This window comes from Agrobacterium sp. ST15.16.055 (assembly GCF_027956555.1).
Classification (GTDB): Bacteria; Pseudomonadota; Alphaproteobacteria; order Rhizobiales; family Rhizobiaceae; genus Agrobacterium; species Agrobacterium salinitolerans.
This window is the reverse complement of record NZ_JAQKGN010000004.1, coordinates 1-230,686: the sequence shown is the minus strand read 5'-3', so window position 1 is coordinate 230,686 and position 230,686 is coordinate 1. Positions and strand designations below refer to the sequence as shown.

The window sequence follows — 230,686 nt, the reverse complement described above, 5'->3', positions numbered from 1 at the left end:
GCAATACGATGCGGTCAGCGATAATCAACGGCGACCTGTTTACTAACTTTCCTGATGAGAATCTGGCGGAAGTGACGCGTGCGATAAACGACAGTTTCTATAAAGACCCAAAATCCTACGCAAGTAAGCATCCCGTCGAGATTGATAGGTTTGATAAAGGGCAATTCAATGGTTGGGATGCAGCCACGGCATCTGAGGCTAAGCTTAAGTCGGCTCTCGAAGCAATTGAGCAGACCGGCTATAAAGGCGCTAAAGGCGCGGCGGAGGTAGCCAAATTAGAATTGGGACTGGCTGTAGCGAAAGCGCGGCAATCCGGTCGTCTGGTTGTGTCACCGACTTTCGCACAGAAGCTCGATGGCACTTGGGAAGCCCAGCTCTTAAACGAAATCCTCAGCGGGAAAGCCACAGTCTCAAGCATTCAAATGCCCATGGTTTTCACGGGTCTGAAAATTCTCGGTGTTGCCGGCCTGTTCTACGACATCACCACAAGTACTGCGGAAGCTGCGAATGCAGTCGATAAAGGCGATAAAGCCGGCGCTGGGAATATAATGGCCCGCCTTGCAGGCAGAATCTATCTTGGCATGGAAGGGGCAGCGATAGGTGCGGCGGTCGGTGCTGCTCTAGGCGCTGCAGGTGGACCCGCCGCACTTGCAACTTCCGTTGTAGGCGCTCTTGTCGGCGGAGTCAGCGGCGCGATTTTAGGTGATGCGGCCGTCGATGCGCTTTGGAAGGCTGCTGACGATGTCGTTTCACTTCTCCAGGCGGGCACCCAGGAAGCAGGCGTCGACACGCCATTGCTGCAACCGTCCGGCAAATATTATCGCGGTCTGATCGCAAGTGGCATGCCCAAGGATATAGCCGACAAACTCATTCGCGAGTTAAATTCGGAATATAAAGAACGGCGCCTTCAGCAGCCGGATGCCTCTGCTGAGGCTTTGATAGAAAGCGTGATAAGGGACGTTCGCGCAAATCAGGCGATAGAACCTGAAAACGAAGCGGGTGCCAGTGTGACCGCTATTCGGGGTGGGCGTTACGCCACCACAATTATCAATAGCGGCAGCGGCAAAATCGAATCAATAAATGAAATCGAAACCGGCAAGCCCGTGTCTTCTGTCTTCCATAATAATCTCGGAAAAAAGACGGGCGAAGTTGTATTTAGTGCGGATGGATCGACCACAGAAAAATCCTATGATCCAGATGGCAACCGTATAGAAAGATCGTTCAGTCCACAGGGCGAGGTTGTACGGGAGCAGTTTTATATTGCTTCTATGAATCTGACATTGGATTCTCAAATCGTCAGCCAAAAGAAGGAGGTTTTGATCAGGCTGGCAAATCAGGCACGTGCCCGCCAACAGTTTGGTAAAGCTGAGGCAAACCAAAGAACCGCGTCACAACGTTTACAGGCGGCAACCGAATATTTCGATCGCACTCAACAGGCTCTGCAGGTGAGTGAACGCGAAATGAGTTCTCTTATTATACGGGTAAGGGACGCCAACGGCAAATACACCTACAGAACCCGAATTGCCACTGTAGAAGATAAGTTTAATCTTGAGCGACTGCGTTCGATTACGGCTGGGGCGAGAGCTGAGCGGGACCGATTGCAATCACAATATAGCCTGGCTGACCAGACGTTTCAGCAAGCAACCAACTTGATGAACGAGGCTGATGAAAAGCTAAAATACGCGGAAGCGGAGCTGAAGAGGGAGGAAAACTTTCAGCTTCCGATGGTTGGTTCGGCCAATGTCCCACAACAGATGCCCGGACCCGCAGCCTTGGGCGATACTAGATCGAATAACGTCAAGTCAACGGACGATTGGAGTAAAGACCTTGCTGAATTAAGAAGGGAGATGGCGCAAGCTGGACGTGAACGTGCAGCAGCTCCCGGTGAACGGGATGTTGGGAGTGCGGAAGCAGATTTAGATATAACGACGTTTCTTCAAGATTTGCAGGCTCTCAATGACGCTAACGACAATCTCTCCAGCGACATAGACGCCTTTACTTCAGCTTTGACGGAAAAAATAGCTAGGGCGCAGACGGATACTGACAGTCAAACCGCTGCAGCCAAAGCGGCGGCGGCAAAGGCTGAGGCAGAGCGGCAGGCAGCTGTGAAGGTTGAGGCAGAGCGACAGGCAGCTGCGAAGGCTGAGGCGGAGCGACAGGCGGCTGTGAAAGCTGAGGCAGAGCGACAGGCGGCTGCGAAGGCTGAGGCAGAACGGCAGGCAGCTGCAAAGGCTGAGGCGGAGCGACAGGCAGCTGCGAAGGCTGAGGCGGAGCGACAGGCGACTGCGAAGGCTGAGGCGGAGCGGCAGGCGGCTGTGAAGGCTGAGGCAGAGCGACAGGCGGCTTTGAAGGCTGAGGCAGAGCGACAGGCGGCTGTGAAGGCTGAGGCAGATCGACAGGCGGCTGTGAAGGCTGAGGCAGAGCGGCAGGCAGCTGCAAAGGCTGAGGCAGAACGGCAGGCAGCTGCAAAGGCTGAGGCAGAGCGGCAGGCAGCTGCGAAGGCTGAGGCGGAGCGACAGGCGGCTGTGAAGGCTGAGGCAGAGCGACAGGCGGCTGCAAAGGCTGAGGTGGAGCGACAGGCGGCGGCAAAGGCCGAAGCGGAACGTGCCAGGATCGCTTCGGAGGAAGCCCGGAAGGCTCAGGAGTTACAGCTTCAGCGATATAATGAACGCATGAGGCAAGAAGAACAAAGCCGACGGGAGAGGGACGAGCGGCAGCGCCAATGGAACTTGCAACAGCAGCGTGAAGCGGAACAGCGTCGCCAACAGGCCGCAGCCGATCAAGCGCGCCGGGATGCTGAGCGAGAGAGGCTCCAGCGCGAAAGCGAAAACGCTCTTTTCGAGACTATGAGAAGGCAGGGAACGTTTTCAAATTTGCCTTCAAGCTCTAGGAGCTTTGGGGCTTCCCCCATAATTCCAGTTCCGCAGCCTCGTCCTGGTCCTGTTCCTACGCCACGCCCATTTACTCCGCCGCCATACCGACCGACCTCACCTCGTCCTGGAGGCCGCTCGGGCTTTTTCGGCGCACCGGTTGTTTTTGATCTAAATAGCGACGGACGGTTGGACTTAGTTACGCTTCCAACTACTGAGGGTTTAGACGCCGTTTCCTCTGCTTTCGATTGGAACGGTGACGGTCTTCGCGACGGTACGGCGTGGATTGGCTCGAATGACGGTCTGCTCGTTATCGATCTCGGCCAGAATAAAACAGCTGAGCCTGACGGTAAAATCAATCGACCACAAGAAATTGCTTTCTCACTCTGGAAATCCGAAGAAGAGCGAGTAGCCGAACTCAAAGCTCAGGGCATAGATGACACCGGCCGCCCTGTCACCGATCTTGAAGGCCTGCGTTTCGCGTTCGACACAAACCAGGACGATATTCTCGATAATCGCGATGCTCGGTGGAGTGAGTTCCGCATCTGGCAGGATTTTAACCAGAACGGTTCCTCGGACGAGGGCGAACTGAGTACATTGGAGGCCGAAGGTATCGCTTTCATCGACCTTATGCCGAGAGGAGAAGGCGTAAAATTGTTCCCGGACGGTTCCATGATCACGGGAACGAGTTCCGCCAAGAGGATAGACGGAACGTCTATTCTGGTCGGAGACGTAGCGCTCGCTTACAGGCCTCAGCCATAACGCGTTGCCAGGTTCTCGGAAATGTCGGCTGGCGTGTTTGTCTCACGCGCCAGCCGACTCTCAGGCTAGCCATCGCGTGCAGTTCAGGCGTTAGCCACGTCCATGTGGCTGTGTCATCACACAAATATCGATGAAACAGAATAGAGCCATGCCAGGTCTCGTTGATTTCAAACACGAACGAAAAATCGATGATCCAAAGACGTCTGAAACTGAACATGATAGCGGTCTCGCCGCCCTGTGTGCTATCGCCGCTCACTATCGGATAGCGGCCTCCCCGAAAAAACTCCGATATGAGCTTGCTATTTCAGGTAAAGCGCATTCCCACGATATTTTGAGGGCCGCAAAGAATATCGGTCTGAAAGCAAGACTTATCCAGGCGAAATCGGAAAAGCGCATCATGTCGTTACCGGTTCCCGCTGTGCTCTGCTTTAATGACGGCACCTATGGCCTGTATCTTGGAGCGGCAGGCGAGGGCATGTGCAAGGTCGCCGATCCTGAAAATCTGGCTGTACGGCAGATGGATATTGCCGGTTTGCTGGAGGCTGGCAACGGCGCGTTCATTCTCGTGCAAAGGCGATTTGCAGGGCCGGGCGCTTCCAGGGAAACTTTCGGTTTTCGATGGTTTCTTCCATCCCTGTTCCGATACCGCAAGGCATTCGGCCACGTCTTAATCGCTTCGCTTTTTGTACAGATTTTTGCACTCGTAACGCCCCTGTTCTTTCAGGTAGTGGTCGATAAGGTGCTTGCTCACAGAAGCTATTCAACTCTTATCGTTCTGGTTGTCGGGCTTGTCGCACTCGGCCTCTTTGATGTCATTCTCCAATATCTCAGAACATATGCTCTATCCCATACCACCAACCGTATCGATGTCGAACTCGGCCAGAGGCTCTTTCGGCATATGATGAACCTGCCTTTGAGCTATTTCGAAACGCGGGCTGCAGGTCAAACCGTTGCCCGCATTAGGGAGTTGGAGACCATTCGGGATTTTCTGACGGGGCAGGGACTGTTCTCAGGTCTCGATCTGCTTTTTACAGGCGTTTTCATATTCGTTCTGTTTTGTTATTCGACGACCTTGGCATGGATCGTTGTTGCCTCAATCCCATTTTATATTGGGATTGGAATTCTGATCCGGCCATTTCTTAAAGAGCGTATCGATGAGAAGTTTGACCGGGGTGCCTACAGCCAGCAGTTACTGGTGGAAACCGTTGTTGGCATTCAGACGCTGAAGGCGTCAGCAGTCGAGCCTGTCGTTTCCGCGCAATGGGAAGAGCGGCTGGCGGCCTATGTGCGGTCTTCTTTCGCTGCGACAATGCTTGCTTCCAAGGGGCAAAACGCCATTCAGTACATCAACAAGATTACGAGTGCGGCGCTGCTACTGTTTGGAGCGCAATCCGTTATCAATGGTGAATTGAGTGTCGGGGCACTTGTTGCGTTTAATATGATTGCCAGTCAGGTGTCGCAGCCGATTTTACGGCTCTCTCAATTGTGGCAGGATTTTCAGCAGGTCCAGATATCGGTTTCGAGGTTGGCGGATATCTTGAATGCCCCTGCGGAACCACGGCCAAGAACACCCATCAATCTGCCGCCGCCAAGAGGTGCCTTGGAGTTCAGGCGGGTCAACTTTCGGTATCGGCCTGATACACCAAATGTCCTGAACGATATTAATGTTACCATTCGGCCGGGTGAAGTGGTGGGAATCGTCGGAGCTTCCGGTTCCGGGAAGTCTACTCTTACGAAGCTTATTCAGCGGTTCTATTTACCCGATAGCGGTCAGGTATTTCTGGATGGCCAGGACATATCAAAAACCGATCCCGCGTGGCTGAGAAGTCATATCGGCGTGGTGCTGCAGGAAAACATGCTGTTTAATCGCACTGTTCATGAGAATATTGCATTCAGTAATCCCGCAATGTCTCGCGAAATGGTAATCCGGATGGCACGAATGTCCGGTGCAGACGAGTTTATTACCAAGCTTTCTCGCGGTTACGATACAATGATTGAGGAGCGTGGCGCAAATCTTTCTGGTGGACAGCGGCAAAGAATAGCTTTGGCGCGTGCGCTGGCAACCAATCCCCCTTTACTCATTCTCGACGAGGCGACCAGTGCGCTCGATTATGAAAGCGAACGCATCATTCTCCAGAACATGCGCGATATCGTACGCGGCCGTACAGTCATCATCATCGCTCACAGGCTGGCCACTGTTCGTTATTGTAACCGCATTATCGGCATGAAGGACGGCGCCATCACTGAGCAAGGGACCCATGAGGAGCTACTTGCTCGCGCCAGTGGAACCTATGCTCATCTCTGGAACCTTCAAAGTGGAAGTGTTTTCGCGTGAAAGTCCACGCTCGTCTTACCCGGCACGCGAAGCTTGCCGGCAAAAATAATGAGGCAGTGTCTCGCCGGGATATGGAGTTTCTCCCGGCCGCTCTCGAGATATTGGAGACCCCGCAGTCTCCCATCCGGATTGCTTTTTTATGGTTCATCTGCGTTCTGGCAACCTCGCTGCTTGCTTGGGGATGGTTTGGCAAATTTGACATTGTCGCAACGGCGCAGGGCAAGATTCAACCGGTCGGGCGCGTAAAAATCATTGAATCCCTTGAACATGGAACGACCAGTTCAGTTGTCGTCGGTAACGGAGATCGCGTCGAGGCGGGCGAGATTGTTGCTGAACTGGAGGACACTGAAACGAGAGCAGAAGAGGCCGCGAAATCGAGCAGCTTTCATACTCTTCAGGCCGAAACTCTGCGGCGCAGTGCGTTTAGGGAGGTGCTGGCCGGGCTCAAGAAAAGCACGTGGCAACAACCTGACGAGTCGGGATATCCAGTCCTTATTTTTGCCAGTGAGATCCCTGTTTCCATCCGTCAACGTGAACAAACTGTATTTGAGGCAGATCTTCGGAGCCTGTGGGCCAGTATAGTTAGTCTTGCCGCCCAACGGCGGCAAAAAGAAGAGCAGATTGTCGGGTTGACGGAGGCGATCGCGTCCCAACGCGAACTTATCCAGACGCTGGAGCAACGGGTCGATATGCGGACGCAAATTTTTCTGTCTCGCGCAGGCTCACAAGTCGAAGTCTTTGATGCAAAGCAGGAATATCAGGAGGCGAAGTCGGTATTAGCCGACAAGATGGCACAACTCATGGTGTCAAAAGCGGAGGTGAATGTTGTCATAGCAGAGAGTGAAAAAATTATAGAATCGGCATCCGCCGACAATTCAAACCGTTGGCTGGAAGCATTGCGAGCCAAGGATGAATTGGAGCAGGAGTTGATCAAGATAAAAAGTCGAAGGCAGCGCCTCCAGATACGATCGCCAATTGACGGCGTCGTTCAACTTTCATCCATCACCTCCGTAGGGCAAGTGGTGTCGGCGAATACTGAGCTAATGCGTATCGTGCCATTCGATTCGGTTCTGGAGATTGAAGCATATCTTCCAAACAAAGATATTGGTTTCGTTGAAGCGCGGCAGTCCGCAATTGTGAAAGTCGACGCCTATCCGCACACCCGTTTTGGCGTTTTGAAAGGAGAGGTAAAGCATATCTCCGCGGATGCCATTCCTGAACCGGATGCTCAAAATCTCGAGTCAACAACAGCGCAAACTACCCAATCCGTTGTTCCCACGGGTAACGCACAAAGAGTACAAAATCTTGTTTTTCCCGTTACCGTCGCTCTTCAGGATAGTGCGATGCAAATCAGTGGCCGGTTTGTCCCGGTTACGCCTGGCATGAGTGTAACTGTAGAAATCAAAACAGGGCAGCGACGAATTTTGGAGTATCTGTTTTCGCCGCTAGCGGAGGTTACGTCCGAAGCGATGAAAGAGCGATGATTTCGAAATCCGCCTGATCCAATATGTAGCCGTTCACAAAAAATCCAAAGAAATCAATTCCGAATTTCAGGATGATGCTGTAGTTTTTCTCTACAGAGATGGCAAAGATAGGCTATATATAAACTGCGTGAGGCAGGCTTTCTGCCCGCACCGTCTGAAGAAGAGTGGTTGAATTTTCCCTATATGAAAGCGGATAGGAAAACGACGCTTAAGGACGTGGCGCGGGAGGCGAATGTTTCGCTGAGTACGGCTTCGCACGCCATCAACGGCACCGCACCCTTGACCACGCAGGTTCGCGACCGGGTGCTGGAGGCGGCCCGGGCGCTCGGTTATCTCGAGAACCGCAGACAGAAGGCGACGATCGCCACCCTGCGCGTGGTGCTTCTGGCCATGACCAATGATGCCGCACCGCAGAGCGATCTCAACATGGTCAGCTGGACCATGCTGAACGGTTTCCGGCGTGAATGCGAGCGGCGCGGCATTCGCATCGTTCCCTATGTCAGCGCAACGAGCCGGCTCGACCCGGTTGCGGTGGCGGCGGCGGCGGATGCTGAAAAGGTCGACGGTATCGTCATCCTGAACGATGACAGGCCGCAACTGGTCGAGGCGCTGTCTGCGCGTGCGCGGCCGGTGGTGCTGATCAATGGCGAGGACCCGGCCATGATCGTCGATACGGTAACGGCCGAGAACCGTTTTGGTGCGCGGCTCGGCATCGAACATCTGCTGTCTCTCGGGCATCGCAATATTCTTCACATCACCTGGAAGGGCCGCACGACGATCCGCCGCCGTTACGATGGCTATAGCGACGCGTATCTAGCGGCAGGTCTCGCTGTTCCCGCCGATATGGTCATCGAGGTGGAGAGCTATGAGCCTGAATGGGGCGAGGCTGCCATCCGTCGTCTGCTGGCCCAAGACAAGCCGCTCAGAAACGCCACCGCGATTTTCTGCGCCGCCGACAATCTGGCGCTCGGCTGTCTGAAGGCCCTGACGGAGGCAGGAATCCGGGTGCCGGACGATGTTTCGGTGCTGGGGTTTGACGATATCATGCCGGCGGCCTTCAGTGCGCCGCCGCTCAGCACCATCCAGTTGCCCGCCGACCGGTTGGGCGGTGCGGCGCTTTCGCTGCTGGAGCAGCGCCTTATGGCGGCCGATCCGACACGTCCAGCGCACCGGCTGGAACTCGGTTGTCGGCTGGTGTTGAGGGGCAGCATTGCGCCGCCCCCCAAATGATTTGTCGTTTTATTTCATGCCCGTGCCGGCAATGCCCGTCGTGATGTAGCGCTGCAGGAACAGGAATACGACGGTGACGGGTGCGAGGCTGAGGAAGGTCATGGCCAGAATATAGTGCCATTGCACCGAGAACTCCCCCTGGAAGGCGTTCAGCCCCACCTGCAGCGTGAAGTTTTCACGGCTGCTGAGAACGATCAGCGGCCAGAGGAAGTCGTTCCAGCGCCAGAGCACCGAGAAGATGGCGAGGACCGCAAGCGCCGGGGCCGTCAGCGGCAGGATGATGCGCCAGAATATGCGGAATTCGCTTGCCGCATCGACGCGAGCCGCCTCGATCAGTTCGTCGGGAATGGTCAGCATATATTGCCTGAGCAGGAACACGCCGGTCGGCGTCGCGACCGTCGGGATGATGACGCCCCAGAGATTGTCGACGAGGCCGACGCCGACGATCACGAGATAGGCCGGCACCATGACGACGGTGAGCGGGATCATGAGCGTCGAGATGATCAGCACGAAGATCGCCTTCTCACCGCGGAAACGGTATTTCGACAGCGCAAAGGCGGCCATGGCGTTGACGATCAGCGTCAGGACGGTTGCGACGAAGGTGACGAAGACCGAGTTCTTGAGGAAGGTCAAAAAGCTGAACCGGGTGAGCGGATCGGTAAAGTTCTCCGTCGCAACAGTCAGTTTCTGGACGGGCGTTATTTCGCGGGTATCGACGCTGACGGGCGGGCCGGGATTGGCAGGGTCGACCATCTGGGCTTTCAGGCCGATGCGGCGGATCATGGCCATTTCCCGCTCCATACCGTCGATGGGGGCTTTCCACAGGCTGAGAGGTTTGTCGTAACCCTGGACTTCCACCTGCACGGCGGCGCGCGGCAGAAGGCTCGGCGGAAACCGGGTGATTTCGGCTTCCGGTTTCAGCGATGACATGGCGGCCCAGACAACCGGGATGAGGACGGCAAGCGTGCCGCCGATGAGCCAGACCCAGGAGAGGATATCGGTAAGGCCGATCCGGCCGGGGCGGCGGGTGCGTGTGAGGAAAGAGACGGCGTTGGACATGGTCAGGACTCCATCTTTTTGCCGAGGCGCAACTGCACGAGGGTGAGTGCAAGAAGCACAAGGCCCATCAGAACCGATGCGGCGGATGCCAGGCCGAAGAGCCTCAGATCGCTGCCGAAGGCCATCTGGTAGATATATTGCACCACGAATGTATTGGCCGTGCCCGGTCCGCCGCCATTGGTCAGAACCCATGCTTCATCAAAGATCTGCACGGAGCGGATCATCAAGAGGATGAGCACGACGAGCAGGTTGGGGCCGAGAAGCGGGAGGGTGATGCGCAGGAGGGTGCGCCGGGGTGAGGCGGCGTCGATGGCGGCGGCTTCATAGAGGTCCTTCGGGATGGCCTGAAGGCCGGCGAGCAGGATCAGCGTATAAAAGCCCATGTGGAACCAGACCGAAACCACAACGACGAAGAACCGCGACCAGCCGACATCCAGCAGGAAGATTTCCGGCGGCACGCCCAGCATCTGGAAGAAGGCATTGAGCAGGCCGTTGCGGTCCAGAAACCATTTCCAGATGAGGCCGATGACGACGGGCGACAGCAGGACCGGGTAAAAGAACATGGCGCGAAAGAAACCGCGCGCGGCAATCGCTCTGTTGAGGATGAGCGCGGTGATGAGTGCGACCAGCAACGTGGCGATGACGTTGAAGCCGACGAACCACAGCGTGTTCCAGATTGCCGTCCAGAACAGCGATTCCCGGCAGCTGCCGGGGTCCATATAGCTCTGGCAATCCAGCAGCTTGCCGAAATTCTCCAAACCGACGAAGGGGCGGTCGGTGATCAATAGTTCGGTGCCGCCGGTGAAAGCGTAGCCGACGGCAATGGCAATCGGCAGGAAGGTGAAGATGCCGAAAAGAACGAGGTTCGGCATCAGGAAGATATAGGGCATGCGCCTTTTGCCGATCAGCCGCTCGATGAGATTGAGCGGCACTTCGGCAATCGCCATCACGGCATCGAGCGCGCGGTCGGACAGTCTCGCAAGCTTCGGATTGGCCATGCTAACCTCTCCCTTCGCTCGCGATGCGCGGAAGTGCCAGTTCGGTGGCCGGATCGAAGACATGCACTTTTTCCCGCGCTGGCATGATTTTCAGCACCGAGCCGGAAGCGGGGGCGAAATGGCCTGCCTGGTGCACGATGATCTGTTCTTTCTCGCCCTTGATATTGCCGTAGAGATAGGTCTCGGTGCCGAGGCTTTCATGATACTGAACCTCGAACGGCAGGCCGGTATCCACGATGGTGAAATGCGAGGGGCGGATGCCCGCAAGAACCGCCTGCCCTGGACTGACGGCCGCCGGATCGACAAGGCAGGGCAGGGACACGCCGTAACCGGCATCGATGGCGATGCCGCCGTCTTCGCCCTTGGTGATGGTGCCCTTCAGCATGTTCATGCGCGGCGAGCCGAGGAAACCGGCGACGAAGAGATTGCGCGGATTGTCGAAAAGCTCAAGCGGGCTGCCCACCTGCTCGATGCGCCCGGCGCGCAGCACCACGATCTTGTCGGCCATGGTCATGGCTTCCACCTGATCGTGGGTGACATAGATCATCGTCGTTTTGATATCACGGTGCAGCCGGGTGATTTCGGCGCGTGTCTGCACGCGCAGCGCCGCATCGAGGTTGGAAAGAGGTTCGTCGAACAGGAAGATGTCAGGCTCGCGCACGATGGCGCGGCCGATGGCGACGCGCTGGCGCTGGCCGCCGGAAAGCTGTTTCGGCTTGCGGTCGAGATAGGGCTCGATGGCGAGCATGCGCGCCGCCTCGTTAATGCGGCTTTCGATCTCCGCCCGCTTGAAACGCAGGTTCTCCAGCCCGAATGCAAGGTTCTTGCGCACGCTCATATGTGGATAAAGCGCATAGGACTGGAAGACCATGGCGATCTTGCGCTCGGCCGGCGACAGCGCGCTGACATCGCGATTTCCGATGGCGATGCTGCCCGACGTCACGTCTTCCAAACCGGCGATGATGCGCAGCAGCGTCGATTTTCCGCAGCCCGAGGGCCCGACGAAAACGACGAATTCGCCGTTTTCGATCTGAAGATCGATATCATGCAGTACATGAACGGCGCCGAACGCCTTGTTGAGGTTTTCGAGTTGCAGACTTCCCATCATATGCTCCCTTCAACCGAGCTCGCAGTCGCGACGATCTCCTGACCGTTCCATCCCTCGGGCAAGGGCATCGCTCTCTTGATGGCGACATCATCAGCCGAAAAGTCGTGAACGCCTTCCAGATAGATCGCGGGCATGCCGCCCGGATAATCCTCCATGCCGACAATCCGGCCCGCAGCATCCTGCGTCCAGGCATTGGCGCGACCGGCCGCATCGGCGCTTGGCGCTATATCGGCATTGGTGGGGCGCAGATCGTATTGCAGGCCGGTGCCGAGCATGCCTGGCTGCTGCGCAAGTGTGATGCGCTCGAGCCTGACATTGTGAATGCCGGCCGCCGAGGTGGAGACAAGATTGATTGCTCCTTCCATCGAACCGCTTAAGTCTTCCACGATCAGATTGTCGACTCTGCCAGCCTGACGCTCCGGGCGGCGGTCGACAACGGTGACGGTGACCGCTTCGCCAGAACCCCAGAAACCGCCCGGCGTTTCATGGCACTCGGCCTCGATCCTTGAAAAGCGGATGTTCCGCATCGCGCCGCCATCACGGGAGAAAAGACCCATGCCGCGGTTTGACTGCACGACCTTGCAATCCTCGAACACCACATCGGTAAAATCGCCGAAGGATTCCGTGCCGAGCTTCAGTGCGCAGCTCATGCTGGAAACGGTGCAGCGGCGAACGGTAATATCGGCGCACATGCCCACTGCCTTGCCATCCGGCCCGGCGCTGGTCTTCAGGCAGATGCCGTCATCGGCGGTCGAGATCAAGCAATCCTCGATCAGCGCGCGCCGGCAGGCGTCAAGCACGATGCCGTCCGTATTGGGCAGCCGGCGGTCGTTTTCGATGCGCAGATTGCGGAAATGAAGGTCTTCGCAATCGACCATATGCAGCGTCCACATGGGGGAGCCACTAACGTTCAGGTTTTCAAGACGGACGTTGCGGCAGCTTTCAAGCACCATGACGCGCGGCCGCTTTTTCGCCGGGATATAGGTGCCCATGGCCTTGTCGTCGCCGATGATGAAGTTTTCACCGCCGGCCTCGATGCGGCCGGGACCGGTGACGGCGATGTCATGGGCGCCGTTCGCGATGATCATGCCGCGATCGGAGTCTTCGGCAATCACCGAAACCCGGGTGAGCGCGTAAGCGTCGTAATCGGAAACGGGAGCAAGCACGGCATCTTCGGCAAGGTGCAGTTCCACGCCGCTTTTAAGATGGAGGCCGGCGCTGACATGACGCCCGGCCGAGAGAGACACGCGCCCGCCGCCTGCTGATGACACGGCATCGATAGCCTGCTGAATGGCCGCCGTGGCATCAACGCCACCTGCTGCAACTGTGATGTCCTGACTGATGTTCATGATAGTCACGATGCCTTTGGCCTTTTCAGAAAAACGTCGATCAGAAGCAGCATCGTCAGCGCTTGCCCATAGGGCGTGGGCAGATTGGGGATGCGGCGGTAGAAATCGAGGTCGTGTCCCATCGGGGTGCCGTCGGAGACACCGTGAACGACGCCTTCGTCATCGATATTGCCGAGCACCGCCTTCAGCGCGCGTTCCGCATGGGGCCGGTTTTCCTCGCCGAGAATGCCGGCCTCAATGCCGCGCAGAATGCCATAGGCGATGCCGGCGGTTGCCGATGTTTCCACCGGCGAGGTCGGGTCATCGAGCAGCGTATGGAACATGCCGTCTTCGCGCTGATATTTTCTTAGCGACCGCACCTGGCTTGCCAGCACATTGGCGAGGAAACGCTTGTCTTTCCCCGCAAGCGTCGGCACCAGTTCGAAGAGCTCGGGAATGGCGACGGTGATCCAGGAATTGCCGCGCGCCCAGAAGGCGTCCGCGAAATTATGGCGCCCGTTGAAGGTCCAGCCGTGATACCAGAGCCCGGTGATGGGGTCGGAGAGATACCGCGCATGGATCATGAACTGGTAGACGGCTTCATCAATCCAGTCCTGACGTTTACAGACCACACCGGCGCGGGCGAGAAACAGACAGGCCATGAACAGTGTGTCGTCCCAGAGCTCACCTTCATTCAGCCGTTCCTTCACGACATGCTGGAAGCCGCCATCTTCGGTTTTTGGCAATTGATGCACCAGCCAGTCGGCCCAGTCCTCCACCAGCGCCCGGAAATCCGGCCGGTCGACATGTTCGGTCAGAATGACGAGCGGCAGCATCGGCGCGGAACTGTTGATCTGGCGCGGCGGCAGGCCACGGTCGATCTGCCAGCTATACCATGTCACGAGGTCGTCCAGTGCCTTCCGGTCGTTGGCGGCGAGCGCCCGCCGCAGGAAGCCGTAAAGACCGACACCCACTTCCCAGTCCCATTCATCGAACTGGATCTTGCCGTCGGAACTGCCGCTGACCAGACCTTCCTGAATGCCTTTGAGGCGGCTGAAGGCGGCGGCGACATTGTCGATGGTCGTCCTGAGAGTGTCTTTTTCCATGCTTGGCTGGTTCATCTGTCAATTCCGCTTAGGAGTAGAAGGGTTTTGCAGCGCTGCCCGAAGCTGGGTCGGCACTGTCGAAGGTGATTTTCGGTTGTGGCTGGTCATGGTCGAAGGCCATGGCCTGTCCGCCGATGGTGAATGCGCCGTCCCAGTTGAGAGTGAGTTCCGGTCCGCCGGGTGGCGTGACTGAGAGGAGCCTGCTTTCGGCATCGAAGGTGATCTTCGTGGCGAGAATTTTCTCGCGGAAACGGGCGAAAGCTTGCGTGTCGCCGCAGCCGATGACACCGACCCAACCGGCGCGGCGGCCGGGTGATCTGATCTCGCGGTTGGCGGTGGCGCCAGAGGTGACGGGTTCAAGGCCGTTCGTGGCGTAAAGGGCGGCAAAGCCGCGGCCGGACCGGGTGATGAGCCAGTTGCCTTCCACAAGCACCTCCTCCAGCCCGTCGCGGCCGAGATAGGCGTGGGTCCAGTCGTTGCGGTGATCCTCAGTGTCGAAGATCAGCATCGCCAGATCGCGATGTTGCGCCACGCGCGGCAGGATGCCGCTTCCCGCCCAATAGGAGGGGCGCTGGCTGCCCCACGGATCGTCCTCACCGGGATGATTGACCCACAGCCGCGCCATGGGGTGGCCGGAAAGCTTGATGTCCATGACGTGCTGCTGGTGACCCTTGCGGCCGGTCTTGTGATCGACAACGGTGGAAAGCTGGGCGGCCTCGTTCTTGAACAGTACGAGCTTGCCGGGCTCCAGCCCCTGCGCATAACGCGCTTCGACCGCACGGCCGCTTTCCAGCTGGGAGAGGGCGGCAAGATGCGCCGGCGGCAGGTAGTTGCCGCAGCAGAACATCGGTAGCGAGGCGACGCCATTGTTAAGCCAGCCCTGACCGAAGGCGACCTGCGCAAACGGCGCCAGTTCCGTCAGCGGCCCGGCGCGCAGCTCCTTGTCATAAGCCCGCCCTTGCGAACCGGAGGGAACGCCGCCAAGCGTGTGCAGCGCGATCATTTCGAAAATGAGATCGATCTGATAGCGCGCGCGGGCGGCAAGCTCCGGTCCTGCCCAATGTTCGATGGCGAGAAGGCCGATGAAATCTACCGGATAATAGGCAGCGGAGTTCCATTCGGCCAGCCCATGGGCCTCGACGCTGTCGAACCAGCGCTCCAGCCGGTCGGCCGCCAGCGCCGCCTGTTCTTTGCCGGTGCGGCCCGACGCGGCGAAGACGGCATCCGGCAGATATTCACCGGCCAGCAACTGGCTGGTGTGGAAGCACAGAACATGGTTCTCGCTCCAGAACCACATGACGTCATTGCCCGGTTCGTCCACCCAGTAGCGATAGCCGAGGATCGAGGCATCGATCCGCGCCCGCATCTCTGCCGGCAGGCGATCACCATAGGCGCGCACCAGCCACAGAAGCGGGATCATGACGAAATCGGAGCAGTCTTCCCGCCGATCAATGGAATGCAGCGTCGCATCGACGATGCCGCCGATCTTCTCGATGTCATCGCTGCCGGTGGCGACCATCGCCAGCGCGCGGCCGATGCGCCAGGCGCCGAAGCGGGCGCTGAAGGAAAGCGCTGCCTTTTTTCGCTCGATGATATCGGCCTTGGATGCTTCCGGCGCGATATCATGCATGAAAGCGGCGTCGATGACGCGCGTTACCGTTCCCGTTTCCGAACCCATGGTGATTTTGACACCGTGATACCCATCCGAAATGCCTGTCGTTTCGGGGATCGTCAGCGAGGATTGCCCCGCCTTCAGCACCGTATTCACCTCCGCAAGCGTGGCGCGCTCATGGCCATGGCTTTTGACGGCGATATGCACCGGCAGATCGTGCGAAGGCGGCGCCCCGAAGACCAGTTCGAGGGCCGAGCCGGAAAACACGTCCCGCGCCGGGTGAACATCGCGCACCAGCGCAGCAAGGCGCTTCGTCTCCTCGCGGTTGAGCGGCACGGGCAGCACGACGGTCAGCGGCACGGCGTGGACGACCTCAAGCTCGAAGAACCAGATGATGTCGCGCTCCGCCAGATCCTCGCAGAGCAGCAGCACCTCGTTATCGCCGGCCGAAAGATCGAGCGTGATGTCACGGCTGCTTTCGACATTGCGGATGAAGGGTTCGAAACGGACCTGTTCAACGCCGCCGACCCAGATGCGGACGCCACCGCATGTGCGCAGCCGAAAATGCGCCTGTCTTGCAGCTTCGCTGCGGAATGTGCCCTTCAGCCAGCGCTGCACGTGGGTGGGAACATGCCAGAAGCCGGTGAATTCGACGCGGCGGTTGGAGCCTGGCAGGTTGAGGTGCGAAACCGTAAAGCCATTCTCGGGTGCGATATCGCGGTCGATCATGGTCTGCTGGAAGGCCTTGCGGCAGGGCAGGTCGCCCACATCCACGAAACCGTTGATGAAGCGATAGTTCACGTGGTCTTCGGCGGGGGCCGCGGTCCCGGGAAAAGACGTCTCTACCAGATCGGAGACGATCCATGCGGTCACCGTTTCGCCGTTTGCAACGGTATATGTCGGCTGCGACGCGTTCGCCGCAAATGGCCCATCCGTCATAATGGATCGCCTCCCGTCGATCTTTATGAAATTATTTTCACAAACTTGTTTTCGCTCTTTCGCTTCGATTTGTGCGATTTCGCCAAAACAAACAGCTTGACGTTTATTCTGTCAAGCCGCAAAACATTATAAATCGAATTAAGAAGAGGAGCTTCCGTTCGATTTATGAAAATATTTTCATTGGGAGGATGAGCATGATGAAATTGTTTTCGGGCGTCAGCGCCCTCGTAGTGGCCTCAGTCGCGGGTCTTGCGACGGCCCAAGCCGAGACCCGAACGATTACTTTCCTTTTTACGGATGACGACCAGGGGTACGTGCAGCGCATGGCCGATCTCAGCAAGGAGTTCGAGGCTGCCAATCCAGGTGTGAAGATCAATTTCGTGTCTTCGGGTTATGATGCGGTTTCCAAGCAGCTGCCGGTGCAGCTTGCGGTCGGCGAAGGTCCTGATATCGCCAAGATCACCGACTGGCAGCTTGCACCCTATTATCTCGACATGCGCCCTTACATGAAGGATGCGGATGCATTCGCAAAGCTGCACGGTTCGAGCCTCGATCAGCTTCGTCTGCCGAATGTCAACGATCCGCAGTCGATCAACGGTTATATGGCGTCGCAGACGCTGAACCTGCCCTTCGTCAACAAGACGCTGTTCGAGCAGGCGGGCGAACCCTTGCCGGGCCCGACCGCCAAATTCAGCGAGATCGTCGAGGCTTCCGCCCGGGTCGCCAAGGCAACCGGCGTGCAAATCCCCTTCACCATGGACCGTTCCGGTCACCGCTTTTCCGGCGGCGCCTTTTCTTACGGTTCGACCTATGTGAAGGACGGCAAGTTCAGCTTCCCGGATGAGGCGGCCAGGAAATACATCGCCGATATCTATTCATGGACGCAGAATGGCAGCTTCCCCAAGGAAATGTGGGGTGCGGCTGGCGGTTCGCAGTACAAGAACATGGGCGACGAATTCGTTAACGGCAATGTCGTGACCTATCTGGCCGGTAACTGGATGGTCAATCCGTTCCAGAACAAGATCGGCGACAATTTCGAATGGACGGCGATCAATGCGCCCTGCGGCGATGCCGGATGCTACGCCATGCCCGGCGGCACCGCCATTGTCGGCTTCAAGCGCACCAAATACCCGGAAGATGTGGCGCACTTCATCGAATTTCTCGGCTCCGAAAAGGTGCAGCGGGAAATCGCCGAGAACTACGTCATCCTGACTGGCGCAGAGATCGTCGATCCGCAATACAAGCTGAAGAGCGAAGACGCCAAGGCGGCGATGAAGGTGTTCCTCGACAACAAGAAGAACGTGCCGCAGGCGGCCCGCGATTTCGAACGCGTCAAGGGCGGCAGCGCCATGTATCAGCAGATCGTGCAGCGCATGAGCCAGCTCATCGTCGGCGAATTGACGCTCGACCAGACCTACAAGGTTCTGGAAGACGACGTCGCAAAGATCAACGAGGCGGTTGCGGTCAAGAAATAAGAGCGTCGCTTCGAGATAAAACGTCGATCTGCCCGGAGCGAGCTTCGGGCAGATCGCGCCGCCATCTGCCGGCCGTTCTCTTACATGCGATCTATGTTGATCAGCATATCGAAAAAAAACTGCAATATGCCCGGCTTAAAGCTGACGGCGCGGTGCGCCGAACCTTTGCGCGCGCCTGCTTTCGTCACGCGTCAAATCACAGGATCCTCCGTCATGGCCAAACTGAAGATGTCGTCCATTCCCTCCGCACGCTCGGCCCTGCTTGCCTCCGTTGCATTGCTGGTACTCGTTTCGAGCGCCGAAGCATACGATAGCAATGCACTGGCAGGTCAAGGTTATACCATCGCGGTGCCTGAGCCGGTCGCCCCCTATCCGCTGCCGCTTGCCGACAATTACCGCAACCAGACCGGCAAGAATGAGAAGGGCGAGGCGGTTCGCGCCTATGACGACCGGGACAATCCGATCATCGAAATCCTCTCCGGTTTCAACCGCATCTGGACGCTTGGCGATGAAAAATGGGCGGATGGCGGTGCCAATGGCGATGGCCCGGCGGATTTCAGCCATGTGAAGATCGTCGATCCCGCCGTCTGGCAGGAAAACATGCGTTACGTGCTGTCCGTCACCGGCGAGAACCGCACGCGCGCGGCCGCTTTCGAAGCCTATTTGAACGACCGGCGTTCGCAGGGGTACAGCGTCATCGACGGCATGGGGCCGCTTGCCGCCTGGTATCGGGAAGGGGCGGGCGCAACGACGACGATCAATCATACGCGGGCGGATTTCGATCCGAACGAGGTCATCGCTCTCAAGGAAGACGACAAGGGCACCGAGGCGGGTGCTGCCGATAGCGAACTGAAGGATTTCGTCGCCTTCATGAAGGTGATCCGCGGCCCGGAGGGCACGACCTCGCCGGCAAAATATTTCTATTCCTCGCCACGGCCCTGGCGCATGAACGACAAAGGCGAGGTGATCGAGACCGGCAAGGAAACGATTGGTGACCGCAGCTTTGAAGGCTATGAAAGCGATCGTGGCGTCATCGTGCCGGCGCTGAAATATGTGCGTGAAACCCGCGGTCGCGGCAAGGATGGCGGTTTTCCGAGCGGGCACACCAATGCCGCCTATCTGGCCGCCATCGCTTACGCCTATGCGGTGCCGGAGCGCTTTTCCGAATTGCTGACGGCGGCCTCCGAACTCGGCGAGAGCCGCATCGTCGCCGGCATGCATTCGCCGCTCGACGTGATCGGCGGCCGCATCACCGCAACCGCCATGGCCGCCGCCATGTTGCAGGACCCGAAAAATGCCGAGGTGAAGAAAGCCGCGCATGCGGCCTTGCACGCCTATTTCACTAAGCGCCTGCCGCAGGGTCAGTCGCTCATCGATTTCGCCCATGGCGCAAAGCCGGATGTCGACCAATTTGGCGATGCGGCGAAGAACGGGGCGGATTATCGCCGGCGCATGACCTATTCCTTCAGCCGCGACAAGGCCGCAGGCGATGCGCCGATGGTGGTGCCGAAGGGGGCGGAGGTCCTGCTGGAGACACGTCTGCCCTATCTCGATGCCGCCCAGCGCCGCGCCGTGCTGTTTTCCACCGGCATTGAGGCGGGTTATCCGCTGCTGGATGACAGCAATGGCTGGGGCCGTATCAATCTTGTGGCCGCTGCCGGTGGCTACGGCGCGTTTGACGGCGATGTCGAGGTGACGATGGATGCTGCCGCCGGCGGGTTCAATGCGGCGGACACATGGGCGAACGATATTGCCGGGGCAGGGCGTCTCGTCAAATCCGGCAGTGGAGCGCTGACGCTTGGCGGCCATAACAGCTATGGCGGCGGCACGATCGTCCGGGAGGGAACGCTGGTGGCGTCCTCCGCCAATGCGCTGGGAGCCGGCGGCGTGCTGGTGAGCGGCGGCAGGCTTTCGCTCGGGGGAGAGAAGCAGGTCGTCATCGGCGGTGACTATCACCAGTCTGGCGGCACGCTGGCGGTCGACCCACAGAAGACTAAGCTTCGGATCAAGGGCAATGCGGTGCTGGATGGCGCAACGCTGAAGCTCATTTTCGATGGCGGCGCGCCAGTCACGGGCACGCGGCTTGACGTGATCTCCGCCAACGGTCTGACCGGGACATTCGCCACGATAGATGCGGGCAATGTAAAGGTGCGGCCGGTTTATACCGGCTCGGCACTGTCGGTGGTGGTCGAATAAGCCTACGCAAAATATGGTTGGGCGCGGCATGCGCAGCCGCGCCGCTCGCTCTTGACTTTAGGTGCCGTAGGCTAATTGGCCGCCCTACAGGAAATAGCAAACCCGGAGCGGCTGCAGAGCGGTTCCAATTGCGGACGGATCGCCCGAACGCGAAGCTATCAAGCTTTGGCCGGGCTCACCTCTACCTCTGCAATCGGGGATGAGGAGACCTCGTGCCAGATTTCGGCATCGATCTTCCCGGAGAGTTCCGGATACTTATGTGGATCAAAGACCGGGTTCTTGGACTGTTTCTGTTCGAAGTAGTCGCGTGTCAATTTGACGACCAGTGGCGACAGCAGACAAATCGCGACGAGGTTGATGGATGCCATCAGGCCCATCGATGCGTCGGCAGCGTCAAAGACCGTGATGGCGCTTTCGTAAGACCCCCAGAGTACCATCAACAGCAGGCCGATACGCGCTGACGTCAAACCGATCTTGTTGTCCAATCCAAGATAGACCAGAGCATTCTCGGCATAGGAATAGTTGCCGAGCACCGAAGTCCAGGCGAAGAAGAAGATCGCGATCGCAATGAAGTAATGCCCTGCACCGCCGATATGGGCAGTCAAGGCAGCCTGCGTTAGTGGCGTACCGGTCAACTCACCGCCCGGCACAAGCACCCCGGACAACACGATCATCAGCCCTGTTGCGGTGCAGATCAATAGCGTATCGATGAAGACGCCAAGCGCCTGCACCATGCCTTGCGAGGAGGGGTGATGTGGATTGGGCGTCGCAGCTGCGGCAATGTTCGGCGCCGAGCCCATGCCGGCCTCGTTTGAGAAGAGGCCACGCTTGACGCCGTTCAGCATTGCGCCGGCAATGCCGCCAACTGCCTGTTCGAAGCCGAACGCGCTCTTAATGATAAGCATGAATGCTGCGGGCACATCCGCGATGTTGACGATCAGAACGTACAAAGCAACGCCGAGATAGGCGACCGCCATGAAGGGGACTACATATTCTGCGCAACGTGCGATCTGCTTGATCCCGCCAAAAATGACCACACCGGAAATGATGGCAATCACGACACCAACGGCAAGCTTGGGTACCCCAAATGCGCCATTCATCGCCTCGGCGATCGAATTTGCCTGCACCGCGTTGAACACGAGGCCAAAAACCAGGAGCAGGCATACCGCGAAGATTGTCGCTGCCCAGGGGGCGTTCAGGCCGCGAGCGATATAAAATGCCGGGCCGCCGCGATACTCGCCGCTTTGCCCGCGAACCTTGAACAATTGCGCCAGCGTGCTTTCGGCGTAGGCTGTTGCCATGCCCAGTGCTGCCACCAACCACATCCAGAAAAGAGCGCCTGGCCCGCCCAGCGTCATTGCAACCGCAACGCCCGCCAGATTACCTGTGCCGACCCGCGAGGCGAGGCTGGTGCAAAGCGCCTGGAACGGCGTGATGCCAGCTGAATCCGTCTCAGGCGCACGCATGACGACGCGGATAAACTCTGGAAAATGACGTATCTGCAGGCAGCCCAGGCGAAATGTGAAGAACACGCCTACAGCCAGCAATCCGTAGATGAGAACATAGCCCCAAAAAAACGTATTGAGAAATCCTATGATCGACGTCATGCCAGTCTCTCCTGTTTTCGCGGTTGCACTAAAGTTGTCTGCTATGCATTGGCCGTCGCTTTCGTCCGGCCGATGACGTCAGGTTTTCGGGGGCGTATCTGGAGTGCCTCCCGCAGATGGAGTTGCGGCGTGTGCTTGATGCGCGCCGTCAGCTGGGTTTCGATATCGCTTATGTGGGTGATCATGACGCACGCGGGAGCCGCGTCGCGCCGTGACCAGGCCGCGGGCCTCCTGTCGTTTCAGAGATTGCCGGACGACCGTGCGTGACACATTAAACAAGGTCGCCGGTTCCTGTTCGCCGAGCCGCATTTCAGGTCGCAACCGACCGCAGAAGATCGCGTCGATAATTGTCCGGTCGATGTGCAAGGACAACGGCTCCAATGTTGCTCTTCAGAATGTCTGCCTATAGTTTATGCATCCAAACTGAACTATCACCTTGGAGACAAGAAAGAGCAATAGTTGCGCCAACCGAATTGATTCCGAACAAACGATTTACATTCAAGTTTGGCGTGCGCGAGGAGCGGCCGTGCCGGTATAGGCGCGTTCGCTCCAGAGCAGGGATTTGCGCAAGGGACCGGACATTGCTTCGGTTATGGCGCCCACGAACAGGATGTGGTCTGCGGCATCGATGGAACCGACAAGTTCGCAATCCATTGACAGAAGCGCATCGGCAAGTCTGGGGCTTCCTGACGGCCAGACATCCCAGTCTCCGATGCTGAACCGGTCCGGGTGATTTCCCTTGCCCGCAAACACGTCGGCAATCTCCTCCTGCCCTCTGGCGAGCGCCGCAACGGAGAAGCGTCGGCTCGCTGCGATGAGATCGACCATGCGGCTGCTGGCGTCGATGGAGATGATCAGAAGCGGCGGTTCTGCGCTGAGCGGCATGAAGGATGTGATTGTGCGCCCGATCCGTTCACCGGCCTGGGAAGCCGCAGCCACCGCCACGGTGAAGGCGAGGCCGGCCATTACATCCTTGAATTCACGCGGGGAGATCGTCGGAGAAGAGCACGACTTCAGCGGAATATGCGCATGATTAACCGCACCGCCATCGATCAGCCTGAGATTGTGAGACATGATGTGCCGGGCTACCCGCCCGCTCCTGGATTTTTCGAAAAGATGGACATTTTCGCGGCTGCGCCATTCATGATGTCGGCATTGTCTGGCGGTGACTTTTTCTGGTGTACTCTTGGCCAGATGCCGGAATAATGGCGATTGAGGTCGAGCCATGCATGCAGTCCGGCTTCGGTATCCGGCCGGATCGCTGCGGCGGGACATTCGCGCTCACATATCCCGCAGTCGATACATTGGTCCGGGTGAATGACGAGCATGTTCTCGCCTTCATAGAAACATTCGACAGGACAGACTTCCACGCAGTCCATGTATTTGCAGGCGATGCAGTTTTCGGTGACGACATAGGGCATGGGAATGCTCGAAGAGAGTTGCAGCCGGACGGCGGCTGTCCGGCTGCGCCTGATCCGGCGGGCCGCTCAAGGGCAGCGGGACCGGCCGGATCGGTGGGGCTCAAATCAAAGGCGGGCCGCGACCGCCTGCCAGTTCACCAGTTTGTCGAGGAAGTTTTCAAGGTAAGCCGGGCGCTTGTTGCGGAAATCGATATAATAGCTGTGTTCCCACACATCGCAGCCAAGAAGGGCCTTTTGCCCGAAGCAGAGCGGATTGACCCCGTTTTCGGTACGTGTGATCTTCAGCGAACCGTCGGTATCCACCACCAGCCACGCCCAGCCCGAACCGAATTGCGAGGCGCCGGCAAGGGCGAAATTCTGCTTGAACAGCGCGACCGAGCCGAAGGACTGCGTCAAGGCCTCTTCCAGCTCCTTGGGGATCGCATGATTTTCCGGCCCCATGATTTCCCAGAAGAGATTGTGGTTCCAGTGCTGGGAGGCATTGTTGAAAATGCCGGATTGCGCCACCGCACCCTTCTCATAGGTGCCACGGACGATCTCTTCGAGGCTGCTGTTTTCCCATTCGGTGCCTGATATCGCCTTGTTGAGATTATCGACATAAGCCTTGTGGTGAAGATCGTGATGGAACTTCAGCGTCTCCTCGGACATGCCCGAATGGGCAAGCGCATCATGGGCGTAGGGGAGGTCGGGAAGCTGGAAAGCCATGGGTGTTCCTTTGTCACTGTTTGCTCAAGAGCATGTAAAAGCCTTGCGAAAACAAGGTGACAGTACTTCTAGGACCTCAACCATGGTTCAGGTCAAGAGGTTTTTTGAAAGGCCATGTGACGCTGACGCGCAAGCGGGAAGAAAGCGCTTTTGGATCCGGTAGAGCGGCTTCGGCAGAGCAGAGCCACTATGCAACACCGGTCTTAATGGCCTCTACGACTGCCGTTCTGCTTGATATTTTGAGGGCGACTGCGCAGCATGCCTTCCGTTGTCGATGAGAGGGAGTAAGTCATGGCCAGAGCCGTTGGAATTGGCGGCGTATTCTTCAGAGCAGCAGATGCTGCCGGTCTAGTCGAATGGTATGAAAAACATCTCGGCATCGACGATCTGCATAAATCCCTGTGGCATCAGGAGGCTGGGATGACGATTTTTGGGCCTTTCGCCAGAAATAGCGAATATTTTGGTCGTGCTGAACAGCAATGGATGATCAATTTCCGGGTGGATGATCTCGATGCTTTTATCGCGAAGCTGACGGCAGACGGCGTCGAGGTTGAAACCCGCGCCGAATGGGATTCGGAGGTGGGGCGCTTCGCAAGGATACATGATCCGGAAGGTAATCCGGTGGAATTGTGGGAGCCCGCTCGGAGCTGATGATATTTGTGCCCCGCACGGATATGACTGGAAGGTGAGTGATTTCTCTCGCGCCAGGGTTGATGCCGGATCGATGGCCGCGCTGTTTCGATATGGGCTTTCCGAGGAGAGCGGTCGCTCAGATTGGGATAAACACAATTCTGACCGACAGATTCTGATCTCTGTCCGGCGCGTCATGCCTTCTCAATCAATTGCTCATATGCCTTGCGGCACGATCGGCGCCCTCAAAGCCCAAGGAACTTGAAGGGTTTGGTGTCCTTCAGGCTCTCATTCGCCATACCCGAATAAATATGGATCTGATTGGGGCCGAGATCGAGTTTCTTGACCGCACCGGTTTCTTTCGAGAGATCGAGTTTCGTCATGTCGATCCAGAAGATATTCGGCGTCAGAGCCGATTCGAAGAAATAGAGTTTGCGTTTGTGATCAATCACCGTGCGCCAGCGGGTTGAGGAAATATTCGGCTGGTCCGGTGTGGTGATGCCGTAAGGAACGGAGACGTTGCGGATCACGCTGAAGACGCTGGCGATGGCTTCGACAGGGTTCTCGCTCTTGGGAATGGCGTTGGCGTAGAAAGAGGCGCGGGCGAACCGGTCCGATGCGCGGTTGGTGCCCGGCAGCATGACAGTGCCGCCGATCTGCTGCCAATATTCGTTGAGTGCCAGCTGGTGGTCGAAGGTCGGCGAATTGGTCATCACCTGATACTGACGCCCGTGATGGATGACCTGCTTGCCATCGATATATTCAACGATCGCGCTGTCGCCGCTCGCATCCGAAAGGGAAAGGTGCAACGTTGCCAGACGCTCTTCGCCGGGCACATTGTCGGTCACGATTGTGAAGGGGTTTTTCTCGAGTGCAGCGACGGCCTCTTCCACCGTCGCGAAATTGTCGAGCACGTATTGCGCCCAGGCCGCGATGGACAGGCCCGGCGATTTGCCGTCATAGGCGGGATAGCTCGACTCAACCAGCCAGAGGACGTTCGCAGCAAGCCCCGCCTCATTCATGCCGTCGGTCGTCGAAATATCATAACCGGAAGCAATGACGCTACCGTATTTCGAGGTCCATTTGACCGAATTTGGTCCGGCCTCGCCGGAGCGCTCCATGCCGCGGGGGAAGACCCAGATGTTGGTTCCGACATCCGTTTTCCAATCCATCGACCGGGCCGTCATCACCTGATCATTTTCGCCGAGATAGACGAACCGCGTGCAGGCCTGCGCGACAGAGGTTGTGAGCGTCGCGATGGAAAAGATCGCGGCGGTGCAGGCGGAAAAAAACGGAAGGGTGTTCAGGCGCATGGGAACGTCTCCGGTTCTCGCGGTACCAATACAGCGTAAGATAGAAAATCGGACTTGTTGGCGCGTGTCAAATAGGTTTAGCTGCAGGCGATCGGTTGGGGAGACGTCATTGCTAAAATTATCAGCTTTTGCGGCCGTTATGGCTTTTTCTGCAAGCGCGGCCTCAGCCGCGGATCAACTCGGCTCCCTGCCCGCGAGGGTTGATGACGCGGATTGGGCGTTTCAGGCAACGGGTTATCTGTGGGCGACGGGTTTGAGCGGCAACATTTCGCCCTTCCGTCGCGCGCCGACGCTGCATGTCGAAAAATCCTTCTCCGACGTCATGGAGGATCTCAACTTCGGCGGGTTCTTGAACATCTGGGGCCGTTATGACCGCTTTGTCCTGTCCGGCGATCTAATGTATGTCGACACCACGGACAGCAAGGCGGCCGGGCCGCTGCCGGCGCTACAAATCCCGGGTTTGCCCACCCTTCCGGCTGGCGCGGCAATCGCCGCGAACGTCGATACGCAGGAATTCATGGCGACGCTGCAGGCCGGTTACCGGATCGTGGATGCAGACGGATTTTCGCTCGACGCCTTGGCGGGAGCCCGCTTCTGGCATATCTCCAACGAGGTGGCGGTCACTGCCAGCCATCCCCTGATCGGCAGCGTATCAGCCACGCATAAGGAAAGTTTCGGCTGGGTTGATCCCGTGATCGGCGCGCGCGCTTTTTTTGGCCTGACAGACAGGCTCTCCGTCCAGGGGCAGGTGGATATTGGCGGTTTCGGCGCGGGATCCGATCTCACCTGGTCAGCGCTCGCGACGGTGAACTACATCTTCACGGACACATTGTCCGTTTCGGCAGGCTACAAGGTGCTCGACGTGGACTATTCTGACGACGGATATGTTTTTGATTCGAGGCTGAGCGGGCCGGTTGTCGGTCTGACCTATCGGTTCTGACCCTTTTCCCCTCACTATGACCTTGACACGACACCCTTGCAGTCTAGACGGGGTCCCATGATTATATTGGGAGTATAGACATGAAAACGCTGGCAGCCGTTTCGGCTTTCGTGGGCAAGACCTTTGCCGTCTGGGTCATCCTGTTTGCCGTGCTCGGCTTCTTTTTTCCAGATACGTTCAAGCAGATAGCGCCGTGGATCGTCACGCTTCTGTCGATCATCATGTTCGGCATGGGGCTCACACTGTCGGTCGATGACTTCAGGGAGGTCGTCAAAAGGCCGTTCGATGTGACGATCGGTGTCCTTGGCCAGTTTCTGGTCATGCCGCTTCTGGCGGTGCTGCTCACCCGGATCATTCCCATGCCGCCGGAAGTCGCCGCTGGCGTCATTCTGGTCGGCTGCTGCCCGGGCGGCACATCTTCTAACGTCATGACGTATCTCTCCAAGGGCGATGTCGCGCTGTCGGTCGCCTGCACCTCGGTCACCACGCTTGCCGCGCCGTTGGTGACCCCGTTCCTCGTCTGGTTGTTTGCGAGCCAGTACCTGCCGGTTGACGGCTGGGCCATGTTCCTCAGCATCGTCAAGGTCGTTCTGGTTCCGCTCGCTCTCGGCGCCGCTCTGCAGAAGCTGCTGCCCGGTCTCGTCAAGGCCGCCGTTCCGACATTGCCGCTCGTGAGCGTCATCGGCATCGTCTTGATCGTCTCGGCGGTGGTGGGAGGATCCAAGGCGGCTATCGCCCAGTCCGGGCTGATGATTCTTGCCGTCGTAATCCTGCATAACGGTCTTGGTTATCTCATCGGTTATCTCGCGGCAAAGGCAACGGGCCTGTCGCTTGCCAAGCGCAAGGCCATCGCGATCGAGGTGGGCATGCAGAATTCAGGCCTTGGAGCGGCGCTTGCCACGGCTTACTTCTCACCTGTCGCTGCGGTGCCGAGCGCGATCTTCAGCGTCTGGCACAATATTTCCGGTGCAATCCTCGCGAACTGGTTCTCGGGTCGTGTGGAAGCTGGCTCCGACAACAAAGCCGCCTGAAGCTCCACATCTGCTGGGCCGCCTGCCGGTCAGGCGGCCCGACTAGCCTTGTTACGGCATAGTGACGGCCGGTGGATTAAGCCGGGCAAAGCCCGCTTGCCGCTGATAAGGGAAATGCGGATAGGGAGCGGCCTTCGCGCTGGCCTCGTCCAGCTGCGCCACTTGCGCGGGCGTCAGTTCCCATCCCACGGCATCGAGGTTCTGGCGAAGCTGTTCCTCATTGCGCGCACCGATGATCACTGTGGAAACTGTGGGGCGTCTGAGCAGCCAGTTGAGGGCGACCTGCGGTACCGTCCTGCCGGTCTCTTCTGCGACAGCGTCGAGCGCGTCGATCACGCGGTAGAGATCTTCATCATCCACCGGCGGGCCAAAGCTGGCGGTCTCATGCAGGCGGCTACCTTCAGGCAGCGGCGTGCCGCGGCGGATTTTTCCTGTCAATCGCCCCCAGCCAAGCGGGCTCCAGACCATTGCGCCCAGACCCTGATCCGCGCCGAGCGGCATCAGATCCCACTCGTAATCCCGGCCGATCAGGGAGTAATAGACCTGGTTGACCACATAACGCGGCCAACCGTATCGATCCGCGACGGCGAGCGACTTCATGATCTGCCAGCCTGAAAAGTTCGAAACGCCGGTATATCGCACCTTGCCCGACCGGACGAGCGCATCGAGCGTCGAGAGCACTTCCTCAACCGGTGTGAAGGCGTCGAAGGCGTGGAGTTGAAGGATGTCGATATAGTCGGTCTGGAGGCGGTGCAGGGCGTCATCCACCGCCCGCAGCAATCGGAAGCGGGACGAGCCCGCCTCGTTCGGCCCGTCGCCCATCGGCAGGCTGGTCTTGGTCGAGATCAGAACGCTGTCGCGCCTGCCTTTGATGGCCTCGCCAAGCACTTCCTCCGATGCGCCATTGGAGTAGACGTCGGCGGTATCGAAGAGGTTGACGCCGGCTTCCAGACAAATATCGATCAGACGCCGGGCTTCCGTGGCGTCTGAATTGCCCCAGTTGCTGAAAAGCGGGCCGGAGCCGCCGAAAGTTCCGGTACCAAAACTCAAGACCGGCACTTTCAGGCCGGATTTGCCGAGATAGCGATATTCCATGGGGCGTTCCTTTCTTGCTTCGAAATGGTCGTGGCGGGCTCTGGCAGCGCCGCGCTCTGTCCATCCCGTCGTGATCTTGCAGATGAAGATTGCGATGCGTTTCAATCGCTGTCTGAAGATAGACGCTCGCTCTTCAATGAAATAGAATGCCGAAAATACTTTCACTTGTGAGATCAAATCATCATGGCGCGACTGGAAATCAACCGGGCAGGGGAGATGGAAATCTTCGTGCGGGTCGTCGAGCTCGGCGGTTTTTCCCGCGCAGCCGCGGCGGCAAACATGACGCCTTCAGCGGTGAGCAAGCTGATCGCACGGTTGGAAGGCCGCTTGGGCGCACGCCTGCTCAACCGTTCCACCCGGCAACTTCAGATAACGCCGGAGGGCTGCGCCTTCTATGAAAGGGCCACCCGCATTCTTGCCGATCTCGAAGAGGCTGAACGCGCCGCAGGTGAGGGCGAACAGCCTGTCGGCCGCGTGCGGATCAACACAAGCGCTTCTTATGCAACGCATATTCTTGCGCCCATCCTGCCACGGTTTCTGGCGCTTCATCCAGGCATCACGCTCGATATCGTCCAGACGGATCTGGTGGTTGACCTGCTTGCGGAGCGCATGGATGTGGCGGTGCGCGCCGGGCCGCTCAAAAGCTCAAGCCTCGTCGCCCGGAAACTCGGTGAGACGAGGATGATGATCGCGGCCGCTCCGGATTATCTTGAGCGCTGCGGCGTGCCGCAAACAATCGCCGATCTGGAAGATCACAATCGGCTCGGATTTGGCTATGCCCGATCAGTCGACGGGTGGCCGTTGCGGGATGCCGGAAAGACTGTTGTCATTCCGGCGACGGGGCGCGTGCAGGTCAGCGACGGTGAGGGCCTTCGCCGTCTTGCCCTTGCCGGTGTCGGTCTGGTCCGCCTTGCCGCCTTCACCGTGCGGGAGGATATCACCGCCGGCCGGCTGGTCTCCGTGCTCGATCATCTCGACACAGGTGAGACGGAGATGTTTCATGCCGTTTATGTCGGCCAACGCGGTCCGCTTCCGGCACGTATTCGAGCCCTGCTCGATTTTCTCGGCGAATACGGGCGGGTGAAGTGACCTTCCCGGGACATTAGAAGTGCGGCCCGGATGGAGGCGGTATACTTTGCCACCAGTTACCGGAATCTCTGGGACACGATCAAAATCACCGATAGGATAAACATGATTGGACCGGTGACTGACAGCTTGCTGCCAACATCTGGAAGCGGATGGTCAACCCCGTTTTGGTGTATGGATGAGAAAGATTTGTGGAGCTTCCGCGATCACTCGGCAGCGCAAATTCAAAAGGCTGGGGCTGACGGAAAGGCGCACGTTATCCAGTGCCAAACCACTCTCGATCGCCTCGTGGAACTCGTCAATAATGCGACCTCCGAAGAAGCGATCGTCGGTTGTGAGTGGCCTTCCACGTGATAAAACGAATTCTACGGTTTCCCCCCGTAGAGTTCAGCATGCGCTTTACGAAATGCGGCTATTCCTTCGGTGACCGCATGAATACCCGGCATTCCAGCGTGAAATTGCGTAATGTTTTCCTTCGCAATTTCCTCAATGGGCTTCTCGGATGCTAAATCCTGCAATGCCTTCGCCTGAAGCGGATTATTGTGGTTGATATACCACATTCTTGTCTCGACATTCACCTGAAAGACCCAGATTCCGATGGTTAAGAGGATCGCACCAAGCAGCTCAACTGTATACTTTGGCGCGTTCTTCGAAACGATAATCCAAGAGAGGATCGGCACGAAAATTGTAAGTACCCCATAATGGATTGCGGACCCTGCCTCCCAACCACCTTGCATTTTTGCCCGACCGTAAGAGATCGCGGCCAACAGACAGACATAAATGGCAAGACATGCAAAGACCAGCAAGTCAGCGTCATCCAATTGCCTGCGTTTGAGCCGGAACACGATCGATATGATGGCAAAGATCATGAGAGATGTCACGACAACACGGGCCAGTGTCTCGTAACTTTGCAGGAAGAACGCAAACGATCCAGTGGTTAGGCCCATGGCATAGTCCAAGAACTCATAAGCGTTCACTGAAGACTGATCCCCGCCAGCGTAAGGGGTCCATGTCGCCAAGATGTGAGACGCGACGATCAAAGGGACGGCAAAGAGAAACACTGTACCGAACGGTTTCCTTCGCCAAATTGCCCAAGCTGTAAATGCAATGCCGGCACCTAAGGCTGGAAGAACGCCGTTCATGCCGGTCAAGCACGCGATCGTCAGACTGAAGACTGCAAGAAACGCATGTGTGTTACTCTGGCTCCGAAGCCACAATAAAGTGGCTAGGAGGAACCCGGATAAACAAAGAATGGACGAAGTGAATTGGAAGTGGAAACCCCACTGGGTGTAGCCCATACCAAAGTTTAGGAAGATGAAGGGAATGGCCACATCGCCAATCGACCTTCTGCCTCGATAAACTCTTGCCGCTTCCACGATAAACACCGTGCTTATGAGAGCCATCAAAAAGTTGACGCCGACGAGCCATCGGTAATCAAACCCGGACCACGACAAGATGAAAAAGTTTGTAAGCTTTTGGATCGGGATACGGTGGTCTACGTGCTGCTGCCAAAGCCACACCCACCATTCTCGCTGCGTTGTGAATTCGAGTGGCCGTGCATAAATCCAGTCATCCACCCAAGCGTACGGTCGAAAATAGGGAAGGATGTTGACATAAAACAAATAGGCAATCGTTATGGCCACTGCATAAGGAGCAAGCGCCAGCAGACCACTTGCCACAGGAGTTGCCTGTGATCGAAAGCGTTCCGTCGCGCCATACAAGTTACTTTTATTCATTATTGCCCCCAACAAGCAAAAAAACGTAAAAAGCCCAGTCAATTGAGAATTGAATCAAGACGCTCCTTACCATCCGTAAGCTGCGTTTTCTACTTAAATGGTGCGCGCTCCCCACATTCATAGTGTGCCAATCGCAAAACGTTTCGTGTGCTCAGGAGGACACGAACAGCACGACATCCACACGGCTCATGCTCCTGATCTAACGGCGTCGGATTTGAGCCGCAGAAGAGTTCAACGGGCATCCAAAAATGGATTTTTGGCGACAGAAGACGCCTTTGACCCGCTAATCTGGGGTTCTCAGAAATTCCGATTTTTCGTGTCAAAATTCCGAAAACGGGATAAAGGCGGCCGGTCGCAGGAAACGGAATTAGCTGGAGGGCGAACGTCTATTCTCTCGGACCTGAGAGCGTGAAGGTTTCAACCGATTCCAGCCTTATGTGCGTCTCATTGGCAATCGTGCTTGGTATCGCACCGCAGAGGCTGCCTGTCGTTACGACGTTACCAGCCTTGAGCATATTGCCCCTGTTGAACGCCGAGTTGGCAAAGGCGACCAGCGGCGCAAGCGGATCGCCATTGGGATGTTTTGCCGTAGCATCGAACAGCGATACCGACCCGTCGGTGACGGTGAGCTGCGGCAGGTTTTCGCCATTTCCGGCAAAGACATCCACGATGCCTTTATCGACTTCCGGTCCGATGACGAAGCCGTGGTTGGCGAGACGATCCGCGAGAAAAAGCGGAAACGGCACCTGGTTTTTCTCCGCCAGCCTGTAGCGGAGAAGTTCAGCGCCAAGATGGACCTTGTCGATAAATGCCATCAGGTCGGCCCTCGCCAGCGGCCCCGCCGCCGCCGCAGGAATATCCGCCGAAAGCGTAAAGCAGATCTCGACCTCGATGCCTTCGGTGCCGCCATGGGGAAAAGAAGCGGCATTGGCTTCATCGACCCGCACGCAATCGAACATGGGCGCCCCGACGGCCTCGCCGTCGGGGCGGATAGCCAGTTTCCAGCCGGCAACCGGTTCTGCCCCGCTCTCAGCAAAAGCCCGCTGGACCGCCATAGCCTCTGCAAGCGTCCCGGGGATGAGACCCTCCGCCTGCACCGCCGCCAGAGAAATTTTCGCCCCGCCTCGGCTCGCGGTGGTAAAGCGTCCAGCCAGCTTCTCGATTGCAGTCATTCGCTCATGTCTCCTGATGATCTCGCGCGCTGAATGCCGTCACGATTTGACGTGGTGTGCCAAGGCCATCAATGCCGAGTTCGACCATATCGCCGGCTTTTAGGAACACGGGCGGGTTCATTCCAAGACCGACCCCGGGCGGCGTCCCCGTGGTGACAACGTCGCCCGGCATGAGGCGCATGAAGCGGCTGATGTAAGAAACAAGCATTGCGATCGGAAAACTCATCTTGGATGTCGAGACGGCTCCTTTTCGCTCTGAAATAAAATTCGAGCGGCAATGGCCGCCCGTTTTATTTTGGTGTCACGCGACGTCTGCGTCGAACTGGATGCTGTGAAGTCGTTTATACAGACCGTCATTCGCTAGCAATTCACGCCGGCTTCCCTGTTCGGCCACTTCACCATTATCCATCACGACGATTTTGTCGGCGCGGTTGATTGTGGAAAGGCGATGGGCGATCACGATGGATGTCTTGTTGAGCGTCAGGCGCTCTAGCGCATCCCGCACGAGAGCCTCGGACTCGGAATCCAGTGCACTTGTCGCTTCGTCCAGGATCAGGATATCCGCGTCCCGAAGCATCGCGCGTGCAATCGCCACACGCTGTCGCTGGCCGCCAGACAGGCCGGAGCCGTTTTCGCCCAGCCTGGTGTCGTATCCGTTCTGCATCTTCATGATGAAATCATGCGCATTCGCAGCCTTTGCTGCCGCTATGATCTCTTCCTCTGTCGCATTGTCGCGGCCGACGGAGATGTTGTGCTTGATCGTTCCGGAGAACAGGAATGTTTCCTGACCGACATAAGAAACGTGTTCGCGCAGGCTGGCAAAGGAAACATCGCGCAGATCCATGCCGTTGATTTCAACGGAGCCGTTCTGTGGATCGTAAAGACGCATCATGAGGTTGATGATCGTCGACTTGCCACTGCCGGAGGGGCCGACCAGTGCCGTCATCTTGCCGCCTTCGAAGAGGACGCTAACGTCGTTAAGAACCGGCTGGCCGGGCACGTACTCGAAGCTGACGTTCTTAAGCTCGACATCGCCGCTTGCCTTGGGAAGCGGGACTGCGTCCTTCTTTTCGGTCAGCGTTAGCGGCGCGTCCAGCACCTGAAACATCATGCGCACGCCTATCATTCCGCCCTCGATCTGCACGCGCATCCGAGCAAGCCGCTTGGCAGGCTCGTAGGCAAGGAGAAGAGCCGTGATAAAGGCCATCAGATCGCCGGGGGAACCGCCTTTTTCGAGCACAGTGTAGCCAGAGACGGCAATTACCACTGCAATGGCAAGGCCAGACAAGGTTTCCATGATCGGGCTGGTCGCGGCTTCCAGTCTGGCTATGCCATTGGCTCGCTGCTCGACATCGGAAACCGCTTTGTTCATGCGTTGCGCCATCAGCTTCTCTAAGGAAAAAGCCTTGATGACTCGCACGCCGATGCTGGTTTCCTGGACGACGTTGACGATTTCGCCCAACGAAGCAAGTTCCGCCTCCATGATCTTTCGGACGCGCCGCAGAACGAGACGAACGCTGAAGATTGCCAAAGGACCGATAATCATGGAAATCGCGCTCAGAAGGAAATTCTGGGCGAACATCACGATAATCAAGCCGAGGAGGGAGAAGAGGTCGCGAACGAAGGATGTGACGATTGTGTCGATGACGCTGCGGGCAGCTTGGGCGTTGTAGGTCACGCGGACCAGAAGTTCTGAAGATGGCAAATTTTGGAAAAAAGAGACGCCTTGCTTGAGGAGCCTATCGTAGATTTTGCGCTGCTGCTCGGCGACGATGCTATTTCCCGCCTTGCTGAGGTAGTAGCTCTGAACAAAGGTAGCAAGCCCCTTCACTATGAAGATGGCTGCAACTGCAAATGCAATCTCGAGGACGACATCGAAACCTTGCTTCAGGTAGACGCTGTTGACAATATCACGCATTATCCAAGCGCTAAGAGATGTCATGCCCGCGACAACGAGCATCGCCGCGATTGCCGCAGAATACCAGCCGACGTGTTTTTTGAAGTTTTCCTTAAATAGCCGCGTTAACAGCTTTTTGTCGTCTGGCGACAAAAATGATCCGATCACTGCAATATCCTTGCGAATTCAAGATAAATATCGTTCCGAAGCAAGACCTGCTCACCACCCCATGGCAAAGGTAATTGTAGTGTCACCTAGTCAGCATGTCACTCGTATTCACCTTGTTGCATCATCCATCCGCGCTGCACGGAGATTTACGGAACTCGGATCAAGATAGTTCGGCAACGACTTGCGTTTACGAGGGCGAAACCCCCCATTTCCAAGCCATGTGCGGCCCAAATTAGTGGCTAGCAAATAGTCCTCCTCATTCTGTCTGTCAATATCAGCGCTTTGGCTTCGTGCGCGTGTCGTGCGCGATCATGCCTCCCGTGTTTGGCTACACAGAATCATAATGTTCACTGGATGTGAATTTTATCATGATGCATGTATTTATAAGTATTTTTTGGATTTAATATTATTAATCCAAAATGTAATTAATTTAGTTTCGTCTAATCTTATTATTTCTACGATATTTCTATAGACTATAAAAATTATTATGATTATTATTTAATTGGATTTTTTAGATTTGGTGTTTCTGCATGTTAATGATTTTTAGGGTGCTCCTTGAGGAATAGTTTCGTTTATAATGAAATTGAGAAATTTGGATTGAGGCCGCCTGATATTGATGTTTTGGCGCAGAGATATTATGCGCAATGCGCAGAAGATCTTATTGTTGTCAGTATACTGAAAGCGCTTTCCGCGCGTAGGCATTTTGATCTTTCGGCAGAGCGATATCTTGAGGTTGGCGCTAATCATCCAATTGCCACAAGTGCGACGTATCTTCTTTCTCTCGAATTGGGAATGAGCGGGGTCCTCGTTGAGGCAAATCCGGCGCTTATAGCCGATCTGGAAAAGGTTCGAAAACAAGACCTTGTTTTGAACAAGGCGATTATTGTCGGTGATTCAGATACCGCAGAGCTTTTCGTATCAAATCAAAATGAACTCTCGTCTTTATCGAGGCGATTTGTCGAAGATTGGCAAGATGGCGCCGTCGGATTGAAAGATGTCATCACGGTTCAGGCATCTCGTATGAACGATGTGCTTGAGGAGTTTTTTTCAGAGCGCGCACCCTTGTATCTGTCCATCGACACTGAAGGTTTGGACCTTGACTTGCTTAAGGACGTCGATTGGGACCGCTGGCGCCCTGCCGTTGTCCAAGCGGAGCCCTCTGAACATTTTATTGAAAACAATGCTGAACTGATCTCTCAGTTGCTGGAAAGCAAGGGTTATGTGCTCGTAGCGAAGACAGCGGTCAATCTTATATTCATGGATAGCAGCCTAGCCACGAAAAATAGCGCATCTCAAGTTGACGGAGACGGAGCGGGCGCGGAAAGCGTCTCTGGCCCTACTGGTGTGGGGATTGTCACTCGGACAAAGGATCGCGCCGTACTGCTTCGAAGGGCGCTGGAAAGCGTAAAGAACCAGACATATGAAGATTGGAGACTGGTTGTCGTAAATGATGGCGGGCAGGCTGAGTCCGTTGATTGGCTCGTTGGGCAGATCTTCGAGGGAGACGCGAGAGTGAGCGTTCTTCATCATGAGGTGTCCAAGGGAATGGAGGCGGCATCAAATGCCGGACTCGCAACGTTGAATACGGAATACGCCGTCATCCACGATGACGATGATAGCTGGGCGCCCGAGTTTCTGGCTTCGATGACCTCAACCATCGCCCGTCGTCAGAAAACATTTCCGTCAATCAAAGGAATTGTATGCCGCATCAACAGTGTATTTGAAACTGTTGTCGGTAATGAAATCACAATAGAACGCGTCGAACCGTTTCGAGCTTTGCATTCCGACCCTCTCGATGAGGGTTTACTCTCCGTTCAAAAGATGTTGGTTCGCAATCAGTTTCCTCCAATAGCGTTCATGTTCGACCTCGCCACTGCGCGCGAATTGGGTCTCTTCAATGAAAGCCTGCCCGTCGCTGGTGATTGGGATTTTCATTCGCGGTTCTTAATGATGCACGATGTTTGGATTCTTCCTGAGTATCTAAGTTTTTATCACCAACGTGTTTCAGCCACGGGCGAGCTTGGAAACACCATCCATGCCGGCATAACTCAACATCGCCTCTATCACCAAAAAATGCGTAACGACCTTGTGCGTCAAGCGGCAGGAGAAAGCGGAGAGCGTCGAATCGCAATCACCATTCCGGCTGAAATTCAGGAGTTCACTCAAAATGAGGTGTATCACATCCTGTGGCGGCTGGGACAGATGGAAGCTGCGATACACGGTCTCCGCCCTGTACGCCCAAAGTGGCGGCATGAACTTTCAGTTTGGTTCAGGCGTTGGCGAAACCGCCTGCTGAGACGTTAGACTTAAGGGCATATTGATGTATGAATTAGTAACATTTGATATCTTTGATACACTTTTGCATCGAAAGCTGCGAGCACCGGTAGATGTGTTTGAAGCTGTTCGAGCCGCTGTTATGCAGGAGAATATTGCGCTCCTACACCATGATCTGCTCGTCACTTTCTCCCACCACCGTATCCAGGCCGAAAAAGAAGCGCGTGAAATTCGTGCTGAACTGGCCGGAGAAGAGGGTGAGATAACCTTTACGGAAATCTACGATCGTTATGAAGCTTTAACCGGATGCGGCGGCGAATTGAGACAGTTGCTTCAGGCAAAGGAACTGGAGTTGGAGCAAGAATTTCTCTTCGCCAGTGAAGCAGGCCTGCGGACATACGACGAGTTGAGGGCGAAGGCGAAACGAATTGCCCTCGTTTCAGACATGTATTTGCCATCGTCCTGGCTTAAGACCGTATTGCAGGAAAAAGGATTTCAAGGGCTTTCCGATGTAAAGATTTTCGTTTCTGGGGAATTTAGGAAAAGTAAACACAGTGGCGCGCTTTATCAAGAAGTGAGCAGAAGCTTAAATGTCAGCTTTTCAGGTTCTTGGTTACATGTCGGGGACAATGTGTGGGCCGACATAGAGCAAGCAAAAAAATACTCGCTAGCTACTCATCTGGCGGATTGGGCCAAAGTTGACAATCGGCCGTTGTGGTCGAAGTGTGCGCGAAACGAATATCTCGTAAACAGCGTTGTTGATTTCCTCGCTACGCCCCAATCGCGACAGTTTGTGCCCCAAGAAGCTTATGCGAGTATAGGTTACCGGATTTTCGGTCCTCTTATTTTTGGTTTTACGATATGGCTTCTGTGGAAAATAAAAGAGACCAAAGTTGAGCACGTCGCTTTTGTCGCACGTGACGGGTGGCTTCCGCATAAGCTATTTGAAATTGTAAAGCAGGATGCGGAACTGGGAAACGTCAGCAGTTCCTATCTTCATTTTTCCAGGAGTGTCGGTCATCAAATTGGATTGAAGGAATGGGATCTCGACAAAACGTGGGTGCCTTTTGGGGGTAAAGTATCCAGACCAATAGAGCAGTATCTCGATACCGTAGGTTACGACGCACGAAAAATCCCTCACCTTTTAGAGCAGTTTGGACTGGTTCTGGGGCAGCCGATTCCTCCGGAGAAAATCAACGACAGTCGCGCGATGGTGGCGACGACCTTTGATCTTGGACTAAAGACTTCCAGTGAGCGGAGAAAAAAATTTCGCCATTACTTTGAAAAACACTTTTCTCCGGAGGTAAAGACTGGGCTGGTCGACATCGGGTGGAACGGTAATACTCAGAGGTATCTTTTCGGCGTTTTGGATCATACCTACTCTAAAGAAAACGTAATTGGACTTTATCTAGGGCTCCATTCGTCGGCCGTCACGAACAAAAACCTAGGATTTATTATGCATGGTTGGCTATCCCAATATGGCAGTCATCCTCAGATTCAAGATTACCTATTAACAGGCGGCGTTGAACTTTTGGAATTCGCTTTGACTGCGGACCACGGCACAACCCTAGGCTATGAAATAAGCGCTGAAGGCGAGATTGTCCCTAAACTCGAAGATATCCTCCCAGAGGAGAGTGACTATCGCGAAAAGGCGATGAGGGTACAGCAAGGAGTGATCAAGTTTGTGGAAGATAATAAATATCTTCTGAAAATCTATAGTCCTGAGGTGATTTCTTCATTAGCTTGGGCGGCTCCTTTCCAGCGGCTTGTTACTAATCCCCAGCAAGACGAATTGGATTTGCTCGCAGGACTTTCCCATTCTGACACTGCTGGCGTTACCTCGACGCGACTTGTCCTTGCGGCCCGACAGCCCGACAATATTCGAAAGTCGAAACGACAGATGCGTTTAGCGAGAGATAACGCATTTTGGAAGGTCGCTTTTGATCGATTGAACAAGTGAAAATGATTGCCGGATGCAATATTTGCGTCATTGGCAGAATGGCATTGTGTGGCGACCTCGTGACAGAGGCGCCACAGCAACCCTGGCGGTGATGGTGCTTGACGACCGCCAAAAGCGCCGGACGTCCAGCAGTCAGTGGGAACTCGCTCCGTTAACCTGTCGCCGATATTGGAGTTTCTTCTAATGAGTGAGGCGGCAGATGTTTTTGACGTCTCCTCGCGAACGAATGATCACAACATCTTTAGTGTCCTGCTCTTGCTGAAGCGGAACCAAGGCTGAAAACCCGCTCAAATTTTCCGGCGGTATTTTCAATTGCGAATTAATCTCGTCTCTAGGGGTTCTCAATGCCTCGACATATAGTGGCTGTCCATTGGATCCTGGGAGTTGAATGTAAACCCGTTCGCGAATTTTCTTGTCGCCATCAACCGGGATAACCCATCCCTCCAGCCTGGCAACACGAGCACCACTTTCCTCCGTGATCTCGTTAATATCAATCACGCCGTTGCATTCCGTGGAAATGGCACCATCAGCCTTGAAAGCAGTTCCCGGGAAAGCAATTTTACAGCCGCTAATAATAGCAGTATTCCATCGTTTCCGCGCGACAAAATTAGTGAAAAGAGCAGGGTTCAGAGTATCTTTGCCGCAGAAGACAAAACCGCCAAGCTGGTCTGCATCGAGGTATTTTTCAGGATGCATCAAAACATCATCAGTTTGCGTGAGCCAGTCGGGAATCGTAAAAGATTTACGCTCTGCGAAATAGGAGAATGTCGAGCTCCAGTCATTACCCAGTGCGATAAACTGCCCACCTTCTGTGGTGGCATTTTTAATCGATTTCCCAACCGCGATGTCGCGATCATAGCTGCTAAATTGTTGAGATATGGCCGGGTAGTATTTTATTCCGAAATAGACGTAGTTTGACGCCAAGATAAAAAGAAAAAATCCTGTGACTGCTTTAGGAGCGTGATTGTGGAACGTTCCAAGTGCCAAGGCTGCGGCAAATAGAAGGAAAGCAAGGTTGGCCGTCTGATAGTAGGTGTGCACTATATGCAGATTGGGGAACATAAAAAATGGTAGGAAACCAAGGGCAAGCGCGATGCAAAATAGCGTCAGCTCGGTTCTTCGACCGTTCTTCTTGCACCATATTGGAAAGTAGATGAACAAGCCCAGCCCAACGACAGCACCGAGATTTCCGACGAACATCCGCAGCAGAATGACTTTATCGTAGATCGTAGGTTCAAATCTCTGAGCCAGCGTGCCCCAGTTCCAGGAGTTCAGACGAGCGGATGTCAGATACTCGCCGAGTATGTTCAGCGATTTCTGGTCGTCGGTAAATTTTACCCACACGTAAGCGACTATGACGGGAATCAAGAAGCCGAAAACGGGGACAGCAAGTACTTTTAATTTGAAGAGCGATTTAAATCGTTCCGCCTGCCGCAGGGTCACATAAGCATAGATCAACGCTGCCACGATCATCACGGGCAATGCCGTCGTTGACTTCTGCAGCAAAGCGAGCGTTGCACACAAAAGTAGAAATGCGTTGCAACGGATGCTAAAGCCATAGCGCATGCCGAGTGAAAAATAGTATAGAAACGCGATGGTGAAGAAAAGCGCCGTTGTCTCGATCATGAAGGACCGTCCCCAGTACAAATATACGGGGGATGATAATAGTAAGGCCGAGAATATATAAAATGTCTCGCGCTTAAGCTTAAATATTCTAAATATTCCAGCGACAGGCCAAAGGCATGCTAGTAAAAATAGATAGCTTACAAGCCGCCCAACGGCATCAAGCGACAGGTTAAATGTTTTCGCTATTAAGGCTACTATCCCTTGGTAAAGCGGAAACTCAAACGGTATGGCCCAGGGTCTTCCACCTACCGGCGTTTGATAAGCGAGGGCGAATCCTTCCTTAATAAACCAGTAAGACGTTATAGCGGTCTGCGTCTGACGAAACGCATACATATCGAGCGGCTGTTGAGTTAAGTAATAAAGCGAAAAAAAGGCAGATATACACAGTGTGACAAGTGCTATTAGCACCAGACGTTGATTGATGATTTTCATTATAAAACTTCTGCCTCTGCTTCAAACGCGCTGAGCTATCCCGTTTGGGCCGAAAATTGTCAAGCTGGTTGGCGATCGGTCGATTGCAGGTTGGCGATGCCATATCCACGCCCGCAGGGTTGCCTGGAAAGGGTCTGCTGGCGCATTTCCAATTCTGCAAATGAGCGGATAGCAATGGGATGGTTATTTTCGTATAGGCTGTAGCGACGCGACGTGAGAGAGCAAGGGCATTATGAGTTTAAACCTTCCATCAGAGAGACAGAGTTCCAAAGCTGACGAGGCCCGGTCCGCTTTACCCATTGTCGTTGATTTGGATGGAACGCTTCTTTTATCGGATACGCTTTATGAGGCCGCGGCACTCTCATTGTTCCGAAAGCCTTTCGCACTGCTGTCGGCGCTGCCAACCCTTTCACGTGGCCGCCATGTCCTTAAAGCCTCCATTGCTAAACACTTGGATCTCACTTCGCTTGTTTTGCCCTTCAGGGAAGACCTAGTGAATTGGCTGCGCCAGAAAGCAGGTGAGGGGCACGCTCTGCATTTGTGTTCTGCCGCGGACCAGTCGATCGTTGATGTTGTTGCCGCGAAGGTTGGAATATTTGAAACCGCAGTTGGATCCAGTCAGAGCAACCTGAAAGGCCCTGCCAAAGCGAGCCATCTGGCCTCGCGATTTCCAGAAGGGTTCATCTATGTCGGCGATAGCAATGCGGATTTGTCGGTTTGGGATGCAGCGGATGCGATAGTTTTGGCTGGTGCGAGTAGCGGCGTTGCTGCAAAGGCCAGGAAGCTGAACAAGCCCGTGATTGCCGAGTTTTCTACCGCGCCTCTCGGTGTAAAAGAGTTTTTGAAGGCAATTCGTGTCCATCACTGGACAAAAAACGTTTTGATTTTTGTTCCGCTAATTCTCGCTCACCAATGGTCAAACGTATCTTTGATTGTCGAAACGCTTCTCGCGTTCATTTGTCTGCTGGCGGTGACCTCTGGTACGTATCTCTTGAACGATATTGCCGATCTGCACGCAGATCGACTGCATTGGTCGAAACGCAGCCGAGCTATGGCCAGCGGACGCTTGTCGATCAGATCGGGCTTCGTGCTTGCAGTAGCACTTATTTTCGCGGGCTTTCTTGCGGCAGGTCTGCTTTCGTTGCAATTCGCTTCAGTGCTTTTGGGTTACTTTGTTGTCACAGGCGCCTATTCACTTGGGCTTAAGCGTATTCCTCTGCTCGATACGCTGATAATCGGCCTCCTCTTTACATCACGTGTGGTGATGGGCGCTGTTCTGTTAGAGCATTCGCGTCCGGCTTGGCTTCTGACATTTGCTGTTTTCTTTTTCTTTTCCCTCGCCGTTGCGAAACGCCATACCGAGATTGTTCGTGCGTCCACCAGCGGCGCCGCGAGCCTTAAGAGCAGAGGTTATGAGGTAGGGGATGCGCCGCTCACACTTTCGCTTGGCGTGAGTGCGGCGATGGCGTCGCTTGTCGTTCTGGTTATTTTTATACTGATGGAAATGCTGGCGGGCAATGACTATGCGCGTCCAGAATTTCTATCCGCCATTCCTGTCCTGTTGTCGATATGGCTAGGCCGTATTTGGATATTGGCTCACAGGGGGAGGATGAACGACGATCCCGTCAGTTTCGCCATCAGGGACAATGTAAGTATCGGTCTCGGCGCGGCCATTGCGATCGTTTTTCTGGTGGCGTTATGAGCCGTTTTGCGTCCGCGTTTGGAGTTAGTTCGTGGGGCGGCGTGCTCAGGGCCCGGCATATGCTGTCGCGGCCGACCTGGCGAGACGAATTGCCGTCATTGATGAATGAGGCTCTTAAGCTGGATATTCCCTTGTTAGCGTGTGGTCTGCGCCGTTCCTATGGCGATAGCGGACTAAACCCGAACGGAGGGTTGATCGACATGACTTCCCTTGACAGGGTGGTTCACTTCGATCGTGAAACAAGGCTCCTGCGTGCAGAGGCAGGTTTGTCCATCGACACCATCCTCAGGATCATTGTTCATCAAGGGTATTTTATACCTGTCACCCCCGGCACCCGTTTTGTAACGATAGCCGGCGCTATCGCAAACGACGTGCATGGTAAAAACCATCACAGAACCGGCACTATAGGCCGTTGGGTAAGGCGCATTGGCCTGTTGCGATCCGATGGAGAAGAAATCGAGTTGGCGGCGGACGACACGACCGGGCTGTTCGCCGCGACCGTCGGCGGATTGGGGCTGACAGGGCTGATAACATGGGTTGAGTTGGAGGTGATACCCATCCAGAGCGCTATCATCGACGTCGAAAACATTCCATTTGGTAATACGAAAGAGTTTTTTCACCTTGCCGAGGCGAGCGAGGCAGATTTCGAATATAGCGTCTCCTGGATTGACTGCCTTTCTGGCGGAGACAGGCTGGGGCGGGGAATATTTACGCGTGGAAATCACGCAAAACTTGGTTCCCGTCTGCTGGACAGCGGCAATACTGCGCTCACCATGCCCGTTAGCTTGCCCGCTGTGGCGATGAACAGCTATTCTATTCGTGCCTTCAATGCCGCTTACTTCTACCGGGGCAGCAAGAAAAGCGGGAAAAGCAGGGCTGGTATTTATCCTTTCTTTTATCCGCTGGACTCGATCGGCCGCTGGAACCGCATGTATGGCAGGAGGGGCATGTATCAATACCAATCCGTTGTCCCTCCATCTGTGCAGGAAGACGCGACGAATGAGATGTTGAAAACGATTGCCGCGAGTGGACAGGGCTCGTTTCTTGCTGTCCTTAAGACATTCGGTTCAATCCAGTCGCCCGGACTTCTTTCGTTCCCGCGCGAGGGGACAACTCTGGCGTTGGATTTTCCGAATCGGGGAGAGACGACGCTGAAGTTGATGGATCGGCTGGATGCTATTGTAATGGAAGCTAAAGGACGGCTTTATCCCGCCAAGGACGGAAGAATGCCGGCCAGGGTTTTCCAGGCAGGCTATCCGGACTGGCGTCTCTTCTCAAAACATATCGATCCGGTTTTTCGTTCGGGTTTTTGGACGCGCGTGAGTCAGGATTAAAGGAAAGAAATTGCGAATTATTCTCTTGGGAGCCACTTCCTCGATCGCTATGGCGACAGCGCGTATTTATGCCGCCGAAGGCGCATCCATTGTGCTTGTCGGTCGCGATAGGGGCCGTTTGGAACAAACGTCGGCCGACTTGAGGAGCCGAGGTGCAGGGCGGGTTGAGATTGCTACCTGTGATCTCGCAACACCGCATGACGCTGCTGGTCAACTGCGGGCATTCGCCGACCAGATCGGCGGAGTCGATCACATCATTCTGGCTTACGGCATTCTGGGTGATCAATATGAGGCTGAGCGCGACGCAGAAATTGCGGAAGAGATATTGAGGGTAAATTTCAATTCCGCTGCCGCCTGGTGCCTGGCGTCTGCAGATTTGCTCGAGCGACAGGCGAGAGGCACGTTGGTAGTTATAGGATCGGTTGCGGGAGATCGCGGGCGGCGTGCCAACTATGTTTATGGTGCAGCAAAGTCTGGACTGGCCGTGCTTGTGCAAGGGATTGCGCACCGTTTCGCCAACAAAGGGCCGCGTGCTGTCTTGGTGAAACCTGGTCCGACGATAACGCCAATGACAGAGGGCATGAACAGGAACGGCCTTCTTTGGGCGCGGCCGGAGAAGATTGCGGCGGTGGTTCATGCCAGCGCGCTTCGCGGCGGGCCAATCGCCTATGCGCCGGGATTCTGGCGCTACATCATGCTGATTATCCGCAATATCCCCAGCCGCATCTTCAATCGGATGGAGATCTAATGAGAAAGATTCTTATAACGGGCGCTGCGGGTCTGGTCGGCCAAAATATAATTGCGCGCCTCAAGGGTGTCGAAGGGCTTGAGATCGTCGGCATTGACAAACATCCCAGCAACACAGCTTTGTTGCGGCAGTTGAACCCTGAGATTGAAGTCATAGAAGCCGATCTGGCCGAGCCTGGGGAATGGCAAGATGCGTTCCGGGGTGTCGACGCCGTGCTGCTCAATCAAGCACAGATCGGTGGTCTGGACGAACGCGAATTCATAGAGAACAACGTCACCGCGACGGAAAACATCGTAGCGGCGATGCGTAAGCACAAAACGCCTTATTTTGTGCATATCTCGTCTTCGGTTGTGAACTCAAAAGCCGATGATTTCTACACGCGATCAAAGACGGCGCAGGAACAGTTCATCGATACAGTGACGGATATTCCGCATGTGATTTTGCGGCCTACACTGATGTTCGGCTGGTTTGACCGTAAGCATCTGGGCTGGCTTCGCCGGTTCATGGATCGCGTGCCGGTCTTCCCGATTCCTGGTGACGGCAAGTTCATCAGGCAGCCTTTGTATGTCGGGGATTTTGCGGCGATCATCATCTCTTCCATGGAGAAAATGCCCACAGGTACCTACGATATTTCTGGGCTGGAGCAGGTATATTATGGCGATCTGATTAATCTGATCCATACCACGGTGAAGCCGAAGGCCCGGATTATCCATATCCCTTATACGGTGTTTTGGTGGCTTCTTTTCGTATACGGAAAGTTGAGTTCCAAGCCACCTTTCACAACGAGCCAACTTGAGGCGCTCGTGATACCCGAAACATTTCCGGTCATTGATTGGCCGGCGGTCTTTGGGGTGGAGGCCACCCCATTGCGTAACGCAATCACCGAGACCTATCTGCACCCGACATACAGCAAGATTGTGTTGGATTTTTAGGAGACATTACCAATGAGCCGCATTGTGGTGATCGGGGCGGGGGCCATGGGGCTTGCCGCAGCACATCGCGCCGTAAATTTGGGGCACGAGGTCGATTTGATCGAAAGCGACGCGGTAGCCGGTGGAATGGCCGCCCATTTTGATTTTGGCGGATTGTCGATCGAACGCTTTTATCATTTTGTCTGTAAATCCGACGAGCCAACCTTTGCGCTGATGCGGGAACTCGGCATCGCCGACAGGATGAAGTGGCGTGGAACGTCAATGGGTTACTTCATGAAGGGGAAAATTCATCCCTGGGGTGATCCGATCTCCCTGTTACGGTTCCCGCATCTGAGCTTGATCGCAAAATTCCGGACGGGGCTTCAAATGTTCCTGACGACGAAAGCGCGCGATTTCTCCAAGATTGAACACAAGACTGCGCGGCAGTGGCTTGAACAGGGTTCCGGCAAAGAAGTGTATGGCACACTTTGGAAGCGTTTGATGGAATTGAAGTTCTACGAACTTTCCGACGATATTTCCGCCTCCTGGATCGCAACGCGCGTGCGTCGTATAGGCAACTCCCGGCGCTCGATATTTCAGGAGGAACTTGGCTATATTGACGGTGGAAGCCAGGTCTTGGTCGATGCGCTTGTCGACGCCTATACGGAAAAAGGCGGGCGCCTGCATCTCGGCGCTGCCGCCGAGCGGATAGAATGCGCGGATGGCAAGGTTGCAGGAGTACGGACGAAGGAGCGGTTCTTTCCCGCCGATGCTGTCATTTCCACCCTGCCGACGCCGTTGGTCTCCCGCTTGGTGCCTGATCTCCCCGAGGCGTCGAAAAAGAAATACGATGATATTCGCAATATCGGCGTGGTTTGCCTTCTCTTCAAATTGAAGAAATCCATCAGCCGCCATTTCTGGATCAATATCGTTGATGACACCATCGAGATACCCGGGCTGATTGAGTTCTCCAATCTTCGCCCCGTGAGCGACACTGTCGTTTATGTGCCGTATTACATGCCGACGACGAATCGCAAATGGAGTTGGACCGACCAGCAGTTCATCGATGAGGCTCTGGGATACATCAAAAAAGTAAATCCCGATGTAAGCGACCACGATGTTATCGAAGCGAAAGTTGGCCGGCTCGCCTATGCGCAACCAGTTTGCGAGCCAAATTTCTACGATAAATTGCCGCCTGTTCAGACGCCCATTTCCGGGCTCCAGATTGCCGACACTTCCTATTATTATCCGGAGGATCGGGGCATTGCGGAAAGCGTGAGGCTTGGCAGAGCGATGGCTGAAGCCGTGCCGAAATGAGATCGATTTCCGGAATGATCTCATCACCTTTTGTTCGCTTCGTGTTGTCAGGTGGTATAGCTGCCGGCGTTAATGTTCTTTCGCGGGCAGCGCTATCCACAATCGCCAGCTATTCTGCTGCAATCGTGATGGCCTACCTCATCGGCATGACGACGGCCTATGGCCTCATGAAACTATTCGTTTTCGAGGAGTCAGGTCGCCGACCTGAAGCGGAATATCTGCGCTTCGGTTTGGTGAACATGGTTGCGTTGGCCCAGGTCTGGCTCGTGAGTGTTGGATTGGCCAGATGGCTGTTCCCACTCGTTGGGTTCGGTTTTTATCCAGAGGCAGTGGCGCATGTGATTGGTGTTTTGAGCCCGGTTGCAACAAGCTACGCTTTGCATAAGCACTTCACTTTTGCCTCTAGCAAAAAATAAGAGTAACGCGAAAATTTCGACGACTCACTTGTGGCTTGGCGGCGTGGACGGATTGCCTCTGATCGCAGACAGAAGAAATTTCAATGGCACGTCAAAAATGGTGTAATTTATGGTGCCCCTCAACGCGTGCATCGTGGGAGTTTGCATCGCATGGTCGTTGCACTTGAGCTTCTTGCATCGAGTTCGGCTAGATGCCATACAGCGCTCAGGTGGCGTAGCATGCAGTGAGGGCCGCGCGGCACTCCGAGAATTTTCTGAGGGGACGAAATGGAAGACAAAAAACAACTACAAAATCTAGGCCCCCATTATCAGTTCGATCAAGAGATGGGTATCTTCAAGCGTGAGGATTATGCCGGGATTGCTTACTCCGACGGTGACGAGGCTGAGCGCCAATTAGAGAAGATAATCGCCGCAACGACCGATCTGACAGTCTTGTCGAATTGCCTTAGGGAGCAATGTGTCGATTGGACGACGACTTATCATCTCTCTCCGTTGCGGGCAAATATTCTGCGACCGTTCACTGAATCACTTTCTGGCTCCGACGTTCTGGAGATTGGAGCAGGATGTGGGGCTATTACTCGGTTCCTAGGAGAGTGCGGCGCCTTCGTGGTTGCGCTTGAAGGCTCCATACGTCGCGCCAAGATCACACGGTTGCGAACGAATGACCTTGAGAATGTGTCGGTCTTGGCCGAACGCTTCTCAGATTTTCAAACCGATAAACGCTTCGACATAATCACATTAATTGGGGTCCTCGAATACGCTTGTCTTTACTCGCCGGCTCAAGATCCTGTTGCAGAGATGCTTGGCGCGGTGCGTCGGCTCCTGAAGCCGGGCGGTCAATTGGTCATCGCAATCGAGAACCAGCTGGGGCTAAAATATTTCGCTGGTTCAAAAGAAGACCATCTAGGTCAACGAATGTTAGGAATTGAAGACAGATATGAAAGTGGCGGCGTCCGAACATTTGGTCGCGCGGACTTGGAACGACGAGTTCTGGCCAGCGGGTTCGCTGAGACAGAACTCTTTCTGCCATTCCCGGATTACAAGTTTCCTGTATCTATAATCTCATCGCGCGGTTTTGAGTTTGAACGATTTGATGCCGCCGCCTTGGCAGCCCAAAGCGTAAAACGTGACCCGCAGTTGCCTCACACCCCTCTTTTCGCTCCTGAGCTCGTTTGGCGGCAACTCGCCAAAAATGGAATCGCATCTGACCTGTCAAATTCCTTTCTGTTGTTGGCTAAGACAAATATTGATAGCCCACGGCAACAAGAAGCTCTGGCATTCCATTATTCTACGGCTAGGAAAGGTATATATTGCAAAGAATCTATATTTTTGCCGAAGCAGAATGGCGATATTGTGGTCAGGTCGAAGCGGCTGCAGCTCAAAGATGAGGTGGGGAGTGAATGGTTGTCGTTCCACCCGCAGGAAGAAGCAGAATATATTGTGGGTCGCACGCTATCCAGTGAATTTCTGAACATCGTAAACAAGGATGGTTGGGAGGTCCGCGACGTAGTAGAGTTCTTTAAATTGTATGCTTCAATAATTATTGAATTGAATAGCAACAAAACAGACGTGCGTAGTGATTCAACAAATTTTGATTTTTGCGTATCTGGAACACTTTTGGACGCAGTTCCCCAAAACCTCATGAGAAAAGAGGATGGTGGCTGGTACTTCTTTGACCAGGAATGGACGGCCTCTGAAGCCGTTCCATTTACATATTTAATATTTAGGTCCATCGTAACGTTGTGTAGTCATTTAACAGTCTTAGGTCGCCCAAGTGATCCTGAAATAAGGACTTGGGGAGATTTCATAACAAAGTTATTCGGCGAACTTAAACTACCTTCTTTTAATGACTTCAAGAGCGCGGTGATTTCCCGAGAAGTAGAGTTGTACGAAGTCGTGTCTGGAAAATTTTCGGGTAAGAATTTTGTCGATTTTTTGGAGGGAAATTTGCCGGTCCGCGTGGATTTGTATGGTAGAGTTGAGTATTTGACGGCTCATCTTCACGAGATTAACGGTGAAGTGTATATACTGCGTTCGGAGGTGAGTAGGCTCAATCGAGTTGTTCTAGATGCGCAACGTCTTGCAACTAAGGTGAGTAAATTCCCGTTTTCGATGTACTTTGGCGTAAAGAAGAAATATCGGGAGATTGTTCGACAAATCTCTGGAGCTTAGCTAGCTGAATTTTCTCAGGAGCGAAATAAATACCGTCGCGCGATTAGTGTGGAGATTTATGTTTTTCAGTTCTTCGCGTACTTATCAACGTGATTTCGTGAGCTGAAATTTCATCAGATTATATAAGTTCAGCGGCGGAACTTCCAGCAATAACGATCTATAACTTCAGTCGTGGTTGAGCCGGTCTCAGTGTGTCAGCGCAGCCTCGACTTGGCGCGTATAATGGTTTATCCCGCCACAAGCGCTGTCACGAATTTGCCGAGGAGTACATGGTTTACGAAACGAGTTTCACCGGCGAAAGCGAGTTGTCAAGAACCGACGCGAAATTGCCGTTCGAAGTGGTGCACAGGTATTACCTAGCGAAGAATCTTGTTGGTGGTAAAGATGTTTTAGACCTCAGAAGCGGCTTGGGTTTTGGCACGTCGATTCTTGCCCAAGCCGCCCAGTCAGCTATTGGTGTCGAGTTTTCCCATGAGTTAGTCAATTTAGCGCGAGAACGTTGCGGGTTCGCAAATACCAGTTTTGAGGTGGGATCATATTCGATGATACCCTTGCCTTCGGCTTCGGTCGATGTTGTCGTCGGCTTCGATGTGCTTGAGCAGGCTGACAATCCTAGCCTATTTTTAGCTGAAGTTAAGCGCGTTTTGCGGCCTAGCGGCATATTGATCACTTCAATGTCGGACGGCGAGGAGAGCTCCGGTGAGGGATTACCAGAGGAGTTTCTCGACGGTGACGGGACCAGCAAAGAAAAGCTGGCTAAGAAGTTGGGGGAGCATTTTGGCTATGTCTCTATTCACGGCCAAAAAGTTGGCTTCGGGTCAATAATTGCTTCTGCAAGTAACTCTACACAATTTTTTTATATAGATGCAGAAACTGGCTCGCTGACAATCGGGGTTGAGGCGCCCACACACATCGTCGGTATCGCATCTGATATCCCGTTGGGCGGATTTGAAACGATTAGTTTTTTTGCCCAAGACATTGAGGTATCGGAACCAGTCCTCAAACGGATCGAAGCCGAACACGCGCAATGGGCCGAAATTCTAATGAAGGACATTGATCAGATTTCGGGCAAAGTCGACGCGCTTCAGCGCAACAACTGGATGAGTCGGGCTTCTTTGACAAAGTTTCTGAAGCGTTTGATTTATACTCGTTTATTGTACGCCTTGTCGGAAGTCAGTGTCTTCAGCACTCGAAGGCGAGAACGGTTTCTGAAATCGGCTGAAAAGCGCGATCCGATGTTGCTGTCGCGTAAGGTCGATCAGTTCTGCCTCGACTACTATCAGAGGATTGCTTCAAACAGGATTATCGCGGCGAGCCGCTCCAGTATCAGCGCCCAGACCGGCGTGAGGGTGACTGCGATCGTGCCGAACTTCAATCACGCGCGGTATCTTCCTCAGCGTCTGGACAGCATCCTGGCGCAGACCTATCCGCTTATCGATATTCTGGTTCTTGATGATTGCTCCAGTGACGACAGTCGCTCGGTAATCGACGCATATGTCAAGCGTTTCCCTGAGCGTATCAGAGCTGTCTATAATACTGAAAATTCGGGAAATGTGTTCCGTCAATGGCAGAAGGGTCACTCGCTGGCAAAGGGTGATTTGGTCTGGATTTGCGAAAGCGACGATTTTTGCGAGCCGACTTTCGTTGAAAGAATGATCAATGCATTTCGTGACCCAAGCGTGATGATGGCGTTCGGGCGAATCCAATTTGCGAATAGTCAGGGAGAGTATTTTGCCGGGCTGGATCATTACCGTGAGGATAGTGAGCCAGGGATCTGGGAAGCGCGCCTGACTCGTCCGGCAGCCGAGTGGTTTCGCGGCGGCTTTGGCGTCAAAAATGTAATTGCCAACGTCGGAGGAAGCCTCTGGCGGCGTTTTGAGATTTCCGATCAGGTATGGGAAGAGGCCAGAAGTTACAAAATCATGGGCGACTGGTACCTCTATTCGGCTATCGCAGGGGGGGGGCAGATCGCATACGAGCCGAGTTCTGTCAGCTATTTCCGTATTCACGATAGCAATACATCCGGTAGCAGCGCCCAATCGAAGCCAGAATATTATAAAGAATATGCGCGACTGATGACATCGTTGAAGAAACGATGGGAGATTCCAGATGGCACCCTCAAACGCTTTATCGAGGTCTGTCGCAGCGTCTCGAAAAGTGCTGGAGTCCAGGCGGAAGAATTTCAAAAGCTGGTGAATTACCAAAGCCTTAGTGCGGTCCCGCGTGAACATATTCATGTTCTGGTCGGCATTTTGGGTTTTTCGTTCGGCGGTGGAGAAATATTCCCGATTCACCTCGCGAATGCACTTCGCCGCAAGGGGATCATGGTCTCCATTCTTCAGATGCACGACGCGGACGATCATAAAGACGTGCGGCGTATGCTCGACCCTGGTATCCCTGTCTATACGGCCAATGCGGTTCGCGACATGGGGATAGATCGTTTCATCACGAATGCAGGAATCTCGGTGGTTCATTCGCACGTTGCCAATGTCGAAGGGTTCTTGCTCGACGGACAAGGCATCTCAGCGCCCTTTATTTCGACACTGCATGGATCCTATGAGGCGATGGATGTTTCGACGAGCAGGATCGACCGCTGGAGCAAGAAAATTGATAAATTCGCCTATACTGCCGATCGGAACCTGGGGCCGTTCGATAATCTTCAGATAGGTAAAGAAAAATTCGTAAAAGTAAAAAATGCGATGCCTGTTGATGAAGTAGCGTTCCCCAAAACACGTGCTCAGCTGGGTGTGGCAGAGGATGCTGTCGTATTTTCGCTTGTTGCACGAGGGGCTGAAGGCAAAGGCTGGGTAGAGGCCGTCAGGGCATATCGTTTATTGCGGGAGCGGCGACCTGATGTCCCGATGGCGATGCTTATGGTGGGGGAAGGGCCAGCCACGGACGATGCCAAGCTCTTGGCGGCGACGGACGAGACCATTCACTTCCTGGGTTTTGTTAAGGAGATCTATGGTCTCTACCGTATTAGCGACGTGGCTCTGATACCGACACGCTTTCCAGGTGAATCTTATCCCCTGTGTTTGATACAGGCGCTTCAAGTTGGGGTCCCTTGCGTGTCCACGGATGTCGGTGAGATCAAGGCAATGTCACAGATTAATGGCCAACAAGCTGGAATTATCATCGCCAACGACAGCGACAACGACCGATTTGTGAATGAATTGAGTGACGCTATGGAAAAAATCTTGGAGAAAGATGTCCGTGACGGCTTTAGAGAAAAAGCGCAAATCCTTGGAGCGACATATGATATCGATGTGCTCGCTGGTGAGTATCTCGATCATTATCGTTCTGTGCTCGCAAGGAAGTGACGTTGGCGGCAGTAAGGTGATAGGCTTTTTATGAAGATATTGGTTCTCGGCGGCGGTGGGTTCATCGGCTACCATCTTGTCGAAGATTTGGTGGGCGCGGGACACGAGGTGAAGGTGCTGGGAAGAAGCCGTCTTCCTGGTCGTCCGCTGCCGGCAGGTGTGCAGTATGTTTCGGGAGAGTTGGCTGATAGCCAGCTGATGCGCGAGCTTCTGGTGGATGTCGACGCCGTGGCGCATCTTGTCAGCGGGACGGTGCCGTCCACGGGCGATAAGGACCCCGGCAAGGATGTTGAGCTTAATCTTCTCGGAACCCTGAGCCTCCTCGAGGATATGGCAGCATGCAATGTAACCCGCATTCTCTACCTATCGTCGGGTGGGACTGTCTACGGCAAGCCGCAGGAGGTCCCGATTCCGGAGGGACATATACTCGATCCGATATGTTCATATGGCGTAGTGAAGGTTGCGATAGAGTCCTATCTTAAACTCTATGAGATCAAGGCCGGTATACGGCCTGTTGTGATCCGAGCCTCCAATCCTTACGGTCTCTATCAGGGTAACCTGGGCGTCCAAGGCATAATAGGCACATATCTCAACCTTGCCCTGAAGCACCAGCCCATCGAAATATGGGGAGATGGCTCCACGATTCGCGACTATATTCACGTCAAAGACCTTAGCAGCCTATGCGTCACCGCGCTTCTCAGTGACAGGGTCGGCGTCTACAACGGGGGTAGCGGAACTGGGACTTCCGTCCTCCACATCGCGGAAATCGTACAGGAGATTACGGGTAATCCTATTCCAATAGTCTATAAGCCTCATCGAAGCCTCGACGTTCCGGTATCCGTTCTCGACATAGAGCGGGCAAAGATGGATTTTGACTGGGAGCCAAAGATAGGTTTGAGAGAGGGGATCGCCGGCGTCTGGTCATGGCTGAAGGAACATGAATAGCGATTGCTATTACGCACTCGTTCGCTTCATGGTTGATGTTTGATAGATTCGACTGCGCCCTTGAGAAATCCGGCGGCCTTGGCCCGCCGGCGTGATGAGAATAGAGCGCTGGGCGACATGATCAGCGCGAAGGCTTGAACGAAAGTCGAAAGTCTTGGAAGCGGCCGCCGGTGCTTGATACCGGTATAAATTCTCGATTGCGCCATATGAAACGCCTTGAGCCGAGCGATTTCGGGAGAACGGCCCGACGAGTGCCCCGCCGCATGGGAAACAAGGGCATCGCGTGCAAATACGAGTTGCCCTAATTTTGCAAGGCGCAACGATAGGTCATCATCTTCGTGATAAAGAAAGATAGCCGGATCAAAGCCATCGACCGCGTCAAATTTTTGTCTTGAAACAAAAAAAGCGGCCCCGCTCAAAACGGGAACGACGGTATCGACTGCGGGCCAGCCCTTTTTCATGTAGCGGCGGTGTGGCAATAACCAGGACCGCCGCTTGAAATATTCACTTCCGTCCGAGTTGGAAATTCGTGGATTAAATGCAACACCCGACGGGTGACGATCAATGGCCTCCAGCAAGGCTTCAATCGCGCCTGCGGTCAATCGGGCGTCAGGGTTTAAAAACAGGATCCAAGGTGTCTGCGCCACCGCCGCGCCCGCATTGCAGCCGCGGCCGAAGCCCTGATTGTCCTCCAACTGAACAATCCTGATTTTTCTGCCGGCAGGGAGGTTCGCAAAACTATTCGTTTTTCCGTTGTCGACGAGTACTATTGGTGTTTCCTCAGGCACCGTCGCGATCATGTCCGCTATGAGCGCATCACTCTTATAGCAAACAGAGACCACCGTTACGTCCGAGAGTGACAAACTAGCCATTTTGACTCCAGAGACCAGGCGCACGATCCTGCCTCAACTTGGCAACCTTTGATGAGTTGCTGTAGCGGAAGGTGTTAATGCGGTTTTGTTCAACTCGAAGCGGAGGCATATTCCAGCGCACTTACGAGGAAGCGAGTCTCCTTAGATATACGCCATAATCACCTTTGCCGGCATTTTCTGCGAGTGCTGAGAATTCGGATCTGGTGATAAAGCCTTTGCTCAGAGCGATCTCTTCCGGACATGCAATCTTGAAGCCCTGCCGCTTTTCAAGCGTCCGCACAAACTCGCCCGCCTCAAGGAGGCTGTCCGGTGTGCCGGTATCAAGCCAGGCGTAGCCGCGTCCCATGATGGATACTTTCAGCTTGCCGCGCTCGAGATAGGTCCGATTGACGTCCGTAATCTCGTATTCGCCGCGTGGCGACGGTTTGAGATTGGCGGCGATGTCGACGACATCGGCATCGTAAAAATAAAGACCGGTGACCGCCCAGTTGGATTTGGGTTTTGCCGGCTTTTCCTCGATAGAGAGCGCGCGCATTTCGCTATCGAAATCGACCACGCCATAACGTTCGGGATCGTTCACATGATAGGCGAAGACCGTAGCACCGTCGCTAACGCTCGTACCGGCCTGCAGAAGTTCCGGTAATCCGTGGCCGTAATAGATGTTGTCACCCAGGATGAGGCAGGATGGCGAACCCGCCACGAAATCGGCGCCGATCATATAGGCCTGCGCCAGACCATCCGGGCTGGGCTGGACCGCATATTCAATGGAAAGACCCCATTTTGAACCATCACCCAAAAGGGACTGGAAGAGCGGCATGTCATGGGGGGTCGAGATAATCAGAATCTCGCGAATGCCGGCCAGCATCAGTGTGGTTAGCGGGTAGTAGATCATCGGCTTGTCATAGACCGGCAGGATCTGCTTCGAGACCGCCAATGTCATCGGATGCAGGCGCGTGCCGCTGCCCCCGGCCAGAATGATACCCTTCATGGCGTTTCCTTTTTGCTCTGCGCAAGAGCGGTGACCACCGCGCGCGTTGATGTTTGCCAGCTCGGCAGCTTTATACCGTAAACCTCTTCAAGCTTGCTGCAATCAAGCCGCGAGTTTACCGGGCGTCGGGCCGGGGTAGGGTACTGCGCAGTCGTGATGTCGTTGACGACAATCGACTTCCCACCGGTTTCCGCAGAAAAGGCGAATATCTGTTTAGCGAAATTCGCCCAGTTGGTTTCACCTGATCCAGACAGATGAAACACCCCACGAAGAGGGGTCGAGGAATCTTCCACGAGTTTTCTTGCGATTGTTACCACCGCGGCAGCGATATCGTTGGCCGAGGTAGGGCATCCGAACTGGTCAGCAACCACATTGATCTCGTCGCGGTTCTCGCTAAGCCTCAGCATGGTCTTCACGAAGTTGTTGCCATATTCCGAATAGACCCATGCGGTCCGCAGAACCACGTAATTGTCGGTAGCCTCGGAAACGGCTCGTTCGCCTTCGAGCTTCGAGCGGCCGTAGACGGACGTGGGCCCCGTCGCATCGCTTTCGACATAAGCGGTGTCCTTGGCGCCGTCGAAAACATAATCCGTAGAAAGATGAATGAGGGGAATGCCGAGGTCACTTGCCGCTTGCGCGACAGCCCTTGCTCCATCCCGGTTAACGGCAAAAGCGATGTCAGGCTCACTTTCTGCCTTGTCGACGGCAGTATAGGCCGCAGCCGATACCACGGCATCGGGTTTTACCTCGCGTAGCGCCTTCAGAACAGTTTCAGGCTGCGCAAGGTCGAGTTCTGGCCGACCGAGAGCCACGATCTCCAGCTCGGCGCTCGCCAGTGCTAGAAGGGCGCTGACGACCTGACCATTTTTGCCTGTAACTGCCAGCCGCATTGACTCAGCCCTTTGTCAGAACGCCAAGGCGTTCTCCGGCGTAAACACCCTCGCGAAGCGGCTGCCACCACCACGCATTGTCGAGATACCATTCCACCGTCTTGCGGATGCCGGTGGCGAAGTTTTCCTGGGCTTTCCAGCCGAGTTCGGTTTCGAGCTTCGTCGCGTCAATGGCGTAGCGAGCATCGTGACCAGGGCGATCCGTCACATATTTGATGAGCTCGGCATAGGGTTTGGATTGCGGGCGCAGCTCATCGAGAATGGAGCAGATGCAGTTCACCACATCGATATTCTTCTGTTCGTTTCTGCCGCCGACGTTGTACTTCTCGCCGGCAAGACCTTTCTGGACGATAAGCCACAGGGCGCGGGCATGATCCTCCACATAAAGCCAGTCGCGGATGTTCGCGCCGTTGCCATAGACCGGCAGCGGTTTGCCTTCCAGCGCGTTGAGAATGATCAGCGGAATGAGCTTTTCCGGAAAGTGGAAGGGGCCGTAATTGTTGGAGCAGTTGGAAATGACGACCGGAAGGCCGTAGGTGCGCTGCCAGGCCGTGGCCAGATGATCGCTTGCGGCTTTCGAAGCGGAGTAAGGCGATGAGGGATCGTAAGGGGTTGTTTCTTCAAACAAACCGTCATCGCCGAGAGAGCCGTAAACCTCATCGGTTGAAACATGCAGCATACGGAAATTCGCCTTGGCGTCTTCCGCAAGGCCGCTCCAATATTGGCGCGCCGCCTCCAGCATCGTGAAAGTGCCGTTGATATTGGTTTGAATAAAATCAGCAGCGCCGGTTATGGAGCGGTCGACATGGCTCTCGGCGGCCAGATGCATCACGTAATCCGGCTGGAATGTCGCGAATGCCTCATTCATCGCCACCCGGTCGCATATGTCGGCCTGGAGAAAGCGGTGGTTAGGCGCATTTTCAATGGGCTTGAGGGAAGCCAGGTTCCCTGCATATGTCAGCTTGTCTACGGTGAGAACATCCGCGCCAACCTCGCTCACGAGATAACGTACGAGGGCTGAGCCGATAAATCCGGCGCCGCCGGTAACTAGAACGCGCATCATCAGTTTCCAGTTTTTTGGTAGGTGAAATATTCAGGCAATTCGGACAGAAGAGGCTGCTTTGTATCCTTGTCGGAAAGGATGCAGCCTTCCTGCTTCGGCCAGTTGATGCCTATGGCAGGATCATCCCATTTAACGCCGCGGTCATTGGCTGCGCTGTAAGGGGCCGTCACCTTGTATGCGATGACCGTGTCGTCCGCGAGCGTCATGAAGCCATGGGCAAACCCTGCCGGAACCCACAACTGTTCGCCATTTTCGGGCGAAAGCTCTACAGCGGCCCATTGCCCGAAGGTGGGCGATCCTGTTCTGATGTCGACAGCGACATCCAGCAGCCGCCCACGAATGCAGCGAACGAGCTTGCCCTGTGCAAACGGCTCTGTCTGGAAATGAAGCCCACGTACAGTACCCGCTTGAGCAGACAGGGATTCATTGTCCTGTACGAACTCCACGTCCGATACATTTTCGCGAAACCAGTCCTTCTTGAAAACCTCGCTGAAGTAACCCCTGCTGTCCCCGAAACGAGCTGGAGTTATCTTTTTCAAGCCTGGTATCGAGAATGCTTCTACTTGCACTATGCGGATCCTGTCTGGTCTGCCTACTCTGAGGTGATATGACTTTATCGGCAGGGACAGTCAATAACGCTTTATTGACCGCCCACACAAGAGAGATCGAATTTCGGCCGAACAGCAGGCGAAAGGCGTGTGCCAATGCCAGTTTTCATACTTTGATGGTCGACGGCAGGGAAACGCCCTGAAGCCGAGCCTGCCGATATTGTCCGGCGGGCCGAAACGAGGGAGAGATCGAGTATTGATCAGGGCTTCGGTTTCGTTCGGTCGCGCGGTTTGAAAGTTGTGATTACCGGTAGCCTTACTTCCACATGGCCCGCATCCGCGCACCCACATCGATGCGGATCTGCTGCGCGCTGCGCTCGGAAGCGGCAGCCGACACCAATGGCCAGGTCGCCGTTTCGAAAAATTGCAGCAATGTCGCTGGGATGAAGCGGGTTCTTGCGGCGTAAACATGCCGGTCGCCCTGCTGGTTCTGCCCGCCGGTGAAGAAGCGTTGCGGCGTGATCAGTGACAGGCTGTCCTTGGCGCGCGTCATGGCGACATAGAGCAGCCGGCGTTCCTCCTCCAGCTCCTGGGTGGTGCCGACCCCTAGATCGGAGGGAATGCAGCCATCGACCACATTCAGGATGAAGACGGAGCGCCATTCCTGGCCTTTTGCCGAATGGATGGTCGAGAGGCTGAGATAGTCCTCGTCAAGCAGCGGCACGCCGGCCTGATCGCTGGTGGCGTCCGGTGGATCGAGCGTCAGCTCGGTCAGAAAGCGCTCGCGTGAGGGGTAGCCGCCGGCGATCTGCTCGAGCTGGAGCAAATCGGCCTTGCGGGTGTCCGCATCCTCATGGATGCGTTCCAGATGCGGTTCGTACCACAGTCGCGCCTGCCCGATCTGGTCCGGCCAGTCGTTCGGCGCCTGTCGCAGGCCCGCCAGCATTTGCGTGAAGGCCACCCAGTCATCGCCGGTCTTCGGCGGCGGCGGAATTTCGGCAAGGGCAAGCAGCGGCTCGGGGTCTGTCGCAATCGTATCGAGAATATTGCCGGCCTTCTTCGGCCCGATGCCTGGCAGCATCTGCAGCAGCCGGAAACCGGCGACACGGTCGCGCGGGTTCTGTGCGAAGCGCAGCACGGCCAGCATGTCCTTCACATGGGCACTGTCCAAGAATTTAAGGCCGCCGAATTTGACGAAGGGGATGTTGCGGCGGGTCAGTTCGACCTCGAGCGGGCCGCTATGGCTGGAGGTGCGGAACAGCACGGCCTGCTGTTTCAGCGTCATGCCGGTTTCGCGGTTGGCGAGAATCTGGTCGATGATGAAATTCGCCTGTTCGGTTTCGTCCTTCACTGTCACGAGTTTCGGGCGCTCCAGCGACTGCCGCTCGGTCCAGAGGTTCTTGGTGAACCGCTCGCGCGCCAGATCGATGACGCCGTTGGCAGCCGCAAGGATCGGCTGCGTCGAGCGATAGTTGCGGTCAAGCGTGATGATGTCGGCCGCCGGGCTGAAGGAGGCCGGAAAATCGAGGATGTTTCGCACCGTCGCCGCCCGGAAGGAATAGATCGACTGTGCATCGTCACCCACCACGGTCAACCCGCGGCCGCCGGGTTTGAGCGCCATCAGCACCGAGGCCTGCAGGCGGTTGGTATCCTGATATTCGTCGACCATCACATGGTCGAAGCGGTTGCCGATATCATCAGCCAAAACGGGATCGCTCACCATCTGCGCCCAGTAAAGCAGGAGATCGTCGTAATCGAGCACGTTCTGGACCTGCTTTGCCTCCACATAGGCTGCAAACAGTTCCTTGAGTTCGCTCTCCCAGTTGGCGACCCAGGGATAATGCTGGCGCAATATCTCCTTGAGCGGCGTCTGGGAATTCACCACACGCGAATAGATCGCGAGACACGTACCCTTTGTCGGAAAACGGCTTTCCGTTTTGGAAAAACCCAGCTCGTGCCGGGAAAGGTTCATCAGGTCGGCGCTATCTTCGCCGTCGTGGATGGTGAAATCAATGTTGAGACCGATCTGTTCGGCATAGATGCGCAACAGGCGCGCGCCAATGCCGTGAAACGTGCCGGACCAGGCGAGCGCATCGGTCATAATTGCAGAATTCGCCCCGATAACGTGTTTGCAGATACGCTCGACCCGCCGCGACATTTCCGTGGCGGCACGTCTGGAAAACGTCATCAACAGGATGCGGCGGGGATCGGCGCCGTTCACGATCAGATGGGCGACCCGGTGGGCGAGCGTGTTTGTCTTGCCCGAACCCGCGCCGGCGATGATCAGCAAAGGCCCGGCCGTATGCCCGTCAGCGAGCCCAACGCCATGCTCGACCGCCCTGCGTTGCTGTTCGTTGAGCTTTTCCAGATAGGCAACCGCCATGCCAGCAATCCTTTAGATAACCTGCCTGTCCCCACGGATGAGAACCCTGTTCAGAGATGGCAGTCGTCGCGAAGATCCGGCCACTGTCTGCTCGTTGTTGCAATGATTAGCAAAGACTCAAACAGCAATCCAGAACAAATGCTGAACGCGCCGTTCCGTGGTGTGGGGGGTGCCAGATACAGTTTATCGCTTGACTCGGCGTCCCAAAATAGTGCTAATGCGCATTAGCAGCTAATACGTATTAGCAAATATCGAATGTCGGGGAGGGCATCGGTTGACTACTCACAGACGTCTCACCCAAAACGATATCGCCAAGCTCGCCGGCGTCAGTCAGGCAACCGTGTCGCTTGTTTTGAACGGTGCGCCGGCAGCGATCGCCCGCATCCCGGAGGAGACCCGGGAAAGGGTGCAGGCCGTCATTCGCCAGACAGGTTATGTTGCCGATCCGATTGCGCGGCGAATGGCTAAAGGGCTGAACCGCATCCTTGGCGTGTTCACCTATGAGCCGGCATTCCCAAGTGCGCAGGCTGACTTCTTCACGCCGTTTCTGCTCGGTATCGAAGAAGAGGCACAGCAGCAGGCTTACGATCTTCTGCTGCTGACCAGCGCCGGTGTCGGCGATAACCGCAAGATATTTTCGGAAGGCAACAGGCTGAGGATTGCGGACGGCTGTCTGGTTCTCGGTCGCGAGTTCGATCGCAAGGAACTCGCCCGGCTGGTTTCGGAAGACTATCCCTTCGTCGCGATCGGCCGGCGTGAAGATGCCGGTGGGCCGGTTCCCTATGTCGGCGGTGACTACGCTGCGGGCACGCGTCAGCTTGTCGAAGACGCCATCGCGCTGGGGCACACCAAGCTTGCCTATATCGGCCCGCATGGTCCGGCAGAATCGATTGCGGATCGCTGGCGGGGTTTCAACGCGGCGCTGGGAGACGTGGCCGCGCTCGCCCTGCATATCAAGGCGGTCAACCGCCCGGCTGAGAAAATACTCGATGCGATCCTTGAGAGCGGCGCCACAGTGGCCTTCTTCATAGAATTGGCCGATGCCGTGCGTGTCGAGGCGCTGGCGCGGGCGAGGGGGCTCGTGGTGCCGGACGCTTTTTCAATGATCGTACTCGGCAGCCATATCAGGGCCGCCCGCAGCCCGGTGCGCTTCACCTCTTATGAAATTCCCCGCGAGGAGATGGGGCGGCAGGCGACCGCAATGCTGGTCAATCGCATCGAGACCGGCAGCGCCGGTGGGCAGATCCTTCTCAAATGTGAACCCGTCAAGGGAGAAACGCTGGGCCCGGTCCCAACCGGTTCGGCAAACAAGTCCTCAGTCAAGATAACGGATGTGACGTCGTGAAAGACATGAAAGCAGATATTCTCGTGGTCGGTGGCGGCCTTGGCGGCGTGGCGGCGGCACTGGCGGCTGCAAAGGCCGGAAAACGCGTGATCATGACCGAGGAATATGACTGGATCGGCGGCCAATTGACCAGTCAGGCCGTCCCTTCGGACGAGCATACTTGGGTCGAACAGTTCGGCATCACCCGGTCTTACCGGGCGCTGCGCAACGGTGTGCGGCAATTTTATCGCGACCACTATCCACTGACGGAAGGTGCGCGGGCGTGGAGCGATCTTAATCCGGGCGGCGGATGGGTTAGCCGCATCTGCGCCGAGCCGCGTGTCAGCCTTGCGGTCCTGGAAAGCATGCTGATGCGCTATATTGGCGCAGGTCGCCTGACGATACTCAAGCCTTGGCGTCCCGTCGCGGCCGATGTGGACGGCGACAGGGTTCGCTCGGTGACTGTTCGCCATCGTGACAGTGGTGCTGAAATCTCCATTTCCGCCGATTACGTTCTCGACGCCACCGAACTTGGCGATCTGCTTCCGATGACGGGCACGGAATATACCAAGGGATTTGAGGCGCAGTCAGATACAGGCGAACCCAGCGCGCCGGCGGAAGCCCAACCCGACAATGTGCAGGCTGTCTCGATCTGCTTTGCCATTGACCATGTCGATGGCGACCAGACAATCGACAAACCCGAGAATTACGATTACTGGCGCTCTTACCAGCCGCATTTCTGGGGCGGGCCGCTCCTTGGTTTTACCGCGCCAAACCCACGCACGCTGGAGCACACCACCCGCTCCTTCACGCCCAATCCCGATGACGATCCGCTTCTGGTCGACGCCGACCAGCGCAAAGGCGGCGGCGATGAGAACCTGTGGATTTTCCGGCGCATTGCGGCGCGGAAAAACTTTGCGCCCGGCTTCTACCAGTCGGATATCTGCCTCGTGAACTGGCCGATGATCGATTACATGGACGGCACGATTATCGACGTGTCGGAAGAGGAAAAGGAGCGACATCTGAAGGCGGCGGCAGATCTTTCCTATTCGGTGTTCTACTGGCTGCAGACGGAAGCGCCGCGTTTCGATGGTGGGCAGGGGTTCCGCGGGCTGCGGCTGCGCGGCGATATCACCGGCACCGACCATGGGCTCGCCATGGCGCCCTATATTCGCGAAAGCCGCCGTATCAAGCCGGTAACGCGCATTGTCGAGCAGGACCTGTCCTACACGGTTCGCGGTGAAAGAGGCGCTGTCCGCTATCGCGACAGCATCGGCATCGGCATGTATCGCATCGATCTGCATCCATCCACCGGCGGCGACAACTATATCGACGTGCCGTCCTGCCCGTTTGAAATTCCGCTCGGCGCGATGATCCCTGAGCGGGTGAAAAACCTCATCCCGGCCGGCAAGAACATCGGCACGACGCATATCACCAACGGTTGCTACCGCCTGCATCCGGTCGAATGGAACATTGGCGAAGTGGCGGGAATGCTCGCGGCGCATTGCCTGGAGAATGGCCTCACGCCGCACCAGGTGCAGGAAGACGACGAGCACCTGCACGCCTTCCAGGCGCAACTGACCCGCGAGGGCATCGAGATTCGCTGGCCGGATATCGCAGCATACTAGGACGGCGGTTTGCCGTCTGATCGAACCCATCTTTGGAGGAGGACCGGGAATGAACAATCGTTTTAAACTGAAATCCACGGCCTGTGCGCTTGCGCTTATCGGCTCGTTTACGCTTGGCGGTGCTGCCAAAGCGCAGGATGCAGTCAATCTGCGCATGACGATCTGGAGCGCCAATGAGGCGCATCTGAAGCTCTTCAACGATATCGCAGCGGGTTTTAAAAAGGATCATCCAAATGTCAGCGTGACCTATGAGTCCCTGCCATTTGATACCTACACGACGGCGCTCACCACCCAGATCGCGGGCGGCAACCCGCCTGACATGGCCTGGATTTTCGAGACGTCGGCCTATGACTTCGTCAAGTCCGGCGCGCTCTACCCGCTCACCGACACGCTGAAGGCCGCGCCAGGCTATAATCTTGAGGAAGTCAGCGCCGGGGCCACGGAACGCTGGTCGCAGGACGGTACGCTTTACGCCTATCCGTTCTCGACGTCACCCTTCGCCGTCTTCGTCAACAACGATCTCATAAAATCCGCCGGCGCCAAAACCCCTGCCGACATGATCGCTGCCGGCGAATGGACCTGGGAAAACGCCATCGCCACGGCCTCGGCTGTCGCCAAGACCGGTAAGGGCGGGCTTGTCGTCCGCGATTTCAATTACCAGAGCTGGCAATATCTCACCTCGGTCTGGAATGGTTGGGGTGCTTCCCCCTGGAGCGCTGACGGCGCAACCTGCACCATGGCGGAAAAGCCGATGGCGGATGCCATTTCGTTCATCCACGACGCCATCTTCGACAAGAAGGCCATTCCTGGTCCCGGCGAGACGGTCGATTTCTTTGCAGGCAATGCGGCAATGACGATTACACAGATCAGCCGCGCCTCGCTTCTGCCGAAGGACAAGCCGTTCGGTTGGGACCTCGTGCCTCTTCCGAAAGGCCCAGCTGGAGATTATGCGCTGATCGGCCAGGCGGGCATCGGCGTCATGCAGTCCGGCAAGAATGCGCAGACCGCGGCGGAGTTCGTGGCTTACATGACCAATCCGGAAAATTCCGCCAAGCTCAGCCAGTTCTTCCCTTCGGCGCGCAAGTCTTTGCTGAATGCGCAGGTGCTGAAAAAGACCAATCCGCTGCTCAGCGAGGAGCAGATTGAAAAGGTCGTCATATCGGGCATCGCGACCGGCAAGGTCATGCCCGGCCACACCGGTTTTGCCCAGATCCAGCAGATGGTGCGTTCAAACCTCGACGCGGTCTGGCGGCCGCAGGCCGATGTCGCCGGGGCGCTTCAAAAAATCTGCGGCCAGATCGGGCCGCTCTTGAAGCGCTGAGGAGGAAACGATGGCTGTCGCGCAGGAAGTTACCCGTCGTCCAGATCGCCCGGTGTCGGCGTTCTGGACCATCGCGCGGCGCGACAGCCTTGCAGGCTTCCTGTTCATTGCCCCGCAACTGATCGGGATTATCATTTTCGTGCTGATCCCGCTCGGGCTGGTGTTCTGGTATTCGCTGCATGAATGGAATGTGCTGGCCAACACCTTCACCTATACGGGCGCCCAGAACTACCGGATGTTGATGGAGGACGGCAATCTTCGTGAGGTGCTGGGCGCGACCGCGATCTTCTCCGCCGGGCTAGTCGTGTTCAACCTGTCGCTGGCGCTGCTTCTGGCCGTGTTGCTGAACCAGAAACTGGCCGGCATTGCCATCTTCAGGACCCTGTTCTTCTCGCCGGTCGTCGTGTCGCTGGTTGCCTGGACGATCGTCTGGGGTTTCCTGCTGCAGAAGAACGGCGGCATCAACGGCATGTTGCTGATGATCGGCATCGAAGGCCCAAATTGGCTGCGTGAGGAAACGACTGCGATGATTTCCGTCATCGTCGTGCAGGTCTTCAAGAATGTCGGGCTTAACATGATCCTGTTTCTGGCGGCACTTCAGGGCGTGCCGAAGGAACTCTATGAGGCGGCCCGCATCGATGGTGCGCCGGCCTTCAAGCAGTTTCGTCGCATTACCCTGCCACTGATCAGTCCGACGATTCTGTTGACCTCGATCATCACCATCGTCGGCTCGCTGCAGGTCTTTGCGCAGATCGCTGTCCTGACCCAGGGCGGTCCGGGTCTGTCGACCACGGTGCTGGTCTATTATCTCTACCAGCAGGCCTTCCAGTTCCATTTCTTCGGTTATGGCTCCACGCTTTCCATCCTGCTGTTCCTGATCGTCGCGGTATTGACCTTCGCCCAATGGCAGATGCGCAAAAGGATCGTCTTTTATGAAAGCTGACCTTTCCCCCCGTATGCAGGTGGCTCTCTACGGGCTGTTGTGCGTGCTGCTGATCCCCTTCGTCTTTCCGACCTGGTGGATGGTGACCTCGTCCATCAAGCCCATCAGCGACATCTTCGCCTTCCCGCCGCAGCTCATCCCGCAGAGCTATGACTGGACGACCTATTCGAAGGTCTTCGAGCTGCAGCCTTTCGTGCGGCAATATTGGAATTCTGCCTATATTGCCGCTGTGGTGACAGTGGGAACCATGATCATTTCCTCCATGGCGGGATATGCTTTTGCGCGGATCCGGTTTCCGGGTTCCAACGCAATCTTCATGATCGTGCTGCTTGGCCTGCTCATTCCGTCGGAGGTGACGATCGTGCCGCTGTTTCAGATGTTTCTGAAGGCGGGCATGGTCAACACGCACTGGCCGCTCATCCTCGTGCCGATCTTCGGCGCGCCCAGTGTCTTTGCCACCTTCGTCATGCGGCAGTTTTTCGTGACGCTTCCAGGCGAGTTGGAAGAGGCGGCGCGCGTCGATGGTCTCGGGCGCTTCAAGATTTTCCGCAAGATCGCACTGCCGCTCGCCAAACCGGCGCTGGCCTCGGTCGCGATCTTCACCTTCCTGCACTCCTGGAACCTGTTCCTCGAGCCTATCGTCTTTCTCTCCAGCGCCGAGATGTTCACGCTGCCGCAGGCGCTGACCCAATATACCGACGCCTATGGCGGACCGATGTGGAATATCCAGCTTGCCGCAGCAACGCTGACGGCGCTGCCCGTGCTCATCGTCTTCGTGATTGCCCAGAAGCAGTTCGTCGAAGGCCTCGCCCATACCGGCCTCAAGGGCTGAAGAACCGGATTTAATCGATGGCTAATGTTTCCCTGTCCGACATCCGCAAAAGCTATGGCGCGGTAAAAACCATTCACGGCGTCGATCTCGATATCGAGGATGGCGAATTCGTCGTTCTTGTCGGCCCCTCCGGCTGCGGCAAGTCGACCCTGCTGCGGATGGTCGCCGGTCTTGAAACGATCACGGGTGGTGAACTCAGGATCGGTGAGCGGATCGTCAACGATCTCGACCCGAAGGACCGCGATATCGCCATGGTGTTCCAATCATACGCTCTTTATCCGCATATGACGGTCGCCAGCAATATGGGTTTTTCGCTGGAGCATCGGGGTTCGAGCAAGCAGGACATCGCCGAGAAAGTGAACTGGGCTGCCGAAATCCTTGGCCTTACACAGCTGCTCGACCGTTATCCGCGCCAGCTTTCAGGCGGCCAGCGCCAGCGTGTTGCCATGGGCCGGGCTATCGTTCGCAATCCGCAGGTGTTCCTGTTCGACGAACCCCTGTCCAATCTCGATGCGAAACTGCGCGTCGTCATGCGCGGCGAGATCAAGGCGCTGCACCAGAAGCTGAAGACCACCACGATCTATGTGACGCATGACCAGGTGGAAGCGATGACGATGGCGGACAGGGTCGTGGTCCTGAATGGCGGCCGGGTCGAGCAGGTCGGCACGCCGCTTGAACTTTACGACCGTCCGGCAAACCAGTTCGTTGCCGGCTTCATCGGTTCACCCTCCATGAATTTCCTGCCTGGCGTGATATCGCAAGCCGGTTTTGAAACCGGCGGTGTGGTCCTGCCGCTGCCGGCCGCTGCCGCAGCTCTTGCGGGGAGAGGGGCCACTTATGGCATCCGCCCGGAGCACTTCGCGCTTGACCCTTCCGGCGTGTCCGCTGAGATCCTGCTCGTCGAACCACTGGGATCTGAAACGCAGGTCACCATGACACTCGGTGGTTCACGGGTGCTCGGCGTCTTTCGCGAACGTATAGGACAGGCGGTCGGCGAGGAGATAAGAATTTCACCGGCTCTGGACGGAATTCATCTGTTCTCGGATGAGAACGGCAATCGGCTGAACTGACTTTGGCATCTGCGGCGGTTAGGAGCCGCAGATGCCGGGCATGTCCGGGAAAGCTCGACCGTGCTTCAGGCGTTGCCGTCATCGCGACCGGTCATTTCAAAGAAAACTGCTTTCGAACAGCTCGCCTGAATAGGCGGCATGGGTAATACCCGCTTCAAGGTCGGCCTTGGTCAACTCATCGACAAACACGCCGTTCTGCATCACCAGAACGCGGTCGCACATATGGGCGATCACCGCGAGGTCGTGGCTGACGAGAACAAAGGTCAGGTCGCGTTCTTCGCGCTGGTCGGCAAGCAGGTTCAGGATTTCCGCCTGAATGGAGACGTCGAGTGCGGATGTCGGCTCGTCGAGCAGCAGGATCGGCGGTTCTAGGATCAGCGCGCGGGCGATCGCCACGCGCTGGCGCTGGCCGCCGGAAAGTTCATGCGGGAAACGCTCGGCGAAATGTGCGGGCAAACCCACCTGCTGCAGGGCGGCCGGAACCTTCGACCAGCCGTCGCCAAGCCCCATGGCGCGGATCGGTTCGGCGAGAGCCCGGCCGATGCGGTGGCGCGGGTGCAGCGAACCGTAGGGATCCTGAAACACCATCTGGGCCAGTTTCAGTTCGTCGCGACTGCGGGTCTTGCCGACCGGTTTGCCATTAAAGCTGATGGAGCCGGTCCAGCCGGCCTCCAGCCCAGCCAGCGAGCGCAACAAGGTGGACTTGCCGCAGCCGCTTTCGCCGACGATGCCAAGGGTTTCCCCCTTGTTGACCGTGAGGCTGACGCCGCGCACGACGTGATTGCTCTTTTCCTTTACGCCGTAGACGACGTCGAGCTTGTCTACCGTGATCATCCCATCACCTCCGCATCGATTGCCTGACGATCCAGCACCTTGAGACGCCGCACCGGATTGCGGGGATCGGGCATGGCCGCGATCAGGCCCCGCGTATAGGGATGTTGCGCATCTTCCAGCTTCGTCAGCGTCTCCACGACGCGCCCGCCATACATGACCAGTACTCGTTCGCAGAAGGCCGCGACCATGCGGATGTCATGGCTGATAAGAATGAGTCCGGAATTATTCTCGCGCACCATCTCGTCCAGCAGCAAGAGCACATCCTTGCGCACACTGACATCGAGGGCCGAGGTCGGCTCATCGGCGATGACGAGTTTCGGCTTGGCGAGCAGCATCATGGCGATCATCACACGCTGGCCCATGCCGCCCGATATCTGGTGCGGATAAAGCGCCATGACACGATCAGGATCGTTGATGCGCACACGCAGCAACATGTCGCACGCTGCATCTCTCGCCGCCTTGCCGGTCAGCGCCAGATGCAGTTCGGCGGCCTCCGCCACCTGTTTGCCGATGGGCAGCACCGGGTTGAGCGAATAACGCGGGTCCTGCATGATCAGCGCCATCTCGCTGCCGCGGATCGCGCCCATTTGCCGCTCGGATTTTGAAAGCAGCGGTTCGCCGAGAAAATCCATTCTCTCTGCCGTCACCGTTGCGCTTTTCGGCAAAAGCCGCATGGCGGCCCGGCCGGTGGTGGATTTGCCGGAGCCGGATTCACCGACGATACCGACCCTTTCTCGCCCGACATCGAAATTGACGTTGGACACGGCAGGAATGGTGTTGCGGCCAAAACGGACATTGAGGTCGCGGACCGAAAGGATGGGGGAGCTATCAGGAACGGGCATGACGCGGATCCAGAAGGTCGCGCAGCGTATCGCCGGCGATGTTGAAGGCAAGGCTCGTCAGCAGGATGGCGATGCCGGGCATGACGGCGACCCACCAGTAATCGAGCATGAATTTGCGGCCGCTGGAGATCATCGCGCCCCATTCCGGAAGCGGCGGCTGGGCTCCCAGGCCAAGGAAGCCCAGTGAAGCGGCGGTCAGGATGATGCCGGCCATATTCAATGTCAGGCGAACGATGACCGAGGGAATGCACATCGGCGCAATGTACAAAAACAGGATGCGCATCGGCGAGGCGCCATAGAGACGGGCGGCGGCGACATAGTCGGTATTGCGCACGACAAGCGCTTCCGCGCGGGCAAGACGCGCAATCGGCGGCCATGCGGTGAGCGAGATCGCAATGATTGCCGTGCCGAGACCGGCGCCCATGGCGGCCGCAAAAGCAAGTGCCAGTACGAGAGACGGGAAGGACAGGACAATATCCGTGGCACGCATCAGGATCGCGTCGGTGCGCCCGCCAAAGAAGCCGGCCATGACGCCGATGGCAAGGCCGATCGGACCGACGATGACCGAGACCGACAGCACCGTCTGGATGGTGATGCGGGTGCCGTAGACGAGTCGGCTGAAAATGTCGCGACCGAATTCGTCGGTTCCGGCCAGATGCACCCAGCTGGGAGGCTGGAGCGCGTTTTCGAGCGCCTGGCGCGCAGGATCGTAGGGTGCAATGAGTGGCGCGAAAATGGCAACCACGACCAGAATGGCCAGAATGGCGAAGCCGAACATGCCAAGCGGTTCGTCTGCGAGCTTACGAAGCGTCCGCATGGTGGTGGTCGAGAGGCGCGACAGGGTGCCGGGGCGATCAACGGTATTGTTATGCGCGATATCAGTCATCGTGCAGCCTCCCGTGTACGGGGATCAAGCGTGGTGTAGGCCAGATCGGCAAGGAAGTTGAGCAACATGAATATGAAGCCGATGACGATTGTGGCGGCGAGGATCGCATTCATATCGCCGATGAGCAGCGCATTCGTCATGTACTGGCCGATGCCGGGCCAGGAAAAAACGATCTCGGTCACCACGGCGCCTTCCAGCAGGTTGCCGTAGGAGATAGCCAGAACGGTGATGAGCTGCACGGCGATGTTGGGCAGTACATGACGGGTTATGGTGCGTGCCGGGCTGACGCCCTTCGCTCGTGCTGCGATGACATAGTCCTGGCTGAGCTGTTCAAGGGTGAATGCCCTCGTCATGCGGGTGATGTAGGCCATGGCCATATAGGCGAGGATGATGGCCGGCAGGATGATATGCCCAAGCGCGTTCCAGAAGATTTCCGTCTCGCCCGCAAGCAGGCTGTCGACGAGCATCAACCCCGTCTTCGGCTCGACAATGCCTTCGTAGAAGACGTCGACCCGGCCGGGCCCGGCGACAAGGTTGAGGTTCGCGTAAAAGATCACCAGCCCGACGATGCCGAACCAGAAGACCGGTATCGAATGCCCCACAAGCGCAAAAACGCGCGCGAACTTGTCGATGAAGGTGTCGCGGAAGAGCGCGGCGGCAAGACCGAGTGGGACGCCGATGACCGTCGAGATGATGATCGCTAGCGTGGCAAGTTCAAAGGTGGCGGGAAAGGCCTGCGCCAGATCGCGGGTAACCGGGTTGCCGGTGAGGATAGCAATGCCGAAATCGCCATGCAGCAGTCCGCGCAGGTAGATGAAAAATTGCTGGTAAAGCGGCAGGTCGAGCCCCAGCCGCGCCCGCATGGCCTCGTAGGCCTTGGGGTCGGCAAGTTCGCCGACGATGGCACCAACCGGATCGGTCGGCATGACCCGGCCGATGATGAAGGTGATGCACAGAAGAATGAAGAGGCTGACGATCAGTTGCAGGAAACGATGTCCAAGCCCGCGCAGTGAGATCTCCGTCATTGCTGGCCGCACTTCCCTGTAAGAAAGCCGTCAGCGGCCAGGGTATTGCACGCCGCTCGCCGCAGACGCGCAATTCTCCTTTGCAAAAACTCTCGATGGTACTTCATCCCAACTCCTCCCTGAGTTAACATGAAAACATATGATGTGCGGTCATGTCATCATATGAGTAACGAAGGGATTCGTATTCTGCAAGAGGGAAGAGTGGCATGATGGGCGACAAAGCGAGGCCGCGGGAGAGGCGGGCGCAACAGATCATCGATAATCTCAGCGCAGAAATTCGCAGTGGAAAACTGAAGAATGGGGATCAGCTTCCCACCGAACCGGAGCTTGAGCGCAGCTATGGCGTGAGCCGCACCGTGGTTCGCGAGGCGATCGCGGATTTGCGTTCTGCCGGCTATGTCGTTCCCATCCAGGGCAAGGGGGTTTTTGTCAGCAACGCCAGTGAGTGGGCCGGCGTGAAGCTGACGCAAACCGAAGTCGGCACCATCGCGGAAACGCTGGAAATGCTGGAGTTCAGGCTTGCGACCGAAGGGGAGGCGGCCGCAATCGCCGCCTATCGCCGCACCGCCCAGCAGGAGGCCGCAATCTCTGCAGCGCACCGGAAAATGGCCCGCGCCATCGATGCGGGTGAAACCACCGTCGATGCCGATTACGAGTTCCACACGGCCATCGCGATCGCCACCAACAACCGCTTTTATCTGGAGGCTCTGCGTCAGTTCGGCTCGCGCTCGATACCGCGTGGGCAATTCCCGACGCTGCCGGAAACTGGTGATGCGAATTATCTTCGCAAAGTGCAGGCCGAGCACGAGGCAATCCTGCGCGCCATCGTCGAACAGGACCCGGATGCGGCGCGAAAAGCCATGCGCGAACATATGCTTGCCAGCCAGCGTCGATACAGGTTGCTGTCGGAAGCGCAATAGCATCTCGACACTCATCTTATTTCATGCGATGTCATATGATGACTTGCATGGAGAGAGGAGAGAATCGATGTATGTCGGCACCCAGGTTGCTGCGCGCGATGATGAGGATTTCAAGGTTTGGGCGCAGCTTGGCGTCAAAAATATCAACGCGGATCCGCCCGGAAAGCCCGCGAGCTGGACTTTCGAGGACTTCGAGCGTCACCGTGACAAGGTCGAAAGCTTTGGCCTCGTTCTCGACATGGTGCAATTGCCCCTGCCATCGCGGCCCATTGAAGAGGCGTCCTATCCCGATATCCTGCTTGCCGGGCCGGATCGCGACCGGCAGATCGATGCCGTCTGCGCGATGATCGAAAATATCGCCAGGGCAGGAATCCCTGCCGCGAAATACAATCTCAACCTCATCGGCATTCCGCGCACGGAAATGGAGCGCGGACGTGGCGGTTCGCTCAATGAAGCCTGGCGTTGGGACAAGGCGGACCATGATGCCGCGCCGGGCCTCGCTGGCGTCCTTTCCGAAGATGAGAACTGGGAACGCATCGACTATTTCCTCGAGCGCGTGGTGCCGGTGGCTGAAAGCAACAAGGTGCGTCTCGCCTGCCATCCGCACGATCCTTATACCCCGCCGGGTTACAAGGGGGTGACACGCGTTCTCGGCACGGTCGAGGGGCTGAAGAAATTCGTGCAGATGCGCGAGAGCCCCTATCACGGCCTGAATTTCTGCCAGGGGTCGATCGGCGAGATGCTCGATAATCCGCGCGAGGAGATCGACGACATCATTCGCTGGTTCGGTAGTCGCGACAAGATTTTCAACGTCCATTTCCGCAACATCAGCGGCGGCAAGCTCTCCTTCATGGAGACATTCCCCGATGAGGGCGACATGGACATGGTGCGGTCGCTGAAACTCTATCATGAGCTCGGTTATCGCTACATGATCATGCCGGACCATGTACCGACGATTGCCGGGCGCGATCCCGTCGGCGTCGCTTTCGCCTTCTGTTACGGCTACATCGCGGCCCTGATCGAAGCGCTTGATAACAATCATCTTTGACCATTCCGGCTCGCGGCGCACCCGGCGTCGCGGCTTTTTCCTGAACATGAATTACCGATCTGTAGGAGGAGCAGGTATGAAAAGAACACTAATCCGTCTCGCATTCACCACCGTTCTGGGCGCAATGCTCGTGCAGGGATCGCCCGTTGCGGCCAAAACCCCCAACGATCAGCTGGTCATTGGAACGTCGCTGGCGCAGGTCCTGTCTCTTGATCCGCACCAGGCGACGGAGGCAAAGGCCAATGAAATCATGGCCAATCTCTATGACCGTCTGATTTCCGTCGATGGTTCGGGCAAGGTTTCCCCGCAGCTTGCCGAGCGTTGGGAGACGGATGACAAGGGCATCACCTTTCATCTGCGCGAGGCCAATTTCGCTTCGGGCAATCCCGTAACCTCGGCCGACGTCGTCTATTCGCTCACTCGCCTGCTGAAAATGAACCAGGCCGCGGCCGCCAATCTGAAGCGCGTGGGTTATAACGCCGATAATATCGACAAGCTGGTCAGCGCACCCGATGAAAAGACGGTTCGCCTCGATCTTTCCGGCGAGACGACCTCCGAACTGCTCCTCTATCGTCTGGCCATGGTCATCGCCAGCGTCGTCGACAGCAAGGAACTCAAGTCGCATGAAAGCAATGGCGACTGGGGCAATGGCTGGCTGAGAACCAATTCCGCCGGTTCCGGTCCCTTTACGCTCAATCGCTGGTCGCCCAATGAGATCATCATTCTCGAGGCCAACAAGAACTACGTGGCCGGTAGCCCGAAAATGCGCCGCGTCATCGTGCGGCATGTGCCGGAAAGCCAGGTTGAGCGCCTGATGCTGGAGCGCGGCGATATCGACATCGCCAGTGCGCTAACGGCTGCAGACCTTGCAACCTTCAACAACAAGGAGGGTTTCCAGATCCAGCGTGTGCCGACGGGCGGCTTTTACGTCCTGTCCATGAATGCCGGCAAGGAGCCTTTGTCCAACCCAAAGGTCCGCGAAGCGATTGCCTATGGCATTGACTACAAGGGCATGGAAAAGACCATCATGGGTCCTTATGGCAAGGCGCGCACGGTGCCGGTGCCGCAAAACTTCGAATACGCCATTGCGAGCCCTGACTGGAAGCTCGATGTGGAGAAGGCGAAGGCTCTCCTCAAGGAGGCCGGTTATGAGAACGGCTTCACGCTCACTCTGAAAACGATTGCGCAGACGCCGCGCATCGATCTCGCCACTGCCATCCAGGCCTCGCTCAGCCAGATCGGCATCAAGGTCAACATCCAGCAGGGGAACGGTTCGGAGGTTATTGCCGCCCACCGCGCGCGGGATTTCGATCTGCTCATTCCGCAGACCGGCGCCTACATGCCGAATGTGCTGGGCTCGATGGAGCAGTTTTCGTCCAACCCCGATAATTCGCTGGCCGCCAACAATGCCGGTAATTTTGTCTGGCGCTCGGCCTGGGACATTCCGGAACTGACGGCGCTCACGGCAAAGGCGTCGCTGGAACCCGATGCCAAGAAGCGTGGCGAAATCTACACGCAGATGCAGGAAATGTTCGTCGCCCAGAAACCGGCAGTGCTGCCGATGTTTGAGAGGTTCGAGCCGATCGTGCTGAATGCGCGTGTGAAGGATTATGTGGGGCATCCCAGCCAGACGACGCGGCTTGAAAACGTAACGAAGGACTGAGGACAAACGACAGCCTTTGCAACAAGTGACGGGCGGTTTTACCGCCCGTTTTTATGAGGTTTTGGGCCCATGCCCCGGAAGGCTTCCGCTGCAAGGTTCATCCGGCGCTTTGCGCTCACGAAGCAAAGCGGCAACAGGCGATTGCCGCCCTCATCCCACAATTTCAGGGGGTTTTCTCAAGGACTTCATCGGTTTAGACCGTCCCGCAACTGTTCCTTCCGTCGGGCGAGAGTCGCGAACTCCGCTCACCCACCTCCCGAAGAATGCGTTGACGACAATGAACCTTGCACAGATAAAACTTCCGTCGCGGCCGCTGAGCCTCAAACGCGGCGTCATTTCGGCGCCTGCGGCCTATTATTTTTCCATTCCGGTGCTTCTGGCCATCACGGTCGTCATGCTTGTCGCCGAAGGCCCGGGCATATTGCGCGACTATCAGATCAGCAAAGATCCGCTGGAGATTGAAAACGGCGATATCAGCGGCAGCTGCAAGACGCGCAAGGCGATCTTCACGACCTGCAAGGCCGATCTTTCCTATGACCATGCGGGCGTAAGCTACAAGAAAGATGTCGAGGTCATGTTCGTCGATTTCCATTCCGGCGATTATGAAACCGGACTGGTCATCTCCGCGAAGAACCCGGAACTCGCAACGATTTCGCTGGGTCTCGACATGCTCTGGAACCGCATCATCACGCTTGGCGTGTTTGTTGTTCTTCTCGGTTTCGGCAGTCTGGCGATGCTGTTCACGCTTCTGCGGATCCTGCGGGTTCGTCTGCAACTGCGCAAGCCTGAGCCTTTGTCCGTCATTCCGGTGGCGCTGACGGCGGTTGCCGAAAAACGCAGCCGTCTCTTCGTCACCTATGCCGATACGGTGAGGGACGATAAAACCAAGCGGCAATCTTTTGCGCATCTGGAGCGGGGCCGCATTCCCGTTGTCATTGGTCACACCGGAAAACACGATGTGGCGCTGGCGGTCCTGCATGGCGACAGCGCCTTGCCGGTTCTGCTCGACGACCGGCTGGAGCGGATCGACCTGACCGAGCAGGAAAGGGCGGAAGCCCTTGCATCAATTGCCCCGATGCTCGCCAGTGAGGCGCAGGAGGCTGCAACGGCCCAGGCCGCGGCGATGAAGAAGGGACCGGGCCTGCTGCGCAGACTGGGCATTTTCGCTGCGATCGTCGCCGTCATCGTCGTCGCGGTGTTCGGTTACTGGCTGTGGTATGTCACAAGCGCTCCCTCGCAGTTCAACTCGCCCGGAATGGACATCAACAACATGCTGCCGGCGGCGCTTAACGAATGGGGTTGCGCCCGGTTGCAGGAGCGTTTCGCCGATGGCGCGGCGCCTTTCGGATGTGCCGCGGCAGATTACCGAAGCTGGAAATAAAGTTTCGGTCGATGATTTTCCCGGGTCGGTTTGCCATAAGCGTGACAGCCTGGCGCGCCGGCCCGCTTTCTTTTTCGTGCGCGAGAAAATATTGAAACAATTATCAATGGTTGCATTAGAGATTTATAAATAAACCATTCCCATAGTGCCATCCTGAGCGGTTCTTCAGAGGCTGGGAGAGTGCGTCATGTTCACGGTTCTGGAATGCGTTGCCATACAGCACGACCACGCGGTCGTGCTTCTCGCGGCTGTTATCTGCCTTCTTGGCATGTTTGCTTTTTTTCATCTTTTATTGCGCGCGGAAGAAAGTCCGGCTGGCCGTAAACCCTACTGGGTGCTGGTTGCGGCCTTTGCCGGGGGACTGAGCGTCTGGGCGACGCATTTCGTCGCCATGCTGGCCTACAAGGGTGCGGTCCCGATCGGTTATGATTTCGCCTTCACGGCTCTTTCTGCGGTTCTGGCCGTTTTCGGTTTCTGGTTTGCGCTCATTACACGCTCGCAGGCCGCTCACAGCCCGGTGATCGTCGGCACGCTCATCACCTTGTCGGTTGCCGTCATGCATTTCGTCGGAATGGCCGGAATGGATGTCGCCGCCACGATCAGCTACCGGTGGAGCGCGGTGGTGGGTGGTTTTGCGGTCGCCTGGGTGTCGTTTCTTCTGGCGTTTTTCCTTTTCCGTCGCCTCGGCTCCTGGCAGCGCATCGCCGCGCCGGCCGGATCGGCGATCTTCGCGATCTGCGCACTGCATTTCACGGCCATGTCGGCCACGGTGCTTTCGCCGGATCCATCCGTATCCGGGCCTGATCCCGACAATGTCGCCCGGCTGATCATGATCTGCGCCATTTCCGGCGTCACCTTCCTGATCCTGTCCACCACTGCCGCTGCTGCTCTTGTGGATCGTTACCTTGTCGATCTCAAGGGGCTTGTGGATGCGACGCTCGATGGTCTCGCCGTCGTGCGCGATGGGCGGATTGTGGAGCTTAACACCCGCTTTGCCGGCCTTCTGGGCCGGGAGGAAGCGTCGCTGCTCGGACAAAATCCCGACGATCTTTTCAAGGCCATCGACGGACAGCCCGCCTATCTGCCGCGCCACGCACCTGTGGAGGCGGTTCGTGAGCGCGCCGGCCAGGCGCAAATATTCGAGCTTAGTGTGCGCACGATCGAATTTCGCGGCCATCCTTGCGAGGTGATGGCCATTCGCGACCTGACGGAAAAGCGCGAAGCGCAGCGGGAAATCGAATATCTCGCCCGCCACGACGTCCTGACAGGCCTTTCCAACCGCACCATGTTCCAGACCCGTCTTCACCAGCAGATCGAGCTCTGCGACGAGGAGGACCAATTCGCGCTTCTGGCGCTCGATCTCGACCGCTTTAAGGCGGTCAACGACATATTCGGCCATGCCGAAGGGGACCGTGTTTTGAAAAAGGTCGCCGCTATTCTCGATGAATGTGCAAGGGCAGGCGATGTGGTCGCCCGCCTCGGCGGCGATGAATTCGTCATTCTGACCGCACGGCAAACCAGGGCGGAAGAGGCCCGTTTGCTGGCAGAGACGATACTTGGCATGTTCGCGCTGAAGATGAATGTCGCCAACGATCCGACTTCCGTTGGCGTCAGCATCGGCATCGCCGTCTTCCCGCGGGACGGGAAGGACCATGAAAGCATCATGCATGCCGCCGATCTGGCGCTTTACCGCGCCAAGATGGGCGGGCGCGGCATATTGGCCTTCTATGACCCCCTGATGGACCAGGAAGCGCGCGAACGCCGCCAGCTCGAGACGGATTTGCGGCTCGCTATTAATCGCAACGAACTGCTGCTGAATTATCAGCCGGTCCTTTCGGTCGAATGCGGCCAGGTGGTCGGTTACGAGGCGCTGGTGCGCTGGCAGCACCCAACGCGCGGCGTCGTGCCGCCGGATGTCTTCATTCCGATTGCCGAGGAGAGCGGCATCATCATCTCGCTCGGCGAATGGGTGCTGCGCGAGGCCTGCCGCCAGGCAAGCACTTGGGCGCCACATCTGAAGATCGCGGTGAATGTCTCGCCGTTGCAATTCTCGTTGGCCAATCTCGGCCATGTCGTCTGCACCGCACTGATGCAGACCGGGCTTTCGCCGAACCGGCTGGAGCTGGAAATCACCGAAGCCGCGCTTTTGAAAGACCGCAAGGCGACGCTGATCATCCTCAACCAGTTGAAGGCGCTCGGCGTTGCCATCGTCATGGACGATTTCGGTACCGGTTACTCCTCGCTTAGCAACCTGCAGAGCTTCCCCTTCGACAAGATCAAGATCGACCGAAGCTTCATCGCCGCCATGAGCGACGATGACAATGCCCGCGCCATCGTGCGCGCGGTAATCGGCCTTGGCCGCAGCCTCGATCTGCCGGTGACGGCAGAGGGGATTGAAACGGATGCGCAATACCGCATGGTGGTCGATGAGGGTTGCGCGCAAGCGCAGGGCTATCTTTTCGGAAAACCGGATGTCGCGCCCGCGCCGGCGGCAAACCCTGCCAGACGGAAGAGACACCCCGTTTGATAAAACATGCGACGGCACAATGGTGCCGCCGCCCTCCTTTCCCGTGCCCGATGGAACGAGAGCCAAGGCAGATCGTTAGGTTAGCGTGTGGCGCGTCCATGCCGCTGTCAGCCCGACCGGGCCGTATGTCTGCCTGTCAGCGAACGCGCCACGGATGGATAAACCTATCTATGGGAGAGACCGCGATGACAGACCGCCTCGAGCCGCAAGACCCGCGCAGCCAGTATCCGCGCCCGCCGTTTTCCACCCCGACCCAGGAAATGCCTGGTCTGGTGACGAATATGACGCCTTTCCCGGACCATGGTGAGAAGACCTATCGCGGCGCCGGCAAGCTTGCTGGGCGCAAGGCGCTGATCACCGGAGGCGATTCAGGCATCGGCCGCGCGGTCGCTATCGCGTTTGCGCGGGAGGGCGCGGATGTGGCGATCTCCTACCTGCCGGAAGAAGAAGCCGACGCCGAGGAAGTTGTGGCGCTGATTGAGGCGGAAGGTCGAACAGCCGTGGCGCTGCCCGGCGATATTACCGATGAGGCGTGGTGCCGTGAACTGGTTGAGAAAGCAGCAGGCGATCTCGACGGACTGGATATTCTGGTCATCAATGCCGCAAGACAGCAGTATCGTGACGACATAGAGGAATTGTCGACAGCCGACTTCGACCAAACCATGAAGACCAATCTTTATGCGCTTCACTGGATTGCCCAGGCGGCTGTTCCCTATCTCAAGCCGGGGTCGTCGGTGATCACGACCGCCTCGATCCAGGCATATGAGCCCTCCGCAATCCTGCTGGATTACGCAACCACCAAAGCTGGTATCGTCGCCTACACAAAAGCGCTGGCCAAACAGCTTATCGAAAAAGGTGTGCGCGCCAATTCCGTTGCTCCCGGTCCGTTCTGGACGGTGCTTCAGCCAAGCGGCGGCCAGCCGGACGAGAAGGTGAAGAATTTCGGCAAGGACAGCGATTTCGGCCGTCCGGGACAACCGGTGGAACTGGCGCCCGTTTATGTGCTGCTGGCGTCGCAGGATGCGAGCTTCATCAATGGCGAGGTTTATGGTGTGACTGGCGGCAGGGGCATTGCCTGAGGCGAGGCCCGCCATGCCGAACGAGCCCATGAGGATTTCGAAATGAAACGGCAGGCAGACCATTCAGAAAGGAATTTGAAGAGCTTGGATGTCCGCGACCGGCTGATACTGGCGCTTTATGCACAGTTGAAAGCCGAGCGGCAAACCCGCGAGGCGATGGAATGGGTCATCCGCAATGGCGGGCTGTCGCCGGAGGTGCTTGAAGCCATGGCGTCCGACCCGGTGCCGGTTCTGGCAGAGGCGGACGTGCCCGCCATCGAGCGCATTCTGGCCAACGGTCGACACGGAGAAACGTCCTCTCACAGCGATGACGAGGGACGACGAGCATGAACCGGAGAGCGAGCTGGAGAGGCAAGCTGACCTTCGCCGATTTCAACTGCGAAGTTGGTCTTTATTCCGCACTGACCTCGGCGGAGAAAATCTCCTTCAATATCGTCAACCGCAAGACCGGCCACCGTGTCGAGCGGCAATATGTCGATAGCGATACCGGCGAGGCGGTTCTTCGCGAAGATCAGGTCAAGGGATACGAACTCGACAATGGCGACCATATCGTCATCGAGGGAGACGAGATCGCAAAGCTGATGCCGGAAAGCGACAAGGTTATCCGCATCAGTCACTTTCTGCCCTGTGACGAGATCGACAAGCTTTATTTCGACAAGTCTTATTATCTCGCGCCAAGCGGTGAGGGTGGTGAAGAGGCGTTGACGCTTCTGGCGAAAGCCATGAACGACGAGAATGTCGCAGCTCTCGGCGAAGCGGCGCTTTTCCGCCGCAACCGTGTCCTGCTGATCCGTCCGAGCGGTAAGGCTCTCGTCGCGACGACGCTGAATTTCAGCTACGAGGTCCGTTCGCAGACATCCGTCTTCAAGTCGATCCCTGACATCGAGTTCGATGAAGAAATGCTCGAGCTCGCCGGGCACATCATCGAAAAGCGCGCAGGCACCTTCGATCCCGCCGACTATAGCGACCGTTACAACGATGCGCTGGCAGAACTTGTGAAAGCCAAGATCGAGGGCCGGGAAATCGAGAAACAGCCGCCACGCAAGGAAGACAATATCATCGATCTCAAGGAGGCCCTGCGTCGCAGCGCCGGGGCCGAAAAGGACAGCAAGAAAAGAGCGACGGCAAAAGGCCGCAAGGCGCCGCGGAAAGCGAGCTGATCTATGGGATTGCAGACCTACAACGCCAAGCGCAGTTTCGACAAGACACCGGAGCCCAAAGGCACGAAGGCCGAAAAGCAAGGGTCGAGCTTCGTTATCCAGAAGCACGATGCCCGCCGACTGCATTATGATTTTCGGCTGGAAATGGACGGCGTGCTGAAAAGCTGGGCGGTGACGCGTGGACCTAGCCTTAATCCCGAGGACAAGCGCCTTGCCGTGCATGTGGAAGACCATCCGCTCAGCTATGGCGATTTCGAAGGCGTCATCCCGAAAGGACAATATGGCGGTGGCACGGTGATCGTCTGGGATCGCGGTACTTGGCAGCCGGTCGGGGACGCTCGGAAGGGTTATCGCAAAGGCCATCTGGAGTTCGAACTGGACGGCGAAAAGCTGAGAGGCCGCTGGCATCTGGTGCGCATGCACGGAAAGCCCGGCGAAAACCGGGAGAACTGGCTGCTGATCAAGGGCGATGACGAGGAGGCGAGGCATGATGGTGGCGCGGATATTCTCGAAGAACGGCCGGAATCCGTAAAAACCGGGCGCAGTGTCGAGGAAGTCGCAGCCAAACCGAAGGATACCTGGAATTCCAAGCCGGTATCGAAAAAGGCCCTCGCTTCGGCCGCCGGCAGGAAACAGGCGCATGCTCTGCCCAAAGGCGCGCGCAAACTGGCTATGCCATCTTTCGTGCCGCCGGCACTCGCCACCCTCAAGCCTAAACCGCCGAGCGGAGATCGCTGGCTGCATGAAATCAAATTCGACGGTTACCGTCTGCAGGCGCGTGCCGATCAGGGCAAGCTTCAGCTGCTGACCCGCAGCGGGCTCGACTGGACGGAAAAATTCGGTGATGCCGTAGCATCCGCGCTGACGGCGCTACCGGCAGAAACGGCGTTGATCGACGGCGAAATCGTTGTCGAAGGCGATAACGGCGCATCCGATTTTTCCGCCTTGCAGAAGGATCTGAGCGAAGGGCGCAGTGACCGCTTCGTATTCTATGCCTTCGACCTTCTTTATCTCGATGGCAGCGATCTGCGCGCTGCGGCATTGAGCGAGCGAAAGGCACTGCTGGAAAAGCTGTTGCCGGCAGGCGATCCCCATCTCCGCTACAGTCAGCATTTCGAAGAAAGTGGCGCGATTGTTCTGGATCATGCCTGCCGGCTGAGCCTCGAAGGCGTCATTTCCAAGGTCAGGAACAGCAAATATGTTTCCGGCCGCAAGGGCGAATGGGTAAAATCTAAATGTTCGATGCGACAGGAATTCGTCATCGGCGGTTATACCGTCTCCTCGACATCGGACCAAGCCATCGGTTCGCTTGCACTCGGTGTTTATGAAAAAGGCAAGCTGCGTCATGTCGGCCGTGTCGGGACGGGTTATACGGGCGACGTGGCGGAAATGCTGCTTGGCCGGCTGAAGCCGCTGGAACGCAAGGGCAGCCCCTTCGGTGACAAGCTCACCGAGCTTGCCCGCCGCAATCTCCATTTCGTGGAGCCGGAACTGGTGGCGGAAGTGGAGTTCCGCGCATGGTCGGGAGATGGCAATCTTCGTCACGCCTCCTTCCGGGGTCTACGGGAAGACAAGCCGGCTGGGGAGATCGAACGCGAGGAGAAGGCCGTGTCGGATAGCAAGGCGCCGCAGTCGAAGATCAAGTTCACTCACCCCGACCGGCTCTACTGGCCGGACGATGGCGTGACAAAGGAGGGGCTGGCCAACTATTATGCGCAGGTCTGGCGGCACATGGCGCCCTTCGTGGTCAACCGGCCGCTCGCGCTGCTGCGTTGCCCGGAGGGCATAGAGGGCCAGCGTTTTTTTCAGAAACACGCCTGGCGCGGCATCAACAAGGCAATCGAGCAAATCAAGGATCCGAAGGACCGGGGCGGCGAGCCGCTGATCCGCATCACCGATTTCGATGGCCTGATGGCGCTCGTGCAGTCCGCCGCGCTTGAAATCCACCCCTGGGGGGCAAGCACCGCCAACTGGGAAAAGCCTGATATGATCACCATGGATATCGACCCTGGCGAGGATGTGGCCTGGGAGGCGGTGATCGAGGCGGCGCACGAACTGAAGCGGCGTTTCGAAGAGGCGGGTCTTGCCGCTTTCGTCAAGACGTCCGGCGGCAAGGGGTTGCATGTCGTCGCACCGTTGAAGCCGCAGGCGGGCTGGGCGCCGGTCAAGGCCTTCGCGAAAGCCATGGCAACGGATATGTCGAAGGCCGAACCGGAGAAATATCTCTCCGTCGCCACCAAGGCGAAACGGCAGGGCCGTATCTTCATCGATTATCTGCGCAATGGCCGGGGCAATACGGCGGTCGCCGCCTATTCGACGCGCGCCCGGCCAGGGGCGGCCATTTCAGCGCCGCTCGAATGGTCGGAGCTGACGGCCGAGATCGGCCCGGCCCATTTCACCGTCAACAATTTCGCCGCGCGCCTTTCCGCACTGAAAAAAGACCCTTGGGACGGCTTTTTTACTGCTGCCGAGACACTTCCGAAAAAGGCCCGCTGAAGGCATTGAGCCTCAGCTTCTTTTTTCGGAAGCAAGGCTTTTCTTAAGGGCATCCATGATGTTGATGACATTGCCGCCGCTGCGTGCCTTCGTGCCGGTTTTCTTTTTCGAGGAGGAGACCTCCTCGCCCTTGGACTTCAGCAGGGACTTGATCTTTTTCTGAATGGGGTCCTGCACCAAAGCCGGCTTCCAACCCGTCACCTGTTTACCGATGCGTTTTTCCATGGCGTCCAGCAGCGGCCGGTCGATTTTCATCTTCGGCTCCAAGGCGTCGATGCTTTCGCGTACCTCTTCGCCATAATGCAGCGTCCACAGGATGATGCCCTTGCCTGAAGGCTCGAGGAGCACAGCCCTTTCGCGGCGATAGATCACCAGACGCGCAATGCCGAAAACATCGTTCACCTTCATGGCTTCGCGGATGACGCTGAAGGCTTCGGTGCCGATCTTGTCTTCCGGGCGCAGGAAATGTGGACGGTCGTACCAGATCCAGTCGATCAATCCTTTCGGCACGAAGGTCTTGATATCGATGGTGCGGGTGCTTTCCAGCGCCACCGCATCGATTTCGTCATCCTCCAGCAGAACGTAATCGTCCTCGGAGCGTGGAAAACCTTTCACCTGGTTTTTCGCGGCGACCGGCCTATGGGTGACGCTGTCGACATACCGGCTTTCGACCCGGTTGCCGGTTTTGCGATTGAGTATGTGGAAACTGTATTTGTTGCCTTCCGTCGTCGCGGGTGTCAGCGAGACGGAGGCCGTCACCAGCGACAGCTTCAAATAACCCTTCCAAAAAACCTGCCGTGCCATGTCCGCGATCCACGTTGATCTCCCGGAACAACAGCCAAGGGCGGCGTTTGTTCCGGGAGAAGCGGCCCGTAGCGGCGTTATGCAGCTATCAGAACAGCGAGGTCAGCCCGTAAACCGCAGCGGAGATCAGCGCAGCCGCCGGCATGGTCACGATCCAGGCGATGACGATATTGCCGGCAAGGCCCCAGCGCACCGCCGAGACGCGGCGGGCAGCGCCGACGCCGACGATGGCGCCGGTGATCGTGTGGGTGGTGGAGACCGGAATGCCGAGCCATGTCGCACCGAACAGCGTCAGCGCGCCGCCGGTTTCGGCGCAGAAACCCTGCATCGGGTTCAGTCGGGTGATTTTCGATCCCATCGTATGAACGATGCGCCAGCCGCCGAACAGCGTGCCAAGCGCCATGGCCGACTGGCAGGAAATCACCACCCAGAAGGGCACGTAGAAGCTTTCGCCGAGATGCCCCTGGCTGAAGAGCAGCACGGCAATGATGCCCATGGTCTTCTGCGCGTCGTTGCCGCCGTGTCCCAGCGAATAAAGCGAGGCGGAGATGAACTGCATGACGCGGAAGGTGCGATCCACGGCAAAGGGCGTTTGCCGCACGAACAGCCAGGAGACGGTCAGCACCAGAAGCAGGGCGAGGAAGAATCCGATGGCCGGCGACATGAAGATCGCCCCCACGGTCTTCAGCAGGCCCGACCAGACGATGGAATTGAAACCCACCTTGGCAAATCCCGCACCGACGAGCCCGCCGATCAACGCATGCGACGAGCTGGAGGGAATGCCGAAAATCCAGGTGACGATGTTCCAGACGATGGCGCCGATCAGCGCCGCGAAGATCACCTGCGGCGACACGATGGCTGGATCGATGATGCCGGTGCCGAGCGTTTCGGCCACATGCAGGCCAAAAAACAGGAAGGCGATAAAGTTGAAGAAGGCCGCCCAGGCGACCGCATATTGCGGGCGCAGTACGCGGGTGGAAACGATGGTGGCGATGGAATTGGCGGCGTCGTGCAGACCGTTCAGGAAATCGAAGAACAGCGCAATGGCGATGAGGCCGACAAGCAGCGGCAGGGCAAGTGCGACATCCATCAGACGTTCTCGATCACGATGCCGCTGATCTCGTTGGCCACATCCTCGAAGCGGTCAACGACCTTTTCGAGTTCGCCGTAGATCTCGCTGCCGATCATATAGGCCATGGCATTGCCGCTTGCGCCGTGGCGGCGGAAGAGGTCCTTGAGACCCAGATCGTGAAGTTCGTCGGAGCGGCCTTCAACGCGGGTCACCTCTTCGGCGATGGATGACAGGCGATGCGCATTCGTGCCGACCTTGTTGAGAAGCGGAATGGCTTCTGCGATGAGGCCGGCTGCGCGCACGATCTCATGACCCATTTCCTTCATCAGAGGATCGAATTCCGTTTGCTCGAAAAGACGGATGGTCTTGACCGTCTTGTGCATCATGTCGATGGCGTCATCCATCGACTGGATAAGATCCTTGATGTCGCCACGATCGAATGGCGTGATGAAGCTGCGTCTGACCGCAAGCAGCACATCGCGGGTGATGTCATCCGCCTGGTGTTCCAGCGCGACGATGAGGTCGCAGTTCTTCTCGACGTCGATGCCGCTCAAAAGTTGGTCAAGGGCCTCGGCCGCTTTGATAACGGTTTCGGAATGTTTGCTGAACATCTCGAAGAAACGGTCCTCGCGCGGCATCAGCTTGCGAAAAATACTCATCATGCGAATTGGCCCTCAATGGCGCTATATTAGTTGTGGGGGGTGATTGTCATAAAACTGTCATAAATGTACGCGGGGCATTGATGCAACCCGGAAAATCAGCACTATCAACGGATATGAAACCCACCAAGAAAAGCCGGAAAACCCGCCCGGTCCGTGCACTGACATTGTTACAGCAGCTTGCTGCGGTTCCGGAAAAGCTCTTCACCGGCGCTTTCCGGCAGCAATATGCCGCGCTCTGCTTCCGTCATGCCGACAATGGCGAGGGGGTCGAAATCCTCCTTGTCACGTCCCGTACCAGCGGGCGCTGGATCATTCCGCGCGGCTGGCCGATGAAACGCAAGAAGCCGCACGAGGCGGCGGCAATCGAGGCGTGGGAGGAGGCGGGCGTGCGCGGCCGGGTGAAAAAGAATGCGGTCGGCCGCTATACCTATCTCAAGATGCTCGATAATGGCGATGTCGTTCCCTGCATGGTCGATGTGTTCCAGATAGAGGTGACGGAGGCGAAAACCAGTTTCAAGGAACGCGGTGAACGCCTGCTGGAATGGGTGCGCCCGGACGAGGCGGCAAGGCGCGTTCGCGATATCGAGCTGAAATCGCTGCTGGTCGATTTTCACCCGAAGGGCAAAAAGAAACGTCAGAGCGGCGTAAAGCTCTAGGCCCCGCTACAAGGGAGGTGGATTTCTTCAGGCGGCGGCCGCCAGCTTGTGGAGGCCGCATTCGCGGACGATCTCCGCAATATGGGCGAACTGCGCCGAGAGCGGATTGCTCTTGCGCCACACGATGCCGATGGTGCGGGAAGGACGAGGCTCCGCCAGTCGGAACACAGAGACCGTGGATTGCCGTGTCTCCATGTCGACCGCCATCTGCGGAATGAGCGTGACGCCGATGCCGGCGCCGACCATCTGCACAAGGGTGGAGAGCGAGGAGCCTTCCATCAGCACGCGCGGCGGCGCATTGGTCGTGCTGCAGAAGGAAAGGGCCTGGTTGCGGAAACAATGGCCTTCTTCCAAAAGCAGCAGGCGCATTTCGCCCAGCTTGTCGGCGCTCGGCACCGGCATGCCCGCATCCTCCATCGGCCGCACCAGGATGAATTCCTCCGAAAACAGTGGAACTTCCTCCAGCGCCGGCTCCGAGACGGGCAGGGCGACGATCGCCATGTCCAGCCGGGCTTCCAGAAGGTCGTCGATGAGTTTCTGCGTCACCGCCTCGCGCGGGCGGGCCTCCAGTCCGGGATAATGTCGCGTGAGTGTCTTGATAATCTGTGGTAAAAGATAGGGTGCGACGGTGGGAATGACGCCGATGCGCAGGCGCCCGCTGAGCGGCCCATGCCGCGCCCGCGCCAGATCCTGCAACTCATCCACCGAACGCAAGATCGAGCGGGTTCGTTCGGCGAATTCCTCACCAAGCGCCGTCAGCCGGATTTGGCGGCTGCTCCGTTCGACGAGCGGCGCGCCGATCAGTTCTTCCAGCTCCCGGATCTGCAGCGACAGCGCCGGTTGGGAAATCGCGCAAGCCTCCGCCGCCCGGCCGAAATGGCCGATCTTGGCCAGCGCATCGAAATAACGGAGATGTTTCATGGAGAGCGCAATCATAAGCTCAGCATATCGCAGCCTTTAGAATATACAATTGGAAATTATGGAACCCGGCTGTTAGTCATCTTCATGACAGAAAGAGGCTGTAGCTGTGAGAGGTTACCAGCGTCGCTGCACGGTTTCCCATGACCAACTGCTGGCTCTGGCTTCCACGCTGCACATGTCGAATTGATTATTGGTTTAATTGTCAAACCCATCGGAGGGCGAAATGGACGCAACTTCAAAACCGGCTGGCAAGTGTCCTGTCATGCACGGAGGCAACACGGCCTCGGGTAAATCGGTGACCGAATGGTGGCCGAACGCGCTGAACCTCGACATCCTGCATCAGCACGATACCAAGACCAATCCGCTCGGCACCTCCTTCAACTATCGCGAAGCCCTGAAGACGCTCGACGTCGAGGCGCTGAAGGCCGATCTGCGCGCGCTGATGACCGACAGCCAGGACTGGTGGCCGGCCGACTGGGGCAGCTATGTCGGCATGATGGCGCGTGTTACCTGGCATGCGGCGGGCTCCTACCGCGTGACTGACGGTCGCGGCGGCGCCAACACCGGCAACCAGCGTTTTGCCCCGCTCAATTCCTGGCCGGATAACGTCAACACCGACAAGGGCCGCCGCCTGCTGTGGCCGATCAAGAAGAAATACGGCAACAAGATTTCCTGGGCGGATCTTATCGCACTCGCCGGCACCATCGCCTATGACGTCGCCGGTCTGAAGACCTTCGGTTTCGCTTTCGGTCGTGAGGATATCTGGGCTCCGGAAAAGGACACCTATTGGGGTGACGAAAAGGAATGGCTGGCGCCGAGCGACGGCCGTTACGGCGATGTGACCAAGCCCGCGACGCTGGAAAACCCGCTTGCCGCCGTGCAGATGGGCCTCATCTACGTCAACCCGGAAGGCGTCAACGGCAAGTCCGATCCGCTGGCGACCGCCGCACAGATGCGTGAGACATTCGCCCGCATGGGCATGGACGACGAGGAAACCGTGGCTCTGACCGCCGGCGGTCACACCATCGGCAAGTCGCATGGCAATGGCAGCGCCGCCAACCTCAGCCCCGATCCGGAAGCCGCCGGCCCGGAATATCAGGGTCTTGGCTGGATGAACACCAAGGGTCGCGGCATCGGTCGCGACACGGTGGTGTCGGGCATTGAAGGCGCCTGGACCAGCCATCCGACCAAGTGGGACAACGGCTTCTTCGACATGCTGTTCAAGCATGAGTGGACGTTGACCCACAGCCCCGCCGGTGCATCGCAATGGGCGCCGATTACCATCGCCGAGGAAGACAAACCCGTGGACGTCGAGGACGCCTCGATCCGCACTATCCCGATGATGACCGATGCCGACATGGCCCTGAAGGTTGATCCGATCTACCGCGAGATTTCGCTGAAATTCAAGGACGATCAGGACCATTTCTCCGAGGTCTTTGCTCGCGCCTGGTTCAAGCTGACCCATCGCGACATGGGGCCGAAGTCCCGTTACATCGGCCCGGACGTTCCGGCGGAAGACCTGATCTGGCAGGACCCCATCCCCGCAGGCTCCACCAGCTACGATGTCTCCGCCGTCAAGGCGAAGATCGCGGCGTCGGGCCTTTCGGTTGCCGATCTGGTTTCGACCGCCTGGGACAGCGCCCGCACCTTCCGCGGTTCGGACAAACGCGGCGGCGCCAATGGCGCACGCATCCGCCTTGCACCGCAAAAGGACTGGGAAGGCAACGAGCCCGCCCGTCTTTCCCATGTGCTCTCGGTTCTGGAGCCGATTGCCCGTGAAACCGGCGCGAGCATCGCGGATGTGATCGTTCTGGCCGGTAATTACGGTGTGGAACAGGCGGCGAAAGCGGCTGGCTTCGACATTGCCGTGCCTTTCGCGGCAGGCCGTGGCGATGCTTCCGCCGAGCAGACGGATGCCGACAGCTTTGCCCCGCTTGAGCCCCTGGCGGATGGTTTCCGCAACTGGGTCAAGAAGGACTATGTCGTCAGCCCTGAGGAACTGCTGCTGGATCGCGCACAGCTTCTGGGCCTGACCGCGCCGGAACTGACCGTGCTCATCGGCGGCCTGCGCGTCATCGGCGCCAATTACGCCGGTACGGGCCATGGCGTGTTCACCGACAAGCCCGGCGCGCTGACGACGGACTTCTTCACGACGCTGACGGATATGGCCTATTCCTGGGTTCCGACCGGCAACAATCTCTATGAGATTCGTGACCGCAAGACCGGGGCAGCCAAGTATACGGCGACCCGCGTCGACCTCGTCATTGGTTCGAACTCCATCCTGCGCGCCTATGCGGAAGTGTACGCGCAGGATGACAGCAGGGAGAAATTCGTGCGTGACTTCGTCGCCGCCTGGACGAAGGTGATGAACGCCGACCGTTTTGACCTTCTGTAAGAAAAATCCGGCTGTTTAAGAATAAACACCTCCCCGAGAAATCGGGGAGGTGTTTTTCGTTCTATCGACCGCCAAGGCGCAACGTTTGCCGTGACGGCGCAAGATTGCTGGACGCCTTATAGGCCCGCATTATCTTGTTTGCGCGGACGGTTTTCCTATCGCCGGTCCGAGGACGGAACCGGTTTACCGGTCGGGGTTTTTCCGGCGTCTGGCGACGGGGCTTTGCCGTCCTTCTCGTTTTCATGCGCGTCCGGCCCAGCCACGATCACGCCACGGCCGTTCTCTTCGCGCTTCTTGTCTGCGAAGTCGCCCGGTTCCTTCTTGCTGTCCATGGTAATCTCCCTTGTTGCACTTCTGTCAGGAGTTCAACGGCCGTCATGAGCAGAGGTTCCAGCGCGGTCGCCGCAGCGAATGTTTCACTTTATAACGATCTTTGCTATTAACATGAATTGATAAGTCATGTTAATGGGGCGGAGCGCGATGACTGGCGTGGTGCGCCTGTCTTTTGATTTCACCCGATCCAGACCCGACAACCGGACGGTACCCGTATTGAGTTTCTGGCATTCCATGACCTGGCACACCGAAGGCATCAGCGTCACCGCGCCGGTGAAATGGCGCCAGTTCGACGGGCTGGTCAGTGCTTTCTGGGAAGCGGAAAGCCAGATGGGAGCCAAGGGTTATTATCTGGCCGCCGATCCGCGTATCATGATCTTTTTCAACGATGTCTCCTCGCGCATCAGCATGTCCAACCGCAATGGCGAATTTACCAACCATTCGCGGCCGATGACACGGGCGGTTTATGTGCCCGCCGGCGTGCCGATGTGGACGAGCAGCAGCGCTACCCATCGGTTCTCGCATCTCAACCTGCATATTCATAAGGACCGGTTGTTGCGCTTCCTGTCACCGTCGGTCGGCAGTTCCGCGGCGATGTCGGCGCTGCGTCGCCCGGTCGAGATACAGGACATCGGTTCGGTGGAAACCCTTGCCGGCCTGCTTGTCGATGAGCTCTCCGAACCCTCGAAACATGCGGTCTATGCGGAAAGTCTTGTCGGCAGCATCGTTGCCGGCCTGCTGGATATTCCCGGCCCAGCGCCGGAGCAGGCTAATGGCAGGCTGACGCAGGCGCAGTTGAACAAGCTTCTTGCCCAGGTCGAAAAACGTGGAGACGACCGTATGACGGTTGCCGAGATGGCCGATATCGTCGGGCTTTCGGAAAGCTGGTTCGCCACCGTATTTCGCCAGACCACCGGCAAGACGCCGCTGCAATGGCAATTGGAGCGGCGCATCAATGCCGCCCAGAAACTTCTGCTAGAAGGCGATCTGACGGTGGCCGATATCGCCGCCCAGCTCGGCTTTTCCGATCAGGCCCATCTGACCAAGGCTTTCCGTCAGTCCGTGGGCAACACGCCCGCCGCCTGGCGACGTCTGCACAAGCTGCTTTGACGGGGCGAGATCGGTGTCTTGATGCGAACTGGTCAGATCCTCGGGACAAGCCCGAGGATGACGTGATGTGTTAGGAAATATATGCAATATTTTGAAAAATATTGCTAATATAGATTTTTACCACGTTTTTCGCAAGGTCACGGAAAACGCCCGGCCGGGATTATAAAAGTCAGCGCCGAACCCGCCATAAGAGACGTGTTTTTCGTTGAAGATGTTGGAAACATTGACGTCCAGCGAGGCGGTTTCCTGAATCTTGTAGCTGAACGCGGCATCCACGGTCACGCTGCTTCCTGTTTCGACCTTGTTGGCATTGTCGAAATAATAAGCGCCGGTGTAGCGGCCGCCGAGACCGAAGGTCATGTCGCCGAAATGGTCGTTGCCCGCAAGCGTATAATTGACCCACAATGAAGCCTGATGCTCTGGCACGAATTGCGGCCGGTTGCCGACATTGCCGCCGGTGCCGTTTTCGGTGATTTCCGCGTCGAGATAGGAGTAGGCCGCCGTCAGGCTGAGATCGTCGGTCACTTCCGCCTTGGCTTCGAGATCGAGACCGCGCACGCGCACCTCGCCGATGGTCGTGGGCAGGCTGGTGATCGGGCTGGTGACGGTGATGTTGTTTTTCTTCAGATCGTAGATCGAGGCGGTGAACAGGGCCGGGAAAGCGTCCGGCCGGTATTTCACCCCGAGTTCGATCTGCTCGCCGCGTTCGGGCTCTACCGTCAGGCCGGATGCGGGCACTACCGATTCGGCATAGCTGATATAAGGCGCGATTTCGTTGGTGACCTTGTAGGACACGCCGATGCGCTTGGTCAGTTCGCTGATGTCGCCGCTTGCCGTCGAGCCATTCAGCCGGTTGGTCTGGTCGGTGTCGATCCAGTCGTTGCGCAGGCCGGCGCTGACGATCAGCCTGTCGAAGAAGGTGAAGTCCTGCTGGAGATAGATCGCCTTGGTCTTCTGGTCCGTCAGGGAGTCGGCATAGAGCGGCACGGAAGCGGGTGCGCCGGTATAGACCGGGTTCATCCAGTTGATGCTCGGCGCAGCACCGAAGTAGCTTTTGCTGCCGGATTCGTAGTTGTTATAAAAAACGCCGACGAGGCTGCGGCTTTCGACATTTTCAAACCGCGTGTCATATTGCAGGCGTGTGTCGATCAGGAAGTTTTCGGTCTCGGTGTCGTTTCCGAAATAGGACCGGTTGGCGATGGTCGAACCGTTGGTCGGTGTCGACGAGATATAGGCGTAACCGAAATCCGTATTCGCCTTGCTGTAGCGGGCGTTGGAACTGACCGTCAGGCCGGAGCCGAAATCGTGGTCGAACATCACGCTCAGCGAATTGCGGTTCGTGCCGCGATAATTGTAGTCCGGTTCGCCGAAGAAGCGGCTCCGGTCGAAATGCGAGCCGACGGGATGGCCGCCCCCGCCCGGAACGCCATCCTTGTTCAGATGATCGTAAACCACGGTAAGGCTGGTGACGTCCGTGGGGCGCCAGGTTAAGCCGCCCATGAAGAATTTCTCGTCGTCGCGGGAATAGTCATATTCCGCATCGGCATTTCTGAGCTTGCCGGTCAGGCGATAGGACAGCGTGTCGTCGCTGGTGATATTGTCGCCAAAGTCGAAGCCGGTTTCGCCGCGGCCATAGGAGCCGCCGGTGACATAGGCTTCACCGAAACGGGTGCGTTTCGGCACCTTGGTGGAATAATTCACCGAGCCGCCGGGATCCGAGACGCCAAAGGTGGTGGAATTTCCGCCCTTCAGCACTTCCACGCGCTCATAGGCATAGGTTTCCTCGCGCAGCGCGCCGAAGGGACGGCCAAGCGTCAACCCGTCGCGATAGGTATAGGCGTCGAAACCGCGAATCTTGAAATAGTCGAAACGGTCGTCGGAGCCGTAAAAATCCGTTGTCACACCGGCGGTATATTGCAGCGCCTCTTCCACGCTCTGCACGCCGCGCTGCTGCATTTCCTTGGCGGTGATGACGGAAACGGAGGCCGGTGTGTCGAGAAGATCGGTCGCGATCTTGCTGCCGCTCGTGGTGCGGGTGGCGACAATGGACTTCTGGTCATTGTCGCCGCTTTCGATGGTGATGCGCTCCAGAACCGTGCTGCCGCCCGTATTGGCAGCTTCCTGTGCCAGCAGGGAGCCGGGCAGGGTAGCGACAAGCGCCGTGCAGGCAAGCAGCGCCGCATCCTGATAACGACGTCGCGTGGTTTTGCGGTGTCTGCCTTCGGTTTCGATATTCATTGGTATGTTCCAGACGTTGATGCCCCGACCGCCGCTTGCACGGCCCACTCTCGAAGTGCCCAATAACTTGAGAAAGTTTGTCCGGTATTGTAACTTTTTGCGGTTTTGTACAAAACCCCGGAAATTTCACCGCTGTTGCGACGCCATTTCCTGCCTGGGCTTGACGGGGGCAATTGAAGCTGAGAGTTCAAGTCCACTTTTTGAACTTTTGAGAGCTCGCCAATGCTTTGCCCGTTCCGCTGCCTCGTGCCGGTATTTGTGCTTTTCCTGTCGATGATCGCGCCGCATATGGCCTCGGCGGAGGAGACAACCCGCTATCCCATCGTCATCAAACATGCGTTCGGAACGACCACGATTGCGAAGAAACCGCAGCGGGTAGCGACTGTCGCCTGGGCCAACCATGAGGTGCCGCTGGCCCTCGGCATCGTGCCTGTCGGCTTTGCGGCGGCCAATTTCGGCGATGATGACGGCGATGGCCTGCTGCCATGGGTGGCGAAGCGGCTTACCGAACTCGACGCGGCAAAGCCTGTTCTGTTCGACGAGGGTGACGGTATAGATTTCGAGGCCGTTGCGGCGACGCAGCCGGATGTTATCCTTGCCGCCTATTCAGGCCTCAGCCGGTCCGACTACGATACGCTGAGCCAGATCGCCCCAGTCGTCGCCTATCCCGTTTCTCCCTGGGCAACGGACTGGCGCGAGATGATCCGGCTGAACAGCGCCGGGCTTGGCATGGTTGCGGAAGGTGAGGCGCTCATCAAACGCATCGAGGGTGAGATTGCTGAGGTCGTTGCCGGCCATCCGCAGCTGAAGGGCAAGTCGGCCATGTTCGTCACCCATCTCGACGCCACCAATCTCAGCGTCGTCAATTTCTATACGGCCAACGATACCAGGGTGAAGTTTTTCGCCGATCTTGGGCTTGCCTCGCCGAAAAGCGTCTTGGAGGCGACGAAGCCGGGGCAATTCGCCGCTGGCGTCAGCGCCGAGCGTGTGGATGTCTTTGACGATGTCGATATCGTCGTGACCTATGGCAGTGAGCCGCTGCTGAATGCCATGCGGGCCGATCCGCTTCTCGCGCGCATGCCGGCCGTTGCCAATGATGCGATCGTCATGCTGGGCCGCGATCCGCTTGGCACCGCCTCCAACCCCACGCCGCTGTCGATTTCGTGGGTGTTGAAGGACTATGCCGATCTTCTGGCAAAGGCTGCCGACAAATCCTCCGGGAAATCGCAGTGACATTGTCCGGCCCCGGCAAAGTGACGGCCGCGCTGCTCGCCGGCCGCTCCAACCGCGTGCGAACGGCCTGGCTCGGTGCGGTGCTGGCGCTTCTCGCACTGCTTTGTGCGCTCTCCGTCGCCATCGGCACGCGTGAGGTCTCTTTTGCGGATATTGTTGGTGGGATCAGCGGCCGCGTCGAGACGGTTGCCGAGGCGGCCGTCGCGGTGCGCCTGCCGCGCACGCTGCTTGCCCTGCTTTCCGGGGCGGCACTCGGGCTGGCCGGGGCCATCATGCAGGGCGTCACCCGCAATCCGCTTGCCGATCCAGGCATTCTCGGTGTCAACATGGGGGCGTCGCTCGCCGTCGTCATCGGCATTGTCTGGTTCGGTATCGCCACGGCGCAGGCCTTCATCATGGTCGCGATTGCCGGGGCGGGGGGATCTGCGGTTTTCGTTTATGTCGTCGGTTCGCTCGGGCGAGGCGGGGCGACACCGCTGAAACTCGCACTTGCGGGCGCCGCCACCTCCGTCGCCTTTTCCTCGCTCGTCATTGCCGTCGTGCTGCCGCGTAGCGATATTGCCGGCGGCATCCGTTCCTGGCAGATCGGCGGCGTCGGTGGGGCGACTTTCGAGCGCATCGAGACCGTGCTGCCCTTTCTGGCCGCCGGCTTCATCATCAGCCTGCTTTCGGCGCGCAAGCTGAATTCTCTGGCGCTCGGAGACGAACTCGCCGCCGGGCTTGGCGAGAATGTTGCGGTGGCCCGAGCCGTAGCCTCCTTCGGTGCCATTCTGCTCTGCGGTGCCGCTACCGCCATTTGCGGGCCGATCGGTTTTGTCGGGCTGGTGGTGCCGCATCTCTGCCGCCTGCTCGTCGGGGTGGACAATCGCTGGCTTTTGCCGTTCTCGGCACTTGGTGGGGCGTGCCTGCTGCTTGCCGGCGATATTGTCGGGCGCATCGTGGCGCGGCCGTCGGAACTCGATGTTGGCATTGTCACCGCCCTTGTCGGCGCGCCTTTCTTCATCTGGATTGTCAGACGCCAGCGGGTGCGTGAATTGTGACCATATCCGCTCCCGTCATCGAAAATCTCGTCTTCAACCGCCATACACGTCAGCGCCGACGTCGCCTTGTCATCGCCGCCCTGTCGGTGATCCTGATTGCCGCTTTCGCAATTACGCTGATGCTCGGACAATCCTTCACGCCGCCCGGCGATGTCATTCGCGTTCTGTTGGGGGAGGACATTGCCGGCGTCACCTTCACCGTCGGGCAGTTGCGCCTGCCGCGCGCGCTGCTTGCGGTCCTCGCTGGCCTGAGCTTCGGGCTCGGCGGCGTCGCCTTCCAGATCATGCTGCGCAATCCGCTCGCCAGCCCCGATATTATCGGCATCAGTTCCGGCGCAAGTGCGGCAGCCGTTTTCGCCATCGTCGTTTTGCAGATGAGCGGGCCGCTAATCTCGGTCTTCGCCGTCACCGCCGGTCTCGGCGTCGCGCTTCTCGTCTATCTCCTGTCCTTCCGCAACGGCGTGGCCGGGACGCGGCTGATCCTCGTCGGCATCGGCGTTTCAGCCATGCTGGAAAGCTTCATCGCCTATATACTCTCCGTTGCGCCGGCATGGACATTGCAGGAGGCAATGCGCTGGCTGACCGGAAGCGTCAATGGCGCGAAAATCACGCAACTGCTGCCGCTCCTCATCGCGCTCATCCTTTTCGGCGGCCTGCTCCTCAGCCGTGCGCGTGATCTGGAAGCGTTGAGACTGGGGGACGACGCTGCCGCAGCGCTTGGTGTAAGGGTAGGGCGAACGCGCATCATCGTCATCATTGCTGCCGTGGGCATTATCGCCTTTGCAACGGCGGTGTCGGGTCCCATCGCGTTTGTCGCATTCCTCTCCGGGCCGATTGCGGCGCGCATTGTCGGCAGCAACGGCTCGCTGCTCCTTCCTGCGGCGCTGATTGGGGCGGCGCTGGTGCTGGTGGGCGATTATTGCGGCCAGTTCCTGTTGCCGGGCCGTTACCCGGTCGGCGTCATTACTGGCGCGCTCGGTGCGCCCTATCTGATTTACCTGATCGTGCGGGTCAACCGCAGCGGAGGCTCGTTATGACCGGCCACTCCCTTTCCGTGAACGGCCTGTCGGCCGGCTACGGCGAAAACCTCATCATCGACGGGCTGGATCTCACCGTTCCGCGCGGGAAGATCACCGTCATCGTCGGCGCCAATGCCTGCGGCAAGTCCACCCTGCTGCGCAGCATGTCGCGGCTCATTGCGCCGCGCGCCGGTCAGGTTCTGCTCGATGGAAAATCGATCCATCGTCTTCCCTCACGCGACCTCGCGCGGCGCATGGGCCTTTTGCCGCAATCGCCGATAGCGCCGGAGGGTATCGTGGTTGCCGATCTCGTCAGCCGTGGCCGGCACCCGCATCACGGCCTGTTCGCCCGCTGGTCGCGGCAGGACGACGAGGCCGTCGCCGCAGCCCTTGTCGCCACCGATACGGTGGAACTGGCCGAGCGGCCGGTGGATGAGCTTTCCGGCGGCCAGCGGCAACGCGTCTGGATCGCCATGGCGCTCGCTCAGCAGACAGACATATTGCTGCTGGATGAACCGACCACCTTCCTCGATATCAGCCACCAGGTCGAGGTGCTGGATCTTCTGACCGACCTCAACCACGCCCGCGAGACCACCATCGTCATGGTGCTGCACGACCTCAATCTCGCAGCCCGTTATGCCGATCATCTCGTCGCCATGAGGGACGGGAAGCTGCATGTGTTCGGCACGCCGGAAGAGGTGCTGACGGAAGAGAATGTCCGTCACGTCTTCGGCATCGAAAGCCGGGTCATCGAAGATCCGACCTCGGGCAAGCCGATGATGCTGCCGATAGGGCGGCATCGAACGGTGGCGGGGGTGGCAATAGGCGTATCTCTTTAAGATACGACCCTGTTGACTTTTGTGCGTATCTGTTTATGATACCAACATCACGAGGCCAGCAATGATCCGTTCCTTCAAAAACAAGCTGACCGCATCGATTGACGACGGATCTGTGAAGAAGGGCTTTCCCGACGATCTGGTACGCCGCGCCCAGCAGCTGCTCACGATCCTGGATGCGGCGACCACGGTAGAAGACCTTCGCTCACCGCCCGGCAATCGTTTGGAAAAGCTGTCCGGCGATCGTGAGGGCCAATATTCGATCCGGATCAACAAGCAGTGGCGCATCTGCTTCGTCTGGACGGAAGCAGGACCGGAAAGCGTGGAAATAACCGACTATCACTAGTCTGGAATTCTCATCGAGAGGCTCATGAAAAATCGGCCAAGGAGGGCCAGCGAGCATGACAATCAGCAAATCGCCTCCGATCCATCCGGGCGAAATCCTGCGGGAACTCTATCTTGAGCCGCTGGGGATGTCGGCTTACGCTCTTGCAAGGCACCTCAATATTCCGCGCACCCGCATAGAACGGATTGCGGGAGAGAAACTTGGTATCACCGCCGACACCGCCTTGCGCCTTGCAAAATTTTTCAAGACCACGCCGGAATATTGGCTGAACTTGCAGAACGCCTTTGACATTAAGGCGGCGGCTGCGAGGCTGGAAGCAGACCTTGCCAATATCAAAGAACTGGAAGCGGCCTAATTCTCAGCCGCCTGTCAGGTCACGGCCAGGCCGCATAAGATGGCGGCGGAACCTTCTGCATTCGCGTTGCCGTTCTCCTGAAACGGCCGGGAGACGTGCCCTCGTTGCGGGTGAAGAAGCGATTGAAGTAGCCGGGGTCCTGAAAGCCCAATCGGAATGCGATTTCAGCGACTTGCAGCGATGAGTTCACAAGAAGGTCGCGCGCTTCGGACAGCAGTTCCCGGTGAATATAGGCCTGCGGCGAAAGCCCCGTCGCCTTGCGCACCGCAAATCCCAGCCGTTCACGGTTGACGCCGAGTTGCCTCCCATAGTCTTCCACGCCCCATTGATCACGTTTGTGCTGGCTGACCAGCAGCACAAAACGCTCGGTGAGGCTGCCAGGCGTGGAGACGGCTGCGGCAATATCGGCGATGGCGTGCTGGCATATGCGAATGAGGGTGACGGAGAGGAGGCTGGTGATGATCGTGTCTGAACCGGTTGTCGCGCGGACATTTTCGCTGGCGATGGTCTCGAGATAACCCGCCAGTTCCTGCCGGTCCCTCTCCGCCGGCGTCTGCGTCAGAACACGTTGCAATATATTGCGAACAGCGCTTGCGCTCGTGCCGGTGGGCATCGCATGGGCAAGCCCGATTTCCGTCGTCTTAAGCAGCGATCCACGGCTTCCGGCATTCAGCCGTAGGCGGCCGTTAGGACCGATGGGCAGCCAGATCAGCCCTGGTGCCGGGACAGGCAGCGTCTTTTCACCCTGTATGATTTCCGCTTCCCCGGCGGACAGGAGAAGGAGATGGGCGCTATCCGATTCCAGCCGGAACTCGGATATGCGCAGCGTCGAGGCGAGGGTGCGTGCTGTGATCTCCACGCGATTGCCGGCGATCTGGCTGTGCAGCGGCATTCGACCTCCAAAAGTACAATAATGCGCTACATTAGTGCATTTTATATGCGGCTGTCATTGCTAAACTTCGATCAGCGCAGGGGAAAGGCTTGAGGAGAACGGCAACCCCGACAACGCGCTTTGGGAGGAACATCATGAATAGTCTGAAGCGCAGAACGCTGTTCTGCCTGCTCTCCAGTGCTGCCCTGTCGGCGGTATCTTTCGGTCACGCCAATGCGCAGGACCGCACCTCGGTGAAGATCGGTTATGCCGTCTCAAAAAGCGGCGCCAACGCCACGGGCGCCGGAATTACCACCATTCCCAATTACAAATTATGGGTGAAGGAGGTCAACGATGCCGGCGGCCTCACCCTGCCGGATGGCAAGCGCCTGCCGTTGGAAGTGGTCGAATATGACGACCGTTCCTCGGCCGAGGATGCGGTGCGGTTCACCGAGCGTCTGGCGAGCCAGGACAAGGTCGATTTCATTCTGCCGCCCTGGGGAACGGGCTTCAATCTGGCCGTCGCTCCGCTCTACGACCGTTTCGGTTATCCGCAGCTTGCGGTGACGGGCGTCACCGACAAGGCGCCCGATTTCGCGGCACGCTGGAAAAAGAGCTTCTGGATGCTCGGCGGCGGCCATGACTATGCCAATGCACTGGCCGATGTTTTGAAAGCCGCACGCGATGCCGGCCAGATCAACGACAAGGTCGCGGTGATTTCCGTGGCTGACGGTTTCGGCATCGATCTCATCAAGGCCGCGCGGCCGGCGCTGAAGGAAGCGGGTTTCACGCTTGCTTACGACAAGACCTATCCGGTCGGCACCTCGGATTTCGCAGCACTTGTGAACGAGGCGGCGGCGAGCGGCGCGGACAGCTTCATTGCCTTTTCCTATCCGCCCGACAGTTTCGCGGTGACGAAACAGGCGCAGACCGCGCGATTCAACCCGAAGGTTCTTTATGTCGGTGTCGGCGGTGCTTTTCCGATCTTCCCGAAGGTCTCCGATGGCAAGCAGGAAGGCGTGATCAGCATCGGCGGCGTCGATGGCAGCAGCGACAAGATCGAGGATTATTTCAAGCGCCACGAAGCCTTCATCGGCGCCAAGCCGGACAGCTGGGCAAGCGCCATCACCTATGCGAGCCTCGAAATGCTGGCCCAGTCCGTTCAACGTGTCGGCCTTGATAAGGCGGCGGTGGCAAATGAGCTTTCGACGGGAAGTTTCGAGACCGTCATCGGCCCGGTCAAGCTTGAAGACAACCAGCTTCGCCAGCTCTGGTGGGCGGGACAATGGCAGGGTGACCGTTTCGTGGCGATTGCGCCCGCAGACCGCCCGGGCGCAGCGAAGCCGGTCATTCCGAAGCCGCAATGGTGAGCCTTTGCCGGCCGGGGCCGTAAACCCCGGCCGGAAGGCTTCGGCCATGTTCCATACTGGAGACATTCCCTTGTTTTTATCCACCCTCATCTTCGGTTTGATGCTGGGAGGGACCTATGCGCTGATCGCGCTTGGACTTTCGCTGCAATATGGCATCGCCCGCATCATGAACCTTGCCTATGGCGAAGTGCTGATTGCGGCTGCTTTCATCACCTTCGTGCTGTTTTCCGCCTATGGCCTGTCGCCGCTCTGGTCGCTTTTCATCATCGTTCCGCTCGGTTACGCCCTGTCTTTCGTCATCTACCGGGTCATGATGCGGCCGCTGGTGCGCCGTTCGGGCGCGTCCGGCCGTCTGGAAGTCGATTCCATTCTGGCGACCTTCGGGCTGCTCTTCGTTATCCAGGGCATCATGCTCGTGGCGTTCGGCGGTAACTACCATTCCTATTCCTACCTCTCCGATGGCGTCGACGTCTTCGGCACGACAGTGGCGCTGAACCGGCTCTTGTCCTTCGGCCTGTCGATCGCAATCGGTGGCGGGCTTTATCTGGCGCTTACCCACAGCCGCTGGGGCCTCAACCTGCGGGCGGTCGCGCTGGCGCCCAAATCCGCGCCGCTGGTCGGCATCGATGTGAACCGCGTGGCCTCGATCGGTTTTGCGCTTGGCGGCGCACTCGCCGTGGCAGGCGGGGTGATGATCTCTATGTATCAGACTTTTTCCGCCTCCTATGGCGTTGTCTTCACCATGAAGGCGCTTGTCGTCGTCATCATGGGCGGTGTTGGCAATCTGCTCGGCGCGCTGGTTGCCGGCCTGATGCTTGGCCTCGTGGAGACCTTCGTGCTTGTTTATGTCGATCCCGGCCTCACGCTTGCCGCCACCTATCTGCTTTTCCTTGTGGTGCTGCTCTGGCGTCCGGAAGGCATCTTCGCAAGGAGGGGCAAATGATCCCGCTTCTCATCGGCCTTGCCGCAGCCGCGCTGCTGGCACTTTCCCCCTTCTTTTTCGATGCCTATGGCGTCGGTGTTATCATCGGCCTTCTCGGTTATGCGACGCTTGCCTCCGCCTGGGCGATGTTCTCCGGTCCGACGCGGTATATTTCGCTCGCCACCGTCGCGTTCTTCGGTGTCGGGGCCTATACGGTTGCGGTGCTGAGCGAAGTCTTACCATGGCCGCTCGTCTTCCTGAGTGCGGCCCTTGTCGGCGCGTCGCTGGCGCTCGTCGTCGGGCTGTCCACACTGCGCGTCGCCGGCATTTATTTCGTGATCTTTTCCTTCGGTCTTGCCGAACTCATCCGCCAGCTCATCACCTGGTACGAGGTGAATGTGACCGGCACGCTCGGCCGCTATATCTTCCTGCCGCTGGAGCCGCAGCATGTGCTCTGGCAATTGCTGGCGTTGGCTGTCATTACCCTCCTGCTGTCGACGCTCATCGACCGCAGCAAGCTCGGACTGGCGCTGAAGGCAATCGGCGACGACGAGGTTGTGGCCGCCCATGCCGGCATTAATCTCGCACGCACCAAGCTGACGCTTTTCGTGCTGTCGGCCACGATCATCACGCTTGTCGGTGCCATTCAGGCCCCGCGCTGGGTCTATATCGAGCCGGCCATCGTCTTCAATCCGCAGGTCTCGTTCCTCACCGTCATCATGGCACTGCTTGGTGGTGCCACACGACGCTGGGGACCGATCCTCGGTGCGGTGCCGCTTTTCCTGCTGTTCGAGTGGCTGGGTGCCAACTTTCCCAATCATTTTTCCATCATTCTCGGCGCTCTCTTCATCCTCATCGTGTTCGTGCTGCCGGATGGCGTGCTCGCGGCGCTCGAGAAGTTGCGCAAAAAGGAGAAAGCCGCATGAGCGCCGTTCTCGAAATCACCGATATCCGCAAGACCTTCGGCGGGCTGAAGGCGGTGGATGGCCTTGGTCTTACCATCGAGGCCGGCGAAGTCGTCGGGCTGCTTGGGCCGAACGGTTCCGGCAAGACGACGCTGATGAATCTCATCTCCGGGGCGTTGAAGCCGACCGAAGGGTCGATCCGGCTCAAAGGGCAGGAGATTGCGGGCAGACGGCCGGATGTGATTGCGCGCGCCGGCGTGGCGCGCACCTTCCAGCTCGTGCGGCTTTTGCCTTCGCTTTCCCTACTCGAAAACGTTGCCGTATCGGCCATGTTCGGCCCGCAACGGCTTTCGCGTCCCGAGGCGGAGAAGGTTGCGCGCGCCTGCCTTGAAAGGATTGGTCTTGCCGGGCGGGAGACGATGCCGGCTGGCGATCTCACCTATATTGACCAGAAACGCCTTGAACTGGCGCGTGCGCTGGCGGGTGAACCGAAGCTTCTGTTGCTGGATGAATGGCTCGCGGGCCTCAATCCCACCGAACTTCAGGAGGGAATAGCGCTGATCCGGCGGCTGGCATCGGAGGGTACGACGATCTTGCTGGTGGAACATATCATGGCCGCCGTGCGCGCCCTTTGCTCGCGCTCGGTGGTCATGGCGGCCGGTCGCAAGATTGCCGACGGGCCGACGGCAAGGGTGCTTGACGATCCGCACGTCATTTCCGCCTATCTGGGAGCGGCACATGCTTGAAATAGACGCACTGACAATCCGCTACGGCAAACATCTCGCGGTTGACGGCATATCGCTAAATGTCGCCAAGGGCGAAACGGTGGTGCTGCTCGGTGCCAATGGAGCCGGCAAGTCGTCACTGCTGAAGGCGGTCGGCGGCCTGGTTGCGGCAGCCGCCGGCGATGTGCGCGTCAATGGCGAGTCGCTTGCCGAGGTTCCCGCCCATCAGATCGTGGAGCGGGGTGTAGCGCTGGTGCCGGAGGGGCGCGGAATTTTCGCGGCGTTGACGGTGGAAGACAATCTCCGTCTCGGAGCCAATCCGCGCCATGCCCGTTCAGCGGAAAAGACGACAAGAGAGCATATTTTTTCGCTGTTTCCGCGGCTTGCGGAGCGGCGGCAGCAGCTTGCCGGCACCATGTCCGGCGGCGAGCAGCAGATGGTCGCCATCGGCCGCGCGTTGATGTCGGCACCAGATTATCTGCTGCTGGATGAACCGAGCCTTGGTCTTGCGCCCATCGTTACACAGGAACTTTTTGCCGCTTTGGCGGAGATCAAGAAAAGCGGCCTTTCCATTCTGCTCGTAGAGCAGAATGTGCGCGAAAGCCTCGCGCTTGCCGATCGCGGTTATTTGCTGGAAGCAGGGCGGATTGTCGGGGCAGGCACGGCTGAAGCCCTGTCCGCCGATCCCGCCGTGCAACGGGCGTTTCTTGGCGGCACCACCGCCGCCATTGTCTGAATTCAGGAGGAAGATCATGCAGACTGTCAATCTTTTCATCGGTGGCGACCATTGCCCGGCCACAAGCGGCAAGCGCTTCGAACGCAGCAACCCCATTACCGGCGACGTGGCGACGAGTGCTGCGGCGGCAACGGTGGAGGACGCTACCCGTGCGGCCGATGCCGCGGCGGCCGCTTTCCCGGTCTGGTCGGCAACGCCGCCCGGTGAACGCCGTCGCCTGCTTCTGGCCGCTGCGCAGGCGCTTCTGGCCGCAGGGCCCGATATTACCCAGGCGATGAAGGAAGAGATCGGCGCAACCGACGCCTGGGCCGGTTTCAACGTCAAACTGGCAAGCGATATGCTGGTGGAGGCCGCAAGCCTCACCACCCAGATCAAGGGCGAGATCATTCCGTCCAACCGTCCGGGAACCATGGCGATGGCGCTGCGCCAGCCGGCGGGCGTTGTGCTGTCCATCGCGCCGTGGAACGCGCCGATTATTCTCGGCGTGCGCTCCATCGCCACGCCGCTTGCCTGCGGCAATACGGTGGTGATGAAGACCTCGGAACTCTGCCCACGCACCCATGCGCTGATCATTGAGGCGGTCGCTTCCGCCGGTCTGCCCAAGGGTGTGCTCAACGCCGTCTCCAACGCGCCGGAAGATGCCGCAAAGATCGTCGATACGCTGATCGCACACCCCGCCGTCAGACGCGTGAATTTCACCGGCTCGACCCGTGTCGGCCGGGTGATTGCCGAAACGGCCGGCCGTTACCTGAAACCCGCTCTGCTGGAGCTTGGCGGCAAGGCGCCGTTCATTGTGCTTGACGATGCCGATATCGACGCGGCTGTCGCGGCCGCCGCTTTCGGCGCATACATGAACCAGGGCCAGATCTGCATGTCGACGGAACGCATCATCGTGCTCGACAGCGTCGCCGATACATTTGTGGAGGCCTTCGCGAAAAAAGCCTCGAGCCTCACGGCTGGCGATCCGCGTGAGGGCAAAACACCGCTCGGCTCGCTGGTCAGCGCCGAAGCAACCTCGCGCATTCGGGCGCTGGTGGATGACGCCGTCTCCAAGGGTGCACGGCAGGTCGCCGGTGGCGGCGGCAACGGCACGATGCTGGATGCGATTGCCGTCGATGGCGTCACCCCCGCCATGCGGCTATATTCGGAGGAAAGTTTCGGTCCGGTCGTTTCCATCATCAGGGCCGGCAGCATCGATGAGGCGGTAAGCATTGCCAATGAAACCGAGTTCGGCCTCTCCGCTGCGATTTTCGGTAGGGATCAGGCACGGGCGCTGTCCATTGCCGCCCGTATAGAAAGCGGCATATGCCACATCAACGGTCCAACCGTTCACGATGAAGCGCAGATGCCCTTCGGCGGGGTTAAGGCCTCCGGCTACGGCCGCTTCGGCGGCACGGCGGGCATTGCGGAATTCACAGAGCTACGCTGGGTCACGTTGCAGGACGGACCGCTGCATTATCCGATCTGAACAGGAAACGGTACAAGCTGGCGGGCGGCGTTACCGCCGCTCGTCGATCAGCCAGTCGGTGAGTTTTCTCACCGCGGTGTCGCTGCTTTTCGGTCGCATCAGCCAGTAGCCGCGCCCCGGTGCATCGAGGCTTGGGCCTGCCGTCACCAGCACGCCGGCCTGAAGCAACGGATCGACCAGTCCGGCCCAGCCGAGCGCGAAACCCTGCTCGCCAATGGTTGCCTGCACCACCATGGTGTAATTGTTGAAGCTGATGTCGCCGCCATCGTGGTCGGCCGGTCTCTGCACGCCGAAATGCTTGAAGTAGGAAGGCCAGTCGAACCAGTGCGCTTGCGAGGTGTTTTCGAGGTGAATGAGCTTCCGTCGCGAAAAATCCGCAACGGTTGCGGATGCCGGTGTCTCGGCCAGCAGGGCGGGCGAGCAGACCGGCGTGACCTTTTCCGAAAGCAGCAGCACCGCACCGTCGCCGGCCTCCTGCCGCGTGCCGAAAATGATCATCACGTCGCTATCGTGCTTGCCCTGGCCCAGCGGATCCTGCGTGGCGACGATCTGGATATTGATATCCGGATTGAGCGTTCGAAAGCCATGCATGCGCGGGATGAGCCATAAGGAAGAAAAGGCATAGTCCGTATGCAGGCGGATGGTCTGCCGTTCCTCCGTCCGGCGAAGCTGTTGTGCGAGAAGGTCGATGGCGTCGACATTGCGTGAAACAATCTCGAATAGTTTTTGTCCCTCGGCCGTTAGTTCGATGCCGCGATGTCTGCGCTGCACGAGCGCTACGCCCAGTTCCTCCTCCAGGCGGCGAATCTGATAGCTTACGGCCGGTTGCGTCAGCCGCAGGGATGCCGCCGCCGCCGTCAGGCTGCCGCGGCGGGCAACCTCGGTGAAAATGCGCATCCATCCCAGATCGAGCGGCCGGTCTGACATTAAAATTCCTTATATCAACCATCGAAAAATACCCGCTTCACAGGCAAAAGCAACGTGGTGTTCAATAAACTGGATTGATAAAAGGGGAGCCGCAATGAAAACCATTTCTCATCTGCATCGCATCGCCGCCGGTCTCATTCTGTCGGTGGCAGCCTTCTCCACCCCGCTTCAGGCGGCCGATGACGCGGCCTGCAAGACCATCCGCCTCAGCGATCCCGGCTGGACCGACATCACTGCGACGAATGGCGTTGCTTCCGTCTTGCTCGATGCCTTGGGTTATGAGGCCGACGTCAAGACACTGTCAGTGCCGATAGGCTATCAGGCGATGAAGAACGGCGAGATCGACGTTTTTCTTGGCAACTGGATGCCGGCGCAGAAATCCTTCGTGGATGATCTTGATGCCGCCAAGGCGGCCGAGGTGATGACGAAGAACCTCGAAGGCGCCAAGTTCACGCTGGCGGTGCCGGCCTATATGGCGGAAAAGGGCGTGAAGGATTTCGCCGATCTCGCCAAACACGCCGATGAGTTCGAAAGCAAGATTTACGGCATCGAGCCGGGCGCGCCGGCCAACCAGAATATCCAGAAGATCATCGACGCCAATGATTTCGGCCTGAAAGGCTGGCAACTCGTCGAATCCGGCGAACAGGCCATGCTGGCGCAGGTGGAACGGGCAGGCAGGGACAAGAAGGCCGTGGTCTTCCTCGCCTGGGCGCCGCATCCGATGAACGAGAAGATCGATATCGCCTATCTCTCCGGCGGTGACGCCTATTTCGGCCCGAATTTCGGCGGCGCGGAAGTCTACACGCTCGCCCGCACCGGCTGGCCGCAGCAATGCCCGAATGCGGCGACGCTGTTCAAGAACCTCAAATTCGATATTGGCATGGAAAACAGCCTGATGGGTTCCATCCTCGGCGGCGAAGATTCCAAGGCCGCGGCGACGGCCTGGCTGAAGGCCAATCCCAAATCGCTGGATGGCTGGCTGCAGGGTGTCACCACGCTGGATGGCAAGCCGGGTGCGGACGCCGTCAAAGGCAAGCTTGGCCTCTAAAATCGGAAAGTGGAAATGCCGCGTCCCAATATTCTGATCCTGATGGCCGACCAATTCAACGGGACGTTTTTTCCCGATGGCCCGGCCGATTTTCTCCACGCACCACATCTCAAAACATTGGCGAAGCGCTCTGTCCGCTTTGCCAATACCTATACGGCAAGTCCGCTCTGCGCGCCGGCGCGCGCCTCCTTCATGTCCGGGCAGTTGCCAAGCCGGACACGGGTCTATGACAATGCCGCCGAATTCGCTTCCGATATTCCGACCTATGCGCATCACCTGCGGGCGGCGGGTTACTACACCGGTCTTTCGGGAAAGATGCATTTCGTCGGCCCGGACCAGCTGCATGGCTTCGAGGAGCGCCTGACGACGGATATCTATCCGGCTGATTTCGGCTGGACGCCTGATTATACCAAGCCGGGCGAGCGGATCGACTGGTGGTATCACAATCTCGGTTCGGTGACCGGCGCTGGTGTCGCCGAAATCACCAACCAGATGGAATATGATGACGAGGTGGCCTACAACGCCACCCGCAAGCTTTACGACCTGTCGCGCCGCCTCGATGAGCGGCCGTGGTGCCTGACTGTCAGCTTCACCCATCCGCACGATCCCTATGTGGCGCGGCGCAAGTTCTGGGATCTATACGAGGACTGCCCGGCGCTCGATCCGCAGTCGCAGGCGATTGCCTTCGAGGAGCAGGACCCGCATTCGAAGCGGCTGCTGGAAGCCTGCGATCATGGGGCATTCGAGATCACAGGCGAGCAGATACGCCGGGCACGGCGCGGTTATTTCGCCAATATCTCCTATATCGACGAGAAGATTGGCGAAATCCTCGACGTGTTGAAAGCGACACGGATGGAGGAGGACACCATCATTCTCTTCCTGTCGGACCATGGCGATATGCTGGGCGAGCGTGGCCTGTGGTTCAAGATGTGTTTCTTCGAAGGCTCCGCCCGTGTGCCGCTGATGATCGCCGCACCAGGCTGGCAGCCGGCTTTGATCGACACGCCGGTCTCGACACTCGATGTCACGCCAACGCTGTGCGGGCTGGCGGGTCTCGATATCACTTCGCTCAAACGCTGGACGGATGGCGAGGATCTGGCGGCGCTTGCCAAGGGAACCGGCGGGCGTGGCCCGGTGCCGATGGAATATGCCGCCGAAGGCGCGATAGCACCGCTCGTTACCCTTCGCGATGGGCGCTACAAGCTGTCGGTTTGCGAAGCCGATCCGCCGCTGCTTTACGATCTTGAGGCTGATCCGGAAGAGCGCACGAACCTTGCCGGCGATCCGGCTTTCACCGATGTGCTTTCATCGCTTTCCGCCGAGATTGGTCGGCGCTGGCAATTGCCGGTCTTCGACGCTGCCGTTCGCGAAAGTCAGGCGCGGCGCTGGGTGGTCTACAAGGCGTTGCGCAACGGGGCTTATTATCCATGGGATTACCAGCCCCTGCAGAAAGCCTCGGAACGCTACATGCGCAACCACATGGACCTCAACGTGCTGGAGGAAAACCAGCGTTTTCCGCGGGGAGAGTGAAACAGGCGGGATGCCTCAAGCGGCGGCCGTCTCCCTTGGTGCGCCGCCTGCCGCCTGCACGGCAAGGCTGCCCGCAGCGACCCCGGCTTTGAGGCATCGCTGTTCGTCCTGTCCCTCAAGCCACGCATCGAGAAAACCGGCATTAAAGGCGTCGCCTGCGCCGGTCGTATCGATAACCGGGACTTTCTGGGCCGCTACATGCCGCAGCCCCCTCTGAGAGGAAACCCACGCCCCCTGCGCGCCACCTTTCAAAGCCACGACGGGAAACGCCTCTGATAAAGCGCGGATCGCGATTTCCGGGTCAGAATGACCAGTGATTGCTTCGGCCTCTTCGAGATTCGGCAAAAAAACGTCGACGCCGGCACAGGCCTGGAGCAGGCCCTTGTCATAGATCAGCGAAGCATCCCAGCTTGGGTCGAGCGAAACGGACAATCCGCTTGCCTTGGCGCGGGAGACCAGGTCGGGCATCTCATGCAGAGTGGCGAATTCGGCGATGTGCAGATGCCGGGCGTTTTCCCACGCAAAGGCGGCATCCAGCGTCGAAGGCTGGGCGGCACCGGCGCGTCGCGTCAAAAATGCCCGGTCCTGACCAACCACTGTCGCCACCGTGACTTGCGGTCCGGCATCTGCTGAATGTTCCAAAAACTGCAGGTCGACGCCGCTTCGCGCCATTTTCTCACCGATATCTCGCGAAAATGTGTCGGTGCCGAGCCTTGCCAGCAGCGCAACGGGTCGGCCGATATGGGCGAAATGCGCGGCGGCAATGAAAGCTCCGCCGCCGGCGGCAATTTCCATGTCGCGGGCAAACAGTTCCCGGCCGAGCACCGGCAATTCGTCAAGCCCGGTGAAAATGAGGTCGCAATAGATCCGGCCGACGCTGATGACGGCAGTTTTTTCCGTTGTCATCATGCGCGGCCCAGAAGCTTTTCCGTCTTGGCGTCGAAAAGATAAAGCGAACCTCGCTCCGCCTGGCATTGCAGCCGGCTGCCGACGGCCGGAATGGTTTTGCTTCGCGCAGTGGCGATCACCGAACTGGTGTCGGTGTCCAGATGAACAAGCGTCTCCGGCCCGAGCGGCTCGACCGCCGTTACCGTTCCCTCAAGCGTGAACGTTGCCTGAGCAGCACCGTTCTCGCCGACCAGCAGATCATGCGGCCTGACGCCGATCAGAAGGTCTCCCGTGGCCGAGGGCGCAACGCTGTCACCGGCGCTGGTTCCGCGCAGGAGGTTCATCGAGGGGCTGCCTATGAAGCGTGCGGTAAAGATGTCGACGGGTGTTTCGTAAAGTTCCGTCGGCGTGCCGACCTGCAATATATGGCCGTCCTTCATCACCACGATACGATCCGCCATGGTCATGGCTTCCACCTGATCATGGGTGACGTAGACGGTTGTCGTCTTAAGACGTTGGTGCAAGCGTTTGATTTCAATGCGCATCTGTGATCTCAACTGCGCGTCTAGATTGGAGAGCGGCTCATCGAAAAGAAAGGCAGCAGGATCGCGCACCATGGCGCGGCCGATGGCGACGCGCTGCCGCTGGCCGCCCGACAAAGCGGCAGGACGGCGGTCGAGCAGGGCCTCAAGCCCCAGCACCCGGCCGGCCTCTTCGATGCGGCGGTTCTTTTCCGCCCTGTCGAGCTTTGAGGTATAAAGTCCGAAACCGATATTCTGGCGAACCGTCATATGCGGGTAGATCGCATAATTCTGAAAGACCATGGCGATGTTGCGCTGCTTCGGTTCTTTCTCGTTGACGACGTTTCCGGCGATTTTCAGCGTGCCGTCGGAAATTTCCTCCAGACCCGCGATCATTCTAAGGGTGGTGGATTTTCCGCAGCCGGAGGGGCCGACAAAAACGACGAACTCGCCGTCTTCAATGGCAAGGTCTATGCCCTTGACCGCCTCCACCTTGCCGTAGCGCTTCACGAGTTGATTGAGTTCGATTGTCGCCATTATCGCGCTCCCGTCAGGGCGGTGAATTTCTCTGCCAGTTCGGCGGCTTTCGCCGCTTCGTGATCGGCGAAACGCCGTGCTTCCGCCGCAAAAGCGCCGAGCCTGTCGCGGTATGCCGCAATCGCTTCCCGCATGGGTTCAGGCGCCGGGCCGCCGAAGCGGCTGCGCACGGCGACAAAGTGTTCCGGCGAGACGATCTGCTTGAATTTTTCCTCGTCGATGCCGGTATCGCGTCCTGCCAGTTCCCGAAACGCCTTTAGGAACGGCTGGTAACCCTCATTCGGCAGATCGCCCTTCAGCGCGACGACGCTCTTGGCAACAGTCGCGGCAATTTCATGCGCCTGACGGAATGACAGGTCTTCGATGCGGACAAGTGAATCCGCCAGTTCGGTGATGGTGATGCAGGAGCGGCGAATATTCTGGTCGACCCTTTCAGGATCGATGCTGATCTGGCCAACGAGGCTGGCGAGAAGATCGAGTACCCGGCTGGCAGAAGTGAAGGCTTCATAACCCATACCCTGCGTCTCGCCCTCGCTGTCATTCATGTCGGTGAAGGGCGTGTTGTGCATTACATCCAGCACCGTGCGTGCCCGGCCGAATGTCTGGCTGGCGAGGTGGCGCAGATGTTCGATCGGCACCGGGTTGCGTTTCTGCGGCATGATCGAGGAAATCTGCACCAGCGAATTCGGTACATAGATCTGGCCGACCTCAAAACTCGTCCAGAACTGGAAATCCTGAATAAGCCGGCCGAGATGCAGGAACATCAGTTCGATGGCGCCATAGGTCGCTGTTGTATAATCCACGGCGGCGATGCAGGAATAGGAATTGCGTAAGGGCGCGGCAAACCCCAGCAATTCGGCAACCCGCGCCCGGTCGATGGGAAAGCCCGAGGTGGTGATGGCGGCGGCGCCCATCGGCGACAGATCGACGATGCGTCGCGCTTCGGCAAAACGCTCGATATCCCGGATCAGCACTTCGATGGCGGCGGAAAGGTAGTGGCCGAAGGTGGTGGGCTGGGCCGGCTGACCATGCGTATAGGCCACGATCAGGGTGGATTGATTGCGCTCGGCGGCATCGATCAGCGCTTTTAAGAGAACGCGCGCCTTGGCGGTGAGCGTGTCGATCTTGTCCTTGAGGCCGATCTTGAACAGCGTGTGATCGATATCGTTGCGTGAACGCGCCGTGTGAAGGCGCCCGGCTACATCGACGCCGATGCGGGCTTTCAGCTCCTTCTCGATCAGGAAGAAGAAATCCTCGACTTCGCCGGTATAGACCAGCTCCGATGGCTCGATGGTCCTGTCAATATCCTCAAGCGCGCCGGCGATCTTCGCCGCTGTTTCGGCATCGAGAATGCCGGTTTCGCGCAGCATGACCAGATGGGCGCGGTCGATGCGGCGGAAGCCGTCAACATGGTGGTTCTTGGCGCCGTCGAACAGCGGGCGCAGCACGGTTTCCTTGTAGACAGGGTCGGGAAACTTGCTGGTGTCGGACAGGCGCGGGTTCATATCGGCCATGATATTATCCTTTCAGACCCGCCAGCATCACACCGCGAACGATGTAGCGTTGCAGGACGATGAAGACGATGAGGGTGGGGATGGTCGCAATGGCGGCGCCCGTCATGATCATTTCCCACTGGATTTGCTGTTCCACGGCAAAGCTCGAAAGACCGACCGGCAGCGTGTAAAGCTCCTTGCTTGTCGTGACGATCAGTGGCCAGAAGAAGGCTGTCCAATTGCCGAGGAAGGTGAAGATCGCGAGTGCGGAGAGCGCCGGTGTGACGAGCGGCAGGGCGACTTTCCACCAGATCTGGAATTCGTTGAGCCCGTCGACGCGCGCGGCCTCGATGAAGTCGTTCGGAACCGTCTCGAAGAACTGCTTCATCAGAAAGGTGCCGAAGGCCGTCATCATGCCAGGGAACATGATGCCCCAGTAGCTGTCGAGCCAGCCGAGCTGACTGGACATCAGATACCAGGGAATGACGAGCATTTCGGTCGGTATCATCAGCGTCGAGAGGATTGCCAGGAAGATGAAATAACGACCGCGGAACTCGAATTTCGCCAGCGTGTAGCCGACAAGACTGTCAAAGAAGCAGTTGGACACGGTAACGATGACCGCAACCAGCATGGAGTTGAAGAACCAGCGCAGGAAACGGCCATCGGCCATGACGGTGATGTAGTTTGCAAGTGTGGGTGCTGCCGGAATGAGACGTAGATCGTAAACCTGATCCGCCGTCTTGAACGAGGTCGAAAACATGAAGAGCAGCGGCGAGATCATGATCAGGCCGCCGATGAACAGCAGCGTCCAGGTGACGATGCGGCCGGGGCGGATGCGGGCGTGGGAGAGTGGCGGCGCTTCGCTCATTTCTTTTCCCTCAGGACCCAGAGCTGGACCAGCGATACGACAAGAAGAATGGTGAATAGGACGACCGTCTGTGCTGCGGCATAACCCATGGCATAGGAATTGAACGCGGTCTGGTAGATCATCAGCACCAGCGGCTTGGTTGAACCGAGCGGGCCGCCCGGATCATTGGTGGTCATGTTGTAGACCTGGTCGAAGATGCGAAGGAAGCCGATGGAGGAAAACACCACGAGGAAAACGGTGGTTGGTTTCAGAAGCGGCAGCGTGATCTTGCGCAGGATCGCCCATTCACCCAACCCGTCGATACGCGCGGCTTCATAGAATGTCGTGGGAATCGCACGCAGGCCGGCCATGAAGATGATGATCTGGAAGCCGAGCCCCGCCCAGATAGCTGTCACCATGACCGAATAAAGCGCCTGATCGGTGGAGCGGATAAAGGGCTGCTGGGGAATGCCGATCATGCCGAACACGTCGTTGATGATGCCGATGGGCGGCGGCTGATAGAACCAGCGCCAGACCCAGGCCATGGCCGCTGCAGTCGTCAGATAGGGCAGGAAATACAGCGCGCGAATGAAACCATGCAGAATGCGCACCCGGTCGAGATAAAAGGCGATGACGAAAGCAAGGACGAGACTGATCGGCGTGCCGACGATGAGATAGGTGAAGGTGTTTTTGAACACCTTCCAGAATTGCGGATCCTTGAACAGCTTGACGTAATTGGCGGCGCCGATGAACTTTGCTGGCCTGAGCAAGTCCCAGTTGGTGAAGGACAGATAGAAGGCCTGCAGCGTCGGGTAAAAACGGATGACGCTGTAAAACAGGATCGGGATCGCCAGAAAGCTCCAGATCCACAAAAGCCGTTTCGTGCGCATGGAAAAGCGATCTCCGAAGGAGCCGCCGGGGCGGCCGGATGCCGCCCCCTGTTGATCTATCGCTGTCATTGTTGGACCTGCGGTTTTCAGGGTTTCGCCGCGTCGATGATTTCCTGCTCGGCCTCGGCGGCCTGCTTGATGGAGTCCTCAACCGACTGGCCCTCGAGGAGGACACGGTTTGTCATGTCGATGGCGTTTTGCCGCTGGGCTGCCTCATCCATGAACAGCGTCGTATGGGCATATTCCAGACCCTTCAGGAACGGCGCGTAGATCGGGTCCTTCAGGTTTTCTTCGGTCAGCGCTGCGGAGCGCCGCGCCGGCAACTCGCCCACCGTCTTCAGCCAGATCGCCATGGCTTCCGGGGAAGAGATATAGGCAAGGAACTTCTTGGAGGCCTCAAGCTCTTCACCCGTGGTCTTGGCGCTGATGCCGTTGGCGAAGTAGCTCGCATAGTTGGAGCGGATATTCTTGTCATTGGTGGGAAGCTCGGTCACGCCCCACTCGAAATCCTTGATGGTGCGGAACGAGCCGAGCCGGAAGGTGCCGTCGATGGTCATGCCCGCCTTGCCGGCGCGGAAGGCGGCCTGGCCCTCATCCATGAAGCCCACCTGGCCGATCTTCTTTTCAAGCTGCAGGCTGGTATAGAATTTCAGGGCCTGAATGCCCGGCTCGCTATTATAGGCGACCTTCTGGTCGTTGTCGGTATAGGGCTCGCCGCCATATTGGCGGATGAGGACTTCACGCCACCACTGATGGTCCTGTCCACCCATGTCGAGCGTGGAACCGGCAACGGTGAGGTTTCCGGCAGCATCATGCTTGGCGATCTTTTCCGCGGCGGCGACGAATTCATCGAGCGTCTTCGGTGGATTGGCGGGATCGAGACCGGCTTCGGTGAAGAGCTTCTTGTTGTAGAACAGCGCCAGCGAACGAACCGCTGTCGGCAGGCCATAATAGTCGTCGCCGCGTTTCATGGCGCTGACGATGGGGAAAAATTCGCTTTCGATCTTGTCATGCGGGAAGGTATCGGCCGGCAGTGGCTGCAAAATGCCGCCGGCTGCGAACTTGTCGAGCCAGCCGTAAAACAGCTGCATCACGTCCGGGCCATTGCCGGACATGTTGGCGGCGATCACGCGCGTTTGGTAATCGGCGTAAGGAAAGGTCACCTGCTTGACGGTGATATCAGGATTGGCCTTCTGGAATTCCGCGATCAGCTCGTCCATGGCTTTCACACGGGTGTCGAAGACATATTGCCAATATTCGATTTCCACCGCCTGCGCGGCGTTGAATGCAAATGTGCTGAAACCGGCGACCAAGCCGGCGAACAGAGTTGCCCTGCGCATGTAAGCCTCCTTTTCCTCCGTCCGGTCTTCCGGATGCGGAGCGATCGTTCCCTTTATTCGCGCTTTCGCGCGCGCTCATCGATTCGCCGGCCGCGGAGTTTCCTCTTCCGCCCCATGCAAACCTGACCCCCGGTCGCCCTCTACGGTTCTCTGAAGGCGTCCGTTTGTCAATAAGATAATTTACTTGAATTATTATATTGCGCTTATCCTCAATTCGACGCTATGAATTTTCCAACAGACGGGAAGTTGAAGAGATGACGGTGCACACGGTGGACGCTTATCCCGTAGCAATCGGAAAAAATCCCGAGCGAAGCCGGGAGCACAACAGGCGAGTCGTTCTCGACCTCGTCCGGCGGCATGGCTCACTCGGTCGCGCCCAGATTGCCAAGATTACCCATCTTACCCCGCAGGCGGTTGCCAATATCGTCGACGAGCTGGTTGGCGAGGAATTGCTCAAGGAACTCGGCCGTCGTCGCACCGGCAGGGGCCAGCCGCCGATCCAGTTCGCGGTCAATCCGGATGGCGGGGCGACCATCGGCGTGGAAATTGCCGCCGACCATATGGTCACGGTCGGTCTCGATCTTGCCGGCGTGTTGCGTACCCATCGTGTTACACCCCTCAAGGACACTACGCCGGACGCCATATTGAAGACTTTTGCCGCCGAGCACGCTGCCGTTGCGAAAAATCTCGGCCGCAGGCTGCTTGGCACCGGGGTTGTCATGCCCGGTCCTTTCGAGATCGATGGCATGACGTCCGTCGGGCCGACGACGCTTTCCGGCTGGGGCGGCATCGATGCCCGGCAGATGCTGGGGGAAGCCTGCGGTCAGCCGGTCGTGGTCGAAAACGATGCGACGGCCGCCGCTGTCGGCGAACGGCTGTTCGGTGCGGGCCTGGCCATCCCGAATTTCTGCATGATCTATTTCGGCGTCGGTATCGGCCTCGGCATCATTCAGGATGGTTCACCCTATCGCGGCGCATTCGGAAATGCCGGCGAAATCGGCCACGTGACCGTCTCGCCAAAGGGAAGGCCTTGCCCCTCCTGCGGGCAGAGAGGGTGCCTCGAAGCCTATGCCTCGGTTTACGTGCTGAAGGAAAAACTTGTCTGCGCCGGTGTCGCGGATACGGAGCTTGACGATCTGGAAGCCCTGTTCAAAGCGGGCAATCCGGTGGTGATGGAATGGATCGAGGATGCCGCCGCCCATCTGGCGCCCATGGTTGCGATGCTCGAGAATATTCTCGATCCGCAGACTGTCATTCTCGGCGGTGCGCTGCCTGAGATCGTCATCAGTGAAGTCATTGTGCGGATGGGCACTTTGCCAACCTCGGTCGCAAGCCGGCGACAGCGGGAACTGCCGCGTGTCATGCACGGCAAATCCGGACAGTTGACGGCGGCACTCGGTGCGGCCGCCTTGCCGCTGTTCGACATCGTCACACCAAAACTCGAGACATCCACGGGAGCTGCAACGCAGGCACCCGGTTGAAATTTGGAGGAGACCGCCCATGCTTAACCCTCGGGAGCGCATCGAACGGCAGATGGCCGATCCGTGGCTTGTCCGCCTGCACCGCAAGCTGAGCGCGTTGAAATCCACCGTGACCGTCATGCACACCGGCGCGCATCCCGACGACGAGCAGAACGGACTTCTGGCCTATTTTCGCATGAAACTCGGTATGCGGATCATCATCGCCTGCTCCACACGCGGCGAGGGCGGGCAGAATGCGCTGGGGCCGGAAAGGCTGGGCGCGCTTGGCGTCATCCGGTCGCGGGAGCTGGAGGAGGCCGCCCGTGTCATCGATGCGGACATCAGCTGGCTCGGCCATGGCCCGGCGGATATCATTCACGACTTCGGTTTTTCCAAGGATGGCGACCAGACCTTTAACCGCTGGGGGCAGCAACGCATCGTCGAGCGGCTGGTGCGCGCCTACCGCAAGGAGCGCCCGGATATCGTCATCCCGACCTTTCTCGATGTGCCGGGACAGCATGGGCACCACCGCGCCATGACGCGGGCGGCAAAGAGCGCCATCGCGCTGGCGGCCGATCCTGCCGCCTATCCCGAGCATTTTGCCGAGGGGCTGAAACCTTGGCAGGTGGCCAAATATTACCTCCCCGCATGGTCTGGCGGTGGCGACACCTATGATGACGAAGTGCCGCCGCCGGAGACGACGCTGATAGTCAATGCTCCGGGCAAGGAGGCGGCCACCGGTGCGCAATATGACCGCATCGGCGAATGGTCGCGTTATTATCATGCCTCACAGGGAATGGGTCATTGGCCGAAACGGGCGCAGGAGGTCTGGCCGCTGCATCTGGAGCTCTCGGATGCCGTCGGCGGCGAGGAAAGCTCGATCCTCGACAGGCTTCCGTCTTCACTCACCGACCTTGCGACTTTTCCGGGGCTGGATGCCGAACTGGCAAAGGCGCTGGTCAAGGCCGAACAGGCAATAAGCCAAGCAATCGCGGCCTTTCCCGACAGGCGGAATATCACGGCGTCGCTTCTTGCTGCGGCGGCTCTTTTGCAGACGGTAGATGAAGCCGCAGCTGCGGATTTCAAGGAGCTGCACGGGCATCGGATCGCACGCAAGCGGGTGCAGGTCGACGCCGCTATCCTGACGGCGCTCGATGTTTTCGAGCGGGCCTATGCCGAGCCGGGGGAGATCGTTGCGGGTGGAACGTCGGTTCTTTCCGTGGAGCTTTCAGACAAGGCGGGCGAATTTGACGTCGAGGTCACGCCGGTCCTTCCAGCGGGTGTCTCGTCGTCCGTTCAGTCGCGTGGCAGGACGCTGGTCTTTTCGCTTGCCGCCGATCGGGATGCCGCTGTTTCCGGGCTTTATCAGCCCGACTGGAAAGCCCTGGGCGGCAATGGCCATGCCTTTGTGCTGCTTTCCGCAACGGTTGAAGGCAGAAAGGTCTCGGCCGCCTTCGATCTGGAGGAGCCGTTTTTCGTAACGCCCGCGCAGTCGCTGACGATTGCGCCCGATGCCCTTTTGGTTCCGCTTGGAAAGGGGCAGGATGCCCATGTCTTTCAGGCGCATGTGAAGGGCGCCGATGCGCCTCTGTCGTTCAGGACTACGGGCGGCTGGAACCTGCGCAGAAACGGCGGCGACTGGATTGCGGAACGCACTGGCGATGCGACGGCAGGCCTTGCCAGAATAGAAGCGCTTGTCGGTTCGCAACCCGCTTTCCAGATCACGCCCATCGCTTATCCGCACATCGGCAGGGCAAGGTTTCTGGCGCCGTCCGTTTTGAATATCCTGTCGCTGGACCTCAAACTGCCCGAGGGCGCACACGTCGGTTATGTCGGCGGCGGCGCCGACAGGGTGGGTCTTTGGCTTTCGCGCATGGGTCTTAATGTTTCCGAACTCGATGCTCAGGCGCTTGGCGGCGACCTGTCATCTTTTACGACGATCGTTATCGGCATCTTCGCCTTCGGAATCCGCAAGGACCTGGCCGCTGCAACGGAAAAGCTTCATCGTTTCGTTGAAGGCGGCGGCCATCTCGTCACGCTCTATCACCGGCCGACCGATGGATGGGATCCGGAGACGACGCCTGTGAGACGGCTTGAGATCGGCAGGCCTTCCTTGCGCTGGCGTGTAACCGACCCGCAGGCGGAGGTAACGGTGCTGGCGCCCGAACATCCGCTGCTTGCCGGCCCCAACAGGATCAATGCCGCCGACTGGGCGGGGTGGGACAAGGAACGCGGGCTTTATTTCGCCGCGCGCTGGGATGATGTCTACGAGCCATTACTCGCCATGCATGATGTCGATGAGCAGCCGCTCAAGGGCGCGCTGGTCTCCGGTATCATAGGCAAGGGCCGTCACACCCATACCAGCCTTGTTTTGCATCACCAGATGGACAAGCTTGTGCCCGGGGCCTTCCGCCTTATGGCCAATCTTGTGCAGCCGGCGTGAATGGCGACGGCCAAAGCGAAGAACAGGAAACCCCGCGCGAAACGGATACGCGCGCGGGCATAGGATGGCTGTTGCTGGATATGACCCTTGTTGCGGGCGGAATGACCGCGCTCGTCAAGGCGCAGGGCGTCACCTATCCCGCTTTCCAGCTTGTCTTTATCAGGGCGATGATCGGTCTGATGTTCATCCTGCCACTCATCTGGCGGCACAGGCGGGAAATGGCGCGCGTCAAATATCCCTGGCGCAACATCTTCCGCATCTGCTGCAACGCCATCGCACTCACCAGCAATTTCATCGCCATCACCCTTTTGCCGCTTGCGACCGTCAATGCCATCGGTTTCTCGCGGCCATTGGTGACGATGGCAATGGCTGTTGCCTTTCTCGGTGAAAGCGTGAGCCGTTTTCGCTGGACCGGTGCCTGTCTTGCATTTGTCGGCGTTCTGGTTGTCATCGGGCCGGGAGGCGCGGAGTTTGGCGCGGGTGTGGTTGTCGTTCTGGTCTCGGTGGTGTTCGGCGCGCTGGCAGTGATCCAGACCCGGGCGCTGCGGCAGGAGAATACCACGGTCATGATGGTGTTCTATACGGTGGGCCTCGCCGTCATCACCGCCGTTCCGGCGATCTGGACATGGAAACCGGTTGCGTCATTCGACTGGGTTCCGCTGCTCGGCATCGGATTGCTGGCGCAGATGGGGCAATATTGCTTCCTGCGGGCCTATCGCGTTGCCGATGCCAGCATCCTTGCGCCTGTCAGCTATCTGTCGATCCTGTTCGTGACCGCAGTCGGATATTTCCTGTTTGACGAAGTGCCGGAGGCCCGTGTGGTGTTTGGCATCGTTATTATTCTCGTTTCGCTCCAGGCGACCGCCCTTGCGGAATATCTGCTGAAAAGGCTGCGTCGCAAACAGTGACGGGTCGATCTGCCTCTATTGCGCCAGAAGCCGGAGCCTGATCCAGTTCAGTGCCGCGAGTTTGAGGCGATCGTAAAACGACCGTGCGAAACGCACATAGCGCATGATCCATGCAAGCCAGGGATAGGTAAGGAGCTTTTCCCGGCCGGCGTGATAGATGCGCTCGACGATCAGGAATGTTGCGAGATGGGCGAGGATCGTGAGAACCAACCCCAGCTTGACGGCGCCATGGGCAATGAGAAGAAGACCGATGATCTTCATGGGTTCGGCGATGGCGAAGGGCACGGCTAGGCAAAGGAGAATGGCGAGGCGCGGCAGTCGCGCGATCCGGCTTTCCAGTCGCCTGATGAATGTCAGCCCGGATATGGCCCTGATGACGGGCCGGTAGAGCGGGCGAACAATACCGTCGAGGATCATGGCGAAAACGATGATCGCCCGAAGCGGAAAAACAATGATCGTCCGGATTATGCTCTTCACCTCGGCGGGTCTCCAAAAAGGGGCGTAACGCCCATCCTTAATCGCCTGAAACATGTCAAAACGAAGTCGCGTTGCGTTCAGCCCTGCCGCACGCTCGCATACATGCCGGTGGTGCGGAATTCGCTGGGGTTGGTGCCGTAGAGCCTGCGAAAGACCTTGGAGAAATAGTTCGGGTCCTCGAACCCGCACAGCACCGACACTTCCTTGATGGGAAGGTCGGCAGCCGAGGTCAGAAGCTTGGCCGCTCGGCGCAGGCGTCGCTGCAGCACGAATTCCGCCGGCGACAGGCCTTCGCTTTCCGCGAAGATGCGGGAAAAATGTGCGCGGCTGAGGCCTGCCACCGCCGCAAGGTCGCTGACCGAAAGCCGTTCGCCGAGATGGATGTCGATGTAGCTCAGCACCTGCTGCATGGTGCGATATTCGCCCCCGAAAGATGGATGAGAACCGAAGACATCGTCATAAAGCGTCATCGCCGCCTCATAGGCAACGGCGGAGGCAGCGCCTGGCGTTTCCGCGCCATTGACGAGGCGGGAACAGCATTCGGCGAGATGATCCACGGTTTCGGGCTGGAGCTTGAGGATCGGGCCGGTAACGGAAAGGATATTGCGGTGAATGCGCAATGCTTCCTCGCCATTCATGGAAATCCAGAAGAATTCCCATTGCTTGCCCTCTTCAAGCCAGTAGCGGTGATTGTGAGGAATGAGCAGCAGCAGGGTTTCGCCCGGTCTCACCACGTAATGGCGGTTTTCGTAACGCAGGTTGCCCTGTCCGCCGATACAATATTGCAGCACGGTGAACGGCGTCTGGCCGCGCTTGCGCCCGTCCCAGTCGTAATTGCCGCTGCGGCGGATTTCATAACCGCTGCTGGTCGGCATGGTGTGCAGCGTCTGGCGGCCCCGCGGCAGCGAAACTGTTCGCATACAGGGTCCCTGGTCGATCAAATCTTGCAGCACAAAATTACCCATGAAAGCATAATCCTTCTCTGGCCCTCACCGATATTATACGCATAATCCCGATCCGAGGAGACAGCCAGCAGGATATTGTTGCTGAAAAATTGGGATGAAGGCCGGTTTTCCGGGATTCTTAACGGTATTTTTCTGCAATGCCATTTTACGATCCTTCGGCCCGTTTCACCCGTTCGATTTGCAACAGAGGTGGCGTTATGAGTTTCAAAATCGCTATTATTGGCGCAGGCAGCGTCGGTTTCACTAAAAAACTGTTCACCGATCTCCTGTGTGTGCCGGAGTTTCGCGATATTGAAGTCGCGCTCACGGATATCAGCCAGCACAATCTGGATATGATCAGGGCGATCCTCGACAAGATCGTTGAGGCTAATGGTTTCCCCGTCAAGGTGACGGCCGATACCGACCGCCGCCGGGCGCTGGAGGGCGCGAAATATATCATCAGCTGCGTGCGGGTCGGCGGTCTGGAAGCCTATGCCGACGATATCCGCATTCCGCTGAAATACGGCGTCGACCAGTGCGTGGGCGATACGATCTGCGCTGGCGGCATTCTCTATGGTCAGCGCAACATTCCGGTCATTCTGGATTTCTGCAAGGATATCCGCGAAGTCGCAGCACCGGGTGCGAAATTCCTGAACTATGCCAACCCCATGGCCATGAACACCTGGGCGGCCATCGAATATGGCAAGGTGGACACGGTCGGTCTCTGCCACGGCGTGCAGCACGGCGCGGAACAGATCGCCGAAATCCTCGGCGCGAAATCGCCTGGAGAACTCGATTATATCTGCTCCGGCATCAACCACCAGACATGGTTCATCGATCTGAAGCTCAACGGTCGCAAGATTGGCAAGGAAGAACTGATCGCTGCCTTCGAGGCGCATCCGGTCTTCTCACAGCAGGAGAAGCTGCGCATCGACGTGCTGAAGCGTTTCGGCGTCTATTCGACCGAAAGCAACGGTCACCTCTCCGAATATCTGCCGTGGTATCGTAAGCGACCGGAGGAGATCAGTCGCTGGATCGACATGTCCGACTGGATTCATGGCGAAACCGGCGGGTATCTTCGCCACTCCACGGAAACGCGCAACTGGTTCGAAACCGAGTTTCCGCAGTTCCTGGCGTCTGCCGCTAAGCCGATCGATCCGGCCAGGCGCTCCAACGAACATGCGAGCCATATTCTCGAGGCGCTGGAGACGGGGCGTGTCTATCGCGGCCATTTCAACGTCAAGAACAATGGCGTCATCAGCAATCTGCCGGCGGATGCCATTATCGAGTCACCCGGTTTCGTCGACCGTTTCGGCATCAATATGGTCTCGGGCATCACCTTGCCGGAAGCCTGTGCGGCTACCTGCATGGCCTCCATCAACGTCCAGCGCATGTCGGTGCATGCGGCGGTCAGCGGCGATATCGATCTTTTGAAGCTTGCCGTGCTGCATGATCCGTTGGTCGGCGCCGTCTCAACGCCAGAGGAGGTCTGGCAGATGGTGGATGAGATGGTTGTCGCGCAGGCGCGCTGGCTGCCGCAATATGCCGATGCCGTTCCGGCAGCAAAGGAGCGGCTTGCGAAATCAACCGTCAAGACGCGTGACTGGGCGGGGGCCGCCCGCCGCAATGTGCGTTCCATCGAAGAATTGCGGGCCGAAAAATCGGCACTCAAGAAGGCTGTTTGAGGAAAAAGCATGAAAACAGGCCGGTGGCGAAAGGGAGTTCGCCGTCCGGTCTTAACAATCACAGAGGGTGGGCGCTCGAAGAGCTGCCATTTGGGAGGAAAAACGATGTTACTTCAACGCAGGATCGGTATCATCTCGGCACTGGGTCTCGGTGTTTCGATGATTGCACTCAATGCGAATGCCTTCGAGACCACCACGCCGCCCGAGCCGCCGCAATTTCCGGCCGAAGGCAAGATCAATTATGTGGCGCGTGACTCGATCCTCGAATTCAAGGCGCTGCCGGACTACAGCGAACCTGACTGGATCACAGAGAAATTCGAAAAGACCGGCAAGCTGCCGCCCTTGAAAGAGCGCCTGCCGGAAGAGCCGCTGGTCTACAAGACCGGCAATATGCCCGACGGCATGGGTGTTTACGGCGACACGATGCGCCATGTGGTGGGCGGCAGGCCCGAGGGCTGGAACTACATTGCCGGCCAGAGCCAGGGCTGGGGCGGCATCGATATCGCCCTTTCCGAATGCCTGACGCGCACCGCGCCGCTTTTCCAGGTGGATGCCAAGGATACCGAACCGCTGCCCAATCTGGCGAAAAGCTGGGAATGGTCCGAAGATGGCCACAAGCTGACGATGCATCTCGTCAAGGGTGCCAAGTGGTCCGACGGCGAACCCTTCAACGCCGATGACGTGATGTTCTACTGGGAAGACGCCGTCATCGATCCCAATGTCTCACCGCTTGGCGGCGGCGCATCGCCTGAGGCTTTCGGCGAGGGAACGACGCTGAAGAAGGTCGATGACTACACCGTCGAATGGACGTTCAAGGCGGCGTTTCCCAAACAATATCTCTACACCATGGCCTATCCGAGCTTCTGCCCCGGGCCGTCGCATCTCTTGAAGCCCCAGCATCCGAAATATTCCAAGAACACCTATAACCAGTTCAAGAACGCGTTCCCGCCGGAATATATGAACATGCCGGTCATGGGCGCGTGGGTGCCGGTGTCATACCGGCCGGACGATCTCATCGTTCTGCGCCGCAACCCCTATTACTGGAAGGTCGATGAGAAGGGCCAGCAGCTACCCTATCTCAACGAAGTTCACTACAAGCTCTCCACCTGGGCAGACCGTGATGTGCAGGCCGTGGCGGGATCTGGCGATTTCTCAAACCTGGAACAGCCGGAAAATTTCGTCGCTTCACTGAAACGCGCCGCCGAGCCCAATGCGCCGGCCCGCCTTGCCTTCGGGCCGCGCCTCATCGGCTATAATCTGCAGATGAACTTCTCCGCCAATGGCTGGGGCAATCCGGACGAGCGCGGGCAGGCCATTCGCGAGCTGAACCGCAACGAGGTGTTCCGGCAGGCCGTCACGTCGGCCATCGACCGCAAGGCGGTCGGCGACTCGCTGGTGAAGGGTCCGTTCACGGCGATCTATCCGGGCGGCATTTCGTCTGGCACCAGTTTTTATGATCGCGCCTCCACGGTCTATTACCCCTTCGACCTTGAGGGCGCCAAGGCCGCACTCGCCTCGATCGGCCTGAAGGACACGGATGGCGATGGTTTCCTGAATTTCCCGAAGGAAACGCTGGGCGGTCGCAATGTCGAAATTACCCTTCTCGTCAATAACGGTTACGCGACGGACAAGAGCCTCGCGGAAGGTCTTGTTGGCCAGATGGCGAAACTCGGCCTGCGCGTCGTTATCAACAGTCTCGATTCCAACCAGCGCGACGCCGCCCATTATGGCGGACAGTTCGACTGGCTGGTGCGGCGCAACTCCACCGAGCTTTCATCCGTGGTGCAAAATACCGAGCAGCTTGCCCCTGTCGGCCCGCGCACCAGCTGGAACCATCGCTCGCCCGAAGGCAAGGAACTCGATCTGATGCCGTTCGAGAAGGAGATGGCCGACATCGTTCGCAAATTCATCTCGTCGCAAGACAATGCCGAGCGGGCGGAACTGATGAAGCAATATCAGAAGGTCTATACGCAGAACCTCTATACGATTGGCCTCACCGAATATCCCGGCGCACTGATCGTCAACAAGCGGTTCTCGAATGTGCCGCAGGGCACGCCGATCTTCATGTTCAACTGGGCCGAAGATTCCATCATCCGCGAACGCCTTTGGGTCGCAGCCGACAAGCAGGGCAAATACGAACTTTTCCCGCAGCAGCTTCCCGGCAAGCCGGGCGAGGGCGGGCCGATCAACTAAAGCATTTCCCGAAAAAGCGGACACTGCTTTTTCGTCTGAAAATGCCAAGACCCTGAAGAACTCCTCCCGGAGCACACCCGGTACCGGTCGCGCGTGAAGCGCGGCCGGCAACACACGGCCCATCCAAACCGAGGAAGACCGTTCGATGCTGAGATTTCTGACGATACGCGTGGCATCCGCCATTCCTGTACTGCTGATCCTGAGCGTGGTGACCTTCGCCATCATTCAGGCGCCGCCCGGCGATTATGCCGACTACATCCGCTCGCAGCTGATGAACCAGGGCGGGGCGTCCTTCGAACAGGCGGAAGCGCAGGCGCAGGCTTACCGTATCGAACATGGCCTCGATAAGCCGCTCGTCATTCAATATTTCAACTGGATCGGGGGCATCGTCACCCGCGGCGATTTCGGCTACAGCTTCTATTACAACAAGCCGGTTGCCGATGTGGTTGGCGAACGCCTGCCGCGCACCATTGCGCTGGCGCTGGTCTGCCACATCTTTGCGTCCATTCTCGGCATCGCTTTCGGCATCTGGGCGGCCACACGGCAATATTCCTGGGTCGACAACCTTCTCTCCACCATCGCCTTCCTCGGCATGACGATCCCGCGTTTCCTGATGGCGCTGATCCTTGTTTATCTCATGGTGTTTCATTTCGACGTGTCGGAGATCGGCAGTTTCTTTTCGCCGCAATATGGCGGGGCACCCTGGTCGTGGGCAAAATTCGTCGATCTCGTCAGCCATGTCTGGCCGGTGGTCGCCATCGCCGTCTTCGGCGGCCTTGCCTACAATATGCGGGTCATGCGCGGCAATCTGCTCGATACGCTGAATGCGCAATATGTCGAGACAGCCCGCGCCAAGGGGCTTTCAGAAGGCGCCGTCATCATGCGCCATGCGGTGCCGAATGCCGTGCACCCGCTCGTCATGTATCAGGGCGTGGTGCTGCCCTATATGTTGAGCGGTGAAATCGAGACCGCGATCATCTTCGCGCTGCCGACCGTCGGCCCGGCCATTGTCGGCTCCATGGCGGTGGGAGATGTTTATGTCACCGCCACCTTCATGATGGTGCTGGCTGCAACGCTGATCGTCGGCAACATCATCGCCGACATGCTGCTCGCCATGCTCGACCCGCGCGTCCGCGAATTCGGGAGGGCCTGAGATGATGGCGTTTGACGACGTGAAAACCGAAACTGCTACCGCGGCAAAACCCGACCGCTCCACCCATGGCAACGAGACCTATCTCGCACTGGTCTGGCGGCGTCTCCGGCGCTCGTTTACCGGCATAGTCGGGCTGGTGCTGGTAGCGCTGTTGATCCTGATTGCCGTCTTTGCGGATTTCTTCGCGCCGATGAACCCGCTTGAAACCAATGCCAGCTTTTCGCCGCCGCAGGTGGTCAGTTTCTTCGACAAAGACGGCAATTTAAGCCTTGCACCGCGCGTCTATGCCATCGCCGAGACGGAAGAACTCGATCCCGTCACCTTCCAGCCCATCGTCGGGCCGGATTACGACAATCCCGTCTATCTCGGCTTCTTCGTCAAAGGTGCGGAATACAGGCTGTTGGGCCTTATCCCGATGAGCCGGCATTTCTTCGGCTCGACCGATGGCCAGCCTGTCCATTTTCTCGGCACCGACAAGTTCGGACGCGACGTGCTGTCGCGCGCCATTTACGGCTCGCGCATCTCGCTTGCAATCGCCTTAAGCGTCGTCGCCATCGTCACCGTCATCGGCACCAGTGTCGGTCTGATATCAGGATATTTCGGCGGGCCGCTGGATGCCTGGGTGCAGCGTTTTGTGGAAGTGGTGCTGGCCTTTCCCCAATTGCCGCTTTATCTCGCGCTGACCTCGCTCATTCCGGTCACCGCACCGACGACCGTGTTCCTTGTCTTTGTGGTCGGCGTCATGTCGGCGCTTGGCTGGGCGCAGATGTCGCGCGAGGTGCGCGGCAAGACGCTGGCGCTCGCGCGTATCGATTATGTGCGCGCGGCGATTGCCGTTGGCGCGACCGACCGGCGCATCATCTTCCAGCACATCCTGCCGAATGTGATGAGCCATGTGATCGTTGCCGTGACCTTGCATATTCCAAGCGTCGTTCTGCTCGAATCCTTCCTGGGGTTCCTTGGCTTTGCGGTCAAACCACCGCTGATCTCCTGGGGCCTGATGCTGCAGGATACGGCGACCTATTCCGTCATCGGCTCCTATCCGTGGATCCTTGCCCCGGTCGGTTTCGTGCTGGTCACCGTCTTCGCCTTCAACGCGCTCGGCGACGGCCTGCGCGATGCCGTCGATCCCTATTGAGAGGAGCGTGAAATGGAAGCTGCCCAGAACAAGGCCTACGCCCCCGCCATCCGCTTCGATGCCGTTGACCGTCACGACGACGCCATCATCGACGCCCGCAACATTGCCGTGACCTTCAAGGTGGAGCACGGCACGGTGGAGGCGGTGAAGGACATATCCTTTCAGCTTTACCGGGGCGAGACGATTGCCATCGTCGGCGAGTCCGGTTCGGGAAAATCCGTCACGGCCCGCACGATCATGGGGCTTCTGACGAAGCGGGCTTCGGTTTCGAAATCCGCGACCGTGCGGTTCAACGGTGACGACATATTGAAATTCTCCAGCAGCAAACGCCGGGCGCTGCGCGGAAACCGCATCTCGATGATCTTTCAGGAACCGATGAGTTCATTGAACCCGATCTATACGATCGGCAGCCAGATCGTCGAGGCGATCCGCGTCCATTCGAAGCTCAGCCGCAAGGAAGCCGAGGCGAGGGCGCTCGATCTGCTGCGGCAGGTGCAGATACCGGAGCCGGAAGCGCGGCTGAAACAATATCCGCACCAGCTTTCCGGCGGCCAGCGGCAGCGTGTGATGATCGCCATGGCGCTTTCCAACGATCCGGATGTGCTGATTGCCGATGAGCCAACCACTGCGCTCGATGTGACGGTGCAGGCGCAGATTCTCAACCTCATACGCGATCTGCAGAAGAAGCGCGGCATGGCCGTGGTTCTCATCACCCATGACCTGACGATCGTGAAGCAGTTTTCCGATTACGTCTATGTCATGCAGCATGGTGAGATGCGCGAGCACAACACAACGGAAAAGCTCTTCGAAGCGCCGCAACACCCCTATACGAAAAAGCTGCTTGCCTCCGAACCGCATGGCACGGCAAAGCCGCTGCCGGAAAAGTCCGGCGTGCTGCTGACGGCAAGCGGCGTGCGCGTCTCTTTCATGATGCGTTACGGCGGGCTGTTCAAACCGGAACTGAAGGAACTGATCGCCGTCGATGGTCTGGGGCTCACCCTCAGGCGGCACGAGACATTGGGCCTCGTCGGTGAATCCGGTTCCGGCAAGACGACCTTCGGACAATCCCTGCTTCGGCTGAACGAGCCGGCGGGCGGCGAGGTGGTCTTTGACGGCGAAAGGGTCGATGGCCGCTCCCGCGCCGAAATGCGGCCTTTGCGTTCGCGCATGCAGATCGTCTTTCAGGACCCATTCGCCTCGCTCAATCCGCGCATGACAATCGGTCAGATCATCGAGGAAGGTCTTGTCGTCAATGGCCTTGGCCGGACGAAAGCCGAAAGGCTGGACCGGGTGCGCGACGCCCTTGAGGCGGCCGGCATGCCCGGCAACATCCTCTCCCGTTTCCCGCATGAATTCTCCGGCGGCCAGCGCCAGCGCATCGCCATTGCCCGTGCGGTGGCGCTGGAGCCGGAATTCATCCTGCTCGATGAGCCGACCTCGGCGCTCGATCTTTCCGTTCAGGCACAGATTATCGACCTTCTGCGAAAGCTGCAGGATGAGCGGGGCTTAAGCTACCTGTTCATTTCGCACGACCTGAAAGTGGTCCGCGCGCTCTGCCACCGCGTCATCGTCATGCAGCGCGGGCAGATCGTTGAGCAAGGCCCTGTCGAGGATGTGCTGAGCAACCCTAAAACCGAGTATACTCAGCGGCTTGTACGGGCCGCCTTTGAAATCGCTTGAATTCACAATGCCGGAGGTAGACATGGCAAGAGATCCCAAGATCACATTCATCGGTGCAGGCTCCACGGTGTTCATGAAGAACATCATCGGTGACGTGCTCCAGCGTCCGGCCCTTTCGGGCGCCACCATCGCGCTGATGGATATCAATCGTGAAAGGCTGGAAGAAAGCGCCGTTGTCGTCAACAAGCTGATTTCGACGCTGGGGGCAAAGGCGAAAGCCGAGACCTACACCGACCAGAAAAAGGCGCTTGCCGGTGCTGATTTCGTTGTCGTCGCCTTCCAGATCGGCGGGTACGAACCCTGCACGGTCACCGATTTCGAGGTGCCACGCAAATACGGCCTGCGCCAGACCATCGCCGATACGCTCGGCGTCGGCGGCATCATGCGCGGCCTGCGCACCGTGCCGCATCTGTGGAAAATCTGCGAGGACATGCTGGCCGTCTGCCCCAACGCAATCATGCTGCAATATGTGAACCCCATGGCGATCAACACCTGGGCGATTGCGGAGAAATATCCGACGATCCGGCAGGTCGGCCTTTGTCATTCCGTGCAAGGCACGGCCATGGAACTCGCCCACGATCTCGATATTCCTTACGAGGAAATTCGCTACCGTTCGGCCGGCATCAACCACATGGCGTTTTTCCTCGAATTCGAACACCGCCAGCCCGATGGCAGCTACAAGAACCTCTATCCGGACCTCGTGCGCGGCTACCGCGAAGGCCGTGCGCCAAAACCCGGCTGGAACCCGCGTTGCCCCAACAAGGTGCGTTACGAGATGCTGACGCGGCTTGGTTATTTCGTCACAGAAAGTTCCGAACATTTCGCCGAATATACGCCCTATTTCATCAAGGAAGGGCGCGAGGATTTGATCGAAAAATTCGGCATCCCGCTCGATGAATATCCTAAGCGCTGCATCGAGCAGATCGAGCGCTGGAAGGACCAGGCGGCTGCCTATCGTTCTGCCGACACGATCGAGGTCAAGCCATCGAAGGAATATGCCTCCTCCATCATCAACTCGGTCTGGACCGGCGAGCCCTCCGTCATCTATGGCAATCAGCGCAACAATGGCTGCATCACCTCGCTGCCATCGGATTGCGCGGCGGAAGTGCCCTGCCTGGTCGATCATAACGGCGTGCAGCCCACCATCATCGGCGAATTGCCGCCGCAGCTCACCGCGCTGATGCGCACCAACATCAATGTGCAGGAACTGACGGTGCGGGCGCTGATGAGCGAAAACCGCGAGCACATCTTCCATGCGGCGATGATGGACCCGCACACGGCGGCGGAACTGGATCTCGACCAGATCTGGTCGCTGGTGGACGATCTGCTGCTCGCCCATCGCGACTGGCTGCCGGAATGGACGCAGGTGGAGGCGAAGCGGGCGCGCGCGGTGTAAGGCGCGGTTGCTGCGGCCAATGAGAGGTGGCGGGTTTCCGTCTGTGGTTGAGTTCACCGATACGCCTCTTTCGATATTCGACGTCATCCTCGGGACGAGTTGTCTCGAGGATCCAATCACGTAGCGAAACCTCCCTTGCACTTGACTTGTGTCAAAGCCGCAAAACACACCCTCACGTAAACAGCCCTTAACCCGGCCCGTTCTCCTCAAACAGGAGAAATGTCGGGTGCGAATACTAAACGCAAAGGTGGCTGGCTTCTTCGGTTTCATCGTATTAGGGTTGAAAGCCGAAGGGTTCATGGGGAAGACGGATGTCTAGAAAAGGCTTGCTCGTTGGTCTGGTGGTTCTGGTTATTGCCGGTATCGCCTATTTCTCCTGGTTAAAGCTGAAGGGTGAGGGGCTTCCTGCCGGATTTGTGGCCAGCAACGGCCGGATCGAAGCAGTCGAAATCGACATTTCCACCAAGACCGCAGGCCGCCTTCAGGACATCATGGTGCGTGAAGGCGATTTCGTGAAGGCGGGGCAGGTGCTGGCGCAGATGGACACCGCCCAGCTGGAGGCGCGGAAGCGTCAGGCCGAAGCACAGTTTCGCCGTGCGAAAATAGCAATCGATACGGCCCACAGCCTTGTCGCCCAGCGGGAAGCCGAAAAAACCTCGGCGCTGGCGGTGGTCGAACAGCGCAAGGCCCAGCTCGATTCTGCCTCCAAGACCTATGCACGCTCGAAACAGCTGCTGACCGGCAACGCCGTTTCGCAGCAGATCGTCGATGACAGTGAAGCCGCCGAGCAGTCCGCCCGCGCCACGCTTGCCTCCGCCCAGGCCTCGCTTGCCGCCTCCGATGCCGCAATCAACGCGGCCAAGGCGCAGATCGTCGATGCCGAGGCGGCGGTGGACGCCGCGCAGGCCGATATTGAAAGCATCGAGACTGATATCGCCGATGCGACGCTGAAATCACCCCGCGACGGCCGCGTGCAATATCGGATCGCCCAGCCCGGTGAGGTGCTGTCCGCCGGTGGACGGGTTCTGAACCTCGTCGATCTCGGCGATGTCTATATGACGTTCTTCCTGCCGACAGCCGAGGCCGGTCGCACGTCTATGGGCTCGGATGTGCGCCTGATACTGGACGCGGCCCCGCAATATACCATTCCGGCGAAAGTTTCCTTCGTCGCCGATGTCGCGCAGTTCACGCCGAAGACGGTTGAAACCGAAGAGGAACGCCAGAAGCTCACCTTCCGGGTGCGGGCGCAAATCCCGCAGGAACTGCTGCAGAAATATATCCAATATGTCAAAACCGGGCTGCCCGGCATGGCCTATGTCCGGCTTGATCCACAGGCCGCCTGGCCGGAAAACCTCGAACGCAATCTTGTCAAGTGAGGGGGGCCGCGATGGTCACGCCCTCCGCAACGAATGACAGAAATGCACCGGTCGCGCGGCTGACCGATGTGCGGCTGACCTTCGGAAGCACCATCGCGCTGGCCGATATATCGGTCGAGATCCCCGCCGGGCGGATGATAGGGCTTATCGGGCCGGACGGTGTCGGCAAATCGAGCCTGTTGTCGCTCGTCTCTGGCGCGCGCGCCATCCAGAATGGCAAGGTGGAGGTTCTGGGTGGCGATATGTCCGATCCGCGTCACCGCGAGGATACCTGCCCGCGTATTGCCTACATGCCGCAGGGTCTTGGCAAGAACCTTTATCCCACCCTGTCCGTCTTCGAGAATATCGACTTTTTCGGCAGGCTGTTCGGGCAGGGCAGCAGGGAGCGGCAGGCGCGCATTGCCGAGCTACTGAAAAGCACCGGCCTCGAGCCCTTCGCCGACCGCCCCGCGATGAAGCTTTCCGGCGGCATGAAGCAGAAGCTCGGGCTCTGCTGCGCGCTGATCCACGATCCTGACCTGCTCATTCTCGATGAGCCGACCACCGGCGTCGACCCGCTGTCACGCCGGCAATTCTGGGAGCTGATCAGCTCCATCCGGGCCGGGCGTCCGGGTATGAGCGTCATCGTTGCCACGGCCTATATGGAAGAGGCCGCGGGTTTCGACTGGCTGGTCGCCATGGACGGCGGCAAAATACTCGCCACCGGCTCACCCGCCGAACTTCTCGAGCGCACCTCCGCACCCAATCTCGACGCCGCCTTCATCGCGCTTCTTCCCGAAGAAAAGCGCAAGGGTTACCACGAGGTGCATATCGCGCCGCGCAAGGTGGCGGGTGAGGCCGATTATGCCATCGAGGCGTCGCATCTCAGCATGCGCTTCGGCGATTTTACCGCCGTCGACAATGTCAGCTTCAAGATTCCGCGCGGCGAGATTTTCGGCTTTCTCGGCTCCAATGGCTGCGGAAAATCCACGACCATGAAGATGCTGACCGGGCTTCTGGCGGCTAGCGAAGGCGAAGCCAAGCTCTTCGGGCACAAGGTGGATGCCAGCGACATGGCAATCCGCCACCGCGTCGGTTACATGAGCCAGGCCTTCTCGCTTTATTCAGAACTGACCGTGCGGCAGAACCTCGATCTTCACGCTCGCCTGTTCAAGCTGCCGGAAGACACCATTCAGCCGCGTATCGCGGAAATGGCCGAGCGTTTCGATCTCGGCGCTGTCATGGAAACACTGCCGGACGACCTGCCGCTCGGCATCCGGCAGAGGCTGTCGCTTGCGGTGGCGATGATCCATTCGCCTGATATTCTCATCCTCGACGAGCCGACCTCCGGCGTCGACCCGGTGGCGCGCGACGGGTTCTGGCAAATCCTTGCCGATCTCTCGCGCAACGACAATGTCACCATCTTCATCTCCACCCATTTCATGAACGAGGCGGAGCGTTGCGACCGCATTTCGCTGATGCATGCCGGTAAGGTGCTGATCAGCGATACGCCTGACGCGATTACCAGGAGCCGCAATGCCGCAACGCTTGAAGAGGCTTTCGTCGCCTATCTCGAGGATGCCTCGGGTGTGAAAAAGGGAAAGCCTGCGACACAGCCCACACCGGCAGCGGAGGTGCCAGCGACGCAACATGCCGCACCCACGCGCAAGAGGTTTTTCGATTTCCGGCGCATGTTCAGCTATACCCGCCGCGAGGCGCTGGAGCTGCAGCGGGACCCCATTCGCGGAACGCTGGCGGTGCTCGGCAGCGTCATCCTGATGTTTGTCATCGGATACGGCATCAATCTCGATGTCGAGGACCTGACCTTCGCGGTGCTGGACCGCGACGATTCCACCATCAGCCGTGACTACGTGCTCGATATTGCCGGCTCCCGTTATTTCATCGAAAAGGAACAGATCCGCGATTATGCCGATATGGATCGGCGGATGCGTGACGGGGAACTCAGCCTCGCCATCGAAATTCCCCCCGGTTTCGGCCGGGATGTCTTGCGCGGCAAAACCGTGGAGGTGGGCGCGTGGATCGACGGCGCCATGCCGCAGCGGGCGGAAACCGTTCGCGGATACGTGCAGGGCATGCACCAGACATGGCTGGCGCGCAAGGCCGTCGAGATTTACGGCAGCGCGGCGACGCAGAGCAGTTTCAGCATCGAAACGCGCTATCGTTACAATCCTGACGTCAAAAGCCTCGTCGCCATGGTGCCGGCGGTCATTCCGCTGCTGCTGATGCTCATTCCCGCCATGCTTTCGGCACTCAGCGTCGTCAGGGAAAAGGAGCTCGGCTCCATCGTCAATCTTTACGTGACGCCGACCACGCGCCTGGAATTCCTGATCGGCAAGCAGCTTCCGTATGTGGCTCTTGGCATGCTTAATTTCCTGCTTCTGACGGCTTTCGCCATCTTCATCTTCCAGGTGCCTTTCACCGGAAGTTATCTCGCCTATGCGACGGGAGCGCTGCTCTATGTCATCATTGCCACCTCCATCGGCCTACTCATGTCGTCCTTCATGAAAAGCCAGATCGCGGCAATCTTCGGCACGGCCCTGCTGACGCTTATTCCTGCAACGCAATATTCAGGCATGATCGATCCCGTTTCATCGCTACAGGGGGCGGGCGCCTTTATCGGCAACATCTATCCCGCTACCTATTTCATGACCATTTCGCGCGGCACCTTTTCGAAGGGGCTGGATTTCGCCGGGCTCTCCGGCTCTTTCCTGCCGCTTCTCATCGCCATTCCGCTGCTTCTCATTGCCGGCGCCGCACTTTTGAGGAAACAGGCGTCATGAAGCTGTTTTCGTCCAACATCTTCCAGCTCGGCATCAAGGAACTGCGCGGCCTTGCGCGCGACGGCATGCTGCTGCTGCTCATTGTCTACGCCTTCACGCTGCAAATCTACACCGGCTCCAGCGCGCTGCCGGAAACGCTGAACAATGCCGCCATCGCCATTGTCGACGAGGATCAGTCGCCGCTTTCCGGCCGCATCAGTACGGCGTTTTATCCACCCTATTTCGCACCGCCGAAGCAGATTTCCATCGCGGAAATGGACAAGCGCATGGATGCGGGTCTCGATACTTTCGCACTCAACATCCCGCCGGATTTCCAGCGCCGGCTGATGGCCGGGCAGCAGCCGGCCATCCAGCTCAATATCGACGCCAGCCGCATGAGCCAGGCCTTCAGCGGCGGCGGTTATGTGCAGAACATCGTGACCAGCGAAGTTCAGGAATATGTCAACCGCTCTCGCGGAGCGACGTCGGCGCCTGTGGACCTGACATTGCGATCCCGTTTCAACCCGGAGCTGGACAAGTCGTGGTTCGGGTCGATCAACAACATCATCACCGCCATCACCATGCTGTCGATCGTGCTGACGGGGGCGGCGCTCATTCGCGAGCGTGAGCATGGCACGGTCGAGCATCTGCTGGTCATGCCGGTCACGCCGCTGGAAATCATGCTCAGCAAGGTCTGGTCCATGGGCCTTGTCGTGCTGGTGGCCTCGGCATTTTCCCTGTTCGTGGTCGTCAGGGGGCTGCTCGCCATTCCGATCGAAGGCTCGCTTTCACTTTTCCTGCTTGGAACGGCATTGCAACTCTTCGCCATGACGTCGATGGGCATCTTCCTTGCGACCGTCGCAGGTTCCATGCCGCAATTCGGCATGTTGCTGATCCTGTTCCTGCTGCCTTTGCAGGTGCTCTCCGGCGCCATGACGCCACGTGAAAGCATGCCTGATATCATCCAGTACATCATGCTTCTCGCACCCAACACCCATTTCGTCATTCTGGCGCAATCGGTGCTCTTCAGGGGGGCGGGGCTGGATGTGGTCTGGCCGCAACTGCTGGCGTTGCTCGCCATCGGCTTTGCGCTTTTTGTTTTCGCGCTTCGCCGTTTCAGGCGGTTCCTGCGCTGACCCCAGCGCGATCATGCGCCTGTTTCACCCGTTTCCGCGCGCGTTGAATTTATTGTGTTCGGTAACGGTATGTTCGCCTTCCGTGAATATGCCTATGAGGACGACTGGGTAAGCGGGCTTTGTTCAGGAGTAGCAAAATGAATATTGCAGCACGTCTGCCACTGGCAGCCATGATCGCACTGGTGGCAACGCCATCCCTCGCGTCGGAAGATATGACGTTGCAGACGAGCGAAGCGATATTCGGCTTTGGTGGCGTCCTGACGAAAGAAGACATGCTGAAAAGTGCAGCCCTCATTCCGGTGGAATATGAGCGCAACGCCATTCTGGGCGGCGGCTATCAGTTCTACCCTTACCATATCGGCAATGTGAAACTCGGCGGCGAAATCGGCGTTGCCGCCAGGTTCGGCAAAGGCTTTACGGGTGAAGTCTGGGCGGGTCCCGTCGCGCGTTACGAGCAGATCAGGCTGGGAGAGCGTCTGTTCATCACGCCAAGCTTTACCGCCGGCCTCAGCCTTGTCACGGATGCGCAGCGGGGCCGCGAGCGTGAACAGGAAATCAAGGACGACGGCAACGCCAATGTCCTGTTTTATCTGGGGCCGGAAATCAACGTGTCCTTCAGCGAGGATTCCCCGACGGAATTTTTCTGGCGGCTGCACCACCGCTCCGGCGGCGGCAAGACGCTGGGCAATATGAAGGGTGCGACGAACGCCAATGTCTTCGGCGTCCGCTATAAATTCTAGGCTGCTCGACGGGGTCCGGGTCTGCAGGCGGCCAAAACTTCAGCCGCCTTTCTCATTTTCGCACGCCACAGGTCGGAACCCGTGCATGCAGCGCATGGGTGGATTGCCTTATTCTGCCTGTTAATTCGTCATCGGAAAGCGCATATACAGCGCATCAGAAGACGCCGGGACGAAAATGTTACTGACGTCACCTTAACCTCAGAAAGGGTAATGTCATGAACGTAGCACGCAGCTTCAATAACTGGCGCAAATATCGTCAGACCATCAACGAACTCGGCCGTATGAGCACCCGTGAACTGCACGATCTCGGTATCGATCGCAGCCAGATCACCAGTGTGGCCCGCGCCGCCGTTGGCAAATAATCAAGGCCATATCGCCTCATTTGAATATACGAACGCCCGCTCAGCGGGCGTTTTTTGTTTTGGGGATATCGAAAGCTTCGCGGTGAATGTCCGCCAGATACTCAGGCGGCGATGAAATCGGATGCGAAGGGCGATGATAGTCGCCATGCGTTAAATGCATATCTGCGCTGCAAGCTTATGCCTATCAAATGCGCAGAAAAATGCTATCTTCCAATCATCGAAAGCGATGTACCTCCTCCCACATCCTTTTGGTAATGCGGGTGATCCTACTCCTCCTCCCAATGGATTGCCCCGGGGACAGCGGTTTTCCTCCTCCCATATCGCTGTTCATCTTTTCAGAAAGCCTGCCGCACCTCCTCCCGCGGCAGGCTTTTTTGTTTTACCGGGAGTTTCCAGCGTCAATCTCAATCGAATGGCAGCATCCCGATGGGGGTGACGGCATGTGTGCCGGCCCGTTTGGCTATGGCATAGGAGAGGCACTGCTCCACCGCATCTTGCGGTACAGGCTTGGAAATAACGCCAGCGCCGACACCAAGGTTGACAACGACTTCTGGATTGGCCGTCATGAAAATGACGACGACGCCGTTTTCCGACAGTCTGCGTCCGATTTCCGGTCCGGTCTGCCCGTCCGCAAGGTTGACGTCGACAAAGGCGACGTCAGCGCTCCTGCCGAGCGCGATCGCGTCATCCAGACGGTTGGCAATCCCGATGACGTCGGCTTCATCTTCGGCCTGCATGATGGAATCTTCTATATCCATGGCAATCAGGAATTCGTCTTCAACGATCAGCACGCGCGGCTGCTGCGTGCTGTAACCCGTTTCTCGTTGTAAGACGTCTGCCAACATTTGCCTGCCTCCGTTTTGCGCGCCGCCGGGCGCTGTTGGCTAGCAAACACCCTGAGCGACAACTCGTTCCAAAGTGAGATAAACATAGTGAATAGAGTGTAAACGGCGTGCCTTTTCGGCTATCACGAAGCAATGGCGAAGCATTTGATTCGGTTTGGTTTTCATCTGGGGAAGGGGTGGAAGAACGCTGCCGTAGCGCATCTTTCGCCGCTGGAGCGCAAGTCTTTTGGCCGCAATTTGTCCTTAAGGCCTGCATGGAATTCAAGATGTTACGGCGTCCTTCCTTTGCCTGGAGTGAAACGCCGAGATGCCGCCGATCATTCGCGTGCCCCGTTCAGAAACGGTGCCGGACCCGATGAGTTTAGAAAGAGAATAAGACGATGACCCAGTCTCCGCGCGCCACCATTGCCCGCAACACACCCAACATCGCCGTCGTCGGCGTCGGTGGCGGTGGCGGTAACGCGATCAATAACATGATTGCCGAGGGCATTGGCGGCGTCGATTTCATCGCTGCCAATACGGATGCGCAGGCGCTGAAGAAAACCAATGCGCCGCGGTTGGTGCAGCTCAGCTCCGAACTGACTGGCGGGCTTGGAGCGGGCGCCGATCCCGAGGTGGGCCGACAGGCGGCGATCGATTCCCTTGACGAGATCATGGATCACCTGAGCGGCTACGACATGTGCTTTATCACCGCCGGCATGGGCGGCGGCACCGGCACGGGTGCTGCCCCCGTTATTGCCGAAGCCTGCCGGGCAAAGAACATCCTGACCGTCGGTGTCGTCACGCTTCCCTTCAGCTTCGAGGGCGCACGCCGCATGAGGGCTGCCGAATATGGCTTCGCCAACCTACTCAACACGGCCGATACCGTTATCGTCATTCCAAACCAGAACCTGCTGCGCATTGCCGATGCTGGCACGACCTTCGAAAATGCGCTGAAGACGGCCGACAAGGTCCTGTCACTTGGCGTGCGCTGCATCACCGATCTCATCCTGCGCGAAGGTCTGGTCAATCTCGATTTTGCCGATGTGCGCTACGTCATGAAAAATGGCGGCCGGGCTTTGATGGGCACGGCACAGGCCAAGGGTGAAAAACGCGCCTCGGAAGCAGCGGCGGCAGCCATCGCCAACCCGCTTCTCGGTGAACCGTCTCTGAAGGAAGCGCGGGGTGCGCTGGTTTCCATCTCCGGCGGCAACGATCTGACGCTTTACGAGATCGATGAGGCAATGACGCTGGTGCGTGAGGCGGTCAGCGAAGAAACCGATGTGGTGATGGGCGCTTCCTTCGACCCGACGCTGGACGGCGCTTTCAAGATTTCCGTCGTCGCCACTGGCCTGCGCAACTGATGATGCTGGCTTGAGACGGGACACTGCTGGGCGTTTCTTCTCCCTGGCGGGGGAAGAGGCACGCGGCGTGCTCCTCGCTTCCCAAGATCAATCGTCGTTCGTTTAAGCACCCGCGCCACAAACTGAACGATCAAAAGCCGTCGTGTGGAATTTTCGCGACGGCTTTTTGTTGTTTTCGAACGATTATTCCGTCATTCAAAAAAAGCGGCGGTGCTGCGCGGCGTTGATCGGGGAAAAATATAATAGTACTCTTTATGTCGACAAGAGGGATTTGATAATGTCTGATATTATTGCTTCTGCCGAGCGTAAGCGCGGCTCTGGCGTGAAGATGGTCTATGACCTGCTGCGCGACGAGATTCTCGATCTGGTTCTGCCGCCGGGCAGCCCCATTGATGAGGTGCAGCTTGCCGAACGGTTCAAGATGTCGCGCACGCCGATCCGCGAGGCGCTGGTGCGGCTTTCGGGCGAGGGGCTGATCGATACGCTGCCGAACCGTTCGACCATGGTGTCGAATATCGACTTCCTCAACATGCACACTTATTTCGATGCGCTGGTGCTGATGTATCGGGTAACGACGCAGCTTGCCGCGCAATATCACCGTCCGGAGGATCTGGCCGGCATCCGCGCCCATAATGCGGAATTTGCCATTGCAGTCGAGAAGCAGGATGCGTTGGCGATGATTTCCACCAATGCCGCCCTCCACCTTTCCATCGCCGAAGCCGGGCGCAATCCTTATTTCACCAGCCTGTTCAAGCGGCTCCTGGATGAGGGACGGCGCATTCTCAGGCTTTATTACCAGTCCTATGATGATCGTCTGCCCAAGCGCTTCGTCGATGATCATGAAGAGATGATTGCGGCGATTGCCGCTCGCGATATCGCTCTTTCCGAACGGCTGGCGCGGGAGCACGCCGAACAGATCGTGCGGCAGGTGCAGAAACTTCTGGTGCGAAACGAACGGCTGGAAATAAATCTGTAGCTTGTCGATTTCTTGTCGACAAATAAAATACAAGATAGTAATGTCCTTGTTGAAAGGGTGGCGCGGAGGTGCGTCCATTCCCGAAAAACTGTCCCTTAGGAGCTATTAATGACGGCCAGCATTTTTTCCGGCGTGATTCCCGCCTTGATGACCCCTTGCAAGGATGACCGCAGCCCTGATTTCGATGCGCTTGTCCGCAAGGGCAAGGAACTGATCGCCGATGGCATGTCGGCGGTCGTTTATTGCGGCTCCATGGGCGACTGGCCGCTCCTGACGGACGAGCAGCGCATGGAAGGCGTGGAGCGTCTGGTGAAGGCCGGTATTCCAGTTATCGTCGGCACCGGCGCGGTCAACACGGCATCCGCCGTTGCCCATGCCGCCCACGCCCAGAAGGTTGGCGCCAAGGGTCTGATGGTCATTCCGCGTGTTCTGTCGCGCGGTTCGGTCATCGCTGCTCAGAAGGCTCATTTCAAGGCCATTCTTTCGGCTGCGCCGGAAATCCCGGCCGTCATCTACAACAGCCCCTATTACGGTTTTGCGACCCGCGCCGACCTCTTCTTCGCGCTGCGCGCCGAACACAAGAACCTCGTCGGCTTCAAGGAATTCGGCGGCCCGGCGGATATGCGTTATGCGGCCGAGAACATCACCAGCCGCGATGACGACGTGACCCTGATGATCGGCGTTGATACGGCAGTCTTCCACGGTTTCGTCAATTGCGGCGCCACCGGCGCCATCACCGGCATCGGCAATGTCCTGCCGAAGGAAGTCATTCACCTCTGCAAGCTGTCGCAGGCCGCCGCCAAGGGCGATGCCGATGCCCGCGCCCGCGCGCTGGAACTGGAACAGGCGCTGGCCGTTCTCTCGTCCTTCGATGAAGGCCCGGATCTGGTTCTCTATTTCAAGCACATGATGGTTTTGAAGGGCGACAAAGAATACACGCTGCACTTCAACGAAACCGACGCCCTGACCGACAGTCAGCGCGGTTATGTCGAGGCGCAGTTCAAGCTTTTCAACAGCTGGTATGCCGATTGGAGCAAGCTTCCGGGCGCGGTGCAGGCCTGCAAGGCTGCCTAAAGCAGCCGCTGATGTGAAAACAAGAGGCCCGCAATTTGCGGGCCTTTATTGCATTTATGAGGTTTGAGCGTTTCTTGGCTTCGACGTCACCCCGGACTTGTCCCACGGCTGTCCGTTTAAATTTTTTTGCCAGCTACAATCCCCACGAAGCTGGTGATGAAGAGTGGATATTCTCTCGGCGTCGTCAACTCTGCACCGGGCCGCGGGCCTTATATATATATTGTTCTCCGACACAGTCAGGAGACCGCCGCCAGACCATTCTCCAGCAACCGCTCGAGGCCGGCCATTTCTTCTGCGGTCAATGTAATGCCTTCATTTTCGGATTTGGCGCGGGCAGTGAAGCGGCGGCCGGAGGGCAGGCGGGCGCCTTGGCCGATGATGGCGTCGAACAGTGCTTCCGCGCGCTGGAAGGGATCCCCCGGGCGCCCCTTGGCGAAGGCTTCCGGCGAGAAGGCGACGATCAACTCACCATGGAAGGGCGCAAGCGTGGTGGTGCCGAGATAGTCCAGCACTTCGGGGCTGGTGAGGTCGCCGATCATGATGCCGGCGAGAAGCTCGATCATCGTGCCGATGGCAGAACCCTTGTGGCCGCCAAAGGGCAACATGGCACCGGCAAGGGCCGCCTCGGGGTCCGTCGTCGGATTGCCATCGGCGTCGACCGCCCAGCCTTCGGGTAGGGATTTCCCCGCGCGTCGATGCAGTTCTATCTCTCCGCGGGCGGCAACGGATGTCGCAAAATCGAAGACATAAGGCGAAGTGCCTTTGCGCGGCCAGCCGAAAGCGAAGGGGTTGGTGCCGAGCAGCGGCTTGGTTCCTCCCGTCGGCGCGACGGTGGAATAGCTCGGGCACATGACCAGACCGGCGAGCCCGTTCGAGGTCAGCCCCTCCACTTCGGGCCAGAGCGCCGAAAAATGGGTGCAGTCATTGATGACGAGCGCGGCAACGCCCAGGCGCTTTGCGCGGTCCGCCAGAACCGGCAGACCGAGTTCGAAGGCAGGGTTGGCGAAGCCGCCATTGGCATTGACCTTCACGATGGCCGTGCCATCGTCTTCAGCCACCTCAGGTATCGCATCGGGCTTTACCTTGCCGGCCTTGACGGTGCGAAGCGCGCCTTCAATACGGTAGATTCCGTGGGACTTGCAGGCGTCCCGCTCACCGGCTGTAATGACGCGCGCCAGCGCTCCCGACTGCACGGCGTTGAGGCCGGCCCTCAAGAAAATCGACTCGACCCGCTGGAAAAGCGCCTCAATGGTCAAGGTGGTCGTGTCGCTCATCATAGTCCTCCGATAGGGTTCGCACATTTTGAATACATAAAGTATACAAAGGTGTGAGTATTGCAATGGGTCTTTTCTGTGAAGCTCGGTCAGAGCAAAAGGCCAGCCCGTCAGACATGAAGATACCCTAACCATCATTCTGGTGCTTGTCGCAAGAAACCGGCCGGCGCGCGTCTGGGTGTCGGAAAGAGTGTTTCAGTCCAAGGACTTGGGCTGTTGTTCCCTCCATGCGCAAGCTTACTTGGGCAATCCGTGCCGCCTCACTCGTTCGCACGTGCAAAAATTCTTTTTGTATACTCGTTGTATTTTTGTGTTGATTTATCGCTTTCATGGGGAAATAGTGACCGCGCCTTCAAAGGCAGACCAATTGATGGGAGCAAATCAACAATGAAAAAATCGGTCATCATCGCCGGCCTTCTGGCCGCCACTTTCGCTATTACGCCGGCCAAGGCCGACAAACTCGACGACATTATTTCCTCCGGCACGCTGCGTTGCGCTGTTGTGCTCGATTTCCCGCCCATGGGCGCGCGTGATGATGCCAATAACCCTGTTGGTTTTGACGTCGATTATTGCAACGATCTGGCCAAGGTGCTTGGCGTCACGGCTGAAATCGTCGAGACCCCGTTCCCCGAGCGTATTCCGGCGCTGATGTCCGGACGCGTCGACGTCGGCGTTGCCTCGACGTCTGATACGCTGGAACGCGCCAAGACGGTCGGCATGACCGTGCCTTACTTTGCCTTTGAAATGGCTGTCACCGCCAACGACAAGTCCGGCATCAAGTCCTTCGAAGACATGAAGGGCAAGACGGTTGGCGCAACCGCCGGCACTTTCGAAGCCATCGCGCTCGAAAAGACAGTCAAGGAATGGGGCGTGGGCGAGTTCCGTCCTTACCAGACGCAGGCTGACGTGTTCCTTGCGCTTAGCCAGGGCCAGATCGACGCCACCGTCTCCACCTCCACCGTTGCGCAGTCGACCGTCAAGAGCGGCAAGTTCGCAGGCGTCTCTGTCGTCGGCAAGGCGCCTTATGACATCGACTACGTGTCGCTGTTCACCAACCGCGATGAATACGGCTTCATCAACTATCTGAACCTTTTCATCAACCAGCAGGTTCGCACCGGCCGTTACGCCGAACTCTATGAAAAATGGGTTGGCGGCGAAGTTCCCTCGCTCACCGTCAACGGCGTTTATCGCTGATCAGGACTTTTCGTAAACGGCGCGGTCAAAATGGTCGCGCCGTTGATCGTTTCTGAAAAGGCGGGACGCTTCATGTTCAACTATACATTTCACTGGAATCAGGCGCTGAAGGCTTTGCCGCAGCTTCTGGACGGTGCGGTGGTGACGCTGCAGATCGCCATTCTGTCGATGGTGATCGGTCTTTCCTGCGCCATCGTGCTGACGTTGTGCCGGCTCTCCGGCAACCGCATTCTCGGCGCTTTCGCCGCCGTCTGGGTGGAAATCGCCCGCAACACGCCGGCGCTGTTCCAGATTTACATGGCCCATTTCGGTCTTGGCAATTTCGGCATTCACCTCAGCCCCTATACGGCGCTTCTGGTCGGCATCGCCTTCAACAATGCCGGTTACCTTGCGGAGAATTTCCGTGGCGCGCTGAAAGCCATTCCCGATACGCAGACGCGGTCGGGCCGTTCGCTCGGCATGACCTCGATGCAGACCTTCCGGCTGATCATCCTGCCGCAAATGCTGCGCGTTGCGTTTCTACCTGCCACCAACCAGATGATCTGGGCGATCCTCATGACCTCGCTCGGTGTCACCGTCGGCATGAATACGGATCTCGCCGGTGTCACGCAGGCCTTGAACGCCCGTTCGTTCCGCACTTTCGAATTTTTCGCGCTCGCCGCGGTCATCTATTACGTGATCGCCAAGTTCGTCACGCTCGCCGCCAGATTGCTAGCCGCGCGTCTGTTCCGTTATTGAGAGAGGTGAGCCATGTTTGAAACCGCTCTCACCTGGAGTGATCTCGCTTTCCTGGCCAAGGGTGCCGGCATGACGCTTGCCGTCACCGCCGTTGCCGTCACGGCCGGCACTATTCTGGGTATCATCTTCGGCATCATCCGTTTCCAGTTCGGACCCTATTGGTCGCTGCCGCTGACCTTCGTTCTGGATATTTTCCGTTCCGTACCGCTGCTGATCCAGCTTGTTCTCGGCAACGCCTTCCAGTCGATCGCAAAGCTCGGCTGGCCGCCGTTCACAACGTCCTGCGTGGTTCTGTCGCTTTATACCGCTGCCTATTGCACCGAAATCGTGCGTGGCGGCATTGAAGCAGTACCCTCGAACACCCGCCGCGCCTGCCGGTCGCTCGGCATGACCTGGTCCCAGGACATGCGCTACATTGTGCTGCCGCTCGCCACGCGCGTGTCATTGCCGGCGTGGATCGGGCTCACGCTCGGTGTCATGAAGGATTCGGCGCTCGTTCTTTGGCTCGGCCTCATCGAACTTCTGCGTGCCTCGCAGATCCTCGTCACCCGCCTGCAGGAGCCGCTGACGATCTTGATGATCTGCGGCGCCATCTACTTCCTTATCAGTTTCCCCATCGCCCGTTTCGGCGGGTATCTCGAAAGACGGTGGTCCCCCAATGATTGAGATCGAAAACGTCCGCAAATCCTTCGGCCCGCTGGAGGTTCTGAAAGGGATCAACCTCACCGTCAACAAGGGCGAGGTTGTCACCATCATCGGCGGCTCCGGTTCCGGCAAATCGACCCTGCTGACCTGCATCAACGGCCTTGAGCCGATCGACAGCGGCAAGATCGTCATCGACGGCACCGAGGTGCACGCCAAATCGACAGACCTCAACAAGCTGCGCCGCAAGGTCGGCATCGTCTTCCAGCAATGGAACGCCTTTCCGCATTTGACGGTGCTGGAAAACGTCATGCTCGCGCCGCGCAAGGTGCTCGATATCTCGAAGGAGCAGGCCGAAGAGATTGCGGTCAAACAACTGACCCATGTGGGTCTTGCCGAAAAGCTGAAGGTCTATCCGAACCGCATGTCGGGCGGTCAGCAGCAGCGAATGGCGATTGCCCGTGCGCTTGCCATGTCGCCGGAATATATGCTGTTCGATGAAGTCACGTCTGCGCTCGACCCGATGCTGGTGGGCGAAGTGCTTGATACGCTGAAGATGCTGGCGGATGAGGGCATGACGATGATCTGCGTCACGCACGAAATGGCCTTCGCCCGCGATGTCTCGAACCGCGTCGCCTTCTTCCATCAGGGCGTCATGGCGGAAATCGGCACGCCGGATCAGCTCTTCGGCGCACCGCAGCATCCTGAAACGCAGAAGTTTCTGGCGAGCGTGCGGTAATGCCAGCCAATGATGTCATCGTCATCGGGGCCGGCGTTGTCGGCCTCTCGGCGGCAATCGCGGCGCAGGGCCGCGGCCTGTCGGTCACGGTCATCGACCGTGAAGGACCGGCGGCGGGCGCGTCCGCCGGCAATGCCGGCGCCTTCGCTTTCACCGATATTCTCCCGCTGGCATCGCCAGGCATTCTCTGGAAAGCGCCGAAGTGGCTTCTCGATCCGCTCGGGCCGCTCAGCGTGCCGCCGGCCTATGCGCTGAAGATCGCACCGTGGATGTTCCGGTTCTGGCGGGCCTGCGCCGCTTCGAAGGTGGAACATTCCACCGCCGCCCAGACGGCGCTGATGGACCTTTCCAAGGCAGAGCTGGAGCCGTTCCTCAAAAAGACGGACACGATTGCGATGCTGCGCAAGGAGGGGAACCTTCAGGTCTATGAAAGCGAGGCGGAATTCGAAGCCTCGCTTGCCGGCTGGAAGGCGCGCGAACGTCACGGCATCGAGTTCCGGCATCTCAATGCCGAACAGATGGCCGAGATACAGCCCGGCATCGCGCCGCGTTTTACCTGCGGCACCTTTACGCCCGGCTGGTATTCCATCGCCGACCCCAAGCTTTATACGCTGGCGCTGGCCGATCATTTCCGCACCATCGGCGGGCGTATCGAATGCCTCGATATCGCTTCGCTTCGACCACTGGAAGACGGTGTCGAGGTGGTAAGCCATGATGGGCGCACCCGCAAGGCCGCCAAGGTGGTGCTGGCGGCCGGCGCCTTTTCGCATCGTATCGCCCGTTCGCTCGGGGAAAAAATTCCGCTGGAAACCGAACGAGGGTATAATACAACCCTGCCGTCTGGCGCCTTCGATCTGCGTACGCAGGTGACTTTCGGCGGCCATGGTTTTGTTGTTACCCGCCTTTCCTCCGGTATCCGCGTTGGCGGTGCCGTCGAACTGGGCGGGCTCGAGCTTCCGGCGAATTTCGCCCGTTCCGAGGCGCTGCTGACCAAGGCGAAAGCCTTCCTGCCGGGCCTGAAAACCGAAGGCGGCAAGCAGTGGATGGGCTTTCGCCCCTCGCTGCCGGACAGCCTGCCGGCCATCGGGCAAGCACGGCACACGGCGCGGGTGGTCTATGCATTCGGCCACGGGCATCTGGGGTTGACGCAATCGGCGGGCACGGCCCGCATCGTCGCCGATCTGCTAACGGGGCAAAAACCCGCCATCGATACACGGGCATTTTCGCCGCAACGTTTCTAGAGAATTTTGGCTTTTCTCCGAAACGCAAAAATTCTCGAGTTCTTTTTTTCACGCATTTTCCGGGCGTAGAACCGCTACGACTTTTACTGGAAATGCTTTTGGGAGATTTTCGATGTCTTCTTCCCTCTCGACAACAGCCGTTCCTGAAGCCCGCAGTATTTTGGCCGGTTCGGCCGAAGGTCCCGTGATTGCGACGACCGAAGCGCTGAGTTTCTGGGGTGGGGTCGATCCCGCCACCGGCAGGGTGATCGACGTGCACCACCCGTTGCATGGTGTCTGTCTTACCGGCGGCGTGCTGTTCATGCCAACCAGCCGCGGTTCGTGCACCGGTTCGGGCGTGCTGCTCGATCTTATCCTGACGGGCCGTGCTCCCTCGGCGCTGGTCTTCTGCGAGGCCGAGGACGTGCTGACGCTTGGCGCGCTGATCGCCGCTGAAATGTTCGGCAAGCCTTTGCCGGTGCTGCGGCTTGACGCGGAAAATTTCGCCCGGTTCTCCAAGGCAGCTCATGTCCGTATCGATGAGACGGCCATCGAAGCCGATGGCGTTTCCCTTGGCATTGCGCCGCCGGCGACGGCGCATCTCGATCTTCGGGATGACGACCGGGCCATGCTCGAAGGGCGCGATGGCGTCGCCGTGCAGCAGTCCATGCGTATCACCGTCGCCATGGCCGCCCAGCAGGGGGCGTCGGCGCTTGTCGATGTCACGCAGGGCCATATTGACGGTTGCATCTACGCCAGCCCCGCCAATCTCACCTTCGCGGAAAAAATGGCGGAGATGGGGGCGAAGGTTCGGGTGCCGACGACCATGAACGCCATTTCTGTGGACAAGGCGCATTGGCGTTCACAGGGCATGCCGGAGGATTTCGGCGACCCGGCCGCAAGGCTGGCGGATGCCTATGTGCGCATGGGCTGTCGCCCGACATTCACCTGTTCGCCTTACCTGCTCGACAGCGCGCCGCAGGCCGGCGACATGATCGCCTGGGCCGAGTCGAACGCTGTCATCTTCGCCAATACGGTTCTTGGCGCGCGTACGGCGAAACATCCGGATTTTCTCGATCTCTGCATCGCACTGACGGGCAGGGCGCCGCTGGCCGGCGTCTATCTGGAGGAAAATCGCCGTCCTCAGCGCATCGTCAATGTGGCGTTGCCGCAGGGCGTGGATGATGCCTTCTGGCCGCTCGTCGGTTATCTGGCGGGCAAGGCGGCGCCCGATTGCATTCCCCTGTTGCGCGGCCTTGGCCCCGCAAAGCCGTCGCGGGATGATCTAAAGGCGCTTTGCGCCGCTTTCGGCACCACCTCCGCTGCGCCTATGCTGCATATAGAGGGCGCAACGCCGGAAGCCGGTCTTGCCCCTCTCGAAACTGCCGACACCGTCTCCATTTCGCTGGCTGACATGGCCGCCGGCTGGTCGCTGCTCAACGAAGGGCCAGAAGAGGTTCAACTCGTCGCCATCGGCAGTCCGCATGCCTCGCTGGAGGAGTGCCAAGCGCTTGCGGCTGAATTTGCCGGCCGCCGGCGTCACGCGGATGTCGCCGTCATCGTCACCGCCGGTCAGCATGTCATCGATGCTGCTGTGCAGGACGGCACGCTGCGGAGATTGAAGGACAGCGGCGTACAGGTGCTGCCTGATCTCTGCTGGTGCTCCATTTCCGAGCCGGTTTTCCCGACGAAGACCCGTGCGCTCATGACCAATTCAGGCAAATACGCCCATTACGGCCCCGGCCTCAGTGGTCGCGCGGTGCGCTTCGGCAGCCTTGCCGATTGCGTCGGCAGCGCGCTGACCGGCCATGCTGTTTCCCGTCTTCCTTCCTGGCTTTCGTGAGGATAAATGAATGCGCAGTATCAAGACAGTTCATGTGATTTCCGCCCATGCGGAAGGCGAGGTGGGAGATGTGATCGTTGGCGGGGTGAAGCCGCCGCCGGGTGAGACGATCTGGGAGCAGAGCCGCTTCATCGCCCGTGATGAAACCCTGCGCAACTTCGTGCTCAATGAGCCGCGCGGCGGCGTGTTCCGCCACGTCAACCTGCTGGTGCCGCCGAAACATCCTGACGCGGATGCCGCCTTCATCATCATGGAGCCGGAAGATACGCCGCCCATGTCTGGCTCCAACTCCATCTGCGTTTCCACCGTGCTTCTGGATGGCGGCATCGTGCCGATGCAGGAGCCGGAAACCCATATGCTGCTGGAGGCTCCTGGCGGATTGGTAAAGGTGCGCGCCGAATGCCGCAACGGCAAGGCCGAGCGCATTTTCGTGCAGAACCTGCCGAGCTTTGCCGCACAACTCAATGTGGAACTCGAAGTCGAAGGTCTGGGTAAGCTCAAGGTGGATACCGCTTATGGCGGCGACAGCTTCGTCATCGTCGATGCGGAAGCGATGGGCTTCAGCCTGAAGCCGGAAGAGGCGCATGAGATCGCCCGCCTTGGCGTGCGCATCACCAATGCCGCCAACAAGGCTTTGGGTTTCGACCATCCCGAGAACCCGGACTGGCGGCATTTTTCCTTCTGCCTGTTTGCCGGTAAGGTGGAGCGCACGGCTGAAGGCTTGCGGGCAGGGGCGGCCGTCGCCATCCAGCCGGGCAAGGTGGATCGCTCGCCGACAGGCACAGCGCTTTCAGCCCGCATGGCCGTGCTGCATGCACGAGGCGAAATGAAGGAGGGCGAAACGCTGACGGCGGTTTCGCTGATTGGCTCTACCTTTACTGGCCGCATTCTCGGGACCACCAAGGTTGGCGACCGTCTGGCCATCCTGCCGGAAATTTCCGGCCGCGGCTGGATCACCGGCATTCACCAGCACATGCTCGATCCGTCCGATCCGTGGCCGCAGGGGTATCGGCTGACGGATACCTGGGGTGCTCGGTAGGGGCTTTACGGGTCACTCAGGGGAAATGTTGAGACCACGGCGGTGCCGCGTCTTTCTTCTCCCCGCCGGGGAGAAGGTGGCCCGAAGGGTCGGATGAGGGGGCACCGTTGCCGGATTTCGGAGAGCTTGCCCCCTCATCCCGCTGCCGCGGACTTCTCCCCCTCGGGGAGAAGAAGCAAGCGGCTCCCGCTCCCTCCAATAGGGTTAGACGTTCAACCGCCTCGTCGTTTCCCGCACGATCAGCTCGAAACCGACATCCACCCGTGCCCCTTCGGGAACAGCGGCACCCTTCTCCGGCTCCAATATCGAAAGCAGCAATTCGCCAGCCTTGCGGCCGATCATCTGGGCATCGACCCGGATAGTCGAAATCGCCGGATAACATTGCCGGCCGATATCGAAATCGCCGAAGCCGAGGATGGAAATGCGGTCTGGGACACTGATTCCCCTTCGATGACATTCCATCAGTGCGCCAACGGCGGAAATATCCGACACGGCGAAGATGGCCTCGACATCGGGCGCCTTGGCCAGCAGCGAGCCGAGGGTCTTTGCCCCGTGGTCATAGGAGACCGGGGCGCTGCCTTCGCGAATGATGAGATCATCGGCAATGCCAGCTTCACGCAGGGCCGCGCCGAAACCGAGCAGGCGGCTTTCGCCGCGCCAGTCCTTCACATCGCCATCGGCCCTGGAGCCGAGCGCGCCGATTCTTTTGAAACCGAGCGATATCAGATGTTTGGCGGCGGTTCTTCCTACTTCGTAATTGGAAAAACCGACCGCATGGTCGATGGGGTGTTCGGGAACATCCCAGATTTCCACGATCGGGATACCGGCGCGCATCAACACTTCGCTTGCCATCTTGGTATGCACCGTGCCGGCAACGACAATGGCGTCGGGACGGCGCTCCATCATGGTGCGTATGACGCGTTCTTCTTCCTGTAGATCGTACATGGTGTAGCCGATCAACAATTGGTAATCGGCGGCGCGCAGCGCATTGGCGAGCCCCTGCGCGCTGTCGGCGAAGTTGGAGTTGGTGAGCGTCGGCAGGATGGCGGTGATGAAATTGGTGCGCCGGGATGAGAGCGATCCGGCGATTCGATCAGGCACATAACCAAGCTTCTCGATGGCCTTCATCACCTTCTGGCGCGTGTCTTCAGACACCAGCGCCGGGTCGGCCAGCACTCGCGAGACGGTCATCTTGGAGACGCCCGCGAGTTTCGAGACGTCGCTCATGGTTGCTTTTTTCGACGTGACTAACGCTGCGGCCAAGGGCGTGCGCTCCACCAAAGCATGTCTCCCTAAATTCGAACCGGTTCAGGACAAGACATACACGAAGATATCAAGGGAAAGCACGCCGCATGATTGCATATCGCTGCGGCGTGCACCGGATTTATGCGATGCGGCTATAGACCAGATGGTAAAAACGTCCGTCGCACATGCTCATCATCTCATCCGTCAGTACACGGCCTTCCAGCCGGACCGGTGAAACCAGTGCTTCCTCCACAGCTTCCATCGAAGGATAGTCGATTTCCTGCACCATGATGATCGAGGCGGCGTCCGGATCCGTGCGCTCGGTACGCATCACCCGCACGGCCTGCGCATTCGGCATGCGTTTCCAGACCGGAAGCAGTTTTTCCTCGACGATGCGGAAAAATTCCTCCTCCCGACCGGGGTTGATCCTGCCTTCGAAAATTGCCGAGCGTGTGTACATGTGTCCTCCCGAATGATTGCCGATCGAAACAGTTCTGTAGATCGGACTTGCAATGATACCGATAACATGCATTATTGATCCTGCCAAGAACGTGAGATGGTGTCGACCAGAGGAAAATCGACAACCGGCGGAATTTATTGAATTTCAAAGTAAATTCATCAGGTTTTTGCTTTCGCGATTTCTTGGGAGGAGTTTTTTGTCTATCGCTGTAGAATGTTATCGAGAACATTTTTCGCGTGGCGCAAGATCGCTGTTCCGCTTTGGGCAGCCACTTAAAAGGTTGGAGGAGAGACCATGAGCATATCCAGATTTCTGAAGAACATGACCGTTGCCGTTGGTGTTGCCGCAGCTTCGCTTGCTGCCACTACGTCTGCCCATGCCGTCTCGCTCAGCGAGATCACGGCGCGCGGCAAGGTCAAGATCGGTGTTCTGACCGGCGCTCCACCGATGGGCATGGTGGATGAGAAGGGCAATCCTTCCGGTTACGACGTCGATGTCGCCAATCTCATCGGCTCTTACCTGTCGCTGCCGGTGGAACTGGTGCCGCTGACACCGCCCGCGCGTATTCCGGCCCTTCAGACCGGCAAGGTCGATTTCCTTGTTGCGACGCTCGCTCCGACCGGTGAGCGCGCCAAGACCGTGATGTTCACGCAGCCCTATAGCGCGTTCAACATGGACATCATCTCGGGCAAGGATCAGAAGTTCGAAAACCTCGAAAGCCTCAAGGGCAAGCGAGTTTCGGTCAATCGCGGCTCCTCGCAGGAAACCGCGCTGCGCAAGGCCAATGTCGAAGGTCTCGAAATCGTCGTTTACGAAGACGATTCCACCAGCGCACAGGCATTGCTTGCCGGTCAGGTGGATGCTGTCGCCTTGCCGTCCACGGTTGGCGAAGCGATCATCAAGCAGCGCCCGGAAGCCGGTCTGCAGGTTGGTTTCACCTTCTTCCAGCAGGGTAATTCGATGGCGACCAAGCTTGAGGATTTCGAGCTGCGCCAGTGGCTGAACACGTCCATCTACCTCATGAAGATGTCGGGTGATCTCGACCGCATCTCGGTCAAGTGGACCGGCCGTCCGCTGCCGCAACTGCCAAGCTTCTGATTGAGCCTTTCAACGCGCCCGCCGGGAAACTTCCGGCGGGCCCGGGAAATGTCAACGGAGTGACGCATGTCCTATACATTCCAATTCGGCGCGCTCGCCCAATATCAGAATGAAATTCTGAACGGCATATGGCTGACGATCAAGCTGTCGGTCCTCTCCATTGTGCTCGGCTGCGCTTTCGGCATTCTATTGGCCTCGCTGCGGTCCATCAATGGCGGCATAGTCCGCATCATCGTGGACGGTTATGTGGAAGTCATCCGCAATACGCCGTTTCTCGTGCAGCTTTTCATCGTCTATTTCGGCCTGCCGGGCCTCGGTTTCAGGGTAGGGGCAGATACGGCGGCGCTGATCGGCATGACGATCAACCTTGCGGCCTATTCGACGGAGATCATCCGCGCCGGCATCGAGGCTGTTCACAAGTCGCAGATTGAGGCGGGCGAGGCGCTCGGCTTCACTAAATATCAGATCTATCGCCACGTCATCATCGTGCCGGCTATTGCGAAGGTCTATCCCTCGCTGTGCAGCCAGTTCGTGCTGATGATGCTGGCGTCGAGCATATGTTCGGCTATTTCCACCCATGAACTTGCGGCCGCCGCAGCCTTCGTGGAATCGCAGACCTATCGTTCCTTCGAGGTCTATATCGTCGTCACGCTCATCTATCTGGCACTGGCGCTTTCCCTGCGGCTTATTCTTGCCCTCGTCGGCATGTGGCTGTTCGGTCGCCGCGTGGCGCGTAAGACGATGACCGCTTTGCCGGAGGTGCAGTCATGACTCTTCGAACTTTCGGCTGGAACGAATTCGGCTTCCTCTTGACCGCCCTGCAATGGACCGTGCTTCTGACGATCATTGCGCTGATCGGCGGCGGCATCGTCGGCTTCTTCGTGGCGCTCGCCCGTACCTCGAATTTCAAGGCGCTGCGCATTGCCGCCGGCACCTATATTCAGGTGATCCAGGGTATTCCGGTGCTGATGATCCTGTTTCTGTCCTATTACGGCCTCAGCCTTGCCGGACTGGAATTGCCGCCGCTCTTTGCCGCCGGCGCCTCGATGACGATCTATACGTCGGGTTATCTCGCGGAAATCTGGCGCGGCTGCATCCAGGCGGTGCCGAAGCAGCAGTGGGAAGCATCGGAATCGCTCGCTCTCACCCGCGCCCAGCAATATCGTTACGTCATCCTGCCGCAGGCGATCCGCATTTCGCTGCCGCCGACCGTCGGTTTTGCCGTTCAGGTCGTCAAGAATACGTCCATCGCATCGATCATCGGTTTCGTCGAACTGGCAAGAGCGGGGCAGCTCATCAACAATGCCACGTTCCAGCCGTTCCGCGTCTTCGTTGCCGTGGCCGTGCTTTATTTCATCGTCTGCTACCCGTTGTCCCAGCTATCGCGTTGGCTGGAAAGGAGGCTTCATGCCGGAAGTAATCGTTGAAAACGTTCACAAGAGCTTTGGCGCTCTGGAAGTCCTCAAAGGCGTGTCGCTTTCGGTCGGCCGTGGTGAAGTCTTCGCCCTCATCGGCCGCTCGGGTTCGGGCAAGAGCACGCTGCTGCGCTGCATGAACGGGTTGGAGAAGATCAATTCGGGCCGCATCGAAATCGCCGGTCATGCCATCGGCGAAGATGCCAAGGCGCTGCGCAAGCTGCGCACCGATGTCGGCATCGTCTTCCAGAGCTACAATCTTTTCCCGCACCTGACGGTCGGCGAAAACATCATGCTCGCGCCGCGCATCGTCAAGGATGTGGCGAAATCGGAAACGAGAGATATTGCCCGCGAGGTTCTGCAGCTCGTCGGCCTGTCGGAGAAATTCGATTCCTATCCCGACCAGCTTTCCGGCGGCCAGCAGCAGCGCGTGGCGATTGCCCGCTCGCTCGCCATGCGGCCGAAGGTGATGCTGTTCGACGAGGTGACTTCGGCGCTCGATCCGGAACTGACCGAGGAAGTGCTGACCGTCATGGAAAACCTCGCCAAGGACGGCATGACCATGATCCTTGTCACCCATGAAATGGCTTTCGCGCGCCGCGTGGCGACTGAAACCATCTTCATGCACAAGGGCAAGATCTGGGAGCAGGGCCGTTCTTCCGAGCTCTTCGCCAATCCGCAAACGCCGGAACTCCGGCAATTCGTCAAGGCCGATGTGAAGTAGTTCGCCGGCGCAAAGGAAACTCCATGACCACTGAAATCGTGCAACTGTGCCCGCTCATCCCGGCACTGGAAGACGAACTTGCGCAGCGCTTCACCGTGCATCGCCTGTTCGAAGCTTCGGACAAGGCGGCGTTGCTTGCTGAAAAGGGCGCGGCGATCCGCGGCGTCGTCACCGGCGGCCATATCGGCCTGCCGGCGGATATCGGCGCGGCGCTTCCCAATCTTGAAATCGTCGCCATCAATGGCGTCGGTTTCGACAAGGTCGATCTGACCGACGCGAAACGGCGCGGCTTCCGCGTCGCCAATACACCTGACGTGCTGACAGCCGATGTCGCCGACCTCGCCCTCGGTCTCGTTCTGGCGCAGGCGCGTAAGCTGCCGCAGGCGGACCAGCATGTGCGCACCGGCCAATGGCTGAAGGGTGATATGGGGCTTTCCACCCGTGTGGCCGGCCGCCGTTACGGCATTTTCGGTCTCGGCCGCATCGGCCAGGCAATCGCAAAGCGGCTCGAGGGTTTCGATGCCCGCATTTCCTACACCGCGAGAAGCCGCCGCGATGTCGCTTATGATTATTACGACAGCATCGAAGCGCTGGCTGCCAATTGTGATGTGCTGATCATTGCCGCCGCCGCCACGGCCGAAACCCGCCATATCGTCAATGCGGATGTGCTGAAGGCCCTCGGTCCCCAGGGCGTGCTCGTCAATGTGGCGCGCGGGTCGCTCGTGGATGAGACGGCGCTTGTCGAGGCGCTTTCGAAAGGCGCAATCGGCGGCGCGGCGCTCGATGTCTTCGAGGACGAACCGCGCGTGCCGGAAGCGCTTTTCGCTTTCGATAACGTCACGCTCGCCCCGCATGTCGGCAGCGGCACGCACCAGACGCGACGCGCCATGGCCGATCTGGTTCTCGCCAATCTCGATGCGCATTTCGCCGGCAAAGAATTGCCAACGCCGGTGGTGTGACGGGCAACGAATTGTCACCTGTATAAAGTGACGGCGCAGCTTCTGTTGCGCTGTTTGGTTTCAGGCGGGCAGGGCTTCGGGGAAGCTGCTGCAAAAGACGGAATTCCCGGCGATCTTTGCCCTGTCATTCATACTTATATAATATGTATAATCCTACTATTCTGCCTGATTATGAAGTAATGAGGCGGAGAGGTGCGTTCCAAAGGCCCGAAGACACCCGAAGAGAACCGGATGTCGCGAAAAAAGCGCGATGTCACGCCATCCGCCATTCCTGACATGGGCGAAAATGCCAATCCTTCCGACCGGCACGCGCTTCTGGAAGCGATGATCGACCACGTACCGGATTTTATCTATGCCAAGGATCTGGAAGGGCGCTTTCTTTTCGCCAATCGCGCCATAGTCACCGAAAACGGCTTTGATACGGTCGAGCAACTGATAGGGCTCACTGACTACGATATTCATGGTGAAGCGGCGCAGCGCGCCGGCATTCCCGAGACCGAAGCGCGGGTAATGCGCACCGGCGAACCGGATCTCGGTTATGAAGAACGTGCCATGCGCGGCGATATCGACCGCTGGCTAATGATGTCGCGTGTGCCGCTGAAGGACAAGGCTGGCAACATCATCGGCGTGGTCGGCGCTTCGCGCGATATTACCCAGAAAAAGGCCTCCGAGCGATTGCTTCAGGCGCAGGCGCGTATCCTGCAAATGATTGTGGCGGCGGCGCGGATCGAGGATTTTCTCGAGGAATTCGTCAAGGCCATCGAAAATCTCGCCACCGGCCTTGCCTGCGCGGTGCGGGTAGTCGAGGCGGCGGAAGGGGAGCCTTCCGTTTACGCCTCGCCGGCGCTCGCGCAGCAGGAGGGGCTGGCTGCACTTTTCGCCAGTGTCAGTGATCCTGAGCGCCTCACCCATCCCGCAGAACACGTCGCCTTCAGTTTCGATATTCCGGCCAGCGAAGGCAAGGCGCATGGTTTCGTCTGGTGCGTGCTGGCCGGCCGCGAGCCGGACGCGGCGCTGGTGGAGTTTATCGGCGCTGCGGCGCGCATGGCGGGCCTGGCAATCGACCGCAAAAGGGCGGCGGAACATATCGCCTTTTTGGCGGATCACGACATGCTGACCCGGCTGCCGAACCGCCGTTTCCTCGATACGAGACTGCCGGAAATACTGGCGGCGGCGGCAAAGGCGAACCGAAGGGTCGGTATCGGGTTTCTCGATCTCGATAATTTTAAGCACATCAACGATACGCTTGGCCACAGCATCGGCGATGCCCTGCTGTCGAAAACCGCCGAGCGCATTGCGAAAAGCCTGCGGAAAAACGATCTCGTTCTCAGGGTCGGCGGCGACGAGTTCGTCATTATTCTCGAAGAGCGCAAGGACGATGTCGAAAACCGCCTGCAGCGCATCCGGGACGCAGTCTCGCAGCCCTTGCGCATCGGCAATTACGATATCAAGGTCACATGCAGCATCGGCATGGCCTTTTTTCCGGAGCACGGGGAAACCCCAGCGGAAATCGTCGCGGCGGCCGATCTCGCCATGTATGAAGCCAAACATGCCGGGCGCGACAGCATCGCCACCTTCACCCCGAATATGGCGGATGATCTGAGGAAGAAATTCACCCGGATCGAGGAGTTGCGCAAGGCCGTGCAAAGGGACGAATTCGTCCTGCATTTCCAGCCGCAGGTCGATCTTGCGAGCGGCCGGATCAGCGGCGTGGAGGCGCTTGTGCGTTGGCAGCACCCGACGGAAGGTCTGCTCGGCCCCGCGGAATTCATCGGGCTTGCCGAAGAAACCGGACTGATCGTGGAACTCGGGGCAAACATCCTCAGAAAGGCCTGTCATCAGGCGCAGGCTTGGGTTGCCGCCGGCCTCTCGCCGGTCAAGATCGCGGTCAATATCTCGCCACGGCAGTTTCAGGGCGGGCTGGTGCAGCAGATAAGGTCGGTGCTGAAGGAAACCGGGCTAGCGCCCTCCCTTCTGGAAATCGAGATAACCGAGACGCTGATCATTCAGGATGTTGAGGCATCGGTACGGATCATGCGCGCCATAAAACAGATGGGTGTCAGCCTGGCGCTGGACGATTTCGGCATTGGTTATTCTTGCCTTGGTATGCTCAAGACATTTCCGCTGTCCTGCATGAAGATAGACCGCTCGTTCCTGACCCATCTGCCGGAAAAAACCAAGGATAGCGCCATCGTCACGATCATGATCCAGCTTGCGGGATCGCTGGACATCGATGTAATTGCCGAAGGCGTGGAAACCGCCGAGCAGGCCGCGTTCCTGCGCATGGCGGGCTGTCCTTACGGCCAGGGCTATTATTTCAGCCGACCTCTGCCCGCGGACGCGGTCGAGGTAATGCTGCGGAACACGACGACATTCCCCACCGGCCTTTCCAGCGACAGGCCATAAGCTCCCCCATTTGACAGTTTTGCCGGAGAGACGGGCAAGCCGCCCGTCCACCCCAATGTGTCGTTTATTGCCGCGCACATCTCCCCTTCACTCTGGGCTTCGCAAGGCAAGTCTTGGCCGCCTTATCGCGCAGACGAGTGCGCTCTCGGCCTTTGCAGGATTGGGGGAGAGCGTCTCTATGTTTCTAGATATAATAATATAATCACTTTGGAAGATTTAATCTTAGTAATTTATAGAATTATGTTAAAATAAATGACAATATTACTGTATTTTAAACTGATTATTTGTTGTAATTTTACTACTTAATCCGAATGTGTACTTATATTGTATTTGGGTTTGTTCGATTTTAATTGCGACTCCATGGCGGTTTCTGTCATTTGCTCAATCAGCGCAGGGAAGCGGGCGGCAGGGAAAAGACCAGCCCTCAAATTTGCGCATTCGTTGAAAAATTTTGACTGGAGATTAAAAATGAACATCAAGAGCCTTCTGATCGGCTCCGCTGCCGCTCTCGCAGCAGTATCCGGCGCACAGGCCGCTGACGCTATCGTCGCTGCCGAACCAGAGCCCATGGAATATGTCCGCGTCTGCGACGCCTTCGGTAAGGGCTTCTTCTATATGCCCGGCACCGAAACCTGCCTCAAGTTCCAGGGTTATGTCCGTTTCGAGACCGGTTTCGGTCGTGACAAATCGGGCAAGTCCGACTGGGATTCCTTCACCCGTGCGCAGTTCGAAATTGACACCCGCACCGACACCGAGCTCGGCGCTCTGCGCGACTTCATCGGCTTCCAGGGCAATGCTGACAGCGGCTCTGCTGCCCTGAACGACAAAAACACCGACGACAAGGGTTCTGCGGTATTCGTCGATCAGGCATTCATCGAACTCGCCGGCCTCAAAGTTGGTAAGTTCACCAGCTGGTGGGACGATGGTATTGGTGGCGAAACCGACCAACTGTCGTCGAACTCGAAGTTCAACTCCATTCGTTACACCTATGACGCAGGTTCGTTCTGGGCTGGCGTGTCGGTTGACGAGCTGGAAGGCGTCGCTGTCGGTTCCTACAACAAGAACAACAACGCAAACAAAGTTGGCTCATCCAACAACGTTGGCGTTGCGGCTGGTGTCGGAGCCAAGTTCGACAGCGTCTCGCTTGTTCTTATTGGCGGTTATGACACCGATCGTGAAAATGGCGCCGTCCGCCTGATCGCAGAAGCTGGTGTTGGTCCGGGCACTTTCGCTCTGGCTGGTGTCTGGGCTTCCGGCGCAAACGCCTATTACAACGTTTCCGAATGGGCCGTCGCTGCGTCCTACGCCATCAAGGCAACCGACAAGCTGAAAATCACCCCCGGCGTCCAGTACTACGGTGGTTATGGCCTCGCTTCCTGGAATGATTTCTCGAATAACGATGCCTGGAAGGCTGGCCTGACGGTTGACTACAAAATCACTGACGGCTTCTCCACGAGACTGACTGCGAACTACCTCGACGTCGAAAAGAAGCCTGAAGCTTGGACCGGTTTCGTTCGTCTCGAGCGTTCGTTCTAATTGTCTGCATAAAAAGCATAAACCGGGTTAGACAACTCAGATCCACCCCGTTTTTGAACGGGTGAGTCACTAGCTCCAGTCAAAGTGCCTGACATGATGTCAGGTTTGCTCCCCGGACCACTTCAGGCCGGGGAGTTTTTGTCGTGATGCTGGCGGGGTTGTGAATGAGGATTTGCCGTAGCCTTTTGATTTATCGATCCTGATCGAGCCCATGCGCGCTCGCGCGGTAGCTTGCGTCTTCCGGTGGACGGGGAGGGTGCACCGGCTCGTCGAATGTGCGCAGCAAGCGACCCCAGCCGGGATCATGCATATGTTCCTTCAGGCCGGCCCGCTCCGCCAGCGCCATCGCTTCCTGTTGGCCAAAGTCAACGGCGGCGTCGACATCTGCTGTCAGCACCTGCCCGTTTTCCATCAGCATTTTACCGTCCACAAAGACGGTATCGACATCGCTGCCAAGGACCTGATGCACCAGACGGTGCACCGGCATCCACATGGGCATCAGATGGGGCTTGCGCATATCGATGATGACGACGTCGGCCTTCTTGCCGATTTCGAGCGAACCGATCTCGTCTTCCATACCAATGGCGTGAGCAGCGTCGATTGTGATCATCTCGAAAATCTTGCCAGGCGGCAACAGGTAGCGATCGTGATTGTGCAGGAGATGCTGGGTGAACTGCGCCAGGCGCGCCGTCTGCAACATGTCGAAATGGCGGCTTGGCGCCGCACCATCGGTGGTGATGGCGACACGAATGCCTTTCGACATCATTTCCATGATCGGGGTTGAACGACCCGGCGGTGCGTGGGTCACGCGGGTGCCGGTCTCGGCCAATATGTCGATCTCGTCATGGGAGATGCCCCAGCAGTGCTGAAGGTGAATGTCAGGGCCTAGCAGGGCATTTTCCTTGTCCTGAAACGCCATGCGGATTTGCCCGGCAAAGGCATCGGAATGAAGCCTGATGCCTCTCTTGCGTGCCATCTCGCGTATCCGGCGGGCCTGCATCCTGTCGCCATCGGTCAGTTTCACAGCCTGATCAGGTGTGGATGCGTTGGAGGGTTCGACGGAAGGTACGATGGTGAAAGGTGTCAGGAAAACGTTGATGCGGCCATCGGCGCTTCCATGCAATGCCTCGATCACCGCTTCACTGCCCGCCATCATCTCGTCGAAGCTCACGTTGCGGCGTTCGGGCAGGCCGCTCTCCCATCGCGTGACAGGATGGGGCCAGGGCAGGCCCGAGGGCCCGACGCAGATGATTTCCCGAAGGCCGAGTTCGCTATAGGCGCGGGCATGGTTGATGGCGAAGACGGGGTCATCCGCGCGTGGCATCGAGGTGATGATGCTGGCCCCGGTCGTCACGCCGGCGCGCAGCCGTTCGATGCCGGAAATCAGCCCGTCGGCATACCAGTAGTCGCGGGTCACGTAGTGGTAGTATGTCGGGGTGATGATTTTCATCCACATCGCATTGGTATCCGCCGCAACGCTGCGAAGAAGCGCGTGGCCTGCATGGCCATGGGCATCGATCAGGCCAGGGGTGATCAGTTTTCCCCTGCAGTCGATAGCCTCCTTGTCTCCATGGCGGAGTTCCAGTTCATCCGCAGTGCCGATGTCGACAATCCTGTCGCACTCGATGGCCAATGCGCCGTCTTCGATAACGCGCCGCTCCGTGTCGACCGTGACGATCGTGCCGTGTATCAGCAGAAAGCCTGTCATATTCCGTCCTCCCTCTCTTTAACTCGTATCCAAAAACTTACAATTTTGAGTACGATAATTGTCAACAATATTATTGACAATAAGCCCGGGCGAAACAATACTCCCTTTGCCCGAGCGGACCGCCCAGCGGTCTTCCAACGATTTATAAAAAGGGGGGATCAAATGTCCCGTATCAGAAGTTTCGTCCTGGCGGCCATGGCTGCCGCCGCCATTGCCGTTCCCGCCAATGCCGAGACCCTTCGCTGGGCCGGTCGCGCCGATCTTTATTCGCTAGACCCATATTCGGTCCCGTCTACGTCCAACCTTGCTTTTCTGAATCATATTTATGAGGGCCTCGTTCGTTACGGGCCGGACTTCCAGATCGAGCCGGCGCTTGCCACCGAATGGAAGCTGATTGATGGAAAGACCTGGCGCTTTACCCTGCGCAAGGGTGTGAAATTCCATGACGGCGCAGACTTCACCGCTGATGATGTGGTGGCATCCTTTACCCGCGCTTCGGACGCGACCTCGCCGCTGCGGGGTAATATCCCGATTTATGCTGGCGTCAAAAAGGTTGACGATTTTACGGTTGACCTCGATGTCAACGCGCCCACCTCGCTCTTCCTGAACGACATCACCAACATCTTCATCTTCAATGCCAAGTGGTTGAAGGATAACAATAGCGAGAAGCCCACCGACTTCGCGTCGAAGGTCGATGGTTACACCACCATGCACACCAACGGCACCGGCCCGTTCAAGCTCGAAAGCCGCGTTCCCGATAGCAAGACTGTTCTCGTTGCGAATGAAGGCTGGTGGGACCAGAAAAAGCACAATCTCGACCGCATCGAATTTGTGCCGATCGCGTCGGCGGCAACCCGCGTCGCGGCACTGCTGTCAGGTGAAATCGACCTGATCGATTCCGCCCCGATCCAGGATTTGCCGCGCCTCGAATCCTCGCCCGATATCACGGTCAAGAAGCGCACTGAGCTTCGCACGCTTTTCATCGGCTTCAACCGCCGCGAAAAACTGGAAAACGGTCAGCCGAACCCGTTCAATGATTTGCGTGTCCGCCAGGCCTTCGAAGCCTCCATCGATCGTGACCTCATTAACAAGAAAGTCATGCGTGGTCTCGCAAGACCGTCTGGCTCGCTGATCGCACCGGAGATTGCGGGCTATGCCAAGTCGCTCGACACGTTCGAGCCGGCCGATCCGGCCAAGGCGCAGAAGCTGCTTGCCGATGCGGGCATGAAGAACCTTGCTTTCACCTATACCTGCATGAATGATGAGAGCGTCAACGAAGAGGATATCTGCTCGGGCGTTGCGAATATGTTGAAGCGCGGCGGGTTCCAGCCGACAATCGATATTGCGCCGCGTTCGGTGCAGTCACCCAAGCGGAATGGCGGTAAGGCCGACGTCTTCAACCTCAGCTGGGCGAACGAGCCGACGCTGGACGCCTTCTCGATGCTGTCGCAGATCCTCTCCACCCGCAAGGGTGCGATGGGCGTCTCCAATTACGGCGGCTGGTCCAATCCCGAGATCGACAAGCTTGTTGCGCAGGCGGCGCAGGAACAGGACAATACGAAGCGTCTGGCGCTCGAAGAAGCCGCGCTGAAGATCGCCAAGGACGAGACCATGCTCGTGCCGTTGCATCAGCAGCCGATTGCCTGGGCGATGCTGGCCAAGGTCAAAAGTGTCGACTTCCGCGCCGACAACAAGCCACGCCATTGGCTGACTCAGCTCGACAAATAAGACGGAGAGCAAGCGAGGCGCCGGTCACTGGACCGAGCGCCTTGCCTGTTTCAGCAGACATTCGAGTACGCGCAAGTTCATTCGACTGGGTGTGAAGCCGAACGAAGCCGTGTCAAAAATTGTCGACAAAGTTGCAACGGTTTCGCGGTTCTTGCATGCCGCGTAACCTATGGCCCGTCTCTGGAAGAGAATGATCGAACCTGCATGCCCGCGTGGCTCAGGCTCGTGTCCGAGAGGTAACAATGCTGGTTTTCATTATCAAGCGTTTGGGAAATGCCGTGCTGGTCATGCTTTCCGTTGCGCTTATCGCCTTTATGATCTTTCGGCTGGCGGGAGATCCTGTCGAGCTGATGGTCGGCGAACAGACCTCGCAGGAGGATCGCGCCGCGCTACGTGAGAGGCTCGGCCTCAATGACAGCCTGCCGACCCAATATCTGCGATTTGTCAAAGATGCTGCGGAGGGCAATTTCGGTGTTTCCTACCGCAACGGCCAGCAGGTGCTGCCGCTGATCGCCGAAAGGTTTCCCGCAACGCTCGAACTGGTGCTGGTTGCCACCATCATATCGCTTGTCGTCGGCCTGCCTCTCGGCGTTCTGACGGCAATCCGGCGCGGGAAATGGTATACGGAGGGCCTGCAATTCCTGTCGATTGTCGGCGTCTCCCTGCCAAGCTTCGTTGTCGGCATCCTTCTCATTCTGGTATTTTCGGTGTCGCTAGGCTGGGCGCCTGCATTTGGTCGCGGTGATGTCGTCCAGCTCGGGTGGTGGTCGACGGGGCTTTTGACGTCTTCCGGACGAGCGGCCCTCATTCTCCCTGCCATTGCACTTTCTCTCTACCAGATCACGCTCGTCATGCGTCTGGTGCGGGCGGAAATGCTTGAAGTCTTGCGGTCCGATTTCGTGAAATTCGCGCGAGCTCGCGGCATACCGCGTTGGCGGATCTATTTCCGCCATGCGCTGCGAAACTGTCTTATGCCTGTTGTGACGCTGACGACGATGAATGTCGGCTCACTCATCGCCTTCGCACTCATCACAGAAACCGTGTTTCAGTGGCCGGGCATGGGCATGCTGTTTATTCAGGCTGTCACCTTTCTCGATATTCCCGTCATGGCGGCCTATCTCTGCATCATCTCCTTCATCTTCGTTGTCCTCAACACGTTCGTCGATATCGCCTATGCGGTCATCGATCCGCGTCTGCGCACCGCGCGCTAACCGAAGGGAGCCGGTTTCATGACAGACCTTTCGCAAACGGAAAAACCCGCCCGTCGGTCGCTTTTCAGCCGCATGCGTGACAGCGACCTCTACTGGTCCTTTAGCCGCAGCAAATCGGCGAAGATCAGCGCGCTCATCCTTGCGATATTGATCCTTGCCGCCATCTTCGCGCCGTGGATTGCGCCCCAGAACCCATATGACGGCGCATCGCTCGACATGTGGAAGGCCGAGCTGCCGCCGATCTGGCAGGAAGGCGGCGAATGGCCGTTCTTGCTTGGAACGGATACGCAGGGACGCGACATGCTGTCCGCCATTCTCTATGGCACGCGCATCTCCATCGTCATCGGTGTTGCCTCCGTGGTGCTCTCGCTCATCATCGGCATGACGGCGGGTCTGGTGGCGGGTTATTTCGGCGGTTTTACCGATGGTTTGCTGATGCGCATCGGGGATATCACGCTCTCCATCCCGACCATTCTCGTCGCCATCCTCGTGTCGACCGTCGTGCGGCAGATGCTGCCGGACAGTCTGCGTGAAGTCGGTGCATCCGCCGTGCTCATTCTCGCCATCGCGCTTTCCGCCTGGGTGCAATATGCGCGAACGGTGCGCGCACAAGCCATTGTGGAAACCGGCAAGGACTATGTTCAGGCCGCCAAGCTGATCGGCGTGCCCGCCCGTCGCATCATGGCGGCACATATCCTGCCCAATACGCTGACGCCGATCATGGTCGCCGCGACGCTTAATTTCGGCATGGCGATCCTCACGGAAGCGACCCTGTCCTTCCTTGGCATCGGCATGCCGCCGAGCCAGCCGTCGCTCGGCACATTGATCCGCATCGGCAACCAGTTCCTATTTTCCGGCTCCTGGTGGATTGTGCTGTTTCCGGTCTTCCAACTCTGCCTGCTCGTCGTCACCGTCAACCTTCTGGGTGACTGGCTGCGCGACGCGCTCAATCCGAAACTGAGGTGAGTTCCATGCACGATCTTCTTTTGCGCAACGTACGGCCCATGGCGGGCGAAGCCTGCGATATTTTGATCAGGGACGGCAAGATTTCAGGTTTCGGAACATTTGAAGCCGAACCCGAAATGCCGGTCGAGGATGGTAAGGGAGCAATCGCCATCCCCGGTCTCATCGATGCCCATACGCATCTGGATAAGACCACGTGGGGCATGCCCTGGCACGTCAACAATCGTGCCGCCATCCTTCGCGAGCGGATCGATTTCGAGCGGGAGAACCGCGTTCAGATCGGCATCGATCCGCATCGCCAGTCCATGCGCCATGCCATCGGGCTCGCAGCCAATGGCGGCACCCATATTCGCAGCCATGTCGATATCGACCCCACCCACGGGCTAAAGCTGGTCGAGGGCATCTGGGAAACCCGGGAAAAGCTTGATGGTATCATCGACATCGAGATCGTCGCCTTCCCGCAATCCGGTGTCATGGTCATGCCCGGCACGGTGGAGCTTCTCGATGAAGCCTTAAAGCAGGGCTGCGAAGTGCTTGGCGGCATTGACCCCTGCGGCATCGACCGCGATCCGAAGGGCCAGCTGGACATTCTTTTCCAGCTGGCGACAAAACACGGCGTCCCGATCGATATCCATCTGCACGAAGCCGCCGACCTCGGCGCCTTCACCATGGAACTCATCTTCGAGCGCATCCGGGCAAACGGCATGCAGGGCAATGTCGCCATCAGCCATGCCTTTGCACTCGGCATGAATGACTATCTGCGCGTCGGCAGGCTGATCGACGAGATCGCGCGGCTCGACGTTGCCATTCTGACCACGGGTGCGCCATCGGCAAGCGTGCCGTCGATCATGCGCCTCAAGGAAGCGGGTGTGCGTGTTGGTGGCGGCTGTGACGGTATCCGCGATACATGGGGTCCGTGGGGACAGCCGGACATGCTGGATCGCGCCAAGATCATCGGCATGAAAAACGGACTGCGCTCGGATATCGAACTAGCCCACGTGCTGCACGTCGTTTCCAAGGGCGGCGCCGATGTAATGGGTCTCGAAGACTATGGCATGGAGATCGGATGTCATGCCGACTTCACCCTCTTGACCGGGGAAACGCTGGCGCAAGCCGTTGTCGATATCGCGCCGCGGCCGCTGGTCGTCAAAGGCGGCCGTGTCACTGCGAGAAACGGTAAAGCCATCGTGGAGGCGCCGTGATGAGCGATGTTCTCAACGCCTTGCAACTCGGCGAGAGGCCGGAAGGGCGGACGTTGCTGACAGCCAGCTGGGTTGTCGGACACAAGGATGGATCGCACCGCCTTCTCAAAAACGGCGAGGTTGTCTTCGAAAATGGTGAAATCGTCTTTGTCGGGCATGAATTTCCCGGAAAGGTCGCCCGGCGTATCGATTTCGGAAATGCTCTCGTCAGCCCCGGCCTGATCGATCTCGACGCGCTCTCCGATCTCGATACGACGATCCTCGGCATCGATCACCATCCGGGCTGGGCCAAGGGCCGTGTCTGGCCGCGTTCCTATGTCGAAGCCGGTCCTTACGAAATGTACTCGCAGGAAGAACTCGCCTTCCAGAAGCGTTTCGCGTTTGGACAACTGCTTCTCAACGGCATCACCACCGCAGCGCCAATTGCATCGCTGTTTTATCGCGCGTGGGGGGAGACTGTAACTGAGTTCGAGGCCGCGGCCGATGCTGCTGGTGAACTTGGCCTTCGCGTTTATCTCAGCCCCGCCTTCCGCTCCGGTGGCATGGTGCTGGAAGAACCGGGCCGCATGGTGCCGGTCTTTGATGAAGAGCGTGGTTTCCAGGGCCTGAAAGACGCAATTGCCTTCATCGAGAAGCAGAGTGGGAGACACGGCGATCTGGTGCGCGGCATGCTCGCACCGGATCGGGTCGAAACCTCCACTCTGGGCCTGATCGAGCGTACAGACGCTGCCGCGCGCGAACTCGGCTGCAAGTTCCGTCTCCATATGGCGCAGGGCATCATGGAGGTCGAAACGGTCCGCAAGCTTCACGGCTCGACCGCACCCGTCTGGCTCGCCAAAGCCGGGCTTCTCAGCGAAAGGTTGATCGCGCCGCACGCCACCAATGCGACGGAAGAAGACCTGGCGCTTTATGCGGAGAACGGCGTGTCGATCGTCCACTGTCCGCTGGTATCGAGCCGCGGCGGCAGCACGCTCTCGTCCTTCTCTTCCTGCCGCAAACGCGGCATCAACATTGCGATGGGAACGGATACGGCGCCGGCGGACATGTTGATGAACCTGCTCGTTGGTCTGATCACCTGTCGTATCAATGACGGCGTTCCAGACCAGATCCGCTGTGCCGATCTTTTCGATGCGGCGACACTTGGCGGCGCGCGCGCGCTTGGACGATCTGACCTTGGCCATCTTTCGCCGGGTGCAAGGGCAGACATTGCCGTATTCGACCTCGACGATATCGTCATGGCGCCGAGCATCGATCCCATCACCACGCTGGTGACCGGCGGCTCTGGCAAGGTCACGCGGGCCGTTTTTGTCGACGGCCGTCTTTCCATGCGCGAGAGACAGGTCGCTCACATCGACATGCGGCGTGCCCGTGAACAGGCGCAGGCTCAGTTCGATCGTCTGATTGCCAAATATCCCGAACGGAGCTGGGCAAATCCGCCCGTCTCCGAAATCTTCCCTCCGAGCTATCCGGTGGAGGTCGCCCAACATGGTTGAAATGAACCAATCGGTCATCGATGTCCGCAATCTCAAGGTCGAGTTTCCCGGTCGGCGCGGCACCGTTACTGCGCTTTCCGATATCAGCATTTCGATCAGGCCCGGCGAAATTCTGGGTGTCGTCGGTGAATCCGGTGCCGGTAAATCCATGACGGGACTTGCCATACAGGGCCTGCTCGAAAAACCCGGCCACATTGCCGGCGGCGAGATCTGGCTCGGGTCGCGCCGTATCGATCAGCTGGATGACCGGGCGATGGAAAGCATTCGCGGTCGGGAGATCGGAGCGATCTTTCAGGACCCGCTGACCTCGCTCAATCCACTGTTTACGGTCGGTGCACAGCTTGTCGAAACGATCCGACAGCATCTGCCACTGTCGAAAGCGGATGCACGCGCTCGGGCCGTTCAACTGCTGAAAGATGTCGGCATTCCATCACCTGCGGATCGTGTCGATCATTATCCGCACCAGTTCTCCGGTGGTATGCGCCAGCGAGTCGTTATTGCGCTGGCGCTCGCCGCTTCACCGAAACTCATCATTGCCGATGAGCCGACGACGGCGCTCGATGTCTCGATCCAGGCGCAGATCATTTCGCTGCTGCGGCGGCTGTGCAAAGAAAAGCAGACCGCGGTCATGCTCGTCACCCACGATATGGGTGTGATTGCCGAGGCTGCCGACCGCGTGGCGGTGCTTTATGCCGGCCGGCTGATAGAGGTGGGACCGGTTGAACAGGTGCTGCACGAACCGCGCCACCCCTATACGCAGGGCCTGATGGCCTCCATTCCGTCGCTTGGCGCTAGGGTAGAGCGGCTCAACCAGATTGACGGGGCGATGCCGCGTCTCGATGCGATCCCGCCGGGATGTGCGTTTAATCCCCGCTGTGGTTTTGCCGGGCCGCGCTGTCTGCGGGAACGGCCTGAACTCGAAACAGTCGGCAACGGCGCCAGTGCATGCTGGCTGAACGCAGGAGGCACAGCATGACACAATCCGCAGCTCAAAAAGCAGCACTCAGCAAGCCGGCTTTGACGGTGAAGGGCCTGACGAAAACCTTCGATGTTTCGGCCCCGCTTCTCAATCGCATCATCGAGCGCAAACCCCGGCAGTTCGTCCAGGCCGTCAACGATATCGATTTCGCCGTTCCGGCCGGTGGCTGTCTCAGCATCGTCGGTGAAAGCGGCTGCGGCAAATCGACAGTCGCCCGTCTGATAACAGGGCTTTTCCGGCCAAGCGCCGGCGAGTTTCAATTTGCGGCGGGCGGCAGGGGCAGCCCCCTGTCGGCGCAGATGATCTTTCAGGATCCCTATGCCTCGCTCAATCCACGATGGCGCGTGAAGAACATCATCGCAGAGCCAATCCGCGAGCTGAAGCTGCGCGCGACAAAGGCCCAAACGATGGAGCGCGTGGAAGAGCTTCTCAAAACCGTGGGGCTGTCGGCCTCGGACGGCGAAAAGTTTCCGCATGAATTTTCCGGCGGCCAGCGCCAGCGTATCTCCATTGCCCGCGCATTGGCCAGCGAACCGGAATTCCTCGTCTGTGACGAGCCGACATCGGCGCTCGACGTTTCGGTGCAAGCGCAAGTGCTGAACCTCATGCGCCGCTTGCAGGATGAACTCGGCCTTACCTATCTCTTCATCAGCCACGACATGAGCGTTGTTCGTCACATGTCAGACCGTATCGCCGTTATGTATCTCGGGCGGATTGTGGAGGAGGGGGATACGGAAGAGCTTTTCGCCAATCCGCGCCATCCCTATACGCGGCTGCTTCTCCAGACGATCCCCAATATCAAGACGCCGCAGCGGGATCGGGAGATTGTGGCAGGCGAAGTGCCGAGTCCTCTAAAGCCACCTTCGGGTTGCGCTTTTCACCCCCGTTGCCCGCTGGCGACGGCGCAATGCTCAGCAGAGGTGCCAAAAGTGAAAAGCCTCGCCAACGGCACGCGGGTAGCCTGTCATCTGGTCGAAGATGATGTGGAGTGGACGGGCCAGCGACAGCGCGCCTGAGAGGGGGATCAGCCGAGTGCTGCGCGCAGGTCGTGGGAAAGGTCGCGGATTTCGCTGAGATCGAGTTCCGCTTCCACATGCTCAAGGTGGTGGGTCATCAGGTGGATGGCACGCGACGGATCGTTGTTGGCGATCGCATCGACGATTTCCGCATGTTCGTCCGGGCCGCAGTTGAAGCGATCCGTGTTACGGTAGACGGCGGTTATCAGCGACGAGCGGGAGATGAGGTCGCGCATGGTGGTAAAGAGGAAATCGGAACCGAGCGTTTCCGCAAGCAGCAGATGGAACCCGCCGGAAAGCTTGATGATGTCGGTCGTGACGTTTTTGGTGTTCGCCACGCGCTCTTTCGCCACATGGTCGCGCAGCTTTTTGAGATCGGTTTTGGTAGCGGATTTGCACAGTCTTTCGACGACGCATTGCTCGACGGTGCGGCGCACGAAGAACACATCGCGGGCTTCCTCGACCGATGGTTTGGAGACAAATGCGCCGCGATTGGGAACAATCGTCACCAGCCCGTCACGCTCAAGAACGGACAAGGCCTGGCGGATTCTTGCACGACTGACGCCGAAGATTGTCGCCAGTTGCTCTTCCTTCAACTGCACGCCCGGACGCAGCCGGCGTTCGGCAATCGAAAGCCATACTTTCTCGACAATCTGCTGCGTGGACGGGCCGGCCTGCTCGCTCATTCGACATACTCCCCAATCGCGGTAGAGAAGCGCGATGTGAATGAAAAAGTCAACTGTATCAACGGGATTTTGGTTGCAACATTGTCAACAATATGAAAGATAATTGTCGACTAAATTAGGATGCCGATCATGGAATTCGATTTCAGCGCGCTTGAGCCCCAGAGCCGCTACCGCCTTTTGACGAATTTTATCGGTCCGCGACCGATCGCGCTTGTGACGACCCGTTCGCAAGCGGGCCATAACAATGCAGCGCCGATGAGCTTCTTCAACGTCTTTTCTCATGATCCGCCCATCGTCGTCCTCGGCATTCAGCCGAAGGTCAGCGGGGAGGAAAAGGACACGATGGCGAATATTCGCCGCACCGGCGAGTTCGTCGTCAATATGGTGGACATGGCGCTCTCTGAACAGATGCTGATCTGTGGTCTCGGCTTTGACAATGAAGTTGACGAGATGTCGATGGCAAAGCTCACGCCCGCGCCATGCACCAAGATCGACGTAAGTTATGCTGCGCAATCGCCCTGCGCTTTCGAGTGCCGGGTGGAGCGACTGATCGATTACCCCCGCCGAACGCTGGTGTTGGGCGAAGTGGTGCACATGCATGTCCATAACGAGTGCCTCGATGAAGAGGGGCGTTATGTCGATCCCGATCGCTACCAGCCGATCGCCCGGCTTCACGCCGACAACTACATCACCTCGGACCGCCAGTTCGTTTTAAAGGCGCCACCTATCACCGATTTCACCGCGCCTGACGGCAAGTGACAGCTTTTCAGGATGTGTGCGATGCATATTCGTTTGATCAATCCCAATTCCACCGCTTCCATGACCGCGCAGGCACTCGATAGCGCGCTGCGGGTCAAGCAGAAGGAAACCCACGTCTCCGCGGCAAATCCGGTCGACACCCCCGTCAGCATTGAAGGGCAGGCGGATGAGGCCATGGCCGTTCCGGGGCTTCTGGCGGAAATCCGCAAAGGAGAGGGGCAGGGTGTGGACGCCTACGTGATCGCCTGTTTCGACGATCCGGGACTTCACGCCGCGCGCGAAGTGGCGCGGGGGCCGGTTATCGGCATCTGCCAGGCGGCGGTTCAGGTGGCGATGACGATCAGCCGCCGTTTCTCGATCATCACCACGCTTCCTCGGTCCATTCCGATCATCGAAGATCTGGTGGAGGATTATGGCGCTCAAAGGCATTGCCGAAATGTTCGCGCGATCGACCTGCCGGTTCTTGGTCTTGAGGAGGATCCGGAGGTCGCGGAAGCACTGCTCCGCCGCGAAATCGAGGCTGCCAAGCGTGAGAATGCGGCGGAGGCTATTATCCTTGGCTGCGCCGGCATGTCATCTCTCTGCGACCGCCTGCGGGAGGCCACCGGTGTGCCCGTCATCGATGGTGTCACGGCTGCGATCAAGCTTGCCGAAGCTCTGGTGGGCGCGGGTTACAACACCTCGAAGGTCAACGCCTACGATTATCCGCGCTTGAAGGGGCCGGCGCTCGTCGCCTGCGCTTAGCCGCAAGGAAAATGCCTGCAGCTATTTGCGGGCGCCGCCGCCGCGTTCTAGTGTTCTTCCGCGTGCACCGGTCTAAGGATTGCGCGCCGGGGGAGAGCATATGATCGACAAGCTGGAATTTTTCATTGCATTGGCGCGGGCAGAACATTTCGGCCGGGCGGCGGAGGAATGTGGTGTCTCCCAGCCCAGCCTGTCGGCGGCAATCCGGCAATTGGAGGATCAGCTGGGTGTCGTTCTCGTCGTGCGTTCGGCGCGGTACCAGGGGCTGACCCCGGAAGGCCAGCGTGTGCTCGAATGGGCGCGTCGCATTGTTGGCGATGCGCGCACCATGCGCGAGGAAATGCGCGCTGCCCGCAAGGGTCTTGCCGGACACATTCGCCTTGCCGTCATTCCGACTGCGCTGGCGATGGTACCGCGATTGACGGAATCTTTTCAGGCGCGCCATCCCGATGTGACGTTTTCGGTGACTTCACGAACCTCGTTGCAGGTCTTGAGCCAGATCGAAAACCTCGAGATCGATGCGGGAATCAGTTACCTCGACAACGAACCACTCGGGCGTGTGACGACTGTGCCGCTTTATTCGGAGCGATATCACCTCAATGCCGCGGCCGGAACGCCGCTCGCTGATCAGGAAAGCGTTACCTGGAAGCAAGTTTCCGGTCTTAGGTTATGCCTATTGACCCCGGACATGCAGAACCGGCGCATCATCAACAGGCACATGGCCGAAGCTGGAGTGGAGGCCAAACCGACACTTGAATCCAACTCCATGATCGTGCTGTTTTCCCATATCCGCACCGGACAATGGGCTTCAATAATGCCGCGTAACCTAGCTGAATCGTTCGGTTTTCCAAAGCAGATCAGGATTATCCCGATCACCGATCCTGACCCGGAGCATCTCGTCGGCCTGATTGCCACACACCGGGAACCGCACACGCCTCTAGTTTCGGCGCTTCTGCATGAGGCGCGTCTCAGAGCCGCAGAAAAATCATTTGATAGGAATTTCCTATCACACGACGGAAACGACTTATTGACCTGACGAGCCGCACTTCGCCATTCTCAATGACATGAGGGGCGTGGCGATGAGCTTGATGCAAGTTTTGGTCGCCATTCCTGCCCCTGTCGGTTTGGGAGGACTGGCTTATGAATATCAGAGCGGTTGCCGCAGATGAGGCGGCCCGTATTTCCGCTGTCATTGGCGAACTTCTTCATCTGGAAGGGCCTCTGCTGCCCATACTGCACGCCGTGCAGGATGAATTCGGCTATATCCCGGAAAGTGCCAAGCAGATCATCGCATCCGCGCTGAATATCTCGCGCGCCGAGGTCCATGGCGTCGTCACCTTCTATCCCGATTTTCGTGATCATCCCCACGGGCGTCATGTCCTGAAGCTCTGTCGCGCCGAGGCTTGCCAGTCGATGGGTGGCGAGCCTCTTTCAGAAACCGTCAAGAACCGCCTCGGTCTCGACTGGCATGAAACGTCAGCCGATGGTTCCGTGACGCTGGAGCCGGTCTTTTGTCTCGGGCTTTGCGCGCAGGCGCCAGCGCTGATGCTGGATGGCGAAGTCCATGCCCGTCTTGATGAGGACTGTCTTAGCGACATTCTGACGGAGGCGCGCCGATGAGTGTCACCGTCTTTGTTCCCGGCGATTCTGCCGCCCTTGCCGTTGGTGCAAACCGCGTCGCCGATGCCATCGCCCGCGAAGCCGCTGGTCGCAACCTTGACGTCCGGATTGTCCGCAACGGCTCGCGCGGCATGCTCTGGCTTGAAGTGCTGGTGGAAGTGCGCACCGAGCATGGCCGTATCGCCTATGGTCCCGTCAAGGCAAGCGATGTCGCCTCGCTTTTTGATGCCAATTTCCTGACCGGCGGCGAGCATCGCCTCTGTCTCGGGCCGACGAAGGACATTCCCTTCCTGAAAGGCCAGACGCGTCTCACATTTGCCCGGTGCGGCGTGACCGATCCATTGTCTCTGGAGGATTATCGGGCCTATCACGGCATGAAGGGCCTTGAAAAAGCTTTTGGGATGGCGCCGTCCGATATCGTTGCCGAGGTGACCCAGAGTGGCCTGCGTGGACGTGGCGGGGCTGGTTTCCCGACGGGTATCAAATGGAAGACCGTCGCTGATGCGGTGGCCGACCAGAAATATATCGTGTGCAATGCGGATGAGGGCGACAGCGGCACCTTCGCCGACCGTATGATCATGGAGGGCGACCCCTTTGTGCTGATCGAAGGCATGGCCATTGCCGGCCTCGCCGTCGGTGCGACCAAGGGGTTCATCTATACTCGCTCGGAATATCCCTACGCGATCAAGGTCATGGAAAAGGCAATCGAGATCGCAAGGCGTGAGGGTATTCTTGGGCCTTCCGTCCTCGGCTCCGGTCGCGCGTTCGACATGGAAGTGCGCATGGGCGCCGGTGCCTATGTGTGCGGCGAGGAAACGTCGCTGCTCAACAGCCTTGAAGGCAAACGAGGCACGGTGCGCGCCAAGCCGCCGCTGCCCGCGCTTCAGGGCCTGTTCGGCAAGCCGACCGTCGTCAACAATGTCATCTCGCTTGCATCCATTCCCGTCATTATGGATCGTGGCGCAGCGTTTTATCGCGATTTCGGTGTCGGCCGTTCGCATGGCACCATCCCGATCCAGCTTGCCGGAAACATCAAACATGGCGGGCTTTACGAGACCGCCTTCGGCCTGCCACTCGGACAACTCGTCAATGATATCGGCGGCGGCACGATCACTGGCCGTCCGGTCAAGGCGGTGCAGGTGGGCGGTCCGCTCGGGGCCTATTTCCCGGTTTCGCTGTTCGACACGATCTTCGACTACGAGGCGTTCACGGCCGCTGGTGGCCTCATCGGCCATGCGGGCATCGTTGTCTTCGATGACACGGCAGACATGCTGCATCAGGCGCGGTTTGCACTGGAATTCTGCGCGGTCGAAAGCTGCGGCAAGTGCACGCCCTGTCGCATCGGCTCGACGCGTGGCGTCGAGACGGTGGACAAGATCGCGCTCGGCATCGAGCGGGAGAAAAACACGGCATTGCTGGAAGACCTCTGTGAAACCATGAAATTCGGTTCGCTCTGTGCGCTTGGGGGTTTCACGCCCTATCCAGTGATGAGCGCACTGAGGCATTTCCCGGATGATTTTGCCCCCACCCCACATGTTGAAGCGGCGGAGTAAGACCATGGCCCTTGTGACAGAATTCGACTATGGAACCCCCAAGTCCCTCGCCACTGACATGGTGACGCTCACCATCGATGGACGTCAGGTGACTGTTCCCGCGGGAACGTCGATCATGCGCGCCTCGCGCGAAGCAGGTATCGATGTGCCGAAACTCTGCGCCACCGACATGGTGGACGCCTTCGGCTCCTGCCGCCTCTGTCTTATCGAGGTGGAGGGCCGCAACGGCACCCCCGCCTCCTGCACCACGCCGGTTGCTGCCGGTCTTGTCGTGCATACCCAGACGGAGCGGCTGAAGCAGATACGCAAGGGTGTGATGGAGCTTTATATCTCCGACCACCCGCTCGATTGTCTGACCTGCGCCGCCAATGGCGATTGTGAGCTACAGGATATGGCGGGCGCCGTTGGCCTGCGCGATGTGCGTTACGGTTACGAAGGCGACAACCACGTCAAGGCCCGCACCGGGGAGGGCGAACTCAATGCCCGCTGGATGCCGAAGGATGAAAGCAACCCCTATTTCACCTATGATCCTTCCAAATGCATCGTCTGCTCCCGCTGCGTACGCGCTTGCGAGGAAGTGCAGGGCACTTTTGCACTAACGATCGAAGGGCGCGGTTTCGAAAGCCGTGTATCGCCCGGTGCGCATGAGGCGTTCCTCGATTCCGACTGTGTTTCCTGCGGCGCCTGCGTGCAGGCCTGCCCGACGGCGACGCTGACGGAGAAATCGGTGATCGAGATTGGCCAGCCGGAACATTCGCTGGTCACGACTTGCGCCTATTGCGGCGTCGGCTGCTCCTTCAAGGCGGAAATGCGCGGTGAGGAACTGGTACGGATGGTGCCGTGGAAGGACGGGCAGGCCAATCGCGGCCATTCCTGCGTCAAGGGCCGCTTTGCTTATGGTTATGCAACCCACAGGGACCGCATTCTCAACCCGATGATCCGCGAAAAGATCAGCGACCCGTGGCGGGAAGTGACCTGGGAGGAAGCCTTCTCCCATGTCGCGTCGGAGTTCCGGCGTATTCAGGGCCAATATGGCCGGGAATCCATCGGCGGTATCACCTCGTCCCGCTGCACGAACGAAGAAACCTTCCTCGTTCAGAAACTTATCCGTGCCGGTTTCGGCAACAATAATGTCGACACGTGCGCCCGCGTCTGCCATTCGCCGACAGGTTATGGCCTCGGCCAGGCCTTTGGCACCTCCGCCGGCACACAGAATTTCGACAGTGTCGAGCAATCCGATGTGGTGCTGGTAATCGGCGCAAACCCGACCGACGGCCATCCCGTTTTCGGTTCGCGATTGAAGAAGCGGCTGCGTCAGGGTGCAAAACTGATCGTCATCGATCCGCGCCGTATTGATCTTGTGCGCACACCGCATGTGGAGGCCGCTTTCCATCTGCCGCTGCTGCCGGGTACCAACGTTGCGGTGCTGACGGCGCTGGCGCATGTCATCGTCACGGAAGGCCTGTTCAACGAAGCCTTCATCCGCGAACGCTGCGACTGGTCGGAATTTGAGGATTGGGCGGCGTTCGTTGCAGAACCCCAGCATAGCCCGGAAGAGACGGAACGTTACACGGGCGTTCCTGCAGAAGATCTGCGTGGTGCTGCCCGGCTTTATGCCAAAGGCGGCAACGGCGCGATCTATTACGGCCTCGGGGTCACCGAGCACAGCCAGGGTTCGACGACCGTCATGGCGATCGCCAATCTCGCCATGGTCACGGGCAACATTGGTCGTCCCGGTGTAGGCGTCAATCCTTTGCGCGGCCAGAACAATGTTCAGGGCTCCTGCGACATGGGGTCTTTCCCTCACGAGCTTCCGGGCTATCGGCATATTTCCGACGACGCCACGCGCGACATCTTCGAAAAACTCTGGGGCGTGAAGCTCAACAACGAACCGGGGCTGCGTATTCCCAACATGCTCGATGCGGCCGTGGATGGCAGCTTCAAGGGCATCTATATTCAGGGCGAGGATATTCTCCAGTCCGATCCGGATACGAAGCATGTTTCGGCCGGTCTCGCCGCGATGGAATGTGTCGTGGTGCACGATCTCTTCCTGAACGAGACGGCGAACTACGCCCATGTCTTCTTGCCGGGTTCGACCTTCCTCGAAAAGGACGGCACCTTCACCAATGCCGAGCGCCGCATCAACCGCGTTCGCAAGGTCATGTCGCCGAAAAACGGTTATGCCGACTGGGAAGTGACGCAGAAGCTGGCACAGGCCATGGGACTTGCGTGGAATTACATGCATCCGTCCGAGATCATGGACGAGATCGCGGCGACGACACCGAGCTTTGCCGGTGTTTCCTATGACTATCTGGAAGAAAAGGGCTCGGTGCAGTGGCCCTGCAATGAGAAATTCCCGGATGGTTCGCCAATCATGCATGTGGACGGTTTCGTGCGCGGCAAGGGCAAGTTCATCCGCACCGAATATGTGGCGACGGACGAACGCACCGGTCCGCGTTTCCCGCTGCTTCTCACCACCGGCCGCATCCTGTCGCAATACAATGTCGGCGCGCAGACGCGGCGCACCGAAAACGTCGTCTGGCATGAGGAGGATCGTCTTGAAATCCACCCGCACGATGCCGAACAGCGCGGCGTAAAGGACGGCGACTGGATCAAGCTTGCCAGCCGGTCAGGAGACACGACGCTGCGGGCGCTGATTACCGACCGTGTGGCGCCGGGCGTGGTCTATACGACCTTCCACCATCCCGGCACGCAGGCGAATGTCATTACGACTGACTTCTCCGACTGGGCGACCAACTGCCCCGAATACAAGGTGACCGCCGTGCAGGTATCGCCGTCCAACGGTCCGACGGAATGGCAGGAGGAATATGATGCGCTTGGTCGCCGTTCGCGGCGGATCAGCGGCAAGCTCGAAGCGGCGGAATAAGGAGGGCCGGGTGCGCCCGGCCTTGTCACACAAAGAGGCGTCGGCCGGCAGCCGACGCGGGGGAAGAGGTCATGTTGCTCAACCACACCGATGAAAAGCTGGTGAGAATGGCGAACCAGATCGCGACGTTCTTTCTGTCGCAGCCGGAAGATATTCGCATTGAGGGTGTCGCCACCCACATCAACAAGTTCTGGGAACCGCGCATGCGACGCCGGTTCTTCGAGATGGCGGATGCCGGGGCAGGTGATTTTCTGCCGCTTGTGCTTGCCGCGTCGAAGGAGATCAAGCGGCCCGACGATCCGGCGCCCGATGCTGTGGGGCTCGGCGACGATGCCAAGGGCGCGCCGGGTGGCAAAGGACCGGTTGCGGGAGAGTCCCCTTCAGAGCCGAGCGTCCCGGAAAGCACACAGGCTTGAGCGGCGTGACCGCATAATCACACTTTCGACCGGACGGGGGACGTTCGGCGATATCGGTGTTCGCCTGGCGGGGCGAACGTGACATGTCCAGACATCCACGAGGGAGGTAATGTCAATGGCAGTAGCAGGTGCAACAGCGGGAGAAGCGGCGCAAGCCGGCTTTTTGGACCGCGAACGAATAATCGCAAGACCGGGTTTCAATCGCTGGCTGGTGCCTCCGGCTGCCCTTGCCATCCATCTATGCATCGGCATGGCCTATGGTTTCAGCGTGTTCTGGCTGCCGCTGTCCAAGGCGCTGCCGGCCACGGACCCCAGTTGCTCCAGCCTCACCCTGCTGGGTGCGCTGTTCACCACTGAGTGCAACTGGCGCGTGGCCGATCTCGGCTGGATCTATACGCTTTTCTTCGTTCTTCTGGGCTGCTCGGCGGCCATCTGGGGCGGCTGGCTGGAAAAAGTGGGGCCGCGCAAGGCCGGCTTCGTTTCCGCCTGCTGCTGGTGCGGCGGTATTCTGGTGGCGGCAGTCGGCGTCATCACGCACCAACTCTGGCTGATGTGGCTGGGCGCTGGCGTCATTGGCGGCATCGGGCTCGGCCTTGGCTATATTTCGCCGGTGTCGACGCTGATCAAATGGTTCCCGGACCGTCGTGGCATGGCGACGGGCATGGCTATCATGGGATTCGGCGGTGGTGCGATGATTGGTGCGCCGCTCGCCAATCTCCTGATGAACAACTTCAAGACGGATGTCTCTGTCGGCGTCTGGCAGACTTTCGTCGTCATGGCGCTGATCTATTTCGCCTTCATGATGGCGGGCGCCTTCGGTTACCGCATTCCGCCATCGGGCTGGCGTCCCGAAGGTTGGACGGCGCCGGCTGCCAAAAGCGCCATGATAACCCATCGTCATGTACATCTGCGCGATGCGCACAAGACGCCGCAGTTCTGGCTCATCTGGGCGGTGTTGTGCCTGAATGTTTCGGCGGGTATCGGCGTCATCGGTATGGCCTCGCCCATGCTGCAGGAAATCTTCGCTGGCTCGCTGATCGGCTTGCCGGGCGTGGGCTTTGCAGATCTCGATGCCGGACAGAAGGCGCAGATCGCGGCAATTGCCGCCGGGTTCACCGGGCTTCTTTCGCTCTTCAACATTGGCGGCCGCTTCTTCTGGGCGTCGATGTCTGACAAGATCGGCCGCAAGAACACTTATTTCTGCTTCTTTATTCTCGGCATCATTCTTTATGCGCTGGCGCCGACGCTTGCGACGATGGGCAACAAGGCGCTGTTCGTTCTGGCCTTTGGTATCATCCTGTCCATGTATGGCGGCGGTTTCGCCACCATCCCGGCCTATCTCGCGGATATTTTCGGCACGCAGTTCGTCGGCGCAATCCACGGCCGCCTGCTGACGGCGTGGGCGACTGCTGGCATTGCCGGTCCGGTCGTCGTCAACTACATCCGAGAGGCACAGATTGCGGCGGGTGTGGCGCCAGGACCCGCGCTCTACACCAGCACCATGTACATTCTGGCAGGCATGCTGGCGATCGGCCTCGTGGCCAATGCCTTCGTGCGGCCGCTCTCGGACAAGTGGTTCATGCCGGATGCGGAAGTTGCAGCCCTGCAGGCAAAGACCGCTGCCGCCAATGCCGGCCCGACAGGCTCCTTCGGCATCGGACGGGGCGGACTGGACACCAAGGCGGCGCTTGCCTGGGTCGCCGTCGGTATTCCGCTTCTGTGGGGTGTGTGGGTTACCGTGAAAAGCAGCCTTGCCCTGTTCGGCTGACGTCCATCGGCCTCGGTCGTGCAGGATTGATGCGCGGCCGAAAAACATATGCCGGCTCATGGCCGGCATATAAACTGATAAAAGCGAAAACGTGCAGCTTGCCGGCAAGGCTTCCATCAACGCCAGCTGGCAAGCAGTCCTTCAAGCGTTGCGCGATCTTCCTTGTCCAGACGGGCAAGCCCAGGCGCGCGAACGGGGCCAACCTCGAACCCCAGGATTTCCATGGCTTCCTTCACCACGGTCACGTTTGCGCCGTTGCGGTATCGTGTCCGTAGCCGTTCGAACAGCTCGATCTTTTCAACGATCTTCCGTGCCGCCGGGAAATCGCCGGCCGTCAGGGCGTCATGAACCTGCAGGGAAAATTGCGGTGCGACATTGACGAGACCGGAGGTGAAGCCGCGTGCGCCAGCCGCCGAAAAGGCCGGCGCCCAGCTTTCAGCCAGTCCGCAGACGTATAGAGCGCCGTTCGGATCGGAAGCGGCAATCGCGCGCGACAGAAGCATGATGTCAGTCGTCGCAAACTTTATACCTGCGACATTCGGGTGGCCGGAAAGCCTTACCATGTCATTGACCGAGAAGCCGTCCGCCCGGACATACGCGACCAGCGGTAATTCGCTGCCCTCCGCAAGGCCGATAAAATAGTCGATCTGCGATTGCGGGGCTGCAAAAGGGTCGACCGGCTGATGCGACATGACGGCGGATGCGCCCATTTCTTTTGCCTGACGCGCCATGGAAAGCGCCTCGCGCTGCGAGCGTCCAATAGCCGCCGTGACCGGGGCTTTGCCGCTGACGCCATTTATCGCAGCCTCATAAACCTTCAGAATTTCTGCGGGCGTCAAGGCGTAGAATTCGCCGGTATTGCCTGCCGCGACGATATTGTGGATGCCTGCCTTTGCGACGCGGGCGTAAACCGCGGCGGTAACGCCGGTCTCCACTTCGCCGCCTGCATCGTAAGCTGTTACCGGAACGCCGGAGATGCCCTGCAGGGCCTGGCGAAAATTGAATGTCGTCATCAACTGGGTTCCTTAAGATCAAAAGTCATCTTCAGATGGAAAATTTGTGAACAGGCGCGCCGGAGACCGGGGCGTCGAATGCGACGAGCGTTCCAGCGGTGGTTATTCCGCCCGTCTCGGTCACGAGACTTGTGACGTAGATCGTCTTGAGGTCGGGACCACCGAAACACGGCATGGTCGGCCCCTTGAACGGCAGCCTGTAGACCTCGAGCAATTCGCCGTCCGGCGAAAAGCGGTTGAGGCGCCCCGCCTGAACGCCGGCGCTCCAGTAACAGCCTTCGCAATCGGTCGCTGCACCATCCGGCCTGCCTTCATCCGGCGCGAAATCGTGGAGCCGTTCGGCTGGGCCGATCCTGCCGGTCGCGGCGTCGAAATCGAATGCCTGATACATGAGGCCGCTGCTGTCGGAATGATACATGCGTCTGCCGTCCGGGCTCCAGGCAAGCCCGTTCGATGTGAACATATCGCCATCGATGACGCGTTCGATGCCGCCATCCGGGGCGACGCGATAGAGGCGTGCATTGCCTGTCTGTATCGCGGCCTCGTCGCGGGTCCCTACCCAGAAATGGCCGTCCGGACCAACCTTTCCGTCGTTGAGGCGGCTGTCAGGCCGCCCGTCGTCCGGGTCGCAGAGAAGATCGAGCTTGCCGCTCGCGGGATCGAGAAGATGCACGCCGGTCTTGAGGCCCGCCACGATCAAGCCATTGTCGCAGAGGCCGAGACAGCCGACGTGGGCGGGCATGTCGTATCGGTCGAGTTTTCCGTCGGGGAAGAGACGGAAAATGGCGGGTGCGAGAATATCGACAAACCACAGATCGCCGGTTCGCTCATCCCAGGCTGGCGATTCGCCAACCTTCAACGGGGTATCGATCAGGGAACGAAGCTTCGGTTCGACGATATGCGGCTGGCTCACTGGTTCCTCTCCCTCATCCGCGCTTTATGATTCTATTTTCGACATTGCAGGGTGCGGCCTAACTGCCGACGCCCTGAAACATGCGGGCGCGCGCCTTCAATATGTGGTCTTTCATCGCGTCATGCGCGGCCTGCTCGCGCCGCGCAAAAATCGCCTCCACAATCGCTGTGTGCTCGTCCTGCACCTCGCGCACATGCTGCGGGGTCCGCTTGAGGCTGAGGCTGCGTGTCACCGACTGGCCGATGGCGAAATGAGGCTTGAACCAGATCCGCACCGTAATGTGGAACTGGTTATGGCTCGCTTTCGCAATTGCTTCGTGCAGGGCGAAGTCTTCCTCCGCGCCGAGATCGTTGCGCTCGAGACATTGTTCCAGCGCGGCAATCGCCTGCTCTATGCGGACCTTGTCTGTTGCCTGCCAATTGCGGGCCGCAAGCTCAGCCGCGGAAGCCTCCAATCCGGCCCTGAACTCAAAAAAACGCTGCACATCTGCCAGCGAGCCGACCGGCACCTGCTGCAAGACCGAAGAGTCCGGCTGCTGGCGTACATAGGAGCCGGATCCCTTTTGCGAAACGATAAGCCCGTCGTTCCGAAGCCGCTCCAGCGCTTCCCGCACAACCGGCCGCGACGCGCCAAACAGCGATGCCAGATTCTGTTCCGATGGCAGCCGCTCGTTCACGGGAAACCGCCCGTCCGAAATCATGCCCACGATTTTTTCGTAGATGATGTCGCTCAGCCGAGTTTCGCCTCGAGCGGCGGCAGATGCAGTGTGATTGTCCATCAGCAGCCCTTCCGTTGCAAATCGCTGAAGTTAATGGGTTTCCTGCATTTCAATCGCAACAGAAATACCGGGTTTTTGTGAGCGAGGGGGCTGTCCTGACCGATTTTTCTTCAAGCCTGATCCTGTAAACCGGTCTACAAATAAAAAAGATGTAAAAATCTGTCAATACTTGTAATCATCTGAAAACGCCCATATGGTCTGCCCCTGCCGATGGAGGATCGGCGTGCTGGCTGGCCGGGAGGGCCGTCGCGGTTCGGTGAAAACCGTCTCGCTGCCGGTGATTTTTTGGGAGGATTGTCGATGCGCGATGGCGATACATTTTCACTCGGCGTAACGCGCCGAACCTTTATGGCGGGTGTTGGCGGCGTGGCCGCGCTCTCCGTCATCGGGACCTCGGCGCGGGCTGCTGCCGGCAAGCAGGCGCCGGAACTAGAGGCGCTGGTAAAGGACGGCAAATTGCCGCCTTTGGCCGAACGTCTGCCGAAAAATCCGATGGTGGTGACGCCGCACGAGAAAATCGGCGCCTATGGCGGCACATTGCGTCGTGGCCTGCGCGGTTCATCGGACCATAACGGCATCCTGCGCATGGTCGGCAATCAGGGCCTTGTCCGCTGGAACATGGATTTTACCGAGGTTCTGCCGAACCTTGCGGTGAAATGGGAAGTCAACGACGATGCCTCGCAATTCACCTTCCATTTGCTGGAGGGCGCAAAATGGTCGGATGGCCACCCCTTCACAGCCGATGACGTGGTGTTCGCCATCGAGGACTGCATCAAGAACAAGGAGCTTTACAGCGCCACGCCGGCGCAGCTTTCCGTGGCCGGCAAGGCGGTCGATGTCGAAAAAGTCGATGATTTCACGGTAAAGTTCAAATTCGCAGCGCCGAATGCACTATATCTCGAAAATCTCGCCACGCCGCTCGGCCAGCATCCGACGCTGTTTCCCAAGCACTATTGCAGCAAGTTCCTGCCGAAATACAATACGTCGCTCGATGCCGATGTGAAGGCGGCGGGTGTCTCGAGCTGGACGGAACTGTTCCGGGCCAAATGCGGCGATATCGAAATTCCCTCCCGCTGGTCGAATGTCGACAAGCCGACGCTCGATCCATGGGTGGTGAAGGAGCCCTATTCCGGCGGTGCGACACGGGTGGTCATGACCCGCAACCCTTACTTCTGGCAGGTCGATACCGAAGGCAATCAGTTGCCCTATATCGATGAAATCAATTTCGGCATTTCGCAGGATGTCGAATCGCTGATGCTGAACGTGATTTCCGGCAAGATTGACATTCAGGAGCGCCATATCAGCGTTCTTGCCAACAAGCCGACCCTGTCACAGAACATGAAAAAGGGTGATTACCGGCTGCTGACGCTGGTGCCGTCTGCCGCGCAGCAGTGCCAGATCTATCTCAACATCACCCACAAAGACCCGGCAATGCGCAAGATGTTTGCCGACAAATCGTTCCGTCAGGCATTGTCCATCGCGCTCAACCGGCAAGAAATCATCGACATCGTCTATTTCGGCCAGAGCGAGGGTTATCAGGCCGGGCCGCGCCCGACACATCCCTGGTACAATGAAAAGCTGGCGCGACAATTCACCGAATATGATGCGGACAAGGCGAACGAGCTTCTCGACAAGGCCGGTTACGACAAGAAGAACGGCAACGGCATGCGGTTGCGACCTGACGGCCAGCCCGTCTTCTTCTCGATTGACGTCATCCCGACGCTCTATCCTGATCTCGTCGATGCGCTGGAACTGGTGAAGGCGCAATGGGCGCAGATCGGCGTCGACATCAAGGTCAACACCATCGAACGTGCGCTCTATTATACACGCGGCGATGACAACGCCCATGATGCCGCCGTCTGGCCTGGCCCCGGAGGTCTCGACCCGATGCTTGATCCGCGCGATTTCTTCGCTTTCCATCCGCAGGGGTCGCGTTACGCAATCCCGTGGGCGCTCTGGTACACGTCGAATGGCCAGAAGGGCGAAGAGCCGCCGGAAAGCCAGAAGAAGCGCTTCAAGCTTTTCGACGAGGCCCGCTCGACGGCCGACCTTGCCAAACGCGGTCAGAAGATGAAGGAAATCTTCGATATCGCGGCGGAAGAGTTCGAGACGATCGGTCTTTGCCTCGCGGTGGGCGGTTTTGGGATCATCCGCAACAATCTGCGCAATGTGCCGGAAACGGAACCCGACAGCTGGAGCTGGCCCAACCCCGGCCCGGCGCTGCCGCAACAGTTCACCTTCACAAGCTGATACCGCCACATGGGCGTCGCTGCCGAAACGCGGCGACGCCTCTCAGGTTGTTTCGACCACCCGCAGCCCGCCTCCTTGGAAGGAGACGGGGCGTGCGGCACAATGTGATTGCGAGAACGATATGCTGCTTTTTATCGTAAAACGCCTGCTGTGGATGATACCGTCCCTGTTTGCCGTCAGTTTCCTTGCCTTTGTCCTGATCCAGCTGCCGCCCGGCGACTATGTGACGACCTATATCGCCACACTGGCCGCCTCCAACGAGGTCATCGACCACAACACGGCGGCGCAGCTTCGCGAGCGCTTCGGCCTCGACGACCCGATGATCGTGCAATATCTCAAATGGATATGGGGCATCATCAGCCGCGGTGATTTCGGTATTTCGTTCGAGTGGCAGCAGCCGGTTTCGGGCCTTATCTGGGAACGCATGGCGCTGACGCTGGTTCTTGCCATCGCAAGCCTTCTTGCAACCTGGGCCATCGCGCTTCCGATCGGCGTCTTTTCCGCCGTGCGCAAATATTCGATTGGCGATTATCTCTTCACTGCTTTTTCTTTCTTCGGCCTCTCCATACCCTCGTTCCTGCTGGCGCTGGTGCTGATGTATGTGGCTGCGGTGGAGTTCGGGGCCGATGTCGGCGGGCTGTTTTCAGCCGAATATGAGACTGCCTCATGGAGCATCGCCAAGATGATAGACCTCATGGCCCATATCTGGCTGCCGGTCGCCATTCTTGCCGTGTCTTCCACCGCAAGCCTCATCCGCGTCATGCGCGCCAATATGCTGGATGAATTGCCCAAGCCATATGTCACCACCGCGCGGGCAAAAGGCTTGTCCGAGTTCAAACTGCTGACGAAATATCCACTCAGAATTGCGCTTAACCCGTTCATTTCCACCATCGCATGGCTGTTGCCCAATCTTATTTCGGGCTCCGTCGTTGTCGCCATCGTGCTCAATCTGCCGACGGCCGCGCCCCTGCTTCTGCAGTCGCTGATGGCGCAGGACATGTATCTCGCGGGCGCTTTCGTGCTGTTGATCTGTGCGCTGACGCTGATCGGATCCCTGATCAGCGACATCCTGCTTGCGCTGGTCGATCCGCGCATCCGGCTCGAATAGGAGGGCGCCATGAGCGATATCACCATCACCGCCAATGCCCGGCAGGACCGCGCGGCCGTCGCCTCGCAGTGGCAGCTCATCTGGTGGGCCTTCAAGCGCCACAAGCTGGCCATGGCCGCCATGTTCATCACCATCGCCATGTATATCGTTGCGCTGGTACCGGGCTTCTTCGCCATCAACGATCCGGTATTGCAGAATGCCCGCGCCACCTTCCATCCGCCGCAGCGCGTGCATTTCATCGATACGACCGAGGGTTTCTCGCTCGGGCTGCATTATTATCCGCTGAAGCTGACCCGTGACCCCGAGACACTGGCGGCGGTCTTTGTCGAGGATACGGCGAAGAAAATCCCGGTCCAGTTTTTCGGTCGCGGTTACGAATATTCCGTATTTGGCCTGTTCACCACGGATATCCATCTGCTGGCGTCCGCCGACAAGACGCGACCGCTCTTCCTCTTCGGCGCGGATCGCCTTGGGCGAGATGTCTTCAGCCGCGTGGTCCAGGGGGCGCAGGTCTCCTTGTCGATCGGTCTTGTCGGCGTGTTCTTCTCGTTGCTGCTCGGCGTCGTTCTCGGCGGCATATCGGGATATTATGGCGGTCGCATTGATTTCACCATGCAGCGCGTGATCGACTTCGTGCTTTCGCTGCCCACCATTCCCATCTGGCTGGCGCTGGCCGCCGCACTGCCGCAGGGCTGGCCCGCCACGCTTCAGTATATGATGATCACCATCATCCTGTCCCTGACCGGCTGGGCGCAGCTTGCCCGCGTCGTGCGCGGACGGTTCCTGTCGCTCAGGACCGAAGAATTCGTGGCCGCAGCGCGGCTGGATGGCGTGCCGGAAGGGCGCATCATCTTCCGCCATATGCTGCCGAGTTTTTCGAGCCATATCATCGCCTCGGTCACGCTTGCGGTTCCGGCGATGATTCTTGCGGAAACCTCGCTGTCCTTCCTCGGCCTTGGCCTTCAGCCGCCCACTATTTCCTGGGGCGTGCTGCTTCGCGAGGCGCAGAACATCCGCTCGATCGCGACTGCGCCCTGGCTGTTCCTGCCCGGTGTGGCGGTCGTCATTGCGGTCATGGCTCTCAATCTGCTCGGTGACGGCCTGCGCGACGCAGCCGACCCCTATAACAAGTGAGGCCCCGGATGAGCGACATTCTCTCTATGAAGCCAGCCAAACCGCTGCTTGAAGTCCGCAATCTGGTCACTGAATTTCCAGTGAGGAACGGCATTTTCCGGGCGGTCAACGACCTGTCTTTTTCCATCGATCCCGGCAAGACGCTTTGCGTCGTCGGCGAAAGCGGCTCGGGCAAATCCGTCACCGCCCGTTCGATCCTGCAGATCATCGACAGCCCCGGCCGCATTGCGTCCGGATCGATCATCCTCAACCGTGCCGACGGCACGTCCCTCGATCTGGCGAAGCTCGATCCGCGCAGCCGGGCCATCCGCTCGGTGCGCGGCGCTGATATCGCGATGATCTTTCAGGAGCCGATGTCGTCGCTTTCACCCGTGCATACGGTCGGGGACCAGATCACGGAGGTCCTGCGTCTGCATCTGAAGATGAGTAAGGCAGAGGCGCGGGCCGAGGCCATAGAGCTGTTGCGGAAAGTGGAGATCCCTAACCCTGAAAAGGCGCTGGATCGTTACGCTTTCCAGTATTCCGGCGGCATGCGCCAGCGCGCGATGATCGCCATGGCGCTGGCCTGCAAGCCGCAACTTTTGATCGCCGACGAACCGACGACGGCGCTCGATGTGACGACACAGGCCGAGATCCTCGACCTTATATCGCGGCTGCAAAAGGCGCATGGCATGGCGGTGCTGTTCATCACCCACGACATGGGTGTGGTGGCGCAGATTGCCGATGACGTACTGGTCATGCATCACGGCGTCGCCAAGGAATATGGCACCGTCGATGAGATATTCCATAATCCGCAGGACCCCTATACCCGCATGTTGATCGGCTCCGTGCTGAAGCTGGAGCAGAAGGCGGAAATCCGGCTTGCGCGGCCTCCGCTCGACCTTGCAGCTGCTCCCGTGCTCGAAGTGAATGACCTCTCCATGCACTTCGGCGAGATGAAGGCGCTGGATGGCGTCTCGATCAAGCTTCTGCCGGGCGAAACGCTCGGTATTGTCGGCGAAAGCGGGTCCGGGAAAACCACGATGGGCCGCTCCATCATGCGTCTATACGATCCGACCGGCGGCGAAATGCTATATCGCCGAGCGGATGGCGAGGTGGTCGATCTGGCCAAAATCGAAGGTTCCGAGCTGAAAGCCGCGCGGCGTGAGTTGCGCATGGTGTTCCAGGATCCTTTCGGTTCGCTCAATCCGCGCATGACGGTGGCGCAGGTCATCGGCGAGCCGTTGCTGGTCAACGGCATTGCCAAAGGCAGAGAACTGGATGACCGCGTCTGCGCGCTGATGGAGCAGGTGGGACTGGATCCGGGCGGGCGCGAACGCTATCCGCACGCCTTTTCCGGCGGCCAGCGCCAGCGCATCGGCATCGCCCGCGCCATAACCCTGAAGCCGCGCGTCATCGTGGCGGATGAGGCGACGTCGGCGCTAGATGTTTCGGTGCGGTTCCAGGTGCTGGATCTTTTGATGCGGCTGCAGGATGAGCTGGGCCTCGCCTATATCTTCATCAGCCATGACATCGGCGTCATTCGCTATATGTGCGACCGTGTGGGCGTGATGTATCGCGGCAAGCTGGTGGAAGTGGGAGACGCCGAAAAGGTCTGCAACGCGCCGGACCATCCCTACACGCAGGCGCTTCTTTCCGCCATTCCGCGCCCGGATCCGCGCGACCGGGATCGCACGCGCAGATTCCGCTACGTCGAACCATCCGAAGCCAAGAACGGGGCCGTCGCCCGATAGCGCCGGGCATGCCGCACGCTGCAATTCATGAGGAAGACTGAAGCATGAAAATCGACCGCATGCGGGTATTCGTCACCCGCGACAAGGACCGCCCCCGCGTCATCGTCGCCCTCGATACCGATGACGGTTTGACCGGCTGGGGTGAATGTTACAATCACGGCCCCGATCTCGCCCTACCGCCGGTGCTGGACTACCTCTACGGCTTCCTAGCCGGGCAGGACCCGACGCGGGTGGAGTATCTCTATAACCTCCTGCTTCAGCAGAACCGCTTTCCGCCCGGAGCGCTCGGTCTGTCGGCCATCTCGGCGCTCGATCATTGCCTGTGGGACCTCGCGGCCAAGGCGGCGGGCGTACCAGTCTACAAGCTGCTGGGCGGCGAAGTACGCGACCGTATCAAGGTCTATGCCGGTGTCTACACGGCCCCGGATGCGCTAGCGGCAAGGGAGGAATTCGACCGTCTTAACGAGGATTGGGGCTTCACGGCCTTCAAGCTCAGCCCATGGCGTGTCGATATCCATGCCCATCGCTGGGGCGAGGTGGTGCGCAGTTCCGCTGAATATTTCCGCTCCCTTCGCGAAACCGTGCGCCCTGACTACGACATCGCCTTCGACGCCCATGCCAAGATTTTCGAGCCCGCGGCCGCCCGCCAGCTTGGCAACGCGCTTGCCCCTTACGATCCGCTGTTCTTCGAAGAGCCGCTGCGTCCCGAAAACATCGAGATGTGGGGAGACCTCAAACAGGGGCTGAACTGCACGCTGGCAACGGGTGAAAGTCTATATAATCGCAATGAGTTCCTTCGCCTTCTTCAAGTAAAAGGTGCGGATATCATCCAGCCCGATATCTGCGTCGTCGGCGGCATTTCGGAGATGCGCCGCATCGCGACGCTTGCGGAAGCCCATTTTGTCAGCATCGCGCCGCATAACCCTATGGGACCGCTCGCCACCGCCGTCAATGTGCACTTCTCCGCTGCCCAGCAGAATTTCCGAATTCTCGAATATCGCCTGCCGAAAGGGCAATGCTACGTCTATGGCGGCACCGATCTCGAAAAACGCGAGGATGAAACCCGTTATGTCGTCGACCCCTACCTGCCGAAGGACGGATATCTGGAACTGAGGCCGGACCGTCCCGGCTGGGGTGTCGAGATGGATGAAAAAGCCATGCAGGAGGATGGCTATGTTCATTGGCAAAGACGGGTGCCGAAACGGCCTGACGGCTCATATGCCTTCGCCTGAAACGGTTGCGATTGCCTGCGGGCGGCTCTCCGCCCGCCTGCGCCCCGCCTGGGGTGGCAGAATGACCCATCTGCGGCACTTTGACTACGGCGATATTCTGGTGCCGACAATGGAGCAGGAATTCGAGCCGTTCAACTGGCCAAGGGCTGGCGCATACCCCTTGTTTCCCTATCACAACCGGCTCTATGGCGGGTCCTTCATCCATGCCGGTATCCGCCATGACCTGCTGCCGCATCCGGCGCTTGCGCCTGACGCCATGCATGGCCCGGCTCACCGCCGGCCGTGGGCGATTTCAGATCTGTCTTCGGATCGGGTTTCACTGATGTTGGACTACGAGGCCGACGGGGAGTGGCCTTTTTCTTTTCGCGCCGAGCAGTCTTTCCTGCTGGAAGACGAAAGCCTCGCCGTGGAACTGTCGATAACCAATCTCGCGGATGTGCCAGCACCGATGGCGCTAGGCTGGCACCCCTATCTGGCGGCAGGGTTCGGTCGCAATGCCCGGACGGACGCCAAGCTGCAATATCCGCTGGATGCGCAAAACGTGCCAACCGGCCAGCCGGCGGCGCCTCGCCCGAAACCTGCTATTCCCGCCGCGACGGGATACACATTGCATTTCACTGATTGGTCAAGCGCGCAGGTCGACTTCGACCGGTTTTCACTGCGGCTCGAGGCCGATCCCGTTTTCGGCCATCTCGCCGTGCACCGCATGCAGCGCTACCTCTGTCTTGAGCCGGTTTCCATGGCCGCCGGAGCGCTTGGTTTGTCGCAGGCGCAGCGGGAAGGGCAGGGTCTCGGGACGGTTGCCCCCGGCGAGCGCCTGTCGGGGCGCATCAGGCTCTCCATCGATCTTTAGGAGGAGCGGGTGCGCCTGTGACGCCCAAACGCCCTCCGCCGAACGCCAAACTTCAAAAAACCGCCAAATGCCCATATTTTGAGCGTCAGTAATTATCGCTCAAAAATAGGCTTGACGTCGGCGAAAATTTCGAACCAAATGAACCAATGTGAGATTGGTTCAGTAAATGGTACGACGTGACGGTGAACCCCAACGACAACTCCAACTATGCGCTAGGAAAATTGCGCGCGTATATTCAGGCGCAGGATCTTGCGAAAGACCGTCGCCTGCCGACGGAGCGGGCGTTTGCGGAAACCTTCAATGTCGGCCGGCGTGCGGTCCGTCGCGCTCTTGAGGTTCTCGAAGCCGAAGGTCTGATCTGGAGACGGCAGGGGGCGGGAACCTTTGTGGGTGAAAAGCCCGACGATTGGTCCGCCCAGGTGACGGAACTGGTGGCCGGCACGGATATCATGGAAATCATGGAAGTGCGTCTTCGCATCGAGCCGCAACTGGCGCAGCTTGCGGCCATGCGCGCCAAGCCGGCCGAGGTGGAGCGCATGCGCGCCCTCGTCCACAAGACCGGCCAGAGCACGGATGCCGACGCCAAGGAGTTGTGGGATGGTTCGCTTCACCGCCAGATCGCCCAGAGCGCCGGCAACAAATTGTTCCTGTCCATCTTCGATGTCATCAACCGCATTCGCCAGGACGATGCATGGCAGTCGATACGGGAGCTGGCGCGCCGCAGCGGCACGAACGGCAAGGCTTCCTTCGAACAGCACATAGCGATCGTCGACGCCATCGCCGATCGTGACCCCGCAAGAGCTGGCGAAGCGATGCGCCAGCACCTGCTCATGCATCAGGAAAGGTTGATCCGCGCCACCTCGCTCGGCTTTCTGGAGGAGAAAACCGGACAAGATATTGGCGCCCGCAGCACGGGCGATGCCGATAATCCGCTCACGCCGGCCTCATAGGCGGCAGAGCAGACCTGCCGGACTTTCAGACCCGGCCAATGAAAAAACAAAGATAACCAGACCAGAGGATAGAACATGAAGAAGATCAAGACATTGACCGCCGCCCTGTTGGCCGGTGCATTCCTGTCCGCGCCGGCAATCTCGTCCGAACTGCGTATCGGCCTTAATGACGACGCCGACGTGTTAGACCCCGCGCAATCGCGCACCTTCGTCGGGCGTATCGTTTATACCGCCATGTGCGACAAGCTCGTCGATATCTCGCAGGACATGAAGATCGTTCCCCAGCTTGCCACCGAATGGGCCTGGTCCGACGGCGGCAAGGTGCTGACGATGAAAATCCGCGACGGCGTGAAATTCCATGATGGCGAGACGCTGGATGCGGCGGCTGTCGTGGCCACCATCGAGCGCAACATGACCTTGCCGGAATCCCGCCGCAAGAGTGAGCTTTCCTCGATCGAAAAGGTTGAGGCCACCGCGCCGCTTGAAGTGAAATTCACCCTGAAGACGCCGGATGTCACCCTGCTGGCGCAGCTTTCCGACCGCGCCGGTATGATCGTCGCGCCGAAGGCGGCCAAGGAACTGGGCGCCAATTTCGGTTCGAAGCCGGTCTGCGCCGGACCGTTCAAATTCGTCGAGCGCATCCAGCAGGACCGCATCGTGCTCGAGAAATTCGCCGATTATTGGGACAAGGACAAAATTCTGGTCGACAGGGTCGTTTATCTGCCGATCCCGGATACGACCGTGAAGCTTGCCAATCTTCGCTCGGGAGACCTCGATATCGCCGAACGCATCGCGGCCTCCGATGCCGAGTCCGTCAAGAACGACGCCAATCTGACCTATGCGGATGTCATCGGTCCGGGCTACATGGCCATGTATGTCAACATCAACAACGGCCCCCGCGCGGATAATCCGCTCGGCAAGGACAAGCGCCTGCGTCAGGCCTTTTCTTATGCGATTGACCGGGAAGCGATCGGCCAGATCGTCTTCGAGGGTACGTCAAAAGCAGGCAATCAGGCCTTTCCGCCCACAAGCCCATGGTTCAACCAAAACCTTCCTGTGCCGGCGCGCGATATCGACAAGGCCAAGCAACTGATGAAGGAGGCGGGTTACGAAAAACTCGACGTCGAGCTTCAGCACGCTAACAATACGACGCAGACGCAGATGATGCAGGTCATCCAGTCAATGGTCGCGGAAGCCGGCTTCAACGTCACCCTTAAAGCCACGGAATTTGCCACGCTTCTTTCCGAGCAGACCGCCGGCAATTATCAGCTCAGCCGTTCCGACTGGTCGGGACGCATCGATCCGGATGGCAACCTGCATCAGTTCGTCACCTGCAAGGGCGGCATCAACGATGTGAAATATTGCAATCCTGAGGTCGACAAGCTGCTCAACGAGGCCCGCGCCTCGACCGAAGATGCAGTGCGCAAGGAAAAATACGATGCCGCCAGCGTCATCCTCAACGATGACATGCCGATCATCTATCTCGGTCACCAGCCCTATGCCTACGCCATTTCCAACAAGGTCAAGGGCTGGGCGCCATCGCCGGACGGTATGATCCGCCTTCTCGGCGTCTCCAAGGACTGAACACGTCGCATGCGCCGCACGGCCCTGCCGTGCGGCCCTCACGAATTGGCACGAACGAGGGCCACGCTATGCCTGTTTATATCGGCAAGCGACTGCTTGTCGCTATCCCGACGCTTCTGATCATCTCCATTTTCGTCTTCTCGCTGCAAAAACTGCTGCCGGGAGATCCGGTTCTCGCCATGGCTGGCGAAGAGCGCGATCCGGCGACGATTGAATTCCTGCGTGAGAAATATCGCCTGAACGACCCGGTTCCGCTGCAATATGTCAACTGGCTGGGCGGCGTCGTGACGGGCGATTTCGGAATTTCGCTGCGCACAAACCAGCCAGTGCTGGAACTCATCGGTCAGAAGCTGCCGGTCACCATTCAGCTTGCGGTGATGGCGATGTTCTTTGCGATGGTCATCGGCATTCCGATCGGTATTCTCGCCGCCGTCAAGAAGAACACCTGGATCGATTACGCGGCCAATATTGTTGCGCTTTCCGGCCTCTCTATCCCGAATTTCTGGCTCGGCATCATGCTGATCCTGCTGGTGTCGGTCAAACTCGGGTGGTTGCCGGCATCCGGTTATGAATCGATATTTGTCGATCCCGTGCGCTCCATCGAAACCATGATCATGCCCGCCTTCGTGCTGGGCAACGCGCTTGCGGCAACGCTGATGCGCCATACCCGGTCGGCGATGGTGGCGGTGCTCAGTTCCGACTATATCCGCACTGCCCGAGCCAAGGGTCTTTCGCCGCGCGAGATCATTCTGTCGCATAGTTTCCGCAATGCGCTTCTGCCCGTTATCACGCTTCTGGCGCTGCTCTTCGGCGAATTGCTGGCCGGGGCAGTGCTAACGGAGCAGATTTTCACCATTCCCGGCTTCGGCAAGATGACGGTCGATGCGGTGTTCACCCGCGACTATGCCGTCGTGCAGGGCATCGTTCTTTGCACCGCCGTCGGCTTCATCCTCATGAACCTTCTGGCCGACATTGCCTATGTCCTGCTCAACCCCCGCCTCAGGGCGACGATCTGAGGCACCGATATCATGACCGTTCTCGATCAAAACCTCTCCGTAGCGGTAACGCGGCAGGAAAGCCGCGCCTGGAAAAAGATGAAGCGCAACAAATCGGCGCTTGCCGGCATGGCTATCGTGCTGTTTTTCGCCGTTCTTGCCATTGCCGCGCCGATCCTTCCGATTGCCGATCCGGTGGCGACCAGCTGGTCGGCCATCCGCAAGGCGCCCTCGGCCGCCCATTGGCTCGGCACCGACGACCTTGGCCGAGACATCCTTTCCCGCATGATCTATGGCGCGCGCGCCTCGCTGATGGCGGGCGTGGTCTCGGTGATGATCGCCGTGGTCATCGGCGTGCCCTTTGGCCTGATTTCAGGTTATTTCGGCGGCTGGGTGGATATGGTCATATCCCGCATCACCGAAGCGTTGCTGGCCATGCCGTTCCTCATCATGGCAATCGCGCTTGCTGCCTTCCTTGGCCCGAGTCTTACCAATGCGATGATCGCCATCGGTCTTTCCGCCATGCCGATTTTCGTGCGCCTGACGCGCGGGCAGGTGCTGGCGGTCAAAACCGAAGACTATGTCGAAGGCGCAAGGTCCATCGGCCTCAACCACATCGACATCATGACGCGTTACATCCTGCCGAATGTTTTTGCCCCTATCATCGTGCAGGCGACCCTGACCGTTGCGACCGCCATTATCGCTGAGGCGAGCCTCTCTTTTCTCGGGCTTGGCCAGCAGGCGCCTGCGCCCTCCTGGGGCTCGATGCTGAATACTGCAAAGAATTTCCTCAGCCAGGCGCCGTGGATGACGATGTGGCCCGGCATCGCCATCTTCCTCGTCGTCATCGGCTTCAATCTTCTGGGCGACGGCCTGCGTGATGCGCTCGATCCGCGCGAAGCATGATTTTTTACAAGGAATATCGGAATGAATGAATTCACCACACGCCCTGAAATCCTTGGAACCTTCGGCGTCGTCACCTCAACCCACTGGATCGCGTCGGCCGTCGGCATGGCGATCCTCGAAAAAGGCGGCAATGCTTTCGACGCGGCCGTCGCCACCGGTTTTGTCCTCCAGATCGTCGAGCCGCATCTTTGCGGTCCGGGCGGAGATATGCCCGCTGTGTTTTATTCGAAAAAGAAGGACAAGGTGGAAGTCATCTGCGCACAGGGCCCGGCCCCGAGCGGTGCGACGATCGAACACTACACGTCGGAAGGACTGAAGCTGATCCCCGGCGATGGGCTGCTGGCCACCGTTATTCCCGGTGCCTTCGACGGCTGGATGCTGATGCTGCGCGATTATGGCACCATGAGCGTGCGCGACGTGCTGGAGCCCGCCATCTATTATGCCGAGCAGGGGCATCCGACATTGCCGCGTGTCTCCGCCACCATCAAGGGGCTGGCCGATTTCTTCGAGAAGGAATGGCCGACCTCCCATGAGACGTGGTTGCCGGGTGGTGCCGCACCCGAGCCTCACGCCAATTTCCGCAATCCGGTTCTGGCTGCGACCTATCAGCGGATTATCACCGAAGCCGAAGCGCGTTCCGGCCGCGAAAACCAGATCGAGGCGGCGCGCGACGCCTTCTATCGGGGTTTCGTTGCGGAAGCTATCGACCGTTACGTGAGGACTGCGGAAGTCATGGACGCCAGCGGCGCGCGGCACAAGGGCGTGTTAACGGCGCAGGATATGGCGGACTGGAGCGCGACCGTCGAAGCGCCCCAGACGCTCGACTATCAAGATTGGACGATTGCCAAGACGCCGGCCTGGGGACAGGGTCCGGTTCTGCTGCAATCGCTTGCGCTTCTGAAAGGCTTCGACATTGCGGCCATGGACCCGTCCGGTCCCGATTTCATCCACACCATCGTTGAAGCCATGAAGCTCGCTTATGCCGACCGCGAAGTCTATTACGGCGATCCGGAATTCGGGCAGATCCCGACGGAATATCTCCTGTCGGAAGGCTACAATGCCGGACGCCGCGCGCTGATAAGCGGCGAGGCCTCGCTGGAGCTGCGCCCCGGCACTGTGCCGGGTTACGAAAAGCAGGTGGACGCCACGATGGCCATGCTGGCCGAGATGAGCGGCGCCGGCACGGTCTACGAGCCGACCATGTCGCATCTGACGGAGAAGCGCGGCGATACGGTGCATATCGATGTCATTGACCGCTGGGGCAACATGGTCTCCACCACGCCGTCGGGCGGCTGGCTGCAATCCTCGCCCATCGTGCCCGGTCTCGGTTTCGCGCTCAATTCCCGCGCTCAGATGTTCTGGCTGAAGGAAGGTCTGCCGACCTCGCTTGCACCGGGCAAACGCCCGCGCACCACGCTGACGCCTTCGCTTGCGCTTCATCAGGGGCGTCCCTCCATGGTGTTCGGCACGCCGGGCGGCGATCAGCAGGACCAGTGGCAATTGCCCTTCTTCCTGCGTTATGCCCATCACGGCAAGAACCTGCAGGCCGCCATCGACATGCCGCTGTTCCACACCGCGCATTTTCCGGGGTCGTTTTATCCGCGCACCCGTTCGCCGGGCGAAATCACCGTGGAAAGCACCGTGGGCGAGGCGACCTTGCAGGAGCTTCGCCGTCGAGGGCACCGCGTCACGGTTGCCGATGCATGGTCGGTCGGGCGGCTCACCGCCGCGCGCCGCGATGCGGACGGCCTGCTGCGCGCCGCCGCGACACCGCGGCTGATGCAGGCCTATGCGGTAGGGCGGTGACACCATGGAGACAAGACCCGTCCTTTCCGTCCGTAACCTCACCACCTCCTTCCTCGTGGATGGCGCGTGGAAGAGCGTCGTGCGCAACGTGTCCTTCGATGTCGCGCCTGGCGAAACCGTCGCGATTGTCGGGGAATCCGGCTCCGGCAAATCGGTGACGTCGCTGTCTCTCATGCGCCTGCTCGCCCCGGCCTCCAGCCGGATCGAGGGGGAGGTGCTGCTCAACGGGCGCGATCTTCTTGCGCTTTCCGAAAGGGAAATGCGCGGTGTGCGCGGCAACGATATCTCGATGATCTTCCAGGAGCCGATGACCTCGCTCAATCCGATCTTCACCATCGGCCGCCAGATTTCTGAAGTACTCATCCGGCACAAGGGGCTTTCGAAGCAGGAGGCGCGGGCGGAGACGGTGCGGCTTCTGGAAAAGGTTCGCATTCCAAACGCCTCCGGTCGTTTCGATGAATATCCTCACCAGTTTTCCGGCGGCATGCGCCAGCGGGTGATGATCGCCATGGCGCTTGCCTCACGGCCGAAACTGCTGATCGCCGACGAGCCGACGACGGCGCTCGACGTCACCATTCAGGGGCAGATCCTCGATCTGATCAAGCTGCTGCAGGAAGAGGAGGGCATGTCGGTCCTTTTCATCACCCATGACATGGGCGTGGTGGCCGAAATCGCCGACCGGACGATCGTGATGTATCGTGGCGATGAGGTCGAGACCGGACCGACGGAAGACATCTTCCGGTGCGGTAAGCACCCCTATACACGGGCGCTGCTTTCGGCGGTGCCGAAGCTCGGCTCGATGCGCGACCGGCAATGGCCGACACGGTTTCCGGTGCTCGACATGAAAACCGGCCTTTCAAGCGAGCCGCAGGAAGTGGCCGGGACAGTTGCGAGTGGGCAGACGCCGGTTCTATCGGTCAAGAACCTGGTGACGCGTTTTGCCATCCGCTCCGGCCTACTGGCGCGCCAGACGGGCGCGGTCCATGCGGTGGAAAACGTGTCCTTCGATCTGTTTCAGGGGGAAACGCTGTCGCTGGTTGGGGAATCCGGCTGCGGAAAATCAACCACCGGCCGCTCGATCATGCGGCTTGTGGAGCCGACGTCCGGCGACGTGTCGCTCGACGGTTACGATGTGATGCGGCTCGATACGGTTGGCCTGCGCAATATGCGCAAATCCGTGCAGATGATCTTTCAGGACCCGTTCTCGTCGCTCAATCCGCGCATGACAGTGGGCACGGCGATTTCCGAGCCCTTTATCAAGCACAAACTGGGCAACACCAGACAGGCGAAGGAAAAGACTGCCGATCTTCTCGAAAAGGTGGGTCTGTCCGCCGATATGGCCAGCCGCTACCCTCATGAGTTTTCCGGCGGCCAGCGCCAGCGCATCGCGATTGCCCGTGCGCTGGCGCTCGATCCCAAGGTCATCGTTGCCGATGAAAGCGTCTCGGCGCTCGATGTTTCGATCAAGGCGCAGGTCTGCAACCTGCTGCTCGACCTGCAACAGAGCCTCAACCTCGCTTTCCTGTTCATTTCGCATGACATGGCGGTGGTGGAGCGCGTCAGCCATCGTGTGGCGGTGATGTATCTCGGGGAGATCGTGGAGATCGGGCCGCGTGCGGCGGTTTTCGACAATCCGCAGCATCCCTATACGAAAAAGCTCATGGCAGCCGTGCCCGTGCCTGATCCGGCAAGGCGCGGGATAAGGCGCGGCATATCCAATGACGAGCTGAAAAGCCCGATACGGGCAGTGGGATATGAAACACCGGTGCGGAACTACAGGACCGTTTCGCCCGGCCATCTGGTGCAGGTCCAGACTTAGTCCGGGAAGCTTATCTTTTCGTTGTCAACGCAATAGCACGCCAAAGAAAAACCCCCGAAGTTGGGTGTCCAACTTTCGGGGGTCAGTTCACGACGCGGGTTTGATCTTACCAGCGCTGACTACCATACCAGTCGTCGATATCTTTCCGGGCCTGGTCTTTTTCGTAGCCGTAGCGCTCCTGAATCTTGCCTTCCAACTGCTCGCGCTTGCCGTCGATGACGTCAAGATCGTCGTCGGTGAGTTTGCCCCACTGCTCCTTGACCTTGCCCTTCATCTGCTTCCAGTTGCCTTCAACGCGATTCCAATCCATCGGTGCTCTCCCATTTTGTTTGGCTTGCACCTGTAAATGTCCGAGCGTGCGCAGGGTTCCGTCCAGCGGTCGTTATGTTCGGCGCAACTGTGGCCTGCTGCCACGAAAAGATCACGATTCATTCAGCGGCAGTTCACGCGGCGGGGCGCTAAATCCTCTCATCCCACAAGGAGGGAGATAAGATGCGCAAGATGATTTTAACCGCCGGACTGATTTTGGGCGTCCTGTTTGGCACCGGCGCGAACGCCATGCCTGTCGGTCAACCGTCTGCACCTTCGGCGACCTACATTCAAAAGGTGGACTATGCCTGCGGACGCGGTTTCCATTTGACCCCGCGCGGCTATTGTCGTCCGAACGGGCAGCGTTATGAGCGCGGCTGGGACAGGCGCGACCGCTGGGAAGCCCGCCGTGAATGGCGCGAGCATCAGGCCAGACGGGAATGGCGCGAGTGGCGCGACCGCAGGGATTATCGCGACCGACGCGACTATTATCGATACTGATCTGGCAAGGCCCTCCCCACCTCGGGAGGGCCTTTCTCATAGGGCCCGGTGAGGTCCTTACGATCCGGAAAAGAATCCCACACCGATTTCGCCGATCCGGCGGTTGTCGCGTGCATGGCGTATTTTCAGCGCCAGGATCGTCGTCCTTCGCTGGATGAGCTGAAGGCCCACCTTGCGGTGGCAATCGCCAAGTGGGGACCGGTGGTGAAGGACACGAATGCGCAGATGGAACGACCGGTAATGGCCGATACCATCTCGACTTTCCGCTTGCGCATCCAGCTGGTGTGGTGTTTCCGCATCACTCCCCAGTCGGTTGCAAAAACCCGCTTGGCAAGCTCCGGCCGTTGAGTTACAAATCTCGCTACCGCGTCAGATCGAACAAAGGGAGGCGTTGCATGACACCGGCATTCTTCGAAACCCTCCCGCAGGGAATGACCCGACACTAGGTCATATCCATTCGCGGCCCGCCGATTGCGCGCCCGACATGCGGTTTTATTTCCCCCATAGCCCGATTGATCTGACGGGATCACTTCGTCTCCCGCGCGGGCTGTGCCATCCAACTTCCGTTTTGAGGACCGGTCGCCGATTATAGGGCGCTGGGCTGGTAAAAATGACTCGCAAGAAGCTCGATTTCCGCGCCGATGCCTATCGACATGTGCTCGGCTTTGTTTTCAACCATTGGCGTCATCGGCCGGCGCTGGTGGGTTTCATCATCGTTCTGGTGATTGCCAGCACGCTGGCTGAAGTGATGGTGCCGGTCTTTTCCGGCCAGATCGTCGATGCCATTGCCGGTGGAGACGAGGCCGGCAACGGGGCAGATAAGGCGCTGCGCGCCTTTGTCATCGTGGTGTCTCTGGGGCTGGTGAGCGTTGTGCTGCGCTGGTTCATCTTCAACGGCATCATCCGGCTGACGCTGAAAATCATGGCGGATGTCGCCAATAACGGCTTCCACAAGGTGCAGCGTTTCTCCACCGACTGGCATGCCAACAGCTTCGCCGGCTCCACGGTGCGCAAGATCACGCGCGGCATGTGGGCGCTGGATTCGCTCAACGACCTTCTGCTGGTCGCACTTCTGCCTTCCATCGTCATGCTGGTGGGCGCCACCATTGTGCTCGGCAGCTACTGGCCGGTCATGGGCCTGATCGTCGGTCTCGGATCGCTGATCTATATCGGCGTGACCGTGGGGCTTTCGATGGGCTATGTTTCGCCGGCGGCAAGGCTTGCCAATGCCTGGGATACCAGACTTGGCGGCGCGCTGGCGGACGCCATCAGCTGCAATTCAGTGGTCAAGGCCTTTGGCGCCGAGGCCCGCGAGGAAACGCGCCTGGGCCATGTGCTGGTGAAGTGGGATCACCGCACACGCAGGACATGGAAGCGCGGCACGCTGAACGGCACGATCCAGAGCTTCATGATGGTCTCCATGCAGGCCGGCATTCTGGGTACGGGCCTCATCATGTGGCGACAGGGGCTGGCGACGCCGGGCGACATTACCTTCGTGCTGGCGATGTTCTTCGTGTTGCAGGGTTATCTGCGCGATGTGGGGCAGGATATCCGCAACCTGCAACGCGCCGTCAACGACATGGAAGAGCTGGTGCTGCTGGACAAGATGCCGCTCGGCATCGAGGACAGGCCGGACGCCGTACCGATCAGGATAGGAAAGGGCGAGATCGTCTTCGATCACGTCACCTTCCAGTATGGCGCGCATCCCACGCCGCTTCACGATGACTTTTCGGTCACCATCAAGGCGGGTGAACGGGTGGGCCTGGTCGGCCATTCCGGTTCGGGCAAGACAACCTTCGTCAAGCTCATCCAGCGGCTTTACGACATCAAGTCGGGAGAAATCCGCATCGACGACCAGAATGTCGCCGGGGTTACGCAGTCCAGCCTGCGCGGCCAGATCGCCATCGTGCAGCAGGAGCCCATCCTGTTCCACCGCACGCTGGCGGAAAACATCGCCTATGGCCGGCCGGACGCCACGCGGCGTCAGATCGAGCAGGCGGCGAAACAGGCGAGCGCCCATGATTTCATCATGTCCCTTCCCAAGGGATATGAGACGATGGTGGGTGAGCGCGGCGTCAAGCTGTCGGGCGGCGAGCGTCAGCGTGTCGCCATCGCCCGTGCTTTCCTTGCGGATGCGCCGGTGTTGATACTGGACGAGGCCACTTCCAGCCTCGACAGCGAAAGCGAAGTGCAGATCCAGCAGGCGATGGAACGGCTAATGGTCGGCCGCACCACGCTGGTCATCGCCCATCGGCTGTCCACGGTCAGGGCGCTGGACCGGCTGCTCGTCTTCGACAAGGGCAGGATTGTCGAAGAGGGTGACCACCAGGCGCTGATCCGCCTCCATGACGGCATCTACCGCAGGCTGTTCGAACGGCAGGCGCTGGAGCTGACCAAGGGCCTGGTGGCCTGAAAAAAACGAAACGCCGGGGGGGGGTGTTCCCCCGGCGTTCACTACCCGAACATTGAACCTACGCCATCAGCGCGCCGCTTTTTTTGCGTAAGGGCGTGTTTCGCGCAACACCAACAGGACGGTGAACCATGGATTTCCACCCGATCGCAAAGCCACAACGCCTTGTCATCAGGGGAACCCATATCCATGTCGCATTCCATCACGCTTTCAGACCTCTCGTGGTCCACACCTGACGGTCATCCGCTCTTTTCCGACATCAACCTTCACTTCGGACCCGAACGCACCGGCCTTGTCGGGCGCAACGGCGTCGGCAAGACGACGCTTCTGAAACTGATCGCCGGCGAGTTGTCGCCGTCGGCGGGCACGGTTTCCGTTTCGGGCTGCGTCAATCTCCTGCGCCAGAGCGTACAGGTTGTGTCCGACGAGACTGTCGCCGACCTGTTTGGTGCGCGCGAGGCGCTGGACGCGCTCGCCCGTGCGCAGTCGGGAACGGCCACTATCGATGAGCTTGAGGACATTGACTGGATGCTGGAGGAGGAAATTGCCAAGGCGCTCGCGCAGGTCGGGCTGGACGCCTTGCCCTCCACGCCGCTTTCGGCGCTTTCCGGCGGGCAGCGCACGCGGGCCGCACTTGCGGCGCAAATCCACGCCGCGCCGGATTTCCTGATCCTTGACGAACCGACCAATAATCTCGACCGGGAGGGGCGCATTTTCGTTGCCGATTTTCTGGCGGCCTGGCGCGGCGGAGCGATCGTCGTCAGCCACGATCGGGAGCTTCTCGAAACCCTCGATGCCATCGTCGAAATGACCACGCTCGGTGTTACCCGTTACGGCGGCAACTGGAGCCACTACCGCGCACAAAAGGCGCTGGAGCTGGCCGCCGCCGAACAGGACTTCGCGAATGCGGAAAAGCGTCTGTCCGAGGTCAGGCGCCGTTCACAGGAGGCGTTGGAGCGCAAGGCCCGCCGTGACAGCAGGGGTGCCGCAAAAGCGGCGAGGGGAGACATGCCCCGTATCCTTGTTGGTGCGATGAAGAGGCGTGCCGAAAAGACGAGCGGCGACAACGCCAATCTGGCCAGCCGCCTGACGGCCGAGGCGACGGACGATCTGAATACGGCGCGGGAACGGATCGAAATCCTGCAGGGCGTCAGTGTTACATTGCCGCCCAGCGGCCTGCACACGACAAAAACCGTGCTCAGCCTGCAGAACCTGACTGCGGGGTATCGGGCCGAACACCCCGTGCTTCGCGACCTGTCCTTCGAAATTACCGGGCCGCAACGCGTTGCCGTAACCGGCCCGAACGGATCGGGAAAAACGACGCTGCTTTCGGTGATCACGGGGGACTTGCCGCCGTCTGAGGGGGTGGTACATGTCGGGGTGAAGTCCGTGTTTCTCGATCAGCAGGTCAGCCTGCTCGACGCGAGCCTGTCCATCCGCGACAACTTCCTTCGGCTTAATCCGAAGGCGGGGGACAATGCCTGCCGCGCCGCCCTTGCGCGCTTCATGTTTCGTGCCGATGCCGCCTTGCAGATCGTTGCAACACTCTCGGGCGGGCAGATGCTCAGGGCAGGTCTCGCCTGTGTTCTGGGAGGCCCGCAGCCTCCGCAATTGCTTATTCTTGATGAGCCGACCAACCATCTGGATATTGATTCCATCGCCGCCGTGGAGGTTGGCGTTCGGGCCTATGACGGCGCCTTGCTGGTCGTCAGCCATGATGAGGCGTTTCTCGCCGGCATCGGCATCGATCGGCGGCTGGAACTTGGAAAGTCAGAGGTGCGTTCCGGCCCTCAGTAGTTCACCGTCACGACGACCGTATCGGAGTAGTTCCCCGGCGCCGGCGTGGTCTGCGCGGGGACGCGGCCATAGACGGTCAGTGTTTGCAAGCCGCCTGTTCCGGTGCCGGTGGCTATCTCGCCTGCCGCACTTCCCCAGACATTCGTGCGGTTTGCGTCGCGGTAGAGACCATAGATTATAGATGCGCCTCCCTGCACCATCTGGCGCGCGGCCGGCGGGCTGTTGCTCAGGCCGCCATTGAGCGCGACACTATAGTTCAGATTGGTGGTGCAGGTCAGATTGATCGCTCCGGTCGCATTGACTGCCGTGTTCAAGACGCCATGACTGCCAAAATCGATGTTCTGGGCCGAGATGATGCATGTGGGCGCCACCGCGGCCGACACGTTGAACGGCACTTGCGTGGGGTTCTGGGTCACGGAAGAGCAACTTGGTGCAAGCAGGGTAAAGGTCGTATAGGTGAAGCTCGTTTCCGCGCCGGCAAAGCTGGAGAGGTATAGGCCGCGCGCTGCCGAGGCCTGACCGGCGTTGATCCGGCCATAGACCGTGCGGCTCGTGGTGTTGATCAGGAGCGGCAACGCCATATCGATTGGCGGAGGCGAACCGAGTGCGGGCTGCGTGACCGATCCCCAGGAGGTCGTTCGCGCCGAGTTCTGGTAAAGCTGGTAGTTGAGGATGTTGCTGCCCTGAAGCATGCGACGGATGCCGCCCGACTGTCCGCCGCTTCCGGCATTGATGTTGGGGCATATGCGGATGGAAAGCCCCAGCGACAACGGGTTGGAACAGGTGACCGACAGTGTCGCCGTCGTGTCCACGGCGCTGCCGCTTGCGAGATTGACGAAACCGAAATTCATGTCCGACATGCTGAAGGTGCAGCTTTGCGCCAGTACCGGTGAAGCCGAGAGGAAGGCTGCGATGGCAAGGGCGGCACGGGTCAGGGCCTTCATTGGATGCTCCTGCATAGGGCTTCGAAAGTTGCGCGCGTCTCGCCGGCAGAGGGGTCGGCAGAGGGCACGGTGATCTGTGCTTCGCAAGCGCCCTTCGTCGGCTGCTTGATGCGGAGCCGATGCGTTTCGCTGATATTGTCGAGATAGGCCTGTCCGTCATAACCGACGATAAAATCGCGCTTGCCGTCAATTTTGCCGGTCGATCCGGTTTCGATGAACTCGCCGCTCTCGCCTTTCAGCGTCACCAGCGCCACCTGTCCCTCGGTTTCCACCTTGAAATTGACCACGGCCCCCGCGCGGTCGGTCGGCGTCACGGTCTGTTTCGTGCGGTCTATGCGGGCGTCGACCGGAAGATTGCTGGGGTCGAGCGTGATGTTATTGACGTCGTAGGAACGAAGGTTCGGAAGCAATATCTTGCCGCGGCGGTTGGTCTGCCCGATGGGGCGGTTTTCCAAAAGGATATCGACGCCGGGCGCGCCCGCATCCACCACGGCGAAAGCGTCATCGATCCGGTTGCCGACAAAGACATCGCCGCCGGCGAGCGCTATCGATCCTTCGATCTGCGCATAGGCCTGTGTCGTGCGGTTGAATTGATCGACGCCGGCCGAAACGCGGGCGGTGCTGCCGCGGTAACTGCCGGAAACGGAGGCGATATCGTTGCCGCCGGTCGAGCCGCGCAGGCGCCAGCCATAACTTCCCTCGGCCTGTTCTTCGGATTTTCCGACCTCTGCTGTTAGCGAATAGCCATCCGCATCCGACGACATGCCGGCCGAGCCGGAGACGCCACCGCCGAACGACCAGGACAGGCCCGCGAAGACGCCGTAGGATTGGCTGTCCTCAAGGTCCTTATAGGCGGTGATGAAGATATTGCCGTTCTCGCCGAACGGCCGCGTGGCAGAAAGGCCGAGCAACCGGGATTTCCTTTCATCGAAGGTTTCCACCTGCGTATAGGAAAAGTTCAGGCTCGTTTCATCGAAAGCAAGCTGTGTGGAAACGGAAATCTGATCCACGGCACGCGGCGGCCGCGCGCTCAGCAGGCCGGAGATCGTCCTGAGTGTCGAGCTATCGGCGGAGACCGACGCCATGTCGTGATAATCGCCGAATGCCCGTTGCGACCGGGCGTGAAATTTGAGCCCGAGCAATTCGGCTTCGACGCTTGCGGAGAGCTGGTGGCCGCTTTCCTCGCCAAAGCGGCTGGATGCGCCGGAAATCGCCGCCAGCCCATGGGCTCCAAGCGTGAAGACGCCGCCAAGGCCGATATTATAGAAATCCTCGCCGCCTTCCGCATGGCCCTCAAGCGTCAGGCCATCAGACAGGCCGTAACGAACCGTCGCCGATCCGAGCAATTTTTCGTCGTAATCGAAGGAAGAGGCTCCGTAATTGCGCCGGGCAAAACCGAGCTCCGCTGAAAAATCGACGAGACCCTTCGCCAGCAGGTCCGGTGACGTATAAAAGGGCGTTTCGGATACGGTTTCGCGGCCCAGCGCATCCCGCACCACCAGCCTCGCATTGCCCGCGCCGCTGATAACGGGAAGATTGGTGATGGAAAACGGCCCTTCGGGAACATCCTGCGACAGACGGCGGATGTTGTTGACATAGACGTCGACAGTGGAGGGCACGGCCGCTGAACCTGCAAATTCCGGCATCGGCATGGTGACGATATCCGGCCGCAGGTCGAAATTGCGGCGGATCTGCAGGCCGCCGAGCCGCGTTGGGCGTGTCCAGCTCAGCCCGCCGGTAATCAGATCGCCGGCCCGGTAGCTCGTCAGCGTTTCTTCGTCTGAATAGCTCCAGGTGGTATCGAGGCGCTGGGTATCGAACTCCGACAGGCGCGATGTGCTCAAAACCTGCGATGAGGAGAGCACGCCGAGCGGACCGAATGCCCTGCTTTCCAAAAGGGCCGAGACACCGTTGAAATCGGCGATGTCAGACCATTTGTTGCCGCCGGAGGAACCGTAGATCGTGTAATTCACCAGACCTCCAAAATCGCTCGTGGCCTTTTCCCGGGTCTCTTCGTCTTCTTCCTGCGCAATCTTGCCGGAGGCGTCGATCACCCTGTTTGCCCGCGCCGCCATCGGCAGGGTGAAATGCATGGACTGGCTACCTTCATCGTAACGCGCCACCACATCCGGCAGCCGGGAAATATCGATCCAGCCATCATCGCCGGTAGCGCTTTCAACCGGAGAAATCCCGATATTGTTCAGCTGTTCCGGTTCGATCAGAAACGATCCGGCGTCGTTTTGACGAAATGTGGCGATCAGTTCTGTCGAAACATCGTTGATGTAGACTTCGAGCTGCAACTGTCCCGCTTCTTTTGCGGCAAAAGAGGCCGGTTGCGCCGCAGGAGGTATATCCTGCGCCACGGAAAATTTGCCCGATGAAATGACCGTCAGAGCGGCAATCGTCAAAACGGCGAGATCAGCCGCCCGAGACGCGCGCCGTCGCATTGACGGGGCCGCCTTCGCTGTCTGCCGAAATCTTCAGCGTGCCGCCGCCTCTCTTGCCGCCCGTTGCCGGAACCACAAAGCTTGCGGCGGACCCGCCAAGCACATATCCCACCAGCCCCTGCTGCCGGGCAATCGCCTGCCCGTTGCCGCCGGAAAGCATCAGGTTGGCGATCCTTATCCGCCTCTCGCCCGTATTTGACACCGACACCCGGTAGCCATTGCCCTGCGGTGTTATCTTCCAGGCCGGTTCCGCATCACCTGTGGAAGCGGGCGAGAAGAAAACGGGTATGGAGTGGCGCACCACCAGATTAACCGTGCCGGATTGCGGTCTTCCCGCCGGCGGCAACTCATCGACGATGACGCGGTAGCTCTCTTCGGCGCGCAGCGGGGCCTTGGAAAGCCGGACGATGCGGATAAGGTTCTCCGCACCGCCCTTCAGCTGCGTCATCGGCGGGCTGGCGACGACGTCCTGCGCCGCCGTATAGACGTCCTGCCCATTTTTCTGGGTCCAGCGGAATATTCTGACCTGAACGTTGATCGGGGTTTTCGCATCGTTCCAGATGCGGAGGCTGGAGGCCGCCGTGGGCGCTTTAAGATCCAGAAGTACGGGGGCGACCCGCAGCGATGCAGCCTGTGAAGATGAAACAGTCAAACCGGCAAAAAACGCAGCCGCTAAGGTAAAAACACGCATGCGCGATCCTCCCTGTGGCGATCAGTAGTTGAGCGTGGCCGTCACCGTATCGGTATAGACGCCGACCGCAGGTGTCGTCTGGGCAGGAACGCGCCCATAGACAGTGAATGTCTGTGGCGCTCCGGTTCCCGTTCCCGTTTGCCGGTCCGTTCCCACAGTGTTGCCCCACACCGTGCTATGCGCCGCACTTGTATAAAGGGAGTAGGAAATGGTCGCGCCGCCAGGCGATGTCATCAGACGGTTGGCGACCGTCGCGCCCGAGCCAGCGCCGGCGCTGAGGCCGAGACTGAAAGGGGTACTGGCTGTGCATTGCACGACAATGTCGCTGGTCGCATCGATATTGCTGCCGATCACACCATTCGTGCCGAAATCAAGGTTGCCGGCGGAATTGATCTGGCATGCGGCCTGAATGGTGATCTGGACGTTGAAATTCGTCGTGGCGACCTGGGCGACGCCGGATGCCGGGGTGAGAACCAGCGCCGCAAATGATAACAAATAGCCTGATGCTGCAAACTTCATGCTGCCTCCCCAAGCTGCTGCGCTGCCGGTTTTTCGATGCGCAACATGCAACTACGCCAATAACGGGTAATTAGAATAATCTAATACTCGTCCTGATTTGGTTAATAAATCCTTAAAGCTGACGTCTGAAAAACCACTGGCTGAAATGCGGCGGCTGCCACAATCAAAAGTGCCACGGCGTGATCGCAAAGCACACGATCGGCGCTAAAACCCGTCTACGGCTTTTTTACTGAAATGCGACATCTTGTCAGCCGGCCCCGGTTGGCGTACTCGAAATCGACAGAAACCCGGGCCGATCAACAGTACCGTTCGGTGAGGCTGTGTTCGGCTCCATAGACACCATGACGTTGGGATTGCGATGAACCTTTACCTGGATTACCTGGCTGAAATCAAAAGCAGAGAAACACTGGGTCTCGCACCCAAACCCATTGATGACGGCGCGCTGACGGCCGAAATCATCGAGCTCATCAAGGATGCCGGCAGCGAATACCGCGCCGATGCGCTGAAGTTCTTCATCTACAACACCCTGCCCGGCACCACGAGCGCCGCCGGCGTCAAGGCCGCTTTCCTGAAGCAGATCATCCTCGGCGAAGCGATCGTGCCGGAGATCACGCCTTCCTTTGCGCTGGAGCTGCTGTCGCACATGAAGGGCGGCCCGTCGATCAAGGTGCTGCTCGATATCGCGCTCGGTAACAACGCTGCGATTGCCGCCCAAGCCGGTGAAGTGCTGAAGACCCAGGTCTTCCTTTACGATGCCGACATGTTCCGCCTGCGTGACGCCTACAAGGCCGGCAACGCCATCGCCAGGGACGTTCTGGAAAGCTACGCCAAGGCAGAATTTTTCACCAAGCTTCCCGATGTCGAAGACGAGATCAAGATCGTTACTTTCATCGCCGCCGAAGGCGATATTTCGACCGACCTTCTGTCTCCCGGCAACCAGGCGCATTCGCGCTCGGACCGCCAGCTGCACGGCCAGTGTATGATCTCGCCGGAAGCGCAGGCGGAAATCGTCGCGTTGCAGCAGCAGCATCCGGACAAGCGGGTGATGATGATCGCCGAAAAGGGTACGATGGGTGTTGGCTCGTCGCGCATGTCCGGCGTCAACAACGTGGCGCTGTGGACTGGCAAGCAGGCCAGCCCCTATGTGCCCTTCGTCAATTACGCTCCCATCGTCGCCGGCACCAACGGCATCTCGCCGATTTTCGCCACCACCGTCGATGTGACCGGCGGCATCGGCATCAACCTGAAAAACTGGGTGAAGAAGCTCGGCGAAGACGGCAAACCGATCCTCAACAATGACGGCAACCCGATCCTCGAACAGAAATATTCGGTCGAAACCGGGACCGTGTTGAAGATCGATGCCAAAAACTACAAGCTTCGTGACGAGAACGGCACGGAACTGGTGGACCTCGCCTCTTCCTTCACGCCCCAGAAGATGGAGTTCATGAAAGCCGGCAGCTCCTATGCTATCGTCTTCGGCAAGAAGCTCCAGACATTCGCGGCTGAAACGCTTGGTGTCGAGGCCACTCCGGTCTTCGCGCCCAACAAGGAAATTTCCATCGAAGGCCAGGGCCTCACTGCGGTTGAGAAGATTTTCAACCGCAACGCCGTCGGCGTCACACCCGGCAAGGTGCTGCATGCCGGCTCCGACGTCCGCGTCAAGGTCAACATCGTCGGCTCGCAGGATACGACCGGCCTGATGACCGCGCAGGAACTGGAAGCAATGGCGGCCACCGTCATTTCGCCGCTGGTGGACGGCGCCTACCAGTCGGGCTGCCACACGGCCTCCGTCTGGGACAAGAAGGCGCAGGCCAACACGCCGAAGCTCATGGCCTTCATGCACAATTTCGGCGTCATCACGGGTCGTGACCCGAAGGGCGTCTATCATTCCATGACAGATGTGATCCACAAGGTGCTGAACGACATCACCGTGGATGACCGCGCAATCATCATCGGCGGCGACAGCCACACCCGCATGTCGAAGGGCGTCGCCTTCGGTGCCGACTCCGGTACCGTCGCGCTGGCGCTTGCAACCGGTGAAGCGACCATGCCGATCCCGCAATCGGTCAAGGTTACCTTCAAGGGCACGATGCAGCCCTATATGGACTTCCGCGACGTGGTGCACGCCACGCAGGCGCAGATGCTTCAGCAGCACGGCGACAACGTCTTCCAGGGCCGTATCATCGAAGTCCATCTCGGTACGCTGCTTGCCGACCAGGCCTTCACCTTCACTGACTGGACGGCCGAAATGAAGGCCAAGGCGTCGATCTGCATTTCCGAAGACGAGACGCTGATCGAGTCGCTGGAAATAGCCAAGTCGCGCATCCAGATCATGATCGACAAGGGCATGGACAATTCCGCACAGACCCTGAAAGGTCTGATTGCTAAGGCAGATCAACGTATTGCCGAGATCCGTTCAGGTGAAGTGCCAGCCTTGAAGCCGGACGCGAATGCGAAATATTTCGCGGAAGTCGTGGTAGATCTCGATGTCATCAACGAGCCGATGATCGCAGACCCTGACGTCAACAATAACGACGTTTCCAGACGCTACACGCATGACACAATCCGCCCGGTTTCCTACTACGGCGCGACAAAGAAAGTCGATCTCGGCTTTGTCGGCTCGTGCATGGTACATAAGGGTGACGTGAAGATCGTTGCGCAGATGCTGCGGAACCTCGAAAAGGCCGAAGGCAAGGTCGAGTTCAAGGCACCGCTCGTCGTCGCTGCACCGACCTACAACATCATCGATGAGTTGAAGGCGGAAGGAGATTGGGAAATCCTCCAAAAATATTCCGGCTTCGAATTCGATGATATCAATCCGAAGACAACGAACCGCACCGAATACGAAAACATCCTGTATCTCGAGCGCCCGGGCTGCAACCTTTGCATGGGCAACCAGGAAAAGGCTGCAAAGGGCGATACGGTTCTTGCGACGTCGACTCGCCTCTTCCAGGGCCGCGTGGTTGAAGACAGCGCCGAAAAGAAGGGTGAATCGCTCCTGGCCTCCACCCCGGTCGTCGTGCTTTCTGCCATCCTCGGCCGCACGCCGAGCATCGAGGAGTATCGTTCTGCTGTCGATGGGATCGACCTGACGAAGTTCGCTCCGCCGAAGGTAACGCCGATCGATTCCCAGTCGGTGCACTACTAAGATTGTGAGCGTCGCGGCGCGCGGCTGTAAGACGCCCGCGCTGGCGCTGCATCAACCAACGAGAAGAGCGGGGAGAAATCCCCGCTGTTTTTATGGGCCGGTGGTGTTGCGATGTAAGCGACGCGAGACCAAAAACGTTTCACGGCTTGGCCGTCGCGGATTTTTGCGTTAACTAGGCTCGATGATAAAAACTTCGAGTATCACCTGCATCTAGCTCCCGCCGTTGCGTGAGGAGCATCGAGCGAAAAGCCGACAGGCTTGACGCTTGGCGTCGGTTTGCCTTGAGGCAAGCCAGTGCGAACATATGCAGTGAGATTACCCCAATGGAAAACTACTTCGAAAGCCCGTTCCGGGGCGTCACGCTTGACAAGCAGGTCAAGAACCCAAACCTCGTGGTCGGGAAATATAGCTATTATTCCGGTTATTATCACGGCCACAGCTTTGAGGACTGCGCCCGTTATCTGTTGTCGGATGAAGGCGCGGACAGGCTGATAATCGGGAGCTTCTGTTCGATCGGTTCGGGCGCCGCCTTCATCATGGCGGGCAATCAGGGTCATCGCAACGAGTGGATCAGCACCTTCCCGTTTTTCTTCATGCCCGAAGTGCCGGAGTTTGAAAACGCCGGCAACGGTTATCTGCCAGCGGGCGATACCGTCATCGGTAACGATGTCTGGATAGGCTCGGAAGCGATCATCATGCCCGGCATTACGGTTGGTGATGGCGCAGTGATCGGAACGCGGGCGCTGGTGACGAAGAATGTCGAACCTTACGCCATCGTTGGCGGCAATCCCGCAAAGACGATCCGCAAGCGGTTCGATGACGGCAGTATCGCCATGCTGATCGAGATGAAATGGTGGGATTGGCCGGCTGAGCAGTTGCAGGCTGCAATGCCGCTCATGACCAGCGGCAATGTCGCGGAGCTTTATCGGTTCTGGCAATCCGATAAGTCCCAGTCGTAAAATCCCCGGCCCGCCTCATTGCGGCGGGCCGGAATTTCCTCAGGATCAAATTGGCGAACCGCTGGCGATTTTTGACAGCTCCGACGTGTTGAAAGGAAGTTCGCCTCTTGGCGCGATTGGAGTATCACAATCAGCTTGGCCCATTACAGGACCCTTTCGGCAGTTGCGACCTCATCCGTCGCAGCCTCACTTCCAGCTGCCGTCTGACCTGCGCGTCGCCCTGGGCCGTGGCAACGGTGATGCCTTTTAGCCAAGCCGCCGTGGCCCCTTCATTGTCGCCCAATCGCAACAGGTTGAGGCCAAGCTCCGCCCAGGCGGCGGAATAATCCGGTTTTTGCCGGACCGCTTCCTGAAGATGCCGCACAGCTTCCGGAAATTCCCCGGAGGCTGCAAAGGACTTGGCTAGCGAAAAGCGCAGAAGCGCGCTGTCTCGGCCGCTGTTCAGAATGTTCGTCAGCTGCTGTTTCATCAAATTATCCAGGACCATTTGTCGGGTTGGGTTTGGGAGAGCAGTCGTGCCCCCCGCATCAGTCGAGGTTACGGGATACGGCCTCGAGAGTGGTTGAGGTCAACAGAGATCGTTGATGAAAACTTGTCGCGTCGTATTTGGTTTTGTTTAACCGCGTCGTTTGAAAAGCCCAACCTCCGGTTTTGTAGGCCTAGCTTCCTCATGGCTTTTCCAGCAAGGAGCGAGTTCGCCGTTCTTAATCGCAAGCAAGGCCAGCATGCCCCTCCAAAAAAACAAAGACCGAGAGGAATACTCACAGCATCTGCTTCTTCTGTGCCGCATCGCAGCATGGCTTGGCCTTGCGCTTGGGGCGGGTTGGTTCGTGTTCTTTGCTCTGACGGGACGGTGGAATATCGCAATCAGCCTTCTTGTGCTCGGTGCAGCGGTCATTCCTTGCTGGCTGATTTGCCTGAAGGGCCATTTTTCATGCGGTCTTATCCTCGCCCAGATCGCTTGCACCCTGTTTGTGTGCTGGTATTCGGTTTCGATCGATGTGCAGGACGCGGCAGTGCCCAGAACGACACACCTTTACCTGCTCGTCATCGTCTTCGTTGGCTATATGAATTTTCAACGCCAGCGCTCGATCCCCCAGTTCATGGTCATTTCGTCCGGTCTCATAGCTTTCATTTTTCTGTGTGCCTCCGCTGCGAGCTTCCCTTTCCATATCTCGATCTCGCAGGAAGTGAGAAGCGTCAGCGCATGGTTCAACGGCATTTTCGCGACGGGTATGTTGTGCGGAGGCGTCGCGGCGATGCAGGCTCAATTTCGAAGCCAGACAAAAAACGCATTGGAGTTGCGGACTGCGCTTTCCAACGGGCAATTCGAACTTTTTTATCAGGCGCAGGTGCGTGCGGACGGCTCGGTGAGCGGAGCAGAAGCGCTTTTGCGCTGGAACCATCCCAAACGGGGCAAAATATCACCGGCGGAATTCATTCCACTTGCCCAACGCACGGGCTTTATGCCGACAATCGGCGAATGGGTGATTGTTGAAGCTTGCAAGACCCTGGCACGATGGCAGGAAAACGCTTCGACCCGTCACTTGACGCTTTCGATCAACATCACTGCGGATCATTTCGTGGATACGGGATTTGCCGCTCAGCTTCTCGAAGCCGTTTCGTCTAATGCCATTGACGCACGGTTACTCAAGCTGGAGTTGACCGAAAGCGTTTTTCTTTCGGATATAGACGCGGCCATCGCCAAGATGAAGCTCCTGCATCGCGCGGGTTTTGCGATCGCGCTTGATGATTTCGGAACCGGCTATTCGTCTCTCAGTTATCTTCGTCAATTGCCGTTGAAACAGCTCAAGATTGATCGCAGCTTTGTAAAGGGCGTGAGCGAAAACGGGCGTCTTTCCGCAATTACCAAAAACATTGTCAGAATGGGACACGACCTCTCTCTGGAGGTCCTTGCCGAAGGCGTGGAAACAGAGGCCGAATTGCGCATGATGTTGTCATACGGCTGCGAGTTTTTCCAGGGCTACTTTTTCGCAAGGCCCATACCACTGGAGGAGTTTGAGCAATATGCGGCTCGCGCTCGAGCGCATTGAACACCTTTATCCATGGGCGACGGGCCGCGTTTGCGCGCCTGGCCCTCGAACGTCTGCGCCATAGAGGACAAGAACCGGTTGTCATAAACTGGAACCAGACACCCGATGAGGCCGGATTTCGAACTCCTCAAGCCGCGGGCTCGCAGGTTGGTGGTGTAACGTTGCGCCTTGGCAAGCGAGAGAATCTTGCCGGCAGTCTCTTCCGAAATCCGCCGCTTGCGCCAAGATCCGTTCAACACGGCGCTGACCCTCGAGGCTGATGCGCGAACGGAAAGGTTCTATCTACCCGTGCTGACCGACTTCACCATGAAATTCACCGTAAGACGGAAGCGAGAAATTCGCGTGTGCGGTCTTCTTTCGGCTGGCCGAAAATCTCGTCCGGTTTCCCCTGTTCGCAGATGCGGCCCTTGTCGAAGAAACAGACGCGGTCCGAGACTTCCCGGGCAAAGCGCATTTCGTGGGTGACGAGAAGCATCGTCAGGTCATGCTCATGGGCCAGGTCGCGGATGACGGACAGCACTTCGCCGACCAGTTGCGGGTCCAGTGCCGAGGTCGGTTCATCGAAAAGCAGGACACGCGGACGCATGGCAAGCGAGCGGGCAATGGCGACGCGCTGCTGTTGCCCGCCGGAAAGCTGCACTGGATAATGATCCTTCTTATCCGCAAGCCCGACCATCTTCAGCAATTCGATTGCGCGCGCCTCCGCCTCTGCGCGGCTGATGCCCAGAACCCGCACCGGCGCCTCCACGATATTGCGAAGGACGGTCATATGGGGAAAGAGATTGAAGCTCTGGAAGACCATGCCGACGTGATTGCGGATCTGGCGAAGATGCTTTTCGGAGGCTTTGAAAGGTCCTTTGCCGCCCGGCTCCTGGTAGGACATGTCCGCAAGCCTCAGTCTCCCCTCCTGGAACGGCTCCAGCGTCATGAGAATGCGCAGGACCGTTGATTTGCCGGAGCCGGATGGACCGATGAGGGTGACTTTTTCGCCCTTCGCGACGCTGAAATTGAACCGGTCGAGGACTGTCAGAATGCCGAAGCGTTTCGTGACATCGGAAAATTCGATCAGTGGCTTGTTGGTGGTGTTGGTCATCGCAAGGGAATTCCTGCTTTTGGAAGCGCTCTTTGCAGGCGGCTGAGGCCTGCTGAGCAGATTATGGTCAGGACAAGGAAGATCAGGCCCACAAGCGTCAGCGGCACCAGATATTCGAAGGTGCGCTCGCCGATCATATTGGCAAGCCCCATCATTTCTAGAACCGTGACGACGGATAGCACCGGCGTTTCCTTGATCATGGCGACAAGATAATTGCCCATGGCCGGGACGATGCGCGGAATGGCCTGCGGGATGATGATGTCCCTATAGGTCTGCATGTGCGTGAGATTAAGCGCCGTCGCCGCTTCCCATTGGCCGTGATGCACCGCCTCGATACCGCCGCGATAGACTTCGGAGGTATAGGCGGCATATTGCAGGCCGAGTGCCAGTGCGCCGGTGAGAAATGCCGGCAGGACAATGCCGAAATCCGGAAGCACGTAATAGAGAAAGAACAGCTGCACAAGAAGCGGCGTATCGCGCAGGAATTCGACAATCAGCGCGGTTGGCCAGGAGATCATCCTGACGCGGCTGCGGCGTAGCAGTGCAAAGACGAGCCCCAGAACCAGCGCAATGGCAAAGCCGGCGGCGGCGGCCTTCAGCGTCACCGTGAGCCCGATCAGAATGATGGGCAGGATGGAGGTCGTGTAGGTGAGCCAGGTGGTCGTATCCCATTCGTAACCATACATCATGAGCAGATATCCTTACGAATGGCGCGTGCGCGGGAAGACGTTGCCGCGCCGCACGAAGCGTTCGATCACCCGGATGACGACCATCAGGATGAGCGACATCGCGAAATAACAAAGCAGCGTAATCGAATAGATGCTGGCGCTATCGAGCGTCAGGTTGCGGATCGACTGCGCCGCAAAAGTGAGATCGGCAATCGAGATCAACGACACGAGCGATGAAAGCTTCAGCGTTTCGATGGCGAGATTGCCGAAGGCCGGCATCATCTCGACAACGGCCTGTGGCAGCGAGATGCGAAACAGCGTCTGCATCCGCGTGAAGTTCAGCGCGCGTGCGGCTTCCAGCTGCTGCACCGAGACGGAGGACAGCGCGCCGCGAACAATTTCCGCGCCGTAGCCTCCGGCATGGGCGGCAAGCACCAGCACCCCCGTCGTGATCGGATCGAAGCTCAACCCGACCAGCGGCAGGGCGTAGTAGAACCAGAAAAGCTGCACCAGCAGCGAGGTGCCGCGGAACACTTCCGTATAACAGAGCGCGATTGCCGACAGGATCGGTCCACCCTCGACGCGCAGGATGCCGAAGAAAAAGGCGAGCACCGTGCCGACGGCAAGGGCTGCGAGCGTAATCGTCATCGTGACGACCGCGCCTTGCCATAACATCGGCAGATAGGCAGTCATGTCCATCTGGAGATTTCCCGAATTCCCGAGGAACGGCGCCCGGTTATGCCCGGGCGCCGGCTGGCATTATTTGCCGGCGCAGAGATCGGCGACCTTCTTTTCGGCCGCTGCCGCAATACTCTGTTCGGACAGGCCGTATTTGGTGAGGATTTTTTTGTAGTCGTCCGTCTTGCGGAATTCCACGAGCGCCGCGTTGAAGGCGTCACGCAGCTCCTTGTCTTCCGGGCGGAAAGCGAAACCGCCGTAATTGCGCACCGGCGCATCCTTCACGACCGGATCGGTGAAAGGCGTCACCTGCTCGACGTTCGCCTGACCCTTGGCGAGTTCCGAAACCGTCAGTTCCGTGGCCGCATAGGCGTCGACTCGGCTTTGCACGGTGGGAATAGCGTCGGCATTGGCAGGGATGAACACGATCTGCTCTTCCTTGACCCCGACTGCGCGCAGGAAATCGACGTTGTTTGCGCCGGAAACAACGGCGACCTTCAATGAGGGGTCCTTGGCGATATCGGCGTAGGTGGTAAGCTTTTTCGGATTGCCTTTCTTCACCAGTAGTCCTTCGCCATAGGACGAGTTCGGTTCGGTGAAGGCGACCTGCTTGCAGCGCTCCGGCGAGATGTTCTGTTCGGCGGCCGCAAAATCGAAGCGACGAGCTTTGAGGCCAGGGATCAGCGTGCCGAAGGGCGTCACCGTCCAGTTGACCTCTTCGATACCCATCGATTTCAGAACCGCATTGGCCACATCCGGGCCGATGCCGGCGGAGGTGCCGTCTGGCTGCATATAGGAATAGGGCACTTCATTGGCCGTGGCGGCGCGGATATAGCCCTGGCTTTTGACTTCTTCGACGGTGAGCGCGCTGGCTGACGTCACGCCGATGGTAAGAGCGAGGGCGGAAAGCCCGGCTAGTCTGATCATACGCATGTTCTTACTCCTCTGGTTGGGTTGCGTGGTCCGTTTTCGGATCTCACGATGTTTCTAGTGACTAGGTATTCTCCGTGACCGTGGCGATGACGGAAAGGCAGTCTCCGGCCTTGATGAGGCCGGGAACGTGGCGTGCGGCAAGCACGCCACTGAGGGAGGCGCGATAATCGACCGGTGCAAGGCCGGTTTTGCCGATCGGATAAACCCGGGCGATTGTCTCACCCGCCGTGACCGCGTCTCCCAGATCGCAGACGAAGACAACGAGCCCGTCGTCTTCAGCAAAGGTGAAGCAGTCGCTGGAGGGCATATCCAGCCAACGGCTTTTTGCGAGAACGGGTGAACCGGCCAAAATGCCCGTGTGGCGCAGCAGATTGACGATGCCTTTCCGCGCGATATCGATCGATTTCGCGCTTGCCGTGCCCGCGCCGCCCAGCTCCGTTGTGACAAAGACCTTGCCCAACTCCTCGACGGTCGTGTCCAGCATGCCAACGGCGTCGATTTCGAGCATCCTCATTGAATAGGGGGCGGCAAAAGCCGCCACCGCTTCAAAACACCGGCCCTCCTGCGTCTTGTCGGGCAATTCGTGAGCCGCCGCATATGGCAGGAAATCAAGTGTCCTGCCGCCGGAATGGAAATCGAGAACGATATCCGCAAGCGGTATCAGATGGCGGGTCACGTAATCGGCGATCTTCTCCGTCACCGTGCCGTCAGGGCGGCCGGGAAAACTGCGATTGAGGTTTCCCCGGTCGATGGGTGAGGTGCGTGTGCCTGCGCGGAAAGCCGGGTAGTTGAGCGCCGGCACGATGATGATACGGCCCTTCACTTCGGCCGGATCGAGCGTGTGGGCGAGTTCGAAGAGTGCTGCCGGTCCCTCATATTCGTCGCCATGGTTTGCGCCGGTCAGAAGTGCCGTTGGCCCTTCGCCATTGGCGATGACGCAGATCGGGATCATCACCGAGCCCCACGCGCTGTCATCGCGGCTGTATGGCAGCCGCAGATGACCGTGTTGCACGCCCTTGGCGTCAAAATCGACGGAGGGCGTGATCGGTGAGGGGCGAAGCGCGGTGCTCAACATCGTCTCAGCCTTTCACGAAGAGTTGCCGCGGCACATTGGAAAGGCATTCGACACCGGTTTCGGTGATCGCAATGCTTTCGGTGATTTCGAGCCCCATGTCTTCAAGCCAGAGGCCGGTCATAAAGTGGAATGTCATGCCGGCCTTCAACTCCGTGCGGTCGCCGGGTCGAAGGCTCATGGTGCGCTCGCCCCAGTCCGGCGGATAGGAAAGCCCGATCGGATAGCCGGTGCGGTTGTCCTTGATGATCCCGTATTTTTTCAGCACGGCGAAAAAGGCATTGGCGATGTCCTCGCAGGTGTTGCCGGGCTTGGCTGCGGAAAGGCCGGCCTCCATGCCCTCAAGCGTTGCTTTTTCCGCATCGAGGAATGCCTGTGTCGGCTTGCCGAGAAAGACCGTGCGTGACAGCGGGCAATGATAACGGCGGTAAGCGCCTGCGATTTCGAAGAAGGTGCCTTCGCCTGATCGCATCGGCTTGTCGTCCCATGTCAAATGCGGCGCGGAGGCGTCGGCACCCGAAGGGAGGAGCGGCACGATGGCGGGATAGTCGCCGCCGAACTCGGCGGTGCCACGAATGCCGGCATCGTATATTTCGGCCACCAGATCGCATTTGCGCATGCCCGGCTCAACGACGTCGACAATACGCTTGTGCATCAGTTCGACGATCTTGCCAGCCTTGCGCATATAGTCGAGTTCGGCCGGGCTTTTCACCGCGCGCTGCCAGTTCACGAGACCAGCGGCGTCCTTGAAACGGGCGTTCGGCAGATGTGTCTGCAGCGATGCAAAGGCGGCTGCCGAGAAATAATAATTGTCCATTTCGACGCCGACCGTCAGGCCGGACCAGCCGCGCTCCTCGATGATCTCAGACAACAGATCCATCGGGTGCCGTTCGGTCGATTGAACGTAGTGATCGGGGTAGCCGATGATATTGTCGTGCGCGAGATAGGCCGTGCGCTTTGCACCGTTGGCATCCTGCTTGCGGCCGTACCAGATCGGCTCGCCCTCCGGCGGCACCAGCACGCATTGGTGGACGTAGAAGGACCAGCCGTCATAACCGGTCAGCCAATGCATGTTGGACGGGTCAGTGACGACCAGAAGATCGATCCCGGCTTTCTCCATAGCCTTGCGGGTTTTGGACAGGCGCGCGGCATATTCCTCGCGCGTAAAGTTCAGCGTTACGCTCACGCTGCGTCTCCCATTTTTATGGTGTTTTCGATTGTTTGACCGCTCTTGGCTTCCTTTGCGCGGGCAAAGGCCAGATTGGCGATAGCCGTGTCCTGTACGCCGGCGCCGGTCAGATCGGCAAAGGTGATGTCCTTGCCCGATACGCGGCCCTGCACCTTGCCGGCAATGACGTCCCCAAGTTCCGCGAAGTGCTGATCCGACGCGGCACGCCCGGCGGCGATGGCGTGATGCAACTCACCGAGAATACGGGTCTGCGAGAGGCGGTCCGCGACATAGCGCGCTCTGGCGAACACGGCCGGATCGATCTCGTTCTTGTGTTCGGCATCCGATCCCATGGCTGTCAGATGCTGGCCTTCTTCCAGCCAGTCGGCAAAGAGGATCGGGCTTTCGGCGGGCGTCGTTGTTACAATGATATCGGCACCCCGCGCGGCAGCCTGCGGATCGGCCACAGCGGCGATCTCGATGCCGTGTTCGCTGGCGAAATCGCCCGCAAGTCTCTCGGCCTTCTGGTAGTCCCGCGCCCATATCCGCGCCGATCTGATCGGGCGCACGAGCATCAGGGCTTCGAGCTGCAAACGCGCCTGCATGCCCGCCCCGAAGATCGCGGCGACGGACGCGTCTTTGCGGGCCAGGTGCCGCGCCGCGACAGCACCTGCCGCGGCGGTCCGCACATCGGTAAGATAGCCGTTGTCGAGGAGAAGGGCCTCCACCAGCCCGGTCCTTGCGCTGAAAAGGATCATGAGACCGTTGAGGCTCGGCAGACCGAGTTTCGGATTGTCGAAGAAACCGGGGCTGACCTTGATGGCGAAACCGTCAAAGCCCGGCACATAGGCTGTCTTCACATCCACTTCGCCGCGAAACTCCGGGATATCGAGCCGCATGATCGGCGGCATGGCGACGGTCTGCGTTGCGAGCGCCGCAAAGGCCCGCTCCACGCAGTCGACCGCCGAGAGATCGAGCTTGATGACACCGCGCAGGTCTTTTTCGGTCAGAATGGTGATGCGGCTCATGCGGCTCCCCCGTCGATGATGGTCTTATGGACCGCCGGGTCGATATTTCCGCCCGATACGATGATGGCGGTCGGACCGCTAATGTCGATCTTGCCGGACAGGATGGCAGCGAAACCAACGGCGCCCGCGCCCTCGACCGTCAAATCTTCTTCGCGTGCCGCATGGCGGATGCCGGCTGCAATCTCGTCTTCGGAAACCAGCACGATCTCATCAAGGAGTTCCCGGCAAAGTGCGAATGTCACGCGGTTCTTCAGTCCAATTCCGCCGCCCAGCGAATCCGCCAGCGTTTCTTCCTCCCGTATTGCGACGGGCCGGCCGGCTGCAACCGACGCATGCATGGCCGCGCCCCGCTCCATGGAAATGCCGATGACCCGTGCCCGTGGCTTCAGCGCCTTGACCGCAACGGCGATGCCGCCCGCAAGGCCGCCGCCGGAAAGAGGAACGAGCACCGTCGCCAGCTCAGGCATGTCTTTGACGACCTCGAGACCTATCGTGCCCTGGCCGGCCACAATGTCAGCATCATCGAATGGCGGGATTGCGGTAAGACCATGGCTTGCAGTCAGGCGCTCCACCTCCTCTTGCGCGTCATCCTGTGACATGCCGACGATCCGGATTTCCGCACCGAGCGCGCGGATCGCTTCAACCTTGTTCGCCGGTACGAGTGCCGACATGCAGATCGTGGCGGGAATTCCGAGCTTGCTGGCCGCATAGGCCACAGCGCGGCCATGATTGCCGGTCGAGGCGGTGACAAGGCCTCGCCTGCGTGCGTCGTCGTCAAGCGACAGTATGGCGTTCATCGCGCCGCGCAGCTTGAAGGCGCCGATGGGCTGAAGGGTTTCAAGCTTGAGATGAACGGGGTGGCCGCAGCGTTCGGACAGGAGGTCCGAGCGGACCAAAGGTGTGCGCTCCACCTGTCCGGCAAGCCGCAATGCTGCCTGCTCTATCGCGGCCAGCGAGACCGGAAGCGGATTTTTATCTGCGGATATGGACAGGTTCGCGCTCTTCATGATTGTCATGTTGTGAGCGAAGTAAAATCATGTCAATTGTTATATTGTAATGATTCAATGATTTTTCGAGCGACTGCCTCAGCCGATTGAACCGATATCGTAGACCGGCGGCAATTGCTCGAAGGTCTGCCGCACGGTGGTCAAGGCTTTGACGAGGCTTGGGTGATTGAGCCGTCCACCGAGACATATGCGGATGCCGCCGCCATGGCCGGGACCGGCAATGAACGGCTCAGACGGCGTGACCGCGACGTTCTGGTTTGTGAGCGCGCGCACCAGCCCGTCCTCCGTCCAGCGCGGTGGAACCTTCAGCCAGGCGCAGAAGGAGAGGGGGTGGGTCGAGGCGATATGGTCGCCCAATATGTCCGTGGCAATCTTTTGCCGCGCACGCACTTCGGCGCGCTGGACATCCAGCAGCCGCCGTGCGGTGCCGTTTTCGACCCAGCGCGTGGCGATTTCGGCGGTGAGATAGGTTCCGCTCCAGCTCGATACACGCAGGATAGAGGCGGCGCGGATGGAATAGGCAGGCGGCACGACGAGATAGCCGACGCGCAACCCCGTCAGCACCGTCTTGGTAAAGCTGGTGACGAAAAAACCAAGATCAGGCAGCATTTCGGTGATGGATGGCAGATCATCCTCGATGATCGGGCGATAGACTTCGTCCTCAATAACAAAGACGCCGTACCTTTCGGCAATCGCGGCGATCGCCTGTCTGCGTGCAACGCCGGAAACATGTCCCGTGGGATTGTTGAGAGTGGGAATGAGCACCAGCGCCTTGACGCCCCCGGCTGCGCAGGCGGCCTCCAGCGCGTCCGGCACTATACCTTCTTTGTCGGTCGGCAAGCCCTTGAGGCTGAAGCCCAGAATGTTCGACAGGCCGATGATCCCGTGGTCGGTGAGGTTTTCGCACAGAACCACGTCGTTCGAGCGAATGATGCAGCTCAAGGCGAGAAATATGCCATGCGCAGCGCCATTGGTGACGAGAATACGTTCCGCGCCGGCGGTGACACCCATCATTCCAAGCCAGATCCGGGCGGTTTCGCGATGGCTGTCGAGGCCCGCGACCGGACGGCAGGGGCGCATGAAGTCCGAATTGTCACTATCGGCCAGTTCGCGAAGGACGGTGCGCGAGGCGTTTTCATGGTCGTCGAGATAAACGCCGCGGATAATGGAGAGGTCGAGCACCTCGGTCGGGCTATGATCGAGCATCATGCGTCCAGCACGGTCCGTCACCCGTGTTTTCACGAAGGTGCCGCGGCCGATTTCGCCGCTGAGATAGCCCAGCCGTTCAGCCTCCTTGTAGGAGAGGCTGACGGTCTGGACCGATAGGCCGAGTTCGCGGGCGAGATCGCGGTGGGTCGGCATGCGGTCCATCGGCTTCAGGACGCCGGCGTCGATATCGGCGATGATTCGTTCCGTCAGCGCGGAATGTTTCGTTTCGCCCTTCTGTTTGGCCAGGATCGGCCGCCATGCCGCCGGTCTGGTTGCGGACACCGGATCGGGGTTTGACGAATTGGCTTGACGACGCATGAAATTGTCTCGTTTTTGACGATATTGATTTCATGACATTATGCATGGTTCTGCGAAAAGATGAAGCCTTATGCAACGCCGACGGCAACTGCGCCGCACAGAGGCGCAGTTGCCGTCGAAATGAGCAGTATTTGCGATCGTTGAACGCCGTGCTGACGATCAGATTTTTTCGCCGGCCCGCACCAGATCATCCATGACGCTGCGGACTGCGGTTTCGGCGATGGCGATGATCTCGTCCACCTCCGCCCTCGTTGTGACGAGCGGCGGTGCAAAGCCCAGGATATCGCCATGCGGCATGGCGCGCGCAATAAGGCCGCCATTGCGTGCCGCCTTCGAAACGCGTGCGCCGACTGTGAGACCGGGGGCAAACCGCGTTTTCTTTTCACGATTCGCCACGAATTCGATGGCGCCCATGAGGCCCACACCGCGCACTTCGCCGACGATTGGAAGCTGGGCGAACTTCGCCTTCAATTGCTCCTGAAAATAGCTGCCGACAGCCCGGGCATTGCCGGGCAGGTCTTCCTTTTCCACGATGTCGAGCACGGCATTTGCCGCCGCCGCGCCGATCGGATGGCCGGAATAGGTGTAGCCGTGGGAGAAGGCGCCGACGCGGTCAGCGCCTTCCTCCATGACCTTGTAGACTTTTTCCCCAACGATGGCGCCGGAAAGCGGGAAATAGGCCGATGTCAGACCCTTGGCGACGGTGATGAGGTCCGGCTCGATGCCGTAATGTTGCGAGCCGAACATGGAGCCTGTGCGGCCGAAGCCGGTAATCACCTCATCGGCAATCAAAAGGACATCGTATTTTTTGAGAACATCCTGTATCGTCGGCCAGTAGCCTTCCGGCGGCGGCGTAATGCCGCCGGTGCCGAGCACCGGCTCGGCAATGAAGGCGCCTATCGTGTCGGGGCCTTCGCGCAGAATGAGTGCTTCCAATTCGTCGGCGCGGCGTTTTGAGAATTCCAGCTCGGTTTCACCGGCTTCTGCGCCCCAGTAATGGTGCGGAGCGCCGGTGTGCAAAATGCCGGCGCGCGGCAGGTCCATGTGGTCGTGATAAAAGCTCATGCCGGTCATGGAGCCGGAAACTACGCTGCAGCCGTGATATCCCCTTTCGCGGGAGATGATTTTCTTCTTCTCCGGTTTGCCGCGCAGGTTGTTGTAATACCAGACGAGCTTAGCCTGGGTCTCGTTGGCGTCCGAGCCAGACATGCCGTAGAACACCTTGCTCATCTTGCCGGGTGCCATCTTCACCAGCCGGTCGGAAAGGATCGCCAGTTCGTCCGTCGTGTGGGCGGCATAGGAATGGTAATAGGCAAGCCGATAGGCCTGACGGGAAATCGCTTCCGCCACCTCGGTGCGGCCATAGCCGACATTGACGCAATAAAGACCGGCAAAGCCATCGATCAACTGCTTGCCGTGGGCGTCCTGAATGCGGATGCCCTTGCCGGTTTCAACGATGGTCGGTTCGCCGAGCTTGCCGCTGGCGAAGTCCTTCAGCTGGGTGAATGGGTGCAGAACGGCGTTGCGATCCATTTGCGCGATGTTTTTAATGTCGATGGTCATAGGCGCGTTCCTTTCAGGCAGCCAGATTGCCGAAGCAGACATATTTGGGTTCGAGATATTCCATGAGACCGTGACGCGAACCCTCGCGACCGAGGCCGGATTGTTTCCAGCCGCCGAAGGGTATGGGCGCGCCGGTGAATTTCGGTGTATTGACGGCGACCATGCCGTATTCCAGCTGGTCCGTCAGGCGCATCGCCCGGCCGAGATCGTTGGTGTAGACATAGGCCGCAAGCCCCATCTCCGTGGCATTGGCGCGTCGCACGACCTCCCGCTCGTCATCGAAGGGCAGGATGGCGGCCACCGGCCCGAATGTTTCTTCGCGCGCGATCAGCATGTCGTCGCTCACATCGGCGAGCACGGTGGGGGTGACGAAATTGCCGCCGAGCGGGCTGTCCTGTCCGCCGCAGACGAGACGTGCACCGGCAGAAAGCGCCTGCGCGATCTGCTGACGGCACTTTTCGGCGACGGTCGGCCGGGTCATTGGCCCAATGTCGATGCCCGGTTCAAGGCCGTGGCCAACGGTCAGTCTGGAGGTCGCCTCGGCGAACCGCTCAATAAAACGGTCATAAAGCTCGCGCTGAACATAGATGCGGTTTGCCGCAAGGCAGTCCTGTCCGGATGTGGCGAATTTGGCGGCGAGGCAACCTTTCACGGTCTGGGAAAGGTCCGCATCGGCAAAGGCAATAAAGGGGGCATGGCCGCCAAGTTCAAGCGAGGCTTTTTTGATGGTCGCCGCCGATTGCGTGAGGAGTAGCCGTCCCACCTCGGTCGAACCGGTAAAGGAAAACGCCCGAACCTCAGCATGTTCCAGCAGGCGGCGCGCAAGCGGCGCGGCTTCCCCCGGCAAAACCTGCAACACACCGGCCGGCATGCCCGCCTCCTGTGCCAGTTTTGCCAGGGCCAGTGCCGAAAGCGGTGTTTCAGGCGCCGGTTTGACGATCATCGTGCAGCCGGCGCCAAGGGCGGCGCCCGCCTTGCGGGCGATCATGGCTGATGGGAAATTCCAGGGTGTGATGGCAGCCGTGACCCCTATCGGCTGCATCCGTACGGAGAGGTTGCCGCCTTTGAGATGACTTGGAATTGTCTCCCCGTAGGATCTTTCGCCTTCGCTTGCAAACCAGTCGAGAAAGGCTGCTGCATAGGAAATTTCACCGAGCGATTCCGAAAGCGGCTTTCCCTGTTCGGCGCTGATGATAACCGCGAGATCGCGGGCATTGTCACGCATCAGCCGGCCCCATGTCCGAAGGATGTCGCCGCGTTCGACGGGCAGCATGTCCCGCCACCGGAGGAATGCTCTGCCTGCGGTTTCGACCGCCGCGTCCACGTCGTTCAGGGAGCAGGAAGAGACATCAAGCAGATGATCTCCGCTTGCCGGATCGACAACGCCCAGCGTCTCCTTACGCGCCACCCATTGCCCATCCAGAAAGGCACGATGCTCGACCAGCTCCGGTCGGTGAAGGTTTTTAAGCGCTGCGCTGGCGATAGCTTCCATCGGCAAGATCCCTTTTCATTTGCCAGAAGCTTAACTGCGCTGCACGATTGATTGACGGCGTTTAAGCGTGCCTTTACGCAGGAATTATGCTTAGTTTTTTATTCAGATGCAGGAATCCCGCATGACCCAGATAGATCGAGCCGACCGGGCGCTGCTTGACGCCGTGCAGAAGAACAATCGCCTGACCTCGGAAGAGCTGGCCAAAATCGTCAATCTGTCGCCAACCGCGTGCCAGCGCCGGTTGAAGCGTCTGCGTGATGAGGGGGTGATCGAAGCCGATGTGGCTGTCGTTTCGCCCAAAGCCGTCGGGCGCGGCATTACCATGATCGTTCTCGTCTCGCTGGAGCGAGAAAGGGCCGATATTGTCGACCGTTTCAAAGCCGCCATTCGCGCCACGCGGGAGGTGATGATCGGTTATTATGTGACGGGCGATGCCGATTTCATCCTGGTAATCACGGCAAAGGACATGGAGGACTACGAGGCCTTCACCCGCCGGTTTTTTTACGAGAACCACGATATCAAAGGGTTCAAGACGATGGTCGTCATGGACCGCGTCAAGGCCGGCTTCGCCTTTCCAATCGACCCATGACTGAACGGAAGGGGCTCCCGGTGTCAGACCAGGGCCAGAATACGGGCTGGGCCGCCCGTTCCGCCGCGGTGTGCCGGCGCGCCGACGATTATGGTCGCTCCCTTGACCGGCAGAGCCTCAAGGTTGTTCAGCCCTTCGATACCGTAGCGTCCTGCTGGCAGCCAGGAATTGTGAACCGCGAAATCTGCGGAGTTGCCCGGATCCAGAGAAAGTGTGTCGACGCCAATGGCGACCGTGTCGAGTTTGAGCAGAAGGTCGGTCGCCGATTTGCCGAAACCGGGGAAGGCGAATTTTCCGGCGTCGTCATTGCGGAATGAGGGGCTCTTCACTTTGGTTGCCCATCCGGAGCGTAAAGCCACGATTGCACCTGTCGGGATGTCGCCATTCGCAGATATCCAGCGTTCGATGTCTTCGGCTTCAATGGTGGAATTGGCATCGTCTTTGGCGCGGTCGGTGATGTCGACGATGACAAGCGGCGCGACAAGTTTCTGCGGCTCCAGCTGGTCGACGCTCGCGCCATCCGCGCTGAAGTGGAAAGGCGCATCGATATGGGTGCCGGTATGTTCGTAGATGGTGAGTTTGTGGAGCTGATAGCCATCCTTGGCGATCTCCGCTGCCCACTCGTATTCTATGCCCGGTTTGCCATCGAATGTAGGAAATGTGGAATCATAGGTATGGGTGAGATCAACGACCTGCCGGGGCGATTGCGCCAGCACCGGCGCCGCCAGACTGCCCGCCGTCATGGCCGTCAAACCGGCCGCGGCGCCCTTGAACAGCAGGCGCCGTGACAGCATGTTCTTTTTTACGTCCTCGATCACGCAGTTGTTGCACATGCCTCAGTCCCTCCATTGAGAAATACCTGTTCCCAAGCGTAGCGCAAAGGTGGGGTGACGCAAGGCGGGACATCCCCTGATTTTTGACCCGTGCTCACGTGGCGGTTTCGGCAAGCCGCCTGCCGTCAGGTGGCCGCAGGCAAACGCGTTGCCTGCGGCCCCGGAAAGGCAGAGGGATCAATCACGACGTTGCAGCAAGGCCAGAGCAACCGTGGATGCGGCCAGTATCGCGGTCAGCGCCAGCGGCGCAGTGGCGCCGTAGGAATCGACGATATAGCCGCCGAAGACCGCACCGATACTGATGGCCACCTGAAAGGAAACGACCATCAGGCTGCCTGCTGCTTCCAGCGCATCGGGTGCACCGCGGGAAAGATTGGTCGGCAGCACCACGGGCGCCATGCCGAAGGCAAGGCCCCAAAGGGCGACGAGCGCGAATGCGGCGCCGCTGTGAACACCCCAGACAACGAGGGCAATCGTCGCAAATGCCATCAGGGCGGCGGTTACGATGAGTGCGAGGCGGATGCTGGTGTCAGCCATCCGGCCCCCCAGCACATTGCCGATCACGGAAGCAACGCCAAAGCCGAGCAGGGCGAGGGCAATCGGCGTGG

191 protein-coding genes and 3 pseudogenes (1 of these 194 cut by a window edge) are annotated in these 230,686 nt (G+C 58.6%); 120 read left to right on the top strand and 74 right to left on the bottom strand.

Annotated elements, in window-relative coordinates:
* From PL599_RS09170 to PL599_RS09155, 4 genes are all read left to right on the top strand, one after another.
* On the top strand, positions 1 to 3,632 hold the 3' portion of the coding sequence (locus PL599_RS09170) for an AHH domain-containing protein (RefSeq protein WP_271359027.1). Its footprint begins 316 nt before the window's first position; the window shows 3,632 of its 3,948 coding nt (coding positions 317-3,948); the start codon falls outside the window, past its left edge; it ends in the stop codon at positions 3,630 to 3,632.
* Between the two features lie 148 nt (positions 3,633 to 3,780).
* Positions 3,781 to 5,967, top strand: a complete 2,187-nt coding sequence (locus PL599_RS09165; RefSeq protein ID WP_271359026.1) for a type I secretion system permease/ATPase — start codon at positions 3,781 to 3,783, stop codon at positions 5,965 to 5,967.
* Positions 5,964 to 7,451 carry an HlyD family type I secretion periplasmic adaptor subunit gene (locus PL599_RS09160; protein ID WP_271359025.1) on the top strand — a complete coding sequence of 496 codons (1,488 nt, stop codon included), beginning with the start codon at positions 5,964 to 5,966 and terminating at the stop codon, positions 7,449 to 7,451. Before PL599_RS09165 ends, PL599_RS09160 begins: the two co-directional genes overlap by 4 nt.
* 183 nt (positions 7,452 to 7,634) lie before the next feature.
* Positions 7,635 to 8,681 carry a LacI family DNA-binding transcriptional regulator gene (locus PL599_RS09155; RefSeq protein WP_193600486.1) on the top strand — a complete coding sequence of 349 codons (1,047 nt, stop codon included), beginning with the start codon at positions 7,635 to 7,637 and terminating at the stop codon, positions 8,679 to 8,681.
* Between the two features lie 9 nt (positions 8,682 to 8,690).
* Here the strand turns inward: PL599_RS09155 and PL599_RS09150 are convergent, their stop codons facing one another.
* From PL599_RS09150 to PL599_RS09125, 6 genes are read right to left on the bottom strand one after another with little or no spacing between them, the layout of a single operon-like run.
* On the bottom strand, positions 8,691 to 9,740 hold the full coding sequence (locus PL599_RS09150; RefSeq protein WP_142913080.1) for a carbohydrate ABC transporter permease: 1,050 nt from the start codon (positions 9,738 to 9,740) through the stop codon (positions 8,691 to 8,693).
* Between the two features lie 2 nt (positions 9,741 to 9,742).
* Positions 9,743 to 10,738 (bottom strand): carbohydrate ABC transporter permease, encoded by a 996-nt coding sequence (locus PL599_RS09145; protein ID WP_173991560.1) that lies wholly within the window; start codon positions 10,736 to 10,738, stop codon positions 9,743 to 9,745.
* Between the two features lies 1 nt (position 10,739).
* Positions 10,740 to 11,843 carry an ABC transporter ATP-binding protein gene (locus PL599_RS09140; RefSeq protein ID WP_271359024.1) on the bottom strand — a complete coding sequence of 368 codons (1,104 nt, stop codon included), beginning with the start codon at positions 11,841 to 11,843 and terminating at the stop codon, positions 10,740 to 10,742.
* Positions 11,843 to 13,195, bottom strand: coding sequence for a polygalacturonase PglB (gene pglB / locus PL599_RS09135; RefSeq protein WP_271359023.1), 1,353 nt, complete (start codon positions 13,193 to 13,195; stop codon positions 11,843 to 11,845). Before pglB ends, PL599_RS09140 begins: the two co-directional genes overlap by 1 nt.
* 5 nt (positions 13,196 to 13,200) lie before the next feature.
* The gene (gene bglB, locus PL599_RS09130) at positions 13,201 to 14,295 is read right to left on the bottom strand and encodes a beta-galactosidase BglB (protein WP_271359022.1); all 1,095 of its coding nucleotides are present in this window, start codon (positions 14,293 to 14,295) and stop codon (positions 13,201 to 13,203) included.
* A 13-nt stretch (positions 14,296 to 14,308) separates the two neighbouring features.
* Positions 14,309 to 16,831, bottom strand: a complete 2,523-nt coding sequence (locus tag PL599_RS09125) for a hypothetical protein (RefSeq protein WP_271359021.1) — start codon at positions 16,829 to 16,831, stop codon at positions 14,309 to 14,311.
* 194 nt (positions 16,832 to 17,025) lie between these two features.
* On the opposite strand from PL599_RS09125, the gene PL599_RS09120 reads away from it, so the two are divergent.
* Positions 17,026 to 18,306 carry an ABC transporter substrate-binding protein gene (locus PL599_RS09120; protein ID WP_142913070.1) on the top strand — a complete coding sequence of 427 codons (1,281 nt, stop codon included), beginning with the start codon at positions 17,026 to 17,028 and terminating at the stop codon, positions 18,304 to 18,306.
* 213 nt (positions 18,307 to 18,519) lie between these two features.
* Positions 18,520 to 20,502 (top strand): phosphatase PAP2 family protein, encoded by a 1,983-nt coding sequence (locus PL599_RS09115; protein ID WP_271359020.1) that lies wholly within the window; start codon positions 18,520 to 18,522, stop codon positions 20,500 to 20,502.
* Between the two features lie 158 nt (positions 20,503 to 20,660).
* Here the strand turns inward: PL599_RS09115 and PL599_RS09110 are convergent, their stop codons facing one another.
* From PL599_RS09110 to PL599_RS09085, 6 genes and pseudogenes are all read right to left on the bottom strand, one after another.
* Positions 20,661 to 22,109: an alanine/glycine:cation symporter family protein gene (locus PL599_RS09110; protein ID WP_271359019.1), complete on the bottom strand. Its 1,449-nt coding sequence runs from the start codon at positions 22,107 to 22,109 to the stop codon at positions 20,661 to 20,663.
* A gap of 41 nt (positions 22,110 to 22,150) precedes the next feature.
* On the bottom strand, positions 22,151 to 22,294 hold the full coding sequence (locus PL599_RS09105) for a hypothetical protein (protein ID WP_269825350.1): 144 nt from the start codon (positions 22,292 to 22,294) through the stop codon (positions 22,151 to 22,153).
* Positions 22,295 to 22,310: 16 nt separating this feature from the next.
* Positions 22,311 to 22,475 (bottom strand): annotated as a pseudogene (locus PL599_RS09100) (GntR family transcriptional regulator); the annotation flags it as partial.
* Between the two features lie 132 nt (positions 22,476 to 22,607).
* A complete protein-coding gene (locus tag PL599_RS09095) occupies positions 22,608 to 23,183 on the bottom strand; it encodes a flavin reductase family protein (RefSeq protein WP_271359018.1) in 576 nt (191 codons plus the stop codon).
* Positions 23,184 to 23,194: 11 nt separating this feature from the next.
* Positions 23,195 to 23,530, bottom strand: a complete 336-nt coding sequence (gene fdxA, locus PL599_RS09090; RefSeq protein ID WP_077983987.1) for a ferredoxin FdxA — start codon at positions 23,528 to 23,530, stop codon at positions 23,195 to 23,197.
* 105 nt (positions 23,531 to 23,635) lie between these two features.
* Complete coding sequence (locus tag PL599_RS09085; RefSeq protein WP_271359017.1) at positions 23,636 to 24,235, bottom strand: superoxide dismutase; 600 nt, start codon at positions 24,233 to 24,235, stop codon at positions 23,636 to 23,638.
* Positions 24,236 to 24,526: 291 nt separating this feature from the next.
* Between PL599_RS09085 and PL599_RS09080 the strand changes: the two genes are divergently transcribed.
* Positions 24,527 to 24,886 carry a VOC family protein gene (locus PL599_RS09080; protein ID WP_271359016.1) on the top strand — a complete coding sequence of 120 codons (360 nt, stop codon included), beginning with the start codon at positions 24,527 to 24,529 and terminating at the stop codon, positions 24,884 to 24,886.
* 224 nt (positions 24,887 to 25,110) lie between these two features.
* Here PL599_RS09080 and PL599_RS09075 read toward each other — a convergent pair whose 3' ends face one another.
* Complete coding sequence (locus PL599_RS09075; protein ID WP_077983983.1) at positions 25,111 to 26,178, bottom strand: linear amide C-N hydrolase; 1,068 nt, start codon at positions 26,176 to 26,178, stop codon at positions 25,111 to 25,113.
* Positions 26,179 to 26,317: 139 nt separating this feature from the next.
* On the opposite strand from PL599_RS09075, the gene PL599_RS09070 reads away from it, so the two are divergent.
* Positions 26,318 to 27,118, top strand: coding sequence for a hypothetical protein (locus tag PL599_RS09070; protein WP_142913059.1), 801 nt, complete (start codon positions 26,318 to 26,320; stop codon positions 27,116 to 27,118).
* Positions 27,119 to 27,198: 80 nt separating this feature from the next.
* On the top strand, positions 27,199 to 28,149 hold the full coding sequence (locus PL599_RS09065; RefSeq protein WP_271359015.1) for a bile acid:sodium symporter family protein: 951 nt from the start codon (positions 27,199 to 27,201) through the stop codon (positions 28,147 to 28,149).
* 51 nt (positions 28,150 to 28,200) lie between these two features.
* On the opposite strand, the gene PL599_RS09060 is transcribed toward PL599_RS09065, so the two are convergent.
* On the bottom strand, positions 28,201 to 29,244 hold the full coding sequence (locus tag PL599_RS09060) for an aldo/keto reductase (protein ID WP_271359046.1): 1,044 nt from the start codon (positions 29,242 to 29,244) through the stop codon (positions 28,201 to 28,203).
* A gap of 183 nt (positions 29,245 to 29,427) precedes the next feature.
* On the opposite strand from PL599_RS09060, the gene PL599_RS09055 reads away from it, so the two are divergent.
* Positions 29,428 to 30,333, top strand: a complete 906-nt coding sequence (locus PL599_RS09055) for a LysR family transcriptional regulator (RefSeq protein WP_271359014.1) — start codon at positions 29,428 to 29,430, stop codon at positions 30,331 to 30,333.
* A gap of 30 nt (positions 30,334 to 30,363) precedes the next feature.
* Entirely contained in the window at positions 30,364 to 30,684 is a 321-nt protein-coding gene (locus PL599_RS09050) for a hypothetical protein (protein WP_271359013.1), read from the top strand.
* Positions 30,685 to 30,695: 11 nt separating this feature from the next.
* Here PL599_RS09050 and PL599_RS09045 read toward each other — a convergent pair whose 3' ends face one another.
* From PL599_RS09045 to PL599_RS09030, 4 genes and pseudogenes are all read right to left on the bottom strand, one after another.
* Entirely contained in the window at positions 30,696 to 32,066 is a 1,371-nt protein-coding gene (locus PL599_RS09045) for a hypothetical protein (RefSeq protein ID WP_271359012.1), read from the bottom strand.
* Between the two features lie 386 nt (positions 32,067 to 32,452).
* Positions 32,453 to 33,238, bottom strand: a complete 786-nt coding sequence (locus tag PL599_RS09040; RefSeq protein WP_271359011.1) for a 2-keto-4-pentenoate hydratase — start codon at positions 33,236 to 33,238, stop codon at positions 32,453 to 32,455.
* A gap of 4 nt (positions 33,239 to 33,242) precedes the next feature.
* A pseudogene (locus PL599_RS09035) lies at positions 33,243 to 33,491 on the bottom strand (fumarylacetoacetate hydrolase family protein); the annotation flags it as partial.
* 48 nt (positions 33,492 to 33,539) lie between these two features.
* The gene (locus tag PL599_RS09030) at positions 33,540 to 35,303 is read right to left on the bottom strand and encodes an ABC transporter ATP-binding protein (RefSeq protein WP_080793738.1); all 1,764 of its coding nucleotides are present in this window, start codon (positions 35,301 to 35,303) and stop codon (positions 33,540 to 33,542) included.
* A 555-nt stretch (positions 35,304 to 35,858) separates the two neighbouring features.
* Here PL599_RS09030 and PL599_RS09025 point away from each other — a divergent pair.
* Positions 35,859 to 37,607 carry a glycosyltransferase gene (locus PL599_RS09025; RefSeq protein ID WP_271359010.1) on the top strand — a complete coding sequence of 583 codons (1,749 nt, stop codon included), beginning with the start codon at positions 35,859 to 35,861 and terminating at the stop codon, positions 37,605 to 37,607.
* A gap of 16 nt (positions 37,608 to 37,623) precedes the next feature.
* Positions 37,624 to 39,537: an HAD family hydrolase gene (locus tag PL599_RS09020; protein ID WP_271359009.1), complete on the top strand. Its 1,914-nt coding sequence runs from the start codon at positions 37,624 to 37,626 to the stop codon at positions 39,535 to 39,537.
* A 180-nt stretch (positions 39,538 to 39,717) separates the two neighbouring features.
* On the opposite strand, the gene PL599_RS09015 is transcribed toward PL599_RS09020, so the two are convergent.
* Complete coding sequence (locus tag PL599_RS09015; RefSeq protein WP_271359008.1) at positions 39,718 to 41,595, bottom strand: hypothetical protein; 1,878 nt, start codon at positions 41,593 to 41,595, stop codon at positions 39,718 to 39,720.
* A 232-nt stretch (positions 41,596 to 41,827) separates the two neighbouring features.
* Between PL599_RS09015 and PL599_RS09010 the strand changes: the two genes are divergently transcribed.
* The 9 genes from PL599_RS09010 to PL599_RS08970 all read left to right on the top strand — a co-directional run bounded on the left by PL599_RS09010 (position 41,828) and on the right by PL599_RS08970 (position 54,460).
* On the top strand, positions 41,828 to 43,297 hold the full coding sequence (locus PL599_RS09010; protein ID WP_271359007.1) for a UbiA family prenyltransferase: 1,470 nt from the start codon (positions 41,828 to 41,830) through the stop codon (positions 43,295 to 43,297).
* Positions 43,294 to 44,631, top strand: a complete 1,338-nt coding sequence (locus PL599_RS09005; RefSeq protein WP_271359006.1) for an FAD-binding oxidoreductase — start codon at positions 43,294 to 43,296, stop codon at positions 44,629 to 44,631. The genes PL599_RS09010 and PL599_RS09005 overlap by 4 nt, the downstream gene beginning before the upstream one ends.
* A gap of 10 nt (positions 44,632 to 44,641) precedes the next feature.
* Positions 44,642 to 45,379 carry an SDR family NAD(P)-dependent oxidoreductase gene (locus PL599_RS09000; protein ID WP_271359005.1) on the top strand — a complete coding sequence of 246 codons (738 nt, stop codon included), beginning with the start codon at positions 44,642 to 44,644 and terminating at the stop codon, positions 45,377 to 45,379.
* Positions 45,379 to 46,311, top strand: a complete 933-nt coding sequence (locus tag PL599_RS08995) for an NAD-dependent epimerase/dehydratase family protein (RefSeq protein ID WP_080793725.1) — start codon at positions 45,379 to 45,381, stop codon at positions 46,309 to 46,311. The genes PL599_RS09000 and PL599_RS08995 overlap by 1 nt, the downstream gene beginning before the upstream one ends.
* 12 nt (positions 46,312 to 46,323) lie before the next feature.
* Positions 46,324 to 47,607 carry an NAD(P)/FAD-dependent oxidoreductase gene (locus PL599_RS08990; protein WP_271359004.1) on the top strand — a complete coding sequence of 428 codons (1,284 nt, stop codon included), beginning with the start codon at positions 46,324 to 46,326 and terminating at the stop codon, positions 47,605 to 47,607.
* Positions 47,604 to 48,023, top strand: a complete 420-nt coding sequence (locus PL599_RS08985) for a GtrA family protein (RefSeq protein ID WP_271359003.1) — start codon at positions 47,604 to 47,606, stop codon at positions 48,021 to 48,023. The genes PL599_RS08990 and PL599_RS08985 overlap by 4 nt, the downstream gene beginning before the upstream one ends.
* Before the next feature lie 267 nt (positions 48,024 to 48,290).
* Positions 48,291 to 50,195, top strand: a complete 1,905-nt coding sequence (locus PL599_RS08980) for a class I SAM-dependent methyltransferase (protein WP_269826658.1) — start codon at positions 48,291 to 48,293, stop codon at positions 50,193 to 50,195.
* A 269-nt stretch (positions 50,196 to 50,464) separates the two neighbouring features.
* Positions 50,465 to 53,515 carry a glycosyltransferase gene (locus tag PL599_RS08975; RefSeq protein WP_271359002.1) on the top strand — a complete coding sequence of 1,017 codons (3,051 nt, stop codon included), beginning with the start codon at positions 50,465 to 50,467 and terminating at the stop codon, positions 53,513 to 53,515.
* A 30-nt stretch (positions 53,516 to 53,545) separates the two neighbouring features.
* The gene (locus PL599_RS08970) at positions 53,546 to 54,460 is read left to right on the top strand and encodes an NAD-dependent epimerase/dehydratase family protein (RefSeq protein ID WP_271359001.1); all 915 of its coding nucleotides are present in this window, start codon (positions 53,546 to 53,548) and stop codon (positions 54,458 to 54,460) included.
* Positions 54,461 to 54,486: 26 nt separating this feature from the next.
* Here the strand turns inward: PL599_RS08970 and PL599_RS08965 are convergent, their stop codons facing one another.
* The 6 genes from PL599_RS08965 to PL599_RS08940 form a co-directional block, all read right to left on the bottom strand.
* Complete coding sequence (locus PL599_RS08965) at positions 54,487 to 55,332, bottom strand: glycosyltransferase family 2 protein (RefSeq protein ID WP_271359000.1); 846 nt, start codon at positions 55,330 to 55,332, stop codon at positions 54,487 to 54,489.
* Positions 55,333 to 55,453: 121 nt separating this feature from the next.
* Positions 55,454 to 56,320, bottom strand: coding sequence for a glucose-1-phosphate thymidylyltransferase RfbA (gene rfbA, locus PL599_RS08960; RefSeq protein ID WP_077983464.1), 867 nt, complete (start codon positions 56,318 to 56,320; stop codon positions 55,454 to 55,456).
* Entirely contained in the window at positions 56,317 to 57,210 is an 894-nt protein-coding gene (gene rfbD / locus PL599_RS08955; RefSeq protein ID WP_271358999.1) for a dTDP-4-dehydrorhamnose reductase, read from the bottom strand. Before rfbD ends, rfbA begins: the two co-directional genes overlap by 4 nt.
* Before the next feature lie 4 nt (positions 57,211 to 57,214).
* Positions 57,215 to 58,270, bottom strand: coding sequence for a dTDP-glucose 4,6-dehydratase (rfbB, locus tag PL599_RS08950; RefSeq protein ID WP_271358998.1), 1,056 nt, complete (start codon positions 58,268 to 58,270; stop codon positions 57,215 to 57,217).
* 2 nt (positions 58,271 to 58,272) lie between these two features.
* Positions 58,273 to 58,842 (bottom strand): dTDP-4-dehydrorhamnose 3,5-epimerase, encoded by a 570-nt coding sequence (rfbC, locus tag PL599_RS08945; protein ID WP_271358997.1) that lies wholly within the window; start codon positions 58,840 to 58,842, stop codon positions 58,273 to 58,275.
* A 295-nt stretch (positions 58,843 to 59,137) separates the two neighbouring features.
* Positions 59,138 to 61,204 (bottom strand): ATP-dependent helicase, encoded by a 2,067-nt coding sequence (locus PL599_RS08940; RefSeq protein WP_271358996.1) that lies wholly within the window; start codon positions 61,202 to 61,204, stop codon positions 59,138 to 59,140.
* A 274-nt stretch (positions 61,205 to 61,478) separates the two neighbouring features.
* Here PL599_RS08940 and PL599_RS08935 point away from each other — a divergent pair, with 274 nt between their 5' ends.
* From PL599_RS08935 to PL599_RS08910, 6 genes are read left to right on the top strand one after another with little or no spacing between them, the layout of a single operon-like run.
* On the top strand, positions 61,479 to 62,549 hold the full coding sequence (locus PL599_RS08935; protein WP_271358995.1) for a LacI family DNA-binding transcriptional regulator: 1,071 nt from the start codon (positions 61,479 to 61,481) through the stop codon (positions 62,547 to 62,549).
* 5 nt (positions 62,550 to 62,554) lie between these two features.
* Positions 62,555 to 64,156, top strand: coding sequence for an FAD-dependent oxidoreductase (locus PL599_RS08930; protein WP_271359045.1), 1,602 nt, complete (start codon positions 62,555 to 62,557; stop codon positions 64,154 to 64,156).
* Between the two features lie 49 nt (positions 64,157 to 64,205).
* Positions 64,206 to 65,477 carry an ABC transporter substrate-binding protein gene (locus tag PL599_RS08925; protein WP_271358994.1) on the top strand — a complete coding sequence of 424 codons (1,272 nt, stop codon included), beginning with the start codon at positions 64,206 to 64,208 and terminating at the stop codon, positions 65,475 to 65,477.
* Between the two features lie 10 nt (positions 65,478 to 65,487).
* Complete coding sequence (locus PL599_RS08920) at positions 65,488 to 66,420, top strand: carbohydrate ABC transporter permease (protein ID WP_271358993.1); 933 nt, start codon at positions 65,488 to 65,490, stop codon at positions 66,418 to 66,420.
* On the top strand, positions 66,410 to 67,252 hold the full coding sequence (locus PL599_RS08915; RefSeq protein ID WP_077983456.1) for a carbohydrate ABC transporter permease: 843 nt from the start codon (positions 66,410 to 66,412) through the stop codon (positions 67,250 to 67,252). Before PL599_RS08920 ends, PL599_RS08915 begins: the two co-directional genes overlap by 11 nt.
* 17 nt (positions 67,253 to 67,269) lie before the next feature.
* Entirely contained in the window at positions 67,270 to 68,322 is a 1,053-nt protein-coding gene (locus tag PL599_RS08910; RefSeq protein WP_173991618.1) for an ABC transporter ATP-binding protein, read from the top strand.
* A 96-nt stretch (positions 68,323 to 68,418) separates the two neighbouring features.
* Here the strand turns inward: PL599_RS08910 and PL599_RS08905 are convergent, their stop codons facing one another.
* From PL599_RS08905 to PL599_RS08890, 4 genes are all read right to left on the bottom strand, one after another.
* Positions 68,419 to 69,156 carry an ABC transporter ATP-binding protein gene (locus PL599_RS08905; RefSeq protein WP_271358992.1) on the bottom strand — a complete coding sequence of 246 codons (738 nt, stop codon included), beginning with the start codon at positions 69,154 to 69,156 and terminating at the stop codon, positions 68,419 to 68,421.
* Positions 69,153 to 69,998, bottom strand: coding sequence for an ABC transporter ATP-binding protein (locus tag PL599_RS08900; RefSeq protein WP_217003952.1), 846 nt, complete (start codon positions 69,996 to 69,998; stop codon positions 69,153 to 69,155). The genes PL599_RS08905 and PL599_RS08900 overlap by 4 nt, the downstream gene beginning before the upstream one ends.
* A complete protein-coding gene (locus PL599_RS08895; RefSeq protein ID WP_374638333.1) occupies positions 69,985 to 70,815 on the bottom strand; it encodes an ABC transporter permease in 831 nt (276 codons plus the stop codon). Before PL599_RS08895 ends, PL599_RS08900 begins: the two co-directional genes overlap by 14 nt.
* 65 nt (positions 70,816 to 70,880) lie before the next feature.
* The gene (locus PL599_RS08890; RefSeq protein ID WP_077983451.1) at positions 70,881 to 71,909 is read right to left on the bottom strand and encodes an ABC transporter permease; all 1,029 of its coding nucleotides are present in this window, start codon (positions 71,907 to 71,909) and stop codon (positions 70,881 to 70,883) included.
* A 206-nt stretch (positions 71,910 to 72,115) separates the two neighbouring features.
* On the opposite strand from PL599_RS08890, the gene PL599_RS08885 reads away from it, so the two are divergent.
* The 9 genes from PL599_RS08885 to ligD all read left to right on the top strand — a co-directional run bounded on the left by PL599_RS08885 (position 72,116) and on the right by ligD (position 84,183).
* Positions 72,116 to 72,829, top strand: a complete 714-nt coding sequence (locus PL599_RS08885) for a FadR/GntR family transcriptional regulator (RefSeq protein ID WP_077983450.1) — start codon at positions 72,116 to 72,118, stop codon at positions 72,827 to 72,829.
* 67 nt (positions 72,830 to 72,896) lie between these two features.
* Positions 72,897 to 73,877 carry a mannonate dehydratase gene (locus PL599_RS08880; protein ID WP_271358990.1) on the top strand — a complete coding sequence of 327 codons (981 nt, stop codon included), beginning with the start codon at positions 72,897 to 72,899 and terminating at the stop codon, positions 73,875 to 73,877.
* Positions 73,878 to 74,001: 124 nt separating this feature from the next.
* Positions 74,002 to 75,540: an ABC transporter substrate-binding protein gene (locus PL599_RS08875; RefSeq protein ID WP_244614254.1), complete on the top strand. Its 1,539-nt coding sequence runs from the start codon at positions 74,002 to 74,004 to the stop codon at positions 75,538 to 75,540.
* A gap of 277 nt (positions 75,541 to 75,817) precedes the next feature.
* Complete coding sequence (locus PL599_RS08870) at positions 75,818 to 76,921, top strand: hypothetical protein (protein WP_142913900.1); 1,104 nt, start codon at positions 75,818 to 75,820, stop codon at positions 76,919 to 76,921.
* A 187-nt stretch (positions 76,922 to 77,108) separates the two neighbouring features.
* Positions 77,109 to 79,448, top strand: coding sequence for a bifunctional diguanylate cyclase/phosphodiesterase (locus PL599_RS08865; RefSeq protein WP_269824310.1), 2,340 nt, complete (start codon positions 77,109 to 77,111; stop codon positions 79,446 to 79,448).
* A 185-nt stretch (positions 79,449 to 79,633) separates the two neighbouring features.
* Complete coding sequence (locus PL599_RS08860) at positions 79,634 to 80,527, top strand: SDR family oxidoreductase (RefSeq protein ID WP_077983492.1); 894 nt, start codon at positions 79,634 to 79,636, stop codon at positions 80,525 to 80,527.
* Positions 80,528 to 80,569: 42 nt separating this feature from the next.
* A complete protein-coding gene (locus PL599_RS08855) occupies positions 80,570 to 80,857 on the top strand; it encodes a hypothetical protein (protein ID WP_269824311.1) in 288 nt (95 codons plus the stop codon).
* The gene (gene ku, locus PL599_RS08850; protein WP_271358989.1) at positions 80,854 to 81,687 is read left to right on the top strand and encodes a non-homologous end joining protein Ku; all 834 of its coding nucleotides are present in this window, start codon (positions 80,854 to 80,856) and stop codon (positions 81,685 to 81,687) included. Before PL599_RS08855 ends, ku (PL599_RS08850) begins: the two co-directional genes overlap by 4 nt.
* Before the next feature lie 3 nt (positions 81,688 to 81,690).
* Positions 81,691 to 84,183 carry a DNA ligase D gene (ligD, locus tag PL599_RS08845; protein ID WP_269824313.1) on the top strand — a complete coding sequence of 831 codons (2,493 nt, stop codon included), beginning with the start codon at positions 81,691 to 81,693 and terminating at the stop codon, positions 84,181 to 84,183.
* Between the two features lie 12 nt (positions 84,184 to 84,195).
* Here the strand turns inward: ligD and ku (PL599_RS08840) are convergent, their stop codons facing one another.
* The 3 genes from ku (PL599_RS08840) to PL599_RS08830 all read right to left on the bottom strand — a co-directional run bounded on the left by ku (PL599_RS08840) (position 84,196) and on the right by PL599_RS08830 (position 86,721).
* Positions 84,196 to 84,987 carry a non-homologous end joining protein Ku gene (gene ku / locus PL599_RS08840; RefSeq protein WP_269824314.1) on the bottom strand — a complete coding sequence of 264 codons (792 nt, stop codon included), beginning with the start codon at positions 84,985 to 84,987 and terminating at the stop codon, positions 84,196 to 84,198.
* Positions 84,988 to 85,075: 88 nt separating this feature from the next.
* Positions 85,076 to 86,077 carry an inorganic phosphate transporter gene (locus PL599_RS08835; protein ID WP_077983442.1) on the bottom strand — a complete coding sequence of 334 codons (1,002 nt, stop codon included), beginning with the start codon at positions 86,075 to 86,077 and terminating at the stop codon, positions 85,076 to 85,078.
* Complete coding sequence (locus PL599_RS08830; RefSeq protein ID WP_217003945.1) at positions 86,077 to 86,721, bottom strand: DUF47 domain-containing protein; 645 nt, start codon at positions 86,719 to 86,721, stop codon at positions 86,077 to 86,079. The genes PL599_RS08835 and PL599_RS08830 overlap by 1 nt, the downstream gene beginning before the upstream one ends.
* A 113-nt stretch (positions 86,722 to 86,834) precedes the next feature.
* Here PL599_RS08830 and PL599_RS08825 point away from each other — a divergent pair, with 113 nt between their 5' ends.
* The gene (locus PL599_RS08825) at positions 86,835 to 87,377 is read left to right on the top strand and encodes an NUDIX hydrolase (RefSeq protein WP_269824315.1); all 543 of its coding nucleotides are present in this window, start codon (positions 86,835 to 86,837) and stop codon (positions 87,375 to 87,377) included.
* 27 nt (positions 87,378 to 87,404) lie between these two features.
* On the opposite strand, the gene PL599_RS08820 is transcribed toward PL599_RS08825, so the two are convergent.
* Positions 87,405 to 88,313, bottom strand: coding sequence for a hydrogen peroxide-inducible genes activator (locus PL599_RS08820; RefSeq protein ID WP_173991637.1), 909 nt, complete (start codon positions 88,311 to 88,313; stop codon positions 87,405 to 87,407).
* Positions 88,314 to 88,521: 208 nt separating this feature from the next.
* Between PL599_RS08820 and katG the strand changes: the two genes are divergently transcribed.
* On the top strand, positions 88,522 to 90,693 hold the full coding sequence (gene katG / locus PL599_RS08815) for a catalase/peroxidase HPI (protein ID WP_269824317.1): 2,172 nt from the start codon (positions 88,522 to 88,524) through the stop codon (positions 90,691 to 90,693).
* A gap of 155 nt (positions 90,694 to 90,848) precedes the next feature.
* On the opposite strand, the gene PL599_RS08810 is transcribed toward katG, so the two are convergent.
* Positions 90,849 to 91,025: a hypothetical protein gene (locus tag PL599_RS08810; protein ID WP_077983957.1), complete on the bottom strand. Its 177-nt coding sequence runs from the start codon at positions 91,023 to 91,025 to the stop codon at positions 90,849 to 90,851.
* Between the two features lie 217 nt (positions 91,026 to 91,242).
* Here PL599_RS08810 and PL599_RS08805 point away from each other — a divergent pair, with 217 nt between their 5' ends.
* Positions 91,243 to 92,136 (top strand): helix-turn-helix domain-containing protein, encoded by an 894-nt coding sequence (locus PL599_RS08805; protein WP_202048355.1) that lies wholly within the window; start codon positions 91,243 to 91,245, stop codon positions 92,134 to 92,136.
* A 117-nt stretch (positions 92,137 to 92,253) separates the two neighbouring features.
* On the opposite strand, the gene PL599_RS08800 is transcribed toward PL599_RS08805, so the two are convergent.
* On the bottom strand, positions 92,254 to 94,374 hold the full coding sequence (locus PL599_RS08800) for a TonB-dependent siderophore receptor (RefSeq protein WP_269824318.1): 2,121 nt from the start codon (positions 94,372 to 94,374) through the stop codon (positions 92,254 to 92,256).
* Positions 94,375 to 94,596: 222 nt separating this feature from the next.
* Between PL599_RS08800 and PL599_RS08795 the strand changes: the two genes are divergently transcribed.
* From PL599_RS08795 to PL599_RS08770, 6 genes are all read left to right on the top strand, one after another.
* Positions 94,597 to 95,607, top strand: a complete 1,011-nt coding sequence (locus PL599_RS08795) for an iron-siderophore ABC transporter substrate-binding protein (RefSeq protein WP_269824319.1) — start codon at positions 94,597 to 94,599, stop codon at positions 95,605 to 95,607.
* Positions 95,604 to 96,647: a FecCD family ABC transporter permease gene (locus PL599_RS08790; protein ID WP_269824320.1), complete on the top strand. Its 1,044-nt coding sequence runs from the start codon at positions 95,604 to 95,606 to the stop codon at positions 96,645 to 96,647. Before PL599_RS08795 ends, PL599_RS08790 begins: the two co-directional genes overlap by 4 nt.
* The gene (locus tag PL599_RS08785; protein ID WP_269824321.1) at positions 96,644 to 97,684 is read left to right on the top strand and encodes a FecCD family ABC transporter permease; all 1,041 of its coding nucleotides are present in this window, start codon (positions 96,644 to 96,646) and stop codon (positions 97,682 to 97,684) included. The genes PL599_RS08790 and PL599_RS08785 overlap by 4 nt, the downstream gene beginning before the upstream one ends.
* Entirely contained in the window at positions 97,681 to 98,505 is an 825-nt protein-coding gene (locus PL599_RS08780; protein ID WP_269824322.1) for an ABC transporter ATP-binding protein, read from the top strand. The genes PL599_RS08785 and PL599_RS08780 overlap by 4 nt, the downstream gene beginning before the upstream one ends.
* A 61-nt stretch (positions 98,506 to 98,566) precedes the next feature.
* Positions 98,567 to 98,848, top strand: a complete 282-nt coding sequence (locus tag PL599_RS08775) for a type II toxin-antitoxin system RelE/ParE family toxin (RefSeq protein ID WP_269824323.1) — start codon at positions 98,567 to 98,569, stop codon at positions 98,846 to 98,848.
* Positions 98,849 to 98,903: 55 nt separating this feature from the next.
* Positions 98,904 to 99,203 carry a HigA family addiction module antitoxin gene (locus PL599_RS08770; RefSeq protein ID WP_035264270.1) on the top strand — a complete coding sequence of 100 codons (300 nt, stop codon included), beginning with the start codon at positions 98,904 to 98,906 and terminating at the stop codon, positions 99,201 to 99,203.
* 19 nt (positions 99,204 to 99,222) lie between these two features.
* On the opposite strand, the gene PL599_RS08765 is transcribed toward PL599_RS08770, so the two are convergent.
* On the bottom strand, positions 99,223 to 100,095 hold the full coding sequence (locus PL599_RS08765; protein WP_269824324.1) for a helix-turn-helix transcriptional regulator: 873 nt from the start codon (positions 100,093 to 100,095) through the stop codon (positions 99,223 to 99,225).
* A gap of 134 nt (positions 100,096 to 100,229) precedes the next feature.
* On the opposite strand from PL599_RS08765, the gene PL599_RS08760 reads away from it, so the two are divergent.
* The 6 genes from PL599_RS08760 to PL599_RS08735 are packed head-to-tail and all read left to right on the top strand — an operon-like array spanning position 100,230 to position 106,200.
* The gene (locus PL599_RS08760) at positions 100,230 to 101,444 is read left to right on the top strand and encodes an amino acid ABC transporter substrate-binding protein (RefSeq protein ID WP_269824325.1); all 1,215 of its coding nucleotides are present in this window, start codon (positions 100,230 to 100,232) and stop codon (positions 101,442 to 101,444) included.
* 46 nt (positions 101,445 to 101,490) lie between these two features.
* Entirely contained in the window at positions 101,491 to 102,387 is an 897-nt protein-coding gene (locus tag PL599_RS08755) for a branched-chain amino acid ABC transporter permease (protein WP_416372318.1), read from the top strand.
* Positions 102,384 to 103,292 carry a branched-chain amino acid ABC transporter permease gene (locus PL599_RS08750; protein WP_269824326.1) on the top strand — a complete coding sequence of 303 codons (909 nt, stop codon included), beginning with the start codon at positions 102,384 to 102,386 and terminating at the stop codon, positions 103,290 to 103,292. Before PL599_RS08755 ends, PL599_RS08750 begins: the two co-directional genes overlap by 4 nt.
* Positions 103,289 to 104,017, top strand: coding sequence for an ABC transporter ATP-binding protein (locus PL599_RS08745; protein WP_149148153.1), 729 nt, complete (start codon positions 103,289 to 103,291; stop codon positions 104,015 to 104,017). Before PL599_RS08750 ends, PL599_RS08745 begins: the two co-directional genes overlap by 4 nt.
* Positions 104,010 to 104,732, top strand: coding sequence for an ABC transporter ATP-binding protein (locus PL599_RS08740; protein WP_269824327.1), 723 nt, complete (start codon positions 104,010 to 104,012; stop codon positions 104,730 to 104,732). Before PL599_RS08745 ends, PL599_RS08740 begins: the two co-directional genes overlap by 8 nt.
* Positions 104,733 to 104,748: 16 nt before the next feature.
* A complete protein-coding gene (locus tag PL599_RS08735; RefSeq protein ID WP_269824328.1) occupies positions 104,749 to 106,200 on the top strand; it encodes an aldehyde dehydrogenase in 1,452 nt (483 codons plus the stop codon).
* Positions 106,201 to 106,230: 30 nt separating this feature from the next.
* On the opposite strand, the gene PL599_RS08730 is transcribed toward PL599_RS08735, so the two are convergent.
* On the bottom strand, positions 106,231 to 107,127 hold the full coding sequence (locus tag PL599_RS08730; protein WP_269824329.1) for a choline sulfate utilization transcriptional regulator: 897 nt from the start codon (positions 107,125 to 107,127) through the stop codon (positions 106,231 to 106,233).
* Positions 107,128 to 107,221: 94 nt separating this feature from the next.
* On the opposite strand from PL599_RS08730, the gene PL599_RS08725 reads away from it, so the two are divergent.
* Both PL599_RS08725 and betC read left to right on the top strand, forming a co-directional pair.
* The gene (locus PL599_RS08725) at positions 107,222 to 108,175 is read left to right on the top strand and encodes a choline ABC transporter substrate-binding protein (RefSeq protein WP_149148149.1); all 954 of its coding nucleotides are present in this window, start codon (positions 107,222 to 107,224) and stop codon (positions 108,173 to 108,175) included.
* A 15-nt stretch (positions 108,176 to 108,190) separates the two neighbouring features.
* Positions 108,191 to 109,705, top strand: a complete 1,515-nt coding sequence (gene betC / locus PL599_RS08720) for a choline-sulfatase (RefSeq protein ID WP_269824330.1) — start codon at positions 108,191 to 108,193, stop codon at positions 109,703 to 109,705.
* 15 nt (positions 109,706 to 109,720) lie between these two features.
* On the opposite strand, the gene PL599_RS08715 is transcribed toward betC, so the two are convergent.
* Genes PL599_RS08715 through PL599_RS08690 form a run of 6 tightly spaced genes read right to left on the bottom strand, consistent with a single transcriptional unit; the run spans position 109,721 to position 116,221 of the window.
* Positions 109,721 to 110,614, bottom strand: a complete 894-nt coding sequence (locus PL599_RS08715) for a carbohydrate kinase family protein (RefSeq protein WP_269824331.1) — start codon at positions 110,612 to 110,614, stop codon at positions 109,721 to 109,723.
* Complete coding sequence (locus tag PL599_RS08710; RefSeq protein ID WP_149148146.1) at positions 110,611 to 111,651, bottom strand: ABC transporter ATP-binding protein; 1,041 nt, start codon at positions 111,649 to 111,651, stop codon at positions 110,611 to 110,613. The genes PL599_RS08715 and PL599_RS08710 overlap by 4 nt, the downstream gene beginning before the upstream one ends.
* On the bottom strand, positions 111,651 to 113,165 hold the full coding sequence (argH, locus tag PL599_RS08705) for an argininosuccinate lyase (protein WP_149148145.1): 1,515 nt from the start codon (positions 113,163 to 113,165) through the stop codon (positions 111,651 to 111,653). Before argH ends, PL599_RS08710 begins: the two co-directional genes overlap by 1 nt.
* Positions 113,166 to 113,169: 4 nt before the next feature.
* Entirely contained in the window at positions 113,170 to 114,012 is an 843-nt protein-coding gene (locus tag PL599_RS08700; protein WP_080793593.1) for a carbohydrate ABC transporter permease, read from the bottom strand.
* Positions 114,009 to 114,950 carry a carbohydrate ABC transporter permease gene (locus PL599_RS08695; RefSeq protein WP_191217897.1) on the bottom strand — a complete coding sequence of 314 codons (942 nt, stop codon included), beginning with the start codon at positions 114,948 to 114,950 and terminating at the stop codon, positions 114,009 to 114,011. Before PL599_RS08695 ends, PL599_RS08700 begins: the two co-directional genes overlap by 4 nt.
* A gap of 17 nt (positions 114,951 to 114,967) precedes the next feature.
* The gene (locus PL599_RS08690; protein WP_142913855.1) at positions 114,968 to 116,221 is read right to left on the bottom strand and encodes an extracellular solute-binding protein; all 1,254 of its coding nucleotides are present in this window, start codon (positions 116,219 to 116,221) and stop codon (positions 114,968 to 114,970) included.
* A 254-nt stretch (positions 116,222 to 116,475) separates the two neighbouring features.
* Between PL599_RS08690 and PL599_RS08685 the strand changes: the two genes are divergently transcribed.
* The 3 genes from PL599_RS08685 to PL599_RS08675 are packed head-to-tail and all read left to right on the top strand — an operon-like array spanning position 116,476 to position 121,032.
* Positions 116,476 to 117,702 (top strand): ROK family transcriptional regulator, encoded by a 1,227-nt coding sequence (locus PL599_RS08685; protein WP_269824333.1) that lies wholly within the window; start codon positions 116,476 to 116,478, stop codon positions 117,700 to 117,702.
* A 19-nt stretch (positions 117,703 to 117,721) separates the two neighbouring features.
* Complete coding sequence (locus tag PL599_RS08680; protein WP_269824334.1) at positions 117,722 to 120,124, top strand: PIG-L family deacetylase; 2,403 nt, start codon at positions 117,722 to 117,724, stop codon at positions 120,122 to 120,124.
* Positions 120,121 to 121,032, top strand: coding sequence for a DMT family transporter (locus PL599_RS08675; protein ID WP_269824335.1), 912 nt, complete (start codon positions 120,121 to 120,123; stop codon positions 121,030 to 121,032). The genes PL599_RS08680 and PL599_RS08675 overlap by 4 nt, the downstream gene beginning before the upstream one ends.
* A gap of 15 nt (positions 121,033 to 121,047) precedes the next feature.
* Here the strand turns inward: PL599_RS08675 and PL599_RS08670 are convergent, their stop codons facing one another.
* Complete coding sequence (locus tag PL599_RS08670) at positions 121,048 to 121,509, bottom strand: hypothetical protein (RefSeq protein ID WP_269824336.1); 462 nt, start codon at positions 121,507 to 121,509, stop codon at positions 121,048 to 121,050.
* Between the two features lie 77 nt (positions 121,510 to 121,586).
* Positions 121,587 to 122,474, bottom strand: coding sequence for an AraC family transcriptional regulator (locus tag PL599_RS08665; RefSeq protein ID WP_271358988.1), 888 nt, complete (start codon positions 122,472 to 122,474; stop codon positions 121,587 to 121,589).
* A gap of 197 nt (positions 122,475 to 122,671) precedes the next feature.
* Between PL599_RS08665 and PL599_RS08660 the strand changes: the two genes are divergently transcribed.
* From PL599_RS08660 to PL599_RS08610, 11 genes are all read left to right on the top strand, one after another.
* A complete protein-coding gene (locus tag PL599_RS08660; RefSeq protein ID WP_217003924.1) occupies positions 122,672 to 124,138 on the top strand; it encodes an alpha-glucosidase/alpha-galactosidase in 1,467 nt (488 codons plus the stop codon).
* Positions 124,139 to 124,243: 105 nt separating this feature from the next.
* On the top strand, positions 124,244 to 126,331 hold the full coding sequence (locus tag PL599_RS08655) for an ABC transporter substrate-binding protein (RefSeq protein WP_217003923.1): 2,088 nt from the start codon (positions 124,244 to 124,246) through the stop codon (positions 126,329 to 126,331).
* A 145-nt stretch (positions 126,332 to 126,476) separates the two neighbouring features.
* Positions 126,477 to 127,484, top strand: a complete 1,008-nt coding sequence (locus PL599_RS08650; RefSeq protein ID WP_077983927.1) for an ABC transporter permease — start codon at positions 126,477 to 126,479, stop codon at positions 127,482 to 127,484.
* A gap of 1 nt (position 127,485) precedes the next feature.
* A complete protein-coding gene (locus PL599_RS08645) occupies positions 127,486 to 128,622 on the top strand; it encodes an ABC transporter permease (RefSeq protein WP_137411163.1) in 1,137 nt (378 codons plus the stop codon).
* Positions 128,623 to 128,634: 12 nt separating this feature from the next.
* Complete coding sequence (locus PL599_RS08640; protein WP_077983925.1) at positions 128,635 to 130,302, top strand: ABC transporter ATP-binding protein; 1,668 nt, start codon at positions 128,635 to 128,637, stop codon at positions 130,300 to 130,302.
* 22 nt (positions 130,303 to 130,324) lie between these two features.
* The gene (locus tag PL599_RS08635; protein WP_269824337.1) at positions 130,325 to 131,698 is read left to right on the top strand and encodes an alpha-glucosidase/alpha-galactosidase; all 1,374 of its coding nucleotides are present in this window, start codon (positions 130,325 to 130,327) and stop codon (positions 131,696 to 131,698) included.
* 311 nt (positions 131,699 to 132,009) lie between these two features.
* On the top strand, positions 132,010 to 133,074 hold the full coding sequence (locus PL599_RS08630; RefSeq protein ID WP_269824338.1) for an HlyD family secretion protein: 1,065 nt from the start codon (positions 132,010 to 132,012) through the stop codon (positions 133,072 to 133,074).
* A gap of 11 nt (positions 133,075 to 133,085) precedes the next feature.
* Positions 133,086 to 135,854, top strand: a complete 2,769-nt coding sequence (rbbA, locus tag PL599_RS08625; RefSeq protein WP_269824339.1) for a ribosome-associated ATPase/putative transporter RbbA — start codon at positions 133,086 to 133,088, stop codon at positions 135,852 to 135,854.
* Positions 135,851 to 136,969 carry an ABC transporter permease gene (locus tag PL599_RS08620; RefSeq protein WP_416172497.1) on the top strand — a complete coding sequence of 373 codons (1,119 nt, stop codon included), beginning with the start codon at positions 135,851 to 135,853 and terminating at the stop codon, positions 136,967 to 136,969. Before rbbA ends, PL599_RS08620 begins: the two co-directional genes overlap by 4 nt.
* 137 nt (positions 136,970 to 137,106) lie before the next feature.
* On the top strand, positions 137,107 to 137,709 hold the full coding sequence (locus PL599_RS08615; RefSeq protein ID WP_165691259.1) for a hypothetical protein: 603 nt from the start codon (positions 137,107 to 137,109) through the stop codon (positions 137,707 to 137,709).
* A 215-nt stretch (positions 137,710 to 137,924) separates the two neighbouring features.
* Positions 137,925 to 138,071 (top strand): DUF1127 domain-containing protein, encoded by a 147-nt coding sequence (locus tag PL599_RS08610; RefSeq protein ID WP_077983920.1) that lies wholly within the window; start codon positions 137,925 to 137,927, stop codon positions 138,069 to 138,071.
* Positions 138,072 to 138,475: 404 nt separating this feature from the next.
* Here the strand turns inward: PL599_RS08610 and PL599_RS08605 are convergent, their stop codons facing one another.
* On the bottom strand, positions 138,476 to 138,916 hold the full coding sequence (locus PL599_RS08605; RefSeq protein WP_077983919.1) for a response regulator: 441 nt from the start codon (positions 138,914 to 138,916) through the stop codon (positions 138,476 to 138,478).
* Between the two features lie 380 nt (positions 138,917 to 139,296).
* Between PL599_RS08605 and ftsZ the strand changes: the two genes are divergently transcribed.
* From ftsZ to PL599_RS08590, 3 genes are all read left to right on the top strand, one after another.
* Complete coding sequence (gene ftsZ / locus PL599_RS08600; protein WP_003521714.1) at positions 139,297 to 140,259, top strand: cell division protein FtsZ; 963 nt, start codon at positions 139,297 to 139,299, stop codon at positions 140,257 to 140,259.
* A gap of 277 nt (positions 140,260 to 140,536) precedes the next feature.
* Entirely contained in the window at positions 140,537 to 141,235 is a 699-nt protein-coding gene (locus PL599_RS08595; protein ID WP_269824340.1) for a GntR family transcriptional regulator, read from the top strand.
* 108 nt (positions 141,236 to 141,343) lie between these two features.
* Positions 141,344 to 142,309 (top strand): dihydrodipicolinate synthase family protein, encoded by a 966-nt coding sequence (locus PL599_RS08590; protein ID WP_137411157.1) that lies wholly within the window; start codon positions 141,344 to 141,346, stop codon positions 142,307 to 142,309.
* A gap of 236 nt (positions 142,310 to 142,545) precedes the next feature.
* On the opposite strand, the gene PL599_RS08585 is transcribed toward PL599_RS08590, so the two are convergent.
* Positions 142,546 to 143,583: an Ldh family oxidoreductase gene (locus PL599_RS08585; RefSeq protein WP_269824341.1), complete on the bottom strand. Its 1,038-nt coding sequence runs from the start codon at positions 143,581 to 143,583 to the stop codon at positions 142,546 to 142,548.
* A 387-nt stretch (positions 143,584 to 143,970) separates the two neighbouring features.
* Between PL599_RS08585 and PL599_RS08580 the strand changes: the two genes are divergently transcribed.
* From PL599_RS08580 to PL599_RS08550, 7 genes are all read left to right on the top strand, one after another.
* A complete protein-coding gene (locus tag PL599_RS08580; RefSeq protein WP_077983916.1) occupies positions 143,971 to 144,777 on the top strand; it encodes an ABC transporter substrate-binding protein in 807 nt (268 codons plus the stop codon).
* Between the two features lie 72 nt (positions 144,778 to 144,849).
* Complete coding sequence (locus PL599_RS08575) at positions 144,850 to 145,515, top strand: amino acid ABC transporter permease (RefSeq protein WP_271358987.1); 666 nt, start codon at positions 144,850 to 144,852, stop codon at positions 145,513 to 145,515.
* A gap of 12 nt (positions 145,516 to 145,527) precedes the next feature.
* Entirely contained in the window at positions 145,528 to 146,181 is a 654-nt protein-coding gene (locus tag PL599_RS08570) for an amino acid ABC transporter permease (RefSeq protein ID WP_142913841.1), read from the top strand.
* Positions 146,174 to 146,896 (top strand): amino acid ABC transporter ATP-binding protein, encoded by a 723-nt coding sequence (locus PL599_RS08565; protein WP_269824343.1) that lies wholly within the window; start codon positions 146,174 to 146,176, stop codon positions 146,894 to 146,896. Before PL599_RS08570 ends, PL599_RS08565 begins: the two co-directional genes overlap by 8 nt.
* Positions 146,896 to 148,137 carry an NAD(P)/FAD-dependent oxidoreductase gene (locus PL599_RS08560; RefSeq protein ID WP_269824344.1) on the top strand — a complete coding sequence of 414 codons (1,242 nt, stop codon included), beginning with the start codon at positions 146,896 to 146,898 and terminating at the stop codon, positions 148,135 to 148,137. Before PL599_RS08565 ends, PL599_RS08560 begins: the two co-directional genes overlap by 1 nt.
* 112 nt (positions 148,138 to 148,249) lie before the next feature.
* Complete coding sequence (gene lhpI, locus PL599_RS08555) at positions 148,250 to 149,959, top strand: cis-3-hydroxy-L-proline dehydratase (protein WP_269824345.1); 1,710 nt, start codon at positions 148,250 to 148,252, stop codon at positions 149,957 to 149,959.
* 10 nt (positions 149,960 to 149,969) lie between these two features.
* Complete coding sequence (locus PL599_RS08550; protein WP_269824346.1) at positions 149,970 to 150,998, top strand: trans-3-hydroxy-L-proline dehydratase; 1,029 nt, start codon at positions 149,970 to 149,972, stop codon at positions 150,996 to 150,998.
* A 204-nt stretch (positions 150,999 to 151,202) separates the two neighbouring features.
* On the opposite strand, the gene PL599_RS08545 is transcribed toward PL599_RS08550, so the two are convergent.
* The gene (locus PL599_RS08545) at positions 151,203 to 152,225 is read right to left on the bottom strand and encodes a LacI family DNA-binding transcriptional regulator (RefSeq protein WP_137411150.1); all 1,023 of its coding nucleotides are present in this window, start codon (positions 152,223 to 152,225) and stop codon (positions 151,203 to 151,205) included.
* A 157-nt stretch (positions 152,226 to 152,382) separates the two neighbouring features.
* Positions 152,383 to 152,703, bottom strand: coding sequence for a hypothetical protein (locus tag PL599_RS08540; protein WP_269824347.1), 321 nt, complete (start codon positions 152,701 to 152,703; stop codon positions 152,383 to 152,385).
* Positions 152,704 to 152,997: 294 nt separating this feature from the next.
* Here PL599_RS08540 and PL599_RS08535 point away from each other — a divergent pair, with 294 nt between their 5' ends.
* The 7 genes from PL599_RS08535 to PL599_RS08505 all read left to right on the top strand — a co-directional run bounded on the left by PL599_RS08535 (position 152,998) and on the right by PL599_RS08505 (position 160,841).
* Positions 152,998 to 153,801 (top strand): transporter substrate-binding domain-containing protein, encoded by an 804-nt coding sequence (locus tag PL599_RS08535; RefSeq protein WP_077983908.1) that lies wholly within the window; start codon positions 152,998 to 153,000, stop codon positions 153,799 to 153,801.
* Between the two features lie 66 nt (positions 153,802 to 153,867).
* Positions 153,868 to 154,572: an amino acid ABC transporter permease gene (locus tag PL599_RS08530; protein WP_080793548.1), complete on the top strand. Its 705-nt coding sequence runs from the start codon at positions 153,868 to 153,870 to the stop codon at positions 154,570 to 154,572.
* Entirely contained in the window at positions 154,569 to 155,228 is a 660-nt protein-coding gene (locus PL599_RS08525) for an amino acid ABC transporter permease (protein WP_003521700.1), read from the top strand. Before PL599_RS08530 ends, PL599_RS08525 begins: the two co-directional genes overlap by 4 nt.
* Positions 155,209 to 155,940, top strand: a complete 732-nt coding sequence (locus PL599_RS08520; RefSeq protein WP_089153256.1) for an amino acid ABC transporter ATP-binding protein — start codon at positions 155,209 to 155,211, stop codon at positions 155,938 to 155,940. Before PL599_RS08525 ends, PL599_RS08520 begins: the two co-directional genes overlap by 20 nt.
* A 23-nt stretch (positions 155,941 to 155,963) precedes the next feature.
* The gene (locus PL599_RS08515) at positions 155,964 to 156,899 is read left to right on the top strand and encodes a 2-hydroxyacid dehydrogenase (RefSeq protein WP_269824348.1); all 936 of its coding nucleotides are present in this window, start codon (positions 155,964 to 155,966) and stop codon (positions 156,897 to 156,899) included.
* 231 nt (positions 156,900 to 157,130) lie between these two features.
* On the top strand, positions 157,131 to 159,305 hold the full coding sequence (locus PL599_RS08510; RefSeq protein WP_269824349.1) for a putative bifunctional diguanylate cyclase/phosphodiesterase: 2,175 nt from the start codon (positions 157,131 to 157,133) through the stop codon (positions 159,303 to 159,305).
* Between the two features lie 468 nt (positions 159,306 to 159,773).
* The gene (locus tag PL599_RS08505) at positions 159,774 to 160,841 is read left to right on the top strand and encodes a porin (RefSeq protein WP_271358986.1); all 1,068 of its coding nucleotides are present in this window, start codon (positions 159,774 to 159,776) and stop codon (positions 160,839 to 160,841) included.
* A 190-nt stretch (positions 160,842 to 161,031) separates the two neighbouring features.
* On the opposite strand, the gene PL599_RS08500 is transcribed toward PL599_RS08505, so the two are convergent.
* Positions 161,032 to 162,549, bottom strand: coding sequence for an amidohydrolase family protein (locus PL599_RS08500; protein WP_269824351.1), 1,518 nt, complete (start codon positions 162,547 to 162,549; stop codon positions 161,032 to 161,034).
* Between the two features lie 162 nt (positions 162,550 to 162,711).
* On the opposite strand from PL599_RS08500, the gene PL599_RS08495 reads away from it, so the two are divergent.
* The 7 genes from PL599_RS08495 (at position 162,712) to PL599_RS08465 (ending at position 171,141) form a co-directional block, all read left to right on the top strand.
* Positions 162,712 to 164,277 (top strand): ABC transporter substrate-binding protein, encoded by a 1,566-nt coding sequence (locus PL599_RS08495; RefSeq protein WP_142913834.1) that lies wholly within the window; start codon positions 162,712 to 162,714, stop codon positions 164,275 to 164,277.
* 242 nt (positions 164,278 to 164,519) lie between these two features.
* Positions 164,520 to 165,488 (top strand): ABC transporter permease, encoded by a 969-nt coding sequence (locus tag PL599_RS08490; RefSeq protein WP_077983902.1) that lies wholly within the window; start codon positions 164,520 to 164,522, stop codon positions 165,486 to 165,488.
* Positions 165,489 to 165,506: 18 nt separating this feature from the next.
* Complete coding sequence (locus PL599_RS08485; protein ID WP_173991665.1) at positions 165,507 to 166,454, top strand: ABC transporter permease; 948 nt, start codon at positions 165,507 to 165,509, stop codon at positions 166,452 to 166,454.
* Positions 166,455 to 166,459: 5 nt separating this feature from the next.
* Positions 166,460 to 167,653, top strand: coding sequence for an amidohydrolase family protein (locus PL599_RS08480; RefSeq protein ID WP_077983900.1), 1,194 nt, complete (start codon positions 166,460 to 166,462; stop codon positions 167,651 to 167,653).
* Positions 167,653 to 169,146, top strand: a complete 1,494-nt coding sequence (locus PL599_RS08475) for an amidohydrolase family protein (RefSeq protein WP_269824352.1) — start codon at positions 167,653 to 167,655, stop codon at positions 169,144 to 169,146. Before PL599_RS08480 ends, PL599_RS08475 begins: the two co-directional genes overlap by 1 nt.
* Positions 169,139 to 170,122: an ABC transporter ATP-binding protein gene (locus tag PL599_RS08470; RefSeq protein ID WP_269824353.1), complete on the top strand. Its 984-nt coding sequence runs from the start codon at positions 169,139 to 169,141 to the stop codon at positions 170,120 to 170,122. The genes PL599_RS08475 and PL599_RS08470 overlap by 8 nt, the downstream gene beginning before the upstream one ends.
* Positions 170,119 to 171,141, top strand: coding sequence for an ABC transporter ATP-binding protein (locus PL599_RS08465; protein ID WP_269824354.1), 1,023 nt, complete (start codon positions 170,119 to 170,121; stop codon positions 171,139 to 171,141). The genes PL599_RS08470 and PL599_RS08465 overlap by 4 nt, the downstream gene beginning before the upstream one ends.
* Before the next feature lie 8 nt (positions 171,142 to 171,149).
* Here the strand turns inward: PL599_RS08465 and PL599_RS08460 are convergent, their stop codons facing one another.
* Complete coding sequence (locus tag PL599_RS08460; protein ID WP_044458905.1) at positions 171,150 to 171,827, bottom strand: GntR family transcriptional regulator; 678 nt, start codon at positions 171,825 to 171,827, stop codon at positions 171,150 to 171,152.
* Positions 171,828 to 171,956: 129 nt separating this feature from the next.
* Here PL599_RS08460 and PL599_RS08455 point away from each other — a divergent pair, with 129 nt between their 5' ends.
* From PL599_RS08455 to PL599_RS08420, 8 genes are all read left to right on the top strand, one after another.
* Entirely contained in the window at positions 171,957 to 172,586 is a 630-nt protein-coding gene (locus PL599_RS08455) for a flavin reductase family protein (protein ID WP_077983968.1), read from the top strand.
* Between the two features lie 21 nt (positions 172,587 to 172,607).
* Entirely contained in the window at positions 172,608 to 173,330 is a 723-nt protein-coding gene (locus PL599_RS08450) for an aspartate/glutamate racemase family protein (protein ID WP_137411137.1), read from the top strand.
* A 100-nt stretch (positions 173,331 to 173,430) separates the two neighbouring features.
* Positions 173,431 to 174,366 carry a LysR family transcriptional regulator gene (locus tag PL599_RS08445; RefSeq protein ID WP_271358985.1) on the top strand — a complete coding sequence of 312 codons (936 nt, stop codon included), beginning with the start codon at positions 173,431 to 173,433 and terminating at the stop codon, positions 174,364 to 174,366.
* A 104-nt stretch (positions 174,367 to 174,470) separates the two neighbouring features.
* A complete protein-coding gene (locus tag PL599_RS08440) occupies positions 174,471 to 174,950 on the top strand; it encodes a formate dehydrogenase subunit gamma (RefSeq protein ID WP_077983896.1) in 480 nt (159 codons plus the stop codon).
* On the top strand, positions 174,947 to 176,503 hold the full coding sequence (locus tag PL599_RS08435; RefSeq protein WP_269824355.1) for a formate dehydrogenase beta subunit: 1,557 nt from the start codon (positions 174,947 to 174,949) through the stop codon (positions 176,501 to 176,503). The genes PL599_RS08440 and PL599_RS08435 overlap by 4 nt, the downstream gene beginning before the upstream one ends.
* Before the next feature lie 4 nt (positions 176,504 to 176,507).
* Positions 176,508 to 179,390: a formate dehydrogenase subunit alpha gene (gene fdhF / locus PL599_RS08430; protein WP_077983894.1), complete on the top strand. Its 2,883-nt coding sequence runs from the start codon at positions 176,508 to 176,510 to the stop codon at positions 179,388 to 179,390.
* 71 nt (positions 179,391 to 179,461) lie between these two features.
* The gene (locus PL599_RS08425) at positions 179,462 to 179,806 is read left to right on the top strand and encodes a formate dehydrogenase subunit delta (protein ID WP_269824356.1); all 345 of its coding nucleotides are present in this window, start codon (positions 179,462 to 179,464) and stop codon (positions 179,804 to 179,806) included.
* A 115-nt stretch (positions 179,807 to 179,921) separates the two neighbouring features.
* Complete coding sequence (locus PL599_RS08420; protein WP_142913827.1) at positions 179,922 to 181,574, top strand: OFA family MFS transporter; 1,653 nt, start codon at positions 179,922 to 179,924, stop codon at positions 181,572 to 181,574.
* Between the two features lie 116 nt (positions 181,575 to 181,690).
* Here the strand turns inward: PL599_RS08420 and PL599_RS08415 are convergent, their stop codons facing one another.
* From PL599_RS08415 to PL599_RS08405, 3 genes are read right to left on the bottom strand one after another with little or no spacing between them, the layout of a single operon-like run.
* Positions 181,691 to 182,587 carry a dihydrodipicolinate synthase family protein gene (locus tag PL599_RS08415; RefSeq protein ID WP_269824357.1) on the bottom strand — a complete coding sequence of 299 codons (897 nt, stop codon included), beginning with the start codon at positions 182,585 to 182,587 and terminating at the stop codon, positions 181,691 to 181,693.
* Positions 182,588 to 182,618: 31 nt separating this feature from the next.
* On the bottom strand, positions 182,619 to 183,500 hold the full coding sequence (locus tag PL599_RS08410) for an SMP-30/gluconolactonase/LRE family protein (protein WP_269824358.1): 882 nt from the start codon (positions 183,498 to 183,500) through the stop codon (positions 182,619 to 182,621).
* Between the two features lie 58 nt (positions 183,501 to 183,558).
* On the bottom strand, positions 183,559 to 184,278 hold the full coding sequence (locus PL599_RS08405; protein ID WP_077983889.1) for a FadR/GntR family transcriptional regulator: 720 nt from the start codon (positions 184,276 to 184,278) through the stop codon (positions 183,559 to 183,561).
* A 300-nt stretch (positions 184,279 to 184,578) separates the two neighbouring features.
* Between PL599_RS08405 and PL599_RS08400 the strand changes: the two genes are divergently transcribed.
* The 12 genes from PL599_RS08400 (at position 184,579) to PL599_RS08345 (ending at position 200,648) form a co-directional block, all read left to right on the top strand.
* Positions 184,579 to 186,528, top strand: coding sequence for an ABC transporter substrate-binding protein (locus PL599_RS08400; RefSeq protein WP_269824359.1), 1,950 nt, complete (start codon positions 184,579 to 184,581; stop codon positions 186,526 to 186,528).
* Between the two features lie 121 nt (positions 186,529 to 186,649).
* Complete coding sequence (locus PL599_RS08395; RefSeq protein ID WP_077983887.1) at positions 186,650 to 187,636, top strand: ABC transporter permease; 987 nt, start codon at positions 186,650 to 186,652, stop codon at positions 187,634 to 187,636.
* Positions 187,637 to 187,645: 9 nt separating this feature from the next.
* Entirely contained in the window at positions 187,646 to 188,770 is a 1,125-nt protein-coding gene (locus tag PL599_RS08390; RefSeq protein ID WP_137411129.1) for an ABC transporter permease, read from the top strand.
* 8 nt (positions 188,771 to 188,778) lie between these two features.
* On the top strand, positions 188,779 to 190,503 hold the full coding sequence (locus tag PL599_RS08385) for an ABC transporter ATP-binding protein (protein ID WP_269824360.1): 1,725 nt from the start codon (positions 188,779 to 188,781) through the stop codon (positions 190,501 to 190,503).
* 44 nt (positions 190,504 to 190,547) lie between these two features.
* Positions 190,548 to 191,735, top strand: a complete 1,188-nt coding sequence (locus PL599_RS08380) for a galactarate dehydratase (protein WP_269824361.1) — start codon at positions 190,548 to 190,550, stop codon at positions 191,733 to 191,735.
* On the top strand, positions 191,722 to 192,588 hold the full coding sequence (locus PL599_RS08375) for an aldose epimerase family protein (protein WP_269824362.1): 867 nt from the start codon (positions 191,722 to 191,724) through the stop codon (positions 192,586 to 192,588). Before PL599_RS08380 ends, PL599_RS08375 begins: the two co-directional genes overlap by 14 nt.
* Before the next feature lie 176 nt (positions 192,589 to 192,764).
* Positions 192,765 to 193,538, top strand: a complete 774-nt coding sequence (locus PL599_RS08370) for a FadR/GntR family transcriptional regulator (protein ID WP_142913820.1) — start codon at positions 192,765 to 192,767, stop codon at positions 193,536 to 193,538.
* 75 nt (positions 193,539 to 193,613) lie between these two features.
* On the top strand, positions 193,614 to 195,122 hold the full coding sequence (locus PL599_RS08365; protein ID WP_173991670.1) for an ABC transporter substrate-binding protein: 1,509 nt from the start codon (positions 193,614 to 193,616) through the stop codon (positions 195,120 to 195,122).
* Positions 195,123 to 195,190: 68 nt separating this feature from the next.
* Positions 195,191 to 196,138: an ABC transporter permease gene (locus tag PL599_RS08360; protein WP_077983880.1), complete on the top strand. Its 948-nt coding sequence runs from the start codon at positions 195,191 to 195,193 to the stop codon at positions 196,136 to 196,138.
* A 12-nt stretch (positions 196,139 to 196,150) separates the two neighbouring features.
* Positions 196,151 to 197,023, top strand: a complete 873-nt coding sequence (locus PL599_RS08355; RefSeq protein WP_162520594.1) for an ABC transporter permease — start codon at positions 196,151 to 196,153, stop codon at positions 197,021 to 197,023.
* Positions 197,024 to 197,044: 21 nt separating this feature from the next.
* Entirely contained in the window at positions 197,045 to 198,829 is a 1,785-nt protein-coding gene (locus PL599_RS08350; protein WP_077983879.1) for a gamma-glutamyltransferase family protein, read from the top strand.
* A gap of 4 nt (positions 198,830 to 198,833) precedes the next feature.
* Entirely contained in the window at positions 198,834 to 200,648 is a 1,815-nt protein-coding gene (locus PL599_RS08345) for an ABC transporter ATP-binding protein (RefSeq protein ID WP_269824363.1), read from the top strand.
* A 106-nt stretch (positions 200,649 to 200,754) separates the two neighbouring features.
* Here the strand turns inward: PL599_RS08345 and PL599_RS08340 are convergent, their stop codons facing one another.
* Complete coding sequence (locus PL599_RS08340) at positions 200,755 to 200,958, bottom strand: CsbD family protein (RefSeq protein WP_077983870.1); 204 nt, start codon at positions 200,956 to 200,958, stop codon at positions 200,755 to 200,757.
* A 182-nt stretch (positions 200,959 to 201,140) separates the two neighbouring features.
* Between PL599_RS08340 and PL599_RS08335 the strand changes: the two genes are divergently transcribed.
* The 4 genes from PL599_RS08335 (at position 201,141) to PL599_RS08320 (ending at position 205,665) form a co-directional block, all read left to right on the top strand.
* Complete coding sequence (locus tag PL599_RS08335) at positions 201,141 to 201,458, top strand: GCG_CRPN prefix-to-repeats domain-containing protein (RefSeq protein ID WP_271358984.1); 318 nt, start codon at positions 201,141 to 201,143, stop codon at positions 201,456 to 201,458.
* Positions 201,459 to 201,572: 114 nt separating this feature from the next.
* Entirely contained in the window at positions 201,573 to 201,806 is a 234-nt protein-coding gene (locus PL599_RS08330) for a hypothetical protein (RefSeq protein ID WP_142913816.1), read from the top strand.
* Between the two features lie 262 nt (positions 201,807 to 202,068).
* Entirely contained in the window at positions 202,069 to 203,871 is a 1,803-nt protein-coding gene (locus tag PL599_RS08325) for an ABC transporter ATP-binding protein (protein ID WP_269824365.1), read from the top strand.
* A gap of 186 nt (positions 203,872 to 204,057) precedes the next feature.
* A complete protein-coding gene (locus PL599_RS08320; RefSeq protein ID WP_271358983.1) occupies positions 204,058 to 205,665 on the top strand; it encodes an ABC-F family ATP-binding cassette domain-containing protein in 1,608 nt (535 codons plus the stop codon).
* Here the strand turns inward: PL599_RS08320 and PL599_RS08315 are convergent.
* From PL599_RS08315 to PL599_RS08300, 4 genes are read right to left on the bottom strand one after another with little or no spacing between them, the layout of a single operon-like run.
* Positions 205,659 to 206,609, bottom strand: a complete 951-nt coding sequence (locus PL599_RS08315; RefSeq protein WP_077983865.1) for a Csu type fimbrial protein — start codon at positions 206,607 to 206,609, stop codon at positions 205,659 to 205,661. The two genes, PL599_RS08320 and PL599_RS08315, sit on opposite strands and share 7 nt — an antisense overlap.
* Positions 206,606 to 209,056: a fimbria/pilus outer membrane usher protein gene (locus tag PL599_RS08310; RefSeq protein ID WP_271358982.1), complete on the bottom strand. Its 2,451-nt coding sequence runs from the start codon at positions 209,054 to 209,056 to the stop codon at positions 206,606 to 206,608. The genes PL599_RS08315 and PL599_RS08310 overlap by 4 nt, the downstream gene beginning before the upstream one ends.
* A complete protein-coding gene (locus PL599_RS08305; protein WP_137411112.1) occupies positions 209,028 to 209,747 on the bottom strand; it encodes a fimbrial biogenesis chaperone in 720 nt (239 codons plus the stop codon). The genes PL599_RS08310 and PL599_RS08305 overlap by 29 nt, the downstream gene beginning before the upstream one ends.
* A 21-nt stretch (positions 209,748 to 209,768) precedes the next feature.
* Positions 209,769 to 210,266 (bottom strand): Csu type fimbrial protein, encoded by a 498-nt coding sequence (locus PL599_RS08300; protein ID WP_271358981.1) that lies wholly within the window; start codon positions 210,264 to 210,266, stop codon positions 209,769 to 209,771.
* 358 nt (positions 210,267 to 210,624) lie between these two features.
* Here PL599_RS08300 and PL599_RS08295 point away from each other — a divergent pair, with 358 nt between their 5' ends.
* The gene (locus PL599_RS08295; protein ID WP_269824369.1) at positions 210,625 to 213,414 is read left to right on the top strand and encodes a bifunctional aconitate hydratase 2/2-methylisocitrate dehydratase; all 2,790 of its coding nucleotides are present in this window, start codon (positions 210,625 to 210,627) and stop codon (positions 213,412 to 213,414) included.
* Positions 213,415 to 213,737: 323 nt separating this feature from the next.
* Positions 213,738 to 214,373: a type B chloramphenicol O-acetyltransferase gene (gene catB, locus PL599_RS08290; protein WP_142913810.1), complete on the top strand. Its 636-nt coding sequence runs from the start codon at positions 213,738 to 213,740 to the stop codon at positions 214,371 to 214,373.
* Positions 214,374 to 214,503: 130 nt separating this feature from the next.
* Here catB and PL599_RS08285 read toward each other — a convergent pair whose 3' ends face one another.
* A complete protein-coding gene (locus tag PL599_RS08285; protein WP_269824370.1) occupies positions 214,504 to 214,842 on the bottom strand; it encodes a tetratricopeptide repeat protein in 339 nt (112 codons plus the stop codon).
* A gap of 256 nt (positions 214,843 to 215,098) precedes the next feature.
* Here PL599_RS08285 and PL599_RS08280 point away from each other — a divergent pair, with 256 nt between their 5' ends.
* A complete protein-coding gene (locus PL599_RS08280; RefSeq protein ID WP_269824371.1) occupies positions 215,099 to 216,427 on the top strand; it encodes a putative bifunctional diguanylate cyclase/phosphodiesterase in 1,329 nt (442 codons plus the stop codon).
* Between the two features lie 11 nt (positions 216,428 to 216,438).
* Here the strand turns inward: PL599_RS08280 and PL599_RS08275 are convergent.
* From PL599_RS08275 to PL599_RS08220, 12 genes and pseudogenes are all read right to left on the bottom strand, one after another.
* Positions 216,439 to 216,663 (bottom strand): annotated as a pseudogene (locus PL599_RS08275) (LacI family transcriptional regulator); the annotation flags it as partial.
* 77 nt (positions 216,664 to 216,740) lie between these two features.
* Positions 216,741 to 217,520, bottom strand: a complete 780-nt coding sequence (gene ehuA, locus PL599_RS08270; protein ID WP_269824372.1) for an ectoine/hydroxyectoine ABC transporter ATP-binding protein EhuA — start codon at positions 217,518 to 217,520, stop codon at positions 216,741 to 216,743.
* Positions 217,517 to 218,209, bottom strand: a complete 693-nt coding sequence (ehuD, locus tag PL599_RS08265) for an ectoine/hydroxyectoine ABC transporter permease subunit EhuD (protein ID WP_077983854.1) — start codon at positions 218,207 to 218,209, stop codon at positions 217,517 to 217,519. The genes ehuA and ehuD overlap by 4 nt, the downstream gene beginning before the upstream one ends.
* A gap of 12 nt (positions 218,210 to 218,221) precedes the next feature.
* Positions 218,222 to 218,887, bottom strand: a complete 666-nt coding sequence (gene ehuC / locus PL599_RS08260; RefSeq protein WP_137411096.1) for an ectoine/hydroxyectoine ABC transporter permease subunit EhuC — start codon at positions 218,885 to 218,887, stop codon at positions 218,222 to 218,224.
* Between the two features lie 60 nt (positions 218,888 to 218,947).
* A complete protein-coding gene (ehuB, locus tag PL599_RS08255; protein ID WP_077983852.1) occupies positions 218,948 to 219,799 on the bottom strand; it encodes an ectoine/hydroxyectoine ABC transporter substrate-binding protein EhuB in 852 nt (283 codons plus the stop codon).
* Between the two features lie 61 nt (positions 219,800 to 219,860).
* Entirely contained in the window at positions 219,861 to 220,874 is a 1,014-nt protein-coding gene (doeB, locus tag PL599_RS08250) for a N(2)-acetyl-L-2,4-diaminobutanoate deacetylase DoeB (protein ID WP_077983851.1), read from the bottom strand.
* 4 nt (positions 220,875 to 220,878) lie between these two features.
* Positions 220,879 to 222,057: an ectoine hydrolase DoeA gene (doeA, locus tag PL599_RS08245; protein WP_269824373.1), complete on the bottom strand. Its 1,179-nt coding sequence runs from the start codon at positions 222,055 to 222,057 to the stop codon at positions 220,879 to 220,881.
* Positions 222,054 to 223,067 carry an ectoine utilization protein EutC gene (gene eutC, locus PL599_RS08240; protein ID WP_269824374.1) on the bottom strand — a complete coding sequence of 338 codons (1,014 nt, stop codon included), beginning with the start codon at positions 223,065 to 223,067 and terminating at the stop codon, positions 222,054 to 222,056. Before eutC ends, doeA begins: the two co-directional genes overlap by 4 nt.
* Entirely contained in the window at positions 223,064 to 224,083 is a 1,020-nt protein-coding gene (eutB, locus tag PL599_RS08235) for a hydroxyectoine utilization dehydratase EutB (protein ID WP_269824375.1), read from the bottom strand. Before eutB ends, eutC begins: the two co-directional genes overlap by 4 nt.
* Positions 224,084 to 224,152: 69 nt before the next feature.
* Entirely contained in the window at positions 224,153 to 225,601 is a 1,449-nt protein-coding gene (gene ehuR, locus PL599_RS08230) for a MocR-like ectoine utilization transcription factor EhuR (RefSeq protein ID WP_077983848.1), read from the bottom strand.
* Positions 225,602 to 225,760: 159 nt separating this feature from the next.
* Positions 225,761 to 227,164 (bottom strand): aspartate aminotransferase family protein, encoded by a 1,404-nt coding sequence (locus PL599_RS08225; protein WP_271358980.1) that lies wholly within the window; start codon positions 227,162 to 227,164, stop codon positions 225,761 to 225,763.
* Between the two features lie 13 nt (positions 227,165 to 227,177).
* Positions 227,178 to 228,656: an NAD-dependent succinate-semialdehyde dehydrogenase gene (locus PL599_RS08220; RefSeq protein ID WP_271358979.1), complete on the bottom strand. Its 1,479-nt coding sequence runs from the start codon at positions 228,654 to 228,656 to the stop codon at positions 227,178 to 227,180.
* A 121-nt stretch (positions 228,657 to 228,777) separates the two neighbouring features.
* Here PL599_RS08220 and PL599_RS08215 point away from each other — a divergent pair, with 121 nt between their 5' ends.
* A complete protein-coding gene (locus tag PL599_RS08215) occupies positions 228,778 to 229,245 on the top strand; it encodes an Lrp/AsnC family transcriptional regulator (protein ID WP_077983963.1) in 468 nt (155 codons plus the stop codon).
* Between the two features lie 23 nt (positions 229,246 to 229,268).
* Here PL599_RS08215 and PL599_RS08210 read toward each other — a convergent pair whose 3' ends face one another.
* The gene (locus PL599_RS08210; protein ID WP_269824378.1) at positions 229,269 to 230,078 is read right to left on the bottom strand and encodes a cyclase family protein; all 810 of its coding nucleotides are present in this window, start codon (positions 230,076 to 230,078) and stop codon (positions 229,269 to 229,271) included.
* A 177-nt stretch (positions 230,079 to 230,255) separates the two neighbouring features.
* Positions 230,256 to 230,686, bottom strand: a 431-nt coding sequence (locus tag PL599_RS08205; RefSeq protein WP_333782293.1) for an MFS transporter, incomplete at its 5' end; no start/stop codon positions are given.

Coding starts and splice junctions, on each gene's coding strand:
- ehuA (WP_269824372.1), bottom strand. CDS start 217,520: ATGACCAACACCACCAACAAGCCACTGATCGAATTTTCCGATGTCACG.
- ehuC (WP_137411096.1), bottom strand. CDS start 218,887: ATGGACATGACTGCCTATCTGCCGATGTTATGGCAAGGCGCGGTCGTC.
- PL599_RS08345 (WP_269824363.1), top strand. CDS start 198,834: ATGGAGACAAGACCCGTCCTTTCCGTCCGTAACCTCACCACCTCCTTC.
- PL599_RS08395 (WP_077983887.1), top strand. CDS start 186,650: ATGCTGCTTTTTATCGTAAAACGCCTGCTGTGGATGATACCGTCCCTG.
- PL599_RS08420 (WP_142913827.1), top strand. CDS start 179,922: ATGGCAGTAGCAGGTGCAACAGCGGGAGAAGCGGCGCAAGCCGGCTTT.
- PL599_RS08425 (WP_269824356.1), top strand. CDS start 179,462: ATGTTGCTCAACCACACCGATGAAAAGCTGGTGAGAATGGCGAACCAG.
- PL599_RS08475 (WP_269824352.1), top strand. CDS start 167,653: ATGAGCGATGTTCTCAACGCCTTGCAACTCGGCGAGAGGCCGGAAGGG.
- PL599_RS09010 (WP_271359007.1), top strand. CDS start 41,828: ATGAGTTTAAACCTTCCATCAGAGAGACAGAGTTCCAAAGCTGACGAG.
- PL599_RS08930 (WP_271359045.1), top strand. CDS start 62,555: ATGAAAGCAGATATTCTCGTGGTCGGTGGCGGCCTTGGCGGCGTGGCG.
- PL599_RS08990 (WP_271359004.1), top strand. CDS start 46,324: ATGAGCCGCATTGTGGTGATCGGGGCGGGGGCCATGGGGCTTGCCGCA.
- PL599_RS08385 (WP_269824360.1), top strand. CDS start 188,779: ATGAGCGACATTCTCTCTATGAAGCCAGCCAAACCGCTGCTTGAAGTC.
- PL599_RS08560 (WP_269824344.1), top strand. CDS start 146,896: ATGCCAGCCAATGATGTCATCGTCATCGGGGCCGGCGTTGTCGGCCTC.
- PL599_RS08780 (WP_269824322.1), top strand. CDS start 97,681: ATGACCGGCCACTCCCTTTCCGTGAACGGCCTGTCGGCCGGCTACGGC.
- PL599_RS08795 (WP_269824319.1), top strand. CDS start 94,597: ATGCTTTGCCCGTTCCGCTGCCTCGTGCCGGTATTTGTGCTTTTCCTG.
- PL599_RS08690 (WP_142913855.1), bottom strand. CDS start 116,221: ATGCGCAGGGCAACTCTGTTCGCCGGCTTGGTCGCCGGTTTCAGCACA.
- PL599_RS09105 (WP_269825350.1), bottom strand. CDS start 22,294: ATGATCACCCACATAAGCGATATCGAAACCCAGCTGACGGCGCGCATC.
- PL599_RS08810 (WP_077983957.1), bottom strand. CDS start 91,025: ATGGACAGCAAGAAGGAACCGGGCGACTTCGCAGACAAGAAGCGCGAA.
- PL599_RS08605 (WP_077983919.1), bottom strand. CDS start 138,916: ATGTTGGCAGACGTCTTACAACGAGAAACGGGTTACAGCACGCAGCAG.
- PL599_RS08970 (WP_271359001.1), top strand. CDS start 53,546: ATGAAGATATTGGTTCTCGGCGGCGGTGGGTTCATCGGCTACCATCTT.
- PL599_RS08525 (WP_003521700.1), top strand. CDS start 154,569: ATGACTCTTCGAACTTTCGGCTGGAACGAATTCGGCTTCCTCTTGACC.
- PL599_RS08585 (WP_269824341.1), bottom strand. CDS start 143,583: ATGAGCGACACGACCACCTTGACCATTGAGGCGCTTTTCCAGCGGGTC.
- PL599_RS09165 (WP_271359026.1), top strand. CDS start 3,781: ATGCCAGGTCTCGTTGATTTCAAACACGAACGAAAAATCGATGATCCA.
- PL599_RS09015 (WP_271359008.1), bottom strand. CDS start 41,595: ATGAAAATCATCAATCAACGTCTGGTGCTAATAGCACTTGTCACACTG.
- PL599_RS08870 (WP_142913900.1), top strand. CDS start 75,818: ATGAACCTTGCACAGATAAAACTTCCGTCGCGGCCGCTGAGCCTCAAA.
- PL599_RS09005 (WP_271359006.1), top strand. CDS start 43,294: ATGAGCCGTTTTGCGTCCGCGTTTGGAGTTAGTTCGTGGGGCGGCGTG.
- PL599_RS08440 (WP_077983896.1), top strand. CDS start 174,471: ATGAATATCAGAGCGGTTGCCGCAGATGAGGCGGCCCGTATTTCCGCT.
- PL599_RS09095 (WP_271359018.1), bottom strand. CDS start 23,183: ATGTCTCACAATCTCAGGCTGATCGATGGCGGTGCGGTTAATCATGCG.
- PL599_RS08680 (WP_269824334.1), top strand. CDS start 117,722: ATGCTTAACCCTCGGGAGCGCATCGAACGGCAGATGGCCGATCCGTGG.
- PL599_RS08495 (WP_142913834.1), top strand. CDS start 162,712: ATGTCCCGTATCAGAAGTTTCGTCCTGGCGGCCATGGCTGCCGCCGCC.
- argH (WP_149148145.1), bottom strand. CDS start 113,165: ATGGCCGATATGAACCCGCGCCTGTCCGACACCAGCAAGTTTCCCGAC.
- PL599_RS09050 (WP_271359013.1), top strand. CDS start 30,364: ATGGAGGCGGTATACTTTGCCACCAGTTACCGGAATCTCTGGGACACG.
- ehuR (WP_077983848.1), bottom strand. CDS start 225,601: ATGCGTCGTCAAGCCAATTCGTCAAACCCCGATCCGGTGTCCGCAACC.
- PL599_RS08630 (WP_269824338.1), top strand. CDS start 132,010: ATGTCTAGAAAAGGCTTGCTCGTTGGTCTGGTGGTTCTGGTTATTGCC.
- PL599_RS08460 (WP_044458905.1), bottom strand. CDS start 171,827: ATGAGCGAGCAGGCCGGCCCGTCCACGCAGCAGATTGTCGAGAAAGTA.
- eutC (WP_269824374.1), bottom strand. CDS start 223,067: ATGAGCCGCATCACCATTCTGACCGAAAAAGACCTGCGCGGTGTCATC.
- PL599_RS08470 (WP_269824353.1), top strand. CDS start 169,139: ATGGTTGAAATGAACCAATCGGTCATCGATGTCCGCAATCTCAAGGTC.
- PL599_RS09115 (WP_271359020.1), top strand. CDS start 18,520: ATGGCCAAACTGAAGATGTCGTCCATTCCCTCCGCACGCTCGGCCCTG.
- PL599_RS08980 (WP_269826658.1), top strand. CDS start 48,291: ATGGAAGACAAAAAACAACTACAAAATCTAGGCCCCCATTATCAGTTC.
- PL599_RS08700 (WP_080793593.1), bottom strand. CDS start 114,012: ATGAGCGAAGCGCCGCCACTCTCCCACGCCCGCATCCGCCCCGGCCGC.
- PL599_RS08285 (WP_269824370.1), bottom strand. CDS start 214,842: ATGAAACAGCAGCTGACGAACATTCTGAACAGCGGCCGAGACAGCGCG.
- PL599_RS08865 (WP_269824310.1), top strand. CDS start 77,109: ATGTTCACGGTTCTGGAATGCGTTGCCATACAGCACGACCACGCGGTC.
- PL599_RS08965 (WP_271359000.1), bottom strand. CDS start 55,332: ATGGCTAGTTTGTCACTCTCGGACGTAACGGTGGTCTCTGTTTGCTAT.
- PL599_RS08730 (WP_269824329.1), bottom strand. CDS start 107,127: ATGTCAGACCGGCCGCTCGATCTGGGATGGATGCGCATTTTCACCGAG.
- PL599_RS08510 (WP_269824349.1), top strand. CDS start 157,131: ATGTCGCGAAAAAAGCGCGATGTCACGCCATCCGCCATTCCTGACATG.
- PL599_RS08635 (WP_269824337.1), top strand. CDS start 130,325: ATGGCAAGAGATCCCAAGATCACATTCATCGGTGCAGGCTCCACGGTG.
- rfbD (WP_271358999.1), bottom strand. CDS start 57,210: ATGCGGCTGGCAGTTACAGGCAAAAATGGTCAGGTCGTCAGCGCCCTT.
- PL599_RS08825 (WP_269824315.1), top strand. CDS start 86,835: ATGAAACCCACCAAGAAAAGCCGGAAAACCCGCCCGGTCCGTGCACTG.
- PL599_RS08775 (WP_269824323.1), top strand. CDS start 98,567: ATGATCCGTTCCTTCAAAAACAAGCTGACCGCATCGATTGACGACGGA.
- PL599_RS08900 (WP_217003952.1), bottom strand. CDS start 69,998: ATGCCCGTTCCTGATAGCTCCCCCATCCTTTCGGTCCGCGACCTCAAT.
- PL599_RS09065 (WP_271359015.1), top strand. CDS start 27,199: ATGAAAACGCTGGCAGCCGTTTCGGCTTTCGTGGGCAAGACCTTTGCC.
- PL599_RS08550 (WP_269824346.1), top strand. CDS start 149,970: ATGCGCAGTATCAAGACAGTTCATGTGATTTCCGCCCATGCGGAAGGC.
- ehuD (WP_077983854.1), bottom strand. CDS start 218,209: ATGATGTATGGTTACGAATGGGATACGACCACCTGGCTCACCTACACG.
- PL599_RS09020 (WP_271359009.1), top strand. CDS start 37,624: ATGTATGAATTAGTAACATTTGATATCTTTGATACACTTTTGCATCGA.
- PL599_RS08350 (WP_077983879.1), top strand. CDS start 197,045: ATGAATGAATTCACCACACGCCCTGAAATCCTTGGAACCTTCGGCGTC.
- PL599_RS08910 (WP_173991618.1), top strand. CDS start 67,270: ATGGCTAATGTTTCCCTGTCCGACATCCGCAAAAGCTATGGCGCGGTA.
- PL599_RS09070 (WP_142913059.1), top strand. CDS start 26,318: ATGGCTTTTTCTGCAAGCGCGGCCTCAGCCGCGGATCAACTCGGCTCC.
- PL599_RS08485 (WP_173991665.1), top strand. CDS start 165,507: ATGACAGACCTTTCGCAAACGGAAAAACCCGCCCGTCGGTCGCTTTTC.
- PL599_RS08820 (WP_173991637.1), bottom strand. CDS start 88,313: ATGATTGCGCTCTCCATGAAACATCTCCGTTATTTCGATGCGCTGGCC.
- PL599_RS08215 (WP_077983963.1), top strand. CDS start 228,778: ATGACCCAGATAGATCGAGCCGACCGGGCGCTGCTTGACGCCGTGCAG.
- PL599_RS08660 (WP_217003924.1), top strand. CDS start 122,672: ATGAGTTTCAAAATCGCTATTATTGGCGCAGGCAGCGTCGGTTTCACT.
- PL599_RS08505 (WP_271358986.1), top strand. CDS start 159,774: ATGAACATCAAGAGCCTTCTGATCGGCTCCGCTGCCGCTCTCGCAGCA.
- pglB (WP_271359023.1), bottom strand. CDS start 13,195: ATGAACATCAGTCAGGACATCACAGTTGCAGCAGGTGGCGTTGATGCC.
- PL599_RS09075 (WP_077983983.1), bottom strand. CDS start 26,178: ATGCGCCTGAACACCCTTCCGTTTTTTTCCGCCTGCACCGCCGCGATC.
- catB (WP_142913810.1), top strand. CDS start 213,738: ATGGAAAACTACTTCGAAAGCCCGTTCCGGGGCGTCACGCTTGACAAG.
- PL599_RS08905 (WP_271358992.1), bottom strand. CDS start 69,156: ATGATCACGGTAGACAAGCTCGACGTCGTCTACGGCGTAAAGGAAAAG.
- PL599_RS08755 (WP_416372318.1), top strand. CDS start 101,491: ATGTTCCATACTGGAGACATTCCCTTGTTTTTATCCACCCTCATCTTC.
- PL599_RS09045 (WP_271359012.1), bottom strand. CDS start 32,066: ATGAATAAAAGTAACTTGTATGGCGCGACGGAACGCTTTCGATCACAG.
- PL599_RS08985 (WP_271359003.1), top strand. CDS start 47,604: ATGAGATCGATTTCCGGAATGATCTCATCACCTTTTGTTCGCTTCGTG.
- PL599_RS08210 (WP_269824378.1), bottom strand. CDS start 230,078: ATGTGCAACAACTGCGTGATCGAGGACGTAAAAAAGAACATGCTGTCA.
- PL599_RS08325 (WP_269824365.1), top strand. CDS start 202,069: ATGACTCGCAAGAAGCTCGATTTCCGCGCCGATGCCTATCGACATGTG.
- PL599_RS08760 (WP_269824325.1), top strand. CDS start 100,230: ATGAATAGTCTGAAGCGCAGAACGCTGTTCTGCCTGCTCTCCAGTGCT.
- PL599_RS09145 (WP_173991560.1), bottom strand. CDS start 10,738: ATGGCCAATCCGAAGCTTGCGAGACTGTCCGACCGCGCGCTCGATGCC.
- PL599_RS08220 (WP_271358979.1), bottom strand. CDS start 228,656: ATGGAAGCTATCGCCAGCGCAGCGCTTAAAAACCTTCACCGACCGGAG.
- PL599_RS08665 (WP_271358988.1), bottom strand. CDS start 122,474: ATGGGTAATTTTGTGCTGCAAGATTTGATCGACCAGGGACCCTGTATG.
- PL599_RS08770 (WP_035264270.1), top strand. CDS start 98,904: ATGACAATCAGCAAATCGCCTCCGATCCATCCGGGCGAAATCCTGCGG.
- PL599_RS09060 (WP_271359046.1), bottom strand. CDS start 29,244: ATGGAATATCGCTATCTCGGCAAATCCGGCCTGAAAGTGCCGGTCTTG.
- fdxA (WP_077983987.1), bottom strand. CDS start 23,530: ATGCCCTATGTCGTCACCGAAAACTGCATCGCCTGCAAATACATGGAC.
- PL599_RS08355 (WP_162520594.1), top strand. CDS start 196,151: ATGACCGTTCTCGATCAAAACCTCTCCGTAGCGGTAACGCGGCAGGAA.
- PL599_RS08300 (WP_271358981.1), bottom strand. CDS start 210,266: ATGAAGTTTGCAGCATCAGGCTATTTGTTATCATTTGCGGCGCTGGTT.
- PL599_RS08405 (WP_077983889.1), bottom strand. CDS start 184,278: ATGGACAATCACACTGCATCTGCCGCCGCTCGAGGCGAAACTCGGCTG.
- PL599_RS09080 (WP_271359016.1), top strand. CDS start 24,527: ATGGCCAGAGCCGTTGGAATTGGCGGCGTATTCTTCAGAGCAGCAGAT.
- PL599_RS08280 (WP_269824371.1), top strand. CDS start 215,099: ATGCCCCTCCAAAAAAACAAAGACCGAGAGGAATACTCACAGCATCTG.
- PL599_RS08465 (WP_269824354.1), top strand. CDS start 170,119: ATGACACAATCCGCAGCTCAAAAAGCAGCACTCAGCAAGCCGGCTTTG.
- PL599_RS08610 (WP_077983920.1), top strand. CDS start 137,925: ATGAACGTAGCACGCAGCTTCAATAACTGGCGCAAATATCGTCAGACC.
- PL599_RS08320 (WP_271358983.1), top strand. CDS start 204,058: ATGTCGCATTCCATCACGCTTTCAGACCTCTCGTGGTCCACACCTGAC.
- PL599_RS08565 (WP_269824343.1), top strand. CDS start 146,174: ATGATTGAGATCGAAAACGTCCGCAAATCCTTCGGCCCGCTGGAGGTT.
- PL599_RS08545 (WP_137411150.1), bottom strand. CDS start 152,225: ATGAGCGACGTCTCGAAACTCGCGGGCGTCTCCAAGATGACCGTCTCG.
- PL599_RS08540 (WP_269824347.1), bottom strand. CDS start 152,703: ATGTACACACGCTCGGCAATTTTCGAAGGCAGGATCAACCCCGGTCGG.
- PL599_RS08310 (WP_271358982.1), bottom strand. CDS start 209,056: ATGCGACGGCGCGCGTCTCGGGCGGCTGATCTCGCCGTTTTGACGATT.
- PL599_RS08415 (WP_269824357.1), bottom strand. CDS start 182,587: ATGACGACATTCAATTTTCGCCAGGCCCTGCAGGGCATCTCCGGCGTT.
- PL599_RS08520 (WP_089153256.1), top strand. CDS start 155,209: ATGCCGGAAGTAATCGTTGAAAACGTTCACAAGAGCTTTGGCGCTCTG.
- PL599_RS08620 (WP_416172497.1), top strand. CDS start 135,851: ATGAAGCTGTTTTCGTCCAACATCTTCCAGCTCGGCATCAAGGAACTG.
- ku (WP_269824314.1), bottom strand. CDS start 84,987: ATGGCACGGCAGGTTTTTTGGAAGGGTTATTTGAAGCTGTCGCTGGTG.
- PL599_RS08685 (WP_269824333.1), top strand. CDS start 116,476: ATGACGGTGCACACGGTGGACGCTTATCCCGTAGCAATCGGAAAAAAT.
- PL599_RS08455 (WP_077983968.1), top strand. CDS start 171,957: ATGGAATTCGATTTCAGCGCGCTTGAGCCCCAGAGCCGCTACCGCCTT.
- rfbA (WP_077983464.1), bottom strand. CDS start 56,320: ATGAAGGGTATCATTCTGGCCGGGGGCAGCGGCACGCGCCTGCATCCG.
- PL599_RS08570 (WP_142913841.1), top strand. CDS start 145,528: ATGTTTGAAACCGCTCTCACCTGGAGTGATCTCGCTTTCCTGGCCAAG.
- PL599_RS08390 (WP_137411129.1), top strand. CDS start 187,646: ATGAGCGATATCACCATCACCGCCAATGCCCGGCAGGACCGCGCGGCC.
- PL599_RS08800 (WP_269824318.1), bottom strand. CDS start 94,374: ATGAATATCGAAACCGAAGGCAGACACCGCAAAACCACGCGACGTCGT.
- ligD (WP_269824313.1), top strand. CDS start 81,691: ATGGGATTGCAGACCTACAACGCCAAGCGCAGTTTCGACAAGACACCG.
- PL599_RS08885 (WP_077983450.1), top strand. CDS start 72,116: ATGATGGGCGACAAAGCGAGGCCGCGGGAGAGGCGGGCGCAACAGATC.
- PL599_RS08595 (WP_269824340.1), top strand. CDS start 140,537: ATGTCTGATATTATTGCTTCTGCCGAGCGTAAGCGCGGCTCTGGCGTG.
- PL599_RS08735 (WP_269824328.1), top strand. CDS start 104,749: ATGCAGACTGTCAATCTTTTCATCGGTGGCGACCATTGCCCGGCCACA.
- PL599_RS08335 (WP_271358984.1), top strand. CDS start 201,141: ATGCGCAAGATGATTTTAACCGCCGGACTGATTTTGGGCGTCCTGTTT.
- PL599_RS08590 (WP_137411157.1), top strand. CDS start 141,344: ATGACGGCCAGCATTTTTTCCGGCGTGATTCCCGCCTTGATGACCCCT.
- PL599_RS08380 (WP_269824361.1), top strand. CDS start 190,548: ATGAAAATCGACCGCATGCGGGTATTCGTCACCCGCGACAAGGACCGC.
- PL599_RS08225 (WP_271358980.1), bottom strand. CDS start 227,164: ATGACCATCGACATTAAAAACATCGCGCAAATGGATCGCAACGCCGTT.
- PL599_RS08330 (WP_142913816.1), top strand. CDS start 201,573: ATGGCGTATTTTCAGCGCCAGGATCGTCGTCCTTCGCTGGATGAGCTG.
- PL599_RS08450 (WP_137411137.1), top strand. CDS start 172,608: ATGCATATTCGTTTGATCAATCCCAATTCCACCGCTTCCATGACCGCG.
- PL599_RS08445 (WP_271358985.1), top strand. CDS start 173,431: ATGATCGACAAGCTGGAATTTTTCATTGCATTGGCGCGGGCAGAACAT.
- PL599_RS09040 (WP_271359011.1), bottom strand. CDS start 33,238: ATGACTGCAATCGAGAAGCTGGCTGGACGCTTTACCACCGCGAGCCGA.
- PL599_RS08835 (WP_077983442.1), bottom strand. CDS start 86,077: ATGGATGTCGCACTTGCCCTGCCGCTGCTTGTCGGCCTCATCGCCATT.
- fdhF (WP_077983894.1), top strand. CDS start 176,508: ATGGCCCTTGTGACAGAATTCGACTATGGAACCCCCAAGTCCCTCGCC.
- PL599_RS08340 (WP_077983870.1), bottom strand. CDS start 200,958: ATGGATTGGAATCGCGTTGAAGGCAACTGGAAGCAGATGAAGGGCAAG.
- PL599_RS08750 (WP_269824326.1), top strand. CDS start 102,384: ATGATCCCGCTTCTCATCGGCCTTGCCGCAGCCGCGCTGCTGGCACTT.
- PL599_RS08920 (WP_271358993.1), top strand. CDS start 65,488: ATGGCTGTCGCGCAGGAAGTTACCCGTCGTCCAGATCGCCCGGTGTCG.
- PL599_RS08615 (WP_165691259.1), top strand. CDS start 137,107: ATGAATATTGCAGCACGTCTGCCACTGGCAGCCATGATCGCACTGGTG.
- PL599_RS08995 (WP_080793725.1), top strand. CDS start 45,379: ATGAGAAAGATTCTTATAACGGGCGCTGCGGGTCTGGTCGGCCAAAAT.
- PL599_RS08830 (WP_217003945.1), bottom strand. CDS start 86,721: ATGATGAGTATTTTTCGCAAGCTGATGCCGCGCGAGGACCGTTTCTTC.
- PL599_RS09055 (WP_271359014.1), top strand. CDS start 29,428: ATGGCGCGACTGGAAATCAACCGGGCAGGGGAGATGGAAATCTTCGTG.
- PL599_RS08645 (WP_137411163.1), top strand. CDS start 127,486: ATGATGGCGTTTGACGACGTGAAAACCGAAACTGCTACCGCGGCAAAA.
- PL599_RS09150 (WP_142913080.1), bottom strand. CDS start 9,740: ATGTCCAACGCCGTCTCTTTCCTCACACGCACCCGCCGCCCCGGCCGG.
- PL599_RS08580 (WP_077983916.1), top strand. CDS start 143,971: ATGAAAAAATCGGTCATCATCGCCGGCCTTCTGGCCGCCACTTTCGCT.
- PL599_RS09155 (WP_193600486.1), top strand. CDS start 7,635: ATGAAAGCGGATAGGAAAACGACGCTTAAGGACGTGGCGCGGGAGGCG.
- PL599_RS08890 (WP_077983451.1), bottom strand. CDS start 71,909: ATGACGGAGATCTCACTGCGCGGGCTTGGACATCGTTTCCTGCAACTG.
- PL599_RS08725 (WP_149148149.1), top strand. CDS start 107,222: ATGAAAACCATTTCTCATCTGCATCGCATCGCCGCCGGTCTCATTCTG.
- rfbB (WP_271358998.1), bottom strand. CDS start 58,270: ATGCGCGTTCTAGTTACCGGCGGCGCCGGATTTATCGGCTCAGCCCTC.
- PL599_RS09140 (WP_271359024.1), bottom strand. CDS start 11,843: ATGGGAAGTCTGCAACTCGAAAACCTCAACAAGGCGTTCGGCGCCGTT.
- PL599_RS08855 (WP_269824311.1), top strand. CDS start 80,570: ATGAAACGGCAGGCAGACCATTCAGAAAGGAATTTGAAGAGCTTGGAT.
- PL599_RS08875 (WP_244614254.1), top strand. CDS start 74,002: ATGCTCGTGCAGGGATCGCCCGTTGCGGCCAAAACCCCCAACGATCAG.
- PL599_RS08435 (WP_269824355.1), top strand. CDS start 174,947: ATGAGTGTCACCGTCTTTGTTCCCGGCGATTCTGCCGCCCTTGCCGTT.
- PL599_RS08490 (WP_077983902.1), top strand. CDS start 164,520: ATGCTGGTTTTCATTATCAAGCGTTTGGGAAATGCCGTGCTGGTCATG.
- PL599_RS08640 (WP_077983925.1), top strand. CDS start 128,635: ATGGAAGCTGCCCAGAACAAGGCCTACGCCCCCGCCATCCGCTTCGAT.
- katG (WP_269824317.1), top strand. CDS start 88,522: ATGGACGCAACTTCAAAACCGGCTGGCAAGTGTCCTGTCATGCACGGA.
- PL599_RS08375 (WP_269824362.1), top strand. CDS start 191,722: ATGCCTTCGCCTGAAACGGTTGCGATTGCCTGCGGGCGGCTCTCCGCC.
- PL599_RS08365 (WP_173991670.1), top strand. CDS start 193,614: ATGAAGAAGATCAAGACATTGACCGCCGCCCTGTTGGCCGGTGCATTC.
- PL599_RS08925 (WP_271358994.1), top strand. CDS start 64,206: ATGAACAATCGTTTTAAACTGAAATCCACGGCCTGTGCGCTTGCGCTT.
- eutB (WP_269824375.1), bottom strand. CDS start 224,083: ATGACAATCATGAAGAGCGCGAACCTGTCCATATCCGCAGATAAAAAT.
- PL599_RS08765 (WP_269824324.1), bottom strand. CDS start 100,095: ATGCCGCTGCACAGCCAGATCGCCGGCAATCGCGTGGAGATCACAGCA.
- PL599_RS08915 (WP_077983456.1), top strand. CDS start 66,410: ATGAAAGCTGACCTTTCCCCCCGTATGCAGGTGGCTCTCTACGGGCTG.
- PL599_RS08480 (WP_077983900.1), top strand. CDS start 166,460: ATGCACGATCTTCTTTTGCGCAACGTACGGCCCATGGCGGGCGAAGCC.
- PL599_RS08305 (WP_137411112.1), bottom strand. CDS start 209,747: ATGCGTGTTTTTACCTTAGCGGCTGCGTTTTTTGCCGGTTTGACTGTT.
- PL599_RS08710 (WP_149148146.1), bottom strand. CDS start 111,651: ATGGCGACAATCGAACTCAATCAACTCGTGAAGCGCTACGGCAAGGTG.
- lhpI (WP_269824345.1), top strand. CDS start 148,250: ATGTCTTCTTCCCTCTCGACAACAGCCGTTCCTGAAGCCCGCAGTATT.
- PL599_RS08530 (WP_080793548.1), top strand. CDS start 153,868: ATGTCCTATACATTCCAATTCGGCGCGCTCGCCCAATATCAGAATGAA.
- PL599_RS08575 (WP_271358987.1), top strand. CDS start 144,850: ATGTTCAACTATACATTTCACTGGAATCAGGCGCTGAAGGCTTTGCCG.
- PL599_RS08515 (WP_269824348.1), top strand. CDS start 155,964: ATGACCACTGAAATCGTGCAACTGTGCCCGCTCATCCCGGCACTGGAA.
- betC (WP_269824330.1), top strand. CDS start 108,191: ATGCCGCGTCCCAATATTCTGATCCTGATGGCCGACCAATTCAACGGG.
- PL599_RS09085 (WP_271359017.1), bottom strand. CDS start 24,235: ATGGCTTTCCAGCTTCCCGACCTCCCCTACGCCCATGATGCGCTTGCC.
- ku (WP_271358989.1), top strand. CDS start 80,854: ATGAACCGGAGAGCGAGCTGGAGAGGCAAGCTGACCTTCGCCGATTTC.
- PL599_RS08745 (WP_149148153.1), top strand. CDS start 103,289: ATGAGCGCCGTTCTCGAAATCACCGATATCCGCAAGACCTTCGGCGGG.
- PL599_RS08400 (WP_269824359.1), top strand. CDS start 184,579: ATGCGCGATGGCGATACATTTTCACTCGGCGTAACGCGCCGAACCTTT.
- PL599_RS09110 (WP_271359019.1), bottom strand. CDS start 22,109: ATGACGTCGATCATAGGATTTCTCAATACGTTTTTTTGGGGCTATGTT.
- PL599_RS08880 (WP_271358990.1), top strand. CDS start 72,897: ATGTATGTCGGCACCCAGGTTGCTGCGCGCGATGATGAGGATTTCAAG.
- PL599_RS08500 (WP_269824351.1), bottom strand. CDS start 162,549: ATGACAGGCTTTCTGCTGATACACGGCACGATCGTCACGGTCGACACG.
- PL599_RS08695 (WP_191217897.1), bottom strand. CDS start 114,950: ATGACAGCGATAGATCAACAGGGGGCGGCATCCGGCCGCCCCGGCGGC.
- doeB (WP_077983851.1), bottom strand. CDS start 220,874: ATGTTGAGCACCGCGCTTCGCCCCTCACCGATCACGCCCTCCGTCGAT.
- PL599_RS08535 (WP_077983908.1), top strand. CDS start 152,998: ATGAGCATATCCAGATTTCTGAAGAACATGACCGTTGCCGTTGGTGTT.
- bglB (WP_271359022.1), bottom strand. CDS start 14,295: ATGAACCAGCCAAGCATGGAAAAAGACACTCTCAGGACGACCATCGAC.
- ftsZ (WP_003521714.1), top strand. CDS start 139,297: ATGACCCAGTCTCCGCGCGCCACCATTGCCCGCAACACACCCAACATC.
- PL599_RS08975 (WP_271359002.1), top strand. CDS start 50,465: ATGGTTTACGAAACGAGTTTCACCGGCGAAAGCGAGTTGTCAAGAACC.
- PL599_RS08360 (WP_077983880.1), top strand. CDS start 195,191: ATGCCTGTTTATATCGGCAAGCGACTGCTTGTCGCTATCCCGACGCTT.
- ehuB (WP_077983852.1), bottom strand. CDS start 219,799: ATGCGTATGATCAGACTAGCCGGGCTTTCCGCCCTCGCTCTTACCATC.
- PL599_RS08940 (WP_271358996.1), bottom strand. CDS start 61,204: ATGGCGGTTGCCTATCTGGAAAAGCTCAACGAACAGCAACGCAGGGCG.
- PL599_RS08655 (WP_217003923.1), top strand. CDS start 124,244: ATGTTACTTCAACGCAGGATCGGTATCATCTCGGCACTGGGTCTCGGT.
- PL599_RS08715 (WP_269824331.1), bottom strand. CDS start 110,614: ATGATGACAACGGAAAAAACTGCCGTCATCAGCGTCGGCCGGATCTAT.
- PL599_RS08315 (WP_077983865.1), bottom strand. CDS start 206,609: ATGAAGGCCCTGACCCGTGCCGCCCTTGCCATCGCAGCCTTCCTCTCG.
- PL599_RS08895 (WP_374638333.1), bottom strand. CDS start 70,815: ATGCGGACGCTTCGTAAGCTCGCAGACGAACCGCTTGGCATGTTCGGC.
- PL599_RS09125 (WP_271359021.1), bottom strand. CDS start 16,831: ATGACGGATGGGCCATTTGCGGCGAACGCGTCGCAGCCGACATATACC.
- rbbA (WP_269824339.1), top strand. CDS start 133,086: ATGGTCACGCCCTCCGCAACGAATGACAGAAATGCACCGGTCGCGCGG.
- PL599_RS08295 (WP_269824369.1), top strand. CDS start 210,625: ATGAACCTTTACCTGGATTACCTGGCTGAAATCAAAAGCAGAGAAACA.
- PL599_RS08650 (WP_077983927.1), top strand. CDS start 126,477: ATGCTGAGATTTCTGACGATACGCGTGGCATCCGCCATTCCTGTACTG.
- PL599_RS08740 (WP_269824327.1), top strand. CDS start 104,010: ATGCTTGAAATAGACGCACTGACAATCCGCTACGGCAAACATCTCGCG.
- PL599_RS09120 (WP_142913070.1), top strand. CDS start 17,026: ATGATGAAATTGTTTTCGGGCGTCAGCGCCCTCGTAGTGGCCTCAGTC.
- PL599_RS08860 (WP_077983492.1), top strand. CDS start 79,634: ATGACAGACCGCCTCGAGCCGCAAGACCCGCGCAGCCAGTATCCGCGC.